Here is a 214,941-nt window from a genome sequence, read left to right on the forward strand (position 1 = left end):
GTATGTATAATCCGGATAGTACTGCGCTGCATTGTTTTCTGCTATGATCGAATAAACAGCCAGATCTAAAAACAGCCCCATATCACGCGATTCAAAATACTTTCCAAGGATATCGTTCAAGCTGCATTCTTCTATGATCTTACGCAGTACAAAATATGTTCCTACCCTGAGACAGCTGCTTCTGGAAGTCCTGTTTTTGCTTTCCGGAAGCTCTGCATCGGGGAAATATTTCAGGAAATTTTGATTCGGTTTCATGAGTTCCGGATCCGTATCTGACAGTTTTCCGATTGTTACTCTTTTGGGAAAAGTATACTTCCGGGATGGATCATAAACCCGGTCATACTCATACTCTATATATACAACATTTGACTTTTTTCTCCGTGTGATTTTACCTTTTACAGTTGGTACTTTCACTAAAAAATCCAGATACATAGCGCCCTCCTTTTAGGCGGTTATCCGCCTAAAATAATTGTACTATATTTCCCGGCTATCTGCAATGGAAAGCCGCAGAAAACCGGGATTTTTTATGATTTTATTTCGTTCTTTTTTCTTTAGGTGGAAAAATTACTGGAAGTTCACACACAGGAAGGAATCAGAAATCACTCTGATTTCTCAGGAAACGCAAAAATTCCCTGAAACTGCATAGTTCTTATTTACTATATTCCTCTATCACACAATTATGTTCCTTTGTTTTCTTATCATAATTCACACCAACAAGAAGAATATTTCCTTTATATTCTTCCAGACTGGCGCAATACTCCTTTTTCCCGATCTGCGCAATTGCTCCCTCTGCACTCTGATTCCACTTTAATTCAACTACCAGCGCAGGTTTTTCCTGAAATTTTCTTCGCGGGATAAAAACAAGATCCGCAAATCCTTTTCCACCAGCCATTTCTCTGTGAACTGTGTAGAAATTTCTTGCTGCATACAAGGCGAGCGATATCGTATAACTTAACGCATTCTCATCATTGTACTGTATATGAGATGTTTCGAAATGTGCCTGTCTGATTCCTTCCGCTACCTGCGCAGGTCTTCTCTGCCAGATTGCATTGAGTGTATCTGCAGAATTCTTCAAAGCCTTTGAAACTTCTCCCCAGTCAGATGCCGCAACACTGTTCACATATTCTGTACGTACTTCACTGTTGGGTATTTTTACAATTTTGTTGTCATAATCATAAGCAAGATACCCCAGATGAATTAATAAAGTAAGAACATCATCTTCTGTACGAAATGTTGCCATATCATTTGCAAAGCTTCCTGTATTTACCGGAACGCTTTCTCCTGCGATCATACTTAGAATATCATCTTTTAAGCCTTCAAAATTCATGTCAATGTATACTTGCAAAGCTTCAAATGTCTCTGTCTGGTTCCAGTAATTCCCTATTTTTCTAAACCTCATGCAGCTCACCACAGAGCGTGGACTGTAAATAGACGGAGCTTTTTCAAAAGAATATCCGTCATACCAACTTTTCACTTCCTGCATATCCATGTTGTATGTTTTACATAGATTCCTTACTTCTTCCTCTGTAAATCCTACATACTCCGCAAGTGGTCCCGGATCGATCATCGAAAATTCATCAAACATATTCAATGCAGAATGTGTTCCATATTTCTTAATTGGAAGAATCCCAGTCATATATACAAGGGCAAGATAGCCTTTATCTTTCAGTAAATCTCTTAAAAAATCCAGATACTTTTCCTGTGCTTCTCGGTCTGTTTTATATTCTCTGAAAATGCAATCCCATTCATCAATAACTACAACAAACTGCCTCTTTGTTTTATTATAAACATCCTGCATAGTTCTCATCAGATTGGTCTCATCAAAATATCGAAAATCCGGATACTTTTCCAACAGATCCCAGATCACACTTTTCCTAATCAGCGCAATCATTTCTTCTACTGTATCACTCTGGCTTAAAAATTCCTGCATATTGAGAAATATCGTATCATATTTGTTTAAATATTCTTCAAAACTCTCACATGATGCAATTTTGAATCTTGAAAAGAGTTCTTTTGAATCAGCCTCGCAATTGTAATAGGCTGCGATCATGTTAGCTGTAATAGATTTTCCAAAACGGCGTGGACGGCTAATGCAAATATACTTTTGTGTTGTCTGAGCAATCGAATTCAGATATTCTAAAAGCTCTGTTTTATCTACGTATATGCTGGAATTTACTACTTCCATGAAATTATTTATATCTGGATTTAAATAATTTCCCATTCCGATTTCACCTCCGCATTTATTTTGATTTTCCTTTGCTTCTTATTATAAGGCATAAATCAAAGACAGGCAATATTTGTCTTACTTATCCCCATCTGTTCCCAACAAAAAGCACATTGTTACTATATGTCAACTGGATATTGATACTCCCAAAAGGAGATTTCCAATCTGACCAAGCATTACATCACAGATATAAGAAAAGAGGAATGATTATGCATCAGACATTATTGATTCCCATTGCAGGGCAGCCGGACTATTTCTTTTCGTAAACTTTGTTTACGCTCATTCATTATTTTTGCTCCTGTTTCAGATAAACTGCAGCACCCAGTATACAAACGGTAACGTCACGATCGAGCAGACTGTTGTCACCAGGATTCCACCCATGGCATAGTCGCCGTCTGTGCCGTATGTATTTGCCATCATAACTACTGATGACATTACCGGCATAGCGGATGTGAGTGTCATGGTCATACGGATTTCTGCCGATATTGGAAGTAACCCCAGTATCAGATAAAACAGCACCGGAAAAATCAGCATTTTGATTGCGACGATTCCATAATAGTCCAGTTTGCAAATGTATTTTTTTACATCCATACATGCAAAGACTCCGCCAAGATAAATCATTGCCAGAGGTGTTGCTGTTGCTCCGATTTTTGAGAATGCTGTGTTCAGAATCTCCGGTAAGGTAAGGCCTGCAAGAATACAGAATAATGCCAATACGATAGCAACTGTTACCGGGTTAATTAGCTTTTTAAAGTCAAATGTAGAATGCTTTACGGCACCAACATTTTTTCCACATTGTGATGAATTTTTTGAAGTAGTTTCCACCATATCCTCTGCCTTCGAGGTTAGCCTTACCCCGACTGTCCACAGCATCAGCTGGTCTATCATGGTAAATACCGAGATATACAGCATTCCTCTTTCCGGAAAGATACTTGTGACAATGGGAATTCCCATAAAGCCAATATTTCCAAAAACGCTCATAGCAGAATAAAGCTGTTGGTGGTCACCTTGCAGGTGCAGTATTTTTCCCGAAAGAATGCTGAGTCCAAACAGACAGATATACATAAAGAATGCGATTCCGAGAATCGGCAGGGAGTGGAGAAGCATTTGCTTATCCACTCCATTTACCGTATTTGTAAAAATCATGACCGGCAGTGCCAGTTTGATTACAAGTCTGGAAACGACTTCCATATTTTCCCGGTTCAGCACATGTGTCCGGATCAGAATGATGCCTGCCAGAATGTAGATGACAAACATTCCGATCTGATTAAGAAGAATATTTAATGTGCTCATAAGTCAATTCTCCGGAGTGTTTTTGCCTGTCTTAATTTTTCAATATTATGTATCTGTCCCATTGTTGCTATTTCCTTTCTTCTGCATTCGTATTATTTATTTTTCATAAAGGATTCTTCCTTCATTTTTTATAGCTTCTACTTACTTTTTTATTTCTATTCTGTCTGTTTTATCTTACCATATTATCATGTCTTTTTTAAGTCTCTCCGACAATTTCAAAGATTATTTTTCTATGTTCAGGCATGAAAAAACAGCCGCAGATTCTTCATCATACGGCTGATCTTTTCTATTTAATATTCTATCTGTTGTCTGTTTTTATTTCTTAATCCACAGGATCTGATAAATAACTTGCCAGGCAGTATCCTGATGAGCCCTGATAATATACAGAAATAAATCCATTTCCCGCATCACCAAAGGTAGCAACCGCTGTTCCAAGAGGAATCTGGCAGATTTCAGCAGCATTTACATCTGGGTTTGTCCGAAGGGTAATACTTTCATTGCAGTTAATCACATAGCGTGTATGTGGAATCGGTGCTCCCTCTGTCGGTTCTTCATATTTAGTAACCTGTGTCAGAGCAATCCATCCGTATGTTCCGTTATAATTTGTATATCCCCATGAATTTCCATTGGATGCTACTGCTTCCTGGGTTACCGTCAGCATTGTTCCGTTTGGAATCATATCCGGGAGAACTTTGTCATACTCAACACCCGCTCCACAGCGCATATTTACACCGCCATCCGGAGCAGTTACTTGTACATTGTAAGTGGAAGTTGCATTGCCAGTTGGAATACTATCAGGTGTGAGCAATTCTATTTTGTTGTCAAATTCTGTATAATTCTCATTTGCGCCAAGTTCTCTTGATTCTATCAAAGTTTCTGTAATGTTCTCTCCACTCTTTGTAATTCTATTGATTTCCTGATAACCCTGAAATCCATACAGGAAATAAATCCCATTTCCATCCGGCGCTGTGTAAAACATGCCCTGACTGCCTATTGTTCCGATTTGACTAACATATTTTCCATCTTTTAAAGTATAAATGTCATTTACCCAATCAGCAAGACACGTTCCATGTGATAAAATTAATTCTTTCGTTCCATCCTGATCAATATCATATAATGCCACGGAAACGTCTGTATATGGCGAACTGTTTTCTGCTTTTATCGATTCATAATTTATTATACTTTCATATGAAGAATACTCTGTCATATCCTTGTAATTTGCAGGATTTGCTGCCATAACATTAATGCTTCCGCCCAACACGGAACTACCTGTAAGCAACAATCCGGTAATGACTGACATTTTGATTAAATTTTTCTTCTTTTTCATAGTTATTCCCCACTTTCAACTGTATGTAATCCTGTTACTTATACAAATATATTGTGTTTTCAGTAACTTCATATCTTTGACCATTTTTTACGGCATCCATTGCTTTCTTGTTGCCTTTTCCTCTCCCAGAACAGCATTGATAAGAGTTGATTTTCCCACGCCGGAATTTGCAACAAAACATTATAAAGGAAAGTGACCCTGTACGATAAATTCATTATACAACGAAAATACATTAATTGATAGACTTTATAAATATTTTTCAGCCCCAAGTGCTGAAACGCTGTTTCGTTGTTACTGTTCACTCCGTTTACAGTAACGTTTCGTTACTGTTGATACTCTCCATACAAATAAATGCTAATGCAAACTTAAAAAAAATATGATATGATTAAAAAAAGAAGATATCTGCAAGATTCCCAAACTACTCATTTATCAGAAAGGAGCGTGTTTACATGAAGAAGAAAATCCAACAAATCCTGTTGACGTCACTGTTGTTTGTATTCTCAATACTGATCATATCAATCCCGACTCAGGCTGCCAAACCTGCAGCTACAACCGTTAAATCCAAAACTTCCTATTCCAATTCCAAAGAATCCATGACTGTAAGAGGACTGGATGCAAAGAAAACAGTAGTCTGGAAATACGTTACAAAGAAATATACTGCTACAGAGCTTCCAAGGACAAAATGTATTGTCCGCAAGGATAAGGTTTATGTTTTTGAAAGTTCAAAAATCGTCGTACTTCGAAAAAAAGACGGAAAACAGTTATGGACTGCAAAAAAAATCAGTCCTGCAGGACACCTTTGCAAATTTGACAAAAATGACAATCTATATGTAACCGGATACTACGATAACTATGTTTACAAAGTATCAACAAAAGGAAAGATTCTCTGGAAAACAAACACATCCAAAGCCAATAATTACTGGCCATATAAAATAAACATTTCCGGTAATCAGATGACCATTCTATACGAAATGAATAATAATGATTCGTCAGAAAAAACTCATAAAATAGTTTTTAATATAAAAAATGGTAAAATACTGAAGTATTCCTAGATTACAGCTCATAAAAATAGCGGCAATACTGCCGCTATTTTTGATTGAACACATCTGTTTCTTTTATTCTCCTTTTTATGAACACTTCTGATAATCCTCTCTCAGTACTTGTATCATGAGTTAAGACGCTGTCCGCAGTATTCACAATTGCTCAGACGTCCTTTTATTACCTGATTCTTTGCACCGCAGCTGGTACAGGTAACTGTAATATAAATCTTTTCATTTACACGTCTGTTTGGTGCAGTAATCATAATATAATTTCCTTCTCTGTCTATCTGGATATTCCGGATATATCCCCTGGCAATAAATTTTTCCAGTTTTTTTACTGCACCTTTTCCCAGCTCCTGCTCAAGTTTCTCAAATGAGACCGTATTCTGGGCATAAGATTCAAACCAGCAGGCAATTTCCCTGGCTTTTTTCTTCCGTAATGCTTTCTGGACTTCCCTGAAAGTTGGATATAAAAATAACAGACAAAGCAGAATCTCTGTTGCTGCCATTCCCCAGCGTCCTTCACCAATATACTTCTCCGATGCACCAATGGCTCCCAGGGATAAAAGTATGCAGAAGCCACAAAGAACCCACTTCAGTTTTCCCAACACCCCTGCTTTTTTATTTTTTTCTGTCAAAAAATCATTCATGTCTGTTTCCTCTTTCTCTGATTAAGCAAAATTCTATGATATATTGGTGAAGCTTCTGTCAGCCTGCACCCAGCAGAAGCCATGCGTCACCAGACGGATCATAATAATAAACCACATTATCTCCTACTGCATAATAATGTTCTTTTGTAAAATGATCCTCATGATCCGTTCCCAGAACAAATACCGGACAATTTCTTCCTTCAATGTACTCCTCGGTACCTGTATACCACAGAGACATCCCAAGACCAAGGTAATAGCTGACTTCATCTGTCTTAGAAAGCTGTTCTCTGGCAATCTTTATATTCAATGCTGAATCATGCTCCGGATTACACTCTGGATCGTACTCTGACTCATACACCGGATTATATTCCGGATCATACTCATCCCAATTATAATATATGGAGAAATCATAGCAGTGGTTTTCTGCTGCAAGATGTCCATCCTTTAACGACACCATAGGATGGTATTGCACACTCATATTCTGCTTCTGTACAGAAACCATCACATTGGAATGAATCTCACTCACATTGCAGCGCAGGATAATGATTTCATTCTCCTGTCCCCTATAGTATGGAGAGTTCAGATCATCCAGATATTCCCCTTCTTCCGTAGGCTGAGCCGGATAAACGCTGACCCTGCAATCATCCCCCGGGACAATGGCATAAACTTCATATCCCCCTGCATCAACCACTGTTCCATCCTGTAAAAAAGGATAAGCAGCTGCCACTTCTCCCTGCCTGGTATATTCAAGTATCTCTGCTGCCTCTGCACCTTCATAGGTATATCCCAGAAATGCCATTCCGGCCCGACATTCATTTTCCCTGATAATGTCCTGCAGAATTGCCAGATTCTCATCTGCCTCAGGTGCTCTGGCAAATACTTCTCTCATACCTCCACCATGGATACCAACAGAAAACAGTACCGCACAAACACATACGGCAACCGAATATTTTTTCATACTTTCATCTCCCTTCTTGTCAAACAGATATTTACACTCCACTTCGCTTTCTGCTCATAACAGAATAACTTCGCAGTTTATCAGATTGCTATTTTAACGTAGTTACGATCAGCTTACTTTCCAGTGCAGCTGCTATCAAATCTTCTTTACAGCTGTATCCTGCCCTGGCGATCATTTCCTGAAAATTCCATCTCACCCCGGAAGTAGAGCATTTCATTTCCCTTGCAATCTCTGAATATGACATTCCACGGATATACAGGCGGAGCATCTCCAGCTGCCTGGGACTGATATCGCCGCTTGTGATCCAATTAAGCTCCACCTTCGGTGTCACATCCGGAAATACATGCTCACCTTTTAGCGTTCTGTGAATCACACTCCGTATTTCCTCTTCCCCGTGATCCTTATACCAGAGACTGTCTGCACATCCGCTCTTTGCCCTCTCCAGCACCTTGGGATCGATCAGGGAAGTAACAATCAATACCTTTGTATATGGATACTTTTCCCTGATCTCTTTTCCGGCACTGAGCCCATCATGATTATGAAACGTCTGCACATCCATGATCACAAGATCAATTGCCGAATAATCACAGATTTTTACAGCTTCACGTGCATCTGAAACTGTCTGGACATGTCGGAATTCCGGCTCCTGCATAATAATATATTCAAAATACTTCTGCATGATCTTCTGATCTTCTACTATCAGTATCCGTACCATCGAATCCCATCCTTTCTGTCAGCGGCATTTTCAATATCAGACAAAACTCAGGGGAAAAAGAAACCTGCATCCTGCATTTTCCTGATTCAGCTGCCTTTCTCAGTGCAGATAAACCACCGCCTTCTTCTGCATTTTTGTCAGGCACCTCTCCATCATTGGTAATCTGAACAGTATATTCATCTGCATTTTTGTCTATCTTCACCCAAACAGTACTGCCATGAGCATGTCTGGCACAGTTTGTCACACATTCACGGATTGCCCTGTCTGTCAGCAGCCTGTAAGATGGATGCATGGGAAAGTTCCCACTGATCTGAACTGAAATTCCAAGCTCTTCTGCATGTCTGACCGTATCCTCATATACTTCTTCCATACTCTCAACAGCAGAACCGGTAAGAATATAAACCAGATGTTTCAATACAGACAACTGTTTATTCATTTTATCCGGATCTTCTTTCCTTTCCAATATTCTGCGTATTGACAGAAGGCTTCGTCCAAAATTGTCATGAACCTGCATTTTCATGACAAGCGTCTCCTGCTCTCTGATTTTATCTCCGATTTTTTCGTACATTTCCTCCAGCTTATGATTCAGGATTTCCAGCTTTTCATTGTTTGCCCTGATTTTTTCACCATTGTAATAAATTTCTGATACATTAACTGCCACTGTCTGCAGATATCCTGCACAATCCGGCTCCTGCAGACTATATTCCTGAAACATCCAGACGGAACCATCAGGAAAATAAAACACATTACTGTCTTTGCTCAATCTGCAAAGACCTTCCGATTCAGGTTCCCCACTCATTGCTTTCCTTAATGCGTCATAATCCTGCAGATAAGAACCTGTCATGATTCTGCTCAGCTCCTGCATCTTGGTATTACACAAAACAATCCTTCCAAAAGGATCCGAAAAACAGACTCCACAGGGAACGTCATTCACAGCCTCATTCACAGACCAGTAAGACAGGGAATGATGATATCTGCGTCTCTCTCTCCAGATTGCTCTGCAAAGATAAAGCACCAATCCCATAACTACTGCCATTAAAACACTGACCGGATAACCCTGAAGCATTGGCTGATAGGAACTTTCTCCCAGGCAATATCTGTGATCATTCATCAGAACGCCCATAAACATAAAAGAAACAACAAAGACAGCCACTGCCGTTACAATTTTCTTTTTCCCGGAAAAGCAGGTGATTCTTACCAGCAGGAGGATTAATTCCAGAATCATGCAGATTTCAAGAAGAATCATCAGAACATTCTGTATTGCCATACTGCATTCCACAAAACTGATCATCTTCCGCCTCTCTTTCTGAAGACGATACATTTGATAAACCATTCGTTTTCATCTTCCTGCTGCACTTTTAATTCCGGCCTTTCCGACATGAATCCACGCAGATCCGCCTCTGATACAATATGAACTGAAATCCGCAGAGCATCATCAATCTGCGACACACGGTAAAAAACAGACTGCATGATATCAAGCAATCGTTCCACAAGCCATTCAAAGGTGTCATAGCATTTTAGTATATCATCTGCATTCATCTGCATATCCACATTTTCCACGTAGTAAGCAGCCCGGATCCTGCATAATTTTAAGCTGTCACAGGATTCCGCCAGGCTTTGTCTGAGATCTTCCATTGTAAGCAGATTTCCATCTGATGCATATTGTGTCAGCACCAGATTCTTTCTCCGCTTCAAATACGTACCAACAACTACAATTTTACCGAGAATCCGATCATATTGTTCCCTTGATTCTGTCCGTTCCAGCTCCTCCATAAACTGTGACAGCAATTCCAGCTGACCTGCTGTCTGATTCTGTATCATATTTAACAGACGGTTCTGTTCTTCTGTCTTTCTCCGCTCAGCCTCTTTCTGATAAGCTTTCTGTAACAAACGATTTCTGGCAGTCAGTTCCTCCTGTTGTTCCCGAATATCCTGATACTGATCCAGCAGTACCGAAATATCCTCTGACCAAAACAAATGTCCTCCCCTTATAGGAATATGGTTGATCCGGATTCCCTGTTCCTGTACTGATGATCTGTCTATTATGATTTTACGCAGTTCAGACGACAGCTCTGGGAAATCGCCGGAATGATAATAGCGCTGAAAAGAATGATCCGTAATCTCTGCATCCAGTCCTCCGGAAGTCTGGAATAATTCAAAATATCGATTATTGGTCTGTATCAATCCACATAATATACAACCCTGAAAAATTGCTGCCATTAAAAGGCAGCACACTGCCGTCATATCCCCTGCAATGATTTTGATGAAAGGCAGGCGGAGTATATTTCCGATATTCCATCCCAGAAGTAATATTCCCGGAATCACTGGCAGCCAGAACTGTTTCTTTCCCGGAATTCTGCTTTTTCTGATCAGAATGATTTCCATCCCTGTCAGACAGATCAAGATCCATCCCTGAATCACCATAAAAACAATACCATAACTGTAATCTTTATCCGAAAATGGGGGCTGTTTGGAAAAACGAAATACCAGCTGATGCAAATCATTTGTAAAAACACTTACGATCAATATCGCTGCCACGGTCAATAAAATTATAACCTTTCTGACCGTTTTCTCTTCCTCCTTTTCGCCCAAAAACATTGCTGCTGCCAAACCAAGAACCGGAATCAGGAGCATGGGAATATAATATAGATACCAGCAGATATGTTCTCCAAGAGGATCATGAAAAATATGAAATTTTACTGTCCGCACAAAGAACCAGAATACCATCAGACAGCCAATTGCAGTCAGGCATCTGCGCGTTTTTTTATGTACTACATGTTTTCTCAGATAAATCACCCAGGCACAGTACATTCCCAGATAAATACAGCTACGACACTGATCTGCCAGATTTCTCATAAAAACATTTTCCGTTCTCACCTGCCTGCAGAAATAAGCCAGCAACACACTTATCAGAATCACTCCATATGACAGAGTCCTCTTTTTACTGTATGTCATGAAAGTTCCTCTCTTACCGGAGCGGGTTTGAAAAATGCTTTACGCAAGATGTGCGTCACAATTTGCAGGAATGATTTTTCAAATACGCTCTAATCCATTTTTGTAATAATTATACTATAAAGCACCATTTTATCATATAGTTTTTAGAGAAATCATCTATTTTCAGAGTTTTTTTATCACAAACAGAGTGAACAATTATGTCCACTCTGTTTAATCATTACTTAAAACGGTCTTGGCTGACCACAGTATTCACAAAACTTTCCGGTATTCTCTGCACCACACTGGCATCTCCACGAACTGTTATTCTGTTGCATTCCTCCGGTCATATTCGTTTCTGACATTCCAGACTGCATCCCTCCGTTCATATTCATTCCGGGCATCCCGGGCTGCATTCCCACATTCATGTTCATCCCGGGCATCCCAGACTGCATCCCTCCGTTCATGTTCATCCCGGGCATTCCAGGCTGCATTCCCGCATTCATGTTCATTCCTGACATCCCGGGCTGCATTCCCGCATTCATATTCATCCCGGGCATCCCAGACTGCATCCCTCCGTTCATGTTCATTCCCGGCATCCCAGGCTGCATTCCTCCGTTCATGTTCATTCCCGGCATTCCGGGCTGCATCCCTCCATTCATGTTCATTCCTGGCATTCCGGGCTGCATTCCCGCTGCATTTGGTGTCAGTGCCGCAATAATCTGATAAGCAGTCTGCTCCACTTCCATCAATTCCCTTCTGTTATCACTGCTTATAGAGAAAGTATTCAAGCGAAAATCCATATCATCAAACCACTGGGTTCTCACTTTAATACGCATGGTATAATCAAATTCATATTTATATACCGGTGGCTGATAACTTACAGTTTCTCCATCCTTTGTATATGTTTCCTCATGCTGCTGTTGATCTACATCAACTCTGCACTGTACAATGGCTGATAAAGGAACTATGTCCGGGTTTTCATTGACATCCAGTTTCCGTGCAACAGTAAAATTTCCTTTATTATCATCAATAAAAACATTGTAATTTCTGGTATTGATCTGACGGGTTATACAAAAGTCCATTACCGCTTTTTTGTTTTTTTCACGATATTCCAGCTGGCGTTTGATATCCTCTACCGTACTATGCCGCCGCTCCTCAAACCATGGTGATAATTTTTTCGCACAATCCTTACACAGATTTCCGTCATCCAGTTTTCGATTTCCCAATAACCCAATTTTCTCTCCGCAGATGTCACAGATTTTCTTATCAAATAATCCCATACCCTATCCTCCTTTTTTATCTGAAAACCCATACTGCCTCACCGGAATGGTGCGGCAGTATTTTACCTTATTCTGTAACAATTATTTTTTCAAAATATGTCTTTACGGAAAAATCATCTTCACCGGTTTCAGCATCGTCTGCTTCTTCGCCGTCATCAGATTCCTCTGCATCGTCTTCTGCTATCAAACACAGTTTTCCATCATCTAGTAAATTGAACTTCATATTATCAAGACTGAAAAACATAGTTCCTACCTCATCCTCTGTTACAGCCTTTAATACCAGTGCGTTTCCTTCCACGTCTCCCTGAAGTTCTACTTTTGTCTCTTCTCCGCTCTCTATTAAGATAATTTCAGCCTTTCCGTCTTCCACAGACATACTCATTTCAAATCCTGTAAAGTCAGCATTAACCGGCATCTGCATTCCAAATGCTTCCATCAGAGTACAGCTCCATTCTCCTTCAAAATCCTTCATAGTTGGATTTTCTACCGGTTTGCCCGGCACATAAGGCTCATACTCTTCCTTTTCCTGACTCAGGATCATTGTCGTTCCATCTGCTGTTAAGGTTATCTTACCGTCCTTGTACTCACATTCTTCTGTCTGATCATTATGAGTCATCAGAATTTTATCATTTTCTATTTTCCACTCTGATTCATCTACTTCAGGCTCTTCCCCATAAACAGAACTTGTTGTTTCCATTTTACCGTCTTCTTTAATGTCCACGGTCACTTCCATTCCCATTGCCCCCGGATGAAAGGATGCACCTTCGCCCATAGAAAGCTCATTTACATACCAGGTTCCAATAACATCCTTTTCTTCAAGGGCATAAACACTTACGCTCATAAAGCCTGCCATTAAGACTCCTACTGTTCCTGCCATCCACAACCTCATTTTTTTACTCATACAAACATCTCCTTTCTTTTTTAATGTACTGCTCGGACTCTTTTTTACTTAATTTTGTGAGAAGATTTTTTGTTTATCTACATTATACGTGAACGCTCAGATATTTACACTAGCACTTCTGACAGTATGCATGTAATTTTTTGGATAAATTAAAACCTGCTGAAAAGTTTTTAACTCTTCTCAGCAGGTTCATTAAAATACTTTCTGTTTTGGCGCATTCTCTCCAGATTTTCCAGAATTATATCTACACTGATTGGTTTGGCAATATGAGCGTTCATACCCGCTTTGATTGCCTTTTTACGGTCTTCTTCAAAAGCATTGGCAGTCATCGCAATTTTTGAATAGGATCTGCTGATTGCGGGAATACTTTTTTATTTCCAGTCAGAAGCAAGGCATACAGGTACCGGATCCTGAATTTCCATTCTGTCAGATTCTACCAGGCAGTCATAGGCCAGAATATGCACTCCTGCCTTTTCTGCTTCCTGTAATGTTTCTCCAAATTCCCGATGAGTCTCCCAGTTGGGCTCAAACCTGTCAACTCCCTTCATCTGGATCACCAGAAGCAGATAAGCTTCGTATCCTTCCTGCATACAATGGATCAGCTCTTTCAGATGCTTCACACCTCTTTCTGTAGGTGCATCAGGAAATCGTGCTATATTGTCAGATTCCAGAGTGACACCTTTCACTTCTATAAAAGCCTTACGTTTCTCTGAACAGACGTAAAGATCAAATCTGGAATTTCCATAGGTCTTCTCCGGCGTTACCTGAACCTTCTCCGGAAAAAGATGTCCTGCCTTTACCCACTCCAGTGCTGCTTTATTGGGAATCTGAGAATCCATATTGATCAGACCCCTGCCCTTTTTATTTACGCAGATCAGGTCATAGGCTGTCTTTCTCGCCGGATTGCTGCTCTTTTCCAGAAAAACCTGTGTACCCGGGACCAAAAGCTCCCTGCACCTGCCTGTATTCTTTACATGAACCGTTTCCACCTGCCCATTGATCTCCACATGTGCAATAAACCGATTAGGACGATCTATGAAACGGCCCTCTGTGATATGTTCGTACTTCATATATTCTGCTTGACCACACTTTCTATTTTTGTAGGTTATTTATTTTCATCTATATTTCCATCTTCACGATCTGTAAATATATAAATAATACATAAATTACATTTCCAACTGTTTAATCTCGCTCTCTGACATTTTTATTCTCTCTGCAGTATTCAGAACATTTAGCTGATATTCAGCAATTTCCTGCAGAATTTTAAACCGTTCTTCTTTTCTCTTTCCTTCTTTAATCATCTGCGCATTATGAGATTCCAGATTGGAAAGCACTGTCAATTCATTGATAGTTGCAAAATCTCTAACATTATTCTTTTTTGCTAACTCTGGATTAGCTTCTCTCCACGCTTTTGCTGTAAATCCAAATAATGCCACATTTAATATGTCCGCTTCTTCTGCATATGCCAGCCATTGCAGATTTTCCCTGTAATTCATCTGCGGAAGCAAATAATTCTTTACTGCATCCGTCTGAATTAAATAATTATTTTTTGTCAGGAAGCGTTTCGCATTCCACTTGCTTTGCTCTAAATTATTTTCTTCTTCCTTTAACCGCTGAAATTCTTTAATCAAATACAACTTAAAAACCGGACTGATCGCGGATGCAAATTCAAAAGCAATATCTTTATGCGCATACGTACCTCCGTATTTCCCACGCTTTACATATAATCCTATGGCATTCGTTTTATTAATCCATTCCGCAACACTTAATACAAATGTATGTAAACCCGCATCTGATTTAAAGTGGTCGAATTCGACCACTTTAAAATCCGGATTATAAATCATTTCCCACGTTCCTAAAAAATTCCAACGTATTTCTATTTCGCAACCAGTTTTTTACAACATCTGCACTACGTGATTCTCCTGTTTTTGCTTTTGCAATATCCGTAATACAAATATAATCATCCAGTTTTTGTTCCGAAATCAAAATTGGTACATCTTGTACATTAATTATCCTATTCTTCATCCACCGCTTCCTTTCCATCAAAACCTTCCATTTTTATCCTATATGCCAATAATCTAAAAACATAATCTGGCATTTTCCTTGTTCCTCTTTCCCATTCCGTTACAGTTCTGTAAGGAATTCCGAAATACTCGCAGAATTCCTTCCGATTCATTCCAGTACTTTCCCGCAGTTCTTTCATTTTATCTTTTATTTTCATATCTTCTCCGTTCTTTTTACACATTGTGTATCCATTATAGTATACTTTTCTTATATCTGCAATATTTTTGTATAGTCTTAAATACTTGGCAAACTCCTTTCCAGACACAAGCACCCCCACCCCACCTCTTCATTAGGATACTCCTCGTACCCCGGCAATGGTCTGGCGCCTTTTCGGAGATAAGCTTTTACTTTTTCCCCATAGAGATAGGGATCGTTTCCATTTACAATCCCCCATTGCATTAACAATGCTGCAGATCCGCTGACAAAAGGTGCTGCAAAGGAAGTCCCTGTTACTGTTCTGTAACCACCGCCGGGTACAGGAGCAACTATGTTCACTCCCGGTGCCACCAGATCCGGTTTCAGATATGGCAGCATTCTGCTGCCCCTTCCGGAAAAGTCCGCATAGGAGTCAACCAACGAATCATATGCTCCAACTGCAATAATCCGCCGGGCGGTAGCAGGTATGGTCAAAGTCCCATATGCCCTTGGTTCATAAAACCCAGTTCCTCTGTTCAGGGTATTTCCACCCGGCAGCCACAGATAATATTCTCCTCCTCTGACCCTTTTTCCACTTAAAATGATTTTCCAGTCTCCACTGTCCACATAAGTTTCCACAGGAAGAAAATCTATGTAGATTTCCTGTGTCAGATGATAGGGTCCAGGTTTGCCATAATAGATTAAAAGATCTGTATTTCCCAGTCTGTACTTCTGAGGACCAAGCTTTTCGTCTAAGGGGCCGATCCGGTTTCCGGATGGATTTTCAATATAAATGCTCATTTCATCCTCATAAGATTTCCATAACTGCACATTTGATGTTGGTTCCCTGCTGCTCACAGATAATTCTATCTGTCTGGTCTGTCCCTGTTTCAGGGTTCCTCCCTCATGCAGAGGCTGATTGCCGTTGTTCCCTGTACCTGTACAGATAGCCAGACGTCCTATGGAAGAAACCATATCTATATATGTTTCAAGAAGGGAATCTCCCTTGTGGGATCCATAATTATTTCCAAAACTGAGATTAATTGCCATTGGCCGTCCCATAGTCAGTGCCTGTCGCACCAGATAATCAATCCCCTGTATCAGCTCCGTAGTCCTGGGAAAGGAGTTTTCTCTGGGAATTCCCATTTTCACAACCAGCAGATCACTTTCATAGGCAACTCCCTGATTCACCCCATCTGACGCCCTCCCATTTCCTGCTGCAATCCCCAGCACAGAAGTTCCATGTCCACTGTAATCTGAAGATGGAACAAGACGCCTGCCCTGGTTTTCTCCAAGTGCAAGCGCCTCATCGATCTGCTCTTTCGTATATTCAGTTCCTGTCACATATCCCTGAGGTGGTTTTCCCTGTATGCTCTGATCCCATAAACGTAAAATTCTGCTGCTCCCATCTGCATTTCGGAAATCAGGGTGAAAATAATCCACTCCTGAATCCACAACTCCTGTCAGGATTCCTTTTCCCGTCAGTCCATTCCTGCCGGTCTGCACTGTGCGGATGCAGCTTGCTCCCTTTGCCTGAAACAATTCAAAATACAGGCGTTTGGGTTTCTCCATAAATTCCACCTGCACTCTGTGGGAATACTCATCAATCTCACTTTCCGGCAAAGTTACCACTGCATAGCTGCCTAACAATGGCACTACCTGAATTCCATTTCCAGCCAGACCACTTTCCGGTCCGCTGTACTTTATGATCACATCCCATAGCCTGGTTGCAGGATCATATCCTACATTAAGATTTCCTGACTTTCTACGCTCCTGTGGGGTTGCATCCATTGCAAGATTTAAAAGGTTATCTATTTTCTGGTCTGGCATTTTAATCTCATTTCCAGATATTCACTTAGTCTATTATATACAAAAGTTCTGCATACGGACTCTTATTATAACAATTTTTGGAACTGATAGTTCATTTCATGCTTTTCCAGCCAGAGCCACTTTCCAACTGCTTTTAAGAAACAATTATGAATGACTCCCAACGAGTACAGACGCAAACGGTCATAAAAACCATTCCATCTTCTCCCTCACATCCGCATACTTCAGATAAATAACATTAAATTCTCTGACTATGGGCTCACCTTTCAATGTAAAAATCCCAAGCTCCGGGTCACTTTTGGCAAGTACTTCATATACAAATGAAATTCCATACCCGGAATTCTGCCCTGAAGGCTTTTTTATAAAGGTTTCTGTTTTTCAGTTTCACAGTTGCATTATTCCATAAATGTTACTTATCATATAATAAAAACTCATAAATTGATTTTATCATTCATGAAGCCTATAATCAACAAAAGAAACGCCGTATATATCAGAGAAAAGCAACAGCTACATAAAGGAGATACTTAAACATGAATGAGAAAAAAATAACAACATCCGCCAACAAAAAACTGAGTCCCGAGGAAATCAAACGGGTAAAAGGTCTTGGATGCCTTCAGGACAAACGATATGATGACATCTTTAATATTCGGGTCATCACAGGAAATGGACATATTACCACAGATGAACACCGTGCCATTGCAGATGCAGCAGACAAGTTCGGAAATGGTCAGATTACTATGACAACCCGCCTGAGTATGGAAATCCAGGGAGTTCCTTATGATAATATTGAGAAAACAATCGCCTTCCTTGGAGAGCATGGCCTGATGACAGGCGGAACCGGAGCTAAAGTGCGTCCTGTTGTCTCATGCAAGGGAACAACCTGCCAGTATGGTCTGATTGATACCTTTGCACTCAGCAAGAAGATCCATGAGCGTTTTTATGTAGGCTATCACGATGTGGTACTCCCGCACAAATTCAAGATTGCAGTTGGCGGATGTCCAAATAACTGTGTAAAGCCTAATCTGAATGATATGGGAATTATCGGTCAGAGAATCCCCAAACCGGATGCAGAGAAATGCCGGGGATGTAAGAAATGTCAGATTGAAAAGAGCTGTCCTGTCCACGTTCCGAAATTAGTTGACGGTAAACTTTACATTGATCCTGAAGAATGTATCCATTGCGGACGCTGCAAAGGAAAATGTCCTTTCGGCGCAGTACCGGAATATCAAAATGGTTATAAAATCTATATCGGAGGCCGCTGGGGTAAGCGAATCTCACACGGTCAGGCTCTTACCAGAATTTTCACAGAGGAAGAAGAAGTAATGGCAGTCATAGAAAAAGCAATCCTTCTCTTCAAAAATGAAGGAATCGCAGGAGAACGATTTGCAGATACTGTGAAACGTCTCGGATTTGAGTATGTGAATGAGAAATTGATTGGCTGAGTATTAAAAAAGACACTTCGGAAAACTTTCCCAAAGTGTCTTTTTTCAGGTTTTTATTTTGATGTAAAAATATCAACAGTTTTATTTCATAAATTATGCAGTCTGTTTTTCATCATTTTTTTCAAAAAGCTTCTTCACTCCCTGGATTGCTACCAGCACACCAAGGATCAGCAGTAACACTGCAAAGATAAGCTGTAAGGTATTTCCAAGATCCAGGCCTGTGGTAAATAATGCATTTAAGACAGTTCAGCAGGATTTCACACTCTGATGGGCTGGATTAAGATGCATTATTTTAGAGGATTGCTATAAAACCATTTTCAAATGCATTCATTTGTATAATATACGTAATTGTTTTTCTGTCTTGTACTTTCTCCGTCCTCTGCATATAACAGAGAAAGAAAATTTTACAGAAATTTTTCATTAGCGCGCATGTGTATTTTACAAACTGTTTCTATAATAGTAATCAAAGAATTGAAAGAGAAAAGAGGAATCATTATGTATCAGACATTATGGAATTCTATTAATAAACAGGTAAAAAACTCACATGCTTCTGCAGCCTTTCTGGCTATTTCACTTATAGGATGGACAACCATCGGTCTTCTGGCAGGCTTTTTGATCTGCGTAATCGGTGGTATGTCCTTTATTACAAAGGTAACTGTTGTCCTTTGCAGTGGCGGGTATACAGGATTGATCTTTGGTTTCTTTGGCGGTATTTTATATCTGTACCGGACAGAACCACCTCATTCAACTGACTCTGCCCCCTCACAGGTTCCCACTGTTTCCCAAATATCTCTCAACGCCAAGACAGCTGCCCGGTAATAAATCGGACAGCTGTTTTTTATCCAAGCGCTACATCCAGAATCATCATCAGGGAAAAGCCTACAGCGAAGAAAAGGGTTCCTATGTTAGAGTGTTCTCCGACAGACATTTCAGGTATGAGCTCTTCTACCACTACATAGAGCATAGCTCCGGCAGCGAAGCTTAAAAGATATGGAAGTGCCGGGACAATGAGTCCGGCAGCTAGGATTGTGAGGACTGCACCGATAGGTTCTACAATCCCGGACAGGACTCCGCCTGCAAAGGCTTTGGTCTTTCCCATCCCTTCAGAACGCAGGGGCATGGAGATAATAGCTCCCTCAGGGAAGTTTTGAATAGCAATCCCGATAGAAAGAGCCATTGCTCCCATTATAGTGATCTGGGCGTGACCTGTTAAATAACCTGCATATACGACTCCTACTGCCATTCCCTCCGGAATATTATGCAGAGTTACTGCAAGAACCAGCATGCTAGTTCTCTGAAGTCTGCTCTTCGGACCTTCTGCCTTGTCACTGTTCTGGTGAAGATGCGGGATCATGTGATCCAGCAAGAGCAAAAAAAGCACCCCTATCCAAAATCCCACTGCTGCCGGTACAAATGAAAACTTCCCCAGTCCGGAAGACTGTTCAATTGCCGGGATCAGCAGACTCCATATGGAAGCTGCAACCATAACTCCTGCTGCAAAGCCGGTAAGTGCCCTTTGAATCTGTTCATTCAGATTCTTCTTCATGAAAAATACGCAGGCGGCTCCTGCAGAAGTTCCAAGAAAAGGAATCAAAATTCCATAAAATACATTTATATCCATCAATTTATTCCTCCTGTTTTTATTTGTATGCAAATAAAAGAAATAGGTTCTTGTTATTTGTTTAGTCAGTTTATTCTAACTTCAATCAGTATATCAGATTTTTTGACAAATAAAAAGAGAATACAAAATTTTTTACTATTTTGTATTCCTGAAGTGTAAGTTTCCTGCATTGTTAGTTCCTTTTCTGATGGAATTGCGATCAGGACTGCAAGAACTGCTGCAAACATACCAACCAGTACCATTTCTCTGGTTGTAAACTTTCTCTCTGCAGCAGGGCTTTTTGCATATGACTGACTCATAATAATACTCTCCTCTTTCCCTGTTGATGATTGGTTTTGACTTTCTTTTTTTATCATAGGCGGAGAAGATTGATGAGAATTTATAAGAGAACCCTTCCCTCAGGTCTTTCTTTCACCTGTGGAAAGGGTTCTTCTCTTTGTCTCAGAAGCTCTCTGCATCCAGTCAGTTATTCTTCATCCGCATGATAAATCCCCACATACCCCTGCTGCTCCACTCTGACGATCTGTTCTACCTCCTCGGTTTTCTCCGGGAAAGTATCTTCTGTCTGGAATCTGACACAAGTTCCGCACGAAGAACTTAAATCTCTCGGAACCGGCATCACTTCTGCTTTAAGATTCATAGCTTCACAATTTCTGCGAAACTGAATGGCTCCATAGTGGGAATAAAATGTGGCTATGTATGTAATCATTTTGTGATCTTCAGCAGGATGTCATCCCCCTGCTCTTCTACCTTTACCTGATAACCCTGATGTGTGGCAAATCTGGATACATTCTCTTTTGCGACTACATTGTCAACCAGAACTTCATATTCTTTATCGCCGGATTCCATTGCATTCTTTGCACGAATCACTGGTTCCGGACAGGACAAGCCTCTTGCATCTACTTTCTTCATCCGTCTCGTTTCCTTTCTATTGCTTAATGCCATATTTATGACTATTCAGCATCGTCTCAATTGCGAGCCTGAATCCATTCATAAATCACAACTATTTTTATAACAGTTCCTATGCTTCTTCTTTTCTCATGGAATTCATTGCCGCGATCACTGCAACCACCACGATACCAATGATAACTGCAATTTTTCCATTCGCTGTAGGGCCCTCACCGGAAGATGCAAGCCCGAAGTTATGGGCAAAAGCAGCACCTGCCATCAGACCAAGAACTGTTACCGCAGAGTCTGTATTTCCCTCACCTGCCAGGATAAGCTGACGCAGCGGACAGCCGCCAAGAAGGATACATCCGAAACCAGCCAGATACATACCAAGTGCATTCCACAATCCATCTGTATGTGCAATCGGCTGACCTGCGAATCCAGGATTGAAATAAGCAGTTCCTGTAACCGCACCGAGAATCAGGTTCATAACAAGAGCAGTCACAAGGATTGCCCCAAACCCAAACAGTAATTTATATTCCTTGAAAAGTACTGCATCACGGATACCACCAACCATACACAGACGTGTTCTCTGTGCCAGAATTCCAACGATAATTCCTGCTGCCAGTGCAATAACAATTGCAGCATGTTTTGCTCCAGGTCCGCCTTCCGGCTCTGTGAAATGGATAAATGCAGGTGCAGTTGCCAGCAACAGAAGCATCACGATTTGGAATGCAGGATAAATACCACCTTCCAGCTTCGGCATCTTATAAGAACGTTTCAGTGTGTAACCTTTCTTCAGGAAAACAGTTCCTGTAAGAATACCGGCTACAAATCCAACAAGTCCAAACAGAGCATTTCCGTCTCCGCCTGCCAGACGCAGAATCATACGGAAAGGACATCCAAGAAACATCAGACATCCGATCATAACAAATGCGCCAAGTGTAAATCTGGTCACAGGTGCAGAGCCGCCTCTTGGACGAAACTCTTTCTTAGCAAGTGAAATGATACATGCTCCAAGCACCAGACCAATGATCTCCGGGCGGATATACTGAACTGCTGCCGCTGAATGAAGTCCCAGCGCACCTGTGGTATCTCTCAGGAAACAGGCAATACAGAAGCCCATATTTGCCGGATTTCCAAAAAACACCAGAATTGCAGCAATCAGACCGATCACGCCTCCTGCCAGAACTATGGTTCCCTTTTCGTTTTTCATTTATTTCTTTCCTCCTTTTACACTATGTACTCTCAGCGTCTTTATTGCACTTGCTTTTGTGAGAGTACATCACTGACTTTTTTCGTTGTCAGCATAATTTCTTTGTATCTATTTTATCATTTTTATGCTGAAATCACTAATTCATTATAGTCGTATTTTATAGTTATTTATAGAAATCATTTATAAGTTGTGCTATACTACAGATAAGATATGATGTTAGGGTCAAAAAGTATTTTTTTCTGACTTGATATCCACGAATTGCTATATATAAAAATCGGGGGATTTGTTACTATGAATAAAATATATCTGGATCAGGCCAGTACGTCTTTTCCAAAAGCACCATCTGTAGCACAGGCAGTTTATGATTACCTGTCAGGCTCTGCTGTGAATGTGAATCGGGGAGGATACCGGGCAGCTTATTCTGTGGAGGAGCAGATTTTCGAGACAAGAGAACAGATTCTGAAGCTCTTTCACTTTACTTCCGGAAAGGGTAAGAATGTTATTTTTACAGAAAATATCACTGCCAGTCTGAATGTTCTTCTGAAAGGACTTCTGAAACCCGGCGATCATGTACTTGTAACTGCCATGGAGCATAATGCAGTGATGCGTCCTCTTGTACAGCTGGAGAAACACGGAATTTCTTTTGACAGGATCCCATGCGCTTCTGACGGCAGTCTTCTGCTTGATAGAGCAGCTGCACTCCTTCGTCCTGAGACTAAGCTTGTGGTCTGTCTTCATGCTTCCAATGTATGCGGAACTGTCATGCCGGCACAGGAAATCGGAGATTTCTGCAAAGAACATAGGCTTCTTTTTATTCTGGACACTGCACAGACAGCAGGAACGCTTGACATTGATATGGAGAAATATCACATAGACGCACTGGCATTTACAGGTCACAAGGGACTCAGAGGACCACAGGGAACAGGAGGCTTTCTGATCCGCAATGAACTGGCAGCGCAGATTGAGCCTCTTATCAGCGGAGGAACAGGAAGCGCCTCTCATTCTGAGGAAGTACCGGCATTTCTTCCGGATCGTTTCGAGCCCGGAACTCCCAATATACCTGGGATTCTGGGACTACATGCCGCACTCTGTGATCTGGAGAAACAGTCCATGGAAGAAATCCGCCAACATGAATTAATGCTGACACAATACTTTATGGATGGTATCCTGAATCTGGATCCTGAAGAAAAATTTCTGCGTATTATCGGTAAAAAAAATACTGAAAACCGTTGTGCAGTTGTATCTGTCCAGACCTTACATATGGACATGGCTCAGGCCGCCTTTGAGCTGGACAGTACTTACGGAATTATGACAAGAGTTGGCCTTCACTGTGCACCAAATGCCCATAAAACCCTTGGAACATACCCGAAAGGTACTCTCCGGTTTTCTTTCGGATCCGAGAATACAAAACAGGAACTGGATATTGCTTTAAATGCATTATCCGCATTACTATAGCAATCCTCTTAAATGCATTATTTAAGAGGATTGCTATAAAAGGAGAGTTTCACAATGGAATTTAAACAATTAGAAGCATTCGTCGCTGTCGTGGACTACGGCAGCTTCTCAGAGGCGGCCCGCCGCCTCTACCTGACACAGCCCACGATCAGTGCGCATATACGTTCTCTGGAAGATGAACTGCATATGAAACTGATCATTCGTACTACAAAGAAAACAACAATCACTGCCAAAGGCTACCAGCTTTATGACAGTGCAGTCCGTATGCTGGAGATCAGAAATAACCTGCTTGAGAATTTTACAGGTGCCCACAAACATATGATAGATCTGGCTGCATCTACCATTCCTTCTTCTTATCTTTTGCCGGAACTGCTTGCTGCTTTCGGCAAAACGCACCCGGATGTTTATTTTCACTCCATACAGTCAGACAGTTCAGAATCCATCAGCCGGGTACTGGACGGAACTGTAGATCTGGCTCTGGTAGGTCAGAATACACGTGACGAGAGCTGCGTGTTTATTCCTTTCTGCCATGATGAGCTGGTCATTGCAACTCCTGTAACAGATCACTATCTTGCACTCAAGGACAGAGAAACACCCGCTATTTTCCATGATTTCCTGAAAGATCCTATTATCCTCAGGGAAAAAGGCTCCGGCACAAAAAAAGAAATGGATCTTTTTCTGGAGCGCACAGGCATCACAACAGGCAATCTGAATGTAATCGCCCGCATGAATGACCTGGAAAGCATCAAAAAGTCCATTGTTAATGGTCTGGGAATCTCTATTCTTTCATCACGCTCTGTCAATGACCTGCAGAGGACAAAGCAGATTCTTGTCTTTCCGCTGGAGGAAGCTGCCAATAAGCGCAGTTTCTATATAGTCTACAGCAAAAACAGGATTCTGAAACCCCATGTAAAGCAGTTTGTACAGTTTGTGCGAGACTATTATATGTAACTGTTATCTGCCGGCATCCAGCAGTTTCACAAACTCTTCCTCCGGCATCGGTTTGTAAAAATAATAACCCTGAATATAATCACAGCCGTTGTCTCTTAAGAACTCGACCTGCTCTTTAGTTTCAGCACCTTCCGCTATAATCTTTATCTCCATAGTATGTGCCATTTCAATGATGAAGCGGATAATACTGCGTGTTTTGGTATTGGTTTCTATCTGCCGCACAAAACTCATATCAATTTTCATAATATCAAAGTTGTAATTCTGGAGCATTCCAAAGGAAGAATATCCGCTTCCAAAATCATCCAGGAGCAGCAGAATCCCTGCTTCTCTTAATGCCTCCAGAGTTGCATTTCTGTCTGCCTCAATGGCAGCATAGGAGGTTTCTGTAATCTCCATTCTGCACAGACCGGACGGCATGGAAGCATCTGCACATTTCTTCTCCAGCCAGTTCATGATCGTCTCATCATAGAAATCCATCCATGACAGATTAGTTGATACCGGAACTGTGATCTTATCGGACTGATAACGTTTCTTCTGAAATTCATTAACCGAATCCAGCACATACAGATCCAGTTCGGAAATATGTCCGCTTTCCTCCAGTGCAGGAATAAATACACCCGGCGAAATAAATCCCTTTTTCGGGTGGAACCACCGGATCAGAGATTCTGCTGATGCAATCTTTCCGGTCATTGCATCCACAACAGGCTGAAAATATACTTTGAACTGTCCCTGCTCAATCCCTTCCTCCAGTTCACCTGCTAATGTTGCTTTATCTATATATGTATTCTTCATGGAAGAATCATAAATCTTATATGACTGGACAAACTCATCTGTAATATATCTCTGGGCAATCTTTGCCCTGTCAATCATTCCATTCACAGACATTTTTTTCTTTTCAAGCATAAAAATCCCACATTTGACAGACAAATGAAGTGTTTTTCCTCCCCGGGTAAGTTTCTTCTGACACATTCCGGTAAGCATATCCAGATCGAGATTCTTACGTTCTACCAGACAGATAAAATGATCTGCGTCCTCACGTGCCGATACCAGAGGCTTCAGCTCTGATTTCCGGACATCTTCGTACACTTTGCGCAGCATCATATCTCCGATTTCTGTTCCAAAAAGCTCATTGACTGCCTTGAAATTCTTAATATCGAAAAATACAACCGCATATCCGGTTCTGTCTTCACTTTCTTTCAGGATCCGTTCCACATGACGGATAAAACCCTGTCTGTTATATCCGCCCGTCAGAATATCCTGTTCAAATTTCTCCGTAATATCCTCAACTGTAGCTACAATAATGTCAAAAAATTTATTGAGGTAAAAAAATGTATAGTTCTTTAAACATTTCTCCCCTTTTTTATTAAACTGATGAACAGAGAAAGAATATCTATCTTTCTCCTGCAGTTCTTTCCGAATGGTATCAAGACGCACACATTTTTCATATACGGATTTCTCATCATCCGGAACAAATTTCTTCATAACTTCAGTAACATAACCGGAATAACTGATCTCTTCTGCCAGAACCATCTCCATGGCACAGATACCCGGATGATCCAGTCTCACACAGTCTCTCTGCCCGTCAATAATCTCTATTCTGTCAAAATTATTTCTGTACAGCATATGCGGAATCTGCTCTGAAAAATAGTTCTCTGTAATATCAGAAAAATAGATCAGTGCTTCCAGCCTGTCATAAGAAACGTTCCGGACCATCTCAACTGTGGTTCTGATCATCCTCAGACTGATTCCTTTTGCGGCATACACAGGACATTCCCATTGGATCATATCTTTTCCCTGTGTCAGACACTCCCTCAGATTATCTACACAAAATACCTTTCTGTACTGAGTTCTCACTTCTCTCTGCGGAATAGACTGACTGATCCGCTCAATATAAGAATCCAGTGGTTCATTTACATCTTTCAGCTCCAGTGAAGCAATCCTGCTGTTTGCCATAATACAGCTTCCATCCGAAATATTTACTGTAACTGAGGCAAACGCATCTTTTGCATGACGTATGATCTTATCCAGCTGTTTCAGATATTCATCATTGATATCCCGGATATACATCATGGCAATCTGGTCATCCGGTTTATATTCTGCACTTCTGATGACTTCCATACATACCCAGCGGTACTCCTGTTTTATCAGAGTTCTGTAGTTCAGGTAAATGCGTTCTCTGCCTTTCGCAAGTTCTCTTCTCAGATTATCTATACTGCAGAATTTCAAATATTCTTCCTGATCCTCTTCATAAATATACTTATAATCAGCCATCATTTTAAGGCTTTCAGAAAGACTTGGAAGCATGGAAACAGTACTGTCTTTTCCTCTTATAACTGTATAAGTATCTGTCGAGAGATTAATCTTGAGTATCCGGTGAAAAATAGATGATAACATTTTCATCGCATCCTGCAGGTCTCCCGTCATCTTATCATGCAGCGCAATCGTACTCTCAACACGATGAAAGACCGTCATTGCATCAAAGGGACGTGTGAAGTAATCACTTGCTCCCAGCCCATAAACCCGACGGATGCTATCTCCGGAAGTCTCTGATGAAATACAGATAACAGGCAGCATATCCAGCCATTGCTTTTCCTTCATAACAGCAAGTACCTGATAACCATCCATTACCGGCATGATCAGGTCAAGGAGCACCAGCTTAAAATCCTTATGGCATCTTTCAAGGATTTCAACTGCCTGCTTTCCATTTTCAGCTTCACAGATATCATAGTTATCTTCCAGCATACAGGCAAGGATTTCTCTGTTTAATTGTGAATCATCAACGATTAATATCTTTGGCTTACTCATATAATGTATGCCCTTTCTTCTGTTATTATGGCTGTGTGAAAATTTAACCGGACAGATGTCAAAAACAGCTGCTCGGTTATGCATAATTCAAGTATATCATTCAAAGGATAAAAGTCAATAAATGGAATATACCATTTTATTGCTATTCACCGGTAAAAGGATTACTGAGAACAGAGTGAATAGCAACGTTTTCGTACACTGTCAGTATATGATTCCCCTTTTTCTCTTTACAAAGATTCACATTGATATATAATGCATAACCAGATCAAGGAGGAGCACAAGCTCCTCCTTGTCAGTCAGTTACAGATTTTTCTTCTTATTACAGGTTTTTCTTCTTATAAATAAACCATGATGCAGCTACAGTAAACACCAGCAGATAAAGAAGCAGAATCCCAATACCGGTGTAATTCACCGCCTCACCTGATGAAATGCTTCTCATCAGATGGCTGGTCTGGGATAATGGCAAGGCTGATACAAACTTGCCTACAAATCCCGGAAGTTTCTCTGTTGAGAAAAAGGTGTTACACAAATATGCCATAGGCATAATGATATAATTGGAAAACCTCGGCACGTCTGCGTGGTTTTTTGCCAGAAAGGATACCACCACACCGATGGCTGAAAATACTGCTCCGTTTAGGAACATCACCAGAAAAGACCATCCGTTGAAGATCAGTCCCGTCTCAATAGGTGCTGTAAGAAGCAGTATAATTCCTCCTGCATACAGACCGCGCAGGCTTCCCCCGATGATCTGCCCGGCGATAAACTGCCATAACGGTGTGGGGGAGATCATCACCTGATCAAAGGCCTTCTCATACAGTCTCTGTACATTCAGGTTCTGCGCAATGGCATTGAAGCTTCCGTTCATAGTTGTCAGTGATACCACACCCGGAATCAGAAAGTTCAGGTATGGCTGTCCATGAGAAGTGGTCTGGATTCCCATTCCAAATACGATCAGATACATTAGCGGTGCGATCATTGCCGCCAGTGTGATCTTATAGAAATCCCGGCGGAATTCTACCCACTTCTCCCATAATATTGTTATAATTCCCATACATTTTTCTCCAGATTATTCTAACTTTTTTCTCAACCTCCGCAGGGGACTTCCCTGATTCGGTTAATAACTGCTATTTTGAAATCAAATGCTTCCCGGCTCTTTCTACAAAGACGTCTTCCAGTGTCGTCTCGCGAAGAGACGCCTGTCCTGTAAGCTGTTCCAGATACCGGATTGCTTCCTGTCGTGTATGGAAATAGTGATTCTGTGTTCCATCTGCTGTCATCTCGTCCACCGCATAAGCACCAAGACTCTCGATCAGTGCTGACGGAGTACTTACCTCCTCCAGCTTTCCATGATCCATCAGTGCCACACGATTGCAGAGACTCTGTGCTTCTTCCATATAATGAGTAGTCAGCAGGATCGTCAGGTTTTTCTCATTAAGCTTACGCAGAAGATTCCACATCTGTCTCCTGGAAAGAGCATCCATTCCTGCTGTGGGTTCATCCAGAAGCAGGATCTCCGGATCTGTCAGGAGTGCCCGACAGACCATCAGCTTACGCTTCATTCCACCTGAAAGCTTACGTACTGTACGCTTGCGGAATTTCAGCAGGTCACAGAACTCCAGAAGTTCCTCTGTCCTTTCTTTTATCTGCTTTCTGGGCATAAAATAGAGGCGGCCCTGATATTCCATGATCTCATCCATATTCATATCCTGACGCATGGAATATTCCTGAGTAATCACACTGATCTTTCTTTTCAGATCAGGACGTTGTCTTGTAAGCTGCTGACCGTCTATGAGGATTTCTCCCTTTGTCGGAAGAAGAAGGGTTGAGAGCAGACTGATGGTCGTTGTCTTGCCTGCTCCGTTTGGTCCGAGAAGACCAAAAAACTCACCTTTTTCAATTTTCAGGTTCAGGGAATCCAATGCTGTAAAATTGTCAAAGGTTTTCGTCAGATCTTTTGTCTCTATCATTTCTCTTCGGCTTTCTCTTTGGCAATGATCAGGGAATAATATCCTGCATCATCCGGAATTTCCTCTACGCTGTTATAGATATGTTCATCCGGCATACCACAATTCTCTACCATACGGACTTCGCGGCCGCTTCTTTCAAGGATTTCCTTCACCTGATTCATCTTTCTTCCGGATTTCATAAGCACATAGGTTCCCGGCTGATCCAGTTCACTGTCAAGACGGTGAACTGCAGGCTGTACATGAAGGGGCTGATTCCACTCTGTAAGCGGGATATTCAGGCGTGCTGCTGTTGCGCAGAAGGAAGTGATGCCACTTACCAGTCTTGTCTCATATCCATCCGCTTCTACTCTCTTCTGTACATATGAAAATGTTGAATAGATAGTCGGATCTCCAAGTGTCAGAAATACTACATTCTTACCTGTATCAAGTGCCGCTTCCAGTGCCTTGGCACCTTTTTCATGGTTCAGTTCCAGTTCTGCCTTATCATGTGTCATTGGCATATAGATTGGCAGAAGTTCCTTCTTGGCCAGTTCCGGTACTGCCTGTACTGCGATCTTATATGCAACTGTTTCACGCACCTCTGCGCCCGGTACCGCAATAATATCATTCTCTTTGATCAGACGCACTGCCTTTAATGTCATAAGTTCCGGATCTCCGGGGCCAACTCCTACTCCGTATAAAATTCCTCTCATTACCATATCCTCCTGTGATTTCCATATACATTTTTATGATATCAGAATTGCATGATCTGCTTCGCAGCAAAGCAATTCACAGATATTCATTTATTGTGCTCACTGTTCACTACGTTCTCAATAATGTTGCGTGTGAACAGTACTTTTCATTATACTAAAACAGGATAACTTTTTCAACGAAGTATTGACAATTAATTTCAATTGTGGGATGATGAAAATTATCGAATTTAAGTGAGGAAAGAAATATGAGAAAGATTTTTGCAGTTCTGGCAGCTTTGATCTGCTGTCTGTCAGTATGGACTTCTGTTCCTGCTGCACAGGCTTTCACTCTTGATAAAGAAGATGGGGAGTATTCCATCCAGGTAGAGCTGGAGGGCGGGAGCGGCAAAGCCAGTGTCACTTCACCGACTTTGATCACCGTAAAAAACGGCGAAGTAACTGCCGATATCCAGTGGAGCAGTTCTAATTATGATTACATGATCGTTGACGGTGAAAAATATCTCCCTGTCAATGAGGAAGGAACGAATTCTGAATTCCTGATTCCGGTTACCATTATGGATGAGAGCATGCCGGTAATCGCAGACACTACTGCCATGGGCACCCCTCATGAGATCAATTATACCCTGACTTTTTATTCCGATTCCATCGGTTCCAAAAGCCAGATGCCGCAGGAAGCAGCGAAACGTGTTGTTGCTGTTGCCCTTGTTATTATCATAGGCGGCGGGATTCTGAATTATTTCGTAAACAAGAGAAACCGTTGTTAAGTCAGACGGACACCTGTGCCTCAGTTCGGTTAAGGAACGTAAAAAAAGCTGCCATCCGGCAGCTTTTTTGTATTCTATATCTTTATTCAGCCATCTCCACTTCCAGCACATAGTCTACAGGATCCGGCAGTACAGGATCCGGACCGAGGTCAACAAATGCGATATCCGGATAATCGCTGTGCACCCATAAAGTAGAAATCGGCACTTCATGTCCGTCATCCAGGGCACGTACTTTCACAATCTTATTCTTGTCAAAGCCGATCAGCGGCAGTGGTCCTAATGTATTCTCATAAATATGGACATAATACTTGTTTCCATTTCTGGTGATACGTCCGTAATCCGGTTTCGGGATATCTGCTGCCGGAGCGCATCCATAGATACTGTCATGGTTCTTATCCATCCAGCGTCCGATTTCCGCCAGAATCGCAGAGGACTCTTTCGGGAATTTACCTTTCGCATCAGGTCCTACGTTCAAAATCATATTTCCACCTTTGGAAACGCACTCTACCAGCTTCTTGATCAGCATGGAAGCAGGTTTGTAATAGTGGTCATTTGCACAGTAGCCCCAGTTATTGTTCATGGTGAAGCATGCTTCCCATACCATCGGATTCCCTTCTTTGTCGCAGATTCCTTCCGGCGGAATGATCTGTTCCGGGCTTACGAAATCGCCATGATATGGTGTCGGATTGCAGTCATACAGAGAACCTCTTCCCTCACCGCTGACTTCCAGACGGTTATCAATGATGATTCCCGGCTGTAATCTGCGGACCATATCTATCAGTCTTGTTGCTCCCCATTTCTCGCCCCGCATATCATCATATGAAAAGTCAAACCACATAATATCGATTTTTCCATAATTTGTGCAGACCTCTTCCACCTGATTGTACATATACTCTATATAACGAGAAAAATCTCTGTTTTCATTACTGCATTCCGGATGGTTTCTCATAGGATGGATGCGGTCTCCGTAATGAGGATAGTCCGGATGATGCCAGTCAAGTAAGGTGAAATACAGACCGACTTTCAGACCTTCTTCGCGAAGGGCTTCCACATATTCTTTGATCAGATCTCTTCCTGCAGGTGTATTGGTAACTTTATAATCTGTGTATTTACTGTCAAATAAACAGAAACCATCATGGTGTTTCGCAGTCAGAACCACATATTTCATACCTGCTGCCTTTGCCTCTTTTGCCCACTGTTTCGGGTTATAGTCTCTGGCATCAAATTCTTTCATAAACGGAAGGTATTCTTCCTCAGGCATCTCCTCTGTACTGCGTACCCATTCTCCTCTTGCAGGAATAGAATATAAGCCCCAGTGGATAAACATTCCGAAACGGGCATCCTGATACCATTTCATACGTTCTTCATATTCTTTTCTGTTAAACTGATACATGATTTCTTATCTCCTGTATTTATTTACATTAATCTCAACAGCATATCCCCGGTTCCTACATTGTAACCGCTGGTCGCATAAATCCCATTCAGGGTTCCATTCGTCACAATAATCAGCGGAAGTTTGTCCGGATCTACGTACATACGCCTTCCCAGAGTATTGATAATCTCTGAGAAATCATCATAATAAATCTGAATATTTTTTAACTTTGCAAGTGCTTTGGACAGTGTCGGTGTCTCCAGTGCTTCTTTGCTTCTCACTACAAAAATAATCTGCTCTGCATATCCTGCGAAAGCCTCTTCCTGCTCCATCATTTCATTTAAGATATGCTCAGTAGGCTCTTTTTCTTCTTCCAGAAACATCAGGATATGTTTTCCGTCTGCTGTAAGGTCAGATGCTTTCACCTCTGTACCATCCTCAGTTTTCAGCATAAATTCCGGCATGGAGATATTCTCCAGCATATCCTCCAGATCTGCTTCCCTGAGTACCAGCTCGATCTCCTTTGTCTCTCCGGGCTGAATTTCAAAATGATATTCATTTGCAAACATATTTCCATTTGGAAGTCTGTTTGAAGTAAGAATCCTGTAGTTTCCGGATTCCAACGGCAGATTCAGGATCTGATCTTCGAAATTCTCTGCTCCCAGTTTCAGTGATGTATATCTTCCATTCTCCAGTTTTGCAATACTCCAGTTCTGGAAATATTTCCACTGTACAGTCTCTCCTGCTTTCAGGATCAGAGTACAGTTCTTCTCTGTTCTTGCAAGCACAGGAACGAATCTTCCGTTTTCCATATATTCCATAGAACGATCATGTGGATTCAGTCTTGCCGCTACTCCAAGGGTTCTCGCTATTGCAACAAACAGGATTTTCTTTGACAGGAAGCTTCCTGTACAGGTCCTTATGCATCCTGCCGGTGTTGTGATCACACTGGAACGCTCTTTCTCCGGTCTGGAAACAATTGCCTTCTCGATCAGATTCCAGATTCTGGAAGGATCATCTCTCAGCTCCTGTTTCTCAGCTCTGGAAAAATGCTTCTTAATCTCTCTTCTGTATTTCTGAAGAACTTCATCATCTACTCTTGGATTTAACACATAAGATACAAAGGTATCCTTTTTCATCATACCATGATATGGGATTGCCAGCTCCAGGTGTTCCTCCAGAACGTCACTGATACAGTCAGTTCTGTCTTTCTCTGTGAGAACCCTCAGGAGATCTTCTCTGTATGAGACAGCAATGGCTTCTTCTATCCTGTTTACCTTTTTTTCCAGGAAACGTTCACATTCCGGATTTGACCAGTTTCTTACTTTTTGCTCTCTGTGTGCATTGGCTGCTGCCAGACGCTTATTTCCCTTCGCCTTCTGTTCTAAAGTCGGCATGTCTGTGTTTACAGGTGCATCATGAGGAGCAAATATATCTGCTGCTGTCCACTTTTCTGATTCGCCGTCATTTCTTTTATCCTGCGATACCAGACAAAGTTCACAGTTATCTTCTTTCTCAGTGTTCATAACTGTTTCCGCATAGAACCACTCGCCGTCAGAACACATTCTTGCGGAAATACGCAGACTCCCAAGTCCTGTTGTCAGTCTGGCGGTTCCCTTACTGTCTGTTTTCTTCTCTGCGATTGGTGCATACTCTGAATAGTTCAGCACCTCAAAGGAAACCTCAGCTCCCTCTGTGGGTAACCCCTGCGCATCCTTTACTGTTACTGTAATTTCTTTGGTTACTGCATACCTCTTCAATTCATTCAGCATGGTCACCATACCATCTGTGCCGATCACCTCGCCTTCCGGTATCTTGGTGTCAAACACACGTGAATGAATCATCATTGCTCTGGAAGAAGCGTTTGTAAACCATCCTTTATTCAGGATTTCTTCAGGCTCACAGGCTCCGAGGAAATACCATTTGCCGTCACACCAGATCTCTACCCAGGCGTGATTGTCATCGCAGTGAGACCACTTCGGCGCATATACCTGGCGGGCAGGTACGCCTACACTTCGCAGTGCATTTACAGTGAATACGGACTCTTCACCACATCTGCCATTTCCTCTGCGGTATACAGAAATCGCAGATAAAGTACGGTCATCTGTACAATGATAAGTAGCTTCTTCGGCACACCAGTAATTCACTTCCAGCGCTGCTTCTCTGAAGTTCATTCCCTGTATTCTGCTTCCGATCTCTGTGCGGAAATAAGTTCTGCACTGTGCGATCTCTTCCTCATTTACTCTGTGAAACAGCACATAATTCAGGAAGATTTCTTCCGGAAGATCTGCAACCTGTGGATTCTCTTTCCAGAGCTTTACACCATTCTCTGCATAGTCCAGAAATACTTCAAATGGATAATTGCCAATATCACTGTACGGCATAAACGCATATAAATATTTACATGCAAGCGCCACTTCCTCTGTACATTTCTGTAATTTCTCGTCTACAGGCGCAAAAACCCGGGGCAGGTTCTTTGCCTGCTCCAGGTAGTTCTCTTCAATTCGGCCCCTGTTCTCTTTTAAAAAAACTCTCGGTTCTGCCATTATAATTCCTCCAGAACTTTCTTTGCGGCACGGATATTATCTACATCCGTACGCCATATCTCATATTCACTCAGCATCGGAAGTCCCATATTGACTCCGTCCTTGCGAAACTGCATCTCACTGTCAATGACTCTCTTTCCTGTCATATGATAAGCCCTGACTCCTGTAAGCGGATAGAGCTGGCGGATCACTTCTGCTCCAACGCCGCTTCCTGCCTGAATCGTGATACGTTCCTGACTCTTCTCTACCAGTTCCTTCAGCAGATCTGCCCCCTGCAGACATACATTGCGCTGTCCTGAAGTAAGGATCGTATTGATTCCCAGTGAGATTGCCTGTTCCATTGTTTCTATTGGATCCACGCATACATCAAAAGCTCTGTGAAGGGTCACCGACATATCCCCTGCCGCCTCCATCAGTTCTTTCATCTGTTCCATGTTTAATGTGCCATCCGGTTTCAGCACTCCAAATACAACACCTTCGGCACCCATTTTTCTGAAATCTTCTACTGCATGCTTTATCATGGAAAATTCTGCATCTGTGTAGCAGAAATCTCCAAAACGCGGACGGATCAGGGCATGAATTCTGATATCCGAACGCTTTCTTATCTCATCAAAAAGCCACGGTCCCGGAGTGGTTCCGCCGATGATCAGGTTGCCGCAGAGTTCCAGCCTGTCTGCGCCTCCCTCAACCGCTGCCACAGCAGATTCTACAGAATCTACACAGGCTTCCAAAATATATTCTTTCACGTACTTGCCTCCATCTTTTTTCATCTAAGCCAGACAGATCATCCTTTCTGCTGACTGATTTACCCAGATCAGATAAGTCCCCCGAAGACTTACCTGTATCAGAACAATTTCACCCCTGCTCTCTCCAGTGTACTCACGATCGTATCATCTGGAAATTCATCCGTAACAATTCCGCTGATATCATCGAAGTATGCATATTTATAGGAATCATTGAAATAGAATTTATCCCTTTCCATAACAACATATTTATGTCTGCTGCTGTGCACGGCTGCTTTCTTTGTCAATCCGTCCTCTACCCCCAATGTAGTAATTGCACAATCAGTCATATCCACACCGCAGCTTCCTATAAATGCACGGTCAAAGCTATATTGTTTGATCACTTCTATCGTTGCAGCTCCCATAAATCCGTTTACTGTCTGATACATTGTTCCCCCTGTACCGATTGCAGTAATGGACGGATTTGTGGCAAGGATCTGCAGGATATCTATCATATTGCTCACCACTACCACACGCATATTTGACGTGGCAAGAAGCTTTGCCAGCTCGATATTTGTGGTAGAAATATCAAGGAAAATCGTTTCGTTATTCTTAATCAGTTTAAATGCTTTGGCTGCAATTGTTCTCTTTTTGTCAAGGTTAAACTGGCGTCTGTCTACTACGTCTCTTTTCAGCGGATAATCCTGTGAAAGGATTGCGCCGCCGTAGGTTCTCTTTAACTTACCGGCGTTTTCAAGAATCTTAAGATCTTTTCGGATACAGTCTTCTGTGACCTGAAACATTTCACTCAATTCCTTAACCTTGACTTTTCCGTTTTCACGAAGACATTTCTCTATTGCGCTTTGTCTTTCCTCAGTAAACATAGCCCCTCTTTCCTCATCCATTCATGATGACCTGTATCTCTCAGTGAATCCTGTTTTCTTCACTGTTCATCTTCAGGTGTAATATTGTTATTTCGGAATTCCTATTCTGTAAGTTCCGGATAATGACATTTTACAATATGACCCGGTGCAATTTCAACAGGTGTCGGCACCTGTGTCTTACATTTTTCTGTACAATGTGGGCAGCGTGTATGGAACAGGCATCCACTTGGCGGATTACTCGGACTTGGAAGATCACCTTTTAAGGTAATACGCTCTTTCTTCACTTCCGGATCCGGGATCGGAACTGCGGAAAGAAGTGCTCTTGTATATGGATGTCTCGGGTTTGCATACAGTTCTTTCTTCGGAGCTGTCTCTACGATCGTACCCAGATACATAACACCGATTCTGTCTGAAATCATCTCAACGACACTCAGGTCATGGGAAATGAACAGATAGGTAAGATTAAAGTCTTTCTGTAACTGCTGCAGAAGATTTAATACCTGCGCCTGGATAGAAACATCAAGGGCAGATACCGGCTCATCTGCGATGATAAGCTTTGGCTGTACAGTCAGTGCTCTGGCAATTCCGATACGCTGACGCTGACCACCGGAGAATTCATGCGGGTAACGCTCTCCATGAGACGGGCTTAATCCTACAGTGCCGAGAAGTTCATGTACTTTCTTAAGGCGCTCTCCTGCACTCATATTTGTGTGAATCAGAAGTGGCTCACCGATAAGATCCTGAACTTTCATTCTCGGATTCAGGGAACCATACGGATCCTGGAAAACCATCTGGATATCTGAACGTAACGGGCGCATTTCTTTCTCTGAAAGTTTGGAGATTTCTTTTCCCTCAAACCAGATTTCGCCGGAGTCAGGTGTGATCAGATGATCGATCAGTTTACCTGTCGTGGATTTACCACAGCCGGACTCGCCTACCAGCGAAAAAGTCTCGCCTGGATAAATATCAAAAGATACGTCATTTACCGCATGAACAAATTTCTTCTTGCTGAACATTCCTCCGTTTGCCTGGAATGTTTTCTTCATATTCTTTACTGATAATAACGGCTCGCTCACAGGTTACGCCTCCTTTCCGGTTTTGTTGAGCAGATGACATCTGCATTTTCTGGTACCTGCTTCGTTGATATCTGCAAGCTCCGGTTCCTGCTGATGACAGATATCCATTGCATATTTACATCTCGGTGCAAACTTACATCCTTTCGGCATTACAGACAGATCCGGTACGCTTCCCGGAATGGACGGAAGAGATTCCACACCGCTTCCAAGTTTCGGTACAGAACCGATCAGCCCCTGTGTATATGGATGTTTCGGATCTGCAAAAAGTTCCTGCACAGGCGCTTCTTCTACGATTCGGCCGGCATACATAACAACAACTCTGGAACACATTTCAGCGACAACACCAAGGTCATGTGTGATCATCAGAATGCCTGTATTCTTCTTTGCCCTGATGTCCTCCATCAGCTCCAGAATCTGTGCCTGAATGGTAACGTCAAGAGCTGTCGTCGGCTCGTCCGCGATGAGAAGCTCCGGCTCACAGGACATTGCCATAGCGATCATAACACGCTGGCACATACCGCCTGAAAGCTGGTGCGGATAACTCTTTAATGTCATATCCGGTTCAGGGATACCTACTGATTTCAGTACTTCGAATGCTCTGTTGTGCGCTTCTTCTTTTGAGAAATTGTTATGGAGCAGGATTGCTTCTGTCAGCTGTTTCTCAATTCTCATACATGGGTTCAGAGAGTTCATCGGCTCCTGAAAGATCATGGCAACTTCACGTCCTCTGATCTTTCTCATGCCTTTTTTATCTTCTTTGAGAAGATCCTTGCCATTAAGCAGGATCTCACCGTTGGAAATCTTACTGTTACGTGCCAGAAGTTTCATAATGGAAAGGGAAGTTACGGATTTACCGCATCCGGACTCTCCTACCAGACCAAGAATCTCACCCGGCTGAATGGAGAAACTTACATTATTAACTGCTGTCACCCATGTTTTATCTCTTTTAAACTCCGTACGGAGATTCTTTACTTCTAATAATTTTTCTGCCATGGTTTCTTCCTCCTAGTTCATCTTTGGATCCAGGGTATCTCTGAGACCGTCGCCCAGCAGGTTGAATGCCAGAACTGTAAGGAAGATCAGAATACCAGGGAACAGTACCATGTGAGGAGCTGTATTCAGATAGTTACGTCCTGTGGAAAGCATGGAACCCCAGTCAGGCTCTGTAACGTTTGCACCGAATCCCAGGAAGCTTAAGGATGATGCAGCAAGGATTGCAGTACCTACACGCATGGTAAAGTTAACGATCATAGACTGGATCGTACCAGGGAAAATATGTACAAACAGGATTCTTGTGTTTGAACATCCCAGGGAACGGGCAACCTCTACATAAGGAGCCTGCTTTACGGAAATCGTCGCGCTTCGTATGATTCGTGCGAAGGACGGCACTGTAAATACCGCAACTGCGATCATAACGTTTACCATACCCTGTCCGATGATGGCAACAACTGCGATAGCCAGCAGGATATCAGGGAAAGCGAAAAGTACATCACAGCATCTCATAATCAGGGAATCGATAATTCCGCCGTAGAAACCTGCGATCAGTCCAAGAACAACACCGATAGCCGTACCAATGATCGTCGCTGTCAGCGCGCATGTAAGAGAAAGTCTGGTACCAACCATCAGACGGGAGAAAACATCCTGTCCGTATTCATTGGTTCCCCAGATGTGGGCTGCGCTTGGCCCCTGCATCATAGCTGTGTAATCCGGTGCCTGCGGATCATACGGAACTACATACGGTCCGATGATTGCCATTAAGATAATAAAAACTATAAATGCCAGAGAAATCACTGCTGTTTTTCTCTTCATGAATTTCTTGACAAATTCTTTGAACTTGCTCTGTGCCTTAGGGAGTTCTTCGGCAGCAGCAAGGTTAATATTTGATGTTGTGTTCTTATCTGCCATCTTCTCTCCTCCTCTACTCATAACGTACTCTTGGGTTAATCACGCCATAAAGAACATCTACGATCAGGTTGATCAGGATATATTCTGTAGCAAAGAACAGAAGTAATGCCTGAACAACTTTGTAATCTCTCATCTGGATGGAGTCTACCAGAAGACGTCCAAGCCCGGGGATGGAGAATACCGTCTCTGCCATAACAGATCCGGAAAGGAGACCACCAATCTGAAGTCCGGCTACTGTTACGATCTCGATCAGAGAGTTCTTAAATGCATGGCGCATAACAACCAGTGATTCAGAAAGACCTTTGGCACGTGCGGTACGCACATAGTCCTCACGCATGGTCTCAAGCATGGAAGATCTGGAAAATCTGGCAAGTACGGCCATGATTCCTGCTCCCATTGTAAGTGATGGAAGAATATAGCTCTTCCAGGTTTCCAGTCCACTGGTTGGAAGCCATCCCAGGCTTACTGAGAAAAGCTGGATTAATTCCAGACCTAACCAGAAACTTGGAACAGATATACCTGCGATTGCTATGATCATACCTACATAATCAAGAATTCTGCCATGAAATACGGCAGCGATGATACCGATTGCAATACCGATGATCGCAGCCCATATCATGGATGAGAATGTCAGCATGATAGTTGGTTTCAGTCTTGGTGCGATTGTCTCTGCTACGGTTTTACCGTTTTTGATAGAGCTTCCCAGATCTCCTGTAAAAAGACCTTTCATATATTTGCCATACTGTACAAGTAGTGGCTCATCCAGTCCCAGCTGTTCACGTACAACTGCCACATCTTCCTTTGTTGCATCCTGACCGGCTACCAGTCTTGCCGGATCACCGGGAATCATATGGATAAACATAAATACTACGAATGAGATAACCAGAAGCAGCGGGATCGTGCTTATCAAACGTTTACCTAAATAACGTCCCATATTTTTCCTCCTTATCATTTTCTTACCTGTTGTTTATATTTGATGCTTTATAGTCGGAGAACTGCCATAGTGAATCTTATGGCAGTTCTCCGGTTTGAACATCTTTGTCCTGTATTCACACTGCTGTATCGGCAGTATTTTTATGGAATTGCTGCAATTTCAGATCAGGCAGCCAGATTTATGTTCTTCGCAGCCTGTTCTCAAACAAATTACTACTGTGCTAAAGTTGCATTTGCGAAGTTAAATGCTCCATCCGGAGATACATATACGCCAGACAGATAAGATTTTGTAGAATAGATGATCTGGTCATTGCCAAGAAATAACCATGGGCATGCTTCCCATGCGATCTTCTGAGCATCGCCGTAGTATTTAGCCTGCTCTTCTTCGTTAGCTGTTGCAAGACCTTCGTCCATATCTTTATCAAAATCAGCATCGTTGAAGTATGCTGTATTTGCACTTGTAGGAGGGCACATTGTGCTGTAAAGCAGGGAACGTAAAGAACCATCCATTGTGAAGTCAGATGCAGACCAGTTTACATACCACATATTGATCTCGGCATCTTCTTTGTCAACATAAATCTTGTCACTTACAGTTGCAGGCTCCATTGGCTGAACGTCAACTTCGATACCGATCTGAGCAAGCTGCTGGGAAATAAATGTCATACCTTTGATTTCCTGTGTTGTGTTATCACCCCACAGAGTAAGTTTGAATCCGTCTTCGTATCCGGCTTCTTTCATAAGTTCTTTTGCTTTGTCTACATCATATGTGTAAGCTTCCTGCTCTTCATATCCGCCGATGATAGATGGAACTACAGATGTAGCCGGTTTTCCGTATCCGGAATACATTAACTGGATGTATGCATCTTTGTCGATCGCATAGTTCATAGCCTGACGTACTTTTACATCAGAAAGCTGTTCCAGATCCATGTTCAGAGTTACATATCTCATGATGTTGGAGTCTGTTGTAAGGATGTTTACATCGTCTGTTCCTTTGATTGCTTCAATCTGGTCAGACGGTGTAGGATAGATGAAATCTGCTTCACCTGTCTGAAGCATAGCTGTACGTGCACCTGCTTCCGGAACCTCTTTGATTGTTACAGTGTCAACGCCCGGTTTGTCTCCCCAGTAATCATCATTGCGCTTAAAGCTTGTGTGGTCTCCCTCTTCCCATTCTGTACATACATATGGACCGGTTCCGCATGGATGATTCATAATATCATTGCCATACTCTTCAAGAGCTGCAGGACTGATGATACAGAACTGTGTCAGACGGTTGATAAATGGTGCCCATGCCTGTGTCAGTTTGATAACCAGTGTGTAATCATCCGGTGTTTCAATGCTGTCTACACGAGGTGTTTCAGATCCGTCTTCGTTAGTTACGATAAATGTTCTTCTCTGACGAAGGTTGTTGTCTTTGTTAACTACACGATCATAGTTTGCTTTAACTGCTGCTGCATTGAAGTCTGTTCCGTCCTGGAATTTAACACCTTGACGAAGTTTGAAAGTATAAGTAAGAGAGTCATCGGAAACTTCCCATGATTCAGCAAGTTTGCCTGTTAATTCCTGGTTCTCATCAAAAGAAACCAGTGTCTCGTATACACCACGTGTAGCAGAGATTGCGTTTGTATCCGGAATGTTTGCCGGGTCCATGGAGCTTACGCTTCCTTCGATTGCGATCACCAGATCATTGTCGGATGATTTGGAATCTTCATTTGTGGCTTTGAGAATATAGCCGTCATCATCTGCTGCAAATGCTGTAGCGGACATGGAAACTGTCATTACTCCTGCAAGAGCTGCTGCCATAACTTTTTTGTACATTTTCATAGTTTTCTCTCCTTTTCTTTCTGTACATTGTTACTTAGTTACAATCACGAAGTTAATTTTGGGTACAAAAAAAGTGTTTTTATATTTTTGCGTCTTTGCAATGTATAAAAATCGTGCAGCAATCCATTTATTTACATGCGCCTTTGCATCTTCATAAAAACACTTTGTTGTTTAACTTGACTCCAGTATAGCAATTCGTTGTCGTATTGTCAATTATTTTGTCGTATTTTATATTATTTTGGTGGTATTATACCAATATCTGACAATGAAATTGGTATAAATCACTATGAATTAAGGATTATTTATTCTTGTTTGGTATTATTTGGCTATAATCTGTACAAACAATAAGTCCTCTAAACCTTATAGTTGGTTCAGAGGACTTATGTTGTTATCAGATCTGTTTCTTCACATGAACCTGCAGCTGATTGTACGGGATTTCAATTCCGTTTGCATCAAACGCTTCTTTGATCAGTTCATTAAGCCGCCACCTGGCAGGCCAGTATTTCTCCGTAGCCACCCACACACGCAGGCCCATGACCACTGCGCTCTCTCCAAGCTCATCTACAAACACCACCATTCCCTGGTCGTCTTTCGTATCTTCATCATTATGAAGGATTTCTTCCAGGATTGCTTTTGCTTTCTTAATGTCTGAATCATAAGAAATTCCTACTTTGATCTCCAGCTTACGAAGATCTCTGGCAGTTACGTTTGTAATAATGCTGCCGGACAGCGTTCCATTTGGGATTACAATGTTTTTGTTATCTATGGAAATCAGAGTTGTATAACAGATTTCTATTTTGTATACAGTTCCTTCGCACCCATTCTGCTGTGCGATAATGATATAATCCCCAACCTGAAATGGTCTGAAGATCAGAAGCATGATCCCGCCTGCGATATTTGCAAGACCGCCCTGCAATGCAAGACCTACCGTTACGCCTGCAGTACCAAGCAGTGCCGCAATAGAGGATTCCTTTACACCAAAATGGGTGGCAATGCTAAATACCAGCAAAATGTAAAGTACAATTCTCAGCAGCGACCCTGTAAACTGGATCACACCTTTGTCTACAGACGCCCGCTCCATGGACTTCTTTATGAAAGAAACAAACCACTGGATCACTTTGCGCCCGCCCACAAATACCAGCAATGCCATTACTACTTTCAGCCCCAGTTTCGTCAAAGCCGGAAGATAGTCTGAAAAATACTGTTTATAGCTGTAATATAAATTTTTTGCCTCCTGAATTTCCTGTTCCAATATTTTTCACCTACTCTCTTATATTTTTGTCATGTATTATTTTTCTGCCCTTCTTTCACTTAACAGGCAGCTTTTCATATGATATCAGGGCTAAAAAACATCTTTCCCCTGACTTGATATCTACGAATTACTTCACTGCTTTGCAGCTCCCGCAATTCTTATATAAGAGTAGCATAACATACCTCATTCTCTGTAACAATCAATTTTATCCGCCTATAGCAATGCCATAATCCGAAAAAAAGAAAGCGGACAATATATCCGCTTTACTGACACAGGATTTCACGCTCTGGTAAGCTAAAATCAATATGCATTATTTATGAGAATTGCTATAAGCGCAGAATAATCCCCTCATTTCCCGAAAACAAAAAATAAATAATAAGTTGAATAATCAGTATTACCGGAACTCCTATCTTAAATTTCGGCTTTCTTGTTTTATGATGAAATACCTTCATACCGGCCAGAGCTCCCACCGACCCTCCGATCACCGCCAGAAATATCAGCTGCGCTTCCGGTATGCGCCACTGTCCGGCTTTTGCCTTGCTTTTATCCAAGCCATAGATAAAAAATGTGACTACATTAATGATAATCACATAAATATATAGAAGATTTGTAGATGTCATCTGCACCTGTGAATTCCTTTCTTTAATCTTAACATGCCAGACCTGCGATCACTGATTCAAAATCTTCATCATAGCCATCATATTTAAGTTCCAGAGGTTCTTCCACGCCAAGACTTAATACTCCGAGAATAGATTTGGCATCAATAAAAATTTTTCCTTTAAACACAATATCAATATCAAATGGACATCTTACTGCCGCACTGACCAGTTTCTTTGCTGCCTCCACGTCATTGATCTTAATTGTCTTATTCGCTGTTGTCATATTCGGTAATCTCCCTTTCCTTTTGGTCTCCGGTTACTGTTCACTCCGTTCTCAGTAACGGTCTCCATCTATTGTCAGGACTTTTATATTGATTTTTTGACCCAGTCGTATTATACTGATTCACACATTGATATACAAACGTTATTTTTCTATATCAGATATTCTATTTTTATATAGCATAAGGAGCCGACTGTATCATGATTCTTGATTATTATCGTATTTTTTATTATGTAGCTCAGTACAAGAGCTTTTCCAAAGCAGCCGACGTTATGGGAAATAATCAGCCCAACATCACCCGCTGTATGAATATCCTTGAGAACGACCTGGGATGCAAACTTTTTATCCGTTCTAATCGTGGAGTACAGCTGACAATTGAGGGCGAGCGTCTTTTTGAACACGTTTCTATTGCAATAGAACAGCTTGTATCCGGTGAAAATGAACTTCTCAAGGACAAAGGGCTGGAGAGTGGACTTGTCAATATCGGAGCCAGCGAAATCGCACTGCGCCTGTTTCTGCTGAATGAACTGGAAGTTTTTCACCATCATTATCCACATGTGAAGCTTAGAATTTCCAATCATTCCACACCGCAGGCAGTCCAGGCTCTGGAAAACGGACTGGTAGACTTCGCAGTAGTCACTACTCCTGTTGCGCTGAAGAAGCCTCTCCAGAGAGTTCCTCTGTGTTCTTTCCGGGAGATTCTTATCGGTGGAGAGGAATATGCAGAAATTGCCTCCAGGAGCCACCGTCTGCAAGACTTGCAGGATATCCCTTTGATCGGAATCGCACCGGGCACCAGTACAAGGGAATTATATACGCAGTACTTCATGCGCCATAATCTTCCCTTCTCGCCGGATATGGAAGTGGCAACAACAGACCAGATTTTTCCTATGGTACAGCATAACCTGGGAATCGGATTCTTTCCGGAAGAACTTGCCGCTGAGCATATCGCGAGGGGCAAAATCGTGCAGATTCCTATCGAGGAACCTCTTCCGGAGCGAAAAATCTGTCTGATCCGCAACGTAAAAAGACCGCAGAGCATCGCTGCCCGCAGTCTTGAAGAACATCTCACCTCACATCGTGAGACGGAATAAACAGGGATTGTGCACAGCAGATTTTTTATATCTGCTGTGCACAATCCCTGTTTTACCTTCTCAGTATTATTTAGTTACTATTCACTGGCAATGTCCCGCGAGGTGTTTTTTGTGAGCGAAGGTCACAGAAAACCCGAGACATACGGCGCGAATTTATGCGAATAGCATAAATTCTGTGCATCGCGAAGCGTGTTACTGAGAATGCAGTGAACAGTAACATTATTTATTTAATCCCTTCATAGATAAGCTGATACGTTTCTTCTTCATATCAACCCCGATAACTCGTACATCTACGATATCTCCTACACTTACTGCTTCGAGAGGATGTTTGATAAATCTCTCTGTCATCTCAGAAATGTGTACCAGACCATCCTGGTGAACTCCGATATCTACGAATGCACCAAAATCAATAACATTACGGACTGTTCCTTTGAGAACCATTCCTTCTTTTAAGTCTTTCATCTCCAATACATCGGAGCGAAGGATCGGCTTTGGCATATCATCACGCGGGTCACGTGCCGGTTTTTCCAGTTCTTTCACGATGTCGCGAAGTGTGATCTCACCGATTCCCAGTTCGTTTGCCATCTTTTTGTAATCTCTTACCTGCAGGGAAAGTCCAAGCAGATTTCCTGCCACAACATCATTTGGTTTATATCCAAGTTTCTTAAGAAGTGCCGCTGCTGCTTCATAACTCTCAGGATGTACACTTGTCGCATCCAGCGGATTCTTTCCACCGGAAATACGCATGAAACCTGCGCACTGTTCAAATGCTTTCGGTCCTAATTTTGCAACTTTGAGAAGTTCTTTTCTGTCTGTAAACTGTCCGTTCTCTTCTCTGTAAGCTACGATATTCTTGGCGATTGCTTTGCTTATACCGGAAATATACTCTAACAGAGATGCAGATGCCGTGTTTAAATCAACACCGACTTTATTTACGCTGTCTTCTACGACGCCTCTTAATGCTTCATCCAGTTTCTTCTGGTTCATATCATGCTGATACTGACCTACACCGATAGATTTCGGGTCGATTTTTACAAGTTCAGCAAGCGGATCCTGCACACGTCTTGCGATAGAAGCCGCACTTCTCTGTCCTACATCAAAGTTCGGGAACTCTTCTGTAGCAAGTTTACTTGCAGAGTAAACAGATGCGCCTGCTTCATTTGTAATCACGTACTGTACCTTCTTCTCCGGAATTTCTTTGAGCATATCTACGATTACCTGCTCAGATTCACGACACGCAGTACCATTTCCTACTGAAATAAGAGAAACGCCGTATTTCTCGATCATTCCCTCTACTGTATCCTTGGCAGCGCGGATTTTCTTCTCTGTTGTCGGTGCTGTCGGATAAACAACTGTAGTGTCCAGAACTTTGCCTGTTGCATCTACAACAGCCAGCTTACATCCTGTACGGAACGCAGGGTCCCATCCAAGTACGACCTTTCCGGCGATTGGAGGCTGCATCAGAAGCTGTTCCAGGTTCTTACCAAATACATGGATTGCACCGTCTTCTGCCTTATCCGTGAGGTCGCTGCGGATTTCTCTTTCGATTGCAGGTCCGATAAGACGCTTGTAGCTATCCTCTACTACGGTTTTTAGGATTGGTGTTGTATTTAGGTTGTCTTTTATAATGATTCTCTTGTTCAGGTAACGGAGAATATCTTCTTCCGGAGCATTTACCTTTACAGTGATAAATTTCTCCTTTTCTCCGCGGTTTAATGCGAGGATACGATGTCCTGCCAGTTTCTTGATTGGCTCTTCGAATTCATAATACATCTCGTATACTGACTGTGCATCTGCATCCTTTGCTGTAGAAGAAATGCTTCCGTTCTTTGTAGTCAGGTTACGGATATAGATACGATAATCCGCTTCATCAGAAATACGCTCTGCAATGATATCTTTCGCTCCGTTTAATGCCTCAGTTACATTCTTAACGCCTTTTTCTTCAGAAACATATGCTTTGGCTTCCTCTTCTACCGGTTTGTCTGTCATCTGCAGAAGGATAATATCTGCCAATGGCTCCAGACCTTTTTCCTTTGCGATTGTCGCACGTGTACGGCGTTTCGGGCGGTATGGTCTGTATAAGTCCTCTACTACTACCAGTGTCTGTGCATCCAGGATCTGTTTCTTCAGTTCTTCTGTCAGTTTGCCCTGATCTTCAATACTCTTTAATACCTGATTCTTCTTATCTTCCAGGTTTCTTAAATAAGTGAGTCTCTCTGAAAGAGTACGAAGCTGCTCATCATTAAGAGAACCTGTTGCTTCTTTTCTGTATCGGGAAATAAATGGGATGGTGTTGCCCTCGTCAATTAATTTGACTGCGGCTTCTACCTGCCATTTCTCCACTTTCAATTCCTGTGTAATTACCTGAATAATATCCATTAATTTTTTATCTCCTCTTGTTGCTTTTCAGAATGCAGATGCGTGTAATCGACCCTTGCATCCACATTGTTTTTCTTCTATAGCATAAAAAACGCTCTTGTGATAGGGTATCAATCTGGCGTTCATTTGTCAAGTGTGGGATTGATTCCCCTCTATGATATATACTGCCGGAATAACATTAGCCAAAATATTCATCCAGCTGTCTGATAAACTCCTCCGGCACTTTCCGTTCAAACGGAAAAATTTCGATGTTTCCCAGTCTGTCCGCGATATATCCCAGTAAAATCGTGCTTCTCTCCAATGACCAGTCCGACAGCAGTGCAATGGTATCATGACGTGTATGCATACCAAATCCATCCCTGTTTAATGTCATAGCCGGAATACCTTTCCATGCAAAGGTGTTAGAATCGCTTCCCCAGATCTGATTCTTTGTAGACATGCCGATTCCTGTCTCATGAGCCATATATGTGATCATATTGCAGATTGACGCATCACCTGTCACTCCGACAACCGTTCCGCCCACAAGCTGTCCTGCGAGGTCTACATTCATATTGAAACGATGAGCCGGAAGTTCTGTTTCATGTTCTTTAATATAGTTCTGACTTCCAAGCAGACCTTTCTCTTCTGCACCAAACCATACGAATTCCATTGTTCTGCGTGGTCTGTGCTCTTTGAAATATCTGCAAAGTTCCATGATGATCGCGGCACCGGACATATTATCGTAAGCACCAGGTCCCTCTGGTACGGAATCATAGTGTGCAGTAAGAGTCAGGATCTCCTCTGCTTTATCTGTTCCTTTGATTCGTGCCACTACATTTCGGGATGTACGTGCCACTGTCTCCTGTTCTACAGACAGGCAGGCCTTAGCCGCCCCTCTTGTCACTAATTCGACAGCATCTTTATAATGAATGCTTACACCCGGAATTCTATTGTCATAATTTGCCGCTTCTTTCCCGGCTGCTTTTTTCTCTTCATCTGTCAGATTATTCGGTAAGCTGTACGCACGTGGTGTCAGATCCACGCCCTCGTCCAGCGGAGAACCGGCAATGCTGATAAAGCCTGCCACACCTGCATTCGCCAACTTCTGGTACAGTTCCTTTCTTACCGGATCATTTACCATGACGATTTTTCCTCTGGCATTTGCAAGGCTGATCTCATCCGCATTCTCCACATACAGAAAAGATGTATCCAGTCCATTCTCAGCTGTGTTGGCACATCTGCCATATCCGGTTACTGTGTATTCTTTTACATATGGTTCCGTTATCGTAAGCTTTGCTTTTTTTACCTGAAAAGTTTCAAAGCCAAACTCTTCCAGATGATTCTCCACACCAAAACTATTCAATGTTTCCTGAATAATCTTTGCTGCTTTTTCCTCTCCTGCAGTTCCTGCCTCCCTGATATAATCAAAATCCGCCAGAAACTCCATCTGACGCTTTCCACTGATTTCATTTGTGTTCATAATTGTAAAAACCTTCCTCAAATATATTTATGCTACCAGCAATTATTCCTATTATACCATTTACGTATAAGCTTTTTCCACCATTATAAATGAGAAAACTCAGTAAAACCAAATTAATAAAAATAAAAAAAGACCTTTATCAACATTTTTACATTGTGTCAGTTAAAGGTCTTTCATATTATGATTTTATTTCAAGCTATTGAAGTATTCATCCCATGGTTTTGGTTCGTTATCTTCTTCCTTTTTCGGAGTTATCTGACTCTGCAGGCTGTCCTGTACTTCTTTACTCTCTGAAGAATCATATGGATTATCCTGTGTCGTTCTATTATTTTCCACAGAACCATACAAACTATCCTGGGTATTCTCACTTGCTGCATTATTCTGCACTTCTTTGTTCTCATCCGAAGCCACTGATGAATCACCTGTCACATTCCAGAACTGCTGATTCCGTTGATTTTCTCCAAATGTTCCGCCAAACATCGGATTTACGAACTCCTGTGCATTACGTTCCTCTTCCTGTTTCTGTGCAGTGAGTTCTCCTGTCAGATCACGATAAAACATGGTTTCTGTCATGATCATATAAGGCAGTACCCACAAAAGCGCAATATAAAATGTAAAGACAGAAAGGAACATCAGCGGAATAAAACTTATCTTAAGCATCAGATATCTTCCAAAGTTTCCCTGCATCATTTCGATACTTTCTTTCAGAGCATCTGTTCCCTTCAGTTCCGGTCTGTCCGCCAGAATATAATATGTCATTTCCAGCGGAATAGACAAAATCTGATAAACGATCATTCCCACAATCATCAGGAAAATACTTGTATACATCCAGGTAATCTGCGCCTCCAGAGAAGCACCTTCAGCCGGTGTATTCGTGTTTCCATAAATGGTATATGGCAACATGGTAAGCAAGTTAAGCACTGCCAGGAAAAAAGTAGCAACGATCACTCTGTCCGGGTGATGTTTATAAAAATAAATCAAATCATTTAGTGAATATGCTTTTCCTCTTGCAATATTCAGGTACATATAATTCAATCCTGCCGATATCACATTGATCAGCAATGTCAGAATAAATGTAAATGCATATCCCAATACAAGGTCAAGTGTTTCCTCGCCCGGAAACAGCGCGGAGGACAGCATGCTGCTGATCAGCGCCAGCGCCTGTACCACAACAAATGCCAGGATAAGCATTCCATATTTGCCTGACATTGCCTGTTTTGCATATCTTTTTAATTCACGTCTCTGTGTCATCAAATTCTCCTATATCAGTCTGCCAGATTAAATGCATCATGCACTGCATTCATCGCACGCACACCATCTTTTTCATTGATCAAAACTGTCACACGGATCTCAGACGTGGAGATCATGTTGATATTTACACCTTCATTGTAAAGGCTCTCAAACATCTTCGCAGCCACTCCAGGATTGCTCATCATTCCTGCGCCTACGATGGAAAGCTTCGCAATATTTCTCTCAGAATGCAGTTCTGCATATCCAAGTCTTGCCTGATTTGCCTCCAGAGTTGCAACAGCATCATCCAGGTCATTTCCGTCTACAGTAAAGGAAATATCCTTCTTGCCTGCACGTCCGATAGACTGCAGAATAACATCTACATTGATATTCTTCTTTGCAAGGGTATCAAATAATTTAAAAGCCACACCCGGCTCATCTTTTAATCCGATTACTGCGATTCTCACTGCATCTGTATCCAGAGCAACACCACTGATCAACATTCTCTCCACTGTAACTTCCTCCTTTACCACGGTTCCTTCGCTGTTATTCAAACTTGAACGTACCACAAGCGGCACACCATATTTCTTAGCCATCTCTACAGAACGGTTATGAAGTACACCTGCTCCGAGAGTTGCAAGATCAAGCATCTCATCATAAGTGATCTCTTTGAGCTTTCTTGCTTTCGGAACCTTACGCGGATCTGCTGTATAAACACCGTCTACATCTGTATAAATTTCACATGCGTCTGCATGAAGAGCTGCTGCAAGCGCAACTGCTGTTGTATCAGAACCACCTCTTCCAAGAGTTGTATAATCATCATACTTGTCAACTCCCTGGAAGCCGGTAACAACTACGATCTTCTTACTATCCAGTTCTCTTCTGATACGCTCTGTATCAATTCTCTTTAAACGTGCATTTCCGTGAGTACTTGTTGTATGCATGGCAACCTGAAATGCATTCAGGGAAACAGCAGGAACTCCCTGCTTGTCCATCGCCATTGCCATCAAAGCAACGGACATCTGCTCACCGATCGTAAAGAGCATATCCATCTCTCTTTTCGGCGGTTTCTCATTAATATCCTTCGCCATCGTAATCAGTTCGTCTGTATATTTGCCCATCGCAGACAGAACAACTACCACGTCATTTCCCTTTCTGTACTCCTCTATACAGCGGTTGGCAACATTAAAGATACGTTCTTTATTTGCAACCGATGTACCGCCAAATTTCTTGACAATTAACATCTTTTTGCTTCCTCCATAATAAGTTTACAGGAAAGAAAAGATACACTATCTTCCCTTTCCTGTTCATCTGGTATAGTTATCACTATACAAAATATTCACCTGAATTCTGTATCAGCGTTCCCTTATCCGGTCACAAACATGATACACGAAATCTGTGGATTAATCAATCTTTTACGCGGATTTTTGCAAGTACCTGGCTTTCAATCTGAGCCATTTTCTCTTTAAATTCACCCTGTGACATTTCAGCAGTGATAAAGGCACATTCTTCCGGAAGCTGCCTGAGGCTGATGATCTCGACTTCACCAAATACCTTCTTCGCTTCTTCTGCCGCATCTTTTTTAATTCTTACGAAAAATCTTCCTGTCACTTCATCCAGTGGTTTCAGGACTGCCGGAGTGCTGTTCCAGTTTGTAGTAATATTTGTATGGAGATGTTTCGCAGCATCTACGATATCACCAACTACCGCACTTGCTGTAGGAAGCTTACCTGCTCCACTTCCATAGAACATAGCGTCTCCAAGCATATTTCCATGTACAAATACCGCATTAAATACATCATTAACACTGTAAAGAGGGCTGTCCTGTCCGATCAGGAATGGTGCAACCAGCGCATAGCAGGTTCCATCTTCCAGTTTACGGCTGGTTCCCAGAAGTTTGATTGTTCTGCCAAGTTTCGCAGCATATTCCATATCTTCCGGTGTAATCTTTGTGATTCCCTCTGTATAAATATCTTCGAAATCAAAATATCTCTCATAGGCAAGAGAAGAAAGAATCGCAATCTTACGGCATGCATCATATCCTTCTACGTCTGCGGTAGGATCTGCTTCTGCATATCCTTTCTGCTGTGCTTCTTTTAATACCGTATCAAACTCGCAGCCTTCTGTATTCATCTTATAAAGCATGTAGTTGGTTGTTCCATTCAGGATACCTGTCACTTCATCGATCTCATCTCCTGTAAGAGAAGAATTGATCACACGGATGATCGGGATTCCGCCGCCGCAGCTTGCCTCGAATAAGAAGTTAATGCTCTTTTCTTTCGCGATATCCATCAGCTCGCGGCCATGTTTTGCAACCAGAGCTTTATTGGAGGTACATACATTCTTTCCTGCCAGAAGTGCTTTCTTTACAAAAGTATAAGCCGGCTCTACACCGCCCATAACCTCTACTACGATATCCACTTCCGGATCATTCACGATCTGCTCATAATCATGAACCAGAACCTCTTCTACCGGCTGTCCCGGGAAATCACGAAGATCCAGGACATATTTTACATTAAGTTCCTCTCCGGCACGTCTTGTAATGCTCTCTTTGTTTGTGTTTAATACTTCAAATACACCGCTTCCAACTGTGCCATATCCTAAAATTGCTACATTGATCATTTTCTTTTACTCCCTGCCTAGTATTTTCAGATAGTGAATTCCTTCACTCTGTTCAATTGTCTCAACCATTGCTTCCGCATCTCCTTCTCCCGGAAGAATATCCACGCTCAAAGTAAGTGTGGCAACTCCGTTGATCGGAATGCTCTGATGAATGGTAAGAATGTTTCCATGAAACCGTGCAATCGTCTGCAGGACAACCGACAAAAGCCCCGGTTCATCATCCATCTGGATGATAAAGGTGATTGTCTTTCCCCTGGTTTCTTCATGAAATGGAAAAATATCATCTTTGTATTTGTAAAAAGAACTCCTGCTGATTCCTGTGCGCTCTGCCGCATCCTGCACAGTGTCCACCTTGCCGGAATCAAGAAGCTTCTTGGCTTCCACGACCTTTAACAGCACTTCCGGAACCGCGCGTTCCCTTACTACAAAATATTTCTTTTTTTCTGATATTGGTTTCTGCATATCAATTTACCTGTCCGTTTCTTAAAGACATTTGTTTTCATATAATGGATATCTTATCACAATGGACAAAAATACGCAAGAAATATGTTTCTGCATAAACAAATTATCTCATCTGTAATTTCTATATCATATAATACATCTGCAAATCACCACAAAACGCACAACTATTTATACAACGCGAAAAAGGCTGTCGTAATCCGGGACAGCCTTTTCTAATGTTTTATTTCTTCAGCGCAATCCATTTCAGATATGCATTGATAAAGATATCGATTCCGCCGTCAAGCACTGCATCCACATTTCCGGTCTCCTCGTTTGTACGATGATCCTTGACCATAGTATATGGCTGCATGACATAAGAACGGATCTGATTTCCCCATCCGATATCAGTTACCTCTCCACGGATACCGGAAAGTTTCTCCTCTGCTTCCTGCTGCTTAAGAAGATACAGCTTCGCTTTCAGCATCTGCATCGCTTTATCTTTATTCATATGCTGAGAACGTTCATTCTGACACTGTACCACGATTCCGGTCGGGAAATGTGTGATACGGATGGCAGATGATGTCTTATTGATATGCTGACCACCGGCACCACTACTTCGGTAAGTATCGATACGGATATCGTCATCATTGATCTCTACATCCAGATCCTTCTTGATATCCGGCATAACATCGCAGGATACGAAAGAAGTCTGGCGTTTACCTGCCGCATTAAAAGGAGAGATACGCACAAGACGGTGAACTCCTTTCTCTGACTTCAGATAACCATAAGCATTTGTTCCGTTTACCTGGAATGTAACAGATTTAATGCCTGCTTCATCACCATCCAGATAATCCAGCACTTCCAGACTGAAACCTTTCTTATCTACCCAGCGGCTGTACATACGATAAAGCATGCCGCACCAGTCACATGCCTCTGTTCCGCCTGCACCTGCATTCAGCTTGATAATGGCGTTCTCACTGTCATATTCTCCGGAAAGAAGTGTCTTGATACGGATATTGTCGAAATCTCTCTGGAACTCATCCAGCATCTCCTGAATTTCAGGAATCAGTGCAGGATCGTTCTCTTCATATCCCATCTCGATCATGGTTTCCATATCTTCCATCTGAGTGATCAGATTCTGATAGGTCTCCATGTCATCTTTCATGTCTTTTAATTCTTTCATCTTCTTCTGGGAAACTTCTGCGTCATCCCAGAAATCAGGCGCTTCCATTTCGCGCTCTAATTCTTCAACCTTCTGCTCTTTGTTAGCGAGGTCAAAGTGAATCCCTCACTTCCACTAATGGTTCTGTATAAGTCGCAAGAATGCTCTTGAACTGGTCTAATTCAACCACAGCTTCACCCACTTTCTTATTTTTAAATATAAATATTCTTTGTCAGATTTTTACGATATCCGACTGGATTTTCTGTTTAGACAAGTATAACAGACGAACACTTGTAATTCGTTTCGCCACTTGTCAATAACCCTGCAAACAGTTTCCATTACGCTGTTTGACTCGTTTAAAATAATAGCATATCTTCCATCAAAATACAAATAAAGAATTACCCGCAGCACAAATCTTGTTACTGTTCACTCCGCTCTCAGTAACACGCTTCGCGATGCACAGAATTTATGCTAATCGCATAAATTCGCGCCGTATGTCTCGGGATTTTGGCATATTCATGCCAAAACGCCTCGCGGGATAGTAGATGCGAACAGTAACCAAATCTTTACTGCGGGCTATAGGCAACTCTATAAAACTTTTTGATTTTTATGAGAAAAAGCTCTCCGCCACACTCATATCCGCAATATATCCGACCGTACCTGTCATGTAGATTGTTCCGTCCTCTTCAATATCAATCTGAATCATTCCGCCAGGCTGGTTTACATTAATGCGGGATTCCACAAGTCCCAATTTATATGCCGCAGCCGCTGCCGCACAGCTTCCTGTTCCGGATGCCTTTGTATAACCGGAACCTCTTTCCCATATTTCGATATCCAGATTTCCTTTGTCAATCTGGCGGCAGATCTGCAGGTTCATTCTCTCCGGAAATTCATCCGCGTTTTCCACATAAGGTCCCAGATTTCTGACAGCTTCTGCACTTACATTATCTGTAAAAATAATACAATGTGGATTTCCTACTGTCAGGCAGGTGGCTTTATATTCTTCTCCATGGAACACAAACCCTTCCTTAATTACTTCGCGGACTTCACCGGATACCGGAATGTCGCTGGAAATAAACGATGGTTTTCCCATATTTACTTTAAATTCCGTTGCACGGCTGTTCAGACATTCTACCTGAATTGTACCGGACAAGGTTTCAATGTCAAATTTCTTCTCTGTAACATATCCCTGATCCATCAGATACTTTGCAAAGATACGCACACCATTTCCACTGATTGCTGACTCACTTCCGTCTGCATTGTAAATACGCACACCAAGTTTTCCCTCAATCTCTACCGGTCCATAGAGCACGCCGTCTGCTCCCAATCCGAATCCTCTCTGGCAGAGAAGGGCAACTTTCTTTCCCTGGAGCTGCACCCTGTTCTTCTTTGGATCCAGAATAAGATAATCATTTCCAAGTCCCTGGTATTTACTCATAATAATTGTATTTGCCATAGCCGCATCCCTCTCCTTATCTATCACTCACAAATATCTTCTTTCAAAATCACTTTCTACTAATCTGTCATATTCTTCTTTTACTTACTATAGGCTTATTATATTCGATTATTTTTACCATGTATATGGATTAAAATGCGACTTGTATTGCAAAAAATGCTCTCTCATTTCATTTTTTCTTTATACTTTTATTATCTTTTTTAGTTCTTTATACTTTTTATCAGTCTGCATAGAAACATAAAAAAAGACCATTATATCAGTCCTCTGATATAACAGCCTTACAGATGTTATCACTCCTCTCTATTCTGTTTTCTATTTCTTTACCCCATTTTGAAATAGTTACAAAGTTTTTACGATTACTTTGTAATTGTATGATACTATCATCTTTCAATAATGTCAATATCTTTGTAGCATATTTTCTCAGAAATTCCGTTCATTGATTGCACCTGCCTGCATTAAATGATATGATAAATACTGCCCGTAAACAATAGCAAACACAGTTCTATAGGATTGGAGGTAACTATGACCTTATCAGAACAGTTCTATCAATCAGAAAAAACAGGCTACCTTAATGAGCAGTTCCGACTTTTTCATATTAAAGACCAGACCAAAAAAGAATTTGCTTATCACTATCACGATTTTCATAAAGTAGTCATTTTTATCTCCGGAAAAGCTACTTATCATATCGAAGGAAAAGCCTACAACCTCAAACCATGGGACATCCTGCTCGTAGACCGCCATGCGATCCACCGTCCGGAAATCGATGCTTCCGTTCCCTACGAGCGCTTCATTCTCTGGATTCAGAATGATATTCCCTGGCAGGAACTTCTGAAATGTTTTCAGGAAGCAAACGACCGCAGCTATAATCTGATTCGTCTGCATCCTTCCCTTCTGGAAAAACTGAAAGAAATTCTTCTGGAATTAGAATCTGCCACAAAATCCGACGCATTTGCCAAAGACCTTCTGGCTCAGTCATTATTTCTGCAATTTATGATCTATGTAAACCGTATTTTTCTGGAAAAGCAATATATTTTCGACAGAAAATCATACTTTTTCGATTCACAGATTGCGGATATTCTGCAATACATCAACCACAATCTGAAAGAAGATCTGTCGGTAGACAATCTCGCCTCCAGGTATTATATCAGTAAATATCATCTGATGCGGAAATTTAAAGAAGAAACTGGATTCACACTCCATAACTATATCGTAAATAAGCGGCTTCTCATAGCTCGAACCCTGATTTCAGAAGGAATGCCGGTAACAAAAGCAGCATTAGAAAGCGGTTTCTCTGAATATAGCACTTTTTCCCGTGCATATCGAAAACAGTTTGGGGCTACACCAAGTAACATTTCATAACTCATAATCATTTCATTCTCTTATAATTATAACGTAAAACATTCGTAACTGTTCAGTACCTTCACAGTTACGAGTCAAAATCCATTAAAAATCGCCTTTGGCGATGGGATTTTGACTTATATGTCTCGGGATTTTGGCATATTCTCTTTTGTTTATTTGATTCCACTACTATCTGCTTATTTCGCTTTCTTCTTCGCCATCGCGCAGTAAAACACAAATCCCAGCAGCACCAGTGCCACGATCATCCAGCCAACCAGTACTCCTGTTCCAAGGCCTGCGAATTTATCATAGTATCCTTTCAGATAGATTACGATAATAATCGCCGGAATTCCATAGGATACAAAACCTTTCAGAGATTTCGGAAACTTCATTCCGGTGCCGGCATTTGCCTCTGCGATAAAGTTATCCCATCCCCATCCATTCTTTCTTGTGCAGAACAGAAGGTATCCAAGACTTCCAAGCGGAAGAAGGTTATTGGAAACGATAAAATCCTCCAGATCCATGATGTTACTTCCCTCACCAAAAGGCTGGAATCCGGAAAGTACATTAAATCCAAGTACACATGGAATACTCAGGATTACTACCAGAACCGCACATACAATGACACTCTTCTTACGATCCCATCCAAATAATTCCATATTAAATACGATCAGGTTCTCAAATACGGCAATGATAGTTGAAATTGCCGCAAATGTCAGAAACAGGAAGAACAGACTTCCCCATAACGCACCGCCGCTCATCTTTGCAAAAATATTCGGCAGAGTGATAAAAATAAGGCTCGGACCTGCATCCGGCTGGATTCCGTAAGAGAAACATGCCGGAATAATGATAAATCCTGCTGTCAGCGCTACAAATGTATCCAGTATTGTGATGCTTACCGCTTCACCTGTCAGACTTCTGGATTTATCCAGATAACTTCCGAAAATCAACATCGCACCAATACCAATGGATAACGTAAAGAATGACTGGCTCAGTGCAGCAAATACTACATTACCGATTCCTGCATCCTTAATCTTCTGAAAATCAGGAACCAGATAAAAACGAATTCCTTCCCCTGCGCCTTCCATCATTACGGAGTGAACAGCAAGGATAACCATAATGATCAGCAAGGCGCTCATCATTACTTTGGAGATTTTCTCAATTCCGTTCTGCAGTCCCATGAAGCAGACTGCGAATCCAATAAGACAGGTAATGACCATCCAAAGCATCATCGTCGGCGCATTTCCAAGCATATCGGAAAATGACTGTGTCACTGCCTCAGGAGACGCTCCTGCAAAATCTCCCCGTAAACTCTTTACACAATAATAAAGCATCCATCCGCCTACTGTAGTGTAAAACATCATCAACATGTAACATCCAATGATACCGATGGATTTCAGCGGCTTCCAGCAGCTTCCCTCCGGTGCCAGTTTGTCAAAACATTTCGCAACACTCGTGTGACTTCCACGTCCTACCGCAAACTCAGATACCAGGACTGGAATGCCCAGGATTACCAGGAAACATAAGTAGATCAGAATAAAAGCTGCTCCTCCATATGCTCCGCAGATGTATGGGAATTTCCACACATTTCCAATGCCAATGGCACATCCCGCCGATACCAGAATGAAACCAAGGCGTGAGCCAAAAGACTCTCTCTTCATACTGTTTTTCCCCCTTTAGGTTTTATAATGGTACACTATTATGAGCCGTTCTGATACACTAATTCGTTAGCAAATCAATGTATCAATTCAACGCATTAACGTATTTTCGTGTACGATAAAAGGGCCTTGTATAATTAAGCCCTTTTATCTCATAAGCAGTCCATTACCATTTTTTATATGTCCGGTAATATATCTTTCCTGCTTTCACTATTCTCTTTCCAACCAGGCTCAGGCTTTGTTCTTACGTCCGCAGCACTGTTTGTATTTCTTACCGCTTCCGCATGGACACGGATCATTCGGATATACTTTGATCTCTTTTCTCTGAACTGGTTTCTTCGGACCGGCGCTGTCATCTTTGTTTGTTCCGGTAACTTTGGCAACCTGTTCACGCTCGATTTTCTGCTCTACATGTACATGATACAGCATACGAAGTGTATCTTCCTGAATAGATGTGATCATGTTGTTGAACATCTCGAATGCGCTCATCTTGTATTCAACAACCGGATCTCTCTGTCCGTAAGCAGCAAGTCCGATACCCTGACGAAGAATTTCCATATCATCAATGTGATCCATCCACTTGCTGTCGATGCATTTCAGAAGTACAACACGCTCTAATTCACGAAGCTGTTCCGGTTCCGGGAACTCTGCTTCTTTTGCTTCATAAAGCTTCACTGCCTCTTCTTTCAATTCGTGCTTAATCTCATCACGTTTCTTACCTTTTACAGTCTCAAGAGTAAGCGGCTGAACCGGAATAACCGGGAGAAGTACGCCGTTAAATTCATTCAGATCCCACTCTTCGGAATCTACATCATCAGAGAAACACATATCTACATAAGTATCAACTGTATCCTGAATCATCTTGTAGATTGCCTCACGCATGTTCTCACCATCAAGAACCTGACGACGCTCTTTGTAGATGATCTCACGCTGCTCATTATTTACCTGGTCATAATCAAGAAGATTCTTACGAATACCAAAGTTGTTAAACTCAATCTTCTCCTGTGCTTTCTCGATTGCATTGGAAAGCATCTTATGTTCGATCTGTTCATTCTCAGCAACACCCAGAGATGTAAAGATCTTCATCAGTCTCTCAGAACCGAACAGACGCATCAGATCATCTTCCAGGGAAATGTAGAAACGGGACTCACCCGGGTCACCCTGACGACCGGAACGTCCACGCAGCTGATTATCGATACGTCTGGACTCATGACGTTCTGTACCGATGATCATCAGACCGCCAGCCTCTCTTGACACATCATCCAGCTTAATATCAGTACCACGGCCCGCCATGTTAGTAGCAATCGTAACTGCTCCTGCCTGACCTGCCTGTGCTACGATCTCAGCTTCCAGTTCATGGAACTTCGCGTTCAATACATTATGTTTGATTCCCTGTCTCTTCAGCATACGGCTGATAAGTTCGGAAGTTTCGATTGTAATTGTACCAACCAGTACCGGCTGCTGTTTTGCATGAGCCTCAACTACAGCATTGACAACTGCGTTGAATTTCTCTTTCTTTGTCATATAAACAGCATCTTCATGGTCAACACGGATTACCGGTCTGTTCGTCGGGATTTCTACAACGTCCATTGCATAGATATCACGGAACTCTTTCTCCTCTGTGATAGCTGTACCGGTCATACCACCCTTCTTGTCATATTTGTTAAAGAAGTTCTGGAATGTGATCGTTGCCAGAGTCTTGCTCTCACGTTTGATCTTAACATGCTCTTTTGCTTCAATCGCCTGATGAAGACCGTCAGAATAACGGCGTCCCGGCATGATACGTCCGGTAAATTCATCAACGATAAGAATCTCATCATCTTTAACAACGTAATCCTGATCCTTATGCATCAGGTTGTGTGCACGAAGAGCAAGGATAATGTTATGCTGGATCTCCAGATTCTCCGGATCAGCCAGGTTCTCAATATGGAAGAATTTCTCAACCTTATGAACACCCTGCTCAGTAAGGTTTACGATCTTATCTTTCTCATTTACAACGAAGTCACCTGTCTCGATAACTTCCTCGCCCATGATAGCTGCCATCTTTGTCATCTCGTGGCTGGCTTCACCACGCTCTAACTGCTGGGCAAGGATATCGCAGGCTTCATATAATTTCGTAGACTTTCCACTCTGACCGGAAATGATAAGAGGTGTACGCGCCTCATCGATCAAAATGGAGTCGACCTCATCGATGATACAGTAGTGCAGATCTCTCTGTACCAGCTGTTCTTTATAAATAACCATGTTGTCACGCAGATAATCGAAACCAAGTTCGTTATTGGTAACATAGGTAATGTCGCAGTTGTATGCAGCACGACGTTCATCCTGCTTCATATCATTTAAAACAACGCCGACAGTCAGGCCAAGGAATTCATGGATCTGTCCCATCTCTTCTGCATCTCGTTTAGCCAGATAGTCATTGACTGTTACGATATGCACACCTTTACCTTCCAGGGCATTTAAGTATGCCGGAAGTGTGGCAACAAGTGTTTTACCTTCACCTGTTCTCATCTCTGCGATACGTCCCTGATGAAGAATGATACCACCGATTAACTGCACTCGGAAATGCTCCATTCCAAGAACACGTTTACCGGCTTCACGTACAACCGCAAATGCCTCTGGAAGCAGATCATCTAATGTCTCTCCCTCTTCCAGACGTTTCTTGAACTCTCTTGTCTTTCCTTTCAGTTCCTCATCACTTAACTTCTGCATGTCCGGGCGCAGGCTCTCGATTTTCTCAACCAGAGGCATGATACGCTTAACCTCTCGCTGGCTGCGAGTCCCGAATACTTTTGAAAACATATTCATATTAGGTCTTACTCCTGTTTATCTCTCTATTTTTACAAAGCATTGCTGCTATACACCGGCATCTGTACGATACCGGTTATTATTGTTTACTCCGTTCACTGCAAACATAATAGCAGCATGCGAACATTACAAACGATTTTTCTGTATACACAATACTAAACTATTCTAACACTTTCCAGTATGGAAAACAATGAATTTTTCATAAACAAAATAAGAAAATTGTTACTAAATCTGTTCTTATTCACATGTCACTATCCCGCGAAGTGTTTGAACATAAAATACCAAAAGCAGCAAGTCCCCACCCACTTCTTATTGATCTTCGCAACCTCCGCAGGGAACTTACCTGATTCGGTTAAATACGTTTAGTATCTACAATCAGGTGTCCTAACTTTCGTAATTCTTTTTCAGCCTGTACAAAATCCGGTAAGTGCCACTCCCAGTTCGGAGAACCGATTGTTCCCGGTGTATTAATATGGCCTTCTTTTCCCAGTCCAAGGATATCTGCCAGCGGGATAATCGCATATTCCGCCTGATTCTGCATGGTATACTGAAGGAATCGGTCTTTGACAGAGCCCTGTGATGCCCCTGCTTTCTTTAACATACGGCGAATTTTTCTTCTGGATGCAGTGCTCATATTTTCATACCACTGCATAATTGTGTCATTATCGTGAGTTCCTGTATAGAAAATCAAGTTTTCCACATCATGGAAGGTATCCCTGGCATATTTTCCACCTGTTTCGATAGAAAAGATGAGGATTTTCATTCCTTTCAGATGGTAATGATCCTTTAATACCAGAACTTCCGGACGGAGCAGTCCCAGATCCTCTGCCACCAGATTCAGCCCCGGAAGCTCTTTCTGAAGTGTGTCAATCACTTCATATCCAGGTGCTTCAATCCATTCGCCGTCAATCGCAGTCGGACAGGTTGCAGGAATCTTCCAGTATGTATCAAATGCACGGAAATGATCGATTCTGATGATATCAAACAGTTTATTGCTGTAACCGATTCTGTCTACCCAGAACTGATAATTCTGTTCTTTCATATGTTCCCAGTCGTAAATCGGATTTCCCCATCTCTGACCTGTCGCGCTGAAATAGTCCGGTGGTACTCCCGCAATAAAGATCGGACGTCCGTCTGTGTCCAGAAGGAAGTTATCCTTACCTCCCCACACATCTACAGAATCCTGACCTACATAGAACGGAACATCGCCCATGATCTCAATACCGGCTTCGTTTGCCGTTTTCTTTACGTCCATCCACTGAGTGTAGAAAATATACTGAAGGAACATCTGATACTGGGCCTCTGCCTCGACTTCTGCTGATAATGCATGTCTGTTCTCCGGCCAGTTTCTGTCCTCTTCCGCCCAGTCATTCCAGCAATTTCCGTTATTTGCTTTCTTCAATGCACGGAATACGCCATATTCATACACCCATTCCTGTGCTACAAATTCTTTATATGCAGGCTCTTCCTGTCCCTTTTTCTTTGTAAAAACTTCAAAAGCTTCTCTCAGGAATGGCTCTCTGTACTGACGGACAGCTTCGTAATCTACTCTCTTCGCATTCTGTAAAAAAGCTTCAGGTGCTGTCTTCAGCAGCCCATCTTCTGCAAGTTTGTCCAGACTGATATATATTTCATCACCAGCGCAAGAGGAATATGGCTGATATGGGGAATTTCCGTAACCAACTGGGTTAAGTGGAAGAATCTGCCATATTTTAACATGATTCTTTTTTAGTAATTCTATAAAATGAAATGCTGCTTCCCCGAGTTCCCCGGCACCAACACGTGATGGAAGTGCGGAAACTGGCATTAATACTCCGGCTTTTCTCATTGCGTTTTTGCTCCTTCTTTCTTTACAGGATTTTCTGTATATTCTATCATATTTTGAGTACTACGTCAAAAGTGAAAAACCAGGCTTAAAGCATTAGATTTCCTATGCTTTTAAACCTGGCTCAATCTTCGCATCCTGTTTACTGAAAGTTATCCTCTCTCAGATTCTTTCTTATATTCTCCTGTAATTGCAAACCCATGATCCATCGGTCCGCTGCCTTTTCCAAGGTCAAGCATCGCTGCCAGTGCTCCGGAAATATAATCTTTGGCGCGCTCTACCGATGTATCCAGATCAAAGCCTTTGGCAAGATTTGAGGCAATAGCACTGGAAAGCGTGCAACCGGTTCCATGGGTATTCGGATTGTTAATACGTTTTCCCTCAAACCAGCGATAGCTGCCATCCCGGTAAAGCAGATCATTGGCATCATTTAGCTTGTGTCCGCCTTTACACAAAACCGCGCAGTGATATGTATCACTGATTTTCTTTGCTGCTGCGATCATATCATCTGCCGTATGAATCTCCATCTCTGCCAGAACTTCCGCTTCCGGAATATTCGGAGTCAGTACACTTGAAATCGGAAGCAGACGCTGTTTCAATATTTCGATTGCCTCATCGCTGATCAGTTTCGCTCCGCTCGTTGCCACCATAACAGGATCGACCACGATATTTCCCGCTTTATATTCCTCCAGTTTGTCTGCAATCTTCCCAATCAGGGTGCTTGAGGATACCATTCCTATCTTTACTGCATCCGGATAAATATCTGTAAAAATATTATCCAGTTCCTCTCCCAGAAATTTCGGTGTCACTTCCATGATTGCAGTTACACCTGTTGTATTCTGTGCCGTCAATGCTGTAATCGCACTCATTGCGTATACACCATTTGCGATCATTGTCTTAATATCCGCCTGAATCCCAGCTCCACCGCTGGAATCACTGCCTGCAATTGTCAATGCAGTTTTCATTCCTCTACCTCTTCTTTTTCTTATTTAACCAGATAAAAACTTCTGCCTTTGCTACGTGGCTCTACACCGAATAACTGCTTCGCAGTTGATTTGGTTAAAAAAGCTTCCGCACAGAAGTTTGGGTTCTGCACGGAAGCTTTTCTTATGAAAACTTTTTATGGCCTTTTTATGTTCTGATAAGACTAGAATTCCGGTTCGATCAGACCGTAAGTATTTCCTTTACGTTTGTAAACTACATTTACCTGCTCTGTTTCTGCATTGTAGAATACAAAGAAATTATGTCCGAGAAGTTCCATCTGTACGCATGCATCTTCCGGATACATTGGTTTGATTCCAAATTTCTTGGTACGGATGATCTTAACCTCTTCATCTTCTTCGTAGTCCTTGTCCAGATATGCTTTCTGGAAGTTGGCTGCTGCCTGCTGTTTGTCTACGATTTTATTTTTGTACTTGCGAAGCTGACGTTCAATGACTTCCTCTACCAGATCAATTGATACATACATGTCATTGCTTACCTGTTCAGAACGGATGATGTTTCCTTTTACAGGGATTGTCACTTCAATTTTCTGTCTTTCTTTTTCAACACTTAAAGTTACTACAACTTCGGTGTCAGGAGTGAAATACCTTTCCAGTTTACTGAGTTTGTCCTGGACCGCTGTCTTAAGACCTTCTGTAACTGTAATATTTTTTCCGCTGATGATAAATTTCATGCTTCCATCCCCTTTGCTGTTTGATGGGTCTATTATAACACATAATTTTGAATTTTAACACTATTTTATTAAAATTTCATATTTTTTCTGTTTACTTTAAGAATATCCTCAAAGTTCCCACCTTATTATGATAAAACCCGCGTAATTTCCTATTTATTTTCATTACAAATATAATAATTATCGAAGGACTTCACGCTCTGATGAGTCGAATTAATGTCAATATTTTATGGAATTGCTATAAGTTAAAGTTTAATCAATTCTGTAAATGGAATGCTTCCTCCAAAGAGATCCAGTGCGCTGCCTACTGTAACATCAAGTCTGTCTTTTCCGTATTTACGAAGATTCTCAATGTCATTCACAGAGCCGACACCTCCGGCATAGGTAACCGGATTTCCTCTGTATTCCCCAAGCAGAGCTGCCAGTTCAGTCTCTACTCCGCGTGCCTTACCTTCCACGTCTACCGCATGAACCAGAAACTCATCGCAGTAGCTTCCCAGTTCTTCCATAATTTCTAATGTTACGATGACTTCCGTAAATTTCTGCCATCGGTCTGTCACAATATAATATTTTCCATCTTTTTTGCGACAGCTAAGATCCAGAACCAGATTCTCTTTTCCCACAGCATCTTTCATTCTGTTTAAATTTTTCCAGGAAATTTTTCCATCTTTAAAGACGTAGGAAGTAACAATCACATGACTTGCCCCGGCATTCAGGTATTCCCCGGCATTATCCGGATTTACGCCCCCTCCGATCTGCAAACCTTTCGGATATGTACGAAGGGCAAGAAGTGCCTGCTCTTTCGTTGCTTCATAATAAGGAGAGTCATGACTGTTTAATAAGATCACATGACCACCCTTTATTCCTGCCTTTTTGTATAAATCTGCATAAAAAGATGCATCCTGTTCAGATACAAAATTCTCACTCGCCTGATCCTGTACATCTGTGAGACTCCCTCCCACAATCTGTTTCACTTTTCCATTATGTATGTCAATACATGGTCGAAATTTCATAGACCTGTTTCCTCCATTGTTATTTTATTGTTACTGAGAACGAAGTTAACAATAATATTTTATTACTTTACTACGATAATACCATAAACCATTTCTGTTGTCTCGATTTTTTTAGAAATCCTGTCAATCATAATTGAGACTGCTGCATACGATATTGACATATTACACCAGTCTCCTTATGTTAGCAAAAAATTGCGCGTCTAACTCATCACTGAAGTAACGAGAAGTTACTGTTCACACATCACTATCCCGCGAGGTGTTTTGGCATGAATATGCCAAAATCCCGAGACATGCAAGCCAAAATTCCATTGCCGCAGGCAATCTGGAATGAATTTGGGCTACGTTACTGAGAACGGAGTGAACAGTAACAACGAGAATATGACGCGCAGTTATTCAACGAGTTCAGATAAATTCCCTGTTTTAATTGAGTTCCTCTTTCTATCTTCCCTCCGCTGCATTTCCAACAGCATCGCCTACATCTTCAACTGCATCACCAACTCCTTCACCCAGGTCTCTGACTCCATTCCCAAGTGCCCCAGAAACAGTTCCATCTTTATCATCTGTTGCAGTATTATTATCGCCATTTACCGCATCACCTGCCATTCCATCCTCTGCTGCTCCATTTCCAGCCAGTCCATCATCCGTCACAGTTCCATCATCTGTATTATTTGTTGTATTATTTCCAGTCGTATTATTGCCGTCTGTATCGTTTCCGACTGTATTATCTCCAGCTACATTGCCGTCTGTTGTGTTATTTTCCACACTATTATCTGCCTCATCAACCGTATCATCTGTCGCATTTTCATCCGTCATATTTTCCTCATTTGTATCTACCTCATCTGCCGCATTGTTGGTATTTCCACACGCAGTAAACATACATAATGTCACAATAAGTGCCACACTCACAAGAATCTTCTTTACTTTTTTTCTCATATTCGTCTCCTGTTCCCGGAAAGCAGTCCGCCTGTTCATGCGACGGAAATCCCTCCGCTTTTTGTATTATGATTTTTTATGTTGTATGATGCGAGAGTAAACCTTTTGTTTGTTCTCTGCTGTCATCGTATTTTTAATATGTGCATAAAAACCAATACTATTCTGGAAAAATTTTACATTTTGTATTATAATGCAAATGATATGTCAGCCTGATGAAAATTTCTGTAAACAGGATTCTTTATCTAAAGAACTTAAAGGGCTTCGTCAGCACATATCTGCTTTATTTGTCACCAAACAAACAGCAACTTACATTTACAGGAGGTTATTATGAAAAGAAAAAGAAAGTATTCTCTGCGCAGCTCTGTATTTATACTCTTTGCTGCCCTCTTCCTGCTGTTCACCTGCAGCGCTTCTACGATTTATGCGTCTACGCTTCAGAAACCTGATGTTGCAGCAGCCGGAAAATTTGTAAAAGACGGTAATTATTGGACTTATCGCTATGATGATCAGACGATCGCCAAAAATGTATTTCTGAAAATCAACAAAAAAACATATTATTTCAACAAATATGGTCACCGCTGGTGCAGCTGGCATACGATCGACGGCAAGAATTATTTCTTCGGCACCAGAAACCAGGGATATCTGATTAAAAATTCACTTGTCAGATATAAAGGAAATTATTACTACGTCGGCAAAGATGGCTCCATGGTCACCGGATGGGTTACAGACAAGTCCGGAAACAGATACTACTTTGACAAGGATGGAAAAGCCGTCACCGGTAAACATAAGATCAAAGGCACGAATTATTATTTTAATCAGAATGGTGCACTCACACATACCGGCTTAAACTATAATATTTCTTCTGACTGTGCACTCCTTATGAACGCAGACACTGGTAAAATCATATATGCCAAAAATGAAAATGTGGCACACGCAAATGCCAGCACCACGAAGATCATGACTTGTATTCTCGCGCTTGAAAACTGCAAACTGAATGAGAAGGTAAAATTTTCTTCCTATGCAGCGTCAATTGAACCAACCAAGCTTTATGCGAATGCAGGCGAAGTATTTTATCTGAAGGATCTGCTTTATTCTCTGATGCTTCCTTCTCATAATGATACCGCAGTTGCTATCGCAGAGCATATCAGTGGTTCCAGCGCGAAATTTGTCAACTTAATGAACAAAAAAGCCGCTAAAATCGGGTGTACAAACACTCACTTTGCTACTCCAAATGGTCTTGATGCCGGTTATAATCATTACACAACAGCCTCTGACCTGGCCAAAATTGCCCAGTATGCAATCAAAAAACCGATGTTTAGAAAGCTGGTAAGTACAAGCTATTACTCTTTCTCCAATCTCAATACCGGAAGAAGTTATTATGTCAGCACTACCAATTCTCTGCTCGGCAATGCTCCAGGAGTTGCAGGTATGAAAACAGGATATACACGCAAAGCCGGTTACTGCTTTGTCGGCCTGTCTCATTCAGCTAAGGGAAATACCTATATTTCTGTTGTTCTGGGTGGAAGCTCTTCCTCAGAACGCTGGCAGGATTCACAGAGACTTTTAACTTATGCATATTATCATTAAGCCAGGCAGATATTCGCAATCGAAACAGAAAGCTTACTTGATTTCAGTAAAAAAGGAAGTGCCCGTGTTTTGTACCGGATGCACTTCCTTTTTTATTATTTTATGCTCTTATCATTATTTCGCGCTGATAACATCGCTCATATCATATTTTCCTGCTGGTTTTCCTGCAAGGAATTTGGCAGCTTCAATCGCACCTTTTCCAAATACAGCTTTAGAATATGCCGTATGTTTAAATTCGATCACTTCGTCCGGACCTGCGAAGATTACTTCGTGTTCTCCGACGATTGTTCCTCCACGAACTGCTGAGATACCGATTTCCTTGTCGTCGCGCATCTGGCGTCTCTGACTGCGGTCATAAGTATAATGATACTGGTTATCCATAGCCTCATTGATGCTGTCTGCCAGTGCAAGTGCTGTTCCACTCGGAGCATCCAGTTTCAGACGATGATGTTTCTCAACAACCTCGATATCAAATCCTGCTGTTGCCAGAACCTTTGCAGCGTCCTGAAGCAGTTTCATCAGAGTATTGATTCCGAGAGACATATTTGCAGATTTCAGAACTGCGACATTCCTGGCAGTCTCTTCAACCTTTGCAAGCTGTTCTTCACTTAAACCTGTTGTACATAATACAACCGGAAGGTGACGTTTCTCACAGTAAGCAAGAAGCGCATCTGTTGCTTTTGCAGAAGAAAAATCAATCAGGGCATCTGCCTCTACCTGACATTCTTCCATATTTGTATATACAGGGTAGCTGTTCTTTCCCTGATCTGCTACGTCGATACCTGCTACGATCTCAGCATCCGGATCTTTCTCAACAAGCCCTGAGATTACCTGACCCATATGACCGTTGCAGCCATGCATAATAATCTTTACCATTTGTATTTCCTCTCAAATTTACGCAAGTTTGATTCCAAAGTTCTTCAGTTCTGCAGCAAGTTTCTCTTTGTTTGCTTCTTCCATCTCGGATAATGGCATACGAAGAGGTCCTACTTCACGTCCCATCAGGTTCAGAGCTGTTTTAACCGGAATTGGGTTTACTTCACTGAACAGTGCGTGAATTAACGGAATTGCTTTTAACTGAATCTCCGCTGCACCCTTTGTATCTCCCTCGAGGAATTTCATGACCATATCATGTGTTTCCTTAGGAGCAACATTGGAAAGTACGGAAATTACACCAAGTCCGCCTAATGAAAGAATCGGAAGTACCTGGTCATCATTTCCGGAATACAATTCAATGCATCCGTCTGCCATAGCCATCATAGTTGCGATCTGGGAAAGATCTCCGCTTGCTGCCTTAATGCCAACGATATTCTTAACATTCTTAGCCAGTGCTACTGCTGTTGCAGGCTGAATATTACATCCTGTACGGCTTGGAACATTATACATAATGATCGGCGTTTCCGGAACAGCCTCTGCGATTGCTGTATAATGAGCGATCAGACCTTTCTGAGTTGCTTTGTTATAATAAGGAGTTACTACCAGAAGTGCATCTGCACCGTAGGAAGCAGCTTCTTTTGACATCATGATCGCGGTATCTGTACAGTTGGAACCTGTACCTGCGATAACCGGGACACGTTTATTTACTTTGTCGATTGCAAACTTAATTGTCTTAAGATGCTCTCCGTGTGTCATTGTAGATGATTCTCCTGTTGTTCCGCAAATGATGATCGCATCTGTACTGTTTGCGATCTGATACTCCAGGAGTTCCTCCAGTTTATCATAGTTAACCTTACCATCCTCATACATAGGGGTTACGATCGCAACACCTGCACCTTTAAAAATTGCCATTTGCTCTCCTCCTTTATTCTTCTGTAGATTCTATACAGACTGTCATTCCAGACAGCCTAACAGATTTCTGTTGTCAGTGTAGTTATGCTGTCTGCATATTTACGCAGGCTATCCGGTAACGTCCGTCCGGTAATCAGGATATGCATACTCTCATCTTTCATCTTGAGAATATCACCGATTGCCTCTTCGGTGGTGATTCCATAATCAAGAAGTCCGAGAATCTCATCCAGAAGCAGAAAATCGCACTCCTGAGTTGCAATAACTTTTCGTGCAAAGTTTAAAGCATTGAGAATATTTGTCTTCTCTTCTACTTTCTCCTCCTCATTCAATTCCTCATAACACTCATCATGCTTTTCGAAACGGAATATCTTGATATCCAGATCATCCAGTTCCTCCAAAAAGTCCAGTTCTCTGCGCTCTCTTCCCTTCAGAAACTGAATAATAATGACGCTTTTACCCTGGGCAGAAGCTCTCAGACACTGACCAATGGCCAGAGTTGTCTTTCCCTTTCCTCCACCGCAGTAAACCTCTGTAAATTCTTTTTCCATAACAAACAATTCCTCTTATCGTTATTGAAATTGTAGCTTTTAACTATTCGGCTATCTGCAAAGATACAGAACAGTTATCCTTCTTTTTTGTGTCATTATAGACATAAATAAACATGGTTACACTGTAACCTATTTTATCTGAATATGCTTATATTACCGCAGTTTATGAAGAATTGCAAGTAATTAATGCGGGCATTCCTTTTCACGTTACTGTCCAGTGTTACTGTTCACTCCGTGCCCAGTAACACGCTTCGCGATGTAAAAAATATGAACCTCCTTGTGCAAAGCCCAAGGAGTATCGTTTGCTTCGCAAACTTAATTTATGCTATTCGCATAAATTCGCGCGGTATGTCTCGGGATTTTGGCATTCTCATGCCAAAACACCTCGCGGGATAGTGACGTGTGAACAGTAACTGTCCAGTTACTGTCCACTCCGTGCCCAGTAACGCGCTTCGCGGAATAATAGCTTGTGAACCATAACTTCTTAATAACGTGTAAAAGGCCTACTCCATATATTCCAGCTTACTTACAGAGACTTCATACGCAACTCTCTTCTCTGTTTCATTTTCCCCGATCCGCTTCATATATTCCCTGCTCTGAATGCGACCCCAGATCAGGACATGACCGCCTACTTCAAAGGCTGATGCATAGCGGGCATTTCTTCCCCAGCAGATGCATGGTATGTAGTCTGATTTTCCATAAGGACGGTTTACTGCCAGAAGTACATCTGCGATTTCTCTTCCAAGCGGAGTCTTTCTGTATACCGGCGGCTTACAGATAAATCCATCCAGAAAAATCTGGTTTACAGGAACCGTGTCATCCTCTTCTTCCACAAATTTCAGTTCTCTGGTAAACACAGATAGCACCAGTCGGTTATGTTTTTCTTCGTGCCGGTTATAAGAGCGGAACTGTCCATGAATCTCTACATATTCTCCTATGTAGTCCTGTGTTACGTCCACCAGACGTTCAGAAACCATGACCGGAATTCTGTCTTCCGAATCACTTAGTCTCTTAACCAGCAGTTCTGTCATATAGAAGCCTTCCCCGAAGACCTGATGACTGAACGTAAATCCTGCTGCAATTTTTCCCATCATAGATACCTGATTGTTTTCAATAATTTTATCTGCCATAATGTGGTTCTCCTTCCTCGTAGAGCACTCCCTGTGAAATTTTCTTGTTACTGATACGCAATAGACAGTAAACATTTCCCGATGCTCTAGTGTACCTTGTATTGTTCTTTATATAGTTATGTACAGGCTTTCAGATTTAGAACCGGAATTTATAAAAATAAAAAATTTTATTTCAACACCTTGTAATCTGGCGAAAATGTGGTAAACTGAAACTTCGGGTAACTTATTAAAGAAAAAAGCACATATAAAAGGAAGAATAAATCACTAATTCATTCAAATAGGAAAGGAAATCATTTTATGAGAACAAAACGTGAAGATGTCCGTAACGTAGCCATTATCGCACACGTTGACCATGGTAAAACTACTCTGGTTGACCAGCTTCTGAAACAGAGCGGTGTATTCCGTGAGAATCAGGAAGTTCAGGAACGTGTCATGGACTCTAATGATATCGAGCGTGAACGTGGTATCACTATTTTATCCAAGAACACAGCTGTTCATTACAAAAATACAAAAATCAACATCATTGACACACCAGGACATGCTGATTTCGGCGGCGAGGTAGAACGTGTACTTAAGATGGTAGACGGTGTTATTCTTCTCGTTGATGCTTTCGAAGGTGCTATGCCTCAGACAAAATTCGTTCTTAAGAAAGCACTGGAACTTGACCTTCATGTAATCGTATGTATCAACAAGATCGACCGTCCGGAAGCCCGTCCGGATGAAGTTGTAGATGAGGTTCTGGAACTTCTTATGGATCTTGGTGCTTCTGATGAACAGCTTGACTGTCCGTTCCTGTATGCTTCTGCCAAAGCAGGACATGCTGTGATCGACTTAAACGACACTCCTAAGGATATGGCTCCGTTATTTGAAGCAATCCTGAAATATATCCCGGCTCCGGAAGGAGATCCGGAGGCAGATACTCAGGTTCTGATCAGCACGATTGATTACAATGAATACGTTGGACGTATCGGTGTTGGTAAAGTTGAAAACGGTACAATCGCTGTTAACCAGGAACTGACTCTGTTAAACCATCATGATCTGGACAAACGTAAGAAAGTTAAGATCAGCAAGCTCTACGAGTTTGACGGTCTGAACAAAGTTGAAGTAAAAGAGGCCACTATCGGTGCTATCGTTGCTATTTCCGGTATCGCAGATATCCATATCGGTGATACTCTCTGCGCAGGAGATAATCCGGAAGCTATTCCTTTCCAGAAGATTTCCGAGCCTACTATTGCCATGAACTTCATCGTAAATGACAGTCCGCTGGCCGGTCAGGAAGGTAAATACATTACCTCCCGTCATCTTCGTGACCGTCTCTACCGTGAGCTCAACACAGATGTCAGCCTTCGTGTAGAAGACACTGATACAACTGAGGCATTTAAAGTTTCCGGACGTGGAGAACTTCATCTGTCTGTTCTGATTGAAAACATGAGACGTGAAGGTTATGAATTCGCAGTAAGTAAACCGGAAGTTCTGTATAAAACAGACGAGCGTGGCAAGAAGCTTGAGCCTATGGAAATTGCTTATGTAGATGTTCCGGAAGAATTTTCCGGTACTGTAATCCAGAAGCTGAGCGAACGTAAAGGTGAGCTGCAGGGTATGAGTACTGCCAGTGACGGTACTGTCCGTCTGGAATTCCACATTCCTTCCCGTGGACTGATCGGATTCCGCGGTGAGTTCCTTACTTCCACCAAGGGTACCGGCATCATCAATACTATGTTTGACGGATATGCTCCTTACAAGGGAGATTTCCAGTACAGAAAACAGGGATCTCTGATCGCTTTCGAGGCTGGTGAAGCTGTTACTTATGGTCTGTTCGCAGCCCAGGAGCGTGGTACTCTGTTTATCGGACCTGGTGCAAAGGTTTACAGCGGTATGGTTATCGGACAGAATGGTAAAGCCGAAGATATCGAGCTGAACGTATGCAAGACAAAACATCTGACTAACACACGTTCTTCTTCCGCTGATGATGCACTGAAATTAACTCCACCAAGAGTTCTCAGTCTGGAACAGGCCATCGATTTCATCGACCAGGATGAACTCCTTGAGGTTACACCGGAGTCTCTCCGTATCCGTAAGAGACTTCTGGATTCCAGAGAACGTAAGAGAGCCGCTTTCAGAAAAGCCTGAAACAAATAGAAACTTAAGAAAAATTAAGCCCCGCAGATTTTGCGGGGCTTAATTTTTCTTAATCATTACTGTTCACTCCGTTCACAGTAACTCTTAATCTCCTGCAAACATATGGAAAAACATAAATCCTTCTACAAATTATATTGTTATATTTTCACGAAATTCCTAGTTAGTATTTGTTAACTTTTTCATATGCTATGTAATTGACAAATGATTAACAAAGTCATATAATAGCATCATCGAGGTTGTTAATTTATTAACGTTATTTTTTTAACCTTCTCTCAGTTGCCAACAGAACATATATTGTTAAATTTTTCTAATATATTCTGATAATTGATATTTTATTCACATTATTTACGTGATTATGCGCAATTTGCACCACAATATTTCGTTATGCTCATATTAATGTTACTGTTAACCGAATAATCAGTTTATTTATATAATAAAAACATAACAGGTCACGGTAAATACTTTTAACGAAAACACAAACAGGAGGATTCCCAAATGGCAAAAAAAGAGAACACTATCCCAACCATCATCGACACCCCTGAAGCCCTTACTGCAAAGATTGCAGCCATGAAAGAGGCACAGAAGATTTTCGCAACATTTACCCAGCAGCAGGTAGATAAGATTTTTAAAGCTGCCGCTACTGCTGCTGACAAAGCACGTATCCCGCTTGCTAAAGATGCTGTTGAAGAAACAGGAATGGGTATTGTAGAAGATAAGGTTATCAAAAACCATTACGCAGCCGAATATGTATACAACGCATATAAGAATACGAAAACCTGCGGTGTGATTGAAGAAGACACTGCTTACGGTATTAAGAAAATAGCTGAGCCGATTGGTCTGATTGCTGCTGTTATTCCTACAACCAACCCAACATCTACTGCAATCTTCAAAACTCTGATCGCACTGAAAACACGTAATGCAATCATCATCAGTCCGCATCCCCGCGCAAAGAAATGTACCATTGAGGCAGCAAAGGTTGTTCTGGAGGCAGCTGTAGAAGCCGGTGCACCGGAGGGAATCATCGGATGGATTGATGTTCCAAGTCTTGATCTGACAAATCAGGTTATGCGTGAAGCAGACATCATCCTTGCCACAGGTGGTCCCGGAATGGTTAAGGCTGCCTATTCTTCTGGAAAACCTGCTTTAGGTGTAGGTCCCGGAAATACTCCTGTTATCATTGATGACAGTGCAGATATCCGTCTGGCAGTTAACTCCATCATCCATTCCAAGACCTTTGACAATGGTATGATCTGTGCTTCCGAACAGTCTGTAACTGTTCTTGAGAGCATTTATAAGAAAGTAAAAGAAGAATTCCTTTACAGAGGATGTTACTTCCTGAAACCGGATGAATTAGAGAAAGTAAGAAAAACTATCCTTATCAATGGCGCATTGAATGCAAAGATCGTAGGCCAGAAGGCTGCCACTATCGCTGAGATGGCCGGTGTTGCAGTTCCTCCTGAAACAAAGATTCTGATTGGTGAAGTTGAATCTGTAGACATCAGCGAAGAATTCGCACATGAGAAGCTTTCCCCTGTACTTGCCATGTACAAGGCCAAAACTTTTGACGAAGCGATTGCCAAAGCTGAACAGCTTGTAGCTGACGGCGGTTATGGACATACCTCCGCTCTCTACATTGACACAAGAGAGAAGGAAAAGATGGAAAAACATGCAGCAGCCATGAAGACCTGCCGTATCCTCATCAATACTCCATCTTCTCAGGGCGGCATTGGCGACCTTTACAACTTCAAACTTGTTCCGTCCCTGACTCTGGGCTGTGGTTCCTGGGGTGGCAACTCCGTATCTGAGAACGTAGGTGTAAAACATCTTATCAACATCAAGACCGTTGCTGAAAGGAGAGAAAATATGCTCTGGATTAGAACACCGGAAAAAGTTTATTTCAAAAAAGGCTGCCTGCCGGTTGCTCTGGATGAGCTTGGCACTGTTATGCACAAAAAACGCTGTTTTATCGTAACAGACTCTTTCCTTTATAAGAATGGATATACTAAGAAAATTGAAGATAAATTAGATCAGATGGGAATCGTACATACCTGCTTCTATGATGTAGAGCCAGACCCATCTCTCGCTTCTGCAAAAGCCGGTGCTGCAGCAATGAGAATGTTCGAGCCTGACTGCATTATCGCAATGGGCGGTGGTTCCGCAATGGATGCCGGCAAGATCATGTGGGTTCTCTATGAAAATCCGGACGCCAACTTTGATGATATGGCTATGGACTTTATGGATATCCGTAAGAGAATCTTCACATTCCCGCATATGGGTAAGAAAGCTTACTTTGTAGCCGTTCCAACATCTTCCGGTACAGGTTCCGAGGTAACACCGTTTGCTATCATTACTGACAAGACTACAGGTATCAAATGGCCTCTGGCAGATTATGAATTAATGCCTGACATGGCTATTGTTGATACAGATAATATGATGAGCGCACCTAAGGGACTGACCTGTGCTTCCGGTATCGACGTTATGACTCATGCACTTGAAGCCTATGCTTCCATGATGGCGTCTGATTATACAGATGGTCTTGCTTTAAATGCGATTAAACTGGTATTTAACTATCTGCCACGTGCATACAAAGATGGTTCTGATGTAGAAGCAAGACAGCATATGGCAAATGCTTCCTGCATGGCTGGTATGGCTTTCGCAAATGCTTTCCTTGGCGTAAACCACTCTCTTGCTCATAAGCTGGGAGCTTTCCATCACCTTCCACATGGTATTGCAAACGCTCTGGTTCTGCTTCATGTTCTGCGCTATAATGCAGCCGAAGTTCCGGCTAAGATGGGTACCTTCCCACAGTATCAGTATCCGCACACACTTGCACGTTACGCTGAGATTGGCCGTTCTGTAGGTCTGACAGGCAAGAACGACAGCGAAGTATTTGAGAAACTTCTCCAGAAACTGCAGGAACTGATGGATACTATTGAGATCAAACATACGATCAGGGAATACGGCGTAGACGAGAAGTACTTCCTTGAAACTCTGGACGAAATGACCGAACAGGCATTTAACGACCAGTGTACCGGTGCCAACCCGAGATATCCATTAATGTCTGAGCTGAAGGAAATCTATCTGAAAGCTTACTATGGAGAGGGAAATATTCCTGAATCCAGGAAAGCCAAAGAGAAAAAAGAAGCAAAATAAAATTTGCTGAAAATAAACCTTTTCCTTTAAAAATATAGTGTTTAAACCAATATAATAAGGGCTGTCAAAAAACGACAGCCCTTATTATATTATTTCTTACTGCGATATGCTTCTGCTTCCCAATGCGTGATAAAGTATGTAATATCATCTGTCATGTGAAGCGGACCGCCAAAGCTTTCTGCATATACTGCAAGCTTAATGGCATCTTTTACAAGAAGCTGTGCTTTTGCAGCTTTTCCCTTATCATCTTCCATGATAAAGGCACCGACTCCCTGTACCAGGATCAGTCTTGGCTCTTTGTCATTCTCTGCCATAAATGCATCCAGTGCAGCTTTTGCCTGGTCAATATCCTCTACAAATAACGGATATGGTCCACAGTATACAATGTGATCCGGTGTAAATGGTTTCAGAAGAGGTGCAGCCGCAGCTTTATCTTTCACGAAGTTATCAGCTTCCGCTACAGGTACAACTTCTACCGCATGTCCCAGTAACCGGGAAAGCTTCTCTGCTGCCTGTTCTTTTTCAGATGTAACAGCATCACTGACATCAGCAGTTCTCTTTACCTGTTTCTCTAATTTACTGATCACGCCGTCAAATAATGCTCCTATTTCCTCTACAGTATTTGCTGCAACGAAAATTCCGTGATTCTGGAGCAGAAGAACCTGAACATCTTTTCCGTATTCTTCTTTATAAGCATTCATTTTCTCATAGCAGATACGTGCAAGCGTATATCCGGGTTTGCAGATATCGATCCAGAGTACATCTTTTCCAAGGAGCTGTTCGCTGAGTTTCTTTGCGCCTTTTCCGCAGGTCAGTCCATTGACAAGTGTAGGATGAACATGCAGTACATAAGTATAGGCAAATAAGTTATGAAGCAGTGCTTCCACACTTGGACGTTTTGTTTTGTCAGCATCTGTTACTGCAGCCATAACATCTGCAAGATACAGTGATTCACGTTTGACATCGTCTTCCGGATAATCTGTTTTCATGATCTCATTCAAACGCGCTCTGCTCATTTCCACAAATTCCTCTGCCTTAATTGTGGCAAGCTGTGTACCGGAGCCTTTTACATACAATGTGGTGTCGTCTTTTACAGAAGTATTACCGCCGCCTGCAAGAACATAGGCAGGGTTGCTTCCATAAGTATTTGACATTTTTACTAAGGTTGAAAGATCCATAGTTAAAATTCCTCCCGTATTTATAATAGTTTTGCTGTGCCCCATTCCATTGTACACGATATCCTGCTTTTTTCCAAGTGTTATGGAGTAAACAGTAACGTTATAATAATCCCGCAAATAATCTCATAAACAGCTGTCCCAATCGCAGATATGCGCTGCGTCCGGTACTGTACTGTTCTGTGACTTCACGGCATTCATCCATTGTTGCTGCAAGATCATTTCGGATATCCAGAACTGCCTGGCAGTCTGCCATAAAGCAGCCGTTTTCAAAATGATGATACAGACTTCTGTAATCCAGATTTATGGTTCCGCAGGTTGCCATACAGTCATCTGCCACACTCATCTTTGCATGACAGAAACCAGGTGTCCATTCATAGATACGCACTCCATGTTTTACCAGTCCATGGTAAAAGGAACGTGTGATATTGTAGATCATCTTTTTATCCGGAATACCAGGTGTGATGATCCTCACATCTACCCCACGCTTGGCAGCCAGACACAGCGCATGGCTCATTTCATCTGTGATGATCAGGTACGGTGTCATAAACCAGCAGTATTTTTCCGCTTTATTCACCATACTGATATACACCTCTTCGCCTACCTGTTCATGGTCCATAGGACTGTCCGCATAAGGCTGGATAAAGCCTGTCTGCTTTGCCTGATAATCTGTCTGAACCAGAAATCCGGTAAAATCACTGTCATTTTTATCCTTATCACTGACAGCATTCCACATCTCCAGGAATGTTACTGTTAGGGAACGGACTGCCTCCCCCTCCAGACGGATACCTGTATCCTTCCACTGTCCATAAGGATGTGTGAAATTAAAATATTCGTTGGCAAGGTTATAACCGCCGGTAAATCCCACTTTTCCATCGATCACTGTGATCTTGCGGTGATCCCGGTTATTCAGGAACACATTCAGACCCGGAGTAAAAGGGTTGAACACTCTGCAATGGATTCCCACATTTTCCATTTTCTTAATGAAGTCTGTATTGATAAACCCAATGGAACCCATGTCGTCATAAAATACTCTGACTTCTACGCCTGCCTTTACGCGGTCTTCCAGAACTCTCTGGATTTTATGCCAGGCCTGTGCATCCTCAATGGCATGATATTCCATAAAAATAAATTTCTCTGCCTTTGCCAGATCTGCAAGCTGAGCCTCCAGCCCTTTGACTGCCTCATCATAATAAATAACATCTGTATTCTGATAGACCGGATAGGAGGCATTTTTCTGTATATAATCAGAAATATTGCCTGCCTTCGGGATTTTCCTGCCAAGCGTTTCCCTGCACTCACTGTCATTGGGAAGCAACGGCAGAAGTTCCCTGTCGATCTGGTCATAACGCTCCCGCATTTTACGGGTACCGCCATTGAGACCAATCAGTAAGTACAATCCCACTCCCAGGATAGGAAATACAAGGATCAAAATAACCCAGGGCATTTTCATAGATGAAGTCTGGTCTGACGCATACAGCTTAAGAACCAGTACACCTGCAAGAAGCCTTGTCATCAGATTGATAATCTCCGCATATTGATTCAGCTTTGTGATCATAGCAATGATAAAAGCTGCTTCCAGTAAAATACATACTGCGGAAAAGCATAACCGTTTTACACCATTTTTCGTTTTCGCCCTACCTTCCAGGGTATCCTGTTTCATATTCTTTCTCTCTCCCTCTGTCATTGTACGTTAATATTCACTCTATTCCCAGAACACATATCAGACGGATAAAATCATCCGCTTTTTTACTTGCTTATAACCGCTCCGCAGTTTCAGTCAGGAAAGATTTTCTGCACATTTATTTGTGCCTATATACTCTGCTACTTTATCTGTTACTTTATTGCAGATTACCGTATAAGCTGCTCCCAGAACATTGGCACCTATACGAAGTGCTATTGCTGCCGGCATTCCGAAGATCCCTGCTGCAATAGGCAACGCTCCAAATGTATTAAATGCAGTCTGCCACGGATATCCTGCTGAATATCCAACTCCGATTCCTCCGATCATTCCAATGTACGGATACATGGATTTAGGAAGTACCAGATACAGCACAATAAACAGCAGACAGCCCACAACATTAAACATTCCTCTGCTCACAGACCTTGAGATACAGTCCTCTGTAAAAGGCAGACATACGGACATACAGGCGATTCCTGCCCACATTGCTCTGGGAAGTCCCAGAAGATTCATAAACAGCATTGCGCTGGATACAATCAGTGTCAGTTTCACATACCATCTGCTTCTTGCTGACTTAAGATCAAATTCCCGGAACAAATCCAGGAAGGTTCTTCGATAGGCTCTGTTTCTCTGGTTCTTATAGAAGACGATCATACAGATCACCATTCCCACCAACAAGCCGATCACACGGAAGGTGTATTCCTTTCCTGTCACATCATAGCCCAGAAGCAGCAAATAGCCCAGAACAAAGGTAGAATGATTGTACATGATCACATTATGACAGCCCAGTATCATCAGCAGTAAAATACACACAGCATTCACTGCAAACGCAGCTAACGGAGGCACTATATTTGCCAGACGGGGTCCTGCCATAAGAATACCGAAGATCCCTGCAATGGAAAGCAGTCCATGTGTTGTCCTGATCCCGAAATCTGCCTGCCGCAGCACAAGCACTGCCAACAGAACAGTAACACCAACTACACTGTTGCTGCTCCCTGTAAGCTTACTGTACATGCTTACCACTGCCACACAGAATGCCATGACCAGATACACTTTAAAGTTATAGATCAGAATGTGCCGTCTTTTCTCTTTGGGGTCTGTGGTGCTTCTGATCAGCTGTTTGGAGCCGGTCGAGCTCAATTGTAATTCCTGATAAAATGTCATGTCTCGTTACCTCTCTTTCGTGAAAATCTATAAAAATTTATGAATTACCTTTTTTAGTAACGAGCACTATACCGCAGTTCCCTCTGTTAGTCAAGACTTAATTATTTTTCCAGGTCTCTTCTGATTATTTCTTCCAGTCTGTCCAGATCCTCATTGTCAGGGTGAGATAACGCCCTGTCAAAATTCTGGATCAGTTCATCCAGGTTTGGTGCATGATCCGGCTTCTCTTTCATCTTTACGTATCTGTCCCTGACTGACTGGGGCATTTTCCCCTGACACATAAATTCTCCCATCACTGTATTACTCTCATCCACAGATTCTTTAACTTTCCCGAGAACCTGCTGGAAATAGGCTTCACTGCCTCCGAAACAATCACCTGCTTATCCTCCTCACAGATATCCAGATTCTCATACTGACTCCTCAGTTCCTCGAGTTCTGCATTATTCTGTCTGATCACGGTATCTTTGCGGTTGATTATCTCAGCTGCACTCCGGCTCATTCTCTCTGTTCGTTTACTCATGATAAAAACTCCTTTCGTTTATTTTTTATTTTCTCCTATTTTAAACTTTTCTCAATAAAATATTGGAAACAAAAAGCACCTGCTTTAACAGATGCTTTTTCTCGCTGAATTTAACTGCCTGACTTTATAAATACTGGCTGAACTCAACCTTCTCTTTATTCGGTTCCTCAATTGTAAAGAACTTTACCCCGTTTTCCCAGAAAGGAAGAAAATGAACAATATCATTGGTCAGAATTCCAATATGCTGTTCTTTTAAATTCATTTTCATTTTCCTCCTGATAGTCCGTTATAATATACATCTGATGAAAATCATCCAACATATTTATGTATTGTCGCTCTTACAGCTCCAGGTCCTGCGATCATCTCACGGAACATATCCTCAACCTTCTCTCCCACACCGTCTTTGTAAAGGTCAGTGAAGAACAGACGCTCATTGGAAAGAATTGGTTTTAACTGATCTTTGAGTGTTTCAGGTTTACCTACTACAATATCCTTAAATTGTTCCTGCAGTTCCTCATTCATTGGGTCCGGTGCAAGTTCAAATTTATTTCCTTCATCATCTACACCAAGCATATATCTGAGCCATCCTGCAATTCCCAGCGGAATAGCTGTCAGTCTGGAAGCATCTCCGAATTTCTGTACATATGCTTTGATTGTTTCGCCGAAACGGATGCCAACCATCTGAGATACATCTACTGCCAGACGAAGGTTGGTGTCTCCCAGATATTCATTTGGAAAACGATCCTTAAAAAGCTCATCCACAAATGCCTGGGGAGAAAGGATTCCAGGGTCAGCAACTACCGGAAGACCTTCATCATAAGCAATCATACGTGCCATTTTCATCATATCTTCATTTGTATTAAGCATATGCGCAAACAGATCATATCCAAGAACTACTCCCAGCGGACCTGTAGCAGAATGAACCGGATTCAGACATACTGTTACTTTCATACGTTCAGAAAGGTTAACTGTATTTCTGTCTGCCATATATACGCCGAACCCTTTTTCCAGAGCCGGACGTCCGTTAGGGAAACTGTCCTCAATTACCAGATACTGTGGTTTCTCAGCATTGACAAATGGTGCAATGTATGTCTTCTTACCTGTGATCACCGGCTGCATATTCTCAACACCCAGCTTCTCAAGGTCATCTGCAATCTGTTCGCTTGGACGAGGTGTGATCTTATCGATCATTGTCCATGGAAAAGCAACTACTTTTTCATCGCTTACATAGTTTACAAATCCCTCATCAACAAATCCGGCTTTCTTCCACTCTTCTGTCATTGTCAGTACTGACTCGCGAAGCTTTGCACCGTTCTGTGAGCAGTTATCCATGGAAACCAGTGCAATCGGATATTTGCCTGCTTTATATCTTTCATAAAGCATTGCAACCAGAACTGCCATGGCACCAGCCGCTTTATCCGGACCATTCTTAATATCTGCTTCTACAAACGGAAACCATGTTCCGTCAGCTTTCTGTAATGCATAGCCTTTCTCTGTGATCGTAAAGGAAACCATCTGCAGGGATTTGTTTGTGAAGATTTCTTTCAGACGTTTCCACTGTGCTGTATCAGAAGACTGTGCCTTCACTGCTTCCGCAAGAGCTCCAATCACTTTATATTCACGTGTACCATCCCCATGCAAGATTACACTTAATCCCAGATTGTCATATGGATCATAAATCTTATCTACTACATCATAATCAAAGGTTTCCACACAGGTAATCCCACGGTCCAGAACTCCCTCTTCCAGAAGACCATCTGCAATTCCACCGATAAACACGCGGAAAATATTTCCGATACCAAAGTGAACCCATACCGGATTCTCCTTTGCTTTCTCAGAGGCAGCCTCTACATCATAACCCGGAAGAGCGATTCCTGCCTTTTTCCATGCTTCCTGTTCCTTGATTCCATTGATTGATAATTTCATGTTATATCCTCCTTGTTTGTCTTATTCGATATTTATTGTTTGTTGCTATGTTTTTTACTTACGTTTATGTCTTAACTGTAAGTTGAGTATATATCTTTTTATTTTAAAAATCCATTGCCAGAAATTCTAATTTTCAAATGACTTTTTTGTTTATTTTTACTATATATATTGACAAGTTGATTCGTTACTTAGAACAAAGTGAACAGTAACGTTGATTCTTCCAACAATCGCGCCGGATATTTTTATTGTTTTTTTTTCGTTGTATGCTACAATAAATCTGAAGCTTAACATTATCTTATAACATAATCAGGAGAATATTATGAGTGAAAAGGGATTGACCAACATTAGTCTCAAGAAAATAAATAAATCAAAGGTTTACCAGTACATTTACAGAAAAAAAACGACCTCCAAGCAGCAGATCGTTCAGGAACTGCAGATGGGTTTATCCACTGTCAGCCAGAATCTGAATCTTCTGGAGCAGGAAGGTCTTATTGAAAAAAATGGTTTCTTTGAATCCACCGGTGGAAGAAAGGCAAACGCCCTTCAGATTGTATCAGATTTTAAAATTTCCATTGGTATCGGTATTTTAAAAGGGATGTTTCATATTACTGCTGTAGATCTGTATGGAAATGCTTTCTATACAGACACCATTCCGCTTCCATATTCCAACACACCAGATTACTATAAACAGGTTACTGACGCAGTAAAGGAATTCATCTCATCGCGCCAGTATGACAATGACAAAGTTCTTGGCATCTCCATTGCTACACAGGGTATCACATCCCCGGATCATACCACTGTACTATATGGAGATATCATGAATAACGCTGGCATGAAACTGGATGATTTTTCCAGATATCTTCCTTATCCCTGTTATCTGGAACATGATTCGAAATCAGCTGCGTTCCTTGAATTATGGAATCATCCGGAGCTTGACAGTGCTGTTATCATCCTGCTGAACCGAAATCTGGGCGGCGGCATCATTACCAATCATCAAATTCATCAGGGAATCTCTATGCACAGCGGAACTCTTGAACATATGTGCATTAATCCCGATGGTCCGCTTTGCTACTGCGGCAGCCGCGGCTGCCTGGAAACCTACTGCTCTGCCAATGCACTGGAACAGGCTGCAGGCATGCCTGCCAAAGAATTTTTCCCTCTTCTGCGCGAAAAAAAATCTCCCCAGATCATACAGATCTGGAAAGATTTTTTAAACCATCTGGCATTTGCCATGAAGAATCTTAACCTTGTTATTGATGCACCGATCATCCTCAGCGGATATCTGGCACCTTATTTTACAGAGGAAGATATTGAATATCTGATAGAACATCTCCATACAGCCGCACCATTCATACTGGATAAAACACAGATTCTGGTCGGTACCAACGGACAATATACACCGGCAATCGGAGCGGCTCTGCATTATGTAGAGAAATTTATTCAGGCAGTTTAACCGAAACTGTGGAACCGTTATTCGCTTATGAGCAAACAGCACATCGGATATTTTATCCGCTTGACCTGAATCAGGTAAGTCCTCTGTACATTGCGCTCTGCAATTACAAAGGACTTACTATCTTGCACACTTTTTTGCGTACTTTCTTCTTCAATTATATAAATAAGAAAAATCACCCTACTGCTGGTAGAACTGACACTTTATGCTGACTGTAATCTTACTTTTCCTATTTTAAGTCATTCCGAATTGTTTCTTACATTGACCGTATATTTATTTTTCTTAATTTAGGTCAGCCTGAATGATTTCTTGCGTTGACCGCATACTTATTTTTCTTGATTTAGGTCAGCCAAAAGAGTTTCTCGCATTGACCGCATGCTTATTTTTCTTGATTTAAGTCATCCTAAATGGCTTTTTCCTTGATTGCTCTTCAAGATAAACTCAGTCTACTTCAATGTTGTCAGAATCCCCATTGCACTGTCGTAATCTTTCTCTCCGACCATGATTTCATACAATGTTTTATCTGTTCCAAAGTTCCCACCCATTCTGCGGACGATTCCCCTGCCCGGGGCTGTCATTTTTTCTTCGTGGTTGACTCTCTTTGTTTTATATTTGATTTTCTCTGAATCTAAGGCTTTACAATACTGCTCATATTTATCTCGGGATGCACCGAGATAGACTGTTCTGCTGTCGAATAACATAATTGCTTCCTCCTTTTGGGTGTTATGTTTGCACAATTTCCTTCCTGCAATGGCTAATCCAGGCTACAGGAAGAATCTCCGCCTGAATAAATATATTTGATTTACAAAAATGACTCTGCCTGCTGCCTCTTCAGACATACACTCCCGAGCGCGTTTAAAAAATCGCTCACAGTCTATATGCCCAGTGACTGTAACAAAAAACAGCAGACATCCGTTTCCAGATCATCTGCTGTCATTATATCATATACATTTACTGCTTTGTAGTATAAAAGTATTATTCCACTTCTTCCGGTTCCATGCTTCGCATGTGTTCTTCGTTCTTCACGATCTCATACTTCTCGCGATAGTTATTGAAGTATGTATGATACTCAGTACTGTCAACCGGATAAATCTTGGAATCATGGATATGCATATCCGGATTCTCATCTGAACTCTTTAAGAGAGCTACCATTGCACTTGAACAATGTGCTGCGATACGGTTAAAGCTGTTCAGGATATCTGTATATACAGTTCCTTCTTCCAGTCCGCAGTCACCCTTGCTGAGACGCTCTACATGATGCATCTTCAGTTCATTGCACAGAGAAGTAATGACCATTCCCAGAGGCGCAACTCTCTGTGCCATTTCCTTGTCATCATTGAGGAATGCACGGCAGGTAAGATTGATTTCCTCACGAACTGCTTCCATTACTACATTCAGCTCATCCCAGGCTTCCTGTGAGAAATTGGTGTGATTATCATGCATTTCGCTGGACATATAGGCAATGTAGGATGCATGGTCACCGATTCTCTCGAAGTCATTGATGGTATGAAGATAAAGGGAAGCCTGCTTTGTCTGGGCACTGTTCATCTCATGCTTTGTCAGCTTCATCAGATAGTCACCAAGACGGCTCTCATATTTATCAATCAGGTTCTCTTTTCTCTGTACCTTGTCAAATTTATCCTGCTGATATTCGTTCAGAAGGTTCATTGCACGGTTAACATTCTTACGAAGCTTCTTTGCCATACCGCTCATGACACGGTGACACTGTCCGATTGCAAGTGCAGGATAGTTCAGAAGACGTTCTTCCAGAAGATCAAAGTCTGCTTCATCTTCCAGTTCCTCTGCACTGTCTTTTACAAGCCAACATACCAGCTGTTCAATCTTCGGTATGAACGGGAAAAGAACACATACTGTTGCTACACGGAATACTGTATTCAGTAAAGCAATTGCAATCGGTGACATGATCATATCCATAAATCCAAAATGTACGACAGCATTTACAGTATAGAAGATCACAGACCAGAGGATCAGACCAAACAGGTCATTGATCAGATAAACAAGTGCTGTACGTTTACCATTCTTATTCGCACCGATTGCTGAGATCAGAACCGGACATGCAGCACCTACACCGATACCAAGAACGATCGGGAATGCACTGGAGAATGTCAGGATACCTGTTACAGATAACGCCTGCAACACACCGACTGTTGCAGATGCACTCTGAAGCACTGCTGTAAATGCGATACCTACCAGAATACCAATCAGCGGATTGGAAAACATGGTCAGCATGTTTGTAAAGGTCGGGCTGTCTTTCAGCGGTGAAACAGCGCCACTCATTGTCTGCATACCTGTCATCAGGATTGCAAAACCAAGCATAATATTACCGATGTTTTTATGCACGGAACGCTTACATGCCATACGAAGGATAATACCGATGATTGCTACTACTGCTGAGATTGTTGCAGTGGATAAAATCTTGGCAATTCCATTCTTTCCTTCAATATAAGAAAGACAGAGGATCCATCCGGTAATACTGGTTCCGATATTAGCTCCCATGATAATACCGATTGCCTGTTTCAGTTTCATCATACCAGAGTTAACGAAACCGATAACCATTACGGTTGTCGCAGAAGAAGACTGAATTACACTGGTAACTGCAGTTCCAAGTGCAACTCCTTTCAGCGGTGTGTTTGTCATTCGATACAGGAAAGCTTCCAGCTTATTTCCGGCAACCATTTTCAGACCGTCGCCCATCAATGACATACCAAACAGGAATAACGCTACTCCGCTCAGTAATGACAATATCATTGAAAAAATTTCCATCATTTTCTCCTTTGTCGTCTGCCTGATTTTCCACCTCATCTCAGAAAATCGGCGCATAATGTAAGCAGGTTATTTTACCTGTTTCTAATCAGAATTTAACCTGCCTTTTACTTTTCCATTCTTATTATGTCACGTCCGGGAGATTATTACAATAATTGTTTTTTCAAAAATTACATTTTTTCCATAGCGTTTAAAATGCTGTCTTTTTTTTCCTGGATTTTTTTGCAATTTTCATAAAATTTTCCGTCATGCTCCAAAACATATCGGAACATGCCGGAAAATAACATACAATAAATCGGACAGTAAAAAAATATGACCCTTATTCAATATCTGTCATTTTTATAATCCGCCTTTCTGCGAAAGGCACCAATGCGTCATGAAACACTTTGGCAAACTTTCGCTTTTCTAATCTATCTTCCTTCTGATATTATTCATCTATAAGACTGGCACACTACAGAACACGTGGAGGTGAGTGGCGGGGCTGTATAGCGGCGTCATCGGCAAGGTGGTCAATGTCACTGCTGATGAGAGCGTTATGGTGGGTGGAAAAATTGATATGTCTAAGGTCAACGCCATCGCATTTGACCCCTACACCCACGGCTATTATAAAGTCACCGAGCGTGTGGGCGAAGCATTCCGAGATGGCTTAAAGTTGAAAAAGTAAGGTGTGCAGAAAAGGGGCTTTCGCATAAGCGAAGGCTCTTTCTTAAAATATGTGGATTTCACAAATCCCTGGTGTGCCGACAAATTGATTCTTGAAACAATCTTGCAGGATAAATTTTTTTATTTCAAGGCGGAGGAAGGAGGCGTAGCGGTGGCTACGGCGACCGACGACAACGCGGAAATAAGAAATTTAGACGCAAGATTGTTCGAGAAATCAACTTGTTGGCACACTAGTTATCAAGTTAATCTACATTGAGAAAATGGCACATCAGCACGGCTACTTCCTGTGGTGTTTTATTGATTGGCTCTGTAATCCACTGTCTTAGGATATAATAAATACCACCTGCATAATAAAAAGTACCAAGTCTCATCGTATCATCATCAACATCAGTAAAATATCCTTTATTTATCAGATTCGGATACTGCTCATTAAATCTCTCATTTAAAAACAATACAAAATCATCATCTGTCCTGTACCGAAAAAGAATTTTCAATATATCAGAATGCTCGTAAAAGTAGCAGCATGCAAGTTCTAGCCATTTCCTCGTGTCACCCTTAGATGTAGCTTTTTCCGCAAATGCTGCAACTTCCTGAAATATTTCATACTTAATATCATTTAATATATCGCGAGGCTCTTCATAATGACGATAAAAGGTCGCTCTATTGATACCGGACTCTATACACAACTGAGTTACTGATATTTTATTTAGATCAGTTTTGCTGAGCAAACGTAAAAGTCCCTCACGCAAAAGCCTTTTTGTCAATGCAATTCTCTGATCATCCTTCATTGCTACATCCCTCTTCATCCTTTTTTTGATTTTTATGCGACAAAACAAAGGTATCTGTTTCATATCTTCCAAAATGGTCAAAACTGGCGTTTGTATGTGCGACATTTGTATATTACAATACTAACTGTAGCATATATGTCAAGTATTTACCACACATGAATTGTCGAATGGAGGACACTCTCAATGGAACTATTATTAAAAATACTCATATGTTTTCTTGCTGGAGCCGGAGCAGGCATTGGAACCGGATTTGCCGGTATGAGTGCAGCTGCAATTATTGGGCCTATGCTGGCTGCTTTCTTGGGTGTCCCAGCATATGAAGCAGTCGGAATAGGTCTGATTAGCGATGTACTGGCCAGCGCTGTCAGTGCTTACACCTACAAAAAGAGCGGAAATCTGGACGTCAAAAACAGTTTACCCATGATGATTAGCGTCTTGATCGTAACAGTCATCGGCAGCTTTGTTGCAAGTTTTCTACCCGAAAGAGCGATGGGCAGTACCATGCAGATTGCCCTGATCATCATCGGGCTACGCTTTATCCTAAAACCGGTCACAACCACAAGGGAACAGATGAATGCCGGTTCTGCCAAAGAGCGACTAATGAAAGCGATTATAGGAGGCATTTTCGTCGGTTTTATCTGCGGATTTGTCGGTGCAGGTGGTGGAATGATGATGCTGTTTGTACTGACTTCTTTTCTGGGATATCAGATGCACATGGCAGTTGGAACCAGTGTATTCATCATGGTATTTACCGCACTTACAGGCGGAATCAGTCATTTCGCAATCGGTGGCATGCCAGACATTACGATTATGGTCCTATGCGCCGCATTCACACTTCTCTGGGCTAGAATCGCTGCTATAATAGCCAACAAGTCAGATGCAAAGACCCTTAACCGTGCAGTTGGAGTAGTCATGATTCTTACGAGTATAGTGATACTCATCGTAAACAATATAAGTTGAATTCTATAGCCAGCATAATGGTGCATGTTTTACAGTAGCAAGAAATTATTTTTTGAAAATTTTGTATTTTTCTGAAATTCAGTACGGAAAAGAGCATATGGCTTTTCTCCACATGCTCTTTTTTAGTAAACTGTTAATAGCGATAGACATCAGATATAATAAGATTCGATCATTATTCTGTCAGAAACATTCCAAGAAGAATGGAATACTGCTTCACAAGAAGTTCCTCTGAGAGTGAGTCTCTTGAAGTAACCCAGTAACGTAAAATCTGGATAATACCACCTGAATGGTAAGCAGCTGCAACCTGTGGCACAATATCTTTCCGGAGTTTTACCGCATCTATTCTGTGTAGTTCCTCCAAAAAGGAAATTTGGATTTCCTCTGCAAGAATATCAAGCAAAATGGAAAAAGCATTACTGCTCAGAATATTTTGAACCATTGTCATATGTTCTGACAAATAGTGAACCATCTGTTGAAACATATGAACGGAAAAATCCATAAGATTTTTTTCTTCGTTTGTTTCTGTCAATCGGCTAATAAAATTGTCCCGATTCTGCCGTACAAAATAAGCAAAAAAATCATATTTATCCAGAAAATGAGTGTAAAAGGTAGCCCTTCGGATCAATGCCTTCTCGCATATTTCATTTACTGTAATATCTTCAAATTTCTTTCTATCAAGCAGTTCCGTAAATGAACTGCACAGCATCTGATTCGTTCTTATAAATCTTAAATCTTTATCCTTAGCCATAATGTCTTCCTTTTTCTATAGTGTGATTGTCTGTTTTCCAGAGCTACGAAGTATGCAACAAGATACCAGTCCAAGGAGCTCCACGGATCGGAAGAACTGGACATTTATAAAATAATTTTGTGGACATTTTTTGAGAGATGTCAATTATTTTACATTTGCTATTTAATTGTACATATGCCTTATTTCAGGTGAGCATTGAAGAAGAAAAACGAGGCGGGGCTTTTTCTGTTGGTGATTCTTACGCTTACCACAACGTCCTGGCTGGAACCGCTGGTTGTACTTATAGGACTTGGAGTGGCAATCATTATTAACACAGGCTCGAACCTTATCTTTGGTGAAATTTCTTTTGTTACTAATGCAGCCGGAAATATTCTTCAGCTTGCTGTGTCTCTGGATTATTCTGTTTTCCTGATTCATCGTTTTGATGAATGCAGAAAAAATGCAGAGTCGAAAAATGCACTGGTCCTTTCTACGAGTTCAATTTTATCCAGTGGACTAACTACAGTTATTGGTTTCCTTGCACTCATAATGATGCGTTTCAGAATAGGTCCTGATCTTGGACTTGCACTGGCAAAAGGAATTGTAATCAGCCTTCTGACAGTATTTCTTTTTATGCCAGGACTAATTCTGGTTACTTTTAAATGGATGGATAAAACCAGACATAAGTCTTTTATGCCTTCCTTCAGAAGTTTTGGGAAAATAATCCACAAGATTATGTATCCGATGGGGATTATTTTTATCTGTCTGATTATTCCTGCATTCATAGGCAGCAACAATAATTCCTATTATTTTGGTTCTTCTCATATCTTTGGAAGTGAAACCAGGCTTGGAAAGGATACGTCAAAGATTGAAGAAGTATTTGGAAAAAGCGACAATTATGTGCTTATGGTTCCAAAGGATAACACTGTAACAGAAGAGAAGCTTTTGGATGAACTTGAGGCTCTTCCACAGATGAATTCCATAACAGCACTTCGGAAAATGATAGGCCCGGCAATTCCTGCAAGTTCTATTCCCAAGGAGCTTCTGACAAAACTTCAGTCTGAAAAATATGACCGTATTGCGATGAATGTGTCGGCTGATTATGAAGGGAAAGAAACTTTTGCTTTGGTAAAAAAAATCAGAAAAATTGCAGAACAGTATTATCCAGATGAATATTATCTGGCAGGCGAAGGAGTAAGTACTTATGATCTGATGGATACCATCACGGCAGATATGATGAAAGTAAATCTGCTGACAATTGGCGCAGTTTTTATAGTATTGTTGTTTACAATGAAATCTCTCATACTTCCGATTATATTGGTACTGACCATTGAAACTGCAATCTGGCTGTTTCTTATGTTAGTGGTAATCCGATTTTCTATATTGCATATCTTATTATCAGTTCCATCCAGCCGGGTGCCACTGTAGATTATGCAATTCTGTTTACTGAACGGTATAAAGAAAACAGACAGACGCTTAATAAAAAGGAAAGTATTGTGGAGACTGTTTCCAATGTTACGGTATCTGTACTGACTTCCGGAATTACAATGGCAACAGTTGGAACTCTGCTTGGAGTTATTTCTACCCATAGACTATTGTCACAGCTTGGCTATTTTCTGGGAAGAGGAACTGTTTTTTCCATGATTGCAGTGCTGTTTGTACTTCCATGCTTTTTGTATCTATCAGATGGTATCTGCATGCCGTAATCGGCTAATTAAAAGTATTTATTTACAGAAAAACACAGTTCCCGATAAGCTAAGAAGAACTGTGCTTTTCTTTTTTCTTCAATTTTACGATTTCTCAATTTTTCAAACTTGAATTTATTAATTAGAATTGCGTTCAAAGCAACAATTATCTTAACATTCCCCAAATGCACTCCAGTAATGTTAGTGCAAGGATAATGTTAATGACACGGAAATGCCGCAGATAAAACTTCTGAATCAGTACGCCCAAGCCAATCCAAGTACAGGTTGCGATCGTTCCGATCGTTGCAATAACCAGCTCAAAAAACAGCAAAGCCGGAAAAGAGGACATATATCCTAAAACATAACCCGTTAGTGCGGTAACTCCGAACATATAGATCTTCACATTGACAAATTGCAGCATGAAGCCTTTCAGAAACGATGCGGATTGCTCTGTGTTTTCTGAGGTCGGCTTACTGAAAGCAATATGAATCGCAAGCCACAGGATGTAGGCTGCTCCGATGTACTTCATCACTTCCATTACATTCGGAAGCAAAGAATTAACCCCATATACAAAAATTGCACATAAGATTTGCACTACATAGTAGCCTGCAAAAATTCCAAAGAACAGCGGCTTTCCTTTTTTATATCCATAGTTTGTTACGGTATTTAATGCCAGAATATTTCCCGGTCCAGGCGTAAAGGCATTTATAATGCAATAAATCAGAAAATTGCTCAGTACCGCCATAGGCATAATCATCGACCACCTTTCTGCTATTATTATATCAGCAGACAGCGGTGCATACATAACACCTATTTTATATGATTATCCATATCCTATGACTATGGATTGACTGGAGCGTATTTCCGCAATTCTTCCAGATAGCTTTTTCCAAGTTCGCTTAATTCCTGATGTTCATTCAGCACATATCCAATATGCATTGTCTCATTTTCTGCAAGCGGAACGGAGATGATATTTTCTCCGTTCAAATATTTCGGGAAAATACCACTGGAAATAGTATAGGCATTCAGTCCAAGCATGAAGTTGACAATAGCCCCTCTGTCATTGACCCGGATTTCCTTATCCACCGGGATGGAGCTGAATAGTTCCTCTGAAAAATAGACAGATTCATACTCTCCCTGCACAAAGTTTAACCGTGGATAAGGTGCAAGGTCATGAACGGAAACTACTTTTTTCGATGCCAATGGGTGATCTTTTTGCAAAAAAACATGAGGCTTTGCTGCAAATAGCTCGGTAAACACCAGATGATTTTCCTCTATCGCTTTCCGCATGACGACTTCGTTTTCATGTGATAAATAAAGGATGCCCAAATCACAGACACGATTTTTCACATCATCCAATATCTGATGTGTTCCGGTTTCATTGTAATAAAAGGCATATCGTTCTTGTCCAAAGCGCTTGACTAATTCCACAAAAGCGTTTTCCGTAAAAGTATAGTGCTGAGAAGATACTCCAAATGTCACCTTCTCTGGCAGGTTTGTAATATACCGATCCTCCAACAGCTCCATTTGCTGTATCACTTGACGGGCATAACCGAGAAATTCAGTACCTTCTTTTGTCAGAGTAATTCCTGTTCTGCTGCGGAGAAAAATGGTGATGCCTGAATTTAAAACAGCCCGCAGGACGGGATTTCCTGCGGGACTTGTTTTATCATATCTTCTCTCATCCGGACTTTACCGTCGGTTATGGAATTGCACCATATCAGCTTTTGCTCGCAGACTATACTGCCGGTCAGGAATTACACCTTGCCCCGAAGACTGTAATTTTTTCTGTTGATTACCTATTATTAAAATTCATAAGGTGGATTTCCAGAGAAATCTGCGATTACACCATGAGGATTTTCAAGATAGAATACCTCAAAAATAGGATTATCTGCTGTCTGGTACTGTCCCTTAACGATAGAGTTATTCATGCATCCTTCCTTTACACTCTTGTTGTCCTCAAATACTGCTTTACCATGAATACGAATCCATGCATATTCTGGCGAAGAAGCAGAAACTTCTACTTCAGGATTTGCTAACATATCCTTGTAAACATCCTTTGTGTTGTTTGTACAGAACCAAAGCTTTCCATCCTGCTCAAAGCAGAACATGAATGGCATTTTGCCTTTCCATCTCTTCCGACTGTTGCTAAATACTGAACTGGATTTTTCTGTAAAAATTCTACTACTTTCTGCATTTTAAATTACCTCCTTAATTTGTTGTAACACTGTTTGTTACATCTCATGTTTGTACTATATCATTTGTTTGATATAATATCAACAGTTACATCATTTTTTGTAACTTTTTTTGTTACAACTTCCTTTAACGGTTTTACATTGATTACAACAAATGAAAAAGGCTTCGGAAATTGTGATGATATAATCACTCATCCGAAGCCTTCTGTAGGCTACTCTTCCTCTGTATACACTGCAATATCTTTTTTCACATCAGCAAGTGTCATTTCTGAAAGCTTTTCCTCCATGGCCCTCTGTACTTCTAACAGTCTCTTATCAAGAACATGGTGAATATTCTTTCCTACCGGACATTTCTGATTGAGATTTTCATGAAAATGAAACAGTTCTTCATCTGGTGCACATTCCACTGCTTTATACACATCAAGGAATGTAATCTGCTCCAATGGTCTGGTAATTGTCACACCGCCTGTCCCTCTTGCAACTTCAATAAGACCAGCAGCCTTTAATTGTTGCAATATTTTACGAACAATCACCGGATTAGTTCCAATGCTTGCTGCCATAAAATCACTAGTCATCTTCTGATCCGAAAATGTATCTATACAGGCAAACATATGGATTGCCATTGTAAATCTGCTTGAAATCTGCATTATAAACACCTCTCTTTGACAGTAATCATATCAAAAAGCAGATGTAATTTCAATGGTTACATTATTGTTCACCACTTTACAACTTTTTCATAAAAAAATATCGTACAGGGCTTTCTGATGTATAATGAGTTTGACCAAAACATTACAAAGGAAAGTGACCCTGTACGATAAAATCATTATACAACGAAAATACACTGATTAGTAGACTTCATCAATATTTTTTGATTTATTTTGAAACTTTTTCTGTTCCGACAGCAGATACCCTGTTTCTGCTGATACTATCCATATTGACATTGGAATCCGCACATTCCATCCGGTTCCTCTGATTATCAGATGGGAATTTTGTATCAGGATCCAGACATTTTACAGGCATTATGGAATTTGTTTCGTTCACATCAGGATCTGTGTCAGTCTGTATTTCAGACCTTTCCACTGGCTGCAGATGATTTACCATCTCTGTTTCAGTTTGTTTCCAATTCGAGAAGTTCTGCTGATGTAATATTAGACATTCAGCCGGAAGCCTGTATTCTTCCTTTCCTGCGCAAAGATCTGCTGAAAGATATTTTTAATTATGAGCTTCCCATGACTGATTCAGTTATATCCATGGCTGATGCTTTGTTCCTTGATAATATAAAGCGAATTAAAGATGGAAAATTTATCATATATTTTACAGAATATGGAATGACACGTTTTCTGCAGGAAGGTTTATTTGAAGAAATTCCATCAACATTTTATCATCCTCTGACCATTGAACAGCGAATTCGTATTCTCCGTGAAATAGCTCAATGCTGCAATGATGGTGCCTATCGAATCTTAAAAAACCTCTGAATCATCTGTCTGAAAATCTCCGCATGTGTCTTTGCGGAAATACCTGTTCACTCACTTACCAGACAAATTCAGGGGCGCATATGTGTTTTTCGATCACGGAACCTTTTATGCTGCAAATTTTTCAGGATTTTCTTACAAATATGGATCCGGATACTTATTACTCTCCAAAAGAAGCAAAACAGATTATAAATCGTATGAGTCAATCGGATATTCACAATCCACTTCACTGCTTCATTTTATTATCTGGTGGAGTTGCTATAGTTATACATACTACTGCTCATTGCCGCTCCTGTCGCAGCTTCCTCTTCACATTCTGCCAGAACAAGTTCTGCCTTGAACATATCTTCAATAATTTCACACAGTACCAGATTTTTTCTCAATCCATTCCCGGAACCAATCATACGCCTGATCTTTATGCCGATTCCTTTCTGAATAGTCATATACATCTGATACAGTTCTGTGCTCATTCCCTTCAGAACACCATAGCAAAAATCTTCAGGTGTAAAGTTTTCGGAACAGATCTGGGTAATACTGCCGCTTTTTTCCGGATTTACCCGCGTACCGTCAAATGTTGTTTCAACTTTAATCTTTCGACTTTCAGTTCTTTCACTATTCTGGTCTCTCCCTGTTCTTGCCATCTTTTCCATTACTTTGTATAATGGCTGCTCCTGTCCGGTCGCTTCTTTTACAATTTTTCGGAAAAACTGTTCCAGAAGCGCATATGCCTTGCCGCCACACAGAGATGCTCCTGCAAGCAGATACTTCCTATTTAGGAAAGGTCTTGCCTCAATTCCATCTCCCGAAAAATACTGACTGGAAAGAACAGAAATCTGTCCGCCGGTTCCCATATTGACCAGTAATATATTCTCCTCATCACCTGCTGCTCCAAGGAAGCTTGCCTGGTTGTCTCCGATTGCTGTTGTAACTGTCCGTCCTCTGTATGTACCCAATTTTTCTATTCCCGTACAGACATCAGGCAGCCAATTTACGTCCACTCCCATTTCAGCCAGTTTTTCTTTTTCAAAGCACATCTTATGGCTGTCAAAGAATCCAAAACCTGCCGCATTGCTCACATGTACCAATGGTTTTTTACGCCCTGTCAAATACATTCCAAAATAATCCATGATTGTACAGAAGCTCAAAGCCGAATCCGGAACCAGATTATGTCTGATATTATAAATGTGTGTGACAAGCCCATATCCTGAAGCAGCATGGATTTGACATCTTTCCCGGATTTCTTCTGTTAAAGGAATCTGATCTCCATCGCAGATACTTCCTCTGGCATCCTGCCATGTATATAACGGACTGACACAATTTCCTTCTTTGTCAACATAGACAATTCCATGCATCTGCCCTGTGAGCCCAATCCGCTCAACATGCGGATACTTCTCCAGGAAATAATCCAGCAGATTCACTGCTCTTTCTACAATTTCTTTTGCATACTGTATTCTTTCCCATTCATTTCCGGTTTCGATAAAGCAACCGTTCTCTACAGTTTTTGCCTCCAGAATCTTTGCCAGTCCGTTTTCCTCTTTTTCCAGAACAACACCGCTTATCGTTGTTGTCCCAATGTCAATCCCCGCCGTTTTCACAGTCCAAACTCCTCTGCCAGTTTCTTAAACTCCGGCAGGGAATTGATGATTGTATCATAGGATACACAGTAAGCCAGTCTCACATAACCCGGGCAGGCAAAGGAACTTCCCGGAACCATGAGAATATTATATTTCTTTCCAGCTTCGCAGAACGCTTTTTCATCTGCTACCGGTGATTTCACAAAGAGGTAGAATGCACCCTGCGGTTTGATACACTCGAATCCGCATTCCTTCAAACCATTATACAATGCCAGGCGGTTCTTGTCATATGCAGCTACATCCACTTCTGCATCTACGCATTTGGCAATCACCTTCTGCATCAGGGATGGGGCGTTGACACATCCGATGGTACGGTTGGCAATAGCTGCTGCAGTGATAAGTTCTTCACTGCCATCTGCTTCATCCGGAATTACCAGATAACCAATACGCTCTCCCGGAAGGGACAGAGATTTACTGTAAGAATAGCCAACAATAGTATTGTCATAATATTTTGTCAGATACGGAACCTCTACACCGTCATAAGCCAGCTCTCTGTATGGCTCATCAGAAATCAGATAAATCACACTGCCGAATTCCTGCTGTTTTTTCTCAAGAATTGCAGCCAGCTTCTTAATGGTTTCTTCGGAATATACAACACCGGTCGGGTTGTGAGGTGTATTTACGATCACTGCCCTTGTCTTTGCCGTAATCTTCTGCTCAAACTCCTCAAGATTCGGCTGGAATGTGGTTGTATCCGGAGAGATTTCCACAAGCTTGCCATCAAAATTGCGCACATATGCACCATATTCCAGAAAATATGGTGCAAAAACAATCACTTCTTCCTCTGGATTCAGGATCGTCTTGAAAATCACATTCAGACCGCTGGCTGCACCAACTGTCATAATCAGATTCTTCGCCGCAAACTTTGTCCCAAAGCGGCGATTCAGAGATTCCGCTATCATCTGGCGCACATCCTCAAATCCTGCATTACTCATATAACCATGCAGCACTGTCGGCTCCACTTCGTTCACCAGATCAATAATAGCCTCCTTCACACACTCCGGCGCCGGAACACTGGGATTCCCAAGACTGAAATCATAAACTTTGTCTGCCCCATAGATGGCTCTGAGACGGTTTCCCTCCTCAAACATCATACGAATGGCTGAATTATTTTTTACATAAGGTTTCATTTTTTCTGCTATCATAACATATTCGCTCCTGTCCAAATAATCCCGGCAAACCACCGAAATTCAAAATAATATCGCAACTGCCCACTTTCTCTTACAGTCGCATAATCTATCCTTATTTTAACCTCATCATGGTAAAGTGTCAATGTGCGACAATATACTATGCTTCATCTTTTTAACCGAATCGTTGCCGTTCGCTCCGTTTACAGTAATGTAACCAAAATTCCAGATTACCCGCATCAATGGAATTTTGACTTATATGTATCGGGATTTTGGCATATTCATACCCCAAAAACTCCTCGCGGGATAGTAGCACGTGAACAGCAACACCAAATCAAATAAGTCCCTGCCAGTGTGTTTAAAATCTCCAACTACCAGCATAGAAAAATAATTTATTTCATGTGCATTTGCAGGATATTTAGATATTCTTAGCTGGTCAAAATCTGCGTTATGAGAAAAATGACACACTGTCTGAGCGAAGCGAGTTTGTGGCATTTTTCTCATGCCTTTAGCAGATTTTGAGCAGCTTAGAATATCTTAATGTCCGAAACCGCACATGAAATAAATTATTTTTCTATGCGTCCCTTTTCTATGCGTCCCTCCTTCAAATCCCTCCCTCAAATTCTTCCCACTATATCCCCAAAAAACCATATCACAAACAAAAAAGACCGACAGTCTCCCCTCCCGGATTTCCTGTCAGTCTTTTAATAACTCTTATTTTCTCAGTTCTTCACACTCAAACGCACCAACGCCCTCTGCAGCTTAGCCTCCACAATCTTATAATCATGATCAGTCAAACCACCTTTGGCGATCATCTCCTCAGCTCTTTTCTTAGCTTCCTGCGCACGCTGCTCATCAATATCCTCTTTCCACTCCCAGGTAGTTGCAAGGACACGGCACTTTCCGTTCATAACAGAAAGCATTCCACCAATGCAGGCTGCGGTTCGTCTGCTGCCGTCTTCCATTACCACACTGGCTTCACCCATTCCCAGGGCAGTACAGTAATTACAGTGTCTGGCAAGAATAGCCAGATCACCACTGACAGTTCTGCAGACCACACGCTCCACATTGCCTTCAAAGAGCAGTCCGTCCGGTGTTCCGATTCTCAACGGGAAAGTACTCATAGGACATTTCCCCCTTTACTGATTCTTGGCTTTTTCAAACACTTCATCGATGGTTCCCACAAACAGGAAATAACTCTCAGGAATGTCATCACACTCACCGTTCAGGATCATCCTGAATCCTCTCAGTGTCTCCTTCAGCGGAACATATTTGCCAGGCATACCTGTAAACTGTTCTGCTACAGAGAAGCTCTGTGACAGGAATCTCTGAACCTTACGGGCACGGCTTACAGTACGTTTGTCTTCCTCTGACAACTCATCCATACCCATGATGGCAATAATGTCCTGAAGCTCTTTGTAACGCTGAAGAACTCTCTGTACTGATCTGGCAATCTCATAATGCTCTGTTCCTACGATCTCAGGGGAAAGAATACGGCTTGTGGAATCCAACGGATCAACAGCCGGATAAATACCCTGGCTGGAGATTTCACGGGAAAGTACAGTTGTTGCATCCAGATGTGAGAATGTAGTTGCAGGAGCCGGGTCAGTCAGGTCATCGGCAGGCACATATACTGCCTGTACAGATGTGATGGAACCCTTTCTTGTAGAAGTAATTCGTTCCTGCAGGTTACCCATTTCAGTTGCCAGTGTGGGCTGATAACCTACGGCTGAAGGCATACGTCCCAGAAGCGCAGACACCTCGGAACCTGCCTGTGTAAAACGGAAAATATTGTCAATAAAGAGGAGCACATCCTGGTTCTTCTCATCACGGAAGTATTCCGCCATGGTAAGTCCGGAAAGTCCAACTCTCATACGTGCTCCGGGCGGCTCGTTCATCTGACCGTAAACCAGAGCAGTCTTGTCGATAACTCCACTTTCTTTCATTTCATTGTAAAGGTCATTTCCCTCACGTGTACGCTCTCCTACACCTGTAAATACGGAAAGTCCGCCATGTGCAGTTGCTACGTTGTGGATCAGCTCCATGATAAGAACTGTTTTTCCTACACCTGCACCACCGAAAAGACCGATCTTACCACCCTTTGCATAAGGACAGATCAGGTCAACGACCTTGATACCTGTCTCCAGAATCTCTGTTGCAGGCATCTGTTCTTCATAAGAAGGAGCCTGACGATGGATAGACCAGCGTTCCTTTGCCTCCGGTGCCGGAAGATTGTCTACCGGGTCACCCAGAAGGTTAAATACTCGTCCCAGGCATTCCTCACCTACAGGAACGGAAATTGGACCGCCTGTATCCAGAGCTTTGGCACCACGCACCAGACCGTCAGTAGAATTCATGGCAATACATCTTACCACATCATCACCAACCTGCTGTGCAACCTCGGCAACCAGCTTTGCGCCATCATTATCAATCTCTATGGCATTGAGAAGAGGCGGCAGTTCATCGTGCGCAAAGCGGATATCCAGTACCGGACCGATAACCTGCACTACCTCGCCAATGTGTTTTTCACTCATGTTTATAATCTCCTATTTCTAAAGACCTTCCGCACCTGCAACAATCTCCGTGATCTCCTGCGTGATGCTGGCCTGACGTGCCCTGTTGTAATACAGATTGAGCTGATCGATCATCTCTTCCGCATTACTTGTGGCTGCATCCATAGCCATACGTCTGGCTGCCAGTTCACTTGCGGTACTTTCGCAGATACCACCATAAACCAGTCCTGCCAGATATTCCGGAACAATGGCATCAAATACTGTCTCTCCGTCCGGTTCATAGAGAATCAGATTCTTCGTCTCTATCTTACCGCCGCTTTCCTCTCTGATATCAGTCATAGGAAGCATGGAAAATACCTCCGGCTGCTGGGAAAGCATGGAATTAAAGACAGTATAGCATAATTCAATATGGCCAAAGGTTCCTTTGCGAAATTCCGTACAGAGCATATTTGCCATCTCAAAACAATCCGCTACAGAAATACTTCCTGCCTCTGCAAACTGTTCTGTCAGAGCTTCTATCCTTCTCTGACGGAAATATTCCACTGCTTTCTTTCCAACCGGCAGAACCATGTAGTCCTTACCCTCAGCAGACGCCTCCAGACATTTGAAAAGATTGGTGTTATAACCACCTGCAAGTCCTCTGTCACCTGCGATCACTACATAGCAGGTTTTATTATTCAGGGACTCTTTTGCATAAACGGATGAGAAATCCGTATTCTCTCTCGCAATATCCTTCAATGTCTCGTGAAGCTCTGTAAAGTACGGACGACATACCTCTGCACGTTCCTTTGCCTTACGCAGTTTGGAGGATGCTACAAGCTCCATGGCTTTGGTAATCTGCATGGTGCTCTGTACACTCTTGATACGCAGCTTTACCGCTTTCATATTCGAAGCCATACGATACCCTCCTAATCACTTTATTTCTCAGGTCTTGTATTCAGGAAGTTCTCTGTATACGCATCCAGTACGCTGCGAAGCTTCTGCTCTGTTTCCTGCTCCAGCTTACCTGTTGAGCGGATCTCCTGCATAACCTCTACGCCTGCTGCATCTGTATCCAGATAGGTATATAATCCTGATTCATATACATTTACGTCTTCAACCTTTACTGATTCCAGAACACCCTTTGTAACCGCATAAAGGATTGCAACCTGTTTCTCTACAGGAACCGGTGCATTCTGGTTCTGTTTCAGAACCTCCACAATACGTGCTCCCTGTTCCAGACGTGCCTTTGTATCAGCATCCAGATCAGAACCAAACTGTGCGAAGCTCTGCAGCTCACGGTACTGGGAATAAATCAGTTTCAGTGTTCCTGCTACCTTCTTCATTGCCTTGATCTGCGCATCACCACCAACTCGTGATACGGAGATACCCGGGTTTACAGCAGGCATAATTCCTGAATGGAATAACTCTGTCTCCAGGAAAATCTGTCCATCTGTAATAGAAATAACGTTAGTAGGAATATAGGCAGATACGTCACCTGCCTGTGTTTCAATAATCGGCAGTGCTGTCATGGAACCGCCGCCATGTTCATCGTCCAGCTTTGCTGCACGTTCCAGAAGTCTGGAATGCAGATAGAAAACATCACCCGGATATGCCTCACGTCCGGGCGGACGACGGATCAGCAGGGAAAGTGCACGGTATGCAACCGCATGCTTACTCAGATCATCATAAATGATCAGCACGTCTTTTCCCTTATTCATAAAGTACTCGCCCATTGCACAGCCGGAATACGGTGCGATATACTGCAGCGGGCTTGACTCAGATGCTGTAGCAGCTACGACGATGGTGTAATCCATCGCGCCATTTCTTGTCAGGTTCTCTACTAATGTAGCTACTGTGGAACGTTTCTGTCCGATGGCTACATAGATACAGATAACATCTTTCCCCTTCTGGTTAATAATGGTATCTGTGGCAATTGTAGTTTTACCGGTCTGACGGTCACCGATGATCAGTTCTCGCTGTCCACGTCCTATAGGGATCATGGAGTCGATAGCCTTGATACCTGTCTGGAGAGGCTGATATACAGATCTTCTCTCACAGATTCCAGGTGCCTTACTCTCAATTGGCCGGAATTCTTTTGTATCAATAGGGCCGGCTCCGTCAATTGGCTGTCCCAGTGCATTTACAACACGTCCAACCATGGCGTCGCCTACAGGTACAGACACGACCTTGCCTGTACGCTTTACGGTCTGACCCTCACCAATGTTCTCATCTGAACCAAAGATTACGATGGAGACACTGTTCTCCTCCAGGTTCTGCGCCATACCGAAGCTTCCGTCCTCAAATTCCAGAAGTTCTCCTGACATACAATTTACCAGTCCGCTGGCTCTGGCGATTCCATCACCGACCATAAGGATCGTACCTGTCTCGTTCTGTTGAATGGCATTTTCGTAATATTTTATCTGGCTTCGGATGACCTTGGAGATTTCCTCAGGTTTTAATTGCATGTTTCCATTCCATCCTTTTATATTCTTTTATTTTCGATTCCAGGACCAGCATACTAAAATCATTCGTGTCCGCACGAAATGACTTCTTAACCTGTAATCCTGATATCTTCTCACATTACCATTTCATTCAGTTTCTTTGAAATACCGGAAATACGACTCTGCACTGTACCGTCAAGCTGCACGCCTTCCAGTTCCACACGAAGTCCGGCGATTACGGATGTATCGGTCTTCTGTACCAGATACACCTGCTTTCCTCTTATTTTCTCAAGCTTCGCTTTCAGAGCCTCCATCTGAGTTTCACTGAGCTTCACTGCACTCGTCACTACCGCTTCTGCGATTCCATGTGCACTGTTGTAGCGTCTGATGAACTCTTCGCAGCATCCGGCAAATTCTCTCAGAATCTTGCGTTCACACAATAATTTCAGGAAATTCACCAGATATCTCTCTGCCTGTCCTCCGAAAGCCTCTTCGATCATCTTAAGTCTCTCTTCCTCAGGAATTGCCGGTTCTCCCAGCAATTTCAGATATCCTGGATTTTCTCGAAAAATCTGTCTGACTGCGATCATCTGCTCCATGATCTGTCCATCGAGTTTCTCCTCAGCGGCAAGGTCATACAGGCTGCCGCCGTACACTCTGGCAGTTTTTGTCATGATGCCTCACCTACATTCTCAATAAACTCATCAATCAGTTTTGTATGATCTTCTTCATTAATTTCGCGCTCGATTACTTTTCCGGCAATCTCAACAGCCATACCGCCGATCTCTTCTTTGATCTCGTTGACTGCTTTACGTTTCTCCTGGGCAATGTCTTTCTCTGCCTTTTCTTTCATGGCAGTTACCTGACTGGAAGCTTCTTTAATCATCTCTTCACTCTGGATCGCAGCTGTTTTCTGAGCTGTCATCACAATGTCGTTTGCTTTATTCTTAGCTTCCTGCATATTCTTCTCATATTCTTCTTTCATTGCCTGGGCTTCTTCTTTTGCCTTCACCGCATCCTGAATCTCAGCATCTGCTTTCGCTTTACGCTTGTCCAGCATCTCGTTGATCGGCTTGAAGAGGAAATGTTTGATCAGATATACCTGAATAAAAAGGTTGCAAATCGTCGCTATAAAATTCCACGGCACAATTCCAACTAATTCCTGTACCTGCATGTTTGTAACCTCCTGTCTATACTTATGCGGATTCATCCAGCTGTTGCCGGAAATCTCCACAAGTTCCAATCAGATGCCTCTCATCTGTCATATCCGGCATCTGCGCTTTCTTATCAGCTCAGGAAGTTCATGAACATACCAGGTGCAACGAAGATAAGTAACAGACCGGTTACGAAACCGTAGATACCGGTTGTCTCTGCAATTGCGCATCCAAGAAGCATAGTAGAAGTAACATCACCTTTGCACTCAGGCTGACGTCCGATTGCTTCCAGTGCCTTAGCTACTGCGTTACCTTCACCAATACCAGGACCGATACCTGCGATCAGTGAACATCCTGCTCCAATTGCACAACCTGCTAATGCGATACCTTTTGCCAGTAACTGAAAATCCATAGTAAAACCCTCCTGTTAGAAATACTTTGCAGCTTTTCCCCTGCTATCTTTCATCTCATCTGTTATATTTCAGCTGTTTTTCGATTACCACTGTTATCAATTCATTTCCAACAATGATATGATTATAATTATTCTGCTGAAATCTCTGCTACTCCTCTGCAGCATTGGCGATATACATTACCGTCAGCATACAGAAAATGAACGCCTGCATGATTCCTGAAAACCAGTCGAAATAGACTGACAGAATCGCAGGTACACCGACATCAAGAATCGGTATCTTTGACAGTACATCTCCGACTACACCCGGAATCAGTCCCAGAAGTGCGGAACTTGCAACTGCCAGTGCCCCATAAATCAAACCATTGATTACTACACCGGAAAGGATATTTCCGAAATGACGACACGCCATACTGACAGGTGTAGCCAGCTCGGAAAGAATATTAAACGGTGTCATAACTGCAATCGGGGTCGTAAAGCCTTTCAGATAACCACCAACTCCACCGGTCTTGATCTTCTGTGCTGTGATCATGATAAAAACCACAACTGCCCATGCCGCTTCTGTAGAAAGATCGGCTGTAGGGCTTCGAAGTCCGATAAGACTGATCAGATTGGAAACCACGCTTGTCGCAAAAAGTGCTGCAACAAAAGGTATCATGTATCTGAATTTCTCACCCATGTTTCCAACTACAAAGCTATTGGCTTTCTCTACTATAAGCTCAGCCAACGCCTGTCTCTTGGAAATATTCTCTTCTTTCAGATCATGTGTCAGCCAGATGCACAGACCTGTAATCAAAATCATTACGATCCAGCTTACTACCATTGTCTCACTGATCTTTAATGGTCCGAGAAAAGGCACATTGATGGGCAATGTAAAGAATATCCTTGCCCCGGTAATATCCAACTCCATACTCTTTATTCACCTCCCGTCTCTACCGGTCTGTTTTCCGGCTTGATGGAACAGATATTTGTAATCCGTCTTGCTGTCTGTTACTCGAATCTTTTCTCTGCAGCTTCATAAAAAATTTTTCTGATCTATAGTAATTTCATAGAATACTACAATTGCTATAATCACAGATGTCCGCCTGATTCCGGTCACATGCAGCAACTATTTCTTATTATGAAAAATTCCTGCTATTTTAATTCCTGTTCCAGGAAATAAAAGCGGAACGATTCCTGCCACAAAATGGAAACATGGTGCAACGATCGCAACGACCACCCACAGCATCTGGAGCAGCATTCTCTGAGAATAACTTGCTTTAATTCTCATCCTTGCTGTGTCTTCATCTGTCGCTGCCGCAGCCTTCTGTACTGCCAGCCCCATGAAAAAGAAATTCAGGACTGCCACCCATCCTCCGACTGCACCTCCAAGAAATACTGTATAATCAAGTGGTACTTTCTGAGGCATAAATCCATGCAGTACTCCAAATATGATCCACATCAGTATCAATCCGATTCCTGTGATAGCTGCAACCCTCTGTGTTTCTTTTTTCACAGCCGGCTGGACATTATCCATTACACTGCTCATATAAATCTCCTTCTCATTTCTTATAAATGTCTGTTAAATGATATTTTATTTCTTTTCTTCTTATCTTCTTTCCTCTGCTGTCTGTTAATAGAAAGATAAAATTTATACGCCACTGTCCCGGAACCTCCAAGACCAAAGAAAAATCCGGGAATATACACCCAGCCCCCGACTCCCGTCTTCGAAACAATGAGCCAGCAAACTGCCAGGCATATTAGAATCGGTGTTATGAGAGACAGTCCAAGCTGCGACAACATGGTGACATTTCTGATAATCTCTGACCACTGTTTCATCGTCTTCTCCTTTTGTCAAATATTTCTCTTCTTTCAATCGAATTTATAGTGAAATTGTATCATATTTATCAAATAAATTCAATGTAATTGCACGAATTATTCAAATATCTTTTTATATCCAATATTTTTTTGTTATATTTTTATCACAACTGATATATTATATACAATTCCAATATTACCGCCATATCTCATAATTATTTGCTTCAAAGCCATCCCTTTATGCTGTAGTAGTGTGCCGACAAGATTGTTTCAAGAACCAATTTGTCGGCACATTGTTTTTTTTGATATGCGGATATATTACGACAGAGATTTCGTCAGAACAATAGACAAATAAAGCCGGATATCTGATAATCAGACACAGGAGCAATGTTTATCTACTATTTTGTATTATCTCACTCCCCCAAAACACAATCCAGACTGAATAAATTTTCAGGTCACAAAAAAACACGAAAACAAATATCATCAGAATAATTTCTGATATCCTTTTGCTTTCGTGTTTCGTTTTTTTCTATTCTTTTTATTCTATCTCAGTGTTTTCCTGCTTCTACACTATTATTCCGTATATCTCGTCCCTATACATCATTATTCCGTATAAAGATATGCACTGCTGTCCGGATCGTCCACGCTTTCACTGTCTATCCATGCCGGATTCAGAAGCAGATTCTTCTCAATCGTCACGGATTTCTTAGGCGCTGTTGTCTCTGCCGCTGTCCAGATCGTCTGATATCCCATTGCATAAGGCTGCTGGGAAACGCATCCGATTTCTTCACCATTGCGGATTGCTTTCTGCTGTTTCGTCGTAGCATCTACTCCAACTAATGCCGGAGCATCACCCGCATCACTCTTTTCCAGACCAAGGTAAAGCTCTGTAACATCTGCATTTGTACAGAATACACCATCCAATGCCGGATATTTATCAAGAACCTCTTTCATGGCAGTTTCCATATCATCTACCTGATCAGCGTAAATTACTTCTACCACTTCAATATCCCCATACTTCTGGATATTATTCATAAATCCATCCACACGGTCCTGAACACTTTTTGTCTTCTGCTGTGCGGAAAATACAGCAACCTTTCCCATCTTTCCAAGTGCGCTTCCAAGCTGATAAGCAGCCATCTTGCCCACCTGCACGTTATCGGTTCCTCTGTATGCCTTTACCAGTTTCTTCTCAGATACATTTGAGTCAAATGCAACAACCGGAATTTCATTCTCTTTCGCAGCTTCGAGCTGTGCCTGGCAAGAATCCATATCACTTGCCGAAATACAAAGAACATCCGGATTCTCCGCAATAACAGCATCTATTGTATTAATCTGGCTCTCAACATCTTCTTCATTATCCGGGCCCTCGAAAGTCATTGTGATCTGATCATCTTTCTTAAATCCATATGCATCGTTGATTGCCTTAACAGCATCTTCCATGCCCTTCTTAACCATCTTCCAGTATTCGCCCTTGACAGATTTACTCACCACCGCTATTCTGGATCCGGCTTCAATCTTTACATCAGTATCAATCTCCGGAATAAGCGGACTCTCATCCTGCTCTTCCACCGCTTCTGCTTCTGAATCAGATTCCTCGATAGCGTCTGCCACTAATGGCTGAATTGTCTCTTCCACTTCTGCCTTGCTGCATCCTGTCAGCATAGTCAGCCCTGTCATCAAACTTATCGCTGCTACCGCTGCTCTTTTCATTTTGATCTCCTCTTCCTTCAATGGTAAACTAATGAAGATTGCTGAAACCGCAATGCAGCACAACAATCCATAAATATCAGGTTATTCATAAAACAACTCTGCCCCAAACTCATGGGCATATTTCTTCCTACATTATACACATTATACGGAATTCGTCCAGAGATTTTACACATTTTTCACCTTAGTTTCACACATTATCCAGGAATCTTATTTCATTCCACCCCTCAAACGCACTTCCGGCAGGCTTTACCCAAAATTCCAACTTCTTTTTCGTAACAGGATGCTGAAATCCCAGCTTTGCAGAGCAAAGCGCCAGCGGTTCCTGACCACTCTGCCGTGGATTATACTTTCTATCACCAACAAGCGGCATCCCAGCATGTAACATCTGCACACGAATCTGATGGTGTCTGCCGGTATCCAGACATATCTGTACCAGACTTCTCATTTTTCCATCCTGCTCTGTTCCCTCTTCTTCTATTCTCTTCGTCTCCAGTACTTCATAAGACAGCACTGCCTTCTTCGCCCCACCAGTCCCCGCTGCAACAACCGCCGAACTGTTGGTTCTGTTATCTTTCTTCAGCCAATCCTCCAGAATTGCCTTCTCTGCCTTTATCTCCCCCTCTGTCACTGCCAGATAAATCTTCTTTATCTTTCCCGACGTCATCTGCCTGTTCAACTCCGCCGCCGACTTAGCATTCAGCGCAAACACCAGAACGCCCTCCACCGGCTGATCCAAGCGATGAATGATTCCAAGATATGGCATCTTTCCCGGAGCTTTCTGTGCAATATAATTCTTCAGCATACTCTCCATATCCATACTTCCGACCCGTGCACTCTGAACCGCAATCCCCGCCGGCTTATGACACACCAGAATATCTCTGTCTTCATATAATATATAATCTCTGATATCTTTTATCCACATAAAAAACTCTCCTTTTCATGGAGAGTATAACTTAATTTCATAATTTACGCAATCTGCACGTCAAAAACGGTCATCACTTTTTACTTTCCTCAATTTCAAAAATGATGACCGTTTCAATGTTCTTCGTTATTCAATTTATTTTCCTCTTAGTATTCTTTCTATAATAATATTTATTTACAGATTACTTTATGGGTTTCACTATTTAGTTTTTCTATATCTGAATTCTTATCCTCTTTCCTGCTCATAATTCATATGGCTACTTATAATCTGATTCGCCTCTGCTTTCCTCGATATCAGTTACTTCACTCATCTGAAACTACTTAGAAAGTTCTATAGATTTTAAATTATAATTTCACGTATTATAATTTACTATTTCTGAAATATCGGATACACTTTTTCATCAACGATTCGTGTTAAGCAATCATAAACTTAACTTCTTAAATTCACAACTGTTTAATTCCCTTATGTGCGTTTCATACTTTCTTTGAACATTAATGGCAGATGTTCTAAGCTTTATGTAAAATATCACTTGAAAAAGTACCTTAATATTTCTCTTCTGATATCTTTGTATACTTACTATGTATTCGATATCCTTCTGATGCAAAGCTTCAATCCATATCCCTAAACTTCTGATATGCATTTCAAAATATCGTTCTTACCTTCAATTTCTCTGTTCCCTGGAACTCCTCTTCCCGGCTAACTATTGAGATAAGGGTTATACTCTCTCGATAAATATTTCTTTACACATTTATCAAAATCCTTGTATCAGGTCTGTGACAGATATTCAATATAAGTTATCGCTTCTATAATACCCTCGGTACGATTTATTCTTCCTTACTAAACTGTGCGTATATTTAAATATAAGGAAAACACTCTCATTTACAATTCTATGTACCAGGTCTTTCTTGCAGGAAATGCGATACCCGCCACTCTTATATTGATAAGCTTATAATTTCTTTCCCAATGGAATCACCTGAACCTTTCTCTTATTTTCATCCTTTCCATTGTAACATTTATATATACTATGAATTGAATGAATTTCTTTAATTATTTATTCTGTTTGCTGTTCTCTTTTGATGTCATTATAATACCACCTCGCTCCCTATTTGTCAATACATTTTTGAATTTAATTTCATTATTTTTGTTTTATTATTATATTATTTGTATAAATTTCATAATATTTATATTCATTATGTAATTTTCAGACTTTTTCATTCTGCTACAGTCAAATTATAATTTTGCATATCCATACCTTATAATTCACCAAGCCCCTCTTCCAAACAACCTTCCAATATATTGAATGTAAATCCTAACTATTGACAACACCTTACCGAACTCGTCTCAAAAAAGACGCGCGTCCCTCCAATCCAAAAGAATGCAGCCGCCTCCCCAGAGGCCAGCTGCATTCCCACTTTCCATTACTTTCTATTATAATTAATCAGACAACCTTTAAGAATAATCTCACGTTCATCATCCGTAAGCTCCCCAAGAGCCACCTCAAACTCCTTCAGACCATTCTCACCCACAACAAATCCTCTAATCACCTCATCCTTCTCTTCCACAGCTTTACGTATCTCCGGGAAGAACAGATAATCTCCATTCGCAAATGGCAGCTCACCCTCCTTAATCAGAAATGGAAGCATACCCCAGTTGATAAGATTGGAACGATATCTCTTAGTAGCATACTCATTAGCGATATTTGCCCATCCGCCAAGCACCTTCTGGCAAGAAGCCGCCTGCTCACGTGCAGAACCATCTCCCGGTTTCACCGCAAAGATCGTACTTCCAACACCAAGGTTCTCTTTACTTACATTCGGATAATCCTTCTTAATCACATCCATAACAGACTTCATCTCCGGCACTGCCTCAACCGGACATTTGCCCTCTTCGATAGCTTTCTGTGCTTTCTGCACTTCCTTAGCACGTCCCACATAAGCCGGATCCTTTCTGGAAAGTGTAAACTCTGCCAGTCCAAGCGGATTGGAACGATAAGAAGAAGTCTCACCGGACGGAATCAGCTCATCAGTTGTAGTAACCGGATCATGAATCTCAGAAACGACCTTCACAATCAGATTCTCCGGAAGCGCTGACATCTTTGGCCAGTCCTTAATATTCGGACCAAACTTGATCTCTACACTTGGATCAGCCACGCCCTTGCTGTCGAATACACGATTCTCATAAATTGTCTTATCAAAGAAATATTTCTGGCCTGTATAACCACCGGTATAATCTTCTGCTGAAGTCAGGAAACCTTTATTTGCTGCTGTTGCCGCAATAGAACGCGCATCCATAAGTGCAACAGAAGAAATCTGACCATTCTGAATCTTGGAACCTTCACGATTCGGGAAGTTTCTGGTTGTATGGCGGATACTAAATGCATTATTTGCAGGAGTATCACCGGCACCGAAACACGGGCCACAGAAAGCAGTTTTTACAACAGCACCTGTTGCAAGAAGTTCAGCCAGAACACCATTCTTAGCCAGTTCCATATAAATCGGAGTACTTGCCGGATAAACACTTAATGTAAATGCATCTGCACCAATGCTCTTGCCTTTAAGGATATCAGCTGCTGCACAGATGTTCTCAAAACCGCCACCGGCACATCCGGCAATAATTCCCTGCTCTACATAAAGCTTGCCATCTACTACTTTATCTCTTAATGTATAGGGAACTTTTCCGTCCAGACTGATCTGTGCTTTCTTCTCAACATCTGCAAGAATATCATCCAGATTTGCTTTCAGTTCATCAATTGTATAAGTATTGCTTGGATGGAACGGCATTGCGATCATTGGCTTGATCTCGCTAAGGTCGATTTCCACGCAGCCATCATAGTAAGCAGTTTCGCCTGGTTTCAGTTCTTTGTAATCTTCGCTTCTTCCATGAATCTCATAGAATTCCTGAATCTTCTCATCTGTCTGCCAGATAGAGGAAAGACAGGTAGTCTCTGTTGTCATTACATCCACACCGATACGGAAATCAGCACTTAAATTAGCAACACCAGGTCCGACAAATTCCATAACTTTATTCTTCACATAGCCATTCGCAAATACTTTTCCGATAATTGCAAGGGCAACGTCCTGAGGACCTACGCCCGGACGAGGAGAACCTGTAAGATAGATTGCCACTACTCCCGGCATATTGATATCATAAGTCTGGGAAAGAAGCTGCTTAACAAGCTCCGGTCCGCCTTCTCCCATTGCCATAGTTCCCAGAGCACCGTAACGGGTATGACTGTCGGAACCGAGGATCATTTTACCGCCTGCTGCAAGCATTTCTCTTGCAAACTGATGGATAACTGCCTGATGAGGCGGTACATATACGCCGCCATATTTCTTGGCACAGGTAAGTCCAAACATATGGTCATCTTCATTAATGGTTCCACCTACTGCGCAGAGAGAGTTATGGCAGTTAGTCAGAACATATGGCACCGGGAACTTCTCAAGTCCTGAAGCGCGGGCTGTCTGAATAATACCAACAAAAGTGATATCATGGGAAGTCAGTTTATCGAATTTGATCTGAAGCTTCTCCATATTTCCGGAAGTATTGTGCGCTTCCAGAATTGAATAGGCAATGGTATTCTTCGCTGCGTCCTCTTTGGAAACAGGAACATCTGCCTGATTCTCCGGAACAATCTTCTGACCATTCAGTAAATATACACCGGTATCGTATAATTTCATAATGTATCCTCCATTCTGTTTTTTGTGCCATGTACACTTTGGCACGCTAATTTATGGAAATTTAAAGTTAATTATAGTGTATTCCTATTGAATAATCAAGCCTGTGACGATAAGTATTTTCTTAAAAACAAACTCTGTAGGCATTTTTTAATCTGTTTCCTGACCTGTAAAATGTAAAATAATCTGAGATAAAAATATTTCAAGACAAAGAAATCCCCCGGAAAGTAAGGAGTCACACACCTTCCAGGGGATTCTTGGCTAAATCATAAGGGGTATTGGCATTACCAACTGTACAGTGTCCAATGGTAATCAGCCTTTAACAGCTCCGGATACCATACCTTTGATAATTTCTTTACTGAATGCGAAGTAGAGAACAACAACCGGCGCCATCGTAATCAACATGGCTGCCATCTGCTTCGGATAGTCAGATGCAAACTGTCCTTTGAACTGTGTCAGTGCAAGCGGTACGGTCTGCAGGCTTACGTCTTTCAGCAATACCAACGCGAAAGAGAATTCATTCCAGCAGCTGAACACCTGAATGATTGCTACTGTTGTAAGGATTGGACGGCAGATAGGAAGAATAATCGTCCATAATGTATGGGTGAAGTTACTTCCATCGATTGCCGCTGCTTCTTCCAGTGAAACCGGAATTGTTTTTACATAACCTTCTACCAGGAAGATTCCCATTGGAAGACCGAAGGAAACATATGGCAGAAGCAGTGTAAACCACCTGTTGTTGATTCCACATCTCTGGAATACAACATAAATCGGAACCAGAAGGGAATGAATCGGAATCAGCATACCCATCAGGAACATTACATATAACACACGGTTCAGTTTGAAATGAACACGTGCAAGGATATATCCAACAATAAAGCTGAACAGAATGATCAGGATAATGGAAAGTCCTGTTGTTCTGACACTGTTCATCATGGACTGTCCCAAGTGATAATCCTTATTGCTGAGAATCTTTATGTAGTTGATCAATGATGGATTTTTCGGCAGACCCATGATATCCGCATTAAATACTCGTTTCTCTTTCAGAGAAGAATATACCATCCATACGATCGGGAAAATACAGGACAGGGAGAAAATGATAAGGATCACATTCATGATCACTGCCGCAATCCCGTTTCTCACTTTATGAGTTTTAGGTACGTTCTTATTCATAATCTTATGCCTCCTTTTCCCTTGTCAGATATTTGATAAGTCCCTGCGAACCTCCGATTACCGCGAGAGACAATACGAAGATCGCTACAGAAATGCAGCTACCATATCCCATGTTACTCTGATTAAAGGATATCTGATATCCATACATTGCCATAACCATGGATGCTGTACCAGGACCACCTTTTGTCATAACATAAATGTTATCGAAAGCTTTCATATTACCGGCCACGCAGAGGGTAATACATACAAGCATTGTGTTCTTGATCAATGGCAGAGTAATGTACCATGCTGTCTGGATTCCATTTGCTCCGTCAATCTGTGCACTTTCAAAAATTTCTGAGTCGATTGATGAAATAGCAGAAAGAATAATTACCATATAATATCCAATGAACTGCCAGATCAGAGGAATCGTTACACAAAGCATAACAATATCAGAATTATTCAGCCATACCTGACAGAGATCCGGTCTTCCGATTGCTCTTAAGAACCAGTTGATCAGACCATATTTATTGTGGTAGATCATGTTCCAGATCAAACCAATACATACTGCTGCGATCGTACTTGGGAAGAAACCGAATGTACGATGCATTCCTTTTAATTTAGTGGATTTGGCATTTACCATAAGGACAAGGATAAATGCGATACCAACCTGTCCGATGATACATGCAATTACCAGATAAAGGTTATGTCCAAAAGACTGCCAGAATGTAGAATCATGAACCAATTGGACGTAGTTAGCAAGTCCGTTAAATGTTTTCTGAGGGCCGCCTTTCCACTCAAAAAAGCTGTAAACCAGCGCAGTTACCAATGGAACAAATACTGTAAATACAAACATTAAAACGGGAACAAGCAAATATAAAATAAGCGTTTTCTTTTTGGGCTTAATTGTTGTCAACATATGCTGTACCTCTCTTTCCTGAAAATCCCTATATACTATTACAGAAAAGTCAGCCCATTCATATAATAGTATACTGTCATTACCGATCACCTAATGAACAGTAATACAAAACCGTTCCGCCCACCACAGTGGGCAGAACGGTTACTTTTTCATTGCATCCGCAACCGAAGCATGAATCCGCTTCGATTCGAATCAGATATTAATAGTTCTCTTCGTATGCTTTCTGAGCGTTTTCAGCTACTTCTTCAGGTGTCATTTCACCGTTCATCATAGTCTGAAGGTCTGTGTTAAGAACATCCCATACTGCACTGTTGATGTAGGAGTCATAAATCTCGCATTTTGTTGTATCAACATATGAGTAGTTGTAGAAATCCTGTGTGATCTGGTCAAATTTGCTCAGGTCAACATCGTCTGTCTTTGTTAATCCGCCGAGTGCATAGTTCTCTGCTACATATGTAGAGAATGCAGGTCCTGTAACTTCCTGTGCAAGGTCGATAGCCGCTGCTAATTTATCAGGATCATCTGCAACCTTAGGATTGATTGCTACAGCGTATCCAAGACCGATATTCTGGGAATCCGGATCTTCTGTTGCATCTGCAGGCTGTGGAAGAACTGCAAATCCGATGTTGTTGAATTTCTCTTCATCGCTGTCTTTCAGAGTTGCTGCAATGTAGGATTCATCCCAGTTACCACCGATGAATGCTGCTGCATCACCAGAGATATAGTATTCACGTGCATCTTCGTTTGTTACTGAGTTGTAATCTTCGTTGAAGATATCTGTTTCTGTAAACAGGTGCTGTGTTTCTGCCAGAGCTTTTACAAACGCTTCATCTGTAAAAGCTGCGCCGCTCTTGTCGATCAGGCTCTGGAACCAGTCTCTACCTGTGTATCTGTCACCAAGTGTAGAAAGGAAGTCACTGTTTGCCTGCCACTTTCCACCATTGCCAAATGCTACAGTGTCGATTCCCTGCTCTTTGAAGTATTCGGAAGCTTTCTCAACATCTTCCCATGTTGATGGGAACTGATCGTATCCAGCCTCTTTCCACATTGCTTTGTCATAGATAACTACTGTACAGGTACCACCTGTCAGTACAGGGAAGCCGTAAATCTTGTCGCCATCTTTGAATGGTGTAAAGTAATCCTGATCATACTGATCATAATATGGAGAAGCTTTAATAGTATCTGTCAAGTCCATGACCAGTCCCTGCTCAGCCCATGCTTTTGTATTCATACCCTGAAGAAGGAATACATCCGGAAGGTTGTCAGCTGCTGCAAGAGTAGCAATCTGTGTTTTGTATTCTGCATTTGCAAGAACGTTCTCGTTTAAGTTGATGTCCGGATGAGTATCGTTCCATGCTGCTAATACTGTACGGAATCCATCGGAACCACCATTTCCTTCAGATTCTTCGGATGTGGAGTAATGCATGATTTCCAGATCTCCCTTGTAAGCCAGATCAGACTGTGCAACGTCTGTTGCTGCGCTTGCTACAGATGCTCCCATCATAGATGATACTGTTGCTGCTGCCAGTGCAATTGCCATTACTTTTTTCTTCATTGTGTGTCCTCCTTTAATAAATAAATGATTTCGTACCCTTTGGTGTGTGGTGTTTCTTACGCTTATACTTTCGAAACACATTTTTCGATTAAGTTTTGTTTGATTTCGCTCTACTTAATCGTTTTCTTTTCTTTATTAAACAGCATATCATCCAATTTGTCAATGGTGTTTTTACTTAAATTATGCTTTTCATATAGATTGTATTATATTCAAGCTTTTATATTGTGCATTTTTACTCAAATCGTTTTCGCCATATATTACCACGCACCTTTATTTTTCGACATTTTCAATGTTTTCTGACTAATTTTCAATTTTCAAACGTAAACGTTTTCGTTAATATTTTGACACCGGCTCCCAGATTTCTTCCATATTTTGTTTTCCTTTACTTCCGATTCTAAATCCGCTATACTCTATTAAACAATGTTTGTCCGCCACAAAGCATTAACAATATTTTTTATATTACCGGGCACGAAGTGAACAGTAACTTTCTTACGCAACATAATTTATCTATTACGTTCACTACTCTACAATCAGGAGGATATATAATGTTTCGTTTATGGGGAAAAATCTGGAAAAATAACCATTTGTTAAAAGACACTGTAATTTGTGATGATTCAGAAGATACCAGGACTCATAAGATTTTCCGGGGACTGGAAAGTATCTGCTATGAAATGGATCTGGGCAATCCGATCTGGCTGGAGTCTACCATCAAACATTTTAAGAAACATGGAAAGGCAAGATTTTATCAGGATAATTTTATAGAACAAATTGATTTTGACTACCTGGAGATTCAGGTAATTGAAGAAGACGACGATTATTAATTTATTTTATCTGCCTATTCTGCCATGAAATATTCATGGAATTACTATAGACATCTCATGGCAGTTCTGCAGATAAATTTTTCGTAACTGCTCAATACCTTAACAGTTTCTATATTTTTTCACATGTGTTTTTTCTATTCCATAAATTCTCTTATGATTTCTCTCATTATCTCTTCCTCTTCCGGCGTAAGCATCCGGCTGAAATGACTTCCGGCTGCAGCTGTCTGACGGATACTCTCCGCAATATGATCTATGATTTCTTCCTTTGCAGCTTCGTTTGGTCTCTTTTCCGCCGGAACTTCTTCAACCCAGGTTCTGACATGTTCCACATAATCAGAAAGCGTATTCATAAGAAGTTCTTCCTTGTACGTAAAATCCAGTGCCTGTCTTAGCAAAAGCAGTGCTGCAGGGATGATCGCACCCACATACAGATATGCCAGCGGCATACCATCCCATTCTCCATTTCCCGAATAGAGAAAAAAAACCGCTCCCAAAAGCGCAGTACAAAAAAGTGACGGATACCATACAAGCCGGTTCATGCGGTTTAACAACTTGTCTCTTGTTTTCCACAGGTTCATCCATTTCTCTTTGAGATTTGTTCTTGTCTCTGTATTTTTTCTTATCAGTCTTCGGTATGTAAGATGTGTTGCCAGCATCCCCAGTGCGCCCAGTCCGCCCAATACCACCATGGCGTAAAGCAGGAGATGCAGATCCATGATTTTCTCCAGCATAACATCCTCCTGATTCCGGCAGTTCCCGGTATTTTTCAGGAACTTGCCTAGATCGATTAAACTGATAGAATTATTATACTGCGGACAACCATGTCAGGAAACAAAAATCGTTCATCAAATTCTTCCATAAAAAAACAGAATCCCCTCTTTGTGTATCAGAGTATGTTTAAAAAACTTTTTGCAAACATGCTCTGGCACATAAAAAAAGATTCTGTTTCTCTACTGTTCCTTTATTATGATGTCAGGATCAAAAGATCTTTCAAATATTCGGAACCCGCTGATTTACATATTCTGCAATTTCCCGACTACCTCTTCAAATTTCATAAAGTGAGAAGCTTTTACAAGAATGGTATCTCCATTCTGTACAATTTTTTTCAGATCTGCAAGCAGGCTTTCTCTGTCCGGTTCATAAATTACTTTCAGTTCCGGATTGGTCTGCTGTGCTTTCTCTGCCATCTTTTTACAAAGATTTCCGGTACAGATAAGAACATCAATATCGCATTTGCCGGCATGCTCGCCCACTTCTTCGTGAAGCTGTACTTCATTCTCACCAAGCTCACCCATATCGCCAAGAACCGCAACTCTTCGTCCTGTTCCATCCTGAAGAACATCCAGGGATGCTTTCATGGACATTGGATTTGCATTATAGCAGTCATCCACAATCAGGAATTTGTCCGTCTCAATCATTCTGAAACGGCCGCTGATTGGCTCAAGACTCTCGATTCCGGTTTTAATCTGCTCAGTTGTCAGCCCATAAATATTTCCGACCGCTGCTGCCGCCAGCGCATTATATACCATATGACGTCCCGGCATTGGGATATCTACTTTAAATGCAGTGTCTCCCATGTGGATCATACAGGTCATTCCTTTTAAGCCTCTGCTTACGATTTCATCTCCATAAACCTGACAGTCTTTGTCCATCCCAAAGAATACAGGTTTAATTTCTTCATGGCCTTTGACTGTGGCAAGTTTATCATCATCGCCATTTAATACGATATGTCCGTCTGGTCTCAGGAACTTGAAAATCTCTGTCTTCGCCTTGAGAACGCCGTCTCTGTCTCCCAGGTTTTCCAGATGACATGTTCCGATATTGGTGATTACGCAAGTATCCGGTCTTGCGATCTTTGCAAGTCTGGTCATTTCTCCGAAATCACTGATTCCCATCTCAAGAACTGCCATCTCATCTTCGTCGCGAAGCCGGAAAACAGTGAGCGGCAGACCAAGTTCATTATTAAAGTTTCCCTGTGTTTTCAGTGTGCGGTATTTCTGACTCAGCACAGAAGCAATTACCTCTTTTGTACTCGTCTTTCCTACACTTCCTGTGATTCCCACAACAGGAATCTGAAGCTGTTTCAGATAAAATTCCGCAATATCTTTTACTGCCTGTAATGAGGATTCCACTACAATATATGGAAAATCTGCGTCCTCAATTACTCGCTCTGATAAAGTTGCCAGTGCTCCTGCTGCCATTACCTGTGGAATAAATTTATGTGCATCCACACGCTCTCCCACGATAGGCACAAACAGACATCCGTTCTCTGCTTTTCTACTGTCTGTAATGATTGATGTTACCTCTTCCTGCAGTTTGTCCGCAGAACCATAGTAAGTACCGCCGCAAACCTGTGCGATATTTTCCAGAGTTAAATTCTTCATAATCTTTTTTATTTCTTCTTTCCTGTTATCATAATATACTGAATTACTGTTCACTCCGTTCTCAGTAACGCAGTCAAAATTTCAGATTGCCTGCGGCAATGGAATTTTTGTCTTTTCACGCCGCAGCCTATATTAATTATTTGTATTTCTTCATGGATACTTCGATCAGTTTCTCACATAACGTCGGATAGTCGATTCCCAGGACTTTCGCTTCCTGAGGAATCAGGCTGGTCGGGGTCATTCCCGGAAGTGTGTTTGCTTCAAGGCAATACATATCTCCATTTTCCTTCATCATGAAGTCAAGACGGCAGTAGCCTTCCATAAATAATGCCTTTGCTCCTGCTTCTGCGTAGTGCTGCATTTTCTCTGTGAGTTCCGGTGAAATCTCAGCCGGACAGGTTTCAATCGTTGATCCTGCCTGATATTTATTCTTATAATCATAGAAGCCCTGTATCGGAGCAATCTCAATGATTGGATATGCTTTGCCGTCTACAACTGCTACTGAGAATTCACGGCCTTTGATGTATTCTTCTATTACGACTTCATCCTCGTAGGAATATGCGTCTTTCAGAGCCTGCTCATATTCTGTCTGGTCATTTGCAATATAAACACCTACACTTGAACCACCACAGCAGGTTTTTACAACTACAGGGAATTCCATTTCAAATGCACTCAGGTCTGTAGTCATTTCCTCTTTCGTCATAGATACTCCGCGTGGTGTTGGCACATTGTTCACAAGGAACATCTGCTTTGTAATTCCCTTATCCATTGCCATGGCGCTGCTTAAATATCCGGTTCCTGTATATTTGATTCCCATCAGGTCAAAAGTTGCCTGGACTTTTCCATCTTCTCCGTTTGCTCCGTGAAGTCCAAGGAAAACAATATCTGCTTCTTCACAGAGTTTCAGAATATTCGGTCCGAAAAAGCTTCTTCTTTCCTTCTTCATCTGCTCGATTTTATCATTAAATACTGACATATATTCAGATGCCGCATCAACATCATATTCTGCCGGGAATGGATCTTCCCAGTTTACATTCTCAACACCACAGAAAATATCTACAAGGATAGCCTGATGCCCTTTCTGGCGTAATGCCTTACAAATTCCTGTTCCTGATGTAATGGAGACAGTACGTTCTGTACTTGTTCCTCCCGCTAATACTACGATTTTCATTTCTCTTCTCCTTTATTCATAAATCACAACTGGTGTATTCTTCTCAACATTGCTGTATATGATCTGTACCTGATCTGACGGTGCACAGATACTTCCATGTGTTCCTTCGAATTCATAAAGCTGTTCTCCGAAAGCCGTTCTCCATGGAGCATCACTGATTCCAAGATTTCCGTTAAATAGAATCCAGTAATTTACTGCTGAAGGATAATCTTCTCCGTTTACGGTGCATCCGCTCTTTATCTCACCTACTGTATAGCAGCCTGTCGGTGTTGCACAGTTTGGCACAAACGGATTTCCGGATACGATCTGCGCATCCGCAGTAGGTATTCCATCTTTATAGAATACCATTCTCTGGGCGGTCAGGTCAATCTCTATATAAGTATATCCGATATCATTTGTCTTTCGTACCAGACCTTCATGAGAATATATCGGCTCTCTGACCTGGGTTTCTCCATTCTGAATCAGGCTAAGCAGTTCTTTTGTTTCTGCTTTCTGGTCGATCTGCCAGCCATAGTCACCTCCGCCGACAGAAATCTCACGACCATCATATGTATTAAATGTCCGCCCGGTTCCGACGGTATCATATTTTGCCGCCAATTCACTGATATACGCTTCTATCTGATTTTTGTCAAGTGTGTAAAGACCATTTTCGTCTGTTATCAGCCAGTTTTTAATTACTTCTTTATCTACTGTCTCTGTGCGGTCATCAAAATCATAGGTAACGACTACGTCTGTAAGTTTATTTATCAGCTCACAGTTTCTGACCAGAGTCTCATCATTTTGGTAAACTGCAGGTTCTTTGTAACAGCCATCTGCTTCCAGATCGATCGGGTTTCTTCCTGTGACAAGGGCATTTATGATATCCTGGCTGGTTTCTTCTTTCTTCAGGGCATTTCCCTGTTCTTCAGGAACAACCTCAAATTTATCGTTTTTCTCTTCGATATGAGCATCTAACGGTTCTGTTGTGTTCTCCGGCTGCATACATTTGAGGTTCGATATAGCTGTGTTTACTTTCTGCTCATCATATTTAACAGATGATGCGATTTCATAATTTTTGTGCTGATTAAAGGCAAGAAACCAGGTAAAACGAGCCTGTTTCTTAATCAGGTTATCCACGCTTCCATCTGACTCATAGGAAAGTCCTGCCGCTTCTGCTGTAATACTCTCCTGGCCGTTGTTTCTGGTGTTAATCGTAAGAACGTAAGCTTCTGTTTTCTTTGTAAGCAGTTCTTCGGATTCTTTTACCGTCATGTAAGAGCAGTTGAATCCATTCACCATTGAGCCCGGTAAAAAATGTTCTGTAAAATAGTAAACACCGTAACCGTATACTCCGGCGGTCAGCAGGAGTAAAATTACGATCAGAGTAATCATGATCTTCTTTCTGACGCTCATAACATTCCCCTTTCAAATTTTCTTAACTATAGCCTATGTAAATTTTTCTATCTCGTAAATCCACATCTTGTCGAGGTAATTTTACCCCAGATTACTATTGTTGTCTGTAATTTATACATTTATAAACAGCAACCGCCCGGCAAATGATTATGCCGGGCAGTTTTAGTATACATTATTTATCCTGAAAGTAAAATACAGTTTATTCTGTTTTAAGCGTTCTCCAGTAATTTCTCTATACTTGTGAGTTTTACACAGAGTACAAATACTTCTGCTGCTTTTCCAAGGTCTTCCAGTGTCGGGAAGCTTGGTGCGATACGGATATTGGAGTCTTTCGGGTCTTTTCCGTATGGATATGTTGCTCCGGCACCTGTAAGCACAACGCCTGCTTCTTTTGCTTTGGCAACGATTGCTTTTGCACATCCTTCCATGGACTCAAAGGAGATGAAGTATCCGCCATGTGGTTTTGTCCACTCACCGATTCCAAGGCCGCCGAGTTCTTTCTCTAATGTATCAAGAACCAGTTCGAATTTCGGACGGATGATTGCTGCATGTTTTCTCATATGTGCATGAAGTCCGTCAAGGTCTTTGAAGAATTTTACGTGACGTAACTGGTTTAATTTGTCATGACCGATTGTCTGGATCTGCATGTAGCTGCGGAAATCTTCCAGGTTTGCTTTGGAAGCGGCTACTGCTGCGATACCGGATCCCGGGAAGCTTACCTTTGATGTTGATGTAAATTTGTATACAATATCAGGATTTCCGGCTTTTGTACATTCCTCAAGGATCTCTACGAGGAAGTCCTGGTTCTCATCATAGAGATGATGAATGCTGTATGCGTTATCCCAGTAAATACGGAAGTCAGGTGCTGCCGGTTTCAGTCTTGCGAAACGTTCTACTGTTTCTTTGGAGTATGTGTAGCCCTGTGGGTTAGAGTATTTCGGTACACACCAGATACCTTTGATTGCTGCATCTTCGCTGACAAGTTTTTCTACCATATCCATGTCCGGACCCTGTGGTGTCATTGGTACGTTGATCATTTCGATTCCGAAGAATTCTGTGATTTTGAAATGACGGTCGTATCCTGGTACAGGACAGAGGAATTTTACTTTGTCAAGTTTACACCATGGTGTATTTCCCATTACGCCGTGAGTCATGGAACGTGCGATGCTGTCGAACATTACGTTAAGGCTGGAGTTTCCGTAGATGATGATGTGGTCAGGATCTACTTCGGACATTTCGCCAAGGAGACGTTTTGCTTCCGGAATACCGTCGATCACACCGTAGTTACGGCAGTCTACACCTGTTTCACATTTGAAGTCTGAGTCGCTGCTTAATACATCCATTAATCCCATGGAAAGATCAAGCTGATCGGCTGCCGGCTTACCACGTGACATGTCGAGGGCAAGTCCCTGTGCTTTGGTGTCTGCGTATTCTTTATCCAGCTGTGCTTTGAGTGCAAGCAGTTCTTCTCTGCTCATGTCGCTGTATTTTTTCATAATATTCCTCCTTGTTCTGCCATGGGTGGAAAGAGTTGATTCCGTATACTGCAATCATTTGTTTTTCCTGTGGCAACATTTTTTATGCTTTTTACATTTTAGTATGGTAAAGTTGTGGTTGTCAAGTGTTTTTGGGGAATTGTTAATATTTTGCCAAAAACACGGGGAGAATGCTTTCTTGATGAGGGAATATACTTCACGCTGGGAACTGGATGTGAAAGTGATAAAGTGGCTGGGATGTTGGATGTTGTTACGCAGGAAATATAAACCTCCTTGTGCATAGCCCATGGAGTATCACTTAATTTATGCTAATCGCATAAATTCTGTGCAGCGCAAAGCGTGTTACTGAGAACGGAGTGAACAGTAATTTAATTTTAAAGGCAGGTCGAAATTCATCGAGAGTTTCGGCTTGCCTTTTTTGGTATAACGGCGTATATTAAATTTATAGCATTTCTGGAAATACTATAGTTAGAGCGTGTTTGAAAAATCATTCTCCAAAATTGTGACGCACATCTTGCAAAAGACATTTTTCAAACACTCTCTGGCAGATCTTTTAATTTTCTGAATTATTCCTGTGTCAGGAATAGCCTGATATCTTTTTTATGAATCAAGTAAGTTCCCAGTTTTAATTGTGAATATATACCCGGCTTATCCTGTAGCAATCCCATAAAATACTGCAATTAATCCAGCTCATCAGAGAGTGAAATCCTGCTGGACAGTCTTATTTACAGTATTTTCCGGAATTGCTATAAGTGTATAAATATGTATAAAAATCATATCTTATAAACAAGATCTGTTTTTCGTTTTTGATACTCTTATCTGAAAGGAGGTTCTTTATGTCTTTGTTGATTCGTGTGTTTATTGTTGTCCTGCTTGCGTTGCTGGCTATTGGGGCTGCCCTGCTGGTTTTGGTGTGCTGGGCGCTGGCGGCGTGTGCAAGCAGGCGTGATTATTATCTGGAAAAAGATTACCAGGATAAAAGTTATCGGGTGAAGTAGAGGAAGTCAGCGCATGGGCGCTGGGTGTTTCCGATCAGTTTATTCATTACTTTACCATTGAAGTATAAGGTTGCGGAGCCGCCACCGTCCAGGTTGTAGGCATAAGTGCAGCCATAGGATTTGAATATGTTTACCATATCCCAGTGGTTTAAACCATTGTAGGTTCCGGTGTCTGTTACAAGGAGGACGTATTCGTTTGGTTTTACCATTCCTACTGCTGTGCGGGGATAGTATTTCTCTGTTTCTGCCCATGGGAGCTGTGCTTCCCCGTTCTGGATCAGGACAGGACCAAAGTTGTAGGTGTCTTTTACTCCGGCGGCGAGGAGGTCTTTGCCCATCAAGCCTTGTGCAGGGGTGTAGATGGTTCCATCGTTTTTGACTGCCATGACGGAGTAACTGGTCATGTAGTCGCCGTAAATGATTCCGTTTTTGATGCACATGCCTAACGGAGATGGTTTTCCTGTGCCGTAGTCAAAGGCGCTGCCATTTACACCAATTACTCCTCCGTTGGAAGATACTGCGTTTGAAGTAGTCTGACGCTGGCCGCCGTAGGTTCCGTTTGAAAGGGCGGATTTCAGCTGTTTGGCGTTGGCTGTTTTTATGCGCGCTACCCAGTATGATATTCCATGAACAGATTTGCAGGAGAGTTTAATATTTAAGGTGCTGCTTTTGTATGTATAGGTGTTTCCGCTCTGGCTGACTGTTGGTTTGGAGTCTGAGGCTTTCACGCGCTGGCCTTTGCTGTTGACATAATAGTTGCCAACCCAGGTATTTGTCGCAAGCACTCCTGTTTTTTTGCTGAAATAGTAATAATATCCGCCTATTTTCTGCCAGCCTTTTGCCATGGTTGAATTGCTGAGAAAATAGTATTTCTTTCCATTTTGGGCAAACCACTTACCGGCGATAGCAATACCGGAATTATCGAAATAGTAAGTATATTTATCTCCTGTCGCCCAGCGATTGCGGAACATTGCGCCGTTTTTGCGGTTATAATAGTATTTATTTCCGGAGCGTTTCATCCATCCGGTGAAACGTTTGCCATTGGCTGTGCAGTAGTAATAATATCCTTTGTACTTAAAGGATCCACATATCATTCTGCCTTTTGAATTATAAAAATAATAGGCTCCATTGATCTTCTGCCAGCCGGTTTTCTTCGATGTGATGCTGGCAGAAGTACTTTGCTGTTTGACATAAGTTGCCGCATGTACAGAGACTGTATATATGGTGCTGCCTGCTGTCACAAATAGAATTAACATCAAAAATATAATAAATTTTTTTAAGATTATTTTTCTCTTCATATATAATTTCACTTTCTGCAAGATATTCCTTATCTCTCCTTCAAATGTTCATGTTGTAAATTAACAACAGCAATATAATTATATCAGATTCAAATGGCAAATCTGTAAATTCCAGGAATCCATACAAATTAAAACTTATGCGTCCCAGGATTTTCTAAAATATCTTGTAAAATAATAACACGAAAGCCGCTGCATCAAACAGCGGCTTTTGGTTCAGGGTTAATAGTTATATGCTCCCTCATAGGCATTGCACCGGTCCAGTTTCCGGGACAGATTCTGGCAGGAACTGCATCGGTCGCAGAATTCCTGTTCATAGCAGGTGGAACAGGCGCACGTCTTACAGGCTTTACGGTCATAACCTGTTTTACTGTTGAGAGGAAGCGTGCTTTCGGTTGCATTGCTCATAAATATCACCCTCCTTATACATTGCTGCCCACTCCACCTATAACAGCTTCAGAAAATAACACAGGCAATTCACCCCTCAGAGCAAAAAATCCTATATCAAATATCCCTGTCATGTATCAGGCGTATGAACAACAATTCTTGTACTTTCATTATACTTTAGCAAAAGGAGAATACAAGTAATTAATAATCTGTTTTCTGGTAAAATCTTCCGTTTATGTAGTCGGTTTTGATGATATTTACAAAGGCTTTCGGATCGATCTCATGTACCTTCTTTACCAAAAACTTCGCTTCTTCCGTAGACACAACAGAATAAATCATACTGGTCTTTTCATCCGTATAACATCCGGTTCCCTCGAAGCGCGTCGCCGTATGATTCGTAAGCTTAAAGATCTCCTCATAAATCTGGTAAGGTTCCTTTGTAATAATAAACAAGGTATGCTTCTTATATCTCTGGTGCAGCATCTGAATCACCTGCGTAGAGGTAAACTGGAAAATAATAGAATACAGCGCCCTGTCCCATCCAAACAACAGACCTGCAGCCGTCAGTATCACCGCATTTCCACATAAAATATAATTCCAGATATCCCTGCCACTCTTCTCAGAGAAATAGATTGCAATAAAATCCGTTCCGCCGGTACTTGTATTACCGATCAGACAAAGGCTGATACAAAAACCATTGATCAGACCACCAAAAATACTGATAAGCAACGTATCATAAGTGATTGGCTGACTCGGAATAATATCCGTAAGCAGACCTGACAGCACGATCACACAGCAGGAACTGATTGTAAACTTCTTTCCAATAAACTTCAGACCAATAAATACCGGAATCGAGTTCAGTAACACATTAATAAGTGTATATGGAATCGCAATCCCCATAAATGTCTGAAAAATATTCTGGATCAACAGTGTAAGCCCTGTAAACCCTCCCGGAAAAAGACCGCCTGCGCGTACAAACGTTTTAATATTCAAAGCCATGATCGTAGCTGCCAGAACCGCGCAGCCGTAACGCTTAGCCTCGTGTTTTAAATTAAATTCTTTCATCTTTTACATCTCACACTATTCTTATTTTGTTTATTTTGCTTCCCATCTGCCGGAAGCACCACATGGCAGAACCAGTCCGTTAGAACTTACCGGCAGCCCGATTTCCTGAGAATCCACACGACCATCAAACTTCTTAAGCTCCGTAGAAAGCATATAAGTCAGAACCGCCGGTGCCAGCCCGGTTGTATAAGAATTGATCAGGAAAAATAATGGATCATCACTGAGAATCTTCGTACAAAGCTTAATCAGATCATGAATACAATCCTCAATCTTCCAGATTTCCCCTTTCGGTCCACGGCCATAAGAAGGCGGATCCATAATAATCGCATCATAATGATTTCCTCTGCGGATCTCACGCTCCACAAACTTCACGCAGTCATCCACCAGCCAGCGGATCGGCGCATCCCCTAAACCGGAAGCCACCGCATTCTCCTTTGCCCAGGTAACCATACCCTTAGAAGCATCTACATGAGTAACAGAAGCTCCCGCAGCTGCCGCCGCCAAAGTCGCACCGCCAGTGTAAGCAAAAAGATTCAGCACCTTCACCGGACGTCCCGCATTACGAATCTTATCTCCAAACCAATCCCAGTTTGTAGCCTGCTCCGGGAAAAGACCTGTATGTTTAAAACTAAACGGCTTTAAATGAAAGGTAAGATCCTTATAATGAATATCCCACTGCTCTGGCAGATCAAAAAACTCCCATTCACCGCCGCCTTTCTTACTTCTGTGATAATGACCATTCATATGTTTCCAGCCCTTATTCACCTTAGGTGTATCCCAAATAACCTGCGGATCCGGTCTCACCAGAAGATAATCCCCCCAACGTTCCAGCTTCTCCCCACAGGAAGTATCAATTACCTCATATTCTTTCCATCCATCTGCAATCCACATCTTCTATTTTATCCTCCTAAATAAACGCATAATAAGTTACGATTGTACTACATAATCAGCAATTAATAAAGTAATAAAACCACTCCTGACATTGCCAGTCATACATTCCGCAACATTTTTCTATCCATATATTTCTACTGCCTAAAGTATAGAGTAAAATCCCCCCAATATCAAGCAAACCATCATAATTCGCAGTTATAAACAGCTAAAGCACTACCATTAACAAAAACGTATTTAGGAATATTTAATGTTTTGGGAGTGTGAATGTTATAGGTCAATCGGATATTCGCAATCCGCTTTCGCTACTTGCTCATAACCGAATAACTGCTCCGCAGTTTATCAGGAGGGGCTTGTACCCCTCCTGATACAAGCAAGTCCCACCCACTGCTTATTGCTTCTCGCAATTGAAGCAGGGGACTTACTTGATTCGGTTAAATGGGACGCGCAGAAAATATTATAGTTCAGGTGCGATTTCGGGGGCTTAGTAACTCTTATTAGGTTTGGGGAATCCGCGTTATGAAGAAAAATAGCAACGTATCTGAGCAAAGTTTGCAACGGAGCGAGTTTTGCATTTTTCTTCATGCTTTTAGCGGATTTTCCAAATCTTAGAGTTACTTAGCCCCCGGAACTGAACCCACAGAGAGATACTGCTTCGCGCGTCCCTCCTGCTATAGCAAAAAACAAGCCAGAACTCTCCACGAGTCCCAGCTTGCATAATCACACCTTATTTACTTTTCTTCTTCATAGAAGCAATCACAGACTGAATAACAATAAAGAAGCAAAGCAGTACAGAAAGAATAATTCTTACCCACCAACTTGACAAAGTACCCTGAGTAGTAATCAAACTGGAAATTGTACCCTTAATCAGAACACCAAACAGAGTACCGATTGGAGTACCAACACCACCTGAAAGAAGCGTACCACCAATAACCGCTGATGAAATTGCATCCATCTCAAGACCCTTTGCCTGCTCAACGAAACCTGCACAACTGTTCAAACAGAACAGGAAGCCACCAAGGCCTGCAAGAAAACCATCCAGAACATAAGCATTAAAAATAGTTTTCTTAACATTCAGACCCATCATTAATGCACTCTGACGGCTACCGCCGATCGCATAAAGCTTACGTCCAAACTTACGATATTTCAGAAGAACCGCGATCAGAATTACAACAATCAGAGCAATCACAACTGTCGGCGGAATATAAGCCGGAATAAATTTACCCTTCTTACTGGTTGAACCAAAAGGCATATAGAAACGGTAATTTGCCCATTTCAGGAATAACTCATTCTTGATAGAAATCATATCAGTACTGATGATAGCTGTCAGACCACGTCCGAAGAACATACCTGCCAGAGTAACGATGAATGGCTGGATATCCAGATAAGCTACCAGGAATCCCTGAACAATACCAAAAGCAACACCAATAAGCAGTGCAACTAAAACTGCTGCATATGCGTTCACACCTTTGTTCTCCATAAGGTCTGCAAGAACCATACATACAAGTGCAGTAACAGAACCTACGGAAATATCAATACCACCGGTGATCATAACGATTGTAAGACCACACGCAATAACCAGAAGACCCGCATTAGATACAAACAGGTTCAGAAACATCTGAGGTTTTGCAAAACCTTTATCAGCAAAAACAATCATACCTGCAACATACATTACTACAAATAATGCGATTGTGATCAGAAGCAGGAAGCCATTTCCCGTTATTTTCTTTTTCTGTACATTTGCTTTCATTACTTCTGACCTCCTTCTGCTGCCACACTTCTTTTAGCCTTTAAGTTGGCAATATATTTCTTAAATACATCACTCTGCAGTGTAACGATGATAACAACTACGATTGCCTTATAAACAGGAAGCTGATCTGCTTTTACGTTCATCGCATAGAGTGTTGTGGTCAGAGCCTGAATAGTGTAGGCACCGATTACGGAACCGATCAGGCTGAATTTACCACCACCAAGGAAGTTTCCGCCAAGCGCAACTGCAAGGATGGCATCCATTTCCAGATTAAGACCAATGTTGTTTGCATCTGCAGAGTAGATACGGCTGGATGCCACAATTCCGGCAATACCAGCCAGCACACCGCAAATGACATAAGTGAGGAATTTGATCATTGTGGAATTTAATCCAACAAGGCGGGCTGCCTTTCCATTAATACCAACACTTTCAATGTAAAGACCAAGTGCTGTTTTCTTCAGAATCAGATAAACAATTAAAACTGTGATGATTGCAAAGAAAATAGGAGTTGGGATTGGACACTTTCCAATGTAACCACCTGCCATCTTGAAAGAATCCACACGAATATAAGTAATCTGTCCATTTGTTACAAGCTGTGCAATACCACGTCCGGCTGTATAAAGGATCAGAGTTGCAACCATTGGCTGAATATTCAGCTTGGAAACCAGAAATCCATTAAATGCACCACATAATGCAGATGCAAGAAGTGCTGCGATAACAGCCAGGATCACAGGATTCTGGTAATCATTTACAGAAACCTGTCCGCCGGAAAGAATCTGACAGCAGACAGCCGCTGCAACTGCCATAATCGCACCAACACTGATATCCTGTCCACCGGAAGCTGCTGTTACCAGTGTCATACCGATTGCAAGGATAACCAACTCTGAAGCACGGTTAATAACATCAACAATGTAACCATAGAGTACACCGTTTCGGATTGATACATTAAAGAAATCCGGTGTTCTGATCACATTCAGCAAAAGTACTGCGATCAGACACACAATAGGAAGAAACAGACGTGCACTTGTTATTTTCTTTAATTTACTCTTATTCATTATTTATCGTCACCTCCGGCAATAGCTTTCATAACTCCGCTCTGGGAAAGTTCATCCTCTTCCAGCTCCCCTACCTTCTGGCCATCACGAAGAACTGCCATACGGGAGCAGGTGCGGAGCATTTCCTCAACCTCTGAGGAGATAAATGTAACTGCCATTCCCTGATCCGCAAGATCAAGAACCAGTTTCTGAATCTCTGTCTTAGTACCGATATCAATACCTCTGGTCGGCTCATCCAGAATCAGATAATCCGGATTAGTCAGAAGCCATCTTCCAAGGATAACCTTCTGCTGGTTACCACCGGACAGACTCTTAATCGGGGTTTCACGACTTGCTGTCTTAATCTGCAGTAATTTAATATACTTATCAGCAGCATCCTCCATTTCTTTCTTGCTTAATGGATGGAACATACCGCGTTTAGCCTGGAGCGCTATAATAATATTTTCTCTTACAGAAAGATCTGCAATAATACCTTCTGCCTTTCTGTCTTCCGGAAGATATGCCATACCAAGTTTCATGGCATCCAGCGGAGTATTGATCTTTACTTCTTTTCCCTTTACTTTTAAAGTTCCTGTATCAGCTTTATCCGCCCCATAAATTGCACGAACCAATTCAGAACGTCCGGAACCCAGAAGTCCGGTAAGACCAATAACCTCACCTTTATTGATGGTAATATCAAACGGTTTGATCGTTCCCTTATGAGATAATCCTTTTGCTTCGATTACAGGTTCTGCATCTGTGATTCTCTTGTCTTTATGATCGCCTTTAATATCTGCAAGATCATCAAAATCCTTACCCATCATCTTGGCAACCAGCATTACTCTCGGAAGATCTTTCGTCTCATATTCCCCAACAAGTTCACCATTACGAAGAACTGTAATCCTGTCGCAGACTGCATATACCTGCTCAAGGAAATGCGTAACAAAGATAATACCTACACCTTCGTCACGAAGTCTTCTCATAAGTACAAACAGCTTTTCAACTTCATCATCATCCAGTGAAGATGTCGGTTCATCGAGAATCAGTACCTGGCACTTCATGTCCACTGCACGGGCAATTGCAATCATCTGCTGAATCGCAATGGAACATTCCTCCAGCATCTGTGTTGGCGGCACATGAATGTCCAGGCTCTCAAGAAGTTTTCCTGAGCGCTCATTCATCTGCTTCCAATCAATCATTCCCATCTTTCTCGGTTCTCTGCCAATAAAAAGGTTCTCAGCTACAGTCAGGTTGGGACAAAGGTTTACCTCCTGATATACTGTACTGATACCATTTGCCTGCGCTTCCTGAGGTGAGTGGTTAATAATGGCATTACTGTTTCCAGCCATATGAATCGTTCCACTTTCAAATTCATGTACACCGGTCAACACCTTGATCAGTGTTGATTTACCTGCACCATTCTCCCCCATCAGTGCGTGGATTTCACCTTTTCGAAGGGTAAAGTCCACATGGGAAAGGGCACGGACTCCTGTAAAGTTTTTGCTTATATCATGCATTTCCAATACTACATTTTGTTCCATATTCTTTCCACCTGCTTTCTATACTGGTTTACCCCTCATTCACTGAAAAGCTTCAGCAAAGCGGGTATCTGTAAATCATTTCGGCATAAAGAGAGCGTGATTCATAAATCCGGGTTTCTCCGAATTATGAACCACGCTCCGGATTATTTATATTCCTTCTATTACACTTCTATTATTTGTTGTCAAAAATTAGTATGCACGTCCGTCAATAATTTCCTGTGTGATAGGTGTAACTGCATATTCGCCCTCTTCGTCAAGGCTGTTTACAGCTGTAACTTTATCTACTGTGTCATCAGCTGCGAAGATTTCTTCGTCTACATAGTTAAGTTTCTGAACTTCCTCACCAGCTTCAAGAGCTTTGATCAGTTCTTCTGCACGTGGTCCGTGTAATGGGTTACACTCAACATCGCATGTAATCTTGCCGGCTAATGTGTCTGTTAAGCCTGCATTTGTTGTATCAAAAGAAATAACCATGATTTCACCGTTTGCGATATCAGATCCTACTGTTTTACCAGCTGCTTCGATAGCATCAATAGCACCGAATGCTTCGTTATCGTTCTCGCAGTATACAACGTTAATATTGTCATACTGTTTCAGCATGGACTCCATAACTTCCTGTCCTTTAGCCTGTGTGAATTCACCGGACTGCTGAGCAAGTAAGTTCCATCCATAGTTGTCAACACCTTCTTCAAGACCTTTGGAACGTCCAATCTGAGCTGTAGATCCGATTGTACCCTGGATATCAACGATGTTAACATCTTTTGCATCGATTCCCTTAGCTGTTGTGTATGCATTCAGCCATTCAGCTGCTTTTCTTCCTTCGAGTAAGGAGTCAGTTCCGATCCATGTTGTATATAAGCTGTCATCAGATACATCAACCATACGGTCTACGATGATTACAGGAATATCAGCATCTTTAGCTTCCTGAAGAACTGTATCCCAACCTGTCTCTGTTACAGGAGCTAAAAGAATGTAATCAACTTCCTGCTGGATGAAGTTACGGATTGCTGTTAACTGGTTTTCCTGTTTCTGCTGTGCATCGTCGAAGATTAATTCATATCCGTTCTCTTCGCTGAATGTGGATTTCATGGATTCTGTATTAGCTGTACGCCAGTCAGATTCAGCACCTACCTGTGAGAAACCAACTGTGATTGTGTCGTCCGCTGCTGCTACACCCACTGCCGGAACAACGCTCATACCGCATACCATTGTTGCTGTTAATAAAGCTGACACGATTTTTTTCTTCATTTTGTAAATCCTCCCGATTCATTTAAGATGTCTTTATTATAGTAAAAATCCAGGAAAATTCCATAGAATATTTTCTGCAAAAAGTTTATTCTTCTATCATATTTTGTTCATAATTTATACAAAGTTTGTTTTTTTATTGCGGAAGTTGGATTTTTTATTGGCATTCTAAATACAGAATTGATTGTTTTACCCGATTTTATATTCATATTGCATAACTCAACATTATCTCACTTATTAAGGTTAATCTTCTTCGCCATATACACTTCCATCACTGTCCCCTCGCCTTCTGTCGAGGAAATCTTCAGTCCATAACCAGGTCCATAATAAAGCTTGATTCTCTCCGAAACCGCAGCAAGTCCAAATCCCGCTCTCTCACCAGTGCGGATTGCCTCCTGTACTTCATGAAGACGCTCCGGCGTCATTCCCTGTCCATTATCTGTAACCCTGAGCATCATATTATCCTCATCCAGGTCAAATCCCTCGATAAGAATCTTACCTTTTCCACGCTTATTCTTAATTCCATGATAAAGCGCATTCTCCGCAAGAGGCTGCAAAGTAAGCTTCGGTATCATAACACCATCCAGTTCCGGCGGAATATTAATCTCAAACTCCATAATATCCCTATATCTGGATTGTTGAATCTCCAGATAACTCAATGTATGACGCTCTTCCTCAGACAACGGAATAATATCATTTCCCTTAGAAAGAGAAGTCCGAAAAAAAACAGACAGACTTGTGATCATATCCACCGCATCCTGCTGCATTCCCCCCTCTACCAGCCACACAATCGTATCCAGCGTATTATATAAGAAATGCGGATTCACCTGCGCCTGAAGCAGCTGCAGTTCTGTCAGATGCTGCGCATCCTGCTCCTTGCGCACATTTTCCAGAAGCCCCTCGATTCTTCCCGCCATCTTTCTGGTACCTGCATCCAGTTCCTGAATCTCGACATAATCGGCTGGTACGGTATTAATTGTCTTATATTCCCCCTTTCCTACCTTCTTAATATTATAAAGAATCTCAGAAATCGGCTTGGTAATACTATAAGTCAGCCGGAAAGAACGCCGCAGCAGAATACAAGTCGTAACAAAAATTACTGCACACATCGTCAAAAGCGTCAGCCGGACATTTCCCGCAAGCTGTAACTCCACCTGCACCAGCTGAGTTGCTTCCTGATAAATATAATTCTGCATCTCTTTCTCAAAAAGCGTCGTCAGAATTTCCGTATTATTCGCCATAAATTCCTGTCGCTGCTGATAATCCTTGATATCAAGAAGCTGATTCATCCGCTTCTGAAGATTTTTCAGATAATTCGTCAGATATTTAAGAGAACATAAACTCTCTTCTTTCTTTGTAGTTTTTTTCAGCTTTTCTACGGTATCGATTGCTCTCTTAACCTGCTCTATCGGAAGCCCGTCTTTTCCCTTTCGTCCAATCGTCACATAGTAGATATCCATATCTACCTCATCTTTAAAACTCATATCATTATTGGAATTCTTATAATTCGCATTATATTCCGCACTGACTGCCAGATTATTGGATAATTGATTATATTCATTTGTATAATGCCAGAAAAAAAGAAGAAGCACTATGATCAGGATTGCCATAGGGATCATAGTGCTCAGAAGCATACACTTCATCTTAGTTTCCAGCTTTTCCTGCTTTTGCCTCATGAATCAGACTTCCCCTCTCGTTTTACGATATTCACTCGGAGTCATCTTCTGCGTCTTCTTAAAAAGATAACTGAAATAATGCGCATCCTTATATCCTACTTCTCCCGCAATCTCGCTCGAACGTTTCGCCGTGCAGCGAAGCAATTCCTTCGCCTTACTCATACGCAGAGAAGTCAGATACTCAATAAAAGTCTGCCCCATATTCTGGCTGAACAACGCACTGAAATGATTCGCACTGACATTCGCCACATGCGCAACCTTATTCAGAGAAATCTCCTCATCCATATAATGTCCGTCAATAAAATCCACCGCCTGCTTCAAAACATTCCGATTCTGATTACCGGCATTCTCATCCCGAATCGCAATTGCCCTCTTAAGAATATCCTCCGCATAAGCAATAGACGCCTCCGTAGACTGACTGGTCTTCTCCACAATATCATCCGTCTCTTCCCTGGATAACTCCGTATCGTCATACCCCATCTTTTTCAAAAACGACAGCACCGAAAAACGAATATTCAAAGCCACATAATTACGGAACACCAAAGACTCCATAGGTTCCTGTCCGATCGCATGGAAATAATCATGCGCAAAACTGCACACTTCCTCCTCCAGACCACTGCTCAAAAACTTCTGCAAAATCTCCGGATTCAACGCATTGACATTCACACTCTTCAACTGAACCGCCTCCGTCTTCGACGAATCCGCAGAATTTTCCCGCACTTGTTCAAGCATACTATAATAAAGAATATGATCATCATAAAGATAACGAAACGCATACGCCCTCGTCGCAGTATGATAACTCTGCTTAATCTTACTCAGACGATCTGCCTCTTCCCCTACGGCAATAAACCAGTCCACATTCTTACTGCTCTCTTCCATAATCCTCTGAACAGCTTCCACACACTCTCTGGTATTAGCCTCAATACTATCCCTCTGCCCCTTGACAAGAATCGCATAACTAAACACCTGATGCCTGAAAAGCATAGCCACCGGATGACTCAGAAAATAATTCTCAATCTTCTTATGAACCTCTGCCTCCCAATCCGAATACCCCTCCGACAAATTACTGCTGCTGTCAGAAATATCCGGGCTGAAAATCAAAATATTATAAGCCTCCGCCACAATATCCAGATTCAGACGATCCGCCCTCTGATAAACCTCCTCCAGATCCGAATCCGCCCTCACCAGCGATTCAAAAAAATCCCTGCTCGCATTCCTTTCATACTCCTGCATCTCCAGACGAAACTTCTCATAATACTCCATCTGCGTCTTCTCATGCTCATAACGGTCATGAATCTCCTGCAGACGCTCAATAAACGCATTCTTCGTAATCGGCTTCAAAAGATAATCCTCAACCCCGATACTAATCGCCTGCTTCGCATAATTAAAATCATCATACCCTCTAAGAATCACAATCTTAATATTCGGCAGCTCCTTCTTCACCAACTTACAAAGCGTCAGCCCGTCCATAAACGGCATCTTAATATCCGTAATCAAAAGATCCGGCTTACTCTTCAAAATCAAAGGCAACGCCATCTCCCCATCCGAAGCCTCCCCCGCAAGCTCAAACCCATACTGCTCCCAGTGAATCATCTTCTTAATCATCTCCCTGATCACAACCTCATCCTCTACCAAAAACGTCTTTAACATCTAATCAAACTCCTCCTCAAAACTCACGCGCCCATCTAATTCACTAAAATATGATAATGATATAACTTTAATACATGTTGCCCCATCAGGCAAGTTATTTTTCACCAATACACCCCACCGCCACTTTTCCCACAGAGAGATGCTGCTTCGCGCGTCCCCTTCCGAAAAAAAGGCACAAAAAGCCTCTTGTCCAGACAGGGGGTGACCAGACAAGAGGCTTTTCTACAGCTATATAGTTATATTTCAGGTTAACATTTTTTAATAAATAAGTTTACATCATACCCTTCTATTTGGTATGAAATAATTCCTCCGCCTTCGGTTTCCAATGCTCTGCATAAGCATCACACTTCGCACAAAGATGCTCCACAGACTCCGGAGACTGCAAATCTGTAGACTTCGCACCGGATTCTTCAACCATCTTACGAAGCTTCTGAGGATTCTCAAGCATCGGGCATGGACGAAGCATATTTTCATTAAATGGCTGACCATCATGATATGCCATGAAAATCGGGCTCTTCAATGCTTCCAGCAGAGTATTTTCATAAATATTTGCATTAGAATAATGGATAAACACACATGGGTCTACATCACCATTCGCATTGATATGAAGGTAACGTCTTCCTCCTGCAATACATCCGCCAACATACTGTGCATCATTCTGGAAATCCATGCTGAAGATTGCCTTTGTAGAACGATACTCTCTGATCTTGTGATACATCTTTTCACGCTGCTGCGGATTCGGCATTAACTCTACCACTGCATCATTACCTGTCGGCATGTAATGGAAGAACCATACGAACAGAGCGCCACAGTCAATCATATGGTCAAAATATTCCTCACTGCTTACACTGTCTACGTTTGCAGAAGTATAGCAAGTAGATACACCAAACGGAAGTTTATGTGATTTCAGAAGTTCCATCGCATGCATAACCTTCTGATATACACCATCTCCACGACGACCATCATTTGCTTCCTCAGAACCTTCCAGACTGATTGCCGGTACGAAGTTCTTCACACGAAGCATTTCCTGACAGAACTCTTCATCGATCAGAGTACCATTTGTAAAGGAAAGGAACTCACAATCCGGATATTTCTCACAGATACGGATTAGGTCTTTCTTACGAACCAGAGGTTCTCCACCTGTATATATGTACATATAAGTTCCGAGTTTTCTTCCCTGCTCTACGATAGAACAGATGGTATCAAAATCAAGATTCAGCTTGTGACCATATTCAGCTGCCCAGCATCCTGTGCAGTGCAGATTACAGGCACTTGTAGGGTCAAGCAAAATAGCCCACGGAACATTACAGTTGTTTGCCTCCGCCGTTTCCTCCTGTAATGCACTTCCCTTTAAGCTGGCATTGATAATAAAGTTTGTAAAGAACGCCTCACGTACACCCGGATCCAGATCATAAATTCTGAGAATCAGTTTATACCAGTTGCTGTTTTTGTCATGGATTGCATTACGGATCGCATTTCTCTGTGCCTCATACCAGCCATCCGGTACTACTTTATCTACAAGTTCCATCAACTTCGGTATATTTACTTCTGGATCCTTCTCCAGATAACCCAGACCTGTTTTAACTGCTGCTACAAGTGCAGCCTGTTTTGCTTTGTCCATTAACTTCATGTGGTTACTCCTCCTTGTTGTAATGTAATATATCTCAACACCGGTGCTTCGTATAATAATTCCTGCCATATTGGACATTTTTTATTTACGCTGTACCAGCATAATTTTTATTTCTGACTACCAATAAGATTTTTTTTGCTTTCAACAACGTACGTATCTGTCTCTCTATCTTATTCAATACTCATCCATATCTATGATATCCTGCTTCTGATTTTTAATAATTTTTACAGTGTAGATTGCCACACACAGATTCAGAATACCTTCAAATAAAAGCGCAACTCCTACCAGAACCATCATTACCTCTGCTGCCTCAAACGGTCTCACCAGAAGCAGTAATCCCAAAACTCCCGTAAGAATTGCCACCAGCAAAATTCTCCACCAGAGACTCAGTCCAAACTTCTTTGCATCTATAGATATCTGAATCTTAAACAGCGCATCCGCAAGTATCAGGATTCCAAATATTCCAAATATCAGATTCACTACTACATCCCTGCGTATAATAATAATGACACCAACTGCTGCCAACAGTACACCAAAGGCAAGATCAAACTGAAATGCCAGACAGTAAAAATCTTTAGAAAAATATCCCATCATCTTTATAACGCCATATGCGATAAACATAATTCCTACTGCCGTACAAAATACTGCCATCGAACAATCTGGCCATATAATCAGACAGATACCCAGAATCATAAACAGGACAGACATGAGAATATATCCGTTCTTCGCTAATTTTAACTGTTTCATTGCATTCATCCTACCTCTCCTCCTTCCTGAATTATCAGGCTGAATGTTCATCTCAGCCTCTTTGTTTTTCCCTCTTTCTGGCTGTTATTATAACTGTGATATTTTTAACAATAAATAGACAAAAAAAAGCCCATGTCCAAAAATCAGACATGAGCTTGATTTTGTATAATATAAATCTTGCAGAATATTTTTTCAATTTCGAGACATAATGACAAACACAATAATTAATGCTCATCCAAAGCTCCTGTTCATGACGCACGGCAAAGATATCTGACGCAGGACTTCACGCTCTGATGGATTTGATTAATTACAGTATTTATAGTTCCAAAATTGACCAAAATATTAACTTGTTTTATTAAGAATCAAAGTCAGCTCTGGATGACGGTTCATCAGCTCAACTGCCTGGCGCATTTCAACTCCCAGATCATCCTCCAGCGCATTATTCAGCCACTCCATCAGAATTCCTATAAACAGACATTTGTAATATTTGATAAGAATACTGATCTCATCTCTGTTCAAATCAAATTTATCCAGATTCTTCTCAAAATATTCCGTAATAATATAGGTAGCAATCTCGTTCATATAAACAAGAAATGTATCTCTTTTTACTGATTTATAAACGTTCAGCATCAGCTTCCGATTATCCCTGATCAAAGAAGCCATCTCCTCCATACACTCCAGGATTGACGTTTTCTCCTGTGGTGCTTCCAGAATCTCATCCCACTTCTTCTTCAGAATAAACTCAACGACATCCGGAATATCCCGGAAATGATAATAAAAAGTATTCCTGTTTACTCCGCATCGCTCCACAATATCCTTGACCGTTATCTTAGCCATGGATTTCTCTTCAAGTAATTCTGTAAAAGTCCTCGCAATTATTTCCTTTGTAAAACCAGACATATTATCTTTTCCTCATCACACTTATAATTTTCAACGGGTTTTTGAGTATTTTCATATTATGCCATAAAGGATTTTATTTTTCAAGCTTTCCGCGAATTGGTCTTACCTATTTGGAGTCAGCACAATTTTCTCAATTTCGAGGTTATCCGCACCATAATAAAATTTGATATAGTGATTATGACCAAATCCCATATTCAGGATGCGGCTTTCTTCTACCCATTTTCCATTGGTCCCCTGTACTGAAACAGTCATCTTATGAATATTATCCAAAAATACAGAAACTGGAAGCTGAGCCAGCTCACCAAGATCAGATTTCAAAGTAAACTTCATTGTGAAATCACCCATGAACTCGTTAGTCACAGCAATCACATCTGCCTTTCCCTTTGCAGGATGTAATAATGCACCGTCAATTACAATTTTCTGTGTCACCGAATCACTTTCAATACTTACCAGACTTCCGGCATCCACATCGTCCTCTTCCTTTGTATTCATAGCCTCCAGTTCTTCTTTACATATTCTGTCTGTCAACAATAAAACAGAAGGACTTTTTAACAGAAATCCCAGGATATTGGCAGCATTCCTCTGCAATTCTCCCACAGTAATTTTTCCTGCATGAAGCATTTCCTCCAGATCGTCATTCTCCGGATTGGACTTCGCATCACTCACTACCATATAAATATCATTCTGGGCAGCTACCATAGGAGCTTTCGCAGTTACCTCTGCCTGATGACCCTCATAATTGGACTTCGCCCACCAGTCAGTCATGACAATACCCTGAAATCCCCACTCTTTTCTCAGAATGGTTGTACACAGATCATAGCTACCTGCAGTCCAGAGCCCGTTCACGCTTCCATAAGTCGTCATCACAGAACGCGCACCGCCCTCTTTTACCGCAATCTCAAAACCTTTCAGATAAATCTCACGCAAAGCTCTCTCAGAGATCACAGAGTCCGAAGTACTTCTTCCAACCTCCTGATTATTACCACAGAAATGCTTGATCGTACTTCCGATTCCAGACTTCGCCATAGCCTTCACCTGAGCTGCACAAATCCTGCCTGTAAGAATCGGATCCTCAGAAATATACTCAAAATTACGTCCGTTCAATGGATTTCTGTGAATATTCATACCCGGTCCAAGAAGAGAATCAATCTTATTCAGGCGGAGTTCCTTACCCGTCATCTCATACAATGCACCCACAAGCTCCACATTAAAAGTACAGCCAAGAGAAGTTCCATTCGGCAGTGAAAACGCCTTCGTACCACAATCCATACGAATACCGGACGGACCATCCGAACAACATCCAACCGGAATTCCAAGCGCAGTCAGGCCATCTGTCACTCCGCCAAAAGCAGCCGCCGTTCCCGCAGTAACCTTCGGGCTACACATACCCTCACCCCGGAACATCGCGATCAGATCCTCCTCACTAATCTGCGCAACAAACTCCTCCATGGAAACCTTCTTATCCAGCACATCCACCAGCTTATATCCCTTATCGCCTGTATAGACATAAGTTTCCGGCATCTCATTCGCCCTACGCTCCTGAGGATCAATCGTACGGACCGGCACATCCTCAGTCACCGCCTGATAAGTCCCATCCGGCAATAAAACAGCCTTCATCCTCTGAAACTTCTCAACCGGCGCATAAGCCTCCTCAAGCTCCTCAATCACCCGGAACTCTTCCTCATAACATCCGACAGACACCGCACTTCTCACATCACTGCCGACAAAAATCTCATAACATCCCTCTTCCAGAACATAACAAGACTTATGCCCTGTCACACCGCTGTCATCATAAGAAGCCATATCATACTTCGGAATAACAATACAAATCTCTTCCTGCTCTCCAGGTGCCAGATCCTTCGTCTTCGCAAACCCAATCAGCTTCCTGGCCGGATTTCCCAGTTTCCCCTGCGGAACCTTCACATAAACCTGAACAACCTCTTTCCCCCTTACCTCACCGGTATTAGAAACCGTCGCAGACACCGTAATCTCATCCCCGGTATTCTTAAGAATCTCCGCTCTCGTCTCAAAAGTCGTATAAGACAGCCCATACCCAAACGGATAAAGCACCTTATCCTTCGCAAACGTCTCAAAATAACGATATCCGACATAAATATCTTCCTTATAATAATTTTTAAACGGATCCCCGAAATTCTCAGTAGATGGATAATCCTTAATATCAGCAGCAATCGTATCCGTCAGCTTACCACACGCACAAGCCTTACCAGTCAGCACATCAGCAACACCATTTCCACCTTCCTGGCCACCCTGCCATACATACAGAACAGCCTGCGGATGATACTTCTGCACCCAGCTCATATCAATAATATTACCAACATTAAGCACAACAACCGTACGCTTACTCACCTCACAGACACGACGGATCATATCCTCCTCCGTCTCCGTCAGACAATAACTGCCAGCCTTCGCATTATTATCCTGATCCTCACCCGCAGTTCTGCCAATAACAACCAAAGAAACATCATCCCTGCGCGCACAGTCAAGCATCTCCTCTGTCACATCCATCTCCTTCTGACACCAAGGCACACGCCCCCAACCCTGACCTTCATCATAAGGATTCTCCATAATCCAATCCTCATAAATCCCCATCAGCTTCTCATCCAGATGAACCCCTTTACACTCCTTCAAAGCATCCAGAATCCCCACGACATACCTCGTATTCACCAAACCACCAGAGCCAAGCCCACTCTTATAATAATGAAACGCCATACGTCCAAAAACAGCAACCCTCTCCCCATCTCTCAACGGAAGCGCCTGTCCCTCATTCTCCAGCAACACACACCCCTCAGCCACAGCCTCCCTGGCCAAAACAGCATACTTCTCCAAATCCAGCTTATAACTATTCATAACATCTATTTCCTTTCTCCACAAAAGCCATCACACCCCCTTGTGCAACCTCAACCACTGCAATGGCATTCCCAATGACCTTTCAAAATATTTTCCATTTCCCATCTTATCAGAAAACCCTCCCATTGGAAATACCAAATATTTACAGGAAAATAACCCACCAACTAAAAAAGAATGTTACCAACCACCCTTAAAGCAAGTAACATCCTCTATTCAAAAAAACCACCACAACCAGTTCCCAGCGCGAAGCAGCACACTAGTAATATCCAATTATTCTCTATGCACCTTCGGAAACTTCATACAGATTTCGGTTCCACTCCCCACCTCACTTCCAAGTCCAACACTACCATCCAAAGTACTAACCGCATGCTTCACAATCGAAAGCCCCAATCCAGTGCCCCCAATCTCCTTAGAATGACTCTTATCCACCCGGTAGAATCTCTCAAACACCCGATCCTGATCTTCCCTCGGAATTCCAATCCCCGTATCCTTAACCACAATCTGCACCTCCTGTGCCGTCTGCTCCAGAAAGATACTCACACTACCATCATTCCTGTTATACTTAATCGCATTATCACAAACATTATAAACAGCCTCCTCCAGAAGAGTCCTGATTGCCTCCATCTTCATCGACTCTCCACAGATATAAAGATGCACATTCATCTTATATGCTTTCTCCTTCAGACTGTCAAACGCACTCTTACAAACCTGATAAACATCCACCGGCTCCCATACATAAGGCGTCTTCTCCTCATCAAGCTGTGAAATCTGGATCACATCCTCCACAAGCTGAAGCAGTCTCTGAGATTCTTTATAGATACGCCCCGCAAACTTTGGAATATCCTCATTCTTCACCAGACCACCCTGCATAATCTCCGCAAATCCTGAAATAGAAGTCAGCGGTGTCTTCAGCTCATGAGAGACATTTGCGGAAAATTCTCTTCGCAGACTCTCTCTCTCAAGCTTTTCCGTTACATTGACAAGCAACACTACCGCACCTTCGGTTTTCTTATCCCGTATAACAGGATTAGCGATCAACTGAATATCACTTCCATTTAATTTCAGTACCAGTTCCGTATGTTCTCCACTAAGCACCTGCTCAATGGCATGTCTGAATTCTTCCTCACGATCCAGACAATAAACACTTTCTCCCTGACACACCCTGTCCATATGAAACAGATTCCATGCACTGGAATTTGCAGAAAGGATCATAGTATATTTATCAATCACGATCAACCCTTCCTGCATATTCTCTGTGATAAGAGAGAACTCTTCCTGCTGCTGTTTCGCCAGTTCCAGTTGATTCTGAATTTCCCGGTTCTGCCTATGTATCTTACTTAAAAGAGGAGAAAGTTCTTCATAAATCTGATTTTCTTCCGGACTTTCAAGATCCAGCTCATTGATTGGTTTCACAATTCGTTTCGATATCACAGATGCCATAATTCCTGATAAAATCAACATCAGACATAAAAGCCCGCATAAAGGAAATATAAGATTTTCAACCAGTGCCAGTACCGAATCCTGCGTACCGGAAACTCTCAGTACCGTACCATCTTTCAGACGCAGTGCATAATAAATGGTTTTCTCAGAAAGTGTGTCCGAATATCTCGAAGATTCTCCTGCACCATATTTCTCTGCCTTCTGAAACTCAGTTCTGTCACTGTGATTTTTCATCTCAGAAACATCTGCTTCATTATCAAACAGTACCGTTCCGTCCTGATCAATATAAGTAATTCTTGCACTTTTATCCTTAATATTTTTAAGATAATCCAATCCCTGCTGCTCCACACCATATGCCAGATAAGCAGCTTCCTTAGACAGCTCTTTCCGCATCTGTCCGTCAAAATTGCTGTAAAGGATTCCCATTACAGCAGCCAGCCCCACAGCCAGAACCAATGCACATACAAACATTATAGATTTAAAGATTTTTTTTGTCACTTCTCTTCACTTCCCCTTTTTATTTAATACCTCAGGCAGATATCACTGCTCTTAGATTTGCTGCTCATCCTCGCGAAGCGTTTATCTCAGTCAGAAATCAGCCTCCGACTGAGATAAATAATAACTCAAATATCCGCAAACGGTTCCCGCCTGCGGATATAAAAAGCCCTGCTCCCAAATAATTATATTCAAAATCAGAAACTTTCTCTGTTCAATTAATTATTCAGATAATCCTGATGCTCATTATTTCTGTGCTGTCCTGTGATGGAATATTCTACCCATTCAGCAATATTCACTGCATGATCGCCAATACGTTCAAAGTACTTTGCAGTCATAAGAAGATCCAGCCCTGTCTTGGCATCCAGATTTCCTCCGTAGATCATATCTGCAAGCTTCTCTTTGATCTCGTTAAACGCATCGTCCACCACATCATCTCTGTCAATGACATTTCTACACAGCTCCAGATCACTCTTTACAAAAGCATCCACACTCTCAGTTACCATACGCACAGTGTCCTCCGCCATCTGTGTGATAGTCTCCGGAATCGCAGTGATATTCTTTGCAACATACAGGGACAGATCTGCAATATCTGCTGCCTGGTCACCAATACGTTCCATATCAGAAACCATCTTCAATGCTGCAGATATCTCTCTTAAATCTCTTGCAACCGGATGCTGATGAAGCAGAAGACTCAGGCACAGATTCTCAATCTCTCTTTCCTTGGCATCAATATCTCTGTCCGTTTCAAAAACCTGACGGGCAATCTCTTCATTCTGCACCTTCTGGATTGCCTTTGCAGAGAATGAAATTGCTTTCTCACAATAGCTTCCCAATGTGATAAGCTGAACGTGCAGTTCTTCCAGTTGTCTTTCGAAATACTTTGACATAATCAACCAAACCTTCCTGTAATGTAATCCTCTGTACGCTTATCAGAAGGCATAGAGAACAGTTTATCAGTATCATCAAACTCAACCACCTCTCCCAGAAGGAAGAATGCTGTTTTATCCGAAATGCGTGTGGCCTGCTGCATATTATGAGTTACCATAACAATGGTATAATCCTTCTTTAACTCCATCGCCAGCTCCTCGATCTTGGAAGTTGAGATAGGGTCAAGTGCGGATGTAGGCTCATCCATCAGAAGTACCTCTGGCTGAACTGCCAGTGCTCTGGCAATGCAAAGTCTCTGTTGCTGACCACCGGACATACCCAGTGCGCTTTTCTTTAATCTGTCTTTTACTTCATCCCAGATTGCCGCATCGCGGAGAGATTTTTCTACAATATCATCCAGCTTAGACTTGGAACGGATTCCATGTGTTCTTGGTCCATATGCAATGTTATCATAAATACTCATAGGGAAAGGATTAGGCTTCTGGAATACCATTCCCACTCTTTTTCTCAGAAGATTCACATCCATATCTCCGTAAATATCTTCACCGTCAAGCTGTACCTTACCGGTGATCACACATCCCTCAACCAGGTCATTCATACGATTTAAAGATTTCAGAAGTGTAGATTTACCACAGCCACTCGGCCCGATAAAAGCTGTGATTTCTTTCTCCGGAATTGCCATGTTTATATTCTTCAGCGCATGGAACTTTCCGTAATGTAAGTTCATATTTTCAACTGTTATTTTTTCATTTCCACTCATTTTTCTTATCCTTTCGCAATTCGTTTGGCAACTGCTCCGGACAGGAAATTGATTACAAGAACAAATGCCAGAATAACAACTGCTGTCGCAGATGCCTGATTCATATGAAGACCTTCACCTGACAGCACATACATATGAAGTGCCAGTGTACGTCCGGAACCCATCAGATTCTTCGGTACCTCTGCAACTGTACCTGCTGTATAGATCAGGGCTGCTGTCTCACCGATCACACGTCCGATGGCCAGGATCACACCTGCCAGAATGCCAGGTACTGCTGACGGCAGAACAATGGTGAAGATGGTACGAAGTTTACCCGCTCCAAGCCCGAAGCTAGCTTCACGATAAGAGTCAGGAACAGATTTCAGGGCTTCTTCCGCAGTACGCATGATCAGAGGAAGAATCATGATCACCAGTGTAAAAGCACCGGACAGAAGGGAAAGTCCCCAATGCAGTGCTGTTACGAAAAACAGCATACCGAAAAGACCATATACAATAGAAGGAATTCCTGAAAGTGTTTCTGCTGTAATACGGATCACATTTACAAGCTTACTTCCTTTTTTCGCATATTCTACCAGATAGATGGCTGCAAAGATTCCCAGCGGTGCTGCGATCACAAGTGAAACAACCGTCAGGATGAATGTGTTGATCAGAGAAGGAAGTAAGGAAAGATTCTCTGAATTATAAGTTAAACTGAACAAGTCTGTTGACAGATACGGTACACCCTTGACCAGAATATATCCGATCAGAAAGAACAGTAATGCAAATGTCAGGACTGCTCCTAAAAGGGTAAGCAATGCAAGAACACCTGAGCCCGGATGCTTAATATATGCCTTCATCCGATCTGAGAAAGAAGACTCATTCTGCTTTTTTTCTTTGGACAAATCAATTGCCGCTGCTGTATCAATTTGCATGTTCTGCCCTCCTGTTCAGTAAAGAAAGACTCAGGTTAATGATAAGGATAAAGATAAATAACACTACTGCTGTTGCAATAAGTGCCTCCCTGTGAAGACCTGTTGCATAACCCATCTCAGTAACAATGTTTGCAGTCATAGTACGGACACCTTTCAGGATTCCCTGTGGCATTCTCGGCTGGTTACCTGCAACCATTACAACCGCCATTGTTTCACCGATCGCACGACCGATTCCAAGTACTACTGCTGCCAGAATACCTGATTTTGCTGCCGGAAGCATGACAAAAAAGATGCTTCTCTCCTTGGTTGCTCCCAGTGCCAGTGAACCTTCGTAATAACTCTCAGGTACGCTGCGGATCGCAGATTCCGTAACTCCGATGATAGTCGGAAGGATCATCATTCCAAGCAGAATACAGGCTGCCAGCATACTGGTTCCTGTTCCGCCGAAAATCTGTCTGATCAGAGGAACAATAAGAATCAGGCCAAAGAAACCATATACAATAGAAGGTACACCTGCCATCAATTCAATTCCTGATTTCAATGGTCTGTAAATTTTCTTCGGACAATAACGTGCCATAAAAACAGAAGTAAACAACGCAATCGGAACACCCAGAAGAATGGCACCTGCAGTTACATAGATACTTGCTACGATCATTGGAAGGATTCCAAAAATATCATTTGACGGCTTCCACTTTGTTCCCAGCAGGAACTTCAGCGGACCGATTTTCCCGATAGCCGGGACACCATTTGCAAACAGAAATGCACAGATCAGAAACACTGCCAGCACTGAAGTACAGGCTGCGATCAGAAATACACATTTCATTGCTTTTTCTTTAAAGTGGTTCATTCATTACACCTTTCTTTCCTTGTATCAAAAATCATAACCTGTCACTTCTACAGTAATTCTTAAAATATGATTTTCGACATACAAACAGCCCGCCTGCTGTATTATTTCATTCACAGGCGAACTGCTCTGAAACTAAATCTGTTACATATATCATATCTACGAATTGCTCCGCTGCTTTGCAGCTCCCGCAATTCTCAAACATTCGGAATCCGCAGATTTACTGCGTAAATCGCTACTTCCTCATGTTTGGCGGGTCCCAAGTTCAAACGCCTTATCGTGCAAGCACAAACGGCTTTTTGATCTTTGTACCCTGATATTAATCACATTATTTAGCAAGATCTTCCCACGTAGTAGTCTCGCCTGTGTATACAGCCTTTACCTGATCGCTTGTAAGTTCATCAACATCATTGTCTTTGTTTACGATAACTGCGATACCATCTCTTGCGATAACTGTAGCTGTAAGACCAAGGTCTTTCTCTTCATCTTTCAGGTCACGGGATGCCATACCGATATCTGCTGTTCCTTCTGCTGCCATGTTTACACCTGTTGTGGAATCACTCTGCTGAACTTCTACAGTTACGTCTTTGTTTACTGCTTCATAGCCTTCTGCAAGTTTCTCCATAACCGGTGTTACTGAAGAAGAACCTGCAACTACTACTTTACCGGAAACTCCGTCTGCTGCTTCATAAGCCTTAGCATCTGCTGCTTCTTTGATATAGCCGTTGTCCTCTACGATCTTCTGTCCGTCAGAGCTCATAATGTAGTTTACGAAATCCTTTGCTGCATCGCTTTCTTTATCAGATGTAAGGATGTTGAATGGACGTGCGATCTTGTAAGAATCATTGGAAACATTATCTACAGTAGCTTCTACGCCATCAATCTTAACTGCCTTTACTGTATCATCCAGAGAACCAAGTGAGATATAACCGATTGCATTTTCATCACCTGCAACAGTTGTCATCATAACAGATGTGCTGTTTGTTACACTTGCTTCATCCGTAGTCATATCTACTTTCTCACCGTCTTTTTCTTCTTCAATTCCAAACAGTTCTACGAATGCTCCACGTGTACCGGAACCATCCTCACGGGATACAACTGTGATGTCTCCGCTTGCTGCACTTACGATTGTTGTGAAAGCAGTTGCTCCGATAACTGCTGCTGTAAGGATTGTTGCGATTTTTTTCTTCATGATAATTTTCTCCTCTTCCCATGAGCCATGTTTTTAATATAAAATGAAAGGCTCATTTCCTTTTTAATATCTTTATGTTTTATAACTTGTTGCCTCATTTACAAGTGCTATTATAGAAATCCAAAGTTAAATGTAAAACCACGCTAAAGTAAAATCTTTGTAAATTGAAAATTTTTGTGAAGATTGTAAAAACAGGTTCAAGGTGCTATCATAAACTATATCTTCAAGTCCCCACCCACTGCTTATTACTTTTCGCAAGTCAAGCAGGGAACTTACTTGATTCGGTTAAAATTTATACACAGGAGGATTTTATATATGGAAAATTTAAGATGTGAAAAAGCAGTAGAAAAGAAACATAACGGATATAACTGTGCACAGGCTGTGGCCTGTTCTTTCTGTAAAGAGGCATCTATGGATGAGGATACACTCAAAAAGATCACACAGGGATTCGGTGCAGGTCTTGGCACTATGGCCGGTACATGCGGAGCAATCTCCGGTGCTGCAGTTGTAGCTGGACTTATTAACCAGGACAAAGCCGGAACCTCTCAGACTGTCCGCTCTGTCATGAATCAGTTTAAACAGCAGAATGGAACTGTAATATGTAAAGACTTAAAGGGTGTAGAAACCGGAAAGGTAATCCGCTCCTGTGATGACTGTGTCAGAGATGCGGTGAAATTCCTGGAAGACGCATTAAAATCAGGAAATTGATTTCAGCAGATATTCACAATACATGAGGGTGTAAAAATTCTTGTGTCTATGGAAAGTAAATCTTTCTGATAAGAAATAGATATGTAAAATTTTGCACAAGTAAGGCATCATGATTATTGCCTTTTGTGGGCTCTGCCCACACCCGACCTCTGGAATAGGATCGGAAATTTCTGGCAATAATATAAATGCCGAAGGAATAGACAGAGAGCAGGAATGAGGGGCTTAAAAGAGCTTCCCATTCCTGCTTTTCTTTTCTCTTACAGATAAGCAGTAAGCCGTTCTCCGTAAAGGACTATAAGCTGATTCAATACCTGATCCCAGTTCCGGTATCTCTGCGTCCACTTTTTGACTACGTTCTCGCTGGCAAGATACAGCATCTTTTCCAATGCAGAATCGCTTGGGAATACGCTTTTCGTTTTCGTGACTTTCCGATACTGGCGGTTCAATCCTTCTATGATATTTGTCGTGTACATAATGCATCTGATATCATTAGAAAACTGAAAAAAGGAACTTACATCTTCCCAATTATTTTCCCAGTTACTGATCGCGTACGGATATTTCTTCCCCCATTTTTCTTTCATGTTTTCCAGCTCTGTTAAAGCGGCTGCGCCTTGCCTTTCTTGTTTCTTTAGAATACACCTTACTCTTTTCATAATAGAATAAAACTCTTTTTTCTACAAATATTTTTATATTATATCATCCACACATGAAATCAAATACATAACACTGTAAAATCAAAGTAAATATTTCGATCAACAGAACCTTTTATGACAACATCTCTTTCACACAAGTACTTCGATAATCACTTGGTGATATTTTATATCTTTCTTTAAATACTCGGTTAAACGTTCTCTGACTTTCAAATCCACTATCCAGACAAATATTTGTAATAGAATCACTCGTATTTTCCAAACGATGGCATGCATAGTTCAGCCTTGCATCGTTAAGATATTGATTAAAGTTTCTATGGAATGTCTTGGAAAAGAGTCTGGATAAAACATACTTGCTCACGCCCAGGTCTTTTGCCATCTCTTCTAACGAAAACTTCTTCTTGAAATTTGCTGATATATAGGAAACTGTCTGGTAAATAAGATCGTTGCTCCCCACACTGCTCTTTTCTACCAAATTTAATTTTCCTATGCAGCGTGCCAACACAATTTGAAGATATGCCTGTGCAACAGTAATATCCGACTGTTCTGTCTCTAAAATTGCATTTATAACCCTATATACCTCCGGTTCAACCTTTTCCGCTTTGATGATTGGGTATTCAGGAGCCATGGATTGCATGATATCTGCAAATTTGGCTATCGTAAATGGCGATGCAATCAGATAAGTCGCTTTATTTACACCGGGTGTCAGTACCTGATAGTGATGAATAACATCTGGAAATACAAAGCCTATATCTCCTTTTTCCATATGGTATAGTTCCTGTCCGACACCAAGTTCTAATGCTCCACTTGTTACACAAACGATCTCCAGTGCATTATGAAGATGTGGTTCAATATGTTTTGACTTCCTATTTATTGCTATGATCTCCTCTTTTGTGTCAACATATTTTAACTGCATGAAATACTCCCCTTTGCAACATTTGTCTATATCTTCTTTCGATTTGGCAAGCAATCCTTTTACACCTATCTTATAATCAACTTGTAAATAAGGAAAGGAGGAATTGCAAATGAGCAACCTAAAAAAATATCTGAATGACCTTTTAGTATTCTACACTGAATATTTTGAGCATCCTTACCATGTATAAATACTAAAAGGACTATTTTGTGAAAACTGAATATTTTCTTAAGGCCATTTCACAAAAATGAAGTGGTCCTTTTTTATTTTCAAAATACAGTTCAATCACTTTATATATAGAAAAAAGCACTGTCTCATCGAGCAATGACCAGACAACGCTTTCTCCTGTCAATTCTAATTTATGTCTGATGCATCTGTTACTTCATCTGCAGCAATTTCTTTTTCTGCTTTCAGTTTTTTATTTGCATCTTCTACATTCATTCTTGAAAGTACAAACATAATCAATACATCAAAGATTAACGGAAGCCAAAGATACATAAACTGCATCATATCAAGTGCAGACTGCGGCTGAGTTGCATTTGTTCCAATATATCCACTGAACTCAAGCAGCCATCCAACAACAGCGGTTCCAATACCTCCACCGATTTTTACGCCAAGAGAAGTACAAGAGTACATCGTTCCGTCAATTCTCTTTCCCTGTGTAAGATAAGTGTACTCAGAGCAGGATGCGATAACTGCATTCATATCTCCCTGCCATGGTCCCTGACCTAAGGCTGCAAGAGCTGTAAATGCCATCATCAGCGGAACACTGCCCATATATCCTGCAACAACAACAAGTGCTCTACCGATGACTGCTAAGACATAACCTCTTAAGTTCAGTTTATACATACCTTTCCACTTACCAACTAATGTCGGTGTGAAAATCAGGGCAATGATCAGTGGAATATTTACTGCCCATGCAAATTGTCCAAACAAATTCTTATTTTTCAGTACCCATGTCATGTAATAAATGCCAGCTCCAATCATGGCACCATATAACTGCTGTAAAATATATGTTCCACAAATCATCATGTAATATTTGTTTTTGACAAGAAGCTTGAATGCCTGTACCATTCCATACTTTTCATTATCATTCTTTACTTCTCCTTCATTAAGTTCTTCCTCCGGAAGTTCCTTAACAGAAAGTGCTGAAATCGTATTTACGACCAGACCAATGATTGCATAGATAATAGCAACCGTTCTCCATGCCGCAGCATCTCCACCACATTTATCTACAAATCCAACTGTAATCGCCTGAATCAGAAGACTTGTTGAAAATGCAAAAATAAAACGGTAAGATCCCATCTGTACACGCTCTTTGCTGTTCTTTGTAATCAGTGACGTAAGTGCTGAATAAGCAATATTGTTTGCTGTATAAAACACACCATTTAACAGTGTATAAGAAATAAAGAACCATGCATATTTAGCCGTTGTTCCCAAACTCACCGGTACTGCAAAGCAGCCGACCAGCGTAATGGCACAACCAATATATCCGTATAGCATCCAGGGTTTCGCTTTTCCCATTTTACTGTGTGTTTTGTCAATCATTGATCCAAAAAATATATCCGTAAAACCATCAAATAGTTTTGATACGGCAATCAGGGTACCCACGACACCTGCAGCAAGTCCTACCGAGTCCGTCAGATAGACCATCATAAAAGATGTCAGGAACGCATAGACTACATTACCTGCAATATCACCTGATCCGTATCCAATTTTGTTATACCATTTCAAATACTTTTTTTCTTCCATCGAATTTCTTTGCTCCTCATCTTCATCGCACTTAGAATCTCAATATGGCTAACCGTATGATATCTAATTCTGTTTTTTTCTCTGATTTTGTCTGATTGCTCTGTATATCCGGACTTTACATTACAATCAGACTCTCTTTCCTTGTTTACGGGTTACATGAAACTTTATTATCCCTTTACATACGGTATCAGTGTAAACTGAAACCGGAATAATACATCATCAAATCGGTACTGCTCCAATACAACTGGACCACAACTATTAGAACCAATGCCATTTAATGCGTAGTCAACACAGAATACTACACTATCTGATTCTATTAATTCATAATTATGCGTTTTCTTCTCAAGTTCTTCCTGTGTATAATAAGAAGCATTGAATGAAAATGCCTTTTCTGCGGATGCCACAATTCCATATCGGCTGTTGTTAAGCTCTACATATTCACAATCATAATGGCTTCCATTTTCCTGTGGACGGATATAGTCCTCATGTAAATCCCCTACATCTGCCCGGTACAAACCGTGGCTCGCAGCCTGATGTTTATCACAATAACTTTCCTGTGGTCCCATTCCAAAGTATCTTACAGCTGAAAGTTTTTTATCCAGGAACATCCTCACACCAAATCTCGGAAGATCCGGGAATTCATCGTCTTTTGTTACTACAATATCTGCATCAATCTTTCCAGCAGCTTCTATTTTCCATGTAATCGTCACATCAAGAATCTTCTGTACTGTCTCTGCCACAACGGAAGCATGGCTTGTAATCTTCACACCATGTTTTCCCTGCACAACCTCTGTCGTATAGGCTCTTGTGTAAGCCTTATCATAGTGGGCTTTCTTCCATTCAGACTTGATGTACATATCGTTATCTGTTGGAGCTCTCCAAATATTTAATTCCATCGGATGGTTCAAGTATTCCCGCCCTGCGAATTTCATCTCTGTAAAGAGTGCAGTACGTTTGTCTATGGTATAAGCAAATTCACGCCCCTTGATATGAATCTGTGTATCATTTTCATTTACCTGTAATTCAGAGTCCACTACTGTTTTTGGTATCCATTTCTCTGCAAGTTTAAATTTTGTATCCTCTTTACTTACCTCAATTTCATCAAATCCAAGAATATGGTCTTCATCCAACAGTGGCAATTCTTTTTTCAGATGGTAAATAAGTTTTAAATAACATTTCCCATTCTCTGGAACATTGATCTTCAGGTTTGTTTTTCCTTCCCCGTGTGGTGCCACAGAAAACTCCGGAAGTATGCCTTTGCTGATCACAAGACCATCCTGTGTCAGCTCATAACTAATCTTCACATAAGCTTTCAAGTCATCAAAATCCATGTAGTTATGAAGCACCAGTTCTCCGCTTTCTTTGTTATAGGAAACAACTCTTGCCGGGCGATAAACATTCTTGTATTCCAAAAGTCCTGTATGTACCGTTCTGTCCGGATATACTAATCCATCCATACAGAAGTTGCCATCATGAATTTCTTCGCCATGGTCGCCCCCATAAGCATATATAGTCTTTCCATTCTCAGCAGTTCCATGAGCAATCGCATGGTCACACCATTCCCAGACAAAGCCGCCGCACATTTTATCATTATCCTGAATCATCTGGAAGTAATCTTCAAAATCTCCAGGTCCGTTTCCCATGCTGTGACAGTACTCTACCAAAAGGAAGGGTTTGCTTCCATCTTTATCCAGATATTCCTGAATTTCGGAAAGCGCTGGGTACATCCGGCTGTACACATCCAGATTGCTGTAATCATATGTTTCATCATAATTACGGTATCTTGCACTCTCATATTGTGTGATACGGTCTGGATCAAAATTCTTTGTCCATTCCAGTGCTTTTTCAAAGTTGCAGCCATAAGCACTCTCATTTCCCATTGACCACATAACAATACAGAAACGGTTTTTGTCACGTTCCACCATGAGTTTTACGCGATCAACGATTGCCTCTTCCCATACCGGATCATCTGCAATCTTCTCATTCCATCGTTTGAACCGATTGTAATCAGTGTCTTCTCTTCTGTAGATCATAAATGGACCATGAGCTTCAATATCTGCTTCATCTATTACCATGAATCCATACTTGTCACACATTTCATAGAAAAATGGTGCGTTCGGATAGTGGCTGGAACGGATCGCATTAAAATTATGCTGCTTCATTAACGTAAGATCGGTTGTAATCTGTTCCGGATTGATTGTAAATCCAGTAACCGGATCAGAATCATGTCGATTGACACCACGGAATTTAATCTTCTGTCCATTTAAATAAATAACCTGGTCTTTAATCTCTATCTTTCTTAATGCAATGTGATCTACAATTACTTCATTCTCTGTTTCAAGAATCAGTTTATAGAGATATGGATTTTCTGTATTCCAAAGTTCCGGACTTGCGATTTCTAATACAGCTGTTCCTTCTTCAGCAATACTTCCTAGTGCTACAACTGCTCCGTTTCTATCTTCAATCGAAATTTTTACATTTAACGGAGAGTAGAATTTCATTTCAATTTCTACTTTCGCAAGCATATCATCAATTCTTGTTTTAATATGATAATCACTGATTGCCTGTTTTGGGCGTTTCAAAATGTACACATCCCGGAAAATACCACTCATACGGAATTTGTCCTGATCTTCCAAATAGGAACCATCACACCACTTCATGACCAGAACCGCTATGCTGTTCTCTCCGTCCCGAAGGAGGTCGGTGATATCAAACTCACTGGTCATATGAGAAACCTGGCTATACCCTACATAAGAGCCATTGATCCATACATAAAAGCAACTGTCTACTCCTTCAAAATTCAAGTAAGCTTTTGGTGCATTTTCATCTTTGTGATAAACAAAGGTATGTGCATATGTTCCACATGGAATATCCTGTGGTACATACGGTGGATCAAATGGGAACGGATACCTGATGTTTGTATACTGATGTGTGTCATATCCTGCCATCTGCCATACACTCGGAACCTGAATCTCATCAAAATTTTCTGTATCATAATCTTTCTCAAAGAAGGGTTCCTGAACATCATAGATACTGTTAAAATACTGGAACTTCCAAGTTCCGTTCAATAACTGCATTCGGTCTGACTCTTCCCTGTGCTCCACCAGGTTATCCATTCTTTTGGATGCCGGAATAAAATAGGCTCTGGCTGGCATTGTATTTTCATGCAGTACGCTTAAATCCTCATAATAACGTGGTACAATCATAAATAACTCTCCTTTAATACATATACATTTTTTTGCACTTTGTTTTTCCACAGCAAACCTTGTCTTTTATTTTTATGTTTACGTTTCTCTGTTTTGCTATATATATCTTATCCTAATCTGCAAAACATGTCTATGAATTGGATTAGACAAAATATGCACTAAATGATACAATAACAAAAAAAAGGAAAAGAGGTGCTACCATATGTATATGAATACCGGTTATTTAAACCACTCCCATATGGATTTCAAAGACAAAAGTCGCCCACTGGTTGTAGGAAGTTGCGGTACTTACCGCCTTTCCAGCCATCCAAAGTTACCAACCTACCGTCCAAGGGGACGCCTGGATTATCAGATTATCTATATCACTGCTGGTTGTGGGCATTTTCATTTTGACAATGTGGATAACGAAACGATTGTCCCCGCCGGTAATATTGTACTGTACAGACCGAAGGAACTTCAGAAATATGAATATTATGGAAAAGATAAGATAGAAGTATACTGGATTCATTTTACAGGCAACAATGTAAAAAATATCCTACGGCAATATGGATTCCCGGATAAAGAGCGTGTATTTCAGGTCGGAACCTCTATGGAATACGAACAGATTTTCAAGCGTATTATCATCGAGCTTCAGCGTTGCCAAGATAATTATGAGGAAATGCTTGTCCTTCTGCTCCGTCATCTTCTGATCAGTTTCCACCGGGAACTGACAAGAGAGCACATATTAAAAAATGAATATCTTGATCATGAGATGGATAAAGCAGTTACCTTTTTCAGTGAAAATTATAACCAGAATATTAGCATAGATGATTATGCTGCCTCACGTGGAATGAGTGTCAGCTGGTTTATCCGAAACTTCAAAAAATACACAGGTTCTACACCAATGCAGTTTATTGTGGGAATCCGAATTAACAATGCCCAGATGTTACTTGAAACAACAACCTATTCCATCAATGAGATTTCTAAGATTGTCGGATATGATAACCAGCTTTATTTCAGTCGGCTTTTTCACAAGTTGAAAGGATATTCGCCGAGAGAATACCGAAAGCTGAGAAACAAATTCTGAAATCCACAAAGAGGATACCACCGAATTATCAAAAGAGTAGAGGGTGTAAAAATTCTTGTGTCTATGGAAAGTAAATCTTTCTGATAAGAAATAGATATGTAAAATTTTGCTGTCGAATTAATGATTATGCGGCTGTCGAATATATCTTTGTACTTACAGTATTGCCATGTAGGAAAATTATATACATCATTTTCGATTTTTTTGTATGACAAGTAAGGCATCATGATTATTGCCTTTTGTGGGCTCTGCCCACACCCGACCTCTGGAATAGGATCGGAAATTTCTGGCAATAATATAAATGCCGAAGGAATAGACAGAGAGCAGGAATGAGGGGCTTAAAAGAGCTTTCCATACGGCACGTTGTCAATCGGATATTCGCAATCCGCTTTCGCTACTTGCTCATAACCGAATAACTGCTCCGCAGTTTATCAGGAGGGGCTTGTACCCCTCCTGATACAAGCAAGTCCCACCCACTGCTTATTGCTTCTCGCAATTGAAGCAGGGGACTTACTTGATTCGGTTAAACTCCGACACTGTCATCTGCAGGATAGGAACAATAATCTCCTTATTACTCATAAGCTGTTTCATTCCTGCATCATACTCTGCGCCAGTCACTCCAGACGTATATACGTCCATCTTCGTCTCATCACGCATGATTTCTCCTCTCCGGGGAACTTAGACTGTTTTTTCTTTTGTATATGGATATATTAACATGAAAACCTGAACCTTACAATTCTTCCATAACATTCTCTTGCAAAATCGCCCTTTCCAATTTATGATATATCTATCTGGAACAATAATGGAGGAAGTAATTACCTGTAAATAGTTACGATAAATCTATACGAGGAGAATGTCTATGAAAGTTTTAGTTTACCGCAAATGCAGCACCTGCATGAAAGCTCTGAAATGGCTGGATGAACACAATATCAGTTATGAAGAACGGGCTATTAAAGAAGAAAATCCTACCTATGAAGAATTAAAAGAATGGTACACCAAAAGTGGTCTTCCACTGAAGAAATTCTTTAATACAAGTGGGATGCTCTATAAGGAAATGGGATTGAAAGATAAGTTAAAAGATATGTCTGAAGATGAACAGCTGAAGCTTCTTGCCACAGACGGAATGCTGGTGAAACGACCGCTGGTAATCGGGGATGACTTTGTACTTACCGGATTCAGGGAGAAAGAATGGATCGAGGCTATGCACGTGTGATGTGCATAGTCTCTCCTTTTTATTCAAATTTAATTGTTGTATTTGTTTCAGAAGTCTTATAAATTGCTTCCAGAATCTGGGTTATGCAGTACTTCTACTGTTCCTTTCATTTTCTGATTTATATTTATCTATGTTCTTTCTGGATATAATTTTATTTAAGTTTTCCACGGATCTTTGGTCCTGCCACCTGGATCATGATCACGATCAGCAGTATCATTCCTTTGATTGCATTATTGATCAGGGAGTCCATCTTCAGGCTGACAATAATCTTATCGATAACTGTATAGGACATCGCTCCAAACAGGATCCCCAGGCATCTTCCTTTTCCACCAGACATGCTGATGCCGCCGAGAACAACTGCTGCGATGGCGTACATCTCATAGCTGGTTCCTGTTGTTGCCGGGTCGCAGGATGCGTTCATGGCAATCCAGAGAAATGCTGCTACACCTACCAGTGCACCACAGATTGCAAATACAGAGATCTTCATGGCCGCAACATTGATGCCTGCCATTCTCGCACCTTTGAGGTTGCTTCCTACTGCATAGACTTTCTTGCCATATTTGGTACTTGTAGTAACAAATACAAACAGGATAGTCAGCACGATCAGAACGATTCCCACATACGGGATGCTGGCTACTTTTCCATTTCCCATGTTGTAGAGCATCTGATAAGAGCTCTTGTCAGATGCCATCTTATACACAGAACTTCCATTTCCAATGAGTACTTTATCCACATGCTGGCAGAAATACTGTGCAAAAGAACGGTACATCAGCATAGTTGCCAGAGTTACGATAAATGCTGGCATTTCCACCAGACCTACCATCACTCCGTTTACCAGACCGCAGAATGCACCAAACACGATCGCAAATAAAAATGTCAGCAGGATACTGTCTGTCATGTTAAAAATAATAACAGAAAATCCACCGTCCAGTGCCAGCATGGCGCCTACAGACAGATCAATCTCTCCTGTCAGGCAGACCAGTCCCATACCAATTCCGATAATTCCGATAACTGCGGAATGGCGGAATACATTCATAACTCCGCTCCAGGTAAGTCCGCTGGATGTAAAAGCATATACGATAAAGATTGCAATAAATACCAAAATATAACTGTATTCTCCGCAGAAGCTCATGATTCCTGCAGAAGCTGATTTTTTCTTGTTCATTATGATTCTCCCTTCTGCGCTGCATTTGTGGAATACAGCATTACTGTTTTTTCATCAATTTCTTCGTGCTGCAACATCTTTATGATCGTCCCTTCATAAAATACAGCACAGCAGTCCGCCACTTTGGCAAGTTCCGGGATTTCCAGTGTGTTGATCAGGATTGTTTTTCCGGCATCTGCCAGTTTCAGAATCAGTTTATAGATTTCTGCTTTGGCTCCTACGTCGATTCCCTGTGTCGGATTGTCCAACAGGAGAATACCTGCCTCTGTATTTAACCAGCGGGCAAGAAAAACTTTTTGCTGGTTTCCACCGCTTAATGACGTGATCGGATCCTTGGGATCTGCGGCTTTTATGGAAAGCAGCTTTTTGTATTTCTCATAACGCTCTCTTTCTTTTCCGGCAGAGATTAGTGGTTGTCGGGCAGACAGAACCTGTTCTGAAAGATACATATTTTCCAGAATGCTCATATCTGGGATTACGGAATTCTCTTTTCGGTTAGAAGCCAGCATGGCAATTCCTGCTTTCATCGCTCCCTGAATACCATGTATTCTGCATTCTTTTCCAGAAACTTTCAAAGTTCCGCCTGTCACCGGTACTGCTCCGAAAAGTCCCTGAAGCAGTTCGCTGCTTCCTGATCCCTGCAGTCCTGTCAGACCTACAATACTGCCTTTTTTTACTGTAAGATTTACATTGGAAAATCCATGTCCGGACAGTCCATTTAACTCCAGAACGTTTTCTCCCAGCTCCCTTTTCTGGTAAACCTCCTGATGTGAAAACTTCTCTCCAACCATCAGACCAGTTACCTCTTCCTGTGTAATTTCTGAGAGCTTTCCGCTTTTTATAAACTCACCGTTTCGCAATACTGTATATCGGTCAGCAATCCGGAAAATTTCCGGCATCTTATGGGAAATAAATATAAATGCTGTGCCATTCTCTTTCAGACGGCGAATAATCTGGAACAGGTGCTCTACCTCATCATTATTCAGTGAGGTAGTCGGCTCATCCAGGATCAGCAATTTTGCCTGGAAAAACAGTGCCTTGGAAATCTCCAGCAGCTGTTTCTGGCTGGTCTTCAGATTTTCAACCTTTTCTTCCGGTTCAATCTCCACTCCGAGTTCTGTAAAGAGCTGCTGTGTTTCCCGGATCATCCGCTTCTTGTCCAGTGCCCCGGTTTTCTTTTTGTATTCTTTCATAAGAAAAATATTCTCATAGACTTTCAGGTCATTGAACAGGTTCAGTTCCTGATGAACGAATGCGATCCCAAGTTTTTCGGACTGCTGGATCGTCATTTTTCTTATCTTTTTTTCATTAAATTCAACTTCGCCGCTGTCTGCCGGAAAGACACCGGCAAGAATGTTCATCAACGTTGATTTTCCGGCACCATTTTCTCCCAGCAGCGCATGGACTTCCCCTTTTTCTATCGTCAGCTGTACCTGCTTCAGGACGGGGATCCCGTTAAATGATTTGCAGATATCCTTCATGCACAATAGGCTCATTTTTTCCTCCTTCACCCCTCAATGAATAATAAGCAACTGTAAACGACTATATGGGACCGTCCCATTAAGGGCGATTAAGGGACGGCCCCACTGTGTTAAAAAATATGACTTGGGTTTTATGATATCATCAATCTGTTGTTTTAGAATGATGGATAATCCTTTACATTGTCAGAATTTACGATCTCGCATGCGATGACATGATCCTGCTCTACTTCTTCACCGTCAAGGTGATCTACCATATCCTGAATTGCAGTCTGGATCATTGCAGGGCTGTAAGTTACGGAAACAATTCCACCGCACTGCTCTGCGATATCCTGGAAACTTTCACCTCTCATTACTGCATACAGTTCGTCAAGTCCGCCGCATCCTGTAATGTATGGTTTGTTTCCAAGGAATGCTTCTTTCGTAGCGTCATCGATTCCGCCACCCTGAAGTGCTTCCAGGATTCCCATTGCAAGTTCATCATCTTCTGCATAGAACCATTTAATATCAGCATTTGCACTGTCACCAAGAAGAGATTCAAAAGAAGTCTTTGTATCAGAACGGCTCCAGTTCATTGCTCCGGAATAGGTGATGGATTTTAAATCATCCTCTGTCCATTTCTTGTCATCTGCGATTGTTTCACCGTCGTATTCCAGTTCACCTGTCAGGTATTCTGTGAAACCACTGTCACGAAGAGAGGTTACAGAAGAAGTGTCTCCCTCATATACATAAACTGCTTCGCCCGGTGTCATTCCTTCGGATACGAAGTATGCTGCTGCGGCAGCTCCGATTCCCTCATTGTCACCTTTTACATTGGAAACTGCACTTGAGGAAACACCGTCAATGATACGGTCAAATGCAACATAAGGGATTTCTGCGTCTACTAACTGCTGGATTGCAGACTGAACTGTGTCATCGATTGGCTGGATAACAACTGCAATATTGTCTTCTCCGGAAGCTACGATATCTTCGATATTAACAATCTGCTCTGCTGCATTTGCAGATGTGATCAGTTCTGCGGTATATTTGCCGTCGTTGTTTACTTCTTCCACTTTCTCTTTCGCGAAAGTTGCAACAGAACCTGTCCATCCGTGGTCTTCCGGTGCTGTCAGTACATAAATATGTGTGGCGTCATCTGCTGCATATACGCATACGCCTGCGCTAAGACTTCCTGCTGCCATTGCAGCTGCTGTTAAAATCGCTAATGTTTTTCTCTTCATGATTATTTTTCTCCTTTTCTTTCAAACTCTGTTATGACCGGTAAAACGGTCTGTCAAATAGATAACTGTTTTCTTAACCTACAAAGTTTCTTAGATATTTTGCACTTAAGTCAAGCGGATATTCGCAATCCGCTTTGCTACTTGCTCATAACCGAATAGCTGCTCCGCAGTTTATCAGAAGGAGCTTACACTCCTCCTGATACAAGCAAGTCCCCACTCACTGCTTATTGCTTTTCGCAATTGAAGCAGGGGACTTACTTGATTCGGTTAAATAAATGATGATTCTTTAATCAGTTCTTATCAAGTCAGCTTCCTGATCCATTTATAACTTCTGAATCTCAGGAACACAGGCACACATTTAAACAGCTGATCCGACTGGACAGCTACAACTACCCATTCCACCGGCAGTTTCCATACAAACGCAGCCAGGAAAGACAGGGGCATTACAATTCCCCATGTTGAGATCAGATTCATATACATCTGGAATTTTGTATCTCCGCCGCCCTGAATAACACCTACAGAAACCGGCATCTGATAAGACATTCCCACCATGACCACACTCATGACTATCATCAGATGGTCTGCAAGGATTGTTGCCTCTTCTGTGAGATTATACATAGACAGCAACGGTTTTCTCAAAATAAGCAAAACTATTGCCAGTATAATTCCTATGGAAATATCGATCACTGACAACGTCCGTCCAACAGCCTTCACTTCATTTCTGTCGCCCTGACCGATAGACTTTCCGATCACTACAGAGGAAGCAGAAGCGATCGCTACTACTATTACTTTTAAATACTGAAAGAACGTTGTTGCTACGGAATTTGCTGCAATCGCATCTGATGAAAGATGTCCCAGTATTGCAGTCTGCATAGGGATTGAAATTGCCCAGACCAGTCCGGAAAGGATGACAGGGGTGGATACTTTAATAAAATCCCTGCACAGTTTTCTGTTCTCAGCTGTGAATGTTCCTCTTAATAAGCCACCATCAAATACCCGGACTTTCTTATCAATCTTTGCCACATAAAACAGAACGATCAGAAACTCCAGGCTTCTGGCTGTCAGTGTTCCTATTGCAGCACCTTTAATCCCCATTTCCGGAAATCCAAAATGCCCGAAGATCAATGTATAATTAATTCCGCCGTTTACGATCAGAGATATCACAGAAACAACAAATGAAATCTGTACTGTCTCCACACTTCTCAGCATGGAGATCAGAAGATTACTGATCAGGAATAAGACAAACGTCCATTTCAATATCTTAAGATAAATCTGGCCTTCCATGATAATGTCCGGTGATGTTGTGAACAGGCCAAGCAATTGTTCCGGAAATGCCGAGCATATAGCAAGGATGATCATCGCTGCCAGCAGACTGAATATCAGTACAATTCCTGTCAGTTTCCTGATCGCATATGTATCTTTTTTCCCCCAGTACTGGGAACTCATTATGATCAGTGCACCTCCGATTGCAAGCGCAAGCTGATTTACAACAAAGAAGATCTGGTTCACAGTGGCTGCCCCGGAAAGTGCATTCTGATCATAACTTCCAAGCATCATATTATCCAGCATATTCACACTGTATGCCACCAGATTCTGCAGCGCCACAACCAACATTAACCTGAAAAACACCTTATAAAAATTTTTGTCCTTTGTAAAAAATGTCTCCATATTTTATAATCCCTCATTAAACAAAAAAGGTCAGAAACCTTTATCTGATTTTTGACCTCAAAGACTATACCTGATTATAACTTTTTTCCAAGCCTAGAGCGTGTTTGAAAAATCATTCCCACAAATTATGACGCGCATCTTGCGGAAAGCATTTTTCAAACACGCTCTAAGACTATTCTTATACTAACACTAAAAGACAAGTCTTACAATTCTTTTTTCGGTCTTCGCAGAAATACTGAAACCAGTCAAGCTGCTGTTTACACACCACTATCCCGAGACATACAAGCTAAAATTTCATTGCCGCAGGCAAACTGGAATGAATTTTGGCTATGTTACTGAGAACGGAGTGAACAGTAACGATTAATGAACATCTACCCATGTATGAGTTTGTGCTGATTTAAGGATTGCATCTGAAATCAGTTCTATTTCATATCCATCTTCAAAATTCGGGCTTGCCTGTGTATCGTTTGCAATAGCATTGAAGAAATCATAACATTCCACAATTTTAGTTTCTGTATAACCAATACCAAGAGCAGGAATTGGCCACAGTCCATTTCCATATGGATGATTTGGTCCTGTATAGATCGTTCTGAATCCTCGACGATCGTCCGGATCACTGGCAAAGCATACCTGCAGCTCATCTCGACGTTCATAATTGAAATATAAAGAGCCTAATGTTCCATGGATTTCAAATGTAATATAATTATTTCTTCCCCATGCATTTCTTGTTGCTTCAATGCTTCCAAAGGCTCCATTTTCACATTCGATCATAAACATACACTGATCATCTACATCTACTGCTTTTTTCGGTGTATCCTTGTTAAGACGTGCATTTCCAAGACTATCGGTAAGTCCGCTCTGAACCGGACGTTCCGGAATATAGGTTGCTGTTCTTGCATTTACCTTTTTAAAGTCTCCTACCAGAAATCTCAGCATATCTACCACATGAGTTCCTATATCACCAAGAGCTCCGCTTCCGCAAATATTCTTCTGGAATCTCCAGGACAGCGGAGATTCCGGATCAGCTGACCAATCCTGTAAATAAGTTCCTCTGAAATCAAGGATCTCACCAATAGCGCCTTCTTCAATATATTTTTTAGCCAGCTGAACAGCCGGTGTTTTTCGATAGTTGAAAGCTACTAATGTTTTAATATTATTTTCTTTTGCAGTAAGATACATTTCTCTGGCCTGATCAACAGTTAATGCCAGTGGTTTTTCACAGATAATATGTTTTCCTGCCTTTGCAGCTGCAATTGCAATTTCAGCATGAACATTATTCGGAGTGCAGATATCCACAACATCAATCTCCGGATTATTTACCACATCATGCCAATCTGTAGAATAAGATTCAAAAGCAAACTTATCTTTAGCTTCTCTGGCAATTGCTTCATTCATATCAACGATCATCTTTTTGACCGGAATGATTGGTGCCGGCCAGAAAAACATAGGCATACCAGCATATGCAATGGAATGAGCTTTAGCCATAAATCCTGCACCAATCAAACCGACATTCATTTTTTTAGGACTTGCATTATTCTGATCCATTTTTATTCTCCTTTCCGTCCGGCTGCGAAATCAACCAACGAAATTTCTTAAATATTTTGCTGACAGCTTCACTGCTTTTTTAGCATTATCAAGACTGCCTTCAAAAGCCTTATCTTCTACTTCAATTACACTGTAGCCCTGATAACCAATGTCTGTTAATGCTGATACATATTTGCCCCAGTCAACATCTCCAAGACCACATAATTTCGGTGACATGTATTTCAAAGGATATGCCATAATACCAACATCATTTAATTTATCCTGGTATATTTTGATATCTTTGTAATGCACATGGAAAATCTTATCTTTAAACTCGTAAATTGGTTTAATGTAATCAATCTGCTGCCATACAAAATGAGAAGGATCATAATTTAAGCCAAGATTATCGTACGGAAGTACTTCAAATACTTTTCTCCAGTTTTCCGGAGAAGTCATCAGATTCTGTCCTCCCGGCCATTCGTCTGCAGTAAACCACATAGGACAGTTTTCAATAGCGATTTTTACGCCTTTTTCCTTCGCATATTCCAGGATCGGAGGCCATACTTCTTTTACAATTTCCAGGTTTTCTTCAACATTTTTGTCCGGTACTCTTCCAAGAAATGTTGTAACCATATTTACATTTAACATACTGCTGGCATCTATCAATGCATAAATATGATCAATATACTGTTTTCTCTTTTCCAGATCCGGATCAAGTGTATTTGGATAGTATCCCAGAGATGAAATCTCTACATTTCTCTCTTTACAGTACTGGATGATTTCTTTAGCTTTTTCTTCTGTTAATGCTTCCGCATCAATATGACATACACCAGCATAGCGTCTCTTAGCCCCACCTGTATTTGGCCAGCAGGCAACTTCAAGACATTCCAGCTGATTCTCTGCTGCAAAGTCAACTGCTTCTTCAAATGTTGTACCTTCAAGAATTGCTGTTAAAAGTCCAAACTTCATAGTCAATTTCCTTTCATCAAATATTTACATCAACACTCTGATTTGTCTCACTTGAAAGCCTGGCTGCCTCCAGAATTTTCATTTGACGTATGGTATCCTCCGTTTTCACCAGGAACTCTCCTTCTCCCTTCAATGCAGCAATAAGACTATTCCAGAAACACATAGTCGTATCGCCTTCATTTGGCAGAGGAATTTTCTCTTTATAAAGATTGTCCAGAGGTGCTAACGTCAGACTGGGCGCAACGCTTCCCCTTTTCGATAACTCTTCAACATCTACTTCTGTTTTCAGACGAACAATGCTTCCGTTTTCTCCTGTCATATCATCCAGACGCAAAGTTCCTCTGTTGCCAAGTGCAAACCATCGCGGCATTTCACATAAAGCAAATGTTGTCAAGACGATTTTTGCATATACATTATTTGAGAATGTTAAATTTAATTCCACATAATCTTCGACATCTTCTACAAGAATTGATCTCATCCTGCATTCGATGCGAATCACCTTTTCCTCCGGAAACAACTGTAAATATTGGTCGATCAGATGTGTTCCCCAATCGTTCAATAAGCCTCCACCGGATTTTTCTCTGCCACGCCATCCGAAAAGGATTCCTCTTTCTCCATGAACACGTGACTCTATGGTATGAACATCACCGATCACATGGCTGTCGATCACTTCTTTTAACATCAGATAATCTCTGTCAAAGCGTCTCGGTTGATGTACTGTGAATTTTTTTCCTGTTTTATCAGATATAGCAATTATCTCTTCAAGTTCTTTCATATTCATGGCCACCGGTTTCTCACATAAAACGTGGAAACCGGCAGTCATTGCCTGAGTGGCATAATATGCACGTTCTTCGATTTTAGTTGCCACGATGACAAGATCCATAGTTTCTTTGAAAAATGTTTCCAGCTGTTTTTCCGAATATACATGATATCCATCAGACAGACCTTCTTCTCGTCGTCTTTGTTCTTTATCAAGAATTGCAACTACACTTGCCTGACCACTTTGAACTATCTTTTTTTTATGGAGCTGGCCCATATAGCCATATCCGATTATTCCAACTCTTATCATCGCGTTTTTCCTACTTAATTACGCACATTTATTTAACTTTAACCCAGGAACCTGTTTCATTGGACTCAAGAATTGCATCACAAACTCGATCCAGTCTGTATCCAACACCAAAGTTAGTAGATGGCTGATATCCTTCCACAATTGCTTTTCCAAATTCATACATTTCAATTGCTTTTAACTCACCATATCCAATATTCATACCCGGAATGTTCCATGTTACATCGCCATGTGGGTTTGCAGGACCTGTGTAGATTGTTTTAAATCCTCTTTCTCCATCCTGATCTTCCATTCCATAGCATACATTCAGCTCATTCAGGCGTTCATAGCACCAGGAAATGCTTCCCTTTGTTCCATGAACCTCTAATGTAATATAGTTGTTTCTTCCCCATGCCATTCGTGTTGCTTCGCAGCTTCCGATAGTTCCATTTTCAAATTTCAGAAGTGTTGTTACCTCGTCGTCAACATCAACCGGTTTTCTCTTTGCATCCGGTCCTAATTTTACAGTACCAAGAAGGTCAACTCCGCCCTCCTGTACCGGACGTTCAGTGATATATGTTTTAACAATAGAAACAACTTCAGAAATATTTCCTGCAAGATACTGAGCAATATCCAGTGCATGTGTAGCAATATCACCAAGTGTTCCTGCTCCGGCAGTTGCTTTTTCAAATCTCCAGGATAATGGAGAAGATGGGTCTGCAGACCAGCTCTGAAGATACTGAGTTCTGATATTTGTCAGCTCGCCAAGTCTTCCGGATTCAATGATCTTTTTCGCTTCATCAATTGCAGGTACACGACGGTACTGGTAACCATTCATGGAAACTATACCTTTTTTCGCTGCCTCTGCTGCTGCTTCAGCCATTGCTTTCGCATCTTCGGTTGTGGATGCGATCGGTTTTTCACAGATTACATGTTTTCCGGCTTTTAATGCTGCAATGGAAACTGCTGCATGTTCATTATTAGGTGTACAAACACTTACAATATCGATTTCAGGATCATTGATAATATCCATCCAGTCTGTACATGCTTTTTCAAATCCATATCTTTCTTTGAAATCCTCTGCGATTTCAGGAACAATGTCACATACTGTTTTAAATACAGGGATAAATGGTGCATCTGTAAAAAGTTTTGGCATATTTGAAAATGCTACCATGTGTGCTTTTCCCATAAAACCAGCGCCTACTAAACCAATGTTCATTTTTTTCATGATCTAACCCTCCGTAATCATCATAATATAAATATTTTTTTAATTTTTAATTTTAATCACATATATCAATCTTTACTTTTATAAATCTTCTTTAATTAATTTGATTTCTTTCTCTGCGCCAGGTTGCTAAGTGCAACTGCTGCAATGATAATAAAACCATTTACCATCTTCTGCTGTGCAGATGAGAGGTTTGCAAGAATCAAAGCATTGCTGATCATTCCCATAAGAATAGATCCTGCAAGAGCTCCAATAATAGAACCACTTCCACCTGCCATAGATGCTCCACCGAGAACAACCGATGCGATTACAGACATTTCGTCACCGTCACCAAAGGAATATCTTCCTGACTGCATACGTCCTGCATACAGAACACCTGCAAAAGCAGAAAGTGCTCCGGATAACATAAAGACATACATCTTGATTCTCTGTACTTTTATTCCTGAATACTGAGCAGCCATCTGATTTCCACCTGTTGCCAGAGTATGTTTTCCAAATGGTGTTCTGTTGAAAAGTATATAACCTAAAATGTAGAATAAAATAGTCCAAAGGATCAGAACAGAAATAGGTCCCACAAATCCTGTACCGAATATAGTATTAAATACTGTATTTGAAATCGGCACTGCCTCTGTATTTGTAATCCACATTGCTGCACCTCGGATCACCTGCATCATTCCCAAAGTAGCAAGGAAAGCAGGAAGTCCTAATCTGGTCACAAGCAAACCATTAATGACACCTACTGCGACACCAAAAATCAGGGCAACAATAAGAGCAAGGAAAATATTGTTGGTAGACTTTAAAACCAGAGCCACTAACATGGCACTCATTGCTGTGTTAGAACCAACTGTCAGGTCAATCTGGCCTGCACTTAACACAAACACACCGGCTACTGACATAATTGAGATCATAGCTGTCTGTCTTAAAATGTTTAAAAGGTTCTGTGTGCTGGCGAAACCGTTATCTCTTAATGCAATTGCGAAGAATACAAATACAACTGCCAGAACGATATACACCATATATTTGCTCATCTGTATTTTTTTATTATTTTCTCTGGATTGCATGTTGCAGTTCCTCCTCTTTCATAAGTTCTTTGCGGCCTATTCTTCCTGTGATCTTTCCATCAAAAATTGTTATGATGTCATCACAGATTGCCATCATTTCTGCTAATTCGGATGAAGCAAAAATTACTGCGCCACCCTTATCCGCAAACTCTCTGATAATAGATATGATCTCACCTTTCGCAACGATATCAACACCTGCTGTAGGCTCATCAAACATAAAAATTTTAGGATTGGAATTTAACCATTTTGCAATAACAATCTTCTGCTGGTTTCCACCTGAGAGCAACCTGATCTCCTGATTCATATTGTCAGCTACAACTCCCAGATCCTGGATATTTTTTTCAACGATATCATGTGCTGCCTTATCATCATTAAATATCCCATTTTTTACCAACTGGGCAGAAATCGGAAGAATAGCATTTTCTTTAATGGTATGCGAAAGTACCAGTCCTTCTTTTCTTCTGTCTTCCGGAACCAGTGCAAAACCACAGGCTACTGCATCGGAAGGATTTTTGATTTCAACCTTTTTACCTTCCAGTTCAATGCTTCCACTTACAGCCTTTCTAAGACCAAACAGAGTTTCCATGATTTCCGTTCTGCCGGCTCCCATCAGACCGGCCAGACCAAGAATCTGGCCGGGTTTGATGCTAAAGTTGATATCATCGATTTTGTCATTAATTTTTAAATGTTTTACAGTAAGAAGATCCTCTGCGTTGCGATCATACTCTCTGGGAACATACTCAAACTTTGTTTCTTTTGCTTCATTTCCCATCATTTGAGCTACGATCTCTTCCATTGTCAGATTTTCTACTTTTTCTGTAATTACCTTTTTCCCATCTCGAATAACTGTTACTCTATCACATATTTCAAGTATTTCGTTCATTCTGTGAGAAATATAAACCATGGATACGCCTTCTTCTTTCAGCTGACGGATCATCTTAAATAAGAACTCCGTTTCTGAATCAGATAAAGCTGCAGATGGCTCATCAAAAACCAAAATAGATGCATTCTTGGAAACGGCTTTGGCAATTTCTACCATCTGGCACAAACCAACACTCAGTTCTGAAACCGGTGTACCCGGATCTAAATCCAGACCTAATCGTTTTAAAACCTTCTCTGTTTCCTGTTTCATCAATTTAACATCTCGCATACCATGCTTTTTCAGCTCATATCCCAAAAATATATTTTCTGCGATCGTCAGGCTCGGAACCAGGGACATCTCCTGGAAAATCATAGCGATTCCATTTTCTTTTGCATCATTTGTGCTTTTAATTTCTTTTTCTTCACCCTTTATGATGACTTTTCCACTGTCTTTTGTGTAAACACCGGTCATAATCTTCATCAGAGTGGATTTTCCGGCTCCATTACCGCCAACAAGAGCATGCACTTCACCTTTTGCAAGATCAAAATCAACGCCTTTTAATACGTTTACTGCACCAAAAGATTTTACAATCTGCTCCATTTTTAAAATGCTTTGGCTCATTTTGTTCCCCTATCTATTATTTGAAATTGTCTTACTCTACATAAGCTTCTTTTAACCAGTCTGGTGTTTCAACATGATATACATCTGTATATGCTTCCATTACATTCTCATGAGTAACTGTTTCAGCAGGAACAGCTACATAAGAAGGTGTTTCTTCGCCAAGAAGTGCCAATGCTGCCAGTTTTGCCTCTGCAACACCCTGATCATATGGCATCTGAGCACCACCACCTGCAATATTTCCGGATGCGATCTCACGCGCTACGTTATTACCAAGGTCATTACATGCCAGAGTAACTTTTCCTTCCATACCAGCTGCTCTTACAGCGGAAAGAACACCTTCCATAGGCACATCCCAGCTTGCATAAATACCATCAATGTTCGGGAACTGTGTAAGAATAGCATCTCCCTGTTCAGCACAGCCGGATTCATCTGTGAAGCCCTGCTCTGTTACAATTTCAATATCCGGATAATTTTTCATTGCATCGCGGAAACCTTCATCACGCTGGTTTGTAGGAGCAAAGTTTGCATCATAGTAAACCATTGCAACTTTTCCTTTTCCGCCTAAAGCATCTCCAAGAACAGTTCCTGATGCATATCCATTACCATAGTTATCTGCAGATACAACGCTTACATAGTCTTTTCCTGCTTCCAGACCATTAGCTCTCTGATCCATGAAAACAATTTTAATACCAGCTGCTGCTGCCTGTTTGTAAGCATCTGCTGTTGCAGTAGCATCTGTAGGAATTGAAACGAGAATATCAGGTTTTTTTGCCATAACTGTTTCAATATTAGATACCTGTGTTTCTGCTGAGAAGTTAGCATCTGTTACAGCCACAATTTCAATACCAAGTTCTCCAAAAGTATCTTCCAGTCCCTTCTGCTGAGAAGTTGACCAGTCGTTTCCGCCATAGTGCAGACAGATTGCAGCTGTATATCCGCCTTCTTTGATCTGTGCGATCTGATCATCTGTCAGTTCAATAGTGGAGGCATCTACTGCCGCTTCACCATCCGGTCCCACAGAACGGATTTCTGCAGCCTGTACATTCCCTGCTAATGCCATTGTTAATAAAGTAGCTGTTGTAAGCATTCCTACTATTTTTTTTCTCATTTTGCTATCCCCCAATTAATAATTAATAATTAAAATTTAAAATAATAAACCTTTTAAGTATTCATAAGACTGTTTACAATCCGCAACCGGATCATTTGGCCATGCATCACATTCTACTAACCAGTCTCCATCATAGCCTTTGCTCTTTACATATTCGATGACACCTTTGTTATCAACATTTCCTGTTCCAAGAGGTGCAAATGTACCATTATCATGGAGATCTTTCAAATGAATGAAAGCAATTCTGTCATAGTATTTTTTGATAAAGGTCAACGGATCATAACCGCCGGCTTTTAAGTGTGCCAGGTCCGGACAGATCTTGATATCAGATGCTGCAAAGAGTGCATCGATCTCTTCCGGTTTCTCTGCGATAGATCCAAGATGAGGATGGAAACATGCTACAAGTCCATACTCTTCTGTAATTTCCATTACTTTTGAAAGGCCTTTTGCGAGAAGTTCCACATCACCCGGCTGGATTCCTTTTCCTCTGATAGCACCACCACAGATTACAAAGTATTTGACGCCAACCTTTGCTGCCATTTCAGCAACTGCTCTTAAGTGAACCATTTCGTCTTCCAATGCGTCCTGATAAATGAAATTTGCTCCTACACAAACACTCATCATATCCGCACCGTATTTGGCCAGCATATCAATTAACACCTGTGGATCATCCGCATAATTTGTAAGATTGCCTTCCAGGACTTCGATACTCTTAAATCCAATCTTGGTAATCTGCTCTAATGTAGCCTCATCATCTGTCATTGTTACGTAACGAATATCCTTCACACTAGTTACTCCACCACCGGCACCAACAAGTGGTCCAAAAGCATTTGTCATATACCCAATTTTCATTTCTGCACCCTATACCTTTCGTTTTTCTATATTTTTCTGATTGGTTAAATTTACGTAAATTTATTGTAGCTTTACTATATCATTTATTCTATTTGCTGTCAATCCTAAGGTTGGCATTATCATTCACTTCGGCACTTTTCACATTTATCCCCTTCTGCTTTTGTTTATTTTTCTATATTTAACTATATTTTTCTCTCAAATAAAAAAAACAGGACCTGACATTCTATTTTCAAATATCTAATAGAAGTCGATCCTGTTTCTATTTTTCTATAATCGTCTTATATTTTTCTATATTTCATTCAGGCAAGTCCAGTTTAAAGCCTGTTTAATCTCTTCAGGCAAAGGCTCTTTATACGATTTCTGCCAGACTTTCTGCAGATTATACCGATCCACATACACCGGTTCCACGCCAATATAGGATGGCACCACTTCGTCCAGAAGAGCTTTTACTGCAACAGTCGCAACTGCCTCTCCCTGTTCGTACGGCATCTGTGCACTGATCGCTTTTACCATTCCACCCTTAGCCAGGTTTAATGCAATGTTATATTCCAGGTCACCGGTTGATACAATAACATCTTCTCTTCCCATATCTGTCAGGGCATTCAATACATATTTTGCCGGTGCATCCCAGGAAACATAAATTCCCTCGATCTGAGGATGTTCCTCTAACATTTGTTTTGTTAATTCATATGTTTCTTCTGCCTTGACAAAGGTTTTCGTATCACAGATCTTTAATTCCGGAAATTCTTCCACAATAATCTGCTCTGCAGCACTGTCTCTTTGTCTGGTGGCATAGAAATCTTCTGATTTATGTTTCATCATGCCAACATTTGTCAAACGCATTTTTCTCAGATTTTCTCCAAGTCCCCGGCCAATATTTCTTCCATGAGAACGCTCATTGACAGAAATACAGCTTACATAATCATTCGCCTTGAAACCATTTGGTATATTAGACATAAATATCATTTTTGTTTTTCCACTTGCAATCTCATGATATGCCTGTGATGTGATTTTTGTGTCTGTTGGAATTGAGATCAAGATATCCGGTTCCAGAAGCTTAAGGCTTCTGAGCTGCTTTGACTGCAATTCCGGATCAAAATGAGCATCTACAACTGCAATAATCTGAATATTGAATTTATCAAATATATTGCGGATTCCTTCTTCCAGAAGCAGAGAATGGGATTTTCCTGAATAATGAAAAGACATTGCCGCAGTAAAAGTATGTCTCTGACATTCTTCCTTCTCTTCTTCTGTCAACACTAAATCTGATATATCTCCTGCCCTTTCACCAAAAGGTCCTCTTCCAATCCCGCTGGTAGAACGTCTAACGCAAAGCTGATTAGGAAGCAAAATAGTCTTCGCTTCACTTTTTTCTGACTGCGTTTGAATTTCTTTAATTCTATCCTGAATACACAAAAAGGCCTCTTTACAGATCTGATCTACATCCTGTTTCACAGTAGTAGTCGGTGGATTTATCAGGGTTGCCCAGGAAAAATCATTAAAGCACACAACCGAAAGATCTTTTGGACACTCGATTTCATGCTCGGAAATATAATTATAAACATGATATATGGTATCCAGATTAGCCACAAAAATAGCAGATGGCTGGTGTACATCATTCAAAAGCTTATCCAGGGCAATCTTTACAGATACTTTACCTTTCAGATCATCAACAATATATTGATCCTGAATCGGAATCTGATTATCCCGCAATGCCCGTTTATACCCTTCAATCCGCTCACGATTAAATTCCCTATCTTCACTGCCGCACAAAATCGCAATATTTTCATGTCCCGAACGGATCAGATGCATAGTCGCCTTATAAGCACCCTCTTCATTCGCAGTGCTTACCCTGTCACACGCCACACCCGGAATGCTGTTTCCAATGATCACAACAGGCACAGAAACTGAATTAAGTATTTCACTAAGTTTTTCTGTTGCTACAGAAGCAGTAACAAAAATACCCTTCATTTTTGAGGAATTAATCAAACTGCAGGTTAAAAACTCCAGCATTCCTTCACTTTCTATGCTTACACGAACCAGTTCACATCCCTGCTCCCCTGCCAGTTTACGTAATTCCTGTTCAACAGAACTGTCAAAGTGGGCAAAAGGAGATGATGTAAGATAGAGATAAAACTCCGGTCCTGCATCTGCTACAATTGCTTTCTGCTCCTCCATCAGCATCTTATTTTTTTTCCGCTCTTTTTCCTGCATTTTCTTTTTTACCACAAAATTTGGAGGAGTTTCTGCATTTGCAATCGCTTCTTCAACTCGTTTACGTAATTCAGGACTGACATAACGTGTATTATTAACAACATGCGATACCGTTGCAACCGATACGCCTGCCGCATTTGCAATATCTTTAATAGTTGCCATATTTTTTCCTCTTATCATTTTATCTCTTAGCTATCATTTTTATTATAAAATGTCCTACTCAAAATAGCAACTATTATTCTGTTTACAAATTTCATAATATTTTTCTTCCTGTTCACTTCGCTCCAGGCAACATATCAAAGTGACGGGAAACCCCGCCACTTTTATGTCCGTTCATTTTCGTATATTTTTTTTATTTTTTCCGCTACCTGCTGCAGTTTCTGAGCACGATGACCGAAGATTCTCAATGCCAGATCTCCGGTTGTGAGACGGGTAACTCCGCCATCTATTTCTGAATCTTCGTCAAGGATCTGCCAGATTTTTTCCTGAAGTTCCAGATTGATTGCTGAATCCGCTGACTTTACACTCCCGGATTCCTGACTGCAACTTTCACCATCTCTGCTGCAGATTTTAGAGAGGAACAGGTTTGCCATATGTGTGTAGCCCTCGTACATTCCGATTCCTTCCATGGGCATTTTGTCCGGTTCGTAGCGGGTGTTGTCGCGATAGATGAGTTTGTCCCCTCTGTACAGCAGGACTTTTGAGGAGAATCTGCGGTACTGAAAACGTTCGTCATGAGCGTTTCGACCACAGGAGATGATCTCCAGCAGGAATAAACGGGAGGTTTCGTCTTCCAGATGGATAGTCATTTTGCTGTCAAAGGCTGACTGTGCGAAAGGAATCACCGGCTGTGGATAGTAATATAATGTGGCGTTTTTGTCTACCTGCACTTCAATAGTTCGGGCGGCTGAGCCTTCGTCCATTTTGTGGATTTTCTCAAAGGACTGGGACAGGACTTCCAGATCTGCACCTTCCTTTACATGGTAGAAAAATTCCTGGGAATCACCTGCCATAATTCCTGCGGAAGCACAGAGCGGCATGATCTGGATCCCACCGTTTTCTTTTTCGAAAGGCATCATGATCTTGTATGGTGCTGTAAAAGACAGATCTTCCAGAATAGTCCTTCCGTCTTTTAAGGCTGCGCAGGCGCTGATGCGGGATATTTTTCCGAATTTGTTATCCATAGGCATTTTCCTTTACATTCCTTCTAAGAGTACGTTCTTCTTGATCCACTCTACTACTTTATCTACATTCTCATCTCCGCGAATATTTGTAAACTGGAATGGTCTGTCACCACGCATTTTTTTGGAGTCTCTTTCCATTACTTCGAGACTTGCACCTACATATGGAGCCAGGTCTATCTTATTAATTACAAGAAGATCAGAACGTGTGATTCCAGGACCGCCTTTACGCGGAATCTTATCTCCTTCTGCTACATCAATGACGAAGATTGTTGCATCTACCAGCTCCGGACTGAATGTTGCAGACAGGTTATCTCCGCCGCTTTCGATGAAAAGAAGTTCAATATCAGGGAAGCGTTCCATCATCTCATCTACTGCTTCCAGATTCATGGAAGCATCTTCACGTATGGCTGTGTGAGGGCATCCGCCTGTCTCTACACCAATGATCCTCTCTACAGGAAGAACGCTGTTCTTTGCAAGGAACTGGGCGTCTTCTTTTGTGTAGATATCATTTGTGATGACACCAATGCTGTAATCCTTTGCCATCTTTCTTGACAGTGCTTCAATAAGTGCTGTTTTTCCGGAACCCACAGGTCCGGCAACTCCGATTTTTACGTATGACATACCGATTTCCTCTTTTCTTTCTTACGACATATATAATCTGGAATACAGCTTCTCGTGCTGGATTCCTCTGATATCAAATCCAGGCGCAGAGAGACATAAGTCCTCCTCGCTTCTGTTCATGACATCCTTTAATATCTCATCAAATTCCCCATAGCATCCGCTCAGAAGCTGCTGCCCGGATGTCTGGCTGAGGGGGATTGTTTTTACGCAGTTGGTGACGATTGCAGATGTCTGGGCATATAGATAATGTGTCAGCGCCTCTTCCAGAGGAATCTGCATTTCTGCACAGAAAACTCCGTAAATACAGCAATGATTTACTGCTTTTCCCTTTCTTGCATCCAGATATTCTCTGAAAATCCCTGTTTCGCTGATGGAAAGTCCAAGCTTTTCAATGGTCTTGGCAAAACGGGAACCCATTTTTCTGGCAGCTTCTCTCTGTTCCATAGGAATTCTGGATGCTTCCAGAAGTTCTTCCAGGTACAGAAGTTCCTGCAGGTCTTTTTTCTCTGCAGCTTCGTATGCAAGTCTAGCTGCCAGAAGTTCTGTATACGCAAGATTCCATTTGATTTTGTGAGTAATATACTCTCTGGCTGTATCTACATTGTGGACAATTCCACGCTGAATATAAGTCTCAAGTCCCTGGGAATGAGAATATCCTCCGATGGGAAACAGCGCATCATTTACCTGTAGAAGATAGAACTGTTTTTCTGACATGAAGAACCTCCGTTGTTATTAATGATGATGATTATGAATACTTGCAGAAATTCTCCTGTCAAAATCCAGCTTCAGCACTTCTTTCTCCGCCTGAACTCCATGGATTTTCTGAAGCATAACAAGCATTGGCTCGTTATAGATCGTGATAAACGTATCATTCTCTCCCCAGAAAAGCGGTGCATGTCTGTTTCCGATTTCGTAGCAGACTTTTGCAGACATTTTCTCATGTCCCGGAGTCAGAGAAACACGGATAACTTCGCATGGCGGTGTATTTACCACTACAAGCTTCTCATCATCTGCGTAGATTACATCATCCTGATACAGACCTCTGGCGAGAATGGAATCGTCCATGCGGATTCCCACTTCTATTCCTTTGTCTGTTGTTTTTTTATGTATTTTCTTGAATGCTTCGTGCCATTCGATATCTACATATTCTATTGTTTTTCCTGTAGTATCAAAATCATGAAGCTTTCCCAAAACCTGTTCACACAGCATTATTTTCGACCTCCTGAATCTTACCAAATCTGAAGCAACATCATAACTCCAGGAACCCATGCAGTTACGATTCCTTCAAATACCTGAAGATATGGAACGAATTTTCCCAGTTTTTTTCCGCAGATATCTTCTACGAAAGCAGTTCCCCAGAGAATTGCCCACAGATACCAGATTGCTGCCCAACGCAGATCCGGTGTGATTCCCAGTGCAGTGCTTCCTGTAAATCCCTCGATTGTACCGAAGATTACCGCATTGATGGCTACAAAAGTAGAAAACCATGCAAATGGGATAGGGCTTGCTTTCAGGAATTTACTCAGGGCTACGAAAAGATAGGTAAAGCAGAACAGTAATCCTGTTCCTGCTGCATAATAATTGCCCTGCACCAGATTGACAAAGTTAATAAATAAAGAAAGACCACCTGTAAAGATGTTCATAATGGCGGTTGATTTTCCGTCTACATTGTATAAAGAACACATACCGTTGTTGATCAGTACGATTCCTACGAACAAAAGACAAACTCCTAACATAATATTCTCTCCTCTCCTGCTTCTTCAGTATATTTTTCTGTTAAATCTGACAGGACTGTCATTATATTGTTTGGTAAGTTCTTATAAAAGTTCTCACAAAACTCCATAAATAACAGTCCTGCGAATATCATTTTTATGATCAGATAACCAGATTGTAACTATTCAGAATTTTTAGAACAGACTGTAAAGCTGTGTCAGCGGAAGCTTCTCTGCCGGTTTGGAAGTGATCTCTTCGCCGTCAACAGTAACCTTATATGTCTCCGGATCTACAGTCAGTTCCGGTGTTCTGTCGTTAAATACCATATCTTTTTTGCTGATATTTCTGCATCCCTTTACAGGTACTACAGTTTTCTCAAGACCGTATTTCTCTTTTACATTCTCATCCATGGCAGCCTGGGATACAAAGGTCAGGCAAGCTTCGTTCTTAGCTTTTCCATGAGCTGCAAACATTGGCTGATAGAGAACCGGCTGTGTAGTCGGAATGGATGCATTTGCATCGCCCATCTTAGATGCAATGATCATACCGCCTTTGATGATAATATCCGGTTTTGCACCAAAGAATACAGGATTCCAGAGAACGAGGTCTGCGAATTTACCTTCTTCCACAGAACCCACATACTGGGAAATACCGTGTGTGATTGCCGGATTAATGGTATATTTGGAGATATAACGTTTTACACGGAAATTATCATTGTCATGTCCTGCATCTTCCGGAAGTGCACCTCTCTCATCTTTCATCTTACTTGCTGTCTGCCAGGTACGTGTAATAACCTCACCTACACGTCCCATAGCCTGAGAGTCAGAGCTCATCATACTGAAGATACCCATATCATGAAGAACATCCTCTGCTGCGATTGTCTCAGGACGGATTCGGGAATCTGCAAATGCAACATCTTCCGGAATTCTCTTGTCAAGGTGATGGCAAACCATCAGCATATCCAGATGCTCATCCAGAGTGTTTACTGTGTATGGCATTGTTGGGTTTGTGGAGGATGGCAGTACGTTCGGAGCTGCTGCTGCGCGAATGATATCCGGTGCATGTCCACCGCCTGCCCCCTCTGTATGATAAGTATGGATGGTTCTGCCGCCGATGGCTGCAAGTGTATCTTCCACACATCCACCTTCATTTAATGTATCTGTATGGATGGCAACCTGTACATCATATTCATCTGCCACATTCAGACAGTGATTGATAACTGCAGGTGTTGCACCCCAGTCCTCATGAATCTTCAGTCCCATAGCTCCGGCCTTGACCTGCTCAATGAGAGGAGCTTCGTCTGAGCAGTTACCTTTTCCAAGGAAGCCTAAGTTCATCGGGTATTCCTCGGCTGCCTTTAACATCATTCTCAAATTCCATGGTCCTGGTGTACAGGTAGTTGCATTTGTACCGTCTGCAGGGCCTGTACCACCTCCGATCATAGTAGTTACACCACTGTATAATGCACAATCGATCTGCTGTGGGCTGATGAAATGGATATGGGTATCAATTCCACCTGCAGTTACGATCATTCCTTCTCCTGCAAGTGCTTCTGTAGATGCACCCACTGTCATTCCGGGTGTCACACCATCCATGATGTCCGGATTTCCGGCTTTACCGATTCCTGCGATTTTGCCGTCTTTGATACCGATATCTGCTTTTACGATTCCTGTAGAGTCTACGATCAATGCATTGGTAATTACCAGATCCAGATCTCCGTCTTTACTGCAGGTTTTTACAGACTGTCCCATACCGTCACGGATTGTCTTGCCGCCGCCGAACTTTACTTCGTCTCCATAGGTTGTATAATCTTTTTCTACCTCGATCACAAGGCTTGTATCTGCCAGACGTACCTTATCTCCTGTAGTCGGGCCATACATTGCCGCATATTTGCTTCCGGAAATTTTTGTACTCATTATTGTCCCTCCTTACAGAAATCCTTTTAATTTCGCAGTTTCCATGGATGCTGCTTTTGTATCGTCAGTTGCCTGTGCGCGGGTGAGATCATTCAGTCCGAATACTCTCTGTCTGCCGCCCATTTCTGTAAGCTGAACCTCTTTTTCTTCACCCGGCTCAAATCTTACAGATGTTCCTGAAGGAATGTCCAGATGATATCCATAGGCTTTTTCCCTGTCAAAAGAAAGGCATTTATTTACTTCAAAGAAGTGAAAATGAGAACCGACCTGAACCGGTCTGTCGCCTTTGTTTGCCACTGTTACTGTCACTGTTTTCTTGCCTTCATTAAGTGTGATCTCACGATCTGCGGCCATAATTTCACCGATCTTCATGCTCATTCTCCTCCTTACTGAATTGGATTATGTACTGTCACAAGCTTGGTTCCATCCGGAAATGTTGCCTCTACCTGGACTTCACCGATCATATCAGCAACACCGTCCATTACGTCATCCTTTGTAAGAATCTTGGTTCCAAGCTGCATCAGCTCTACTACTGTTTTACCATCTCTTGCAAGCTCCAGGAGTTCAGAACTGATATACGCAAGTGCCTCCACGTAATTCAGTTTCAGACCTCTTTCCTTTCTCTCTTTTGCAAGATTTCCTGCCATATGAAGCATTAATTTTTCCTGTTCTTTGGGATTCAGCCTCATGATATTCCTCCTCTCGAATTGTGCGGATTATAATATACAAAAATCTGTTACTGTTCACTCCGTTCTCAGTAACGTAGCCAAAATTCATTCCAGATTGCCTGCGGCAATAGAATTTTGGCTTGTATGTCTCGGGATTTTGGCATATTCATGCCAAAACACCTCGCGGGATAATGGTGTGTGAACAGCAACAAAAATCTTCGTAGTACGCAAAAAAGAGCAGACAATGGGATTCTTTCTCAGACCCCATTGTCTGCTCTTTGTACGAAAATTTTTATATAGGGGATTATAACTTGTGTTTCTTTGATGGTCAAGATGTTTTTTGTGAACTTTTTTCGAAAATTGTTAATAACAGAAAGGAAGCCTATCCCGTAAGAGGCTGCCAATATCAAATTCTGTAAGTAATCCTTGTGCATCCCAAACACATCCCAGAATATTATCAGTGATAGTCATAGAATCATCACAAAATTCATACAAAATGACACAGGATTCCATTGTTTAGCTGCATATCTACATGCTACACTAGATTACATATCTTATGGGCATTTCGCCCGCAAACAGAAGGATTCAGGCCAGAAGGCCGGGAGGTTTTATAATGATTATTTACGTTGATGCATCCGTGATCCAGACCGGAAACGGAACAAAAGAAAATCCATTCAAAACTATTCAGGAGGCCGCTGCAAAGGCACTTCCGGGAGATGAAGTCATCGTTGCACCGGGATTATACCGTGAAGCTGTTAATCCGATTCACGCTGGAACGGCAGACAAGCGTATCACCTACCGTTCTGCAATAAAAGGACAGGCGCACATTACAGGAAGTGAAGCTGTCAAAGACTGGGAAAATGTAGAAGGCACTGTATGGAAAGCAGTCATTCCGAACGGAATCTTCGGTGATTATAACCCATTTACTACCCTGGTATCCGGAGATTGGTTTATCGCTACATTTATTGCTCATACAGGAGATGTATATCTGAATGAAAAATCCATGTATGAAGTAACCACTCTGGATAAAGTTAAAAATCCACAAAAAAGTACTATCTCATGGGATCCTGATTTCTCTGTATATACATGGTACGCAGAACAGGATGAATCCAATAATCAGACAATTATTTATGCAAACTTCCATGAAAAAGATCCCAATAAAGAAAATGTTGAGATCAGTGTAAGAAGAAACTGCTTCTATCCGGAAAGTGAAGGAATCGGATATATCACTCTCTCCGGTTTCCGCATCAGTCAGGCTGCTACTCAGTGGGCTCCCCCTACCGCTTATCAGGAGGGAATGGTCGGTCCTCACTGGTCCAAAGGATGGATCATCGAAGACTGTGAAATCTATGAATCCAAATGCAGCGGTATTTCTCTTGGTAAATATCTGCAGCCTGAAAATGATAACAAATGGTTAAAGTGGAAATACAAAGACGGAACTCAGACAGAACGCGACTGCATCTGCCAGGCTTCCTATGAAGGATGGGATAAAGAACACATCGGTTCCCATATTGTGCGCAGATGTGAAATCCATGACTGCGGTCAGACAGGTATTGTAGGACATCTTGGAGGCGTATTCTCTGTTATTGAAGACAACCATATTCATCACATTAACAACAAGCAGAATCTGGCAGGAGCAGAGATCGGCGGTATCAAAATGCATGCTGCTATCGATGTTATTTTCCGCCGCAACCATATCCACAACTGCACCCGTGGTCTGTGGCTTGACTGGCAGGCACAGGGAACCCGCGTTACAGGAAATCTCTTCCATGACAATGCTCTTCCTAATGACTTCGAGGCAGGGGATGACGCTGTCACAAGCGTAGGAGAAGATATCTTCGTTGAGGTTTCCCATGGTCCGACATTGATCGACCACAATATCCTGCTGTCTGACCGTGCACTGAAAATTGCAACCCAGGGTGTTGCCCTTGTACATAACCTGATCTGCGGCGGCTTCGTTTCTGTTGGTATCGGTACAGACAACGGTGCACCTGATATTCCATCTCCCAGATATACTCCATATCACACCAAACACGGAACTCAGGTTGCAGGATTTATGACCATCCTTCATGGAGATGACAGATTCTACAACAACATCTTCGTTCAGAAACCGATCCGTCCTTGTATGCAGGATCTAGCTGATCTTATGGGTAACAATGGAAATATGTGGGATGACTGCAATGTGATCACAGGAACTTTCAAATTTAACGGATATCCAACCTTTGATGAATGGAACAGACAGTTCGAAGGTTACTGCGGAATGGGTTCTGAGACAACAGGCAACTGCTATTATGATCATCTTCCTGTATGGGCATCCGGCAATCTCTATTTCAATGGAGCACGTGCATGGGAAAAAGAAACAGATGCAGTCACAGATGCAGAACACACTGTAGATATCTCTGTTGAAGAGAAAGAAGATGGCTGGTATCTGAAGACCAACCTGTATGATATCATCAAAGAAGAAAACGACGGTATCATCTCAACTGAAACACTTGGTATGGCATTCGAACCGGAGCAGAAATACGAAAATCCTGACGGAAGCCCGATTATCTTTAATCAGGATTTCTTTGGAAATCACAGAGATGTCAAAACTGTCGCAGGACCATTTACGGATAAAAAAGCATCTGAGCAGAAGCTCTTTTAACCTGATATCCATGTAGTCAATAGCTTTACCATATATAAACCATACATAAAAACAGCTATGAAGAGTACAGATATTTTTATCTGCTGCTCTTGCATAGCTGTTTTCTTATTTTGTCATACTTTTATTATAACAGTCCTGATAAATAATGCATTTAAGACAGTTCAGCAGAGTACGAAAGACAAGGAAGATATCTGCAGGCGTGCTGACGCACGGCAAAGATATCTGACACAGGATTTCACACTCTGATGGGCTGGATTAAGATGCATTATTTACTCGGACTGCTATAGATGCAAGCATTTTTGTAGATTTACGGATACACCACAGGCATGTCGGGAAAATATAGCAGGTTGCTGTGATCCAGGCAGTCTGGTCTGCGAAGCAGATGGCTGTAAAGCCAAAAGTTTCTACAAATCCAAGACAGACAACTGTTCTGGCGATCATTTCTGTTACGCCGGAGAAAACGGCTCTACCAGAATATCCAAGTCCCTGAGTGACCATACGGGCGACATTGAGAATACCAAGACTCCAGTAGAAAAATCCCATACATCTGAGGTATTTGGCAGAGGCATCCAAAACTGCCACCGCACTCTTTCCAACAAACAGCATGGAAAGTGTACGCCCTGCAAAAATCAGTAAAATTCCTGCTGCAATACCATATCCTACTCCCACTGTAATACCACAGCGCAGGCCTTTCTTAATCCTGTCAGACTGTCCCGCTCCAAGATTCTGGCTACAGAATACAGAAGCAGAGGTTGCGATAGCATCGAACGGACACATGGTAAACTGCTTAATCTTCATTGCTGCCGTAAATGCGGATACATAAGTACTTCCAAGTCCATTATTGGCAGACTGCATGACCATACTTCCGATAGCTGTGATGGAGAACTGAAGTCCCGTAGGCATTCCCATTGCCAGAAGTTCCTTTACTGCATCCCCCTTTATTGTCCTGTTTTCTTTCTTGAGCCACAGAAGTTTCATCTTGCGGATGATAAAAATAAGGCACAAGATTCCACTGATCGCCTGTGCGGAAATGGTTGCAATGGCAGCTCCGGCACATCCAAGTTTCAGCACTACGATACAGAATAAATCCAGAAAAATGTTCAGAACAGCAGATAACGCCAGAAATATAAACGGTGTCCTGCTGTCTCCCACTGATCGCAAAATACTGGACAGGTAGTTATATAAAATCGTAAAGGGAATCCCCAGGAAAATGATCAGCAGATAACTATATGCATTGTCATAAATGTCCTCCGGTACTGATAGAATATGTAATATCTGAGGACATAAAACGCTGCATAATATCGTAAGGATCACTGCAATTCCTGCACATAATACAGCTCCATTAAAGATATAATCCCGCATTTTTTCTATTTTCTCTGCACCGAAATATTTAGCTACAGGAACACCAAAGCCTGTACAGCTTCCCATGCAGAATCCCAGTACCAGAAACTGAATACTGCTGCTGGCTCCTACACTTGCCAGTGCTTTTGCGCCAAGAATCTGGCCTACGATCGCAGCGTCAATAATATTATAGGTCTGTTGCAGCAAGTTTCCTAACAGTAAAGGAAACGCGAACTGTAACATCAGTTTCAGCGGATTGCCCTTTATCATAGATGTGGTCATTTCTATTTATCCCTCATTTTTTATAACGTTTCCATAAGTCAAACAGATATTCGAAAAAATCTAAGATTCCGATTTCTGAAATCTCTGATTTATTTCCAGATGGATTTCATTTCACAAATTTTCACCTGCGCATCTTTTTCACTGTTCAGGCAGAATATCCCCTGTCTGTTACTATTGTAGAATAGTCTGGTTCCAACATCTTCTCCATCATTTAAATATACCTCAATTGTTCTTCCGTCTACAAAAATTTCTGCATTTCTGCATTTCTCCACAGAAGAAACAAACTGTACCTTATCACTCTTCACACCAGCCATTTTAAAGAATACTTTTCCCCCTTCTGCAGTCAGACTGATGGATTTATCCCCATCCTGACCAAGAAGAATGTTGAAATCTCCTGTTTCTTCAAATGATACAGATGCATAATATCTGTTATCTGCAATGGAGCCGACTTTGATCTCACGGCCTGTGCCTTCATATACTGTATCCCCCAGAAGAGTATAAACTTCCTCTACAGGTTTTGTATATACATGTTCATTCTTCACATGAAGTTCTCTTGGCAGAGTCATGCTTCCATAAGCTCCCGGCTCTGTAGCAATATGCTCCCCATAGAAATCACTGATCCAACCAATCAGGATCCTGCGGTCTTCATGCTGAAAACTCTGTGCTGCATAGCAATTGCTTCCAAAGTCTACCCACTGCTGTGTATGGACATCCATTGCATCACCGTTCCAGTCTCCCACATAATATCTGCACTGCTGGAATCTTCCATATTCATCATAATGACTCATCCATGCGCCCATAGCTACATATTTATCATCCAGCGGGAAAAAGTCGGGACACTCTATGGTTCTGATCTTTGTTTCCTCTGTAATCAGAGGACATCTGTATTTCCAGTTCTCTGCATCTTCAGATTCGTACAGAAGAAATGTTCCTTTTTCATCTATACATGCACCTAATACAATATAATACTTCTCACCGATCTTAATTGCTTTTGGGTCGCGAAAATCATAGTTAGTACCTTCCGGTTTCTCCCTGATAATCTCTTTTTCCGGCTCAAAATGAATCATATCGCTACTCTTTGTCATTGTCTGATACTGAACAGTGTCCCATCCGTCATCCTGAGGTCCGATATGTCTTGTGAGATAGAAGTATACCTCGTCTCCCATCGGAAGTGCGCTTCCAGAGAAAGCACCACCTTTGATTGCAAGATTATCCAGGATTTCTTCCTGAGGCTCTAACACAACCGGAAGATGTGTCCAATGCACCATATCCTTGCTTGCTGCATGTCCCCAGTACATATTATTCCACTCCTGTCCAAAAGGATTCAGCTGATAAAAAAGATGATAATAACCCTTAAACCAGCAAAGTCCATTAGGATCATTATTCCAGTTCACAACCGGTGAAAAATGATACTGCTCTCTGTATGGAGTGCCAATGAATTTAAAAAATTCTTCTTTATTCATTGCTTTAAAATTATCTGTGGTATTCAGTACGCAGATTCCATTCTTCAGGATATTTTCACATTCGCTTAAATAAGCAAAGGTAATGGTGCAGTCCTGTGCAGTAATCTCGTATTCTGTATCTTTATCTGTCGGGAATTTAATCCAGTTCCCATAGATATGCTGCAGTTCTTTTATTTCTGTTTTGTTTTCTTTTACCTTCTTCAGGCTCACACTGCCTTTTTTCCCGGCTTCTGGTTTTACAAATAATTCCAGACATTCATAGTTTCCTGTGTACATATGTAAAAATCCCCTTTCTGAATTTTGTCTCCGATTCACTATATATCTATAGTACTGACCTTCTGCCGACATAATCTTACTATATCATAGCAAAATCACGAGGAGTTTCAATAAAATATTTTGACATTTTTTTATACTATTTTATCCTGTATGATCCCATATAAAAAGGATGCCGGGAGCAAATCCGACATCCTTTTTACTGTTAACTTATGTTTATTTACAGTAGTCCTCAACTTTTCAATACATCCGATGAATGGTTCTCTGTCACCGAAAATGAAATATGGAACCGGGATTCTCACTGCATCCATTCCCATGGATTTAATTCTTGTGAAGTCTCTTTCTGTAATGTACTCAGAACGATGGATCTTGATTCTTGCTTCATAGACTTCTTTCTGATATTACCTCCAAAAATATCTGGGTGGAACAGTCCAAAGATTACATTTTCAAACATTTACACGAAAAAATCCGCATCCAGGATATTGCAGAGTATCTGCATCTGAATGCGAATTATCTTTCTGAACTATTCAGGCAATGTGAAAACGTTACTCTTACGGATTTCATTTTGCAGGAAAAGGTAAAGCTTACCAGGAATCTTCTGGCTTATTCCCCCTATTCTTATATTGAAATCTCCACTTATCTGGGATTTTCCTCTCAGAGTCATCTGGGAATTTTCGCTGTTATGCCATTCCATTCACTGTTTTATACTTATACAGCATCTCCGCATGATTCTGCTCCTCAATCTGTATATCAGCCAACAGCTTGCGTACACCACTATCGCCAAAGGCAAATACATCATCATTGTATGTTCCTGACACCAGCTTCTCTGTACCAATACAGTCTGTTGCAAGAAACGCATCGTGCTCTTTGTCTTCCGGTGAACTCATAGCTGTATAGACCGCTTTTGGCTGATAATCTCTGCCTGATCTGTCATTACAGTTACATTCAGGCACACTTCCGGAAAGAATCATTGACAAAGACTCATAATGCTTCTGTTCTTCCTGCTGGATATTCCGGAAAAGATTTTTAAGCTCCGGGTCTCTGGCCTGTTCTGCGTATTTTCCATACTTTTCCACACAGCTTTTCTCTTGTGTCTGAAGATCTTCGATTACTGAACGTTCCTTTTCTTTTAAAATCATAGTCTGTTGTCTCCTTTTTTAAGAAATACTGTATTTTGTTACATGAAAATAGTATGGATAAAAAATGCTTTTTTATTCTCTGTATCATGACTTATGACAATTTCAGAGAATATTTTGTTCCAACACCACTGTATCAGAGTGAATTTCTGTTTACTTTATGATATACTTATATGCACGATAAAAGTTTTAAACTTAGGAAGATTTATAATGAAACGAATTGATTTTGAAAATGGAACTGTAACCAACAATATATTAAGTGCTGCACTTCCCATGCTGGTAGCGCAGATATTGAATCTTTTATACAACATTGTGGACCGTATCTATATCGCCAGGATCCATGATATAGGAACAACTGCACTTGGCGCTGTGGGCTTATGCTTTCCGATCATCATGATCATTACTGCTTTCAGTAATCTCTTTGGTTCCGGAGGTGCACCAATTTTCTCTATCAACCGCGGAAAAGGAGATTCCAGGACTGCTGACATGATCATGAATACTGCTTTCACCATGTTATGTGGAAGTGCTGCTGTGCTGATGCTGATCGGATTTCTTTTTGCCCGCCCCTTACTGACTCTGTTTGGTGCTTCAGATGATGCTCTGGTTTATGCGTATCCCTATCTGATGATTTACCTTCTGGGTACTCTCCCTTCCATGATAGCAACAGGAATGAATCCTTTTATCAATGCACAGGGATATGCCATTATCGGTATGCTGTCAGTAACAGTCGGTGCAGTGGCAAATATTATTCTTGATCCGATTTTTATTTTTGTTCTGGATATGGGGATTAAGGGTGCAGCGATTGCTACTGTCATCTCTCAGATTCTCTCTGCCTTGCTTGTATTTTATTTTCTTCATGGAAAATCAGAATTGAAGGTAAGATGGATTCATATAAATGAGATTTCTGAGTGCACCAGACATGCCAGGGATATCATCAGTCTGGGGTCTGCCGGATTTATCATGCAGCTGACTAATAGCCTGGTAAGTATCTGCTGCAATAATGTTCTTTCCGTGACAGGCGGTGATATTTATATCTCTGTCATGACTATTATATCCAGTGTTCGCCAGATGGTGGAGACACCTATCCATGCGATCAATGAGGGAACCTCTCCTGTTCTCAGCTACAATTACGGAGCCAGACGTCCTGACAGGGTAAAGAAAGCAGGGGTTGTTCTAATCATTATGGTTCTGATTTATACAGGTATCATGTGGAGCGTTATTCTCATTGCCCCTGAATTTCTGATCGGGATCTTCAGTTCAGACAAACTGCTATTAAAGGATGCAGTTCCTGCACTGAAGCTTTACTTCGCAGCCTTTATTTTTATGGATCTGCAGTATATTGGTCAGACAGTGTTTAAATCATTAAATAAAAAAAAGCAGGCGATTTTTTTCTCCCTGCTTCGTAAAGTATTTATTGTGGTTCCGCTGACTTATTTCCTGCCCTATGGATTACACATGGGCACAGATGGCGTTTTTATGGCAGAACCGGTATCCAATGTGATCGGTGGTTCTCTGTGTTTTATTACCATGCTGGTTACAATCTTACCTGAATTAAACAAAATGGGAAACTCCCGATAAGCAGAAAAGTCCTCAGTATTTATCCACTAAGACTTCCCATACCTAAAATGGGCTTCGCACCTTGAAAATTCAATACTTCAGCTAACAAAATAGCGATTTATGCCACTACAGCCTCTGGATGGAGTGCATTACGCAGATATTTCGGTAGTCTTGATTCGAAATCAGCAGTAAAAGCTGTCAATTGCTCATCACTGAGCTTTAAGATTTCCTGAAGGCTTGCCATTAAGGCATCCATCAGGATGCCAAGTGATCTACTGAAAGTAATGTCTGCCATTTCATCAACAAGGAAGAAGAACAACTCACCAAGAGTTCTCTGATCTTCATTTTGACGCTGCTCCATTGCAAGTAACATATATCTGGTAAACACAATGGCCACGTGGGCCGTCAGTGCATCATAGGATAAACTATGGCATTCTCCAATCAGATTCAGCATAGATTTGCAGGCTTTGAAGAAAACCTCAATCTGCCAGCGCTTTCCATAAATACGGATAATTTCTTCTTCGGAAAGGGGCGTATCTGTACAGATAAAAGCAAGCCAGTCCTTGCGATTCGCTTTGTTCTTTACGCAAACGATTTTCGCTGGAATAGGATTCTCCTTTCCTACCATAACGTCAACAGAAAGCAGATACTTTGATCTGCCACGGCGTTTTTTGTTCCGGGAATAGATCTCTTTGATATTCAACTGCTCACCACAGTATGAATATTTGATACGGCTGCTTTTCTTAATCATAGCAATCACATCCATATTTTTTGAATGGATGGCTGTGATCTGTGCCGGGTTGGAAAACCAGGAATCAAAAAGGACATAATCAGCTTTCAGTCCTGCACTGAGGGCAGTATCTAACAGGGTCATCATTGCTTCAGGCGATTTTGTCTGAGCAAGCTTGCGTCTTTTCCCTGCAATGGTTCTGTTATCAAAGTTCTTTACCGGACCGATGATATTTGTATCTTTTGCAGATGCTAACAGGCAGCTGTTTACCGGAATCAGTGTATTTCCATCACTCCAGCTTAAGGTAAGCATCCGAAAACCTTTTTTGAAATGCATATCGGTGTGGTCGAAAACCTTTGATGCCAGTTCTGTTTTCTTGCAGCTGGTACGATTAAAAAGGCTGTCATCAATGATGAAAACATTTTTCCTGTTATCATCCGTTAGATCTTTCAGATCATTATTTACGATATCAGCAGCAAGAAGAGAAGTAAAACGGAGCCAGTTTTTTTTTACCGAATTAAGGAAACGATAAAAAGTGTTCTTTGAAAAATCTTCCTTAAAAGAGCCAGTCCGTTGCTGCATATACATACTTCTTCCGACAAAAATATTGCTGAGTTTATAACGAAGCAGAGAAACAGGTGAAACACCTTTTTCTTTCATCCCATTACATCTGGCAAGAAGCTTGCCAACATGATGTTTGGAAAAAAATCTCTGAACACAGTCAATTAAGTCGTTCTCATCGAAATGGTTTTGTGGTATACTGGACATGGCATAAATCTCCTTTGTAAAAATGGTTTCTAGTCAATTCCATTATACCAAACGGAACAGGTTTGTGCCTTTTTTATTGGCTGAAATATTGAATTTTCAAGGTTCAACACACCGTATCGGTGTGGGAAGTTTTAGTTATCCATTTTTAACTATCGCATAACTTTGCAGAAATTGTAAAAAGGATAAACAATGAGGACTTTTATTTAACTGAACATGAGAGTTCTTTACATAGCTTCATATATTTCCCAATATAATATTAATCAGGTTCTTATCGAGCATGATCGTCCGATTCCATGGGTTAAGAATAATTCCCTCAATCTCATTTACCTGTAATGCTGAATGAAAAAGCTGATCTATGTCTGTCAGAAAAGTGGATTGTACGCTTCCGCCGCCTTTCAGTTCTTCCTCAAAGCTTGTAAATGCCGCCCACCAGACTTTTCCATCTCCGGTTTTCACTGTGCCGATCCGGAGCTGGTTGTCTCCTGTGGGCGGTTCTACTGAAAGGATAAACTGGCCGTTTTCTCTCATTCGTCTACGGATTACAGTCAGTGTATGTGCCAGCATTTCCTGAGTGGCTTCCTGCTGCAGAGCAGCGATCGCCTGCTCTATTTTTTCATTTCCCTGAAGACCTTTGTCCTGATTTACATTCTTATTATCGCTCATATTAATATCTCTTTTATGCCTTTCATCGTTTTATTTCCAGTGCATTTTCTGAATTTTTCAGCTTTTTGATGGCTTTCTCAGGATTTCATGCGGTGCTTCTATCTCATTTGCCAGCGTATGTTCTGTCAGCTCTGATAACAGTTTCAACTTCTTATTGAGCAGAGGCCGCATACAGTTAGGAACATGTTCCTGGTGTGCTCTGTGGATTGCCACACATTCCTTGCAGTTTCCGTGATAACGACAGGCTTTCTGGCAGGAACAGTGATCCTTCTCCTTGTATTCTTCACGAAATTCTGCCGCGAATTCCTCCTGCAGACGCAGACCCTCTGCGCGGTTTCCTTTATGAAACTCAGCCATTGCGTCTAATTCCTTCTGATTTCCTTCAATCTTCATACGTTAAATTTCCTTTCCCAGCCTTCATTACGGATTTTCTGCTTTACTTAAGATCTCTTTATGCGTTCTCTGCTCTTGTTCTTAATTTTTAATCCTGTTTATACTTCACTGCAGTTCCATATGCGATCACTTCTGCTGCCCCTGACATTACCTGGGAGGAGCCGTATTTTACACCGATCACAGCATCCGCATTCATCTCTTTAGCTTCATCTACCATACGCTTGGTGGCAATCTGTCTTGCCTCATTGAGCATTTCCGTATAACCTGTGATTTCCCCGCCTACCAGGGTCTTCATCCCTGCCATGAAATCTTTTCCTACATTTTTTGTCTGTACAACTGTTCCCTTTACAATTCCCAGTGCCTCAAACTCTACACCCGGAATGTATTCAATACTTAGAAGCTTCATCCTCTTCTCCTCCTTCAATCTCTTTCATGCGTCCTGCAAGTGCTGCCAGGATTCCTCCGATGATCACAACCGGTATGGCGATCAGAAATATCAGCAGTCCGGCCGGTATGGGATCTTGTGTATTGGCCCACAGCATAAGCCCTATCACAAATCCCATAAACAGGATCATGACTACTGCTCCAATGATCGCTCCTGTCCTTCTTTTCTTACGGATATCTGTTTTCTTTATATCCATAAACCTTGCACCCTCTTTCTCCATCTGCTCGATTTCTTCCAGACAGTTCTCGGCATTCAAGGTATCCAGGGACTGATGCTCTGCAATCAGGCGCTCACACATTTCCTGCATTTTCACAAGGCCCTCCCTGCGGCGTTCCAGTTCTCCCAGGTGCTGTTCCAGACAAAACTGCAGGCTTTTCCTCTTTTCAAAAAGAGCTCTCATCTCTTCTATGGAAATATCCATCTTCCGGAATAATTTGATTTCCTGAAGTCTGGCAATGTCTGCCCTATGATATTCCCGGTATCCGTTCTCTGCACGCTCCACATTCAGGAGGCCCTGCTCTTCATAAAAACGGATATTCTTTCTGGTGATGCCTACCAGCTCTTCCACCTGTTTGATCTTCATTCTGTTACCTCTTGCTTTCCTGACAGCAGATACAGCCGATCCGCTGCTCTACTGCCCTGTCTGTGCTTCCTTTATACTGCTTCCACAAGGAGGAAGGTCAAGTATTTTTTGAAAGAAATTGAAAAAAATATAGCTTCCGGCAGGGGGAATCTTTTAAGCTCCTGTACGGTCTGAACCTCTCATAATTGTGATCAGAGAGCTGAGCAGCAATAACATGGGATAAAATAATTTCGGCATGATCTGAAATGCAGAAATCTCATCACCCAGTTCGTTCACTGCTGAGATTGCAACCAGCATCTGTGCACCATATGGAATCACTCCCTGGAAAACACAGGAAAAAGTGTCCAGTATGGAAGCTGTCTTTCTCGGTGTAATCCCATACTCCTCTGCCATTTCCTTTGCGATAGGGTTTGCCATTACAATTGCCACTGTATTATTGGCAGTGGCAATATCCATAGTCCCTACCAGAAGTCCCATTCCAAGCTGTCCGCCCTTCTTTCCGCGGAAAATTTTATGGATCCAGCCAAGAAGCGCATCGAATCCACCATATTCACGAATCAGCGCACACATTGCAGCTACCAGGATTGCCACCATACAGGTCTCAAACATTCCGGATACACCGGATCCCATATTTTTCAGAATCTCTACAGGTGTGGTATGTCCTCCGATCAGCATGATAAATGCTCCGGATACGATTCCTGTCAGCAATACCACAAACACATTGATCCCAACAATTCCTCCGATTAATACCAGCACATACGGTATTACCTGTGTCAGATGATAGGGCTGGATCACACGACCCTGGATTTCTGTCTGAAATGACAGGATCAGAATTAAAATCAGCGTGGCAACAGCTGCTGGAAGAGCGATCCAGAAGTTTTCCCTGAATTTGTCTTTCATCTCACATCCCTGACCATTACATGCAGCAATCGTCGTATCTGAAATAAAAGAAAGATTGTCTCCAAACATAGCTCCACCCATAACAGAAGCCACACAAAATGCCAGATCAAATCCTGATGCTGTGGAAACTGCTGCTGCGATCGGTGTCAGTAGGGTAATGGTTCCCACAGAGGTTCCCATGGACACAGACACAAAACAGGCAACTATAAACAGCACAGATACTGAAAATCTGGCAGGTATCAGACTCAGCATACAATATGCAACACTCTCAGCACTGCTTCTTCCCACAACTCCTACAAAAGATCCGGCTGCAAGGAAGATCAAAAGCATAGTGATGATATTTTTGTCCCCAACTCCCTGTGCCATGATTTCCAGTTTCTTATCAAAATCCAGTGCTCTGTTCTGCAGACAGGCAACCAGGATTGCAGCCAGAAATGCTACTACGATCGGCACATTATAAAATCCCATGGGGATTTCCATCACATACTCAAACAAAATGCCCAGTCCAAGGTATAATACAAGAAATACACCAATGGGAAGCAAGGCAATTCCTTTTCCTTTTCTCATCTTTCATCCTCTTTCTACCATAATCTCTTTATGGTTATATAATCACCCTGCTATTCTATCATACCCACAGCTTTCCTGCCATAATATTTCTCACAGCTTTGGCTGATAGCGCATATCCGATACATTGTAAACCGTCACAAAGGCCTTTGGATCTTCATGATTGATGTAAGCCATCAGCTTCTGATATTCTGTTTTGTCTACGATCGTGATGATCTCATTGCGTTTCTTCATATTATAGGCACCTGTCGCTTCATAGATCGTCGCTCCGCTGTGCAGATCTTCGATAATGAATTTACGCAGTTCTTCCTCTTTCTGAGTGATGACGCAGACACGACGTTTAATATTATGGTCAAAGATAAAGTGATCCAGAACCATACCATTAAAGTATGTTCCGAGAATACTCAGCACCACTGTCTTCTTATCATATACAAGCGCTGCTGAAAGAGCCACGCACATACCGGAAAGAGACATTGCTTTTCCCAGTTCCATGTGAAGATATTTGTTCATGATCTTTGCCACAATATCCAGTCCGCCTGAGGATGCATTTCTGTTAAAAAGAATGCTCAGTCCTACACTAACTACCAGAATATAGCACAGCACATCCAGTTCCTGACTGTTGGTCATAGAGCCAAAATCCGGGAATACTTTCTCAAATAGTCCTAGAAACAGGGGCAGAACGATACTGGTGTAAACCGTTTTTACGCCAAATTCGCGTCCGCAGGTGATGAAGCCAATGATCAGAAGTACCACATTCAAAATCATGGTGATTGCAGACAATGGTAAAGGTACAAAGTTTGATAACACGATACCAAGACCGGAGATACTGCTTACAGAGGTATGGCTCGGCACCAGAAAGAAATAAACTGCTGCCGCAATGATTGCTACCGCACCTGTCAGGATCAGCGCTTCCTTTATGATATCTGCATAATTTAGTTGTTTTTTCATAGTTAGGTTTCCTGTCTTTCTTTCCATATTCTTGTTCTATTGTAACATATGGAAAGAGAATGTCCATCAGCAATTACAAAAAGAGGCTGCCTTCCATGACAACCTCTTTATAAATCCTTATAACCTATAGAAATCTCTAAAATTCGCTTTCATATTTTAGAGCGTGTTTGAAAAATACTCTAATATTTTATCCTAACGGCTCTGTATGTTCTTCAGATAAATAAGCTTTCTGTTCTTCCTCCTGAGCTTCCCAGATTGTTGTTGTCGTTCCATCCTTATCTACATACACTTCTTTTATCTCATCTTTTTTCAGAATATCATGAAGATGATCATATGGATAAAAAATACAGCTTACATATTTTTCCCACAAGCTCTGTTCAAAATGGATAGTCATTACACCTGTTTCCCTGTCTAAGGATGTTCTCCAGCGATAATTTCCTTTTATATTTGTTCTATATGTTACTTCATCTTTATTATCCTCAATAATAGTTATCCCTGCATCTTTGTAGCTGATATATGTGACATGTTTATTCATGAACGTGAACACTGCCACAAAGCAAACTATGGTTGCTGCTATGGAAAGCAGGATTGTTTTTATCTTTCTTTTCTTTAAAAACTTTCTGAAACTCTTCAGATCATTTGCTTCATGGCTGCTTTCTTTTGTCTGTGCAGAGATTTTCATATCATTTTCAAGGTCTGCCTTTGTCTCATGATATACTCGTTGGCAGATTTCGCAGTTTTGCAGATGTTCTTCTACAAGTTCTTTTGTGTCATCACTTACCACATCATCAATGTATAATGGCAGAATATCCTGGATCACATTACAGTTTATTTTTTCCATGTTACTTTTCCTCCTGACTTATCTGTGCTCGTATCATCTGGCGTGCACGATGGTAAGTTACTCTTGCCCATCCTGCACTTTTCTGATAGCATTTTCCGATCTGCTCAAAGGAGAGCTCACCGTATATCCGCAGGTGAAATACTTCCCTGTAGGGTTCCGGTATCAGTTCTGCATAGCGTTTGAGATTCCGAACTGTCTCATCCTGCACGATCTGATCCAGTACGGCCGGGGATGTATCCTGCATGGAATCCTGCATTATTTCTGAAAATTCTTCACCCACATAGATTTTATTTCGCCTGCAATAGCGGAAATATGTATTCTTCGCAATTACAAATAGCCATGCACGGATATCCTTCCTGCCGTCAAATTTCTCAATATTATTCATTGCCTTCAGGAATGTTTCCTGGGTGATCTCCTCTGCCAGACTTTCATTTTCGGAAAGTGCCCGGATATAGAGAAAGACATCATGGAAATACTTACGGTAGATTGTTTCGATTTCTGATTTTTCCATTCCTGCTCCGTGTATTTTTTATTATCCTACTGCATCTTTCGGGATTTTTAATAGCCCGGTCTTCTTCCATTGAATGTCTGAACATGGTCCTGATTTTGTTTCATCTGCATTGAATATTCCAAAATATCGTTTCATGATGATCCTCCTGTCTGCTGTATCATTATTTTATCTGATGTCTTTCTATATAACTAAGTCACAGACAGAAGAAACGTTACAAAAAATAAAAAAAATCCCCTGCAGTTTACTTTTCGCAGTCTCTGCAAGGGACTTACCTGATTTAGTTAAAACAACAGCTCCATCTGATCCCCCACTTCAATTCTTGCAGTGACAAGTTCATCCGGTTCTTTCCCTCTTTTATGTTCAGCTTTCAGATACTGCGTACCGCCTCTCAGACTTGCAGCGATCAGATTCAGCACATATATATTGTCAAAACGATTATAGATGGACTCTCCGCCCAGACCGGTAAGACAGATAAGCTGTGTGTTGCTCTTTTTTGCCATATCCATCAGTGGGATCAGCAGATGGGAGGCATTGGTCTGTGCGAACGGGTTGTCCATGATCAGAACCTTTCCCTCATTTTTATCTGCAAAAATGTCCGTATCATCCCGTCTCATATAATACAGAAGGCTAGACAGGATTACAAATGCAGACAGGAATCCTTCTCCGCCTGAGTTTCTGGAAACCTCCTTCCAGGTAATCGGATACTCTCTCTGGGCTTCGATCTTATAAAGATGGATCTGTACATTTCCGATTCCTACCACCTGATCATAGAGATTTCTGGTAGTAATACCGGAACCGAAAAACTCCTGTGCATTTTCATTTTTCTCGAAAAGTTCCACGCCTTCCATGGTGATCTTATCAATAAAGTCTTCCAAGCGCAGACGATAAAGCCCTGCATTTTCTTCCCAGTCCGGAAGCTGGATCTTTAACATTTTGATATTTCTTTCCCTGATGGTGATGGTTGAATTATGGTCGATTTTTCCAAGGTTACTGTGGATTTCCCGGACATAATCCTCCAGAAGTTCTGTGATACGTTCCTTCTCCCTTTCTACTACAGAAATATCGACCTCCAGCTTCTCCATAAGGCTGTCATAGGACTGCACTGTAGTTTTTAACTGAGTCAGGACACGCACTGCATCATCGGAAAGCTCCAGCATCTGTTCCAGCGGTTTCCTGTAAAAATCATCCTGAAAGCTTTCCATACGGACAATCTTATTCAATGTCCGCACCAGTTCTTCCTTCTTCTGTCTGGTATCCCGCATTTTCTGATTATAATCCCTGATCAGGATTCCCTTGCAATTTCTTAATTCTTCCGCAGACAGATTCTCCGAAACCGGCTCGTGGTCTTCTGCGTCTACAGGAATCAGTTCATTATACTCTGATAAAGCAGTCAGATTCTCTTCATAGCTGCGAAGCTTTCCGCTTAAAAACTCCTCCTGTTTCTTCTCTTCTTTCTTCTCATAAAGAAGCTGGTTTTTCCTTGCCTGAAAATCCTGTCCCTGAATCTCATCCTTTGGCACAGGTTTCTCCATACCACAGACAGAATGAATTCTTTTTGTCAGTTCGCTGATCTTACTCTGGGCCACTGCAGCCTTTTTGTCTGCATCATTCCACTGCATATCCTTTGTCTGGATTTTTCTGCGGAAATCTTCCAGCACACCCTCCTGGTGTGACTCTTCTTTTCTGTCATAGATCACGCCGGACCACTGTTCAGGCTTTAAGTGATATTTTTTCTGAAGATAATCCAGGTCTTCCTTTTCCCTCTGGTAACGTGCGGCAGATCTTCTCTCCTGCTCTTCCAGATTCTTCAGTTCCTGTGAAAGGACAGAGGTAATTGCCTCATAACGCGCTTCCATCTGCTCCGTTGACATACTGTCAAATCCAAACTGCTGACTCTGCTGTTTCTTAACTTTATCTGACTCCCTGCTGTCTGCCTCATATGACGCATATCTGGTGTGTTTTTCATCCAGTCTGTCTTTTTCTCTCTCCAGCATATTCAGATTATGCTCCAGAGTCATTTTCTCCTCCAGAAGCTTTTCCTGTCTGTCCTTTGCAAGCTTCTGGTTTTCCCGGAAACGAGTTTCATCCTTTTTACATTTTTCAAGCTCATTTCGATTATTTTCATAGAAAGCGTAATCTTTTTCCAGCTGGGAAAAATCTTCCAGACGCTGTTTCTGACGGTCAATTTCTGCAGCGGATTTTATGAGCAGATTCTGCAGCTTTTCATGTGCTGTTTTCAGGCTGTCAAGCTCCTGTGCTGCATCACGGATATCCTTTTCCAGAGATTTTTTCTCTTCCTCAAGAGTTTTCAGAAGCTCCTGGATTTCTTCCCATTTTTCTTTTGTCACAGATTGATTTTTCAGGGTTTCCTGACGCTGAAAATACTCTGCGTATTCCTTTTTGCGCTGATCTACAGCCTGATTTAGCTTCTCCAGTTCTTTCTTTTTCTCCCAGATCATTGCCTGAAGCTTTTCTTCATCCAGGAGGTTTTCATTAAACAGAATATAAAAGCTGATTCCAGGGAAATTTACGATTTTGTCTGTGTACTTTTCCTGAAATTCTTCTATTTTCTCACGCTCTACAATAGGCACAGGGAAGGATGTGCAGACGTTTCTGTCGTTTCGTCCCAGCTTCTCGATTTCCTGACGGGTAAGGATCAGAGCATATGGCAGAAATGGATTCTTACGGACCAGCATCTGGTTTTTCTTCTGGGAGTATCCGTTCTTTTTCAGCCATTCCATACCATAAACTGTGTGGATTCCCAAATCATCCAGTTCTTTCTCCAGCTCCTCAGGAAGCTCCAGGACCTTTCCGCTGGTAAGGCTTAAATATTCTTTTTCCAGAGAATCCTCTTCTTTTTCCAGATTTCGCCGCAGCTCCTCCAGCTCACGCAGCTTTCGCCCAGAGTTCTCCAGTATCCTGTCAGTATCCAGAAGATAGCGTTCCTCCATATCCAGATATTTCAGGATATTCTTCCTTATTTCCAGTTCATTCTGATAGAGCTGATAGGTATGTTCCTGGTTCTCTGTCTCTGACTTTTTATGAATCAGAGCCTCTTTCTTATCCTCCAGACTGCGCTCCTGACGTCGTATCAGTTCCTTGTCAGCTTCCCATTTCTTCTGATTTTCTGTACGTTCCCTCACTGTTTTTTCCAGTTCCTGTTCGTACATCTGTCGACGGATTTCCAGTGTTCCGGCTTCATAGATTCCCAGAATATTTCGTACTAATTCTTCCTGATACTTGGCATTATACTGGTTTTCCAGACGGGTATAGGATTCTATCTGACTTTCCAGTTTTCCTTTTCTGCCAAAGCAGTCACGGATCTTTTCTTCCAGTTCCTCGGATCTTTTCGCCTCATCCTGTGCTTCTTTTCCCTTTTTCTGTATATTTTCAGACAGGTTTTCCTGCTGTTGTCTGTTATCCTGAATACGTTCTTCAAAAATGTTTTTCAAGGTCAGGCCAAGTACTTTTCTCTCCGGCTCCAGATCAGCTCCCTGCTGTCTGGCAACTGCGATTTTCTCCCTGAGAAGATCCAGTTCCCCTTTTTCTTCTGATACAGAATCCTGCTGTCTGGCACATTGGAGAATATGAAGCTTCTTCTCTGTCTGTTCTGCCTGTCCCTGAAGGTTTTCACGCTCCATATCGATCATATCACGATTTCCGATATGAAGATTCTTCTCTTCCTCATAGTCATAGACCTGGCTGGAAAGCTCCTCGTATTCTACTCTGGAAAGCTTTTGATCCAGACCTTCCAGCACTTCTTTTGCATGATCATGAGCTTTCTCAGTCTGGCTTAAGAGTCCATTTACATCATGGATAAACCAGGCAATTTTATTCTGCTGTTTTCCTTCCTCTGTCTCCGCATTCTGATACTCTTCTGCCTGAGTCTGAATCCCATTTGCTTCTTCCTTAAACTGACGGATCGTGTCTCGCCGTTTGATTTTGGAACGGTTATCCTTATACTGTCCTGCATATTTTTCCAGAATAGACTGGAACTCTTTAATGCGGTTTTTGTCCTTATTCAGCTTGCTCTCAATAGCCTCAAGAAACCATTTTTCTGTCAGTCCTTTTTCATCTCTGCAGTCAGCAAAAAGATCTGACAGACCGGATTCCTTCAGATTGATTTTCTTAATAATGGTTTCCCATTCTTTATAATTAATCTGATATTCCATCAGCTTATCGAAGTACTGGCGGGACTGGGCATAGTTTGTCAGATCATAATAAAAGAACTTCATATCCCTGTCTTTTTTGTAGGTTTCAAAAAGCTGCCTGCAGGAGTTAAAATTCTTCAGGATCATCTCTTTTTTGCCTTTTTCCACTACAGGAAGGTGGTGGATATCCTGAATACAGGGGCTCTGATATTCACTGACAATTCCAATAATATCCAGATTCTCTTTTCTGTCCTCTTCCATATCCTGGGATTTTCTGACCATAAGACCTGTGAGAACATAGCCTGCTCCCTGATCCAGTGCCCATTCCACCAGGATAAAGGATGGCTTATTGGTAGTAAAATAGCTTTCAAATAATCGGTCTTTGGTATTGCGATATCTTGGATGCACAAAGGGCGCAGTCAGCATCTGGACAAGAACAGATTTCCCACCGCCGTTCTGCAGAGAGATCAGTGTGCTTTCTCCATTAAAGTGCAGAGTTTCATCGCTGATACGGTATGCATTGTTATTATAATTCACGTTGATCAGACGCACTGCATTAATCTTACTCATCTTTTGCCACCCCCAGTACTCTCAGAACCCGCTGGTAATTGTTCTGGTTCAGAAGATTCCAGTCCATAAAATTATCCAGTTTTCTGGTTGTTTTTATCATCTCATCCTGCACCACATACTCGATCAGTCCCTGTTTCTGAAGGAACATCAGGATATTGTAGATAAAGCCTTCCTTGGTTGTCTTCATCCTGGAACCTCTGTCATCAGACTTCAGTGCCTCATAGGTTTCGTAAAGGATTTTGAAAGAAATCCCTGCGGTATCTTTGGAGTTCTTTCCATCTTCATCCTCTTCAGTGGCAGTCTCTTCTGCTGCCCCTTCCTTCAGGCGGGCAGAAAGACAGTTCATAAGATCTCCCACTCGCATATATTCTCTGGATTTACTGCTGCTCCCCTGTCCGTCAAAGAATTCTACCAGCAGCGTAAGGATTACAAACTGTGACAGATAATAATCCTTGTCCGTTGCCCCGGATTTGCACAGTGTACTTTTAAGCTGCTGCTTGGAAAAACCAAGGAAATTGTTCTCCTCTTTGGGAATCAGATAAATCACATTCCCGTATCGTTCGATATTGCAGCCGGCGATATCACCCTGAGATTTCACCAGATTCCTGATTGTTTCTTCTTCTGCATATGCCTTATATAAAAGCAACTCATCTTCTTCCCGCAGCTCATGATGTTCCAAGAGATAATAAAATATCTCCTGACTAGTGCGGATTTCCTCTGCTTCGTATGCCATATCTATTATTCCTCATTTCTCATGATTCGGATCAGGATATTAGAACATCGAATGCTTTTTTTCACTCCGTTTTCGCTGAAAACATTGTCAAAGGTGACTGTGCTTCCGTCTTCTATCCTGTATATCTCTATTTTACCGATTTTTTTATCTGAAAATCTTTCTTCAGAAAGCTGGAGCAGCATTTCGTTGAGCTGAAAATCTGCTGTCTGATCCTGGATAAATTCACTTCGTTCCTTTTTCAGTGCTTCCATATTGATCTCTTTATTCCGTATCAGCTCCACCATGATCTCTTTAAAAATTTCAACATTTGGGATCAGTTGCTGCTGCATTTCTTCTGCATTTTTCTCATTCTCCTGAATATTTTTCCAGATATCAGAAAGGGAAATTTCACCTTTTTCAGATGCCTGCTCCAGCAGAAATCCCAGACTGCTTTCATAACGTTTCAGCTTCTGTCTGCGTTTCTCTTCCTGCTCTTTCAGATATGCATCTTCGTCAAAATCCAGCATCTCCTCAGTGTCCTCGTCCTCATTTCTAACAGACGGTTTCTGATATAATAAGGCTTTATTCAGGTTATAAACCTTATCCGGTTCCCGGTTGAACAGCGGTCTTAAAAAATAGTCCAGATTTCCCAGTGCCGACGGATTCTCCAGCACTTTATCATAGAAATCATTGCGCATGGAAAATCTCCGGATCAGTGACATCTGCGACAATGCTTCCAGTTCTCTGGTATAAAGTGCCTTCAGGTCAAAATGACTGCTCAGGATTTTCTGGTGCTCATCAATGGTTCTGTTCAGGTAACTCTCAATAATACGGAGATTTTCCAGGTTCTCCTCTTCCTTTTCGCCCAGACGGCGCACATTGATGTTCTCTTCTTCCAGTTTCTTTACCCTGCTTCGCACCAGTTCCCGGTATTTCTGGAATTTTTCTTTTGTGTCACTGATCGTATCCAGATTCTCCAGAAGGATTTCCTCGTAATCCTTTACTGAATAATTCAGGGCATTTCTGCGGATTTTTCCCATAGCTTCCTGAATCTTCTGAAGCTGGATGCGCATCAGGTTAAAAACATTCTTAATCTCATCCACAGCCTTATCATAGCTCTGTTTTTCCAGATGCATCTGGAAGATCATTTCATGGATGGTAAGCTTCATATTATTTTCTATTTCAAGGGTGGAAAGTATCAGATTGTATCCGTCGTCTGTAAGATAATAAGAAGTTCTGCGAACCTCCTGATCCAGATACACGATCCGGTTCGCCACATAGCTGATATGCATGACATGATAATCGTTCTCTTCAAAATCATAGCCGTCAAAATACATGGCACGGCCTTCATTTGATAAGATCACATTGACAACAAAATCTCCTAATTTTCTGCAGTCATCATAAGAGATTTCTTTACCCAGATACCTGGTATTGATGGTATCAATATAGGCTCCGATATCATCCATAGTACAGTTCTCTTCCCGCAGAGACTGCTCCATAATATAAAGCATTACTGCAAAAATAAGATTCATCTGTTCATCAAATTTCAGAAAGCCAAACTGTTTCCAGGATGTCTTCTGAATACTGTTTTGGATAAGAGCACCGTACAGACCTACATTTTTCATTCGTTTTGGAAAGTTTTTCAGAAATTCGTATTGCAAAGCTGCCTCCCTTGAGTCAATCGGATATTCGCAATCCGCTTTCGCTACTTGCTCATAACCGAATAACTGCTCCGCAGTTTATCAGGAGGGGCTTGTACCCCTCCTGATACAAGCAAGTCCCACCCACTGCTTATTGCTTCTCGCAATTGAAGCAGGGGACTTACTTGATTCGGTTAAATATGGTTTGTACCCTGTTGTTTCTATAGTATAAATTTGCGTAACTGCACAAATCCTGTATCAGAAATCTGTAGTATTTAAAATTTCCTGAGGGACATATTTATCCGCTTCCATATATCCCCTCCGAGGGATCGGCTACAGTGTATTCAGCCGATTGTCTGCAGTATAGCCTTCAGAAGATCCCCCTGAAGATAATAGGTCGTCTCAAAATGAAGATATGATAACGATACTTTATCCCACAACAATAAGATCTTTGGCGGGAATTCTTCATCCCCATCCCAGAACTGAAGCAACACAGAGAAATCCGGAAGAACAGGCATTTCAAATGTCAGATCTGCCCCTGCCAGACGCTTCGTCTGCTTTCCTCCCAGACAGATACAGGCCTGCTTTACCTCTTCCACTTTGCCGGAAAATGCTCTTGCATACTTTTCCACAAAAGGATCTGTTGACGGACTGCTCCCGGCAGTTACAAACCTGCCCACAGGCTGCCACTGCCCGGTAAGAGGAGGCAGTATCTCCTGCCCGGAACAGCAGAGAAAATCATAGATTGTCATAACAACTGTATATTCTCTGCAGTCCGTCCATTCTTCGCCTGTGGCATATTCAATAGCACCGTTTCTGCGATTGATCCGATATTCTGTTCCAATATATTTCAAATACAGATATTCTTCATCGTGTTTCAAACCATATTTCTTTATCAGCTTATCCTGATCATATTTTAAAAACAACTCTCTTCCTATATATACCTGTTTTTCATAATTATCCATAATATACTTTATTCCATTTCTTATTTTAATCGAATCAAGTAAGTCCCCTGCGGAGGTTGCGAAAGGCAATTATTCGTTATACCAGACATAAATACAGGAAATATGCGACATAACACAACAGCATAACCACACCACAGGGTTTTCTTAATTCTTTATGTCTGAATGTACCAATCCAGAGTATTACTCCGCACAGAACTGCAATTACAGTATCAATAATAAATTTGCTCTCAAACGGCACAGTACAGATGAGTGCTGTTGTACCGATAACAAACAAAATATTAAAAATATTGCTTCCGACTATATTTCCAATGGCAATTCCTGTATTTCCTCTTCTGGCAGCTGTTACTGATGTGACAAGTTCCGGAAGAGATGTTCCCAGTGCAACAATTGTCAGCCCGATAAATCTCTCACTCATGCCAAAATAACGGGCAATCTCCGTTGCTCCGCTGACAGCAAAATCACTGCCCTTTACGACCAGAATTCCACCGATTACCATCAGGAGCATACATTTCCATACCGGATTATCCTTTGCTTCTGCTTCTTCCTGATCGTTCCCTTTCTTTGCCATCACAAACAGATATCCCAGATATATCAGAAACAGTATCCAGAAAATCACACCTTCAATAAAAGTCACCTCTGAACCTGTGATACCAAAGATCAGCAAAATAATTGTTATCACTGTCATAAACGGAATTTCGTAAAGAAGCGTGGATTTTTGAATCGCTACATTCGTAATTACTGCTGTGATTCCCAGGATGATGAAAATATTCAGGATATTACTTCCGACTACATTTCCAATGGTAATACCTGCATTCTTATTTATTGCAGCAGTAATACTGACTGCTGCCTCCGGCATGCTGGTTCCCATTGCTACAATGGTTAATCCAATGATCAACTGTGGAATTCCCAGCTTTTTCGCAATACTGGCTGCACCCTCCACAAACCAGTCTGCACCTTTCACCAGAAACAAAAAACCTGCCAGCAGAATAATAACCTGTAAAAACATCATTTCTACCTCTCTTTCTTTTATTACGTACTCACAAAATCAAATATAAAAAGATTCCGGAATACATTTATTTTGCAGTAGGTATAAAAAAAGAGACTCCTACTGCATTCACAGTAAAAGTCTCGCAATTTCATCACTTTCCGAGTTATATGTTTCAATAACTGTCCTGACGAAGAAGTGAACCGAATCTACCCGGCAAGCTACTCCCTTTTCACAGGTATATTCTAACAGACTGTCTCTTAAAAATCAATTATTTTTTATCATAAGATTCTCCATAATATAAAGAAGCCGGTTACTGTTCACTCCGTTCTCAGCAGCAAAGAAGCCACCGCCCTGTGTCAGAATCTGCATCAGAAATCTGCAGTGTTTAAAATTTCCTGAGGGATATATCTGTCCTTATCCAGTATAGCTTCCATTTTTTTGACCATTATTTCATCAAAACAGGAGAAAAATTGTGTACTGATATTTCTGTTCTGATGCTCCTTTGTCTCCGGAAGTTCAGTTATCTGTTCTGCTTTTCCAAGCATAGCCTGATATGCCGGCACAAAAGGAAGGATTTTCCATCTGCTGCGAAATTTTTCTGCCAGATTTTCGTATATACCAATGCCCTCATAATCCAGATCCCCGAAATAATAAATTGTATTCTTCGGATGTTTCATATAGGGTTCCGCACACAGATCAAAATCCTGAAAAGAACGGATAATGCCCTTTCCGGCACCATAAATCAGAGTTCCGATTTCTGCACCAAAAATTTCCGTATGTCCATTCAGCAGGTAATTGCGCATACTGAAAAAAGGATCTTTATTTTCCAGAATCAGGATATTCTGCGGCGTATTTCTTGTATGTGTATAATATGAAAGGGGCTCTGTTGTCCTGTAGACATTCAGAGCCTCCACATTAAGTCCGCAGCGTTTCAGAATCTTCTTTCCCTGCTCTCTGTCCAGAAATTTCTCTCTGTGCCATATTTCAAAGCTTCTTTCATTCAGAGATTCCGGTGTCAGTAAGGCATCTGCATATTTTTTCAGATATTCATTCAGCATAAGTACCCAGATTCGGTCTTTCTCATATGTATCCGGATGCGCCAGATAATAATCCACGGAAATCATGGTAGAAAAGGTATATTTTATTTCTTCTATATAATTGCTGTAATCCTTCTGTTCTTCTACCATCCAGTATTCGCGATAAAGCGCCGGCTTCTTGCCATTGCTCTTAGAAGCCTTCACAGGTTTTATCTGACCTTTTTCCAGTAATTTCATTATGTATCCATACTGTTCCGAGTAGGCAAGATCCTGCCTGGTATGAAGAAGGTCATCCAGCGATATTCGTTTCATTGATAAATTCCTCCAGAGCGGGTGAATATTCGTCCCACCCGCTTAACTTATTGCTTTTCGCAACCTCCGCAGGGGACTTACTTATTGCAGTTCCATATGGAATTGCTATAATTCGGTTAATATAAATTTACTTGTTTATCTACGAGTTTCTCCCCTTCATACTGCAATTTTAAAGAAAAAAATCGCTCATCTCCTGAAAGAAGCAAATCCAGAAAAACTCTGTCACCTTCCCATGTGGGAAGTGTCGGCACAACAGCTTTATCTATCCAGTAAAGTTCTCCTTCATTGCATTCTGTTAATTCACCGATATATTCGTTGGCTGTAAATACACACATAAGCTCCGGTTCACATTTATCGCTTATAAATGTAACCAGACCTCGAAGTTTATAAGATGTCAGCGTTAATCCTGTTTCTTCTTTCACTTCACGAAAAAGACATTCCTCAGGGGATTCCTGACCCTCTGCATGTCCGCCGACTCCAATCCACTTTCCCTCATTTATGTCATTGTGCTTTTTTATCCTGTGAAGCATCAGATATTTGCCATTATTTTCTATATAACACAAGGTTGTTATTGTCATTCTTACACTTCCTTAAACAAAATTACCATACCAAATGTTCTGAGTACCGGGCAACGACACATCCCTGTTGCCAGACAAAACAAACTACTGCAGTGCTGCACGCTTTACCTGGGTCAGTGCTTTTGACACTGCAGGTACTGAAATGATGATCACCGTGATAATGCCCTCTGCCAGCAGATAGCTGTAATTATATAAGATAGGATATACGGCTGTCAGAGATTTCGGGAAATTGTCCGGCATATAGCTCATCCAATAAAGATAACCTCCCAGAGAATGAAAAGCCCCTCTGGCAATTACAGCTATTATGTATCCTTTCAGAAGTCCATGACTCTGTTTTGCAAATAATCCTGCCAGTCCAAGTGCCGCAAATGCAAGTATGTAATCACAGCACACCTGAAAAAATGAAAGTATATAAGGCTCCTGGATAAACTGCAGGATTCCGTAAGCAAACCCGGCCATAATGCCTGTTCCAACCCCATACCAGTTCGCAATCAGAACAATAAAAAGCATACTGCAAAGAGTGACGCTTCCTCCCCACGGCAGTTTGAAGATTTTCAGATAAGACGTAATAAAAGCAAGTGCAATAGCTACGGCACAGAATACCAGTTGTCTTGTGGTAAGCTTTTTCTTGTCTGAATTCTTCCCTGCAAAATAAATCGCCAGGAAAAACAAAATGATTCCGGCAATAACTGTAATCACATATCCGGCAGTTGTAAGTCCGCCATCAGCAGTTACCATAAAACCAAACATAAAACGACCTCCCTCTTGTTATTGATTTTTGTGTAATTGATTTTATCTGTTGTTCAGATACTAATTTATTATAAGGATTTTATCATTCTTCGTCAATTGTTCCTGCTTTCTTATTGAAAATCCACAAATAATTACTCTCTCAGCTCAACAGAAAAACCCCGGAAACCTTACGGTTCCGGGGTATCTTACGTTTGGACACATGTACCTTGCGGTACTCAATATATTTTATATAGACCACAGTGTATCCTCGATTTCGCTTCGCTCCATCTCGGTCGGGCATTCGCCCTATAAATTCTCCGACTAATGTCTTTGTGTGAGCAAGCTTCCACCGGACATTACTCTACGAATTTGCACTGCTCATTACTTGTCGGAAATTATTCGATAACTGTATCAACACGTCCTGATCCAACAGTACGTCCACCTTCACGATACTTTAATCCCGTTTTACCTTATATTTTTTATGATTTTCTCTCCAAAATACAGTGAAAAACAGCTGATTTGCACCATTTATTTTTATTCGCCTGATTTCTTGGCACCGTTTTGACACCAGAAGCCCTGGTCAAAAAGATTCTCTTCCACGGCTAACAGATGCTACTCTACCAACTTTATATTGCACCGGTAATTTTTAACTGTTATAATCGAAAAATGGGTGCTACCATAACGGTAGGCGGTTAGTCCTTCTCCAAAGGGTTGCAGAGTGCCAGTGGCACTCGTTTTGCAACGACCGAAGTGAAACGGAGACCTGTGACCCTCTGATTACATAGAAACCTGTAAGGGAATCCACTGGAAAGGAGGGCTAAGCCAATGAGTATTGTTGACTTCATAGCAGTAGTGAGCTTCGGCTTAACCTGCTTTAGTATCGGATATACATTAGGCAAAGATAATCATAAACCACAAAAATAACCGCCCTGGTCTGGTAAACTAAGCGGTTATCTTTGATGATATTCTAAATAGTAAAACGGACTAACCGTCTATCGGTAGCACTCTTTTTCTATAATCATATTAGCACGCATCTGTGGAAATGTCAAAAAGTTCTTTTTCCATAGTATGTAATACGAATTTGAAAATACTTATAAGCCGAAAAAATACACCAGTACCAGCTTGATCACAGCAGTTCCACCAAAAGCAACAACTGCAGTTACAACTAATTGCATAGGTTTTGGGAAATTTTCGAACACAAAAACTTTCCTACTCTTGCTCCGCACCTTGCTTAAAGATCCTGTCGTAAATGCTGCCATCATTATGACTGACACAGATACCAAGGTCTCACAATAGCCGGCAAGCTTTCCTAACACATCATTATACATATATGCACCTGTTTCATGCAGAATCCAGTATAGAACCAATGCACAAACTCCCATGACACTTTGGAGCTTCATTTCCTTAAAAATCTTCTCTTTCTCTGTAGTTGCATAATCTGACATTGTTTTAGCAATTTTTCTTTCTTCTTCATTCATCATCTCGCTTTTCCTTTCTCCACTGATAATCTCAGGAATGCTGATATCATAATAATCTGCAATATCCACAAGAATACTGATATCCGGCATATTGTTTCCGGTTTCCCATCTGGATACGGTCCTTCCAGAGACATTTAATATTTCTGCCAACTGCTCCTGTGTAATGCCTTTTTTTTGCGAAGTTTTTTTAAAAAATTCCCGATTTTTACTTGGTCCACCTCAACTCCTCCTTTCATCATCAAATATAGAATCTGTTATCTGCAAATAACACGACACAAAGCGAGAAATGTCGTATTTTCACTAATAGACACAGTTGTCTATGCGTTTTTCATTTTTTCAATTATACAATCGGAAGTTGTAGAGGAAGAAACAAAATGCTAACCGTTAAACCAACAGCAGAAATGCTTGCAGAGTGGAAACGAATTTTTGAAGCACACCATGCAGCGATGAAGCCAAACCGAAAAACAGGAACAGAAGTAGATCAATATTTCAGAAATAAATATGCCCATCAAGTATTTAACGATGCAGCTTTTCAAGAAATAGTTGCACTCAATATCACAGAGAATGCATTCTCTCGCAACAAATTGCCCAAAGGTGTGCTTCCTAATATAAAAAGCTATAAGACAGGCAATGCTCTTGTCGGCATTGATTTAAGCACAGGAGAATTTCATATTGAAAGCGAAAATATCGAGGAAGTAATGCCACTGCACGATGATTTGTTTGTCTACCGTGGATTAGATGAGGAAGATTTGAAAAACATCTTTTTGGTTGCGGAGTATGTAAAACTCACGCAAAACTAAATTCAAGTTTGGAGAATTGAGAAAATCGGGATTTTTAGAAGTAAAGACATGACTACTATTGTGCAGTTGCGCCCCCTTGAACACAGTGATAGAGAGCAATTTGTTTTAGACAATCAGGAAGCCTTCAATTACGGTGCCCTGGAAGAATTTGGCCTTAGAGATAATCATTTTGAGGAAGATGGACAGATTATATCACGAGAAACGATTGAGCAGTCCATTGACGATGGTGAAGCTTACCGCATCGTACTCGATGGCAAAAAAGTAGGCGGTGTTGTGATTAAAGTCGAGGGTGAAAAAGGCGACCTAGATCTTCTTTTCATTGCGCCATCAGTTCATAGCAAAGGCATCGGGTATGCTGCATGGTGCGAAGTTGAGAAGTTATATCCAGAAGTGAAAGTCTGGGAAACCGTAACGCCCTATTTCGAGCAGCGGAACATCCATTTTTATGTGAACAGATGTGGTTTTCACATCGTAGAGTTCTTTAACAAATATCACCAAGCCCCCAATAATCCGGAAATGAATGCTGAAAAGCAGGACGAGCAGTTTCCGGACGGAATGTTTCGGTTTGAAAAGATTATTAGGTAACTTCTTTAGGCTAGAATCAATAGCGGTGTAAACGAAAAAGCAGTCTTAAACTATAGAAAAACTGCCCTTTCGTTTGCACCGCGTTTGATTTTGCCAAAGTGAACA

General features: G+C 41.5%; 180 protein-coding genes, 9 pseudogenes and 1 riboswitch. Of the genes and pseudogenes, 28 read left to right on the forward strand and 161 right to left on the reverse strand.

The window, feature by feature from the left end:
- From ACTNC0_RS02760 to ACTNC0_RS02775, 4 genes and pseudogenes are all read right to left on the reverse strand, one after another.
- Positions 1 to 432: pseudogene (locus ACTNC0_RS02760) on the reverse strand (IS1634 family transposase); the annotation flags it as partial.
- 217 nt (positions 433 to 649) lie between these two features.
- Positions 650 to 2,221, reverse strand: a complete 1,572-nt coding sequence (locus tag ACTNC0_RS02765) for an AAA family ATPase (protein WP_441086277.1) — start codon at positions 2,219 to 2,221, stop codon at positions 650 to 652.
- A 306-nt stretch (positions 2,222 to 2,527) separates the two neighbouring features.
- The gene (locus tag ACTNC0_RS02770; RefSeq protein ID WP_441086278.1) at positions 2,528 to 3,517 is read right to left on the reverse strand and encodes an AEC family transporter; all 990 of its coding nucleotides are present in this window, start codon (positions 3,515 to 3,517) and stop codon (positions 2,528 to 2,530) included.
- Positions 3,518 to 3,839: 322 nt separating this feature from the next.
- On the reverse strand, positions 3,840 to 4,844 hold the full coding sequence (locus ACTNC0_RS02775; RefSeq protein WP_441086279.1) for an SH3 domain-containing protein: 1,005 nt from the start codon (positions 4,842 to 4,844) through the stop codon (positions 3,840 to 3,842).
- A gap of 449 nt (positions 4,845 to 5,293) precedes the next feature.
- On the opposite strand from ACTNC0_RS02775, the gene ACTNC0_RS02780 reads away from it, so the two are divergent.
- Positions 5,294 to 5,896, forward strand: coding sequence for an outer membrane protein assembly factor BamB family protein (locus ACTNC0_RS02780; RefSeq protein ID WP_441033718.1), 603 nt, complete (start codon positions 5,294 to 5,296; stop codon positions 5,894 to 5,896).
- A 113-nt stretch (positions 5,897 to 6,009) separates the two neighbouring features.
- Here the strand turns inward: ACTNC0_RS02780 and ACTNC0_RS02785 are convergent, their stop codons facing one another.
- From ACTNC0_RS02785 to ACTNC0_RS02835, 11 genes and pseudogenes are all read right to left on the reverse strand, one after another.
- Complete coding sequence (locus ACTNC0_RS02785) at positions 6,010 to 6,534, reverse strand: hypothetical protein (RefSeq protein WP_055199793.1); 525 nt, start codon at positions 6,532 to 6,534, stop codon at positions 6,010 to 6,012.
- Between the two features lie 58 nt (positions 6,535 to 6,592).
- Positions 6,593 to 7,492, reverse strand: a complete 900-nt coding sequence (locus tag ACTNC0_RS02790; RefSeq protein WP_441086280.1) for a hypothetical protein — start codon at positions 7,490 to 7,492, stop codon at positions 6,593 to 6,595.
- Between the two features lie 88 nt (positions 7,493 to 7,580).
- Positions 7,581 to 8,207 carry a response regulator transcription factor gene (locus ACTNC0_RS02795; protein WP_291811102.1) on the reverse strand — a complete coding sequence of 209 codons (627 nt, stop codon included), beginning with the start codon at positions 8,205 to 8,207 and terminating at the stop codon, positions 7,581 to 7,583.
- On the reverse strand, positions 8,155 to 9,540 hold the full coding sequence (locus ACTNC0_RS02800; RefSeq protein ID WP_291811105.1) for a sensor histidine kinase: 1,386 nt from the start codon (positions 9,538 to 9,540) through the stop codon (positions 8,155 to 8,157). The genes ACTNC0_RS02795 and ACTNC0_RS02800 overlap by 53 nt, the downstream gene beginning before the upstream one ends.
- Entirely contained in the window at positions 9,495 to 11,162 is a 1,668-nt protein-coding gene (locus ACTNC0_RS02805; RefSeq protein ID WP_320813089.1) for a histidine kinase N-terminal 7TM domain-containing protein, read from the reverse strand. Before ACTNC0_RS02805 ends, ACTNC0_RS02800 begins: the two co-directional genes overlap by 46 nt.
- A 221-nt stretch (positions 11,163 to 11,383) precedes the next feature.
- A complete protein-coding gene (locus ACTNC0_RS02810) occupies positions 11,384 to 12,421 on the reverse strand; it encodes a DUF4428 domain-containing protein (RefSeq protein ID WP_441086281.1) in 1,038 nt (345 codons plus the stop codon).
- 67 nt (positions 12,422 to 12,488) lie between these two features.
- On the reverse strand, positions 12,489 to 13,322 hold the full coding sequence (locus tag ACTNC0_RS02815; protein ID WP_441086282.1) for a hypothetical protein: 834 nt from the start codon (positions 13,320 to 13,322) through the stop codon (positions 12,489 to 12,491).
- 371 nt (positions 13,323 to 13,693) lie between these two features.
- Entirely contained in the window at positions 13,694 to 14,392 is a 699-nt protein-coding gene (gene sfsA / locus ACTNC0_RS02820) for a DNA/RNA nuclease SfsA (RefSeq protein WP_441086283.1), read from the reverse strand.
- A 96-nt stretch (positions 14,393 to 14,488) separates the two neighbouring features.
- Positions 14,489 to 15,347: pseudogene (locus ACTNC0_RS02825) on the reverse strand (KilA-N domain-containing protein).
- Positions 15,337 to 15,543 (reverse strand): helix-turn-helix domain-containing protein, encoded by a 207-nt coding sequence (locus ACTNC0_RS02830; protein ID WP_441086378.1) that lies wholly within the window; start codon positions 15,541 to 15,543, stop codon positions 15,337 to 15,339. Before ACTNC0_RS02830 ends, ACTNC0_RS02825 begins: the two are co-directional and overlap by 11 nt.
- A gap of 77 nt (positions 15,544 to 15,620) precedes the next feature.
- A complete protein-coding gene (locus ACTNC0_RS02835; protein WP_441086284.1) occupies positions 15,621 to 17,351 on the reverse strand; it encodes a S8 family peptidase in 1,731 nt (576 codons plus the stop codon).
- A 527-nt stretch (positions 17,352 to 17,878) separates the two neighbouring features.
- On the opposite strand from ACTNC0_RS02835, the gene ACTNC0_RS02840 reads away from it, so the two are divergent.
- Both ACTNC0_RS02840 and ACTNC0_RS02845 read left to right on the forward strand, forming a co-directional pair.
- Positions 17,879 to 18,790 (forward strand): 4Fe-4S dicluster domain-containing protein, encoded by a 912-nt coding sequence (locus ACTNC0_RS02840; protein ID WP_441086285.1) that lies wholly within the window; start codon positions 17,879 to 17,881, stop codon positions 18,788 to 18,790.
- Positions 18,791 to 19,285: 495 nt separating this feature from the next.
- Complete coding sequence (locus tag ACTNC0_RS02845; protein WP_441086286.1) at positions 19,286 to 19,609, forward strand: hypothetical protein; 324 nt, start codon at positions 19,286 to 19,288, stop codon at positions 19,607 to 19,609.
- Positions 19,610 to 19,628: 19 nt separating this feature from the next.
- Here the strand turns inward: ACTNC0_RS02845 and ACTNC0_RS02850 are convergent, their stop codons facing one another.
- The 5 genes from ACTNC0_RS02850 to yedE form a co-directional block, all read right to left on the reverse strand.
- Complete coding sequence (locus ACTNC0_RS02850) at positions 19,629 to 20,411, reverse strand: ZIP family metal transporter (protein ID WP_441038486.1); 783 nt, start codon at positions 20,409 to 20,411, stop codon at positions 19,629 to 19,631.
- A gap of 65 nt (positions 20,412 to 20,476) precedes the next feature.
- Entirely contained in the window at positions 20,477 to 20,767 is a 291-nt protein-coding gene (locus ACTNC0_RS02855) for a hypothetical protein (RefSeq protein ID WP_441086287.1), read from the reverse strand.
- 110 nt (positions 20,768 to 20,877) lie between these two features.
- Positions 20,878 to 21,120 (reverse strand): DUF3343 domain-containing protein, encoded by a 243-nt coding sequence (locus ACTNC0_RS02860; protein ID WP_291807773.1) that lies wholly within the window; start codon positions 21,118 to 21,120, stop codon positions 20,878 to 20,880.
- Positions 21,117 to 21,323 carry a sulfurtransferase TusA family protein gene (locus ACTNC0_RS02865; protein ID WP_117845030.1) on the reverse strand — a complete coding sequence of 69 codons (207 nt, stop codon included), beginning with the start codon at positions 21,321 to 21,323 and terminating at the stop codon, positions 21,117 to 21,119. Before ACTNC0_RS02865 ends, ACTNC0_RS02860 begins: the two co-directional genes overlap by 4 nt.
- Positions 21,324 to 21,432: 109 nt before the next feature.
- Entirely contained in the window at positions 21,433 to 22,515 is a 1,083-nt protein-coding gene (gene yedE / locus ACTNC0_RS02870) for a YedE family putative selenium transporter (protein ID WP_441086288.1), read from the reverse strand.
- 291 nt (positions 22,516 to 22,806) lie between these two features.
- Between yedE and ACTNC0_RS02875 the strand changes: the two genes are divergently transcribed.
- Positions 22,807 to 23,970, forward strand: coding sequence for an aminotransferase class V-fold PLP-dependent enzyme (locus tag ACTNC0_RS02875; RefSeq protein WP_441086289.1), 1,164 nt, complete (start codon positions 22,807 to 22,809; stop codon positions 23,968 to 23,970).
- Positions 23,971 to 24,024: 54 nt separating this feature from the next.
- On the forward strand, positions 24,025 to 24,921 hold the full coding sequence (locus tag ACTNC0_RS02880; protein WP_291815759.1) for a selenium metabolism-associated LysR family transcriptional regulator: 897 nt from the start codon (positions 24,025 to 24,027) through the stop codon (positions 24,919 to 24,921).
- 3 nt (positions 24,922 to 24,924) lie between these two features.
- Here the strand turns inward: ACTNC0_RS02880 and ACTNC0_RS02885 are convergent, their stop codons facing one another.
- From ACTNC0_RS02885 to cobI, 4 genes are all read right to left on the reverse strand, one after another.
- The gene (locus ACTNC0_RS02885; RefSeq protein WP_441086290.1) at positions 24,925 to 27,726 is read right to left on the reverse strand and encodes a two-component system response regulator; all 2,802 of its coding nucleotides are present in this window, start codon (positions 27,724 to 27,726) and stop codon (positions 24,925 to 24,927) included.
- Positions 27,727 to 28,045: 319 nt separating this feature from the next.
- Positions 28,046 to 28,777, reverse strand: coding sequence for an ABC transporter permease (locus ACTNC0_RS02890; RefSeq protein ID WP_008706312.1), 732 nt, complete (start codon positions 28,775 to 28,777; stop codon positions 28,046 to 28,048).
- A gap of 73 nt (positions 28,778 to 28,850) precedes the next feature.
- The gene (locus ACTNC0_RS02895; protein ID WP_441086291.1) at positions 28,851 to 29,693 is read right to left on the reverse strand and encodes an ABC transporter ATP-binding protein; all 843 of its coding nucleotides are present in this window, start codon (positions 29,691 to 29,693) and stop codon (positions 28,851 to 28,853) included.
- Positions 29,690 to 30,385 carry a precorrin-2 C(20)-methyltransferase gene (cobI, locus tag ACTNC0_RS02900; RefSeq protein WP_173681034.1) on the reverse strand — a complete coding sequence of 232 codons (696 nt, stop codon included), beginning with the start codon at positions 30,383 to 30,385 and terminating at the stop codon, positions 29,690 to 29,692. The genes ACTNC0_RS02895 and cobI overlap by 4 nt, the downstream gene beginning before the upstream one ends.
- A 245-nt stretch (positions 30,386 to 30,630) precedes the next feature.
- Here cobI and ACTNC0_RS02905 point away from each other — a divergent pair, with 245 nt between their 5' ends.
- Entirely contained in the window at positions 30,631 to 31,149 is a 519-nt protein-coding gene (locus ACTNC0_RS02905; protein ID WP_291815774.1) for a hypothetical protein, read from the forward strand.
- 82 nt (positions 31,150 to 31,231) lie between these two features.
- On the opposite strand, the gene ACTNC0_RS02910 is transcribed toward ACTNC0_RS02905, so the two are convergent.
- From ACTNC0_RS02910 to ACTNC0_RS02965, 12 genes are all read right to left on the reverse strand, one after another.
- On the reverse strand, positions 31,232 to 32,542 hold the full coding sequence (locus tag ACTNC0_RS02910; RefSeq protein ID WP_118520030.1) for an alpha-L-fucosidase: 1,311 nt from the start codon (positions 32,540 to 32,542) through the stop codon (positions 31,232 to 31,234).
- Between the two features lie 23 nt (positions 32,543 to 32,565).
- Positions 32,566 to 35,067 carry a transglutaminase domain-containing protein gene (locus tag ACTNC0_RS02915; RefSeq protein ID WP_441086292.1) on the reverse strand — a complete coding sequence of 834 codons (2,502 nt, stop codon included), beginning with the start codon at positions 35,065 to 35,067 and terminating at the stop codon, positions 32,566 to 32,568.
- Positions 35,067 to 35,813, reverse strand: a complete 747-nt coding sequence (locus tag ACTNC0_RS02920) for a copper homeostasis protein CutC (protein ID WP_291815780.1) — start codon at positions 35,811 to 35,813, stop codon at positions 35,067 to 35,069. Before ACTNC0_RS02920 ends, ACTNC0_RS02915 begins: the two co-directional genes overlap by 1 nt.
- Positions 35,814 to 35,911: 98 nt before the next feature.
- Positions 35,912 to 36,694, reverse strand: coding sequence for a DeoR/GlpR family DNA-binding transcription regulator (locus ACTNC0_RS02925; RefSeq protein WP_020993646.1), 783 nt, complete (start codon positions 36,692 to 36,694; stop codon positions 35,912 to 35,914).
- Positions 36,695 to 36,774: 80 nt separating this feature from the next.
- Positions 36,775 to 37,749, reverse strand: coding sequence for an ABC transporter ATP-binding protein (locus tag ACTNC0_RS02930; RefSeq protein WP_020993647.1), 975 nt, complete (start codon positions 37,747 to 37,749; stop codon positions 36,775 to 36,777).
- A 3-nt stretch (positions 37,750 to 37,752) separates the two neighbouring features.
- On the reverse strand, positions 37,753 to 38,742 hold the full coding sequence (locus ACTNC0_RS02935) for an ABC transporter ATP-binding protein (protein ID WP_022380021.1): 990 nt from the start codon (positions 38,740 to 38,742) through the stop codon (positions 37,753 to 37,755).
- Between the two features lie 12 nt (positions 38,743 to 38,754).
- Positions 38,755 to 39,654, reverse strand: coding sequence for an ABC transporter permease (locus tag ACTNC0_RS02940; RefSeq protein WP_020993648.1), 900 nt, complete (start codon positions 39,652 to 39,654; stop codon positions 38,755 to 38,757).
- Between the two features lie 13 nt (positions 39,655 to 39,667).
- Positions 39,668 to 40,588, reverse strand: coding sequence for an ABC transporter permease (locus ACTNC0_RS02945; protein ID WP_195481116.1), 921 nt, complete (start codon positions 40,586 to 40,588; stop codon positions 39,668 to 39,670).
- 212 nt (positions 40,589 to 40,800) lie between these two features.
- On the reverse strand, positions 40,801 to 42,411 hold the full coding sequence (locus ACTNC0_RS02950; RefSeq protein WP_022380018.1) for a glutathione ABC transporter substrate-binding protein: 1,611 nt from the start codon (positions 42,409 to 42,411) through the stop codon (positions 40,801 to 40,803).
- Between the two features lie 391 nt (positions 42,412 to 42,802).
- Entirely contained in the window at positions 42,803 to 43,663 is an 861-nt protein-coding gene (locus tag ACTNC0_RS02955; RefSeq protein ID WP_441086293.1) for a mechanosensitive ion channel family protein, read from the reverse strand.
- A 326-nt stretch (positions 43,664 to 43,989) separates the two neighbouring features.
- Positions 43,990 to 44,283, reverse strand: coding sequence for a DUF1294 domain-containing protein (locus ACTNC0_RS02960; RefSeq protein WP_441086294.1), 294 nt, complete (start codon positions 44,281 to 44,283; stop codon positions 43,990 to 43,992).
- A gap of 28 nt (positions 44,284 to 44,311) precedes the next feature.
- A complete protein-coding gene (locus tag ACTNC0_RS02965) occupies positions 44,312 to 44,545 on the reverse strand; it encodes an HPr family phosphocarrier protein (protein WP_025578847.1) in 234 nt (77 codons plus the stop codon).
- A gap of 197 nt (positions 44,546 to 44,742) precedes the next feature.
- Between ACTNC0_RS02965 and ACTNC0_RS02970 the strand changes: the two genes are divergently transcribed.
- The gene (locus ACTNC0_RS02970; protein WP_441086295.1) at positions 44,743 to 45,636 is read left to right on the forward strand and encodes a LysR family transcriptional regulator; all 894 of its coding nucleotides are present in this window, start codon (positions 44,743 to 44,745) and stop codon (positions 45,634 to 45,636) included.
- Positions 45,637 to 45,855: 219 nt separating this feature from the next.
- On the opposite strand, the gene ACTNC0_RS02975 is transcribed toward ACTNC0_RS02970, so the two are convergent.
- The 8 genes from ACTNC0_RS02975 to dapF form a co-directional block, all read right to left on the reverse strand.
- On the reverse strand, positions 45,856 to 48,015 hold the full coding sequence (locus ACTNC0_RS02975; RefSeq protein WP_441086296.1) for a Tex family protein: 2,160 nt from the start codon (positions 48,013 to 48,015) through the stop codon (positions 45,856 to 45,858).
- 178 nt (positions 48,016 to 48,193) lie between these two features.
- A complete protein-coding gene (locus tag ACTNC0_RS02980; protein ID WP_441086297.1) occupies positions 48,194 to 49,474 on the reverse strand; it encodes a M28 family metallopeptidase in 1,281 nt (426 codons plus the stop codon).
- A gap of 186 nt (positions 49,475 to 49,660) precedes the next feature.
- The gene (locus tag ACTNC0_RS02985; protein WP_441086298.1) at positions 49,661 to 50,725 is read right to left on the reverse strand and encodes a DUF975 family protein; all 1,065 of its coding nucleotides are present in this window, start codon (positions 50,723 to 50,725) and stop codon (positions 49,661 to 49,663) included.
- A 14-nt stretch (positions 50,726 to 50,739) separates the two neighbouring features.
- Positions 50,740 to 51,948 (reverse strand): aspartate kinase, encoded by a 1,209-nt coding sequence (locus tag ACTNC0_RS02990; protein WP_441086299.1) that lies wholly within the window; start codon positions 51,946 to 51,948, stop codon positions 50,740 to 50,742.
- A gap of 163 nt (positions 51,949 to 52,111) precedes the next feature.
- Positions 52,112 to 53,326 carry a homoserine dehydrogenase gene (locus ACTNC0_RS02995; protein WP_441086300.1) on the reverse strand — a complete coding sequence of 405 codons (1,215 nt, stop codon included), beginning with the start codon at positions 53,324 to 53,326 and terminating at the stop codon, positions 52,112 to 52,114.
- Positions 53,327 to 53,332: 6 nt separating this feature from the next.
- Positions 53,333 to 53,788 (reverse strand): ACT domain-containing protein, encoded by a 456-nt coding sequence (locus tag ACTNC0_RS03000; protein ID WP_441086301.1) that lies wholly within the window; start codon positions 53,786 to 53,788, stop codon positions 53,333 to 53,335.
- Positions 53,789 to 54,008: 220 nt separating this feature from the next.
- Positions 54,009 to 55,119 (reverse strand): peptide chain release factor 2 gene (prfB, locus tag ACTNC0_RS03005; protein WP_441086302.1). Its coding sequence is split into 2 segments (ribosomal slippage): positions 54,009 to 55,043 and positions 55,045 to 55,119, totalling 1,110 coding nucleotides; the frame shifts between segments, so codons are not numbered across the junction.
- A 417-nt stretch (positions 55,120 to 55,536) separates the two neighbouring features.
- The gene (gene dapF / locus ACTNC0_RS03010; RefSeq protein ID WP_441086303.1) at positions 55,537 to 56,385 is read right to left on the reverse strand and encodes a diaminopimelate epimerase; all 849 of its coding nucleotides are present in this window, start codon (positions 56,383 to 56,385) and stop codon (positions 55,537 to 55,539) included.
- Positions 56,386 to 56,907: 522 nt separating this feature from the next.
- Between dapF and ACTNC0_RS03015 the strand changes: the two genes are divergently transcribed.
- Positions 56,908 to 57,744 carry a helix-turn-helix domain-containing protein gene (locus tag ACTNC0_RS03015; protein ID WP_441086304.1) on the forward strand — a complete coding sequence of 279 codons (837 nt, stop codon included), beginning with the start codon at positions 56,908 to 56,910 and terminating at the stop codon, positions 57,742 to 57,744.
- A gap of 176 nt (positions 57,745 to 57,920) precedes the next feature.
- Here ACTNC0_RS03015 and ACTNC0_RS03020 read toward each other — a convergent pair whose 3' ends face one another.
- The 7 genes from ACTNC0_RS03020 to ACTNC0_RS03050 form a co-directional block, all read right to left on the reverse strand.
- Positions 57,921 to 59,384, reverse strand: coding sequence for a sodium-dependent transporter (locus ACTNC0_RS03020; RefSeq protein WP_441086305.1), 1,464 nt, complete (start codon positions 59,382 to 59,384; stop codon positions 57,921 to 57,923).
- A gap of 228 nt (positions 59,385 to 59,612) precedes the next feature.
- Positions 59,613 to 62,189 carry a preprotein translocase subunit SecA gene (secA, locus tag ACTNC0_RS03025; RefSeq protein WP_441086306.1) on the reverse strand — a complete coding sequence of 859 codons (2,577 nt, stop codon included), beginning with the start codon at positions 62,187 to 62,189 and terminating at the stop codon, positions 59,613 to 59,615.
- Between the two features lie 352 nt (positions 62,190 to 62,541).
- Complete coding sequence (malQ, locus tag ACTNC0_RS03030; RefSeq protein ID WP_441086379.1) at positions 62,542 to 64,059, reverse strand: 4-alpha-glucanotransferase; 1,518 nt, start codon at positions 64,057 to 64,059, stop codon at positions 62,542 to 62,544.
- 107 nt (positions 64,060 to 64,166) lie between these two features.
- Positions 64,167 to 64,979: a bifunctional hydroxymethylpyrimidine kinase/phosphomethylpyrimidine kinase gene (gene thiD, locus ACTNC0_RS03035; protein WP_441086307.1), complete on the reverse strand. Its 813-nt coding sequence runs from the start codon at positions 64,977 to 64,979 to the stop codon at positions 64,167 to 64,169.
- A 182-nt stretch (positions 64,980 to 65,161) separates the two neighbouring features.
- Complete coding sequence (gene hpf, locus ACTNC0_RS03040) at positions 65,162 to 65,689, reverse strand: ribosome hibernation-promoting factor, HPF/YfiA family (protein ID WP_117674244.1); 528 nt, start codon at positions 65,687 to 65,689, stop codon at positions 65,162 to 65,164.
- A 242-nt stretch (positions 65,690 to 65,931) separates the two neighbouring features.
- Positions 65,932 to 66,699: a phosphoribosylformimino-5-aminoimidazole carboxamide ribotide isomerase gene (gene hisA, locus ACTNC0_RS03045; protein WP_441086308.1), complete on the reverse strand. Its 768-nt coding sequence runs from the start codon at positions 66,697 to 66,699 to the stop codon at positions 65,932 to 65,934.
- Positions 66,700 to 67,137: 438 nt separating this feature from the next.
- On the reverse strand, positions 67,138 to 67,632 hold the full coding sequence (locus ACTNC0_RS03050; RefSeq protein WP_441086309.1) for a hypothetical protein: 495 nt from the start codon (positions 67,630 to 67,632) through the stop codon (positions 67,138 to 67,140).
- Between the two features lie 327 nt (positions 67,633 to 67,959).
- Here ACTNC0_RS03050 and ACTNC0_RS03055 point away from each other — a divergent pair, with 327 nt between their 5' ends.
- Complete coding sequence (locus ACTNC0_RS03055) at positions 67,960 to 69,219, forward strand: D-alanyl-D-alanine carboxypeptidase (protein ID WP_441086310.1); 1,260 nt, start codon at positions 67,960 to 67,962, stop codon at positions 69,217 to 69,219.
- Positions 69,220 to 69,333: 114 nt separating this feature from the next.
- Here ACTNC0_RS03055 and dapB read toward each other — a convergent pair whose 3' ends face one another.
- From dapB to ACTNC0_RS03075, 4 genes are all read right to left on the reverse strand, one after another.
- A complete protein-coding gene (dapB, locus tag ACTNC0_RS03060; RefSeq protein WP_117845062.1) occupies positions 69,334 to 70,095 on the reverse strand; it encodes a 4-hydroxy-tetrahydrodipicolinate reductase in 762 nt (253 codons plus the stop codon).
- 18 nt (positions 70,096 to 70,113) lie between these two features.
- Positions 70,114 to 71,007, reverse strand: a complete 894-nt coding sequence (dapA, locus tag ACTNC0_RS03065) for a 4-hydroxy-tetrahydrodipicolinate synthase (RefSeq protein ID WP_441086311.1) — start codon at positions 71,005 to 71,007, stop codon at positions 70,114 to 70,116.
- 56 nt (positions 71,008 to 71,063) lie between these two features.
- Positions 71,064 to 71,555, reverse strand: coding sequence for a cob(I)yrinic acid a,c-diamide adenosyltransferase (locus ACTNC0_RS03070; RefSeq protein WP_441086312.1), 492 nt, complete (start codon positions 71,553 to 71,555; stop codon positions 71,064 to 71,066).
- Between the two features lie 503 nt (positions 71,556 to 72,058).
- Positions 72,059 to 72,685 carry a single-stranded DNA-binding protein gene (locus ACTNC0_RS03075; protein ID WP_117674238.1) on the reverse strand — a complete coding sequence of 209 codons (627 nt, stop codon included), beginning with the start codon at positions 72,683 to 72,685 and terminating at the stop codon, positions 72,059 to 72,061.
- Positions 72,686 to 72,982: 297 nt separating this feature from the next.
- Between ACTNC0_RS03075 and typA the strand changes: the two genes are divergently transcribed.
- Positions 72,983 to 74,815, forward strand: a complete 1,833-nt coding sequence (gene typA, locus ACTNC0_RS03080; RefSeq protein ID WP_055053769.1) for a translational GTPase TypA — start codon at positions 72,983 to 72,985, stop codon at positions 74,813 to 74,815.
- A gap of 504 nt (positions 74,816 to 75,319) precedes the next feature.
- Positions 75,320 to 77,977 carry a bifunctional acetaldehyde-CoA/alcohol dehydrogenase gene (gene adhE / locus ACTNC0_RS03085; protein ID WP_441086313.1) on the forward strand — a complete coding sequence of 886 codons (2,658 nt, stop codon included), beginning with the start codon at positions 75,320 to 75,322 and terminating at the stop codon, positions 77,975 to 77,977.
- Between the two features lie 89 nt (positions 77,978 to 78,066).
- Here the strand turns inward: adhE and ACTNC0_RS03090 are convergent, their stop codons facing one another.
- From ACTNC0_RS03090 to ACTNC0_RS03120, 7 genes and pseudogenes are all read right to left on the reverse strand, one after another.
- A complete protein-coding gene (locus ACTNC0_RS03090; protein WP_441086314.1) occupies positions 78,067 to 79,155 on the reverse strand; it encodes a class II aldolase/adducin family protein in 1,089 nt (362 codons plus the stop codon).
- Positions 79,156 to 79,255: 100 nt separating this feature from the next.
- The gene (cls, locus tag ACTNC0_RS03095; RefSeq protein WP_118566655.1) at positions 79,256 to 80,815 is read right to left on the reverse strand and encodes a cardiolipin synthase; all 1,560 of its coding nucleotides are present in this window, start codon (positions 80,813 to 80,815) and stop codon (positions 79,256 to 79,258) included.
- A gap of 117 nt (positions 80,816 to 80,932) precedes the next feature.
- Positions 80,933 to 81,997: an FUSC family protein gene (locus ACTNC0_RS03100; RefSeq protein WP_441086315.1), complete on the reverse strand. Its 1,065-nt coding sequence runs from the start codon at positions 81,995 to 81,997 to the stop codon at positions 80,933 to 80,935.
- 101 nt (positions 81,998 to 82,098) lie between these two features.
- Positions 82,099 to 82,365 (reverse strand): annotated as a pseudogene (locus ACTNC0_RS03105) (flavodoxin family protein); the annotation flags it as partial.
- Positions 82,290 to 82,517, reverse strand: a complete 228-nt coding sequence (locus tag ACTNC0_RS03110) for a hypothetical protein (RefSeq protein WP_441086316.1) — start codon at positions 82,515 to 82,517, stop codon at positions 82,290 to 82,292. The gene ACTNC0_RS03110 and the pseudogene ACTNC0_RS03105, both read right to left, overlap by 76 nt.
- Positions 82,518 to 82,641: 124 nt before the next feature.
- Positions 82,642 to 82,746: pseudogene (locus ACTNC0_RS03115) on the reverse strand (VOC family protein); the annotation flags it as partial.
- An 80-nt stretch (positions 82,747 to 82,826) separates the two neighbouring features.
- Complete coding sequence (locus tag ACTNC0_RS03120; protein WP_441086317.1) at positions 82,827 to 84,443, reverse strand: mannitol dehydrogenase family protein; 1,617 nt, start codon at positions 84,441 to 84,443, stop codon at positions 82,827 to 82,829.
- A gap of 319 nt (positions 84,444 to 84,762) precedes the next feature.
- Here ACTNC0_RS03120 and ACTNC0_RS03125 point away from each other — a divergent pair, with 319 nt between their 5' ends.
- A complete protein-coding gene (locus tag ACTNC0_RS03125) occupies positions 84,763 to 85,896 on the forward strand; it encodes an ROK family protein (RefSeq protein ID WP_441086318.1) in 1,134 nt (377 codons plus the stop codon).
- Between the two features lie 443 nt (positions 85,897 to 86,339).
- Here ACTNC0_RS03125 and ACTNC0_RS03130 read toward each other — a convergent pair whose 3' ends face one another.
- Complete coding sequence (locus ACTNC0_RS03130) at positions 86,340 to 86,594, reverse strand: hypothetical protein (protein WP_441086319.1); 255 nt, start codon at positions 86,592 to 86,594, stop codon at positions 86,340 to 86,342.
- A gap of 274 nt (positions 86,595 to 86,868) precedes the next feature.
- A complete protein-coding gene (locus ACTNC0_RS03135; protein ID WP_441086320.1) occupies positions 86,869 to 88,677 on the reverse strand; it encodes a Na/Pi cotransporter family protein in 1,809 nt (602 codons plus the stop codon).
- A gap of 472 nt (positions 88,678 to 89,149) precedes the next feature.
- On the opposite strand from ACTNC0_RS03135, the gene ACTNC0_RS03140 reads away from it, so the two are divergent.
- The gene (locus ACTNC0_RS03140) at positions 89,150 to 89,341 is read left to right on the forward strand and encodes a hypothetical protein (protein ID WP_441086321.1); all 192 of its coding nucleotides are present in this window, start codon (positions 89,150 to 89,152) and stop codon (positions 89,339 to 89,341) included.
- 241 nt (positions 89,342 to 89,582) lie between these two features.
- On the opposite strand, the gene ACTNC0_RS03145 is transcribed toward ACTNC0_RS03140, so the two are convergent.
- Positions 89,583 to 90,128: a TetR/AcrR family transcriptional regulator gene (locus ACTNC0_RS03145; protein ID WP_441086322.1), complete on the reverse strand. Its 546-nt coding sequence runs from the start codon at positions 90,126 to 90,128 to the stop codon at positions 89,583 to 89,585.
- 183 nt (positions 90,129 to 90,311) lie between these two features.
- Between ACTNC0_RS03145 and ACTNC0_RS03150 the strand changes: the two genes are divergently transcribed.
- A complete protein-coding gene (locus tag ACTNC0_RS03150; protein WP_441086323.1) occupies positions 90,312 to 91,088 on the forward strand; it encodes a sulfite exporter TauE/SafE family protein in 777 nt (258 codons plus the stop codon).
- Positions 91,089 to 91,260: 172 nt separating this feature from the next.
- Here the strand turns inward: ACTNC0_RS03150 and ACTNC0_RS03155 are convergent, their stop codons facing one another.
- Positions 91,261 to 91,836 (reverse strand): TetR/AcrR family transcriptional regulator, encoded by a 576-nt coding sequence (locus ACTNC0_RS03155; protein ID WP_441086324.1) that lies wholly within the window; start codon positions 91,834 to 91,836, stop codon positions 91,261 to 91,263.
- Between the two features lie 195 nt (positions 91,837 to 92,031).
- On the opposite strand from ACTNC0_RS03155, the gene ACTNC0_RS03160 reads away from it, so the two are divergent.
- Both ACTNC0_RS03160 and ACTNC0_RS03165 read left to right on the forward strand, forming a co-directional pair.
- Positions 92,032 to 93,243 (forward strand): MMPL family transporter, encoded by a 1,212-nt coding sequence (locus ACTNC0_RS03160; protein WP_441086325.1) that lies wholly within the window; start codon positions 92,032 to 92,034, stop codon positions 93,241 to 93,243.
- Between the two features lie 11 nt (positions 93,244 to 93,254).
- Entirely contained in the window at positions 93,255 to 93,521 is a 267-nt protein-coding gene (locus ACTNC0_RS03165; RefSeq protein WP_441086380.1) for an MMPL family transporter, read from the forward strand.
- A 145-nt stretch (positions 93,522 to 93,666) separates the two neighbouring features.
- Here ACTNC0_RS03165 and ACTNC0_RS03170 read toward each other — a convergent pair whose 3' ends face one another.
- The 4 genes and pseudogenes from ACTNC0_RS03170 to ACTNC0_RS03185 form a co-directional block, all read right to left on the reverse strand.
- A complete protein-coding gene (locus ACTNC0_RS03170; RefSeq protein ID WP_441086326.1) occupies positions 93,667 to 94,251 on the reverse strand; it encodes a LysE family transporter in 585 nt (194 codons plus the stop codon).
- An 89-nt stretch (positions 94,252 to 94,340) separates the two neighbouring features.
- Positions 94,341 to 95,123: pseudogene (locus tag ACTNC0_RS03175) on the reverse strand (LysR substrate-binding domain-containing protein); the annotation flags it as partial.
- Between the two features lie 46 nt (positions 95,124 to 95,169).
- A riboswitch (FMN riboswitch) is annotated at positions 95,170 to 95,281 on the reverse strand.
- A gap of 24 nt (positions 95,282 to 95,305) precedes the next feature.
- Positions 95,306 to 95,697, reverse strand: a pseudogene (locus tag ACTNC0_RS03180) (pyridoxamine 5'-phosphate oxidase family protein).
- 210 nt (positions 95,698 to 95,907) lie between these two features.
- Positions 95,908 to 96,342 carry an Rrf2 family transcriptional regulator gene (locus tag ACTNC0_RS03185; RefSeq protein WP_441086327.1) on the reverse strand — a complete coding sequence of 145 codons (435 nt, stop codon included), beginning with the start codon at positions 96,340 to 96,342 and terminating at the stop codon, positions 95,908 to 95,910.
- A 342-nt stretch (positions 96,343 to 96,684) separates the two neighbouring features.
- Between ACTNC0_RS03185 and ACTNC0_RS03190 the strand changes: the two genes are divergently transcribed.
- Complete coding sequence (locus ACTNC0_RS03190) at positions 96,685 to 97,170, forward strand: hypothetical protein (RefSeq protein ID WP_441086328.1); 486 nt, start codon at positions 96,685 to 96,687, stop codon at positions 97,168 to 97,170.
- 239 nt (positions 97,171 to 97,409) lie between these two features.
- Here the strand turns inward: ACTNC0_RS03190 and ACTNC0_RS03195 are convergent, their stop codons facing one another.
- From ACTNC0_RS03195 to ACTNC0_RS03280, 18 genes are all read right to left on the reverse strand, one after another.
- Positions 97,410 to 98,762 carry a sedoheptulokinase gene (locus ACTNC0_RS03195; protein ID WP_441086329.1) on the reverse strand — a complete coding sequence of 451 codons (1,353 nt, stop codon included), beginning with the start codon at positions 98,760 to 98,762 and terminating at the stop codon, positions 97,410 to 97,412.
- The gene (locus ACTNC0_RS03200; protein WP_441086330.1) at positions 98,759 to 99,946 is read right to left on the reverse strand and encodes a pyridoxal phosphate-dependent aminotransferase; all 1,188 of its coding nucleotides are present in this window, start codon (positions 99,944 to 99,946) and stop codon (positions 98,759 to 98,761) included. The genes ACTNC0_RS03195 and ACTNC0_RS03200 overlap by 4 nt, the downstream gene beginning before the upstream one ends.
- Before the next feature lie 704 nt (positions 99,947 to 100,650).
- Positions 100,651 to 101,052 (reverse strand): ATP synthase F1 subunit epsilon, encoded by a 402-nt coding sequence (atpC, locus tag ACTNC0_RS03205; protein ID WP_441086331.1) that lies wholly within the window; start codon positions 101,050 to 101,052, stop codon positions 100,651 to 100,653.
- Between the two features lie 15 nt (positions 101,053 to 101,067).
- The gene (gene atpD, locus ACTNC0_RS03210) at positions 101,068 to 102,462 is read right to left on the reverse strand and encodes a F0F1 ATP synthase subunit beta (RefSeq protein ID WP_008704959.1); all 1,395 of its coding nucleotides are present in this window, start codon (positions 102,460 to 102,462) and stop codon (positions 101,068 to 101,070) included.
- An 18-nt stretch (positions 102,463 to 102,480) separates the two neighbouring features.
- Entirely contained in the window at positions 102,481 to 103,338 is an 858-nt protein-coding gene (gene atpG, locus ACTNC0_RS03215; protein ID WP_441086332.1) for an ATP synthase F1 subunit gamma, read from the reverse strand.
- A 20-nt stretch (positions 103,339 to 103,358) separates the two neighbouring features.
- Positions 103,359 to 104,888: a F0F1 ATP synthase subunit alpha gene (gene atpA, locus ACTNC0_RS03220; protein ID WP_008704965.1), complete on the reverse strand. Its 1,530-nt coding sequence runs from the start codon at positions 104,886 to 104,888 to the stop codon at positions 103,359 to 103,361.
- 110 nt (positions 104,889 to 104,998) lie between these two features.
- A complete protein-coding gene (gene atpH, locus ACTNC0_RS03225; protein ID WP_441086333.1) occupies positions 104,999 to 105,538 on the reverse strand; it encodes an ATP synthase F1 subunit delta in 540 nt (179 codons plus the stop codon).
- Entirely contained in the window at positions 105,535 to 106,038 is a 504-nt protein-coding gene (gene atpF, locus ACTNC0_RS03230) for a F0F1 ATP synthase subunit B (RefSeq protein WP_441086334.1), read from the reverse strand. The genes atpH and atpF overlap by 4 nt, the downstream gene beginning before the upstream one ends.
- Positions 106,039 to 106,151: 113 nt before the next feature.
- The gene (gene atpE / locus ACTNC0_RS03235) at positions 106,152 to 106,430 is read right to left on the reverse strand and encodes an ATP synthase F0 subunit C (protein ID WP_117674865.1); all 279 of its coding nucleotides are present in this window, start codon (positions 106,428 to 106,430) and stop codon (positions 106,152 to 106,154) included.
- A 148-nt stretch (positions 106,431 to 106,578) separates the two neighbouring features.
- Positions 106,579 to 107,337 carry a F0F1 ATP synthase subunit A gene (locus ACTNC0_RS03240; protein ID WP_441086335.1) on the reverse strand — a complete coding sequence of 253 codons (759 nt, stop codon included), beginning with the start codon at positions 107,335 to 107,337 and terminating at the stop codon, positions 106,579 to 106,581.
- Positions 107,338 to 107,535: 198 nt separating this feature from the next.
- On the reverse strand, positions 107,536 to 107,955 hold the full coding sequence (locus ACTNC0_RS03245; protein ID WP_441086336.1) for a hypothetical protein: 420 nt from the start codon (positions 107,953 to 107,955) through the stop codon (positions 107,536 to 107,538).
- 20 nt (positions 107,956 to 107,975) lie between these two features.
- Positions 107,976 to 108,245: an AtpZ/AtpI family protein gene (locus tag ACTNC0_RS03250; RefSeq protein WP_117674868.1), complete on the reverse strand. Its 270-nt coding sequence runs from the start codon at positions 108,243 to 108,245 to the stop codon at positions 107,976 to 107,978.
- 582 nt (positions 108,246 to 108,827) lie between these two features.
- Positions 108,828 to 109,937 carry a substrate-binding domain-containing protein gene (locus tag ACTNC0_RS03255; protein ID WP_441086337.1) on the reverse strand — a complete coding sequence of 370 codons (1,110 nt, stop codon included), beginning with the start codon at positions 109,935 to 109,937 and terminating at the stop codon, positions 108,828 to 108,830.
- Between the two features lie 187 nt (positions 109,938 to 110,124).
- A complete protein-coding gene (locus tag ACTNC0_RS03260; RefSeq protein ID WP_441086338.1) occupies positions 110,125 to 110,859 on the reverse strand; it encodes an RluA family pseudouridine synthase in 735 nt (244 codons plus the stop codon).
- A gap of 1,418 nt (positions 110,860 to 112,277) precedes the next feature.
- Positions 112,278 to 114,536, reverse strand: coding sequence for a hydratase (locus ACTNC0_RS03265; protein WP_441086339.1), 2,259 nt, complete (start codon positions 114,534 to 114,536; stop codon positions 112,278 to 112,280).
- Between the two features lie 309 nt (positions 114,537 to 114,845).
- Positions 114,846 to 115,706 (reverse strand): carbohydrate ABC transporter permease, encoded by an 861-nt coding sequence (locus ACTNC0_RS03270; RefSeq protein WP_118516921.1) that lies wholly within the window; start codon positions 115,704 to 115,706, stop codon positions 114,846 to 114,848.
- Positions 115,707 to 115,710: 4 nt separating this feature from the next.
- Positions 115,711 to 116,604, reverse strand: coding sequence for a carbohydrate ABC transporter permease (locus ACTNC0_RS03275; RefSeq protein ID WP_441086340.1), 894 nt, complete (start codon positions 116,602 to 116,604; stop codon positions 115,711 to 115,713).
- A gap of 199 nt (positions 116,605 to 116,803) precedes the next feature.
- Positions 116,804 to 118,159: an ABC transporter substrate-binding protein gene (locus ACTNC0_RS03280; protein WP_441086341.1), complete on the reverse strand. Its 1,356-nt coding sequence runs from the start codon at positions 118,157 to 118,159 to the stop codon at positions 116,804 to 116,806.
- A 545-nt stretch (positions 118,160 to 118,704) separates the two neighbouring features.
- On the opposite strand from ACTNC0_RS03280, the gene ACTNC0_RS03285 reads away from it, so the two are divergent.
- Positions 118,705 to 118,980 carry a hypothetical protein gene (locus tag ACTNC0_RS03285; protein WP_441086342.1) on the forward strand — a complete coding sequence of 92 codons (276 nt, stop codon included), beginning with the start codon at positions 118,705 to 118,707 and terminating at the stop codon, positions 118,978 to 118,980.
- Between the two features lie 134 nt (positions 118,981 to 119,114).
- On the opposite strand, the gene ACTNC0_RS03290 is transcribed toward ACTNC0_RS03285, so the two are convergent.
- From ACTNC0_RS03290 to ACTNC0_RS03310, 5 genes are all read right to left on the reverse strand, one after another.
- On the reverse strand, positions 119,115 to 119,711 hold the full coding sequence (locus tag ACTNC0_RS03290) for a hypothetical protein (protein ID WP_441086343.1): 597 nt from the start codon (positions 119,709 to 119,711) through the stop codon (positions 119,115 to 119,117).
- 282 nt (positions 119,712 to 119,993) lie between these two features.
- Positions 119,994 to 121,364 (reverse strand): UDP-N-acetylmuramoyl-tripeptide--D-alanyl-D-alanine ligase, encoded by a 1,371-nt coding sequence (locus ACTNC0_RS03295; protein WP_441086344.1) that lies wholly within the window; start codon positions 121,362 to 121,364, stop codon positions 119,994 to 119,996.
- 136 nt (positions 121,365 to 121,500) lie between these two features.
- On the reverse strand, positions 121,501 to 122,535 hold the full coding sequence (locus tag ACTNC0_RS03300) for a D-alanine--D-alanine ligase family protein (protein WP_441086345.1): 1,035 nt from the start codon (positions 122,533 to 122,535) through the stop codon (positions 121,501 to 121,503).
- 12 nt (positions 122,536 to 122,547) lie between these two features.
- The gene (locus ACTNC0_RS03305) at positions 122,548 to 123,927 is read right to left on the reverse strand and encodes a peptidoglycan binding domain-containing protein (RefSeq protein ID WP_441086346.1); all 1,380 of its coding nucleotides are present in this window, start codon (positions 123,925 to 123,927) and stop codon (positions 122,548 to 122,550) included.
- A gap of 209 nt (positions 123,928 to 124,136) precedes the next feature.
- On the reverse strand, positions 124,137 to 125,423 hold the full coding sequence (locus ACTNC0_RS03310; RefSeq protein ID WP_441086347.1) for an aminotransferase: 1,287 nt from the start codon (positions 125,421 to 125,423) through the stop codon (positions 124,137 to 124,139).
- Positions 125,424 to 126,259: 836 nt separating this feature from the next.
- Between ACTNC0_RS03310 and ACTNC0_RS03315 the strand changes: the two genes are divergently transcribed.
- The gene (locus ACTNC0_RS03315; RefSeq protein ID WP_178761628.1) at positions 126,260 to 126,421 is read left to right on the forward strand and encodes a hypothetical protein; all 162 of its coding nucleotides are present in this window, start codon (positions 126,260 to 126,262) and stop codon (positions 126,419 to 126,421) included.
- Here ACTNC0_RS03315 and ACTNC0_RS03320 read toward each other — a convergent pair.
- The 20 genes from ACTNC0_RS03320 to ACTNC0_RS03415 form a co-directional block, all read right to left on the reverse strand.
- Positions 126,406 to 127,719 carry a phosphodiester glycosidase family protein gene (locus tag ACTNC0_RS03320; RefSeq protein ID WP_441086348.1) on the reverse strand — a complete coding sequence of 438 codons (1,314 nt, stop codon included), beginning with the start codon at positions 127,717 to 127,719 and terminating at the stop codon, positions 126,406 to 126,408. The genes ACTNC0_RS03315 and ACTNC0_RS03320 overlap by 16 nt on opposite strands.
- A gap of 219 nt (positions 127,720 to 127,938) precedes the next feature.
- Positions 127,939 to 128,124 carry a hypothetical protein gene (locus ACTNC0_RS03325; RefSeq protein ID WP_117674882.1) on the reverse strand — a complete coding sequence of 62 codons (186 nt, stop codon included), beginning with the start codon at positions 128,122 to 128,124 and terminating at the stop codon, positions 127,939 to 127,941.
- 180 nt (positions 128,125 to 128,304) lie between these two features.
- On the reverse strand, positions 128,305 to 129,168 hold the full coding sequence (locus tag ACTNC0_RS03330; protein ID WP_441086349.1) for a YitT family protein: 864 nt from the start codon (positions 129,166 to 129,168) through the stop codon (positions 128,305 to 128,307).
- A 30-nt stretch (positions 129,169 to 129,198) separates the two neighbouring features.
- Positions 129,199 to 130,059 (reverse strand): class I SAM-dependent methyltransferase, encoded by an 861-nt coding sequence (locus ACTNC0_RS03335; RefSeq protein WP_117674884.1) that lies wholly within the window; start codon positions 130,057 to 130,059, stop codon positions 129,199 to 129,201.
- Between the two features lie 724 nt (positions 130,060 to 130,783).
- Positions 130,784 to 131,806, reverse strand: a complete 1,023-nt coding sequence (locus tag ACTNC0_RS03340; protein ID WP_441086350.1) for an ABC transporter permease subunit — start codon at positions 131,804 to 131,806, stop codon at positions 130,784 to 130,786.
- Complete coding sequence (locus ACTNC0_RS03345; protein WP_441086351.1) at positions 131,806 to 132,861, reverse strand: ABC transporter permease; 1,056 nt, start codon at positions 132,859 to 132,861, stop codon at positions 131,806 to 131,808. Before ACTNC0_RS03345 ends, ACTNC0_RS03340 begins: the two co-directional genes overlap by 1 nt.
- Positions 132,861 to 134,381 (reverse strand): sugar ABC transporter ATP-binding protein, encoded by a 1,521-nt coding sequence (locus ACTNC0_RS03350; protein ID WP_025577764.1) that lies wholly within the window; start codon positions 134,379 to 134,381, stop codon positions 132,861 to 132,863. The genes ACTNC0_RS03345 and ACTNC0_RS03350 overlap by 1 nt, the downstream gene beginning before the upstream one ends.
- 189 nt (positions 134,382 to 134,570) lie before the next feature.
- The gene (locus ACTNC0_RS03355; RefSeq protein ID WP_288547585.1) at positions 134,571 to 135,629 is read right to left on the reverse strand and encodes an ABC transporter substrate-binding protein; all 1,059 of its coding nucleotides are present in this window, start codon (positions 135,627 to 135,629) and stop codon (positions 134,571 to 134,573) included.
- A gap of 227 nt (positions 135,630 to 135,856) precedes the next feature.
- Positions 135,857 to 137,302 carry a sensor histidine kinase gene (locus ACTNC0_RS03360; protein ID WP_441086352.1) on the reverse strand — a complete coding sequence of 482 codons (1,446 nt, stop codon included), beginning with the start codon at positions 137,300 to 137,302 and terminating at the stop codon, positions 135,857 to 135,859.
- A gap of 3 nt (positions 137,303 to 137,305) precedes the next feature.
- Positions 137,306 to 138,952 (reverse strand): response regulator, encoded by a 1,647-nt coding sequence (locus ACTNC0_RS03365; RefSeq protein ID WP_441086353.1) that lies wholly within the window; start codon positions 138,950 to 138,952, stop codon positions 137,306 to 137,308.
- 286 nt (positions 138,953 to 139,238) lie between these two features.
- Complete coding sequence (locus ACTNC0_RS03370; RefSeq protein WP_441086354.1) at positions 139,239 to 140,582, reverse strand: radical SAM protein; 1,344 nt, start codon at positions 140,580 to 140,582, stop codon at positions 139,239 to 139,241.
- Between the two features lie 174 nt (positions 140,583 to 140,756).
- A complete protein-coding gene (locus tag ACTNC0_RS03375) occupies positions 140,757 to 141,338 on the reverse strand; it encodes an HdeD family acid-resistance protein (protein WP_441086355.1) in 582 nt (193 codons plus the stop codon).
- A 333-nt stretch (positions 141,339 to 141,671) separates the two neighbouring features.
- Positions 141,672 to 142,229, reverse strand: coding sequence for a TetR/AcrR family transcriptional regulator (locus ACTNC0_RS03380; RefSeq protein ID WP_441086356.1), 558 nt, complete (start codon positions 142,227 to 142,229; stop codon positions 141,672 to 141,674).
- A 102-nt stretch (positions 142,230 to 142,331) separates the two neighbouring features.
- Positions 142,332 to 145,097, reverse strand: a complete 2,766-nt coding sequence (locus ACTNC0_RS03385; RefSeq protein WP_441086357.1) for a glycoside hydrolase family 3 C-terminal domain-containing protein — start codon at positions 145,095 to 145,097, stop codon at positions 142,332 to 142,334.
- Between the two features lie 270 nt (positions 145,098 to 145,367).
- Positions 145,368 to 147,035, reverse strand: a complete 1,668-nt coding sequence (locus ACTNC0_RS03390) for an ATP-binding protein (RefSeq protein ID WP_441086358.1) — start codon at positions 147,033 to 147,035, stop codon at positions 145,368 to 145,370.
- A gap of 215 nt (positions 147,036 to 147,250) precedes the next feature.
- On the reverse strand, positions 147,251 to 147,922 hold the full coding sequence (gene phoU / locus ACTNC0_RS03395; RefSeq protein WP_441086359.1) for a phosphate signaling complex protein PhoU: 672 nt from the start codon (positions 147,920 to 147,922) through the stop codon (positions 147,251 to 147,253).
- Positions 147,923 to 147,924: 2 nt separating this feature from the next.
- Positions 147,925 to 148,683 carry a phosphate ABC transporter ATP-binding protein PstB gene (pstB, locus tag ACTNC0_RS03400; protein WP_022381180.1) on the reverse strand — a complete coding sequence of 253 codons (759 nt, stop codon included), beginning with the start codon at positions 148,681 to 148,683 and terminating at the stop codon, positions 147,925 to 147,927.
- A 5-nt stretch (positions 148,684 to 148,688) separates the two neighbouring features.
- A complete protein-coding gene (gene pstA / locus ACTNC0_RS03405; protein WP_441086360.1) occupies positions 148,689 to 149,594 on the reverse strand; it encodes a phosphate ABC transporter permease PstA in 906 nt (301 codons plus the stop codon).
- Positions 149,584 to 150,441, reverse strand: coding sequence for a phosphate ABC transporter permease subunit PstC (gene pstC, locus ACTNC0_RS03410; RefSeq protein WP_441086361.1), 858 nt, complete (start codon positions 150,439 to 150,441; stop codon positions 149,584 to 149,586). The genes pstA and pstC overlap by 11 nt, the downstream gene beginning before the upstream one ends.
- 325 nt (positions 150,442 to 150,766) lie before the next feature.
- Entirely contained in the window at positions 150,767 to 151,630 is an 864-nt protein-coding gene (locus ACTNC0_RS03415; protein WP_008705068.1) for a substrate-binding domain-containing protein, read from the reverse strand.
- A gap of 315 nt (positions 151,631 to 151,945) precedes the next feature.
- On the opposite strand from ACTNC0_RS03415, the gene ACTNC0_RS03420 reads away from it, so the two are divergent.
- Positions 151,946 to 152,338, forward strand: coding sequence for a C-GCAxxG-C-C family protein (locus ACTNC0_RS03420; protein WP_118331562.1), 393 nt, complete (start codon positions 151,946 to 151,948; stop codon positions 152,336 to 152,338).
- 257 nt (positions 152,339 to 152,595) lie between these two features.
- On the opposite strand, the pseudogene ACTNC0_RS03425 reads toward ACTNC0_RS03420, so the two are convergent.
- From ACTNC0_RS03425 to ACTNC0_RS03440, 4 genes and pseudogenes are all read right to left on the reverse strand, one after another.
- A pseudogene (locus ACTNC0_RS03425) lies at positions 152,596 to 153,009 on the reverse strand (transposase); the annotation flags it as partial.
- Positions 153,010 to 153,103: 94 nt separating this feature from the next.
- The gene (locus ACTNC0_RS03430; RefSeq protein WP_019163021.1) at positions 153,104 to 153,904 is read right to left on the reverse strand and encodes a helix-turn-helix transcriptional regulator; all 801 of its coding nucleotides are present in this window, start codon (positions 153,902 to 153,904) and stop codon (positions 153,104 to 153,106) included.
- Between the two features lie 351 nt (positions 153,905 to 154,255).
- Positions 154,256 to 155,653, reverse strand: coding sequence for an MFS transporter (locus ACTNC0_RS03435; RefSeq protein WP_441033463.1), 1,398 nt, complete (start codon positions 155,651 to 155,653; stop codon positions 154,256 to 154,258).
- A gap of 167 nt (positions 155,654 to 155,820) precedes the next feature.
- On the reverse strand, positions 155,821 to 158,859 hold the full coding sequence (locus ACTNC0_RS03440) for a glycoside hydrolase family 2 TIM barrel-domain containing protein (protein WP_441086362.1): 3,039 nt from the start codon (positions 158,857 to 158,859) through the stop codon (positions 155,821 to 155,823).
- A gap of 202 nt (positions 158,860 to 159,061) precedes the next feature.
- Here ACTNC0_RS03440 and ACTNC0_RS03445 point away from each other — a divergent pair, with 202 nt between their 5' ends.
- Complete coding sequence (locus ACTNC0_RS03445; RefSeq protein WP_441033457.1) at positions 159,062 to 159,925, forward strand: AraC family transcriptional regulator; 864 nt, start codon at positions 159,062 to 159,064, stop codon at positions 159,923 to 159,925.
- Between the two features lie 507 nt (positions 159,926 to 160,432).
- Here the strand turns inward: ACTNC0_RS03445 and ACTNC0_RS03450 are convergent.
- A complete protein-coding gene (locus ACTNC0_RS03450) occupies positions 160,433 to 160,579 on the reverse strand; it encodes a hypothetical protein (RefSeq protein WP_441033455.1) in 147 nt (48 codons plus the stop codon).
- Between the two features lie 196 nt (positions 160,580 to 160,775).
- Here ACTNC0_RS03450 and ACTNC0_RS03455 point away from each other — a divergent pair, with 196 nt between their 5' ends.
- Positions 160,776 to 161,135 carry an arsenate reductase family protein gene (locus ACTNC0_RS03455; RefSeq protein ID WP_173699908.1) on the forward strand — a complete coding sequence of 120 codons (360 nt, stop codon included), beginning with the start codon at positions 160,776 to 160,778 and terminating at the stop codon, positions 161,133 to 161,135.
- A 151-nt stretch (positions 161,136 to 161,286) separates the two neighbouring features.
- Here the strand turns inward: ACTNC0_RS03455 and ACTNC0_RS03460 are convergent, their stop codons facing one another.
- The 4 genes from ACTNC0_RS03460 to ACTNC0_RS03475 all read right to left on the reverse strand — a co-directional run bounded on the left by ACTNC0_RS03460 (position 161,287) and on the right by ACTNC0_RS03475 (position 166,666).
- Positions 161,287 to 162,300 (reverse strand): ABC transporter permease, encoded by a 1,014-nt coding sequence (locus ACTNC0_RS03460; protein ID WP_173705136.1) that lies wholly within the window; start codon positions 162,298 to 162,300, stop codon positions 161,287 to 161,289.
- On the reverse strand, positions 162,300 to 163,796 hold the full coding sequence (locus ACTNC0_RS03465) for a sugar ABC transporter ATP-binding protein (protein WP_441086363.1): 1,497 nt from the start codon (positions 163,794 to 163,796) through the stop codon (positions 162,300 to 162,302). Before ACTNC0_RS03465 ends, ACTNC0_RS03460 begins: the two co-directional genes overlap by 1 nt.
- A 140-nt stretch (positions 163,797 to 163,936) precedes the next feature.
- Positions 163,937 to 164,998: a substrate-binding domain-containing protein gene (locus ACTNC0_RS03470; RefSeq protein WP_118339954.1), complete on the reverse strand. Its 1,062-nt coding sequence runs from the start codon at positions 164,996 to 164,998 to the stop codon at positions 163,937 to 163,939.
- Between the two features lie 300 nt (positions 164,999 to 165,298).
- Positions 165,299 to 166,666, reverse strand: a complete 1,368-nt coding sequence (locus tag ACTNC0_RS03475; protein ID WP_441086364.1) for an MATE family efflux transporter — start codon at positions 166,664 to 166,666, stop codon at positions 165,299 to 165,301.
- Positions 166,667 to 166,780: 114 nt separating this feature from the next.
- Here ACTNC0_RS03475 and ACTNC0_RS03480 point away from each other — a divergent pair, with 114 nt between their 5' ends.
- On the forward strand, positions 166,781 to 167,005 hold the full coding sequence (locus ACTNC0_RS03480) for a DUF6783 domain-containing protein (protein ID WP_441086381.1): 225 nt from the start codon (positions 166,781 to 166,783) through the stop codon (positions 167,003 to 167,005).
- Positions 167,006 to 167,026: 21 nt separating this feature from the next.
- On the opposite strand, the gene ACTNC0_RS03485 is transcribed toward ACTNC0_RS03480, so the two are convergent.
- From ACTNC0_RS03485 to ureA, 17 genes are all read right to left on the reverse strand, one after another.
- The gene (locus ACTNC0_RS03485; RefSeq protein WP_138271266.1) at positions 167,027 to 168,211 is read right to left on the reverse strand and encodes a Gfo/Idh/MocA family protein; all 1,185 of its coding nucleotides are present in this window, start codon (positions 168,209 to 168,211) and stop codon (positions 167,027 to 167,029) included.
- 30 nt (positions 168,212 to 168,241) lie between these two features.
- Complete coding sequence (locus ACTNC0_RS03490; RefSeq protein ID WP_118576030.1) at positions 168,242 to 169,159, reverse strand: sugar phosphate isomerase/epimerase family protein; 918 nt, start codon at positions 169,157 to 169,159, stop codon at positions 168,242 to 168,244.
- A 16-nt stretch (positions 169,160 to 169,175) separates the two neighbouring features.
- Positions 169,176 to 170,228 carry a Gfo/Idh/MocA family protein gene (locus tag ACTNC0_RS03495; protein ID WP_441086365.1) on the reverse strand — a complete coding sequence of 351 codons (1,053 nt, stop codon included), beginning with the start codon at positions 170,226 to 170,228 and terminating at the stop codon, positions 169,176 to 169,178.
- Between the two features lie 28 nt (positions 170,229 to 170,256).
- Complete coding sequence (locus tag ACTNC0_RS03500) at positions 170,257 to 171,432, reverse strand: Gfo/Idh/MocA family protein (RefSeq protein WP_118330567.1); 1,176 nt, start codon at positions 171,430 to 171,432, stop codon at positions 170,257 to 170,259.
- Positions 171,433 to 171,527: 95 nt separating this feature from the next.
- Positions 171,528 to 172,490, reverse strand: a complete 963-nt coding sequence (locus ACTNC0_RS03505) for an ABC transporter permease (RefSeq protein WP_441086366.1) — start codon at positions 172,488 to 172,490, stop codon at positions 171,528 to 171,530.
- Entirely contained in the window at positions 172,471 to 173,973 is a 1,503-nt protein-coding gene (locus ACTNC0_RS03510) for a sugar ABC transporter ATP-binding protein (protein ID WP_118330565.1), read from the reverse strand. Before ACTNC0_RS03510 ends, ACTNC0_RS03505 begins: the two co-directional genes overlap by 20 nt.
- Positions 173,974 to 174,004: 31 nt before the next feature.
- Positions 174,005 to 175,081: a substrate-binding domain-containing protein gene (locus ACTNC0_RS03515; RefSeq protein WP_441086367.1), complete on the reverse strand. Its 1,077-nt coding sequence runs from the start codon at positions 175,079 to 175,081 to the stop codon at positions 174,005 to 174,007.
- Positions 175,082 to 175,117: 36 nt separating this feature from the next.
- Complete coding sequence (locus tag ACTNC0_RS03520; RefSeq protein WP_118330563.1) at positions 175,118 to 175,933, reverse strand: sugar phosphate isomerase/epimerase family protein; 816 nt, start codon at positions 175,931 to 175,933, stop codon at positions 175,118 to 175,120.
- A gap of 288 nt (positions 175,934 to 176,221) precedes the next feature.
- Positions 176,222 to 178,309: a LacI family DNA-binding transcriptional regulator gene (locus ACTNC0_RS03525; protein WP_441086368.1), complete on the reverse strand. Its 2,088-nt coding sequence runs from the start codon at positions 178,307 to 178,309 to the stop codon at positions 176,222 to 176,224.
- A gap of 161 nt (positions 178,310 to 178,470) precedes the next feature.
- On the reverse strand, positions 178,471 to 179,331 hold the full coding sequence (locus ACTNC0_RS03530; RefSeq protein WP_441086369.1) for an urease accessory protein UreD: 861 nt from the start codon (positions 179,329 to 179,331) through the stop codon (positions 178,471 to 178,473).
- A 12-nt stretch (positions 179,332 to 179,343) separates the two neighbouring features.
- The gene (gene ureG, locus ACTNC0_RS03535; RefSeq protein WP_008705089.1) at positions 179,344 to 179,952 is read right to left on the reverse strand and encodes an urease accessory protein UreG; all 609 of its coding nucleotides are present in this window, start codon (positions 179,950 to 179,952) and stop codon (positions 179,344 to 179,346) included.
- 21 nt (positions 179,953 to 179,973) lie between these two features.
- Positions 179,974 to 180,666, reverse strand: a complete 693-nt coding sequence (locus ACTNC0_RS03540) for an urease accessory protein UreF (protein WP_008705090.1) — start codon at positions 180,664 to 180,666, stop codon at positions 179,974 to 179,976.
- A gap of 18 nt (positions 180,667 to 180,684) precedes the next feature.
- Positions 180,685 to 181,161, reverse strand: a complete 477-nt coding sequence (locus ACTNC0_RS03545) for an urease accessory protein UreE (protein ID WP_441033444.1) — start codon at positions 181,159 to 181,161, stop codon at positions 180,685 to 180,687.
- Between the two features lie 20 nt (positions 181,162 to 181,181).
- Positions 181,182 to 181,688 carry an AmiS/UreI family transporter gene (locus ACTNC0_RS03550; protein ID WP_008705095.1) on the reverse strand — a complete coding sequence of 169 codons (507 nt, stop codon included), beginning with the start codon at positions 181,686 to 181,688 and terminating at the stop codon, positions 181,182 to 181,184.
- A gap of 171 nt (positions 181,689 to 181,859) precedes the next feature.
- Positions 181,860 to 183,581, reverse strand: a complete 1,722-nt coding sequence (gene ureC / locus ACTNC0_RS03555; RefSeq protein ID WP_118136090.1) for an urease subunit beta — start codon at positions 183,579 to 183,581, stop codon at positions 181,860 to 181,862.
- A gap of 12 nt (positions 183,582 to 183,593) precedes the next feature.
- Positions 183,594 to 183,953, reverse strand: coding sequence for an urease subunit beta (gene ureB / locus ACTNC0_RS03560; protein ID WP_019163039.1), 360 nt, complete (start codon positions 183,951 to 183,953; stop codon positions 183,594 to 183,596).
- A 14-nt stretch (positions 183,954 to 183,967) separates the two neighbouring features.
- Positions 183,968 to 184,270 (reverse strand): urease subunit gamma, encoded by a 303-nt coding sequence (gene ureA, locus ACTNC0_RS03565; RefSeq protein WP_008705098.1) that lies wholly within the window; start codon positions 184,268 to 184,270, stop codon positions 183,968 to 183,970.
- Positions 184,271 to 184,862: 592 nt separating this feature from the next.
- On the opposite strand from ureA, the gene ACTNC0_RS03570 reads away from it, so the two are divergent.
- Positions 184,863 to 186,893 carry a right-handed parallel beta-helix repeat-containing protein gene (locus tag ACTNC0_RS03570; RefSeq protein ID WP_441086370.1) on the forward strand — a complete coding sequence of 677 codons (2,031 nt, stop codon included), beginning with the start codon at positions 184,863 to 184,865 and terminating at the stop codon, positions 186,891 to 186,893.
- A gap of 255 nt (positions 186,894 to 187,148) precedes the next feature.
- Here the strand turns inward: ACTNC0_RS03570 and ACTNC0_RS03575 are convergent, their stop codons facing one another.
- The 3 genes and pseudogenes from ACTNC0_RS03575 to ACTNC0_RS03585 all read right to left on the reverse strand — a co-directional run.
- Positions 187,149 to 188,516, reverse strand: a complete 1,368-nt coding sequence (locus tag ACTNC0_RS03575; protein ID WP_441086371.1) for an MATE family efflux transporter — start codon at positions 188,514 to 188,516, stop codon at positions 187,149 to 187,151.
- An 89-nt stretch (positions 188,517 to 188,605) separates the two neighbouring features.
- Positions 188,606 to 190,255, reverse strand: coding sequence for a glycoside hydrolase family 32 protein (locus ACTNC0_RS03580; RefSeq protein ID WP_441086372.1), 1,650 nt, complete (start codon positions 190,253 to 190,255; stop codon positions 188,606 to 188,608).
- 215 nt (positions 190,256 to 190,470) lie between these two features.
- Positions 190,471 to 190,647, reverse strand: a pseudogene (locus tag ACTNC0_RS03585) (beta-glucosidase); the annotation flags it as partial.
- A gap of 26 nt (positions 190,648 to 190,673) precedes the next feature.
- Between ACTNC0_RS03585 and ACTNC0_RS03590 the strand changes: the two are divergent.
- Positions 190,674 to 190,907, forward strand: a pseudogene (locus ACTNC0_RS03590) (hypothetical protein); the annotation flags it as partial.
- A 25-nt stretch (positions 190,908 to 190,932) separates the two neighbouring features.
- Here the strand turns inward: ACTNC0_RS03590 and ACTNC0_RS03595 are convergent.
- On the reverse strand, positions 190,933 to 191,391 hold the full coding sequence (locus ACTNC0_RS03595; protein ID WP_025581036.1) for a ferritin-like domain-containing protein: 459 nt from the start codon (positions 191,389 to 191,391) through the stop codon (positions 190,933 to 190,935).
- Positions 191,392 to 191,598: 207 nt separating this feature from the next.
- Between ACTNC0_RS03595 and ACTNC0_RS03600 the strand changes: the two genes are divergently transcribed.
- The gene (locus tag ACTNC0_RS03600) at positions 191,599 to 192,966 is read left to right on the forward strand and encodes an MATE family efflux transporter (protein WP_008705109.1); all 1,368 of its coding nucleotides are present in this window, start codon (positions 191,599 to 191,601) and stop codon (positions 192,964 to 192,966) included.
- 97 nt (positions 192,967 to 193,063) lie between these two features.
- Here the strand turns inward: ACTNC0_RS03600 and ACTNC0_RS03605 are convergent, their stop codons facing one another.
- From ACTNC0_RS03605 to ACTNC0_RS03690, 18 genes are all read right to left on the reverse strand, one after another.
- Entirely contained in the window at positions 193,064 to 194,443 is a 1,380-nt protein-coding gene (locus tag ACTNC0_RS03605) for an IS4 family transposase (RefSeq protein WP_441086373.1), read from the reverse strand.
- 234 nt (positions 194,444 to 194,677) lie between these two features.
- Positions 194,678 to 195,106: an SseB family protein gene (locus ACTNC0_RS03610; protein ID WP_019163046.1), complete on the reverse strand. Its 429-nt coding sequence runs from the start codon at positions 195,104 to 195,106 to the stop codon at positions 194,678 to 194,680.
- A gap of 57 nt (positions 195,107 to 195,163) precedes the next feature.
- Complete coding sequence (locus ACTNC0_RS03615) at positions 195,164 to 195,499, reverse strand: hypothetical protein (RefSeq protein WP_019163047.1); 336 nt, start codon at positions 195,497 to 195,499, stop codon at positions 195,164 to 195,166.
- 88 nt (positions 195,500 to 195,587) lie between these two features.
- Positions 195,588 to 195,905 (reverse strand): YbjQ family protein, encoded by a 318-nt coding sequence (locus tag ACTNC0_RS03620; protein ID WP_019163048.1) that lies wholly within the window; start codon positions 195,903 to 195,905, stop codon positions 195,588 to 195,590.
- Positions 195,886 to 196,527, reverse strand: coding sequence for a MerR family transcriptional regulator (locus tag ACTNC0_RS03625; RefSeq protein WP_300334263.1), 642 nt, complete (start codon positions 196,525 to 196,527; stop codon positions 195,886 to 195,888). Before ACTNC0_RS03625 ends, ACTNC0_RS03620 begins: the two co-directional genes overlap by 20 nt.
- A gap of 153 nt (positions 196,528 to 196,680) precedes the next feature.
- The gene (locus ACTNC0_RS03630) at positions 196,681 to 197,994 is read right to left on the reverse strand and encodes a Na+/H+ antiporter NhaC family protein (RefSeq protein ID WP_441086374.1); all 1,314 of its coding nucleotides are present in this window, start codon (positions 197,992 to 197,994) and stop codon (positions 196,681 to 196,683) included.
- A gap of 90 nt (positions 197,995 to 198,084) precedes the next feature.
- On the reverse strand, positions 198,085 to 198,939 hold the full coding sequence (locus ACTNC0_RS03635; RefSeq protein WP_291816129.1) for a YitT family protein: 855 nt from the start codon (positions 198,937 to 198,939) through the stop codon (positions 198,085 to 198,087).
- A gap of 187 nt (positions 198,940 to 199,126) precedes the next feature.
- Positions 199,127 to 199,780: a zf-HC2 domain-containing protein gene (locus ACTNC0_RS03640; RefSeq protein WP_441038543.1), complete on the reverse strand. Its 654-nt coding sequence runs from the start codon at positions 199,778 to 199,780 to the stop codon at positions 199,127 to 199,129.
- A 1-nt stretch (position 199,781) separates the two neighbouring features.
- Entirely contained in the window at positions 199,782 to 200,291 is a 510-nt protein-coding gene (locus ACTNC0_RS03645) for an RNA polymerase sigma factor (RefSeq protein ID WP_117674928.1), read from the reverse strand.
- Positions 200,292 to 200,572: 281 nt separating this feature from the next.
- A complete protein-coding gene (locus ACTNC0_RS03650; RefSeq protein ID WP_441086375.1) occupies positions 200,573 to 205,012 on the reverse strand; it encodes a hypothetical protein in 4,440 nt (1,479 codons plus the stop codon).
- Positions 205,005 to 205,745 (reverse strand): DUF6063 family protein, encoded by a 741-nt coding sequence (locus ACTNC0_RS03655; protein WP_288788308.1) that lies wholly within the window; start codon positions 205,743 to 205,745, stop codon positions 205,005 to 205,007. The genes ACTNC0_RS03650 and ACTNC0_RS03655 overlap by 8 nt, the downstream gene beginning before the upstream one ends.
- Before the next feature lie 5 nt (positions 205,746 to 205,750).
- The gene (locus tag ACTNC0_RS03660) at positions 205,751 to 207,385 is read right to left on the reverse strand and encodes a hypothetical protein (RefSeq protein ID WP_291811149.1); all 1,635 of its coding nucleotides are present in this window, start codon (positions 207,383 to 207,385) and stop codon (positions 205,751 to 205,753) included.
- Between the two features lie 323 nt (positions 207,386 to 207,708).
- Positions 207,709 to 208,329, reverse strand: coding sequence for a DUF3786 domain-containing protein (locus tag ACTNC0_RS03665; RefSeq protein ID WP_441086376.1), 621 nt, complete (start codon positions 208,327 to 208,329; stop codon positions 207,709 to 207,711).
- 76 nt (positions 208,330 to 208,405) lie between these two features.
- Positions 208,406 to 209,335 (reverse strand): calcium/sodium antiporter, encoded by a 930-nt coding sequence (locus tag ACTNC0_RS03670; protein ID WP_416386418.1) that lies wholly within the window; start codon positions 209,333 to 209,335, stop codon positions 208,406 to 208,408.
- A gap of 350 nt (positions 209,336 to 209,685) precedes the next feature.
- Positions 209,686 to 210,666, reverse strand: a complete 981-nt coding sequence (locus ACTNC0_RS03675) for a Wadjet anti-phage system protein JetD domain-containing protein (RefSeq protein ID WP_291816146.1) — start codon at positions 210,664 to 210,666, stop codon at positions 209,686 to 209,688.
- Positions 210,667 to 210,782: 116 nt separating this feature from the next.
- Positions 210,783 to 211,244, reverse strand: coding sequence for an NUDIX hydrolase (locus ACTNC0_RS03680; RefSeq protein ID WP_291811156.1), 462 nt, complete (start codon positions 211,242 to 211,244; stop codon positions 210,783 to 210,785).
- An 84-nt stretch (positions 211,245 to 211,328) separates the two neighbouring features.
- Complete coding sequence (locus tag ACTNC0_RS03685) at positions 211,329 to 211,994, reverse strand: energy-coupled thiamine transporter ThiT (RefSeq protein WP_025580146.1); 666 nt, start codon at positions 211,992 to 211,994, stop codon at positions 211,329 to 211,331.
- Between the two features lie 1,070 nt (positions 211,995 to 213,064).
- Positions 213,065 to 213,601: a helix-turn-helix domain-containing protein gene (locus tag ACTNC0_RS03690; protein ID WP_441086377.1), complete on the reverse strand. Its 537-nt coding sequence runs from the start codon at positions 213,599 to 213,601 to the stop codon at positions 213,065 to 213,067.
- A 224-nt stretch (positions 213,602 to 213,825) separates the two neighbouring features.
- Here ACTNC0_RS03690 and ACTNC0_RS03695 point away from each other — a divergent pair, with 224 nt between their 5' ends.
- Entirely contained in the window at positions 213,826 to 214,251 is a 426-nt protein-coding gene (locus ACTNC0_RS03695; RefSeq protein ID WP_004080816.1) for a hypothetical protein, read from the forward strand.
- 48 nt (positions 214,252 to 214,299) lie between these two features.
- Entirely contained in the window at positions 214,300 to 214,836 is a 537-nt protein-coding gene (locus ACTNC0_RS03700) for a GNAT family N-acetyltransferase (protein WP_279208076.1), read from the forward strand.
- Positions 214,837 to 214,941 lie beyond the last annotated feature (105 nt).

Origin of the sequence: Blautia sp. HCP3S3_B11 (assembly GCF_052064435.1) — a bacterium.
Taxonomy (GTDB): Bacteria; Bacillota; Clostridia; order Lachnospirales; family Lachnospiraceae; genus Blautia_A.

Bases quoted from the DNA above. Each gene is read 5' to 3' on its own strand.
- ACTNC0_RS03615 (WP_019163047.1), bottom strand. From the start codon at position 195,499: ATGAAGATTGAAGGAAATCAGAAGGAATTAGACGCAATGGCTGAGTTT.
- ACTNC0_RS03665 (WP_441086376.1), bottom strand. From the start codon at position 208,329: ATGGATAATTATGAAAAACAGGTATATATAGGAAGAGAGTTGTTTTTA.
- ACTNC0_RS03320 (WP_441086348.1), bottom strand. From the start codon at position 127,719: ATGAAGAGAAAAATAATCTTAAAAAAATTTATTATATTTTTGATGTTA.
- ACTNC0_RS02965 (WP_025578847.1), bottom strand. From the start codon at position 44,545: ATGACAACAGCGAATAAGACAATTAAGATCAATGACGTGGAGGCAGCA.
- ACTNC0_RS03185 (WP_441086327.1), bottom strand. From the start codon at position 96,342: ATGCAGATTTCAAGCAGATTTACAATGGCAATCCATATGTTTGCCTGT.
- ACTNC0_RS03610 (WP_019163046.1), bottom strand. From the start codon at position 195,106: ATGAGCGATAATAAGAATGTAAATCAGGACAAAGGTCTTCAGGGAAAT.
- ACTNC0_RS03445 (WP_441033457.1), top strand. From the start codon at position 159,062: ATGTATATGAATACCGGTTATTTAAACCACTCCCATATGGATTTCAAA.
- ACTNC0_RS03345 (WP_441086351.1), bottom strand. From the start codon at position 132,861: ATGAATAAGAGTAAATTAAAGAAAATAACAAGTGCACGTCTGTTTCTT.
- ACTNC0_RS02830 (WP_441086378.1), bottom strand. From the start codon at position 15,543: ATGAAAATAAAAGATAAAATGAAAGAACTGCGGGAAAGTACTGGAATG.
- typA (WP_055053769.1), top strand. From the start codon at position 72,983: ATGAGAACAAAACGTGAAGATGTCCGTAACGTAGCCATTATCGCACAC.
- ACTNC0_RS02970 (WP_441086295.1), top strand. From the start codon at position 44,743: ATGATTCTTGATTATTATCGTATTTTTTATTATGTAGCTCAGTACAAG.
- ACTNC0_RS02950 (WP_022380018.1), bottom strand. From the start codon at position 42,411: ATGAAAATGTACAAAAAAGTTATGGCAGCAGCTCTTGCAGGAGTAATG.
- ACTNC0_RS03330 (WP_441086349.1), bottom strand. From the start codon at position 129,168: ATGAAAGAATTTAATTTAAAACACGAGGCTAAGCGTTACGGCTGCGCG.
- ACTNC0_RS03540 (WP_008705090.1), bottom strand. From the start codon at position 180,666: ATGTCAGAAAAACAGTTCTATCTTCTACAGGTAAATGATGCGCTGTTT.
- ureG (WP_008705089.1), bottom strand. From the start codon at position 179,952: ATGTCATACGTAAAAATCGGAGTTGCCGGACCTGTGGGTTCCGGAAAA.
- ACTNC0_RS03110 (WP_441086316.1), bottom strand. From the start codon at position 82,517: ATGAGTAAACGAACAGAGAGAATGAGCCGGAGTGCAGCTGAGATAATC.
- ACTNC0_RS02815 (WP_441086282.1), bottom strand. From the start codon at position 13,322: ATGAGTAAAAAAATGAGGTTGTGGATGGCAGGAACAGTAGGAGTCTTA.
- ACTNC0_RS03670 (WP_416386418.1), bottom strand. From the start codon at position 209,335: ATGTTTTTACAGGTTATTATTCTGCTGGCAGGTTTTTTGTTTCTGGTG.
- ACTNC0_RS03580 (WP_441086372.1), bottom strand. From the start codon at position 190,255: ATGTACACAGGAAACTATGAATGTCTGGAATTATTTGTAAAACCAGAA.
- ACTNC0_RS02925 (WP_020993646.1), bottom strand. From the start codon at position 36,694: ATGGATGAGGAAAGAGGGGCTATGTTTACTGAGGAAAGACAAAGCGCA.
- ACTNC0_RS03100 (WP_441086315.1), bottom strand. From the start codon at position 81,997: ATGACATTTTATCAGGAATTACAATTGAGCTCGACCGGCTCCAAACAG.
- ACTNC0_RS02890 (WP_008706312.1), bottom strand. From the start codon at position 28,777: ATGGGAATTATAACAATATTATGGGAGAAGTGGGTAGAATTCCGCCGG.
- ACTNC0_RS02915 (WP_441086292.1), bottom strand. From the start codon at position 35,067: ATGGCAGAACCGAGAGTTTTTTTAAAAGAGAACAGGGGCCGAATTGAA.
- ACTNC0_RS02835 (WP_441086284.1), bottom strand. From the start codon at position 17,351: ATGCCAGACCAGAAAATAGATAACCTTTTAAATCTTGCAATGGATGCA.
- ACTNC0_RS02960 (WP_441086294.1), bottom strand. From the start codon at position 44,283: ATGACATCTACAAATCTTCTATATATTTATGTGATTATCATTAATGTA.
- ACTNC0_RS03370 (WP_441086354.1), bottom strand. From the start codon at position 140,582: ATGAAGTTAATGGACAAAGCAAAACAGGCTGCACTTGTAGCAGCAGTT.
- atpD (WP_008704959.1), bottom strand. From the start codon at position 102,462: ATGAGTGAAAAACACATTGGCGAGGTAGTGCAGGTTATCGGTCCGGTA.
- ACTNC0_RS02780 (WP_441033718.1), top strand. From the start codon at position 5,294: ATGAAGAAGAAAATCCAACAAATCCTGTTGACGTCACTGTTGTTTGTA.
- ACTNC0_RS03460 (WP_173705136.1), bottom strand. From the start codon at position 162,300: ATGAACAAGAAAAAATCAGCTTCTGCAGGAATCATGAGCTTCTGCGGA.
- ureB (WP_019163039.1), bottom strand. From the start codon at position 183,953: ATGAAGATCGGTGAAATTATGGCCGCAGATCGTGAGATCACACTTAAT.
- ACTNC0_RS03380 (WP_441086356.1), bottom strand. From the start codon at position 142,229: ATGTCTGGTTTTACAAAGGAAATAATTGCGAGGACTTTTACAGAATTA.
- ACTNC0_RS03465 (WP_441086363.1), bottom strand. From the start codon at position 163,796: ATGAGCCTATTGTGCATGAAGGATATCTGCAAATCATTTAACGGGATC.
- ACTNC0_RS03635 (WP_291816129.1), bottom strand. From the start codon at position 198,939: ATGAAAAAACAACTAAATTATGCAGATATCATAAAGGAAGCGCTGATC.
- ACTNC0_RS03350 (WP_025577764.1), bottom strand. From the start codon at position 134,381: ATGGAACAAAATGTAGTATTGGAAATGCATGATATAAGCAAAAACTTT.
- ACTNC0_RS02800 (WP_291811105.1), bottom strand. From the start codon at position 9,540: ATGGTTTATCAAATGTATCGTCTTCAGAAAGAGAGGCGGAAGATGATC.
- ACTNC0_RS03675 (WP_291816146.1), bottom strand. From the start codon at position 210,666: ATGAAACGAATATCGCTGGATGACCTTCTTCATACCAGGCAGGATCTT.
- ACTNC0_RS02980 (WP_441086297.1), bottom strand. From the start codon at position 49,474: ATGAACACAAATGAAATCAGTGGAAAGCGTCAGATGGAGTTTCTGGCG.
- ACTNC0_RS03490 (WP_118576030.1), bottom strand. From the start codon at position 169,159: ATGAAGTTTGGACTTTTAACAGCAATTCTTGAAGGTACAACATTTGAA.
- ACTNC0_RS02860 (WP_291807773.1), bottom strand. From the start codon at position 21,120: ATGATTACATACATAGCCACATTTTATTCCCACTATGGAGCCATTCAG.
- ACTNC0_RS03530 (WP_441086369.1), bottom strand. From the start codon at position 179,331: ATGGATAACAAATTCGGAAAAATATCCCGCATCAGCGCCTGCGCAGCC.
- ACTNC0_RS02775 (WP_441086279.1), bottom strand. From the start codon at position 4,844: ATGAAAAAGAAGAAAAATTTAATCAAAATGTCAGTCATTACCGGATTG.
- ACTNC0_RS03070 (WP_441086312.1), bottom strand. From the start codon at position 71,555: ATGGAAAAAGAATTTACAGAGGTTTACTGCGGTGGAGGAAAGGGAAAG.
- ACTNC0_RS03470 (WP_118339954.1), bottom strand. From the start codon at position 164,998: ATGAAGAGAAAAACATTAGCGATTTTAACAGCAGCTGCAATGGCAGCA.
- ACTNC0_RS02850 (WP_441038486.1), bottom strand. From the start codon at position 20,411: ATGGATATAAATGTATTTTATGGAATTTTGATTCCTTTTCTTGGAACT.
- ACTNC0_RS03485 (WP_138271266.1), bottom strand. From the start codon at position 168,211: ATGGATCAGAATAATGCAAGTCCTAAAAAAATGAATGTCGGTTTGATT.
- ACTNC0_RS03285 (WP_441086342.1), top strand. From the start codon at position 118,705: ATGTTTCGTTTATGGGGAAAAATCTGGAAAAATAACCATTTGTTAAAA.
- dapA (WP_441086311.1), bottom strand. From the start codon at position 71,007: ATGGCAATTTTTAAAGGTGCAGGTGTTGCGATCGTAACCCCTATGTAT.
- ACTNC0_RS02885 (WP_441086290.1), bottom strand. From the start codon at position 27,726: ATGAGTAAGCCAAAGATATTAATCGTTGATGATTCACAATTAAACAGA.
- ACTNC0_RS03050 (WP_441086309.1), bottom strand. From the start codon at position 67,632: ATGAGAAAAAAAGTAAAGAAGATTCTTGTGAGTGTGGCACTTATTGTG.
- ACTNC0_RS03075 (WP_117674238.1), bottom strand. From the start codon at position 72,685: ATGGCAGATAAAATTATTGAAAACAATCAGGTATCTATGATGGGAAAA.
- ACTNC0_RS02770 (WP_441086278.1), bottom strand. From the start codon at position 3,517: ATGAGCACATTAAATATTCTTCTTAATCAGATCGGAATGTTTGTCATC.
- ACTNC0_RS03640 (WP_441038543.1), bottom strand. From the start codon at position 199,780: ATGGAAAAAATAAACTGTAATGTGATCCAGGATATTCTGCCATTATAC.
- atpH (WP_441086333.1), bottom strand. From the start codon at position 105,538: ATGACAAAAACTGCCAGAGTGTACGGCGGCAGCCTGTATGACCTTGCC.
- ACTNC0_RS03305 (WP_441086346.1), bottom strand. From the start codon at position 123,927: ATGAGCGTCAGAAAGAAGATCATGATTACTCTGATCGTAATTTTACTC.
- ACTNC0_RS03260 (WP_441086338.1), bottom strand. From the start codon at position 110,859: ATGTGGATAAAAGATATCAGAGATTATATATTATATGAAGACAGAGAT.
- pstC (WP_441086361.1), bottom strand. From the start codon at position 150,441: ATGAACCACTTTAAAGAAAAAGCAATGAAATGTGTATTTCTGATCGCA.
- ACTNC0_RS03430 (WP_019163021.1), bottom strand. From the start codon at position 153,904: ATGCAGTTAAAATATGTTGACACAAAAGAGGAGATCATAGCAATAAAT.
- ACTNC0_RS03315 (WP_178761628.1), top strand. From the start codon at position 126,260: ATGTCTTTGTTGATTCGTGTGTTTATTGTTGTCCTGCTTGCGTTGCTG.
- ACTNC0_RS03510 (WP_118330565.1), bottom strand. From the start codon at position 173,973: ATGAGCCAAAGCATTTTAAAAATGGAGCAGATTGTAAAATCTTTTGGT.
- ureC (WP_118136090.1), bottom strand. From the start codon at position 183,581: ATGAGTACAAAAATTTCCGGAAGCAAATATGCGGCAATGTATGGCCCG.
- ACTNC0_RS03200 (WP_441086330.1), bottom strand. From the start codon at position 99,946: ATGATAGCAGAAAAAATGAAACCTTATGTAAAAAATAATTCAGCCATT.
- ACTNC0_RS02945 (WP_195481116.1), bottom strand. From the start codon at position 40,588: ATGGGACGTTATTTAGGTAAACGTTTGATAAGCACGATCCCGCTGCTT.
- ACTNC0_RS03575 (WP_441086371.1), bottom strand. From the start codon at position 188,516: ATGACCACATCTATGATAAAGGGCAATCCGCTGAAACTGATGTTACAG.
- ACTNC0_RS03450 (WP_441033455.1), bottom strand. From the start codon at position 160,579: ATGCGTGATGAGACGAAGATGGACGTATATACGTCTGGAGTGACTGGC.
- ACTNC0_RS03415 (WP_008705068.1), bottom strand. From the start codon at position 151,630: ATGAAGAAAAAAATCGCAACAATCCTTACAGCAGCAGTTATCGGAGCA.
- ACTNC0_RS03515 (WP_441086367.1), bottom strand. From the start codon at position 175,081: ATGAGAAAAAAAATAGTAGGAATGCTTACAACAGCTACTTTATTAACA.
- ACTNC0_RS03700 (WP_279208076.1), top strand. From the start codon at position 214,300: ATGACTACTATTGTGCAGTTGCGCCCCCTTGAACACAGTGATAGAGAG.
- ureA (WP_008705098.1), bottom strand. From the start codon at position 184,270: ATGAGGCTGAATCCCAAAGAACAGGAAAAATTAATGCTTCATATGGCA.
- ACTNC0_RS03455 (WP_173699908.1), top strand. From the start codon at position 160,776: ATGTCTATGAAAGTTTTAGTTTACCGCAAATGCAGCACCTGCATGAAA.
- ACTNC0_RS03245 (WP_441086336.1), bottom strand. From the start codon at position 107,955: ATGAGCAGTGTAATGGATAATGTCCAGCCGGCTGTGAAAAAAGAAACA.
- ACTNC0_RS03695 (WP_004080816.1), top strand. From the start codon at position 213,826: ATGCTAACCGTTAAACCAACAGCAGAAATGCTTGCAGAGTGGAAACGA.
- ACTNC0_RS03545 (WP_441033444.1), bottom strand. From the start codon at position 181,161: ATGCTGTGTGAACAGGTTTTGGGAAAGCTTCATGATTTTGATACTACA.
- phoU (WP_441086359.1), bottom strand. From the start codon at position 147,922: ATGTCAAAGTATTTCGAAAGACAACTGGAAGAACTGCACGTTCAGCTT.
- ACTNC0_RS03630 (WP_441086374.1), bottom strand. From the start codon at position 197,994: ATGAGAAAAGGAAAAGGAATTGCCTTGCTTCCCATTGGTGTATTTCTT.
- ACTNC0_RS02975 (WP_441086296.1), bottom strand. From the start codon at position 48,015: ATGGATATTATTCAGGTAATTACACAGGAATTGAAAGTGGAGAAATGG.
- pstA (WP_441086360.1), bottom strand. From the start codon at position 149,594: ATGCAAATTGATACAGCAGCGGCAATTGATTTGTCCAAAGAAAAAAAG.
- ACTNC0_RS02935 (WP_022380021.1), bottom strand. From the start codon at position 38,742: ATGGCAGAAAAATTATTAGAAGTAAAGAATCTCCGTACGGAGTTTAAA.
- ACTNC0_RS03275 (WP_441086340.1), bottom strand. From the start codon at position 116,604: ATGTTGACAACAATTAAGCCCAAAAAGAAAACGCTTATTTTATATTTG.
- ACTNC0_RS03020 (WP_441086305.1), bottom strand. From the start codon at position 59,384: ATGAAGAGAGAGTCTTTTGGCTCACGCCTTGGTTTCATTCTGGTATCG.
- thiD (WP_441086307.1), bottom strand. From the start codon at position 64,979: ATGAAAACTGCATTGACAATTGCAGGCAGTGATTCCAGCGGTGGAGCT.
- ACTNC0_RS03255 (WP_441086337.1), bottom strand. From the start codon at position 109,937: ATGAAAAGAGCAGCGGTAGCAGCGATAAGTTTGATGACAGGGCTGACT.
- ACTNC0_RS03420 (WP_118331562.1), top strand. From the start codon at position 151,946: ATGGAAAATTTAAGATGTGAAAAAGCAGTAGAAAAGAAACATAACGGA.
- sfsA (WP_441086283.1), bottom strand. From the start codon at position 14,392: ATGAAGTACGAACATATCACAGAGGGCCGTTTCATAGATCGTCCTAAT.
- ACTNC0_RS03655 (WP_288788308.1), bottom strand. From the start codon at position 205,745: ATGGCATACGAAGCAGAGGAAATCCGCACTAGTCAGGAGATATTTTAT.
- ACTNC0_RS02910 (WP_118520030.1), bottom strand. From the start codon at position 32,542: ATGTATCAGTTTAACAGAAAAGAATATGAAGAACGTATGAAATGGTAT.
- ACTNC0_RS03375 (WP_441086355.1), bottom strand. From the start codon at position 141,338: ATGAATGCAATGAAACAGTTAAAATTAGCGAAGAACGGATATATTCTC.
- ACTNC0_RS03620 (WP_019163048.1), bottom strand. From the start codon at position 195,905: ATGAAGCTTCTAAGTATTGAATACATTCCGGGTGTAGAGTTTGAGGCA.
- ACTNC0_RS03295 (WP_441086344.1), bottom strand. From the start codon at position 121,364: ATGAAGAATTTAACTCTGGAAAATATCGCACAGGTTTGCGGCGGTACT.
- ACTNC0_RS02875 (WP_441086289.1), top strand. From the start codon at position 22,807: ATGAATAAAATATATCTGGATCAGGCCAGTACGTCTTTTCCAAAAGCA.
- ACTNC0_RS03250 (WP_117674868.1), bottom strand. From the start codon at position 108,245: ATGAAACAGTGGTCAGAGATTATCAGAAATGTCACCATGTTGTCGCAG.
- ACTNC0_RS03000 (WP_441086301.1), bottom strand. From the start codon at position 53,788: ATGCAGAAACCAATATCAGAAAAAAAGAAATATTTTGTAGTAAGGGAA.
- ACTNC0_RS03265 (WP_441086339.1), bottom strand. From the start codon at position 114,536: ATGAAATTATACGATACCGGTGTATATTTACTGAATGGTCAGAAGATT.
- ACTNC0_RS02840 (WP_441086285.1), top strand. From the start codon at position 17,879: ATGAATGAGAAAAAAATAACAACATCCGCCAACAAAAAACTGAGTCCC.
- ACTNC0_RS03525 (WP_441086368.1), bottom strand. From the start codon at position 178,309: ATGGCAACTATTAAAGATATTGCAAATGCGGCAGGCGTATCGGTTGCA.
- ACTNC0_RS03090 (WP_441086314.1), bottom strand. From the start codon at position 79,155: ATGGATCTTTCAACCTTAGTAAAAATGTCAAATACTTATGGAAGCAAC.
- ACTNC0_RS03310 (WP_441086347.1), bottom strand. From the start codon at position 125,423: ATGAAAAAATACAGCGACATGAGCAGAGAAGAACTGCTTGCACTCAAA.
- ACTNC0_RS02765 (WP_441086277.1), bottom strand. From the start codon at position 2,221: ATGGGAAATTATTTAAATCCAGATATAAATAATTTCATGGAAGTAGTA.
- ACTNC0_RS02985 (WP_441086298.1), bottom strand. From the start codon at position 50,725: ATGACACAGAGACGTGAATTAAAAAGATATGCAAAACAGGCAATGTCA.
- ACTNC0_RS03150 (WP_441086323.1), top strand. From the start codon at position 90,312: ATGGAACTATTATTAAAAATACTCATATGTTTTCTTGCTGGAGCCGGA.
- ACTNC0_RS03120 (WP_441086317.1), bottom strand. From the start codon at position 84,443: ATGAAATTATCAATCAATGGAATCAAGGAACAGGAAGCATGGAAAAAG.
- adhE (WP_441086313.1), top strand. From the start codon at position 75,320: ATGGCAAAAAAAGAGAACACTATCCCAACCATCATCGACACCCCTGAA.
- ACTNC0_RS02810 (WP_441086281.1), bottom strand. From the start codon at position 12,421: ATGGGATTATTTGATAAGAAAATCTGTGACATCTGCGGAGAGAAAATT.
- ACTNC0_RS02865 (WP_117845030.1), bottom strand. From the start codon at position 21,323: ATGAAGAAAGTAGATGCAAGAGGCTTGTCCTGTCCGGAACCAGTGATT.
- ACTNC0_RS02990 (WP_441086299.1), bottom strand. From the start codon at position 51,948: ATGTTAATTGTCAAGAAATTTGGCGGTACATCGGTTGCAAATAAAGAA.
- ACTNC0_RS03385 (WP_441086357.1), bottom strand. From the start codon at position 145,097: ATGAATAGTTATAAGCTGGATTTGGAGAAGTATGCTGTTTTGGCCAGG.
- ACTNC0_RS03475 (WP_441086364.1), bottom strand. From the start codon at position 166,666: ATGGAGACATTTTTTACAAAGGACAAAAATTTTTATAAGGTGTTTTTC.
- ACTNC0_RS02785 (WP_055199793.1), bottom strand. From the start codon at position 6,534: ATGAATGATTTTTTGACAGAAAAAAATAAAAAAGCAGGGGTGTTGGGA.
- ACTNC0_RS02940 (WP_020993648.1), bottom strand. From the start codon at position 39,654: ATGGCAGATAAGAACACAACATCAAATATTAACCTTGCTGCTGCCGAA.
- dapB (WP_117845062.1), bottom strand. From the start codon at position 70,095: ATGGTAAAGATTATTATGCATGGCTGCAACGGTCATATGGGTCAGGTA.
- ACTNC0_RS03280 (WP_441086341.1), bottom strand. From the start codon at position 118,159: ATGAAGAAAAAAGTAATGGCAATTGCACTGGCAGCAGCAACAGTATCA.
- ACTNC0_RS03685 (WP_025580146.1), bottom strand. From the start codon at position 211,994: ATGTTTGGTTTTATGGTAACTGCTGATGGCGGACTTACAACTGCCGGA.
- ACTNC0_RS03595 (WP_025581036.1), bottom strand. From the start codon at position 191,391: ATGATTTTAAAAGAAAAGGAACGTTCAGTAATCGAAGATCTTCAGACA.
- yedE (WP_441086288.1), bottom strand. From the start codon at position 22,515: ATGAAAAACGAAAAGGGAACCATAGTTCTGGCAGGAGGCGTGATCGGT.
- ACTNC0_RS03645 (WP_117674928.1), bottom strand. From the start codon at position 200,291: ATGGAAAAATCAGAAATCGAAACAATCTACCGTAAGTATTTCCATGAT.
- ACTNC0_RS03135 (WP_441086320.1), bottom strand. From the start codon at position 88,677: ATGGAAATTTTTTCAATGATATTGTCATTACTGAGCGGAGTAGCGTTA.
- ACTNC0_RS03015 (WP_441086304.1), top strand. From the start codon at position 56,908: ATGACCTTATCAGAACAGTTCTATCAATCAGAAAAAACAGGCTACCTT.
- ACTNC0_RS03340 (WP_441086350.1), bottom strand. From the start codon at position 131,806: ATGAAAGCAAATGTACAGAAAAAGAAAATAACGGGAAATGGCTTCCTG.
- atpA (WP_008704965.1), bottom strand. From the start codon at position 104,888: ATGCAATTAAAACCTGAGGAAATCTCCAAGGTCATCCGAAGCCAGATA.
- ACTNC0_RS03335 (WP_117674884.1), bottom strand. From the start codon at position 130,059: ATGTGGATTGCAGATGGATGGAAAGAATATGAGGTAATTGATACTTCC.
- ACTNC0_RS03650 (WP_441086375.1), bottom strand. From the start codon at position 205,012: ATGAGTAAGATTAATGCAGTGCGTCTGATCAACGTGAATTATAATAAC.
- ACTNC0_RS03290 (WP_441086343.1), bottom strand. From the start codon at position 119,711: ATGCTGGAGAAAATCATGGATCTGCATCTCCTGCTTTACGCCATGGTG.
- ACTNC0_RS03270 (WP_118516921.1), bottom strand. From the start codon at position 115,706: ATGAATAAGAACGTACCTAAAACTCATAAAGTGAGAAACGGGATTGCG.
- ACTNC0_RS03360 (WP_441086352.1), bottom strand. From the start codon at position 137,302: ATGAGGCAAAAGCAGGAAAAGCTGGAAACTAAGATGAAGTGTATGCTT.
- cls (WP_118566655.1), bottom strand. From the start codon at position 80,815: ATGAAACAGGATACCCTGGAAGGTAGGGCGAAAACGAAAAATGGTGTA.
- ACTNC0_RS03355 (WP_288547585.1), bottom strand. From the start codon at position 135,629: ATGAAGAAAAAAATCGTGTCAGCTTTATTAACAGCAACAATGGTATGC.
- ACTNC0_RS03365 (WP_441086353.1), bottom strand. From the start codon at position 138,952: ATGTTAAAGACGTTTTTGGTAGAGGATGAGGTTGTGATCAGGGAGATG.
- ACTNC0_RS02905 (WP_291815774.1), top strand. From the start codon at position 30,631: ATGAGAAAGATTTTTGCAGTTCTGGCAGCTTTGATCTGCTGTCTGTCA.
- ACTNC0_RS03570 (WP_441086370.1), top strand. From the start codon at position 184,863: ATGATTATTTACGTTGATGCATCCGTGATCCAGACCGGAAACGGAACA.
- atpC (WP_441086331.1), bottom strand. From the start codon at position 101,052: ATGAGTACTTTCCCGTTGAGAATCGGAACACCGGACGGACTGCTCTTT.
- ACTNC0_RS02855 (WP_441086287.1), bottom strand. From the start codon at position 20,767: ATGATAAAAAAAGAAAGTCAAAACCAATCATCAACAGGGAAAGAGGAG.
- dapF (WP_441086303.1), bottom strand. From the start codon at position 56,385: ATGGCAAATACAATTATTATGAGTAAATACCAGGGACTTGGAAATGAT.
- ACTNC0_RS03240 (WP_441086335.1), bottom strand. From the start codon at position 107,337: ATGGAGTTGGATATTACCGGGGCAAGGATATTCTTTACATTGCCCATC.
- ACTNC0_RS03605 (WP_441086373.1), bottom strand. From the start codon at position 194,443: ATGTCCAGTATACCACAAAACCATTTCGATGAGAACGACTTAATTGAC.
- ACTNC0_RS03170 (WP_441086326.1), bottom strand. From the start codon at position 94,251: ATGCCTATGGCGGTACTGAGCAATTTTCTGATTTATTGCATTATAAAT.
- ACTNC0_RS03155 (WP_441086324.1), bottom strand. From the start codon at position 91,836: ATGGCTAAGGATAAAGATTTAAGATTTATAAGAACGAATCAGATGCTG.
- hisA (WP_441086308.1), bottom strand. From the start codon at position 66,699: ATGAAATTTCGACCATGTATTGACATACATAATGGAAAAGTGAAACAG.
- ACTNC0_RS03145 (WP_441086322.1), bottom strand. From the start codon at position 90,128: ATGAAGGATGATCAGAGAATTGCATTGACAAAAAGGCTTTTGCGTGAG.
- hpf (WP_117674244.1), bottom strand. From the start codon at position 65,689: ATGAAATTTATCATCAGCGGAAAAAATATTACAGTTACAGAAGGTCTT.
- ACTNC0_RS03625 (WP_300334263.1), bottom strand. From the start codon at position 196,527: ATGAAGATCAAACAGGTGGAAGAGCTGGTAGGCATCACCAGAAAGAAT.
- ACTNC0_RS03325 (WP_117674882.1), bottom strand. From the start codon at position 128,124: ATGAGCAATGCAACCGAAAGCACGCTTCCTCTCAACAGTAAAACAGGT.
- ACTNC0_RS02795 (WP_291811102.1), bottom strand. From the start codon at position 8,207: ATGGTACGGATACTGATAGTAGAAGATCAGAAGATCATGCAGAAGTAT.
- atpG (WP_441086332.1), bottom strand. From the start codon at position 103,338: ATGGCTTCGAATATGAAAGCGGTAAAGCTGCGTATCAAGAGTGTACAG.
- ACTNC0_RS03130 (WP_441086319.1), bottom strand. From the start codon at position 86,594: ATGTTATTCGACAGCAGAACAGTCTATCTCGGTGCATCCCGAGATAAA.
- cobI (WP_173681034.1), bottom strand. From the start codon at position 30,385: ATGAGAGGAATTTTATACGGAGTAGGAGTTGGCCCCGGAGATCCGGAA.
- ACTNC0_RS02895 (WP_441086291.1), bottom strand. From the start codon at position 29,693: ATGATAGAGACAAAAGATCTGACGAAAACCTTTGACAATTTTACAGCA.
- ACTNC0_RS02805 (WP_320813089.1), bottom strand. From the start codon at position 11,162: ATGACATACAGTAAAAAGAGGACTCTGTCATATGGAGTGATTCTGATA.
- ACTNC0_RS03495 (WP_441086365.1), bottom strand. From the start codon at position 170,228: ATGATAAGAGTTGGAATAATCGGATATGGCTATATGGGCCAGCTCCAT.
- ACTNC0_RS03125 (WP_441086318.1), top strand. From the start codon at position 84,763: ATGAGTGAAAAGGGATTGACCAACATTAGTCTCAAGAAAATAAATAAA.
- atpE (WP_117674865.1), bottom strand. From the start codon at position 106,430: ATGGATTTTCAGTTACTGGCAAAAGGTATCGCATTAGCAGGTTGTGCA.
- pstB (WP_022381180.1), bottom strand. From the start codon at position 148,683: ATGAGTGGAAATGAAAAAATAACAGTTGAAAATATGAACTTACATTAC.
- ACTNC0_RS03440 (WP_441086362.1), bottom strand. From the start codon at position 158,859: ATGATTGTACCACGTTATTATGAGGATTTAAGCGTACTGCATGAAAAT.
- ACTNC0_RS03435 (WP_441033463.1), bottom strand. From the start codon at position 155,653: ATGGAAGAAAAAAAGTATTTGAAATGGTATAACAAAATTGGATACGGA.
- ACTNC0_RS03600 (WP_008705109.1), top strand. From the start codon at position 191,599: ATGAAACGAATTGATTTTGAAAATGGAACTGTAACCAACAATATATTA.
- ACTNC0_RS02880 (WP_291815759.1), top strand. From the start codon at position 24,025: ATGGAATTTAAACAATTAGAAGCATTCGTCGCTGTCGTGGACTACGGC.
- ACTNC0_RS03680 (WP_291811156.1), bottom strand. From the start codon at position 211,244: ATGACAATAACAACCTTGTGTTATATAGAAAATAATGGCAAATATCTG.
- ACTNC0_RS03550 (WP_008705095.1), bottom strand. From the start codon at position 181,688: ATGTTAGGAGTTTGTCTTTTGTTCGTAGGAATCGTACTGATCAACAAC.
- ACTNC0_RS03520 (WP_118330563.1), bottom strand. From the start codon at position 175,933: ATGAAAATTGGGTATATGACAAATGCTTTTGGACCACTTGTTGGTGCC.
- ACTNC0_RS03505 (WP_441086366.1), bottom strand. From the start codon at position 172,490: ATGCAATCCAGAGAAAATAATAAAAAAATACAGATGAGCAAATATATG.
- ACTNC0_RS02995 (WP_441086300.1), bottom strand. From the start codon at position 53,326: ATGATCAATGTAGCAATTTTAGGATATGGCACAGTTGGAAGCGGTGTA.
- ACTNC0_RS02790 (WP_441086280.1), bottom strand. From the start codon at position 7,492: ATGAAAAAATATTCGGTTGCCGTATGTGTTTGTGCGGTACTGTTTTCT.
- secA (WP_441086306.1), bottom strand. From the start codon at position 62,189: ATGAATATGTTTTCAAAAGTATTCGGGACTCGCAGCCAGCGAGAGGTT.
- atpF (WP_441086334.1), bottom strand. From the start codon at position 106,038: ATGCAGGTACAGGAATTAGTTGGAATTGTGCCGTGGAATTTTATAGCG.
- ACTNC0_RS02845 (WP_441086286.1), top strand. From the start codon at position 19,286: ATGTATCAGACATTATGGAATTCTATTAATAAACAGGTAAAAAACTCA.
- ACTNC0_RS03300 (WP_441086345.1), bottom strand. From the start codon at position 122,535: ATGAAAATCGTAGTATTAGCGGGAGGAACAAGTACAGAACGTACTGTC.
- ACTNC0_RS03500 (WP_118330567.1), bottom strand. From the start codon at position 171,432: ATGAAAAAAATGAACATTGGTTTAGTAGGCGCTGGTTTTATGGGAAAA.
- ACTNC0_RS03055 (WP_441086310.1), top strand. From the start codon at position 67,960: ATGAAAAGAAAAAGAAAGTATTCTCTGCGCAGCTCTGTATTTATACTC.